The organism is Streptomyces sp. R-74717, from assembly GCF_047305335.1.
GTDB classification, from domain to species: domain Bacteria; phylum Actinomycetota; class Actinomycetes; order Streptomycetales; family Streptomycetaceae; genus Streptomyces; species Streptomyces atratus.
The window spans coordinates 6,225,951-6,450,716 of sequence record NZ_CP102361.1 but is presented as its reverse complement, the minus strand read 5'-3'; the positions used below and the strand labels follow the sequence as shown (position 1 = coordinate 6,450,716).

At 68.9% G+C, this 224,766-nt stretch carries 217 protein-coding genes, 5 tRNA genes, 11 pseudogenes and 1 riboswitch; of the genes and pseudogenes, 119 read left to right on the top strand and 114 right to left on the bottom strand.

Features of this window, described 5'->3' with window-relative positions; genetic code table 11:
• Positions 1–198 precede the first annotated feature (198 nt).
• Complete coding sequence (locus NRF20_RS29630; protein ID WP_398628815.1) at positions 199–1,497, bottom strand: citrate synthase; 1,299 nt, start codon at positions 1,495–1,497, stop codon at positions 199–201.
• 129 nt (positions 1,498–1,626) lie between these two features.
• A complete protein-coding gene (locus NRF20_RS29625; RefSeq protein ID WP_398628816.1) occupies positions 1,627–3,927 on the bottom strand; it encodes an ATP-dependent RecD-like DNA helicase in 2,301 nt (766 codons plus the stop codon).
• 179 nt (positions 3,928–4,106) lie between these two features.
• On the opposite strand from NRF20_RS29625, the gene NRF20_RS29620 reads away from it, so the two are divergent.
• Positions 4,107–4,646, top strand: coding sequence for an SRPBCC family protein (locus NRF20_RS29620; RefSeq protein ID WP_413753624.1), 540 nt, complete (start codon positions 4,107–4,109; stop codon positions 4,644–4,646).
• Between the two features lie 43 nt (positions 4,647–4,689).
• On the opposite strand, the gene NRF20_RS29615 is transcribed toward NRF20_RS29620, so the two are convergent.
• From NRF20_RS29615 to NRF20_RS29605, 3 genes are all read right to left on the bottom strand, one after another.
• Positions 4,690–5,604: an RNA repair domain-containing protein gene (locus NRF20_RS29615; protein WP_266361407.1), complete on the bottom strand. Its 915-nt coding sequence runs from the start codon at positions 5,602–5,604 to the stop codon at positions 4,690–4,692.
• A gap of 85 nt (positions 5,605–5,689) precedes the next feature.
• Positions 5,690–5,842 carry a hypothetical protein gene (locus NRF20_RS29610; RefSeq protein ID WP_413754712.1) on the bottom strand — a complete coding sequence of 51 codons (153 nt, stop codon included), beginning with the start codon at positions 5,840–5,842 and terminating at the stop codon, positions 5,690–5,692.
• A gap of 75 nt (positions 5,843–5,917) precedes the next feature.
• Positions 5,918–6,430, bottom strand: a complete 513-nt coding sequence (locus NRF20_RS29605; protein WP_413753623.1) for a DinB family protein — start codon at positions 6,428–6,430, stop codon at positions 5,918–5,920.
• A 182-nt stretch (positions 6,431–6,612) separates the two neighbouring features.
• On the opposite strand from NRF20_RS29605, the gene NRF20_RS29600 reads away from it, so the two are divergent.
• Complete coding sequence (locus tag NRF20_RS29600) at positions 6,613–7,119, top strand: DUF6584 family protein (protein ID WP_413753622.1); 507 nt, start codon at positions 6,613–6,615, stop codon at positions 7,117–7,119.
• 34 nt (positions 7,120–7,153) lie between these two features.
• On the opposite strand, the gene NRF20_RS29595 is transcribed toward NRF20_RS29600, so the two are convergent.
• A complete protein-coding gene (locus NRF20_RS29595) occupies positions 7,154–7,465 on the bottom strand; it encodes a hypothetical protein (protein ID WP_413753621.1) in 312 nt (103 codons plus the stop codon).
• On the bottom strand, positions 7,462–7,668 hold the full coding sequence (locus NRF20_RS29590; protein ID WP_413753620.1) for a hypothetical protein: 207 nt from the start codon (positions 7,666–7,668) through the stop codon (positions 7,462–7,464). Before NRF20_RS29590 ends, NRF20_RS29595 begins: the two co-directional genes overlap by 4 nt.
• Before the next feature lie 143 nt (positions 7,669–7,811).
• On the opposite strand from NRF20_RS29590, the gene NRF20_RS29585 reads away from it, so the two are divergent.
• Both NRF20_RS29585 and NRF20_RS29580 read left to right on the top strand, forming a co-directional pair.
• Positions 7,812–8,636, top strand: coding sequence for a helix-turn-helix domain-containing protein (locus NRF20_RS29585; RefSeq protein ID WP_413753619.1), 825 nt, complete (start codon positions 7,812–7,814; stop codon positions 8,634–8,636).
• A complete protein-coding gene (locus NRF20_RS29580; protein ID WP_413753618.1) occupies positions 8,623–8,847 on the top strand; it encodes a DUF397 domain-containing protein in 225 nt (74 codons plus the stop codon). The genes NRF20_RS29585 and NRF20_RS29580 overlap by 14 nt, the downstream gene beginning before the upstream one ends.
• Before the next feature lie 53 nt (positions 8,848–8,900).
• On the opposite strand, the gene NRF20_RS29575 is transcribed toward NRF20_RS29580, so the two are convergent.
• A complete protein-coding gene (locus NRF20_RS29575; RefSeq protein WP_413753617.1) occupies positions 8,901–9,212 on the bottom strand; it encodes a hypothetical protein in 312 nt (103 codons plus the stop codon).
• Between the two features lie 336 nt (positions 9,213–9,548).
• On the opposite strand from NRF20_RS29575, the gene NRF20_RS29570 reads away from it, so the two are divergent.
• Complete coding sequence (locus tag NRF20_RS29570) at positions 9,549–10,013, top strand: transglycosylase SLT domain-containing protein (protein ID WP_413753616.1); 465 nt, start codon at positions 9,549–9,551, stop codon at positions 10,011–10,013.
• A gap of 196 nt (positions 10,014–10,209) precedes the next feature.
• Here NRF20_RS29570 and NRF20_RS29565 read toward each other — a convergent pair.
• A pseudogene (locus NRF20_RS29565) lies at positions 10,210–10,431 on the bottom strand (hypothetical protein); the annotation flags it as partial.
• 396 nt (positions 10,432–10,827) lie between these two features.
• Between NRF20_RS29565 and NRF20_RS29560 the strand changes: the two are divergent.
• From NRF20_RS29560 to NRF20_RS29535, 6 genes are all read left to right on the top strand, one after another.
• Positions 10,828–11,160, top strand: a complete 333-nt coding sequence (locus NRF20_RS29560; RefSeq protein WP_413753615.1) for a hypothetical protein — start codon at positions 10,828–10,830, stop codon at positions 11,158–11,160.
• Between the two features lie 21 nt (positions 11,161–11,181).
• Entirely contained in the window at positions 11,182–11,493 is a 312-nt protein-coding gene (locus NRF20_RS29555) for a pore-forming ESAT-6 family protein (protein ID WP_413753614.1), read from the top strand.
• 94 nt (positions 11,494–11,587) lie between these two features.
• Positions 11,588–12,013 (top strand): DUF6507 family protein, encoded by a 426-nt coding sequence (locus tag NRF20_RS29550; RefSeq protein WP_398628842.1) that lies wholly within the window; start codon positions 11,588–11,590, stop codon positions 12,011–12,013.
• Positions 12,010–14,601: a YwqJ-related putative deaminase gene (locus NRF20_RS29545; RefSeq protein ID WP_413753613.1), complete on the top strand. Its 2,592-nt coding sequence runs from the start codon at positions 12,010–12,012 to the stop codon at positions 14,599–14,601. Before NRF20_RS29550 ends, NRF20_RS29545 begins: the two co-directional genes overlap by 4 nt.
• 28 nt (positions 14,602–14,629) lie before the next feature.
• On the top strand, positions 14,630–15,106 hold the full coding sequence (locus NRF20_RS29540) for an SUKH-3 domain-containing protein (protein WP_413753612.1): 477 nt from the start codon (positions 14,630–14,632) through the stop codon (positions 15,104–15,106).
• The gene (locus NRF20_RS29535; protein ID WP_413753611.1) at positions 15,099–15,485 is read left to right on the top strand and encodes a YwqJ-related putative deaminase; all 387 of its coding nucleotides are present in this window, start codon (positions 15,099–15,101) and stop codon (positions 15,483–15,485) included. The genes NRF20_RS29540 and NRF20_RS29535 overlap by 8 nt, the downstream gene beginning before the upstream one ends.
• Positions 15,486–15,678: 193 nt before the next feature.
• Here the strand turns inward: NRF20_RS29535 and NRF20_RS29530 are convergent.
• Positions 15,679–15,834, bottom strand: a pseudogene (locus tag NRF20_RS29530) (sugar phosphate isomerase/epimerase); the annotation flags it as partial.
• Positions 15,835–15,937: 103 nt separating this feature from the next.
• Here NRF20_RS29530 and NRF20_RS29525 point away from each other — a divergent pair.
• From NRF20_RS29525 to NRF20_RS29505, 5 genes and pseudogenes are all read left to right on the top strand, one after another.
• Positions 15,938–16,114: pseudogene (locus tag NRF20_RS29525) on the top strand (IS256 family transposase); the annotation flags it as partial.
• Positions 16,115–16,377: 263 nt separating this feature from the next.
• Positions 16,378–16,521 (top strand): hypothetical protein, encoded by a 144-nt coding sequence (locus NRF20_RS29520; RefSeq protein WP_413753610.1) that lies wholly within the window; start codon positions 16,378–16,380, stop codon positions 16,519–16,521.
• A gap of 11 nt (positions 16,522–16,532) precedes the next feature.
• Positions 16,533–17,384 carry an immunity 49 family protein gene (locus NRF20_RS29515; protein ID WP_413753609.1) on the top strand — a complete coding sequence of 284 codons (852 nt, stop codon included), beginning with the start codon at positions 16,533–16,535 and terminating at the stop codon, positions 17,382–17,384.
• Positions 17,385–17,391: 7 nt separating this feature from the next.
• Positions 17,392–17,532 carry a hypothetical protein gene (locus tag NRF20_RS29510; RefSeq protein WP_413753608.1) on the top strand — a complete coding sequence of 47 codons (141 nt, stop codon included), beginning with the start codon at positions 17,392–17,394 and terminating at the stop codon, positions 17,530–17,532.
• Between the two features lie 60 nt (positions 17,533–17,592).
• Positions 17,593–18,411: an immunity 49 family protein gene (locus tag NRF20_RS29505; protein ID WP_413753607.1), complete on the top strand. Its 819-nt coding sequence runs from the start codon at positions 17,593–17,595 to the stop codon at positions 18,409–18,411.
• Positions 18,412–18,753: 342 nt separating this feature from the next.
• Here NRF20_RS29505 and NRF20_RS29500 read toward each other — a convergent pair whose 3' ends face one another.
• The 3 genes from NRF20_RS29500 to NRF20_RS29490 are packed head-to-tail and all read right to left on the bottom strand — an operon-like array spanning position 18,754 to position 21,871.
• Complete coding sequence (locus NRF20_RS29500) at positions 18,754–19,581, bottom strand: sugar phosphate isomerase/epimerase family protein (RefSeq protein ID WP_413753606.1); 828 nt, start codon at positions 19,579–19,581, stop codon at positions 18,754–18,756.
• Positions 19,578–20,723: a dihydrodipicolinate synthase family protein gene (locus NRF20_RS29495; RefSeq protein ID WP_413753605.1), complete on the bottom strand. Its 1,146-nt coding sequence runs from the start codon at positions 20,721–20,723 to the stop codon at positions 19,578–19,580. Before NRF20_RS29495 ends, NRF20_RS29500 begins: the two co-directional genes overlap by 4 nt.
• Positions 20,720–21,871 carry a Gfo/Idh/MocA family protein gene (locus NRF20_RS29490; protein ID WP_398628829.1) on the bottom strand — a complete coding sequence of 384 codons (1,152 nt, stop codon included), beginning with the start codon at positions 21,869–21,871 and terminating at the stop codon, positions 20,720–20,722. The genes NRF20_RS29495 and NRF20_RS29490 overlap by 4 nt, the downstream gene beginning before the upstream one ends.
• 108 nt (positions 21,872–21,979) lie before the next feature.
• Here NRF20_RS29490 and NRF20_RS29485 point away from each other — a divergent pair, with 108 nt between their 5' ends.
• The 3 genes from NRF20_RS29485 to NRF20_RS29475 all read left to right on the top strand — a co-directional run bounded on the left by NRF20_RS29485 (position 21,980) and on the right by NRF20_RS29475 (position 24,561).
• Positions 21,980–23,044: a LacI family DNA-binding transcriptional regulator gene (locus NRF20_RS29485; protein ID WP_413753604.1), complete on the top strand. Its 1,065-nt coding sequence runs from the start codon at positions 21,980–21,982 to the stop codon at positions 23,042–23,044.
• Between the two features lie 42 nt (positions 23,045–23,086).
• The gene (locus NRF20_RS29480) at positions 23,087–23,662 is read left to right on the top strand and encodes a Uma2 family endonuclease (RefSeq protein WP_413753603.1); all 576 of its coding nucleotides are present in this window, start codon (positions 23,087–23,089) and stop codon (positions 23,660–23,662) included.
• Positions 23,663–23,772: 110 nt separating this feature from the next.
• Positions 23,773–24,561, top strand: a complete 789-nt coding sequence (locus NRF20_RS29475) for a sugar phosphate isomerase/epimerase family protein (RefSeq protein WP_413753602.1) — start codon at positions 23,773–23,775, stop codon at positions 24,559–24,561.
• Between the two features lie 14 nt (positions 24,562–24,575).
• Here NRF20_RS29475 and NRF20_RS29470 read toward each other — a convergent pair whose 3' ends face one another.
• Positions 24,576–25,484: an EamA family transporter gene (locus NRF20_RS29470; protein WP_413753601.1), complete on the bottom strand. Its 909-nt coding sequence runs from the start codon at positions 25,482–25,484 to the stop codon at positions 24,576–24,578.
• Positions 25,485–25,590: 106 nt separating this feature from the next.
• Here NRF20_RS29470 and NRF20_RS29465 point away from each other — a divergent pair, with 106 nt between their 5' ends.
• Together NRF20_RS29465 and NRF20_RS29460 are read left to right on the top strand one after the other, a co-directional pair.
• Entirely contained in the window at positions 25,591–26,499 is a 909-nt protein-coding gene (locus NRF20_RS29465) for a LysR family transcriptional regulator (RefSeq protein WP_413753600.1), read from the top strand.
• A 179-nt stretch (positions 26,500–26,678) separates the two neighbouring features.
• Complete coding sequence (locus tag NRF20_RS29460; RefSeq protein ID WP_266361390.1) at positions 26,679–28,544, top strand: glycoside hydrolase family 3 protein; 1,866 nt, start codon at positions 26,679–26,681, stop codon at positions 28,542–28,544.
• A 72-nt stretch (positions 28,545–28,616) separates the two neighbouring features.
• Here NRF20_RS29460 and NRF20_RS29455 read toward each other — a convergent pair whose 3' ends face one another.
• Positions 28,617–30,086: a S28 family serine protease gene (locus tag NRF20_RS29455; RefSeq protein WP_413753599.1), complete on the bottom strand. Its 1,470-nt coding sequence runs from the start codon at positions 30,084–30,086 to the stop codon at positions 28,617–28,619.
• A gap of 99 nt (positions 30,087–30,185) precedes the next feature.
• Positions 30,186–30,557, bottom strand: a complete 372-nt coding sequence (locus NRF20_RS29450) for a hypothetical protein (protein WP_398628959.1) — start codon at positions 30,555–30,557, stop codon at positions 30,186–30,188.
• Between the two features lie 238 nt (positions 30,558–30,795).
• On the opposite strand from NRF20_RS29450, the gene NRF20_RS29445 reads away from it, so the two are divergent.
• Complete coding sequence (locus NRF20_RS29445) at positions 30,796–31,293, top strand: hypothetical protein (RefSeq protein ID WP_398628834.1); 498 nt, start codon at positions 30,796–30,798, stop codon at positions 31,291–31,293.
• A 21-nt stretch (positions 31,294–31,314) separates the two neighbouring features.
• Here NRF20_RS29445 and NRF20_RS29440 read toward each other — a convergent pair whose 3' ends face one another.
• On the bottom strand, positions 31,315–35,070 hold the full coding sequence (locus NRF20_RS29440; protein WP_398628835.1) for an ABC transporter ATP-binding protein: 3,756 nt from the start codon (positions 35,068–35,070) through the stop codon (positions 31,315–31,317).
• A 192-nt stretch (positions 35,071–35,262) separates the two neighbouring features.
• Between NRF20_RS29440 and NRF20_RS29435 the strand changes: the two genes are divergently transcribed.
• Together NRF20_RS29435 and NRF20_RS29430 are read left to right on the top strand one after the other, a co-directional pair.
• Positions 35,263–35,652, top strand: coding sequence for a type II toxin-antitoxin system RelE/ParE family toxin (locus NRF20_RS29435; protein ID WP_398628836.1), 390 nt, complete (start codon positions 35,263–35,265; stop codon positions 35,650–35,652).
• Positions 35,652–36,050: a helix-turn-helix domain-containing protein gene (locus NRF20_RS29430; protein ID WP_398628837.1), complete on the top strand. Its 399-nt coding sequence runs from the start codon at positions 35,652–35,654 to the stop codon at positions 36,048–36,050. Before NRF20_RS29435 ends, NRF20_RS29430 begins: the two co-directional genes overlap by 1 nt.
• 99 nt (positions 36,051–36,149) lie before the next feature.
• On the opposite strand, the gene NRF20_RS29425 is transcribed toward NRF20_RS29430, so the two are convergent.
• Positions 36,150–37,115, bottom strand: a complete 966-nt coding sequence (locus NRF20_RS29425; RefSeq protein ID WP_398628838.1) for a serine hydrolase — start codon at positions 37,113–37,115, stop codon at positions 36,150–36,152.
• Between the two features lie 167 nt (positions 37,116–37,282).
• Between NRF20_RS29425 and NRF20_RS29420 the strand changes: the two genes are divergently transcribed.
• Positions 37,283–37,657, top strand: coding sequence for a hypothetical protein (locus tag NRF20_RS29420; RefSeq protein ID WP_398628839.1), 375 nt, complete (start codon positions 37,283–37,285; stop codon positions 37,655–37,657).
• A 66-nt stretch (positions 37,658–37,723) separates the two neighbouring features.
• Here NRF20_RS29420 and NRF20_RS29415 read toward each other — a convergent pair whose 3' ends face one another.
• From NRF20_RS29415 to NRF20_RS29405, 3 genes are all read right to left on the bottom strand, one after another.
• Positions 37,724–39,409 carry a thiamine pyrophosphate-binding protein gene (locus tag NRF20_RS29415; RefSeq protein ID WP_413753598.1) on the bottom strand — a complete coding sequence of 562 codons (1,686 nt, stop codon included), beginning with the start codon at positions 39,407–39,409 and terminating at the stop codon, positions 37,724–37,726.
• The gene (gene speB, locus NRF20_RS29410; RefSeq protein ID WP_266361380.1) at positions 39,406–40,374 is read right to left on the bottom strand and encodes an agmatinase; all 969 of its coding nucleotides are present in this window, start codon (positions 40,372–40,374) and stop codon (positions 39,406–39,408) included. The genes NRF20_RS29415 and speB overlap by 4 nt, the downstream gene beginning before the upstream one ends.
• A 118-nt stretch (positions 40,375–40,492) precedes the next feature.
• Entirely contained in the window at positions 40,493–41,959 is a 1,467-nt protein-coding gene (locus tag NRF20_RS29405; protein WP_266361379.1) for a sodium:solute symporter, read from the bottom strand.
• 106 nt (positions 41,960–42,065) lie between these two features.
• Between NRF20_RS29405 and NRF20_RS29400 the strand changes: the two genes are divergently transcribed.
• The 4 genes from NRF20_RS29400 to NRF20_RS29385 all read left to right on the top strand — a co-directional run bounded on the left by NRF20_RS29400 (position 42,066) and on the right by NRF20_RS29385 (position 47,900).
• Positions 42,066–43,556, top strand: coding sequence for a PucR family transcriptional regulator ligand-binding domain-containing protein (locus tag NRF20_RS29400; RefSeq protein ID WP_413753597.1), 1,491 nt, complete (start codon positions 42,066–42,068; stop codon positions 43,554–43,556).
• A gap of 251 nt (positions 43,557–43,807) precedes the next feature.
• Positions 43,808–44,233, top strand: coding sequence for a DUF6507 family protein (locus tag NRF20_RS29395; protein WP_413753596.1), 426 nt, complete (start codon positions 43,808–43,810; stop codon positions 44,231–44,233).
• Positions 44,230–47,037: a hypothetical protein gene (locus tag NRF20_RS29390; protein ID WP_413753595.1), complete on the top strand. Its 2,808-nt coding sequence runs from the start codon at positions 44,230–44,232 to the stop codon at positions 47,035–47,037. Before NRF20_RS29395 ends, NRF20_RS29390 begins: the two co-directional genes overlap by 4 nt.
• On the top strand, positions 47,034–47,900 hold the full coding sequence (locus NRF20_RS29385) for an immunity 49 family protein (RefSeq protein ID WP_398628845.1): 867 nt from the start codon (positions 47,034–47,036) through the stop codon (positions 47,898–47,900). The genes NRF20_RS29390 and NRF20_RS29385 overlap by 4 nt, the downstream gene beginning before the upstream one ends.
• A 64-nt stretch (positions 47,901–47,964) precedes the next feature.
• On the opposite strand, the gene NRF20_RS29380 is transcribed toward NRF20_RS29385, so the two are convergent.
• A complete protein-coding gene (locus NRF20_RS29380) occupies positions 47,965–48,282 on the bottom strand; it encodes a hypothetical protein (RefSeq protein WP_413753594.1) in 318 nt (105 codons plus the stop codon).
• A 182-nt stretch (positions 48,283–48,464) separates the two neighbouring features.
• Here NRF20_RS29380 and NRF20_RS29375 point away from each other — a divergent pair, with 182 nt between their 5' ends.
• The 7 genes from NRF20_RS29375 to NRF20_RS29345 all read left to right on the top strand — a co-directional run bounded on the left by NRF20_RS29375 (position 48,465) and on the right by NRF20_RS29345 (position 53,629).
• Entirely contained in the window at positions 48,465–49,262 is a 798-nt protein-coding gene (locus NRF20_RS29375; protein WP_398628846.1) for a helix-turn-helix domain-containing protein, read from the top strand.
• Positions 49,255–49,476: a DUF397 domain-containing protein gene (locus NRF20_RS29370; protein WP_398628847.1), complete on the top strand. Its 222-nt coding sequence runs from the start codon at positions 49,255–49,257 to the stop codon at positions 49,474–49,476. Before NRF20_RS29375 ends, NRF20_RS29370 begins: the two co-directional genes overlap by 8 nt.
• Positions 49,477–49,542: 66 nt before the next feature.
• Entirely contained in the window at positions 49,543–49,722 is a 180-nt protein-coding gene (locus tag NRF20_RS29365) for a hypothetical protein (RefSeq protein ID WP_398628848.1), read from the top strand.
• Between the two features lie 205 nt (positions 49,723–49,927).
• Entirely contained in the window at positions 49,928–50,347 is a 420-nt protein-coding gene (locus tag NRF20_RS29360) for a peptidase inhibitor family I36 protein (RefSeq protein ID WP_266361369.1), read from the top strand.
• 201 nt (positions 50,348–50,548) lie between these two features.
• On the top strand, positions 50,549–51,706 hold the full coding sequence (locus NRF20_RS29355; RefSeq protein WP_398628849.1) for an acyl-CoA dehydrogenase family protein: 1,158 nt from the start codon (positions 50,549–50,551) through the stop codon (positions 51,704–51,706).
• A gap of 19 nt (positions 51,707–51,725) precedes the next feature.
• Complete coding sequence (tesB, locus tag NRF20_RS29350) at positions 51,726–52,601, top strand: acyl-CoA thioesterase II (protein WP_398628850.1); 876 nt, start codon at positions 51,726–51,728, stop codon at positions 52,599–52,601.
• 56 nt (positions 52,602–52,657) lie between these two features.
• Positions 52,658–53,629, top strand: a complete 972-nt coding sequence (locus NRF20_RS29345) for a cation diffusion facilitator family transporter (protein ID WP_398628851.1) — start codon at positions 52,658–52,660, stop codon at positions 53,627–53,629.
• A gap of 55 nt (positions 53,630–53,684) precedes the next feature.
• On the opposite strand, the gene NRF20_RS29340 is transcribed toward NRF20_RS29345, so the two are convergent.
• From NRF20_RS29340 to NRF20_RS29320, 5 genes are all read right to left on the bottom strand, one after another.
• Complete coding sequence (locus NRF20_RS29340; RefSeq protein WP_384457119.1) at positions 53,685–54,464, bottom strand: phosphatase; 780 nt, start codon at positions 54,462–54,464, stop codon at positions 53,685–53,687.
• A 99-nt stretch (positions 54,465–54,563) separates the two neighbouring features.
• Entirely contained in the window at positions 54,564–56,069 is a 1,506-nt protein-coding gene (locus NRF20_RS29335; protein ID WP_398628852.1) for a DUF6056 family protein, read from the bottom strand.
• A gap of 94 nt (positions 56,070–56,163) precedes the next feature.
• Positions 56,164–57,612: a glycosyltransferase gene (locus tag NRF20_RS29330; protein ID WP_413753593.1), complete on the bottom strand. Its 1,449-nt coding sequence runs from the start codon at positions 57,610–57,612 to the stop codon at positions 56,164–56,166.
• Between the two features lie 193 nt (positions 57,613–57,805).
• A complete protein-coding gene (locus NRF20_RS29325; RefSeq protein ID WP_398628854.1) occupies positions 57,806–58,411 on the bottom strand; it encodes a TetR/AcrR family transcriptional regulator in 606 nt (201 codons plus the stop codon).
• Between the two features lie 176 nt (positions 58,412–58,587).
• Positions 58,588–59,826 carry a DUF418 domain-containing protein gene (locus NRF20_RS29320; protein ID WP_398628855.1) on the bottom strand — a complete coding sequence of 413 codons (1,239 nt, stop codon included), beginning with the start codon at positions 59,824–59,826 and terminating at the stop codon, positions 58,588–58,590.
• A 324-nt stretch (positions 59,827–60,150) separates the two neighbouring features.
• Between NRF20_RS29320 and NRF20_RS29315 the strand changes: the two genes are divergently transcribed.
• Genes NRF20_RS29315 through NRF20_RS29300 form a run of 4 tightly spaced genes read left to right on the top strand, consistent with a single transcriptional unit; the run spans position 60,151 to position 66,005 of the window.
• The gene (locus tag NRF20_RS29315; RefSeq protein WP_398628856.1) at positions 60,151–61,773 is read left to right on the top strand and encodes a carboxyl transferase domain-containing protein; all 1,623 of its coding nucleotides are present in this window, start codon (positions 60,151–60,153) and stop codon (positions 61,771–61,773) included.
• A 13-nt stretch (positions 61,774–61,786) separates the two neighbouring features.
• Complete coding sequence (locus NRF20_RS29310; protein WP_398628961.1) at positions 61,787–63,874, top strand: acetyl-CoA carboxylase biotin carboxylase subunit; 2,088 nt, start codon at positions 61,787–61,789, stop codon at positions 63,872–63,874.
• Positions 63,871–64,809, top strand: coding sequence for a hydroxymethylglutaryl-CoA lyase (locus tag NRF20_RS29305; protein WP_398628857.1), 939 nt, complete (start codon positions 63,871–63,873; stop codon positions 64,807–64,809). The genes NRF20_RS29310 and NRF20_RS29305 overlap by 4 nt, the downstream gene beginning before the upstream one ends.
• 29 nt (positions 64,810–64,838) lie before the next feature.
• The gene (locus tag NRF20_RS29300) at positions 64,839–66,005 is read left to right on the top strand and encodes an acyl-CoA dehydrogenase family protein (RefSeq protein WP_398628858.1); all 1,167 of its coding nucleotides are present in this window, start codon (positions 64,839–64,841) and stop codon (positions 66,003–66,005) included.
• Positions 66,006–66,034: 29 nt separating this feature from the next.
• Here NRF20_RS29300 and NRF20_RS29295 read toward each other — a convergent pair whose 3' ends face one another.
• Positions 66,035–66,232 carry a hypothetical protein gene (locus NRF20_RS29295; protein WP_398628859.1) on the bottom strand — a complete coding sequence of 66 codons (198 nt, stop codon included), beginning with the start codon at positions 66,230–66,232 and terminating at the stop codon, positions 66,035–66,037.
• Between the two features lie 134 nt (positions 66,233–66,366).
• On the opposite strand from NRF20_RS29295, the gene NRF20_RS29290 reads away from it, so the two are divergent.
• The 7 genes and pseudogenes from NRF20_RS29290 (at position 66,367) to NRF20_RS29260 (ending at position 73,587) form a co-directional block, all read left to right on the top strand.
• Positions 66,367–67,008, top strand: coding sequence for a GNAT family N-acetyltransferase (locus NRF20_RS29290; RefSeq protein ID WP_398628860.1), 642 nt, complete (start codon positions 66,367–66,369; stop codon positions 67,006–67,008).
• Positions 67,005–67,364, top strand: coding sequence for a hypothetical protein (locus NRF20_RS29285; protein ID WP_398628861.1), 360 nt, complete (start codon positions 67,005–67,007; stop codon positions 67,362–67,364). Before NRF20_RS29290 ends, NRF20_RS29285 begins: the two co-directional genes overlap by 4 nt.
• Positions 67,365–67,473: 109 nt before the next feature.
• Positions 67,474–68,325: a siderophore-interacting protein gene (locus tag NRF20_RS29280; RefSeq protein ID WP_398628862.1), complete on the top strand. Its 852-nt coding sequence runs from the start codon at positions 67,474–67,476 to the stop codon at positions 68,323–68,325.
• A gap of 231 nt (positions 68,326–68,556) precedes the next feature.
• Positions 68,557–70,005: a pyridoxal phosphate-dependent decarboxylase family protein gene (locus NRF20_RS29275; protein ID WP_398628863.1), complete on the top strand. Its 1,449-nt coding sequence runs from the start codon at positions 68,557–68,559 to the stop codon at positions 70,003–70,005.
• The gene (locus tag NRF20_RS29270; RefSeq protein WP_413753592.1) at positions 69,989–71,266 is read left to right on the top strand and encodes a lysine N(6)-hydroxylase/L-ornithine N(5)-oxygenase family protein; all 1,278 of its coding nucleotides are present in this window, start codon (positions 69,989–69,991) and stop codon (positions 71,264–71,266) included. Before NRF20_RS29275 ends, NRF20_RS29270 begins: the two co-directional genes overlap by 17 nt.
• Positions 71,263–71,718, top strand: a pseudogene (locus NRF20_RS29265) (GNAT family N-acetyltransferase); the annotation flags it as partial. The gene NRF20_RS29270 and the pseudogene NRF20_RS29265, both read left to right, overlap by 4 nt.
• A 90-nt stretch (positions 71,719–71,808) precedes the next feature.
• On the top strand, positions 71,809–73,587 hold the full coding sequence (locus NRF20_RS29260) for an IucA/IucC family protein (protein WP_413754621.1): 1,779 nt from the start codon (positions 71,809–71,811) through the stop codon (positions 73,585–73,587).
• Positions 73,588–73,673: 86 nt separating this feature from the next.
• On the opposite strand, the gene NRF20_RS29255 is transcribed toward NRF20_RS29260, so the two are convergent.
• On the bottom strand, positions 73,674–75,308 hold the full coding sequence (locus NRF20_RS29255) for a beta-N-acetylhexosaminidase (protein ID WP_413753591.1): 1,635 nt from the start codon (positions 75,306–75,308) through the stop codon (positions 73,674–73,676).
• Between the two features lie 134 nt (positions 75,309–75,442).
• On the opposite strand from NRF20_RS29255, the gene NRF20_RS29250 reads away from it, so the two are divergent.
• The 3 genes from NRF20_RS29250 to glmS all read left to right on the top strand — a co-directional run bounded on the left by NRF20_RS29250 (position 75,443) and on the right by glmS (position 78,651).
• Entirely contained in the window at positions 75,443–76,381 is a 939-nt protein-coding gene (locus NRF20_RS29250; protein WP_398628866.1) for a DUF4429 domain-containing protein, read from the top strand.
• Between the two features lie 121 nt (positions 76,382–76,502).
• Entirely contained in the window at positions 76,503–76,778 is a 276-nt protein-coding gene (locus NRF20_RS29245) for a hypothetical protein (RefSeq protein WP_398628867.1), read from the top strand.
• A 43-nt stretch (positions 76,779–76,821) separates the two neighbouring features.
• Complete coding sequence (gene glmS, locus NRF20_RS29240) at positions 76,822–78,651, top strand: glutamine--fructose-6-phosphate transaminase (isomerizing) (RefSeq protein WP_398628868.1); 1,830 nt, start codon at positions 76,822–76,824, stop codon at positions 78,649–78,651.
• A 122-nt stretch (positions 78,652–78,773) separates the two neighbouring features.
• Here the strand turns inward: glmS and NRF20_RS29235 are convergent, their stop codons facing one another.
• Both NRF20_RS29235 and NRF20_RS29230 read right to left on the bottom strand, forming a co-directional pair.
• Positions 78,774–79,265: a GPR1/FUN34/YaaH family transporter gene (locus NRF20_RS29235; RefSeq protein ID WP_413753590.1), complete on the bottom strand. Its 492-nt coding sequence runs from the start codon at positions 79,263–79,265 to the stop codon at positions 78,774–78,776.
• Positions 79,266–79,451: 186 nt separating this feature from the next.
• Positions 79,452–79,973, bottom strand: a complete 522-nt coding sequence (locus tag NRF20_RS29230) for a universal stress protein (protein WP_398628870.1) — start codon at positions 79,971–79,973, stop codon at positions 79,452–79,454.
• Between the two features lie 939 nt (positions 79,974–80,912).
• On the opposite strand from NRF20_RS29230, the gene NRF20_RS29225 reads away from it, so the two are divergent.
• From NRF20_RS29225 to NRF20_RS29215, 3 genes are all read left to right on the top strand, one after another.
• Positions 80,913–82,148 (top strand): helix-turn-helix domain-containing protein, encoded by a 1,236-nt coding sequence (locus NRF20_RS29225; RefSeq protein WP_398628871.1) that lies wholly within the window; start codon positions 80,913–80,915, stop codon positions 82,146–82,148.
• A gap of 9 nt (positions 82,149–82,157) precedes the next feature.
• The gene (gene orn / locus NRF20_RS29220) at positions 82,158–82,760 is read left to right on the top strand and encodes an oligoribonuclease (protein WP_398628872.1); all 603 of its coding nucleotides are present in this window, start codon (positions 82,158–82,160) and stop codon (positions 82,758–82,760) included.
• Positions 82,761–82,886: 126 nt separating this feature from the next.
• Positions 82,887–82,959, top strand: a tRNA-His gene (locus NRF20_RS29215).
• 98 nt (positions 82,960–83,057) lie between these two features.
• On the opposite strand, the gene NRF20_RS29210 is transcribed toward NRF20_RS29215, so the two are convergent.
• The 5 genes from NRF20_RS29210 to NRF20_RS29190 form a co-directional block, all read right to left on the bottom strand.
• Positions 83,058–84,089: a LacI family DNA-binding transcriptional regulator gene (locus NRF20_RS29210; RefSeq protein ID WP_398628873.1), complete on the bottom strand. Its 1,032-nt coding sequence runs from the start codon at positions 84,087–84,089 to the stop codon at positions 83,058–83,060.
• Between the two features lie 231 nt (positions 84,090–84,320).
• Entirely contained in the window at positions 84,321–85,784 is a 1,464-nt protein-coding gene (locus tag NRF20_RS29205; protein ID WP_398628874.1) for a GH1 family beta-glucosidase, read from the bottom strand.
• A gap of 125 nt (positions 85,785–85,909) precedes the next feature.
• Positions 85,910–86,827, bottom strand: coding sequence for a carbohydrate ABC transporter permease (locus NRF20_RS29200; RefSeq protein WP_413753589.1), 918 nt, complete (start codon positions 86,825–86,827; stop codon positions 85,910–85,912).
• A 15-nt stretch (positions 86,828–86,842) separates the two neighbouring features.
• Positions 86,843–87,841, bottom strand: coding sequence for a carbohydrate ABC transporter permease (locus NRF20_RS29195; RefSeq protein ID WP_398628876.1), 999 nt, complete (start codon positions 87,839–87,841; stop codon positions 86,843–86,845).
• A gap of 118 nt (positions 87,842–87,959) precedes the next feature.
• A complete protein-coding gene (locus tag NRF20_RS29190) occupies positions 87,960–89,288 on the bottom strand; it encodes an ABC transporter substrate-binding protein (protein WP_413753588.1) in 1,329 nt (442 codons plus the stop codon).
• 925 nt (positions 89,289–90,213) lie between these two features.
• Here NRF20_RS29190 and NRF20_RS29185 point away from each other — a divergent pair.
• Positions 90,214–90,963, top strand: coding sequence for a hypothetical protein (locus NRF20_RS29185; RefSeq protein WP_398628878.1), 750 nt, complete (start codon positions 90,214–90,216; stop codon positions 90,961–90,963).
• A 71-nt stretch (positions 90,964–91,034) separates the two neighbouring features.
• Here the strand turns inward: NRF20_RS29185 and NRF20_RS29180 are convergent, their stop codons facing one another.
• Entirely contained in the window at positions 91,035–91,976 is a 942-nt protein-coding gene (locus NRF20_RS29180) for a spermidine synthase (protein ID WP_413754620.1), read from the bottom strand.
• Positions 91,977–92,086: 110 nt separating this feature from the next.
• Positions 92,087–92,536, bottom strand: coding sequence for a hypothetical protein (locus tag NRF20_RS29175; RefSeq protein ID WP_266361338.1), 450 nt, complete (start codon positions 92,534–92,536; stop codon positions 92,087–92,089).
• A 240-nt stretch (positions 92,537–92,776) separates the two neighbouring features.
• On the opposite strand from NRF20_RS29175, the gene NRF20_RS29170 reads away from it, so the two are divergent.
• Complete coding sequence (locus NRF20_RS29170) at positions 92,777–94,126, top strand: tetratricopeptide repeat protein (RefSeq protein WP_413753587.1); 1,350 nt, start codon at positions 92,777–92,779, stop codon at positions 94,124–94,126.
• A gap of 140 nt (positions 94,127–94,266) precedes the next feature.
• Here NRF20_RS29170 and NRF20_RS29165 read toward each other — a convergent pair whose 3' ends face one another.
• Positions 94,267–94,863, bottom strand: coding sequence for a histidine phosphatase family protein (locus NRF20_RS29165; RefSeq protein WP_398628880.1), 597 nt, complete (start codon positions 94,861–94,863; stop codon positions 94,267–94,269).
• 248 nt (positions 94,864–95,111) lie between these two features.
• Between NRF20_RS29165 and NRF20_RS29160 the strand changes: the two genes are divergently transcribed.
• The 7 genes from NRF20_RS29160 (at position 95,112) to NRF20_RS29130 (ending at position 101,559) form a co-directional block, all read left to right on the top strand.
• On the top strand, positions 95,112–96,104 hold the full coding sequence (locus NRF20_RS29160) for a phosphatase PAP2 family protein (RefSeq protein ID WP_398628881.1): 993 nt from the start codon (positions 95,112–95,114) through the stop codon (positions 96,102–96,104).
• On the top strand, positions 95,989–97,176 hold the full coding sequence (locus NRF20_RS29155; protein WP_266361334.1) for a hypothetical protein: 1,188 nt from the start codon (positions 95,989–95,991) through the stop codon (positions 97,174–97,176). The genes NRF20_RS29160 and NRF20_RS29155 overlap by 116 nt, the downstream gene beginning before the upstream one ends.
• Positions 97,167–98,780, top strand: coding sequence for a hypothetical protein (locus tag NRF20_RS29150; RefSeq protein ID WP_398628882.1), 1,614 nt, complete (start codon positions 97,167–97,169; stop codon positions 98,778–98,780). The genes NRF20_RS29155 and NRF20_RS29150 overlap by 10 nt, the downstream gene beginning before the upstream one ends.
• Positions 98,777–100,111: an AAA domain-containing protein gene (locus NRF20_RS29145; RefSeq protein ID WP_398628883.1), complete on the top strand. Its 1,335-nt coding sequence runs from the start codon at positions 98,777–98,779 to the stop codon at positions 100,109–100,111. Before NRF20_RS29150 ends, NRF20_RS29145 begins: the two co-directional genes overlap by 4 nt.
• 114 nt (positions 100,112–100,225) lie before the next feature.
• On the top strand, positions 100,226–100,567 hold the full coding sequence (locus NRF20_RS29140; RefSeq protein WP_413753586.1) for a hypothetical protein: 342 nt from the start codon (positions 100,226–100,228) through the stop codon (positions 100,565–100,567).
• 220 nt (positions 100,568–100,787) lie between these two features.
• On the top strand, positions 100,788–101,495 hold the full coding sequence (locus tag NRF20_RS29135) for a hypothetical protein (protein WP_398628884.1): 708 nt from the start codon (positions 100,788–100,790) through the stop codon (positions 101,493–101,495).
• Positions 101,486–101,559, top strand: a tRNA-Lys gene (locus tag NRF20_RS29130). Before NRF20_RS29135 ends, NRF20_RS29130 begins: the two co-directional genes overlap by 10 nt.
• A 56-nt stretch (positions 101,560–101,615) precedes the next feature.
• On the opposite strand, the gene NRF20_RS29125 is transcribed toward NRF20_RS29130, so the two are convergent.
• A complete protein-coding gene (locus NRF20_RS29125) occupies positions 101,616–102,830 on the bottom strand; it encodes a M6 family metalloprotease domain-containing protein (RefSeq protein WP_398628885.1) in 1,215 nt (404 codons plus the stop codon).
• 409 nt (positions 102,831–103,239) lie between these two features.
• Between NRF20_RS29125 and NRF20_RS29120 the strand changes: the two genes are divergently transcribed.
• Positions 103,240–105,111: a putative bifunctional diguanylate cyclase/phosphodiesterase gene (locus NRF20_RS29120; protein ID WP_398628886.1), complete on the top strand. Its 1,872-nt coding sequence runs from the start codon at positions 103,240–103,242 to the stop codon at positions 105,109–105,111.
• Positions 105,112–105,127: 16 nt separating this feature from the next.
• Here NRF20_RS29120 and NRF20_RS29115 read toward each other — a convergent pair whose 3' ends face one another.
• Positions 105,128–106,225: an LLM class flavin-dependent oxidoreductase gene (locus tag NRF20_RS29115; RefSeq protein ID WP_398628887.1), complete on the bottom strand. Its 1,098-nt coding sequence runs from the start codon at positions 106,223–106,225 to the stop codon at positions 105,128–105,130.
• 125 nt (positions 106,226–106,350) lie between these two features.
• Positions 106,351–107,166, bottom strand: coding sequence for a decarboxylase (locus tag NRF20_RS29110; protein WP_413753585.1), 816 nt, complete (start codon positions 107,164–107,166; stop codon positions 106,351–106,353).
• A gap of 208 nt (positions 107,167–107,374) precedes the next feature.
• Between NRF20_RS29110 and NRF20_RS29105 the strand changes: the two genes are divergently transcribed.
• From NRF20_RS29105 to NRF20_RS29080, 6 genes are all read left to right on the top strand, one after another.
• Entirely contained in the window at positions 107,375–108,334 is a 960-nt protein-coding gene (locus NRF20_RS29105; protein ID WP_398628889.1) for a D-2-hydroxyacid dehydrogenase, read from the top strand.
• A 256-nt stretch (positions 108,335–108,590) separates the two neighbouring features.
• Entirely contained in the window at positions 108,591–109,493 is a 903-nt protein-coding gene (gene ehuB, locus NRF20_RS29100) for an ectoine/hydroxyectoine ABC transporter substrate-binding protein EhuB (protein WP_398628890.1), read from the top strand.
• A gap of 19 nt (positions 109,494–109,512) precedes the next feature.
• Positions 109,513–110,253 carry an ectoine/hydroxyectoine ABC transporter permease subunit EhuC gene (gene ehuC / locus NRF20_RS29095; protein WP_398628891.1) on the top strand — a complete coding sequence of 247 codons (741 nt, stop codon included), beginning with the start codon at positions 109,513–109,515 and terminating at the stop codon, positions 110,251–110,253.
• Positions 110,250–110,891 (top strand): ectoine/hydroxyectoine ABC transporter permease subunit EhuD, encoded by a 642-nt coding sequence (gene ehuD, locus NRF20_RS29090; protein ID WP_398628892.1) that lies wholly within the window; start codon positions 110,250–110,252, stop codon positions 110,889–110,891. The genes ehuC and ehuD overlap by 4 nt, the downstream gene beginning before the upstream one ends.
• Positions 110,881–111,732, top strand: coding sequence for an ectoine/hydroxyectoine ABC transporter ATP-binding protein EhuA (ehuA, locus tag NRF20_RS29085; RefSeq protein ID WP_398628893.1), 852 nt, complete (start codon positions 110,881–110,883; stop codon positions 111,730–111,732). The genes ehuD and ehuA overlap by 11 nt, the downstream gene beginning before the upstream one ends.
• 166 nt (positions 111,733–111,898) lie before the next feature.
• Entirely contained in the window at positions 111,899–112,657 is a 759-nt protein-coding gene (locus NRF20_RS29080; protein ID WP_398628894.1) for an IclR family transcriptional regulator, read from the top strand.
• Here the strand turns inward: NRF20_RS29080 and NRF20_RS29075 are convergent.
• Together NRF20_RS29075 and NRF20_RS29070 are read right to left on the bottom strand one after the other, a co-directional pair.
• Positions 112,643–113,602 (bottom strand): endonuclease/exonuclease/phosphatase family protein, encoded by a 960-nt coding sequence (locus NRF20_RS29075; RefSeq protein WP_398628964.1) that lies wholly within the window; start codon positions 113,600–113,602, stop codon positions 112,643–112,645. The genes NRF20_RS29080 and NRF20_RS29075 overlap by 15 nt on opposite strands.
• 239 nt (positions 113,603–113,841) lie before the next feature.
• Positions 113,842–114,507, bottom strand: a complete 666-nt coding sequence (locus NRF20_RS29070; RefSeq protein WP_398628895.1) for a M15 family metallopeptidase — start codon at positions 114,505–114,507, stop codon at positions 113,842–113,844.
• Positions 114,508–114,802: 295 nt separating this feature from the next.
• On the opposite strand from NRF20_RS29070, the gene NRF20_RS29065 reads away from it, so the two are divergent.
• From NRF20_RS29065 to NRF20_RS29050, 4 genes are all read left to right on the top strand, one after another.
• Complete coding sequence (locus NRF20_RS29065) at positions 114,803–115,480, top strand: response regulator transcription factor (RefSeq protein ID WP_413753584.1); 678 nt, start codon at positions 114,803–114,805, stop codon at positions 115,478–115,480.
• Positions 115,477–116,646 carry a sensor histidine kinase gene (locus NRF20_RS29060; RefSeq protein WP_398628897.1) on the top strand — a complete coding sequence of 390 codons (1,170 nt, stop codon included), beginning with the start codon at positions 115,477–115,479 and terminating at the stop codon, positions 116,644–116,646. The genes NRF20_RS29065 and NRF20_RS29060 overlap by 4 nt, the downstream gene beginning before the upstream one ends.
• A 93-nt stretch (positions 116,647–116,739) precedes the next feature.
• A tRNA-Lys gene (locus NRF20_RS29055) sits at positions 116,740–116,813 on the top strand.
• A gap of 131 nt (positions 116,814–116,944) precedes the next feature.
• The gene (locus tag NRF20_RS29050; RefSeq protein WP_398628898.1) at positions 116,945–118,462 is read left to right on the top strand and encodes an MFS transporter; all 1,518 of its coding nucleotides are present in this window, start codon (positions 116,945–116,947) and stop codon (positions 118,460–118,462) included.
• An 86-nt stretch (positions 118,463–118,548) separates the two neighbouring features.
• On the opposite strand, the gene NRF20_RS29045 is transcribed toward NRF20_RS29050, so the two are convergent.
• From NRF20_RS29045 to NRF20_RS29030, 4 genes are all read right to left on the bottom strand, one after another.
• Positions 118,549–120,225 (bottom strand): AMP-binding protein, encoded by a 1,677-nt coding sequence (locus NRF20_RS29045; RefSeq protein ID WP_413753583.1) that lies wholly within the window; start codon positions 120,223–120,225, stop codon positions 118,549–118,551.
• Between the two features lie 26 nt (positions 120,226–120,251).
• Positions 120,252–120,842, bottom strand: coding sequence for a lytic polysaccharide monooxygenase (locus NRF20_RS29040; protein WP_413753582.1), 591 nt, complete (start codon positions 120,840–120,842; stop codon positions 120,252–120,254).
• Positions 120,843–121,000: 158 nt separating this feature from the next.
• Entirely contained in the window at positions 121,001–122,581 is a 1,581-nt protein-coding gene (locus NRF20_RS29035) for an SPFH domain-containing protein (protein WP_413753581.1), read from the bottom strand.
• 25 nt (positions 122,582–122,606) lie between these two features.
• Positions 122,607–124,013, bottom strand: coding sequence for a peptidoglycan-binding protein (locus NRF20_RS29030; RefSeq protein WP_398628902.1), 1,407 nt, complete (start codon positions 124,011–124,013; stop codon positions 122,607–122,609).
• Between the two features lie 184 nt (positions 124,014–124,197).
• Between NRF20_RS29030 and NRF20_RS29025 the strand changes: the two genes are divergently transcribed.
• Positions 124,198–124,271 (top strand) — tRNA-Lys (locus NRF20_RS29025).
• A 785-nt stretch (positions 124,272–125,056) separates the two neighbouring features.
• Positions 125,057–125,656, top strand: a pseudogene (locus NRF20_RS29020) (glycosyl transferase); the annotation flags it as partial.
• A 429-nt stretch (positions 125,657–126,085) separates the two neighbouring features.
• Here NRF20_RS29020 and NRF20_RS29015 read toward each other — a convergent pair.
• The 3 genes and pseudogenes from NRF20_RS29015 to NRF20_RS29005 form a co-directional block, all read right to left on the bottom strand.
• Entirely contained in the window at positions 126,086–126,769 is a 684-nt protein-coding gene (locus NRF20_RS29015) for a class F sortase (protein ID WP_398628903.1), read from the bottom strand.
• Position 126,770: 1 nt separating this feature from the next.
• Positions 126,771–127,331, bottom strand: coding sequence for a hypothetical protein (locus NRF20_RS29010; protein WP_398628904.1), 561 nt, complete (start codon positions 127,329–127,331; stop codon positions 126,771–126,773).
• Between the two features lie 131 nt (positions 127,332–127,462).
• A pseudogene (locus tag NRF20_RS29005) lies at positions 127,463–127,597 on the bottom strand (HAD hydrolase-like protein); the annotation flags it as partial.
• Positions 127,598–127,701: 104 nt separating this feature from the next.
• On the opposite strand from NRF20_RS29005, the gene NRF20_RS29000 reads away from it, so the two are divergent.
• Both NRF20_RS29000 and NRF20_RS28995 read left to right on the top strand, forming a co-directional pair.
• Positions 127,702–129,207, top strand: coding sequence for a recombinase family protein (locus NRF20_RS29000; protein ID WP_398628905.1), 1,506 nt, complete (start codon positions 127,702–127,704; stop codon positions 129,205–129,207).
• 118 nt (positions 129,208–129,325) lie between these two features.
• Positions 129,326–130,105 (top strand): HAD-IIA family hydrolase, encoded by a 780-nt coding sequence (locus NRF20_RS28995; RefSeq protein WP_413753580.1) that lies wholly within the window; start codon positions 129,326–129,328, stop codon positions 130,103–130,105.
• Between the two features lie 134 nt (positions 130,106–130,239).
• Here NRF20_RS28995 and NRF20_RS28990 read toward each other — a convergent pair.
• The 10 genes and pseudogenes from NRF20_RS28990 to NRF20_RS28945 all read right to left on the bottom strand — a co-directional run.
• Positions 130,240–130,419, bottom strand: a pseudogene (locus NRF20_RS28990) (TIGR01457 family HAD-type hydrolase); the annotation flags it as partial.
• 66 nt (positions 130,420–130,485) lie between these two features.
• Entirely contained in the window at positions 130,486–131,547 is a 1,062-nt protein-coding gene (locus tag NRF20_RS28985) for a 2-aminoethylphosphonate ABC transporter substrate-binding protein (RefSeq protein ID WP_266361306.1), read from the bottom strand.
• Between the two features lie 81 nt (positions 131,548–131,628).
• A complete protein-coding gene (locus NRF20_RS28980; protein ID WP_398628906.1) occupies positions 131,629–132,426 on the bottom strand; it encodes an ABC transporter permease in 798 nt (265 codons plus the stop codon).
• A complete protein-coding gene (locus NRF20_RS28975; protein WP_398628907.1) occupies positions 132,413–133,357 on the bottom strand; it encodes a 2-aminoethylphosphonate ABC transporter permease subunit in 945 nt (314 codons plus the stop codon). Before NRF20_RS28975 ends, NRF20_RS28980 begins: the two co-directional genes overlap by 14 nt.
• A complete protein-coding gene (locus NRF20_RS28970) occupies positions 133,350–134,441 on the bottom strand; it encodes an ABC transporter ATP-binding protein (protein WP_413753579.1) in 1,092 nt (363 codons plus the stop codon). Before NRF20_RS28970 ends, NRF20_RS28975 begins: the two co-directional genes overlap by 8 nt.
• Entirely contained in the window at positions 134,438–135,145 is a 708-nt protein-coding gene (locus NRF20_RS28965) for a phosphonatase-like hydrolase (protein ID WP_413753578.1), read from the bottom strand. Before NRF20_RS28965 ends, NRF20_RS28970 begins: the two co-directional genes overlap by 4 nt.
• Complete coding sequence (locus NRF20_RS28960) at positions 135,142–136,266, bottom strand: TIGR03364 family FAD-dependent oxidoreductase (protein WP_398628910.1); 1,125 nt, start codon at positions 136,264–136,266, stop codon at positions 135,142–135,144. The genes NRF20_RS28965 and NRF20_RS28960 overlap by 4 nt, the downstream gene beginning before the upstream one ends.
• 142 nt (positions 136,267–136,408) lie before the next feature.
• The gene (locus NRF20_RS28955) at positions 136,409–137,179 is read right to left on the bottom strand and encodes a GntR family transcriptional regulator (protein WP_398628911.1); all 771 of its coding nucleotides are present in this window, start codon (positions 137,177–137,179) and stop codon (positions 136,409–136,411) included.
• 82 nt (positions 137,180–137,261) lie between these two features.
• Positions 137,262–138,581 (bottom strand): hypothetical protein, encoded by a 1,320-nt coding sequence (locus tag NRF20_RS28950; protein ID WP_413753577.1) that lies wholly within the window; start codon positions 138,579–138,581, stop codon positions 137,262–137,264.
• A 245-nt stretch (positions 138,582–138,826) separates the two neighbouring features.
• A complete protein-coding gene (locus NRF20_RS28945; RefSeq protein WP_413753576.1) occupies positions 138,827–139,972 on the bottom strand; it encodes an ROK family protein in 1,146 nt (381 codons plus the stop codon).
• A gap of 56 nt (positions 139,973–140,028) precedes the next feature.
• Here NRF20_RS28945 and NRF20_RS28940 point away from each other — a divergent pair, with 56 nt between their 5' ends.
• Positions 140,029–141,183 carry a Gfo/Idh/MocA family oxidoreductase gene (locus tag NRF20_RS28940; RefSeq protein WP_413753575.1) on the top strand — a complete coding sequence of 385 codons (1,155 nt, stop codon included), beginning with the start codon at positions 140,029–140,031 and terminating at the stop codon, positions 141,181–141,183.
• Positions 141,180–141,659 (top strand): heme-degrading domain-containing protein, encoded by a 480-nt coding sequence (locus tag NRF20_RS28935; protein ID WP_398628915.1) that lies wholly within the window; start codon positions 141,180–141,182, stop codon positions 141,657–141,659. Before NRF20_RS28940 ends, NRF20_RS28935 begins: the two co-directional genes overlap by 4 nt.
• Positions 141,660–142,200: 541 nt before the next feature.
• Here NRF20_RS28935 and NRF20_RS28930 read toward each other — a convergent pair.
• Positions 142,201–142,473 (bottom strand): hypothetical protein, encoded by a 273-nt coding sequence (locus NRF20_RS28930; RefSeq protein WP_413753574.1) that lies wholly within the window; start codon positions 142,471–142,473, stop codon positions 142,201–142,203.
• A gap of 5 nt (positions 142,474–142,478) precedes the next feature.
• Between NRF20_RS28930 and NRF20_RS28925 the strand changes: the two genes are divergently transcribed.
• Positions 142,479–144,869 (top strand): collagenase, encoded by a 2,391-nt coding sequence (locus NRF20_RS28925; RefSeq protein WP_413753573.1) that lies wholly within the window; start codon positions 142,479–142,481, stop codon positions 144,867–144,869.
• Positions 144,870–145,415: 546 nt separating this feature from the next.
• On the opposite strand, the gene NRF20_RS28920 is transcribed toward NRF20_RS28925, so the two are convergent.
• The 7 genes and pseudogenes from NRF20_RS28920 to NRF20_RS28890 all read right to left on the bottom strand — a co-directional run bounded on the left by NRF20_RS28920 (position 145,416) and on the right by NRF20_RS28890 (position 150,411).
• Positions 145,416–146,276 carry a fumarylacetoacetate hydrolase family protein gene (locus NRF20_RS28920; protein WP_413753572.1) on the bottom strand — a complete coding sequence of 287 codons (861 nt, stop codon included), beginning with the start codon at positions 146,274–146,276 and terminating at the stop codon, positions 145,416–145,418.
• A gap of 136 nt (positions 146,277–146,412) precedes the next feature.
• Positions 146,413–147,183 carry a YidC/Oxa1 family membrane protein insertase gene (locus NRF20_RS28915; protein ID WP_398628918.1) on the bottom strand — a complete coding sequence of 257 codons (771 nt, stop codon included), beginning with the start codon at positions 147,181–147,183 and terminating at the stop codon, positions 146,413–146,415.
• Between the two features lie 97 nt (positions 147,184–147,280).
• A complete protein-coding gene (locus NRF20_RS28910) occupies positions 147,281–147,613 on the bottom strand; it encodes a DUF6412 domain-containing protein (RefSeq protein WP_413753571.1) in 333 nt (110 codons plus the stop codon).
• A 122-nt stretch (positions 147,614–147,735) separates the two neighbouring features.
• Positions 147,736–147,849: pseudogene (locus tag NRF20_RS28905) on the bottom strand (transcriptional regulator); the annotation flags it as partial.
• Positions 147,850–147,870: 21 nt separating this feature from the next.
• Complete coding sequence (locus tag NRF20_RS28900; protein WP_413753570.1) at positions 147,871–149,406, bottom strand: sodium:solute symporter family protein; 1,536 nt, start codon at positions 149,404–149,406, stop codon at positions 147,871–147,873.
• Positions 149,403–149,561: a DUF3311 domain-containing protein gene (locus tag NRF20_RS28895; RefSeq protein ID WP_078852680.1), complete on the bottom strand. Its 159-nt coding sequence runs from the start codon at positions 149,559–149,561 to the stop codon at positions 149,403–149,405. Before NRF20_RS28895 ends, NRF20_RS28900 begins: the two co-directional genes overlap by 4 nt.
• 55 nt (positions 149,562–149,616) lie before the next feature.
• Positions 149,617–150,411 carry a class E sortase gene (locus NRF20_RS28890; protein ID WP_413753569.1) on the bottom strand — a complete coding sequence of 265 codons (795 nt, stop codon included), beginning with the start codon at positions 150,409–150,411 and terminating at the stop codon, positions 149,617–149,619.
• A gap of 87 nt (positions 150,412–150,498) precedes the next feature.
• On the opposite strand from NRF20_RS28890, the gene NRF20_RS28885 reads away from it, so the two are divergent.
• From NRF20_RS28885 to NRF20_RS28875, 3 genes are all read left to right on the top strand, one after another.
• The gene (locus tag NRF20_RS28885; RefSeq protein ID WP_413753568.1) at positions 150,499–151,500 is read left to right on the top strand and encodes an SEC-C metal-binding domain-containing protein; all 1,002 of its coding nucleotides are present in this window, start codon (positions 150,499–150,501) and stop codon (positions 151,498–151,500) included.
• 121 nt (positions 151,501–151,621) lie between these two features.
• Positions 151,622–152,116 (top strand): GNAT family N-acetyltransferase, encoded by a 495-nt coding sequence (locus NRF20_RS28880; protein ID WP_398628922.1) that lies wholly within the window; start codon positions 151,622–151,624, stop codon positions 152,114–152,116.
• A gap of 210 nt (positions 152,117–152,326) precedes the next feature.
• Positions 152,327–152,695, top strand: a complete 369-nt coding sequence (locus tag NRF20_RS28875) for a S1 RNA-binding domain-containing protein (protein ID WP_398628923.1) — start codon at positions 152,327–152,329, stop codon at positions 152,693–152,695.
• 132 nt (positions 152,696–152,827) lie between these two features.
• Here the strand turns inward: NRF20_RS28875 and NRF20_RS28870 are convergent, their stop codons facing one another.
• Positions 152,828–153,247, bottom strand: a complete 420-nt coding sequence (locus tag NRF20_RS28870) for a RidA family protein (RefSeq protein ID WP_413753567.1) — start codon at positions 153,245–153,247, stop codon at positions 152,828–152,830.
• Positions 153,248–153,418: 171 nt separating this feature from the next.
• Here NRF20_RS28870 and NRF20_RS28865 point away from each other — a divergent pair, with 171 nt between their 5' ends.
• The 3 genes from NRF20_RS28865 (at position 153,419) to NRF20_RS28855 (ending at position 155,366) form a co-directional block, all read left to right on the top strand.
• The gene (locus NRF20_RS28865; RefSeq protein ID WP_413753566.1) at positions 153,419–153,757 is read left to right on the top strand and encodes a hypothetical protein; all 339 of its coding nucleotides are present in this window, start codon (positions 153,419–153,421) and stop codon (positions 153,755–153,757) included.
• Positions 153,758–154,022: 265 nt separating this feature from the next.
• Entirely contained in the window at positions 154,023–154,877 is an 855-nt protein-coding gene (locus NRF20_RS28860; protein WP_413754619.1) for an HNH endonuclease, read from the top strand.
• A 36-nt stretch (positions 154,878–154,913) separates the two neighbouring features.
• Complete coding sequence (locus NRF20_RS28855; protein WP_413753565.1) at positions 154,914–155,366, top strand: very short patch repair endonuclease; 453 nt, start codon at positions 154,914–154,916, stop codon at positions 155,364–155,366.
• On the opposite strand, the gene NRF20_RS28850 is transcribed toward NRF20_RS28855, so the two are convergent.
• On the bottom strand, positions 155,301–156,602 hold the full coding sequence (locus NRF20_RS28850) for a DNA cytosine methyltransferase (RefSeq protein ID WP_413753564.1): 1,302 nt from the start codon (positions 156,600–156,602) through the stop codon (positions 155,301–155,303). The genes NRF20_RS28855 and NRF20_RS28850 overlap by 66 nt on opposite strands.
• Before the next feature lie 126 nt (positions 156,603–156,728).
• Entirely contained in the window at positions 156,729–157,436 is a 708-nt protein-coding gene (locus NRF20_RS28845) for an HNH endonuclease (protein WP_413753563.1), read from the bottom strand.
• A 34-nt stretch (positions 157,437–157,470) separates the two neighbouring features.
• On the opposite strand from NRF20_RS28845, the gene NRF20_RS28840 reads away from it, so the two are divergent.
• Positions 157,471–158,676 carry a DNA cytosine methyltransferase gene (locus tag NRF20_RS28840; RefSeq protein WP_413753562.1) on the top strand — a complete coding sequence of 402 codons (1,206 nt, stop codon included), beginning with the start codon at positions 157,471–157,473 and terminating at the stop codon, positions 158,674–158,676.
• Here the strand turns inward: NRF20_RS28840 and NRF20_RS28835 are convergent.
• From NRF20_RS28835 to NRF20_RS28820, 4 genes are all read right to left on the bottom strand, one after another.
• Positions 158,565–159,110, bottom strand: a complete 546-nt coding sequence (locus NRF20_RS28835) for a protein NO VEIN domain-containing protein (RefSeq protein WP_413754618.1) — start codon at positions 159,108–159,110, stop codon at positions 158,565–158,567. The two genes, NRF20_RS28840 and NRF20_RS28835, sit on opposite strands and share 112 nt — an antisense overlap.
• Positions 159,111–159,318: 208 nt before the next feature.
• The gene (locus NRF20_RS28830) at positions 159,319–161,151 is read right to left on the bottom strand and encodes a DEAD/DEAH box helicase (protein WP_413753561.1); all 1,833 of its coding nucleotides are present in this window, start codon (positions 161,149–161,151) and stop codon (positions 159,319–159,321) included.
• Complete coding sequence (locus tag NRF20_RS28825; RefSeq protein ID WP_413753560.1) at positions 161,148–162,572, bottom strand: transcriptional regulator; 1,425 nt, start codon at positions 162,570–162,572, stop codon at positions 161,148–161,150. The genes NRF20_RS28830 and NRF20_RS28825 overlap by 4 nt, the downstream gene beginning before the upstream one ends.
• A 96-nt stretch (positions 162,573–162,668) precedes the next feature.
• A complete protein-coding gene (locus tag NRF20_RS28820) occupies positions 162,669–163,352 on the bottom strand; it encodes a hypothetical protein (protein WP_413753559.1) in 684 nt (227 codons plus the stop codon).
• A 223-nt stretch (positions 163,353–163,575) separates the two neighbouring features.
• Here NRF20_RS28820 and NRF20_RS28815 point away from each other — a divergent pair, with 223 nt between their 5' ends.
• On the top strand, positions 163,576–164,382 hold the full coding sequence (locus NRF20_RS28815; RefSeq protein ID WP_413753558.1) for a hypothetical protein: 807 nt from the start codon (positions 163,576–163,578) through the stop codon (positions 164,380–164,382).
• 22 nt (positions 164,383–164,404) lie between these two features.
• On the opposite strand, the gene NRF20_RS28810 is transcribed toward NRF20_RS28815, so the two are convergent.
• On the bottom strand, positions 164,405–165,034 hold the full coding sequence (locus NRF20_RS28810; protein WP_413753557.1) for an ATP-binding protein: 630 nt from the start codon (positions 165,032–165,034) through the stop codon (positions 164,405–164,407).
• A 214-nt stretch (positions 165,035–165,248) separates the two neighbouring features.
• Here NRF20_RS28810 and NRF20_RS28805 point away from each other — a divergent pair, with 214 nt between their 5' ends.
• Positions 165,249–166,094 (top strand): helix-turn-helix domain-containing protein, encoded by an 846-nt coding sequence (locus NRF20_RS28805; protein ID WP_413753556.1) that lies wholly within the window; start codon positions 165,249–165,251, stop codon positions 166,092–166,094.
• Positions 166,094–166,306 carry a DUF397 domain-containing protein gene (locus tag NRF20_RS28800; RefSeq protein ID WP_413753555.1) on the top strand — a complete coding sequence of 71 codons (213 nt, stop codon included), beginning with the start codon at positions 166,094–166,096 and terminating at the stop codon, positions 166,304–166,306. The genes NRF20_RS28805 and NRF20_RS28800 overlap by 1 nt, the downstream gene beginning before the upstream one ends.
• Before the next feature lie 463 nt (positions 166,307–166,769).
• Here the strand turns inward: NRF20_RS28800 and NRF20_RS28795 are convergent, their stop codons facing one another.
• Positions 166,770–167,435 (bottom strand): DUF6313 family protein, encoded by a 666-nt coding sequence (locus NRF20_RS28795; protein WP_266361268.1) that lies wholly within the window; start codon positions 167,433–167,435, stop codon positions 166,770–166,772.
• Positions 167,436–167,952: 517 nt separating this feature from the next.
• On the opposite strand from NRF20_RS28795, the gene NRF20_RS28790 reads away from it, so the two are divergent.
• Complete coding sequence (locus tag NRF20_RS28790) at positions 167,953–168,366, top strand: hypothetical protein (protein WP_413753554.1); 414 nt, start codon at positions 167,953–167,955, stop codon at positions 168,364–168,366.
• A 33-nt stretch (positions 168,367–168,399) separates the two neighbouring features.
• On the opposite strand, the gene NRF20_RS28785 is transcribed toward NRF20_RS28790, so the two are convergent.
• The 5 genes from NRF20_RS28785 to NRF20_RS28765 form a co-directional block, all read right to left on the bottom strand.
• A complete protein-coding gene (locus NRF20_RS28785; protein ID WP_413753553.1) occupies positions 168,400–169,251 on the bottom strand; it encodes a helix-turn-helix domain-containing protein in 852 nt (283 codons plus the stop codon).
• 17 nt (positions 169,252–169,268) lie between these two features.
• Positions 169,269–169,391 (bottom strand): hypothetical protein, encoded by a 123-nt coding sequence (locus NRF20_RS28780; protein ID WP_413753552.1) that lies wholly within the window; start codon positions 169,389–169,391, stop codon positions 169,269–169,271.
• A gap of 226 nt (positions 169,392–169,617) precedes the next feature.
• Positions 169,618–169,818: a hypothetical protein gene (locus tag NRF20_RS28775; protein ID WP_413753551.1), complete on the bottom strand. Its 201-nt coding sequence runs from the start codon at positions 169,816–169,818 to the stop codon at positions 169,618–169,620.
• A 1,152-nt stretch (positions 169,819–170,970) separates the two neighbouring features.
• Positions 170,971–171,546: a DUF4240 domain-containing protein gene (locus NRF20_RS28770; protein WP_413753550.1), complete on the bottom strand. Its 576-nt coding sequence runs from the start codon at positions 171,544–171,546 to the stop codon at positions 170,971–170,973.
• Between the two features lie 32 nt (positions 171,547–171,578).
• Complete coding sequence (locus NRF20_RS28765; RefSeq protein WP_413753549.1) at positions 171,579–172,562, bottom strand: hypothetical protein; 984 nt, start codon at positions 172,560–172,562, stop codon at positions 171,579–171,581.
• A 545-nt stretch (positions 172,563–173,107) separates the two neighbouring features.
• On the opposite strand from NRF20_RS28765, the gene NRF20_RS28760 reads away from it, so the two are divergent.
• The 3 genes from NRF20_RS28760 to NRF20_RS28750 all read left to right on the top strand — a co-directional run bounded on the left by NRF20_RS28760 (position 173,108) and on the right by NRF20_RS28750 (position 175,093).
• A complete protein-coding gene (locus NRF20_RS28760; RefSeq protein WP_398631809.1) occupies positions 173,108–173,359 on the top strand; it encodes a hypothetical protein in 252 nt (83 codons plus the stop codon).
• On the top strand, positions 173,356–174,111 hold the full coding sequence (locus tag NRF20_RS28755) for an SDR family NAD(P)-dependent oxidoreductase (RefSeq protein ID WP_413753548.1): 756 nt from the start codon (positions 173,356–173,358) through the stop codon (positions 174,109–174,111). Before NRF20_RS28760 ends, NRF20_RS28755 begins: the two co-directional genes overlap by 4 nt.
• Positions 174,112–174,205: 94 nt before the next feature.
• Positions 174,206–175,093 (top strand): ABC transporter substrate-binding protein, encoded by an 888-nt coding sequence (locus NRF20_RS28750; protein WP_398631811.1) that lies wholly within the window; start codon positions 174,206–174,208, stop codon positions 175,091–175,093.
• Here the strand turns inward: NRF20_RS28750 and NRF20_RS28745 are convergent.
• A complete protein-coding gene (locus NRF20_RS28745) occupies positions 175,057–175,266 on the bottom strand; it encodes a hypothetical protein (protein ID WP_413754711.1) in 210 nt (69 codons plus the stop codon). The two genes, NRF20_RS28750 and NRF20_RS28745, sit on opposite strands and share 37 nt — an antisense overlap.
• Positions 175,267–175,382: 116 nt before the next feature.
• Between NRF20_RS28745 and NRF20_RS28740 the strand changes: the two are divergent.
• Both NRF20_RS28740 and NRF20_RS28735 read left to right on the top strand, forming a co-directional pair.
• Positions 175,383–175,598 (top strand): annotated as a pseudogene (locus tag NRF20_RS28740) (muconolactone Delta-isomerase family protein); the annotation flags it as partial.
• A 170-nt stretch (positions 175,599–175,768) separates the two neighbouring features.
• Positions 175,769–176,659 (top strand): NAD(P)H-binding protein, encoded by an 891-nt coding sequence (locus tag NRF20_RS28735; protein WP_413753547.1) that lies wholly within the window; start codon positions 175,769–175,771, stop codon positions 176,657–176,659.
• Between the two features lie 344 nt (positions 176,660–177,003).
• Here NRF20_RS28735 and NRF20_RS28730 read toward each other — a convergent pair whose 3' ends face one another.
• Both NRF20_RS28730 and NRF20_RS28725 read right to left on the bottom strand, forming a co-directional pair.
• A complete protein-coding gene (locus NRF20_RS28730; protein WP_413753546.1) occupies positions 177,004–177,774 on the bottom strand; it encodes an LPXTG cell wall anchor domain-containing protein in 771 nt (256 codons plus the stop codon).
• 743 nt (positions 177,775–178,517) lie between these two features.
• A complete protein-coding gene (locus tag NRF20_RS28725; RefSeq protein ID WP_413753545.1) occupies positions 178,518–179,213 on the bottom strand; it encodes a hypothetical protein in 696 nt (231 codons plus the stop codon).
• 575 nt (positions 179,214–179,788) lie between these two features.
• Between NRF20_RS28725 and NRF20_RS28720 the strand changes: the two genes are divergently transcribed.
• The 7 genes and pseudogenes from NRF20_RS28720 to NRF20_RS28690 all read left to right on the top strand — a co-directional run bounded on the left by NRF20_RS28720 (position 179,789) and on the right by NRF20_RS28690 (position 186,596).
• Complete coding sequence (locus NRF20_RS28720; protein ID WP_413753544.1) at positions 179,789–180,787, top strand: WD40 repeat domain-containing protein; 999 nt, start codon at positions 179,789–179,791, stop codon at positions 180,785–180,787.
• Positions 180,788–180,917: 130 nt separating this feature from the next.
• The gene (locus NRF20_RS28715) at positions 180,918–181,229 is read left to right on the top strand and encodes an ArsR/SmtB family transcription factor (RefSeq protein WP_383961287.1); all 312 of its coding nucleotides are present in this window, start codon (positions 180,918–180,920) and stop codon (positions 181,227–181,229) included.
• A gap of 87 nt (positions 181,230–181,316) precedes the next feature.
• Positions 181,317–182,525, top strand: a complete 1,209-nt coding sequence (locus NRF20_RS28710) for an MFS transporter (RefSeq protein WP_413753543.1) — start codon at positions 181,317–181,319, stop codon at positions 182,523–182,525.
• 15 nt (positions 182,526–182,540) lie between these two features.
• A pseudogene (locus NRF20_RS28705) lies at positions 182,541–182,765 on the top strand (hypothetical protein); the annotation flags it as partial.
• Positions 182,663–182,974 carry a hypothetical protein gene (locus NRF20_RS28700; RefSeq protein ID WP_413753542.1) on the top strand — a complete coding sequence of 104 codons (312 nt, stop codon included), beginning with the start codon at positions 182,663–182,665 and terminating at the stop codon, positions 182,972–182,974. The pseudogene NRF20_RS28705 and the gene NRF20_RS28700, both read left to right, overlap by 103 nt.
• A gap of 269 nt (positions 182,975–183,243) precedes the next feature.
• Entirely contained in the window at positions 183,244–184,029 is a 786-nt protein-coding gene (locus tag NRF20_RS28695; protein ID WP_398631818.1) for an ABC transporter ATP-binding protein, read from the top strand.
• On the top strand, positions 184,029–186,596 hold the full coding sequence (locus NRF20_RS28690; protein ID WP_413753541.1) for an FtsX-like permease family protein: 2,568 nt from the start codon (positions 184,029–184,031) through the stop codon (positions 186,594–186,596). Before NRF20_RS28695 ends, NRF20_RS28690 begins: the two co-directional genes overlap by 1 nt.
• A gap of 40 nt (positions 186,597–186,636) precedes the next feature.
• Here NRF20_RS28690 and NRF20_RS28685 read toward each other — a convergent pair whose 3' ends face one another.
• Complete coding sequence (locus NRF20_RS28685) at positions 186,637–186,846, bottom strand: hypothetical protein (protein WP_398631820.1); 210 nt, start codon at positions 186,844–186,846, stop codon at positions 186,637–186,639.
• A gap of 151 nt (positions 186,847–186,997) precedes the next feature.
• Here NRF20_RS28685 and NRF20_RS28680 point away from each other — a divergent pair, with 151 nt between their 5' ends.
• The 3 genes from NRF20_RS28680 to NRF20_RS28670 all read left to right on the top strand — a co-directional run bounded on the left by NRF20_RS28680 (position 186,998) and on the right by NRF20_RS28670 (position 189,264).
• Positions 186,998–187,564 (top strand): DinB family protein, encoded by a 567-nt coding sequence (locus NRF20_RS28680; protein WP_398631821.1) that lies wholly within the window; start codon positions 186,998–187,000, stop codon positions 187,562–187,564.
• A 256-nt stretch (positions 187,565–187,820) separates the two neighbouring features.
• A complete protein-coding gene (locus NRF20_RS28675) occupies positions 187,821–188,654 on the top strand; it encodes a hypothetical protein (protein ID WP_398631822.1) in 834 nt (277 codons plus the stop codon).
• Between the two features lie 133 nt (positions 188,655–188,787).
• The gene (locus NRF20_RS28670) at positions 188,788–189,264 is read left to right on the top strand and encodes a GNAT family N-acetyltransferase (RefSeq protein ID WP_398631823.1); all 477 of its coding nucleotides are present in this window, start codon (positions 188,788–188,790) and stop codon (positions 189,262–189,264) included.
• Positions 189,265–189,300: 36 nt separating this feature from the next.
• Here NRF20_RS28670 and cpt read toward each other — a convergent pair whose 3' ends face one another.
• The 3 genes from cpt to NRF20_RS28655 form a co-directional block, all read right to left on the bottom strand.
• Complete coding sequence (gene cpt / locus NRF20_RS28665; protein WP_398631824.1) at positions 189,301–189,822, bottom strand: chloramphenicol phosphotransferase CPT; 522 nt, start codon at positions 189,820–189,822, stop codon at positions 189,301–189,303.
• Positions 189,823–189,927: 105 nt separating this feature from the next.
• Positions 189,928–191,757, bottom strand: coding sequence for an acyl-CoA dehydrogenase (locus NRF20_RS28660; protein WP_398631825.1), 1,830 nt, complete (start codon positions 191,755–191,757; stop codon positions 189,928–189,930).
• A 427-nt stretch (positions 191,758–192,184) separates the two neighbouring features.
• Positions 192,185–192,421: a tectonin domain-containing protein gene (locus NRF20_RS28655; protein ID WP_398631826.1), complete on the bottom strand. Its 237-nt coding sequence runs from the start codon at positions 192,419–192,421 to the stop codon at positions 192,185–192,187.
• 444 nt (positions 192,422–192,865) lie between these two features.
• Between NRF20_RS28655 and NRF20_RS28650 the strand changes: the two genes are divergently transcribed.
• Both NRF20_RS28650 and NRF20_RS28645 read left to right on the top strand, forming a co-directional pair.
• On the top strand, positions 192,866–193,213 hold the full coding sequence (locus NRF20_RS28650) for a hypothetical protein (RefSeq protein WP_398631827.1): 348 nt from the start codon (positions 192,866–192,868) through the stop codon (positions 193,211–193,213).
• 104 nt (positions 193,214–193,317) lie between these two features.
• Positions 193,318–193,560: pseudogene (locus tag NRF20_RS28645) on the top strand (NADPH-dependent FMN reductase); the annotation flags it as partial.
• Positions 193,561–193,644: 84 nt separating this feature from the next.
• Here the strand turns inward: NRF20_RS28645 and NRF20_RS28640 are convergent.
• Both NRF20_RS28640 and NRF20_RS28635 read right to left on the bottom strand, forming a co-directional pair.
• A complete protein-coding gene (locus tag NRF20_RS28640) occupies positions 193,645–194,400 on the bottom strand; it encodes an IPT/TIG domain-containing protein (protein ID WP_398631828.1) in 756 nt (251 codons plus the stop codon).
• Positions 194,401–194,950: 550 nt separating this feature from the next.
• Positions 194,951–195,241, bottom strand: coding sequence for a hypothetical protein (locus NRF20_RS28635; RefSeq protein WP_398631829.1), 291 nt, complete (start codon positions 195,239–195,241; stop codon positions 194,951–194,953).
• A gap of 259 nt (positions 195,242–195,500) precedes the next feature.
• Between NRF20_RS28635 and NRF20_RS28630 the strand changes: the two genes are divergently transcribed.
• Positions 195,501–196,010: a MepB family protein gene (locus NRF20_RS28630; RefSeq protein WP_398631830.1), complete on the top strand. Its 510-nt coding sequence runs from the start codon at positions 195,501–195,503 to the stop codon at positions 196,008–196,010.
• A gap of 138 nt (positions 196,011–196,148) precedes the next feature.
• Here NRF20_RS28630 and NRF20_RS28625 read toward each other — a convergent pair whose 3' ends face one another.
• Together NRF20_RS28625 and NRF20_RS28620 are read right to left on the bottom strand one after the other, a co-directional pair.
• The gene (locus NRF20_RS28625) at positions 196,149–196,751 is read right to left on the bottom strand and encodes a TetR family transcriptional regulator (protein WP_398631831.1); all 603 of its coding nucleotides are present in this window, start codon (positions 196,749–196,751) and stop codon (positions 196,149–196,151) included.
• Positions 196,748–198,250, bottom strand: a complete 1,503-nt coding sequence (locus tag NRF20_RS28620) for an MFS transporter (protein WP_413753540.1) — start codon at positions 198,248–198,250, stop codon at positions 196,748–196,750. Before NRF20_RS28620 ends, NRF20_RS28625 begins: the two co-directional genes overlap by 4 nt.
• 176 nt (positions 198,251–198,426) lie before the next feature.
• Here NRF20_RS28620 and NRF20_RS28615 point away from each other — a divergent pair, with 176 nt between their 5' ends.
• A complete protein-coding gene (locus NRF20_RS28615) occupies positions 198,427–198,729 on the top strand; it encodes a hypothetical protein (protein ID WP_114244728.1) in 303 nt (100 codons plus the stop codon).
• Between the two features lie 175 nt (positions 198,730–198,904).
• On the opposite strand, the gene NRF20_RS28610 is transcribed toward NRF20_RS28615, so the two are convergent.
• Positions 198,905–200,287 (bottom strand): DUF445 domain-containing protein, encoded by a 1,383-nt coding sequence (locus NRF20_RS28610; protein WP_413753539.1) that lies wholly within the window; start codon positions 200,285–200,287, stop codon positions 198,905–198,907.
• Positions 200,288–200,481: 194 nt separating this feature from the next.
• On the opposite strand from NRF20_RS28610, the gene NRF20_RS28605 reads away from it, so the two are divergent.
• On the top strand, positions 200,482–201,732 hold the full coding sequence (locus NRF20_RS28605) for an SGNH/GDSL hydrolase family protein (RefSeq protein WP_413753538.1): 1,251 nt from the start codon (positions 200,482–200,484) through the stop codon (positions 201,730–201,732).
• 43 nt (positions 201,733–201,775) lie between these two features.
• Here NRF20_RS28605 and NRF20_RS28600 read toward each other — a convergent pair whose 3' ends face one another.
• The 4 genes from NRF20_RS28600 to NRF20_RS28585 form a co-directional block, all read right to left on the bottom strand.
• The gene (locus tag NRF20_RS28600) at positions 201,776–202,456 is read right to left on the bottom strand and encodes a DUF1707 domain-containing protein (protein ID WP_398631930.1); all 681 of its coding nucleotides are present in this window, start codon (positions 202,454–202,456) and stop codon (positions 201,776–201,778) included.
• A gap of 61 nt (positions 202,457–202,517) precedes the next feature.
• Positions 202,518–203,558 carry an ATP-binding cassette domain-containing protein gene (locus NRF20_RS28595; RefSeq protein ID WP_413753537.1) on the bottom strand — a complete coding sequence of 347 codons (1,041 nt, stop codon included), beginning with the start codon at positions 203,556–203,558 and terminating at the stop codon, positions 202,518–202,520.
• Positions 203,559–203,602: 44 nt separating this feature from the next.
• Complete coding sequence (locus NRF20_RS28590; RefSeq protein ID WP_413754617.1) at positions 203,603–204,463, bottom strand: ABC transporter permease; 861 nt, start codon at positions 204,461–204,463, stop codon at positions 203,603–203,605.
• A gap of 4 nt (positions 204,464–204,467) precedes the next feature.
• A complete protein-coding gene (locus NRF20_RS28585) occupies positions 204,468–205,268 on the bottom strand; it encodes an ABC transporter permease (RefSeq protein WP_413754616.1) in 801 nt (266 codons plus the stop codon).
• Between the two features lie 170 nt (positions 205,269–205,438).
• On the opposite strand from NRF20_RS28585, the gene NRF20_RS28580 reads away from it, so the two are divergent.
• Entirely contained in the window at positions 205,439–207,823 is a 2,385-nt protein-coding gene (locus tag NRF20_RS28580) for a transglycosylase domain-containing protein (protein WP_413753536.1), read from the top strand.
• Here NRF20_RS28580 and NRF20_RS28575 read toward each other — a convergent pair.
• The 3 genes from NRF20_RS28575 to NRF20_RS28565 form a co-directional block, all read right to left on the bottom strand.
• Positions 207,817–208,137 (bottom strand): DMT family transporter, encoded by a 321-nt coding sequence (locus NRF20_RS28575; RefSeq protein ID WP_093900307.1) that lies wholly within the window; start codon positions 208,135–208,137, stop codon positions 207,817–207,819. The genes NRF20_RS28580 and NRF20_RS28575 overlap by 7 nt on opposite strands.
• Before the next feature lie 41 nt (positions 208,138–208,178).
• A riboswitch (guanidine-III (ykkC-III) riboswitch) is annotated at positions 208,179–208,243 on the bottom strand.
• A 56-nt stretch (positions 208,244–208,299) separates the two neighbouring features.
• Complete coding sequence (locus NRF20_RS28570) at positions 208,300–208,638, bottom strand: GroES family chaperonin (RefSeq protein WP_030923137.1); 339 nt, start codon at positions 208,636–208,638, stop codon at positions 208,300–208,302.
• 61 nt (positions 208,639–208,699) lie between these two features.
• Positions 208,700–209,020: a DUF3618 domain-containing protein gene (locus tag NRF20_RS28565; protein WP_266361234.1), complete on the bottom strand. Its 321-nt coding sequence runs from the start codon at positions 209,018–209,020 to the stop codon at positions 208,700–208,702.
• 128 nt (positions 209,021–209,148) lie between these two features.
• On the opposite strand from NRF20_RS28565, the gene bcp reads away from it, so the two are divergent.
• From bcp to NRF20_RS28550, 3 genes are all read left to right on the top strand, one after another.
• Complete coding sequence (gene bcp, locus NRF20_RS28560) at positions 209,149–209,616, top strand: thioredoxin-dependent thiol peroxidase (RefSeq protein WP_398631837.1); 468 nt, start codon at positions 209,149–209,151, stop codon at positions 209,614–209,616.
• A gap of 448 nt (positions 209,617–210,064) precedes the next feature.
• Entirely contained in the window at positions 210,065–211,066 is a 1,002-nt protein-coding gene (locus tag NRF20_RS28555) for an HNH endonuclease signature motif containing protein (RefSeq protein WP_413753535.1), read from the top strand.
• A 52-nt stretch (positions 211,067–211,118) separates the two neighbouring features.
• Positions 211,119–211,202, top strand: a tRNA-Leu gene (locus NRF20_RS28550).
• 65 nt (positions 211,203–211,267) lie between these two features.
• Here NRF20_RS28550 and rdgB read toward each other — a convergent pair.
• The 4 genes from rdgB to NRF20_RS28530 form a co-directional block, all read right to left on the bottom strand.
• Entirely contained in the window at positions 211,268–211,870 is a 603-nt protein-coding gene (gene rdgB / locus NRF20_RS28545; RefSeq protein WP_413753534.1) for an RdgB/HAM1 family non-canonical purine NTP pyrophosphatase, read from the bottom strand.
• A gap of 21 nt (positions 211,871–211,891) precedes the next feature.
• Entirely contained in the window at positions 211,892–212,284 is a 393-nt protein-coding gene (locus tag NRF20_RS28540; protein WP_266361231.1) for a hypothetical protein, read from the bottom strand.
• 102 nt (positions 212,285–212,386) lie between these two features.
• Positions 212,387–213,124 (bottom strand): ribonuclease PH, encoded by a 738-nt coding sequence (gene rph / locus NRF20_RS28535; RefSeq protein WP_398631840.1) that lies wholly within the window; start codon positions 213,122–213,124, stop codon positions 212,387–212,389.
• Between the two features lie 120 nt (positions 213,125–213,244).
• The gene (locus NRF20_RS28530; protein WP_014046255.1) at positions 213,245–213,478 is read right to left on the bottom strand and encodes a glucose PTS transporter subunit EIIB; all 234 of its coding nucleotides are present in this window, start codon (positions 213,476–213,478) and stop codon (positions 213,245–213,247) included.
• A gap of 222 nt (positions 213,479–213,700) precedes the next feature.
• Here NRF20_RS28530 and NRF20_RS28525 point away from each other — a divergent pair, with 222 nt between their 5' ends.
• Entirely contained in the window at positions 213,701–215,011 is a 1,311-nt protein-coding gene (locus NRF20_RS28525; protein ID WP_398631841.1) for a PTS transporter subunit EIIC, read from the top strand.
• Positions 215,012–215,270: 259 nt separating this feature from the next.
• The gene (locus tag NRF20_RS28520) at positions 215,271–216,536 is read left to right on the top strand and encodes a PTS transporter subunit EIIC (protein ID WP_413753533.1); all 1,266 of its coding nucleotides are present in this window, start codon (positions 215,271–215,273) and stop codon (positions 216,534–216,536) included.
• Positions 216,537–216,628: 92 nt separating this feature from the next.
• On the opposite strand, the gene NRF20_RS28515 is transcribed toward NRF20_RS28520, so the two are convergent.
• Positions 216,629–217,381 carry an MBL fold metallo-hydrolase gene (locus tag NRF20_RS28515; protein WP_266361227.1) on the bottom strand — a complete coding sequence of 251 codons (753 nt, stop codon included), beginning with the start codon at positions 217,379–217,381 and terminating at the stop codon, positions 216,629–216,631.
• A gap of 177 nt (positions 217,382–217,558) precedes the next feature.
• On the opposite strand from NRF20_RS28515, the gene NRF20_RS28510 reads away from it, so the two are divergent.
• The gene (locus NRF20_RS28510; RefSeq protein ID WP_398631844.1) at positions 217,559–218,041 is read left to right on the top strand and encodes a type II toxin-antitoxin system PemK/MazF family toxin; all 483 of its coding nucleotides are present in this window, start codon (positions 217,559–217,561) and stop codon (positions 218,039–218,041) included.
• Positions 218,042–218,289: 248 nt separating this feature from the next.
• On the opposite strand, the gene NRF20_RS28505 is transcribed toward NRF20_RS28510, so the two are convergent.
• The 7 genes from NRF20_RS28505 to clpS all read right to left on the bottom strand — a co-directional run bounded on the left by NRF20_RS28505 (position 218,290) and on the right by clpS (position 223,225).
• Complete coding sequence (locus tag NRF20_RS28505) at positions 218,290–219,240, bottom strand: PLP-dependent cysteine synthase family protein (protein WP_398631845.1); 951 nt, start codon at positions 219,238–219,240, stop codon at positions 218,290–218,292.
• Complete coding sequence (locus tag NRF20_RS28500) at positions 219,240–219,518, bottom strand: MoaD/ThiS family protein (RefSeq protein ID WP_037692508.1); 279 nt, start codon at positions 219,516–219,518, stop codon at positions 219,240–219,242. The genes NRF20_RS28505 and NRF20_RS28500 overlap by 1 nt, the downstream gene beginning before the upstream one ends.
• Positions 219,519–219,623: 105 nt before the next feature.
• Positions 219,624–219,749 (bottom strand): putative leader peptide, encoded by a 126-nt coding sequence (locus NRF20_RS28495; protein WP_256103089.1) that lies wholly within the window; start codon positions 219,747–219,749, stop codon positions 219,624–219,626.
• A 143-nt stretch (positions 219,750–219,892) separates the two neighbouring features.
• Positions 219,893–220,324 carry a M67 family metallopeptidase gene (locus NRF20_RS28490; protein ID WP_351201419.1) on the bottom strand — a complete coding sequence of 144 codons (432 nt, stop codon included), beginning with the start codon at positions 220,322–220,324 and terminating at the stop codon, positions 219,893–219,895.
• A gap of 124 nt (positions 220,325–220,448) precedes the next feature.
• A complete protein-coding gene (locus NRF20_RS28485; protein ID WP_413753532.1) occupies positions 220,449–221,888 on the bottom strand; it encodes an amino acid permease in 1,440 nt (479 codons plus the stop codon).
• A 398-nt stretch (positions 221,889–222,286) separates the two neighbouring features.
• Positions 222,287–222,865 (bottom strand): DUF2017 domain-containing protein, encoded by a 579-nt coding sequence (locus NRF20_RS28480; protein WP_266361222.1) that lies wholly within the window; start codon positions 222,863–222,865, stop codon positions 222,287–222,289.
• 45 nt (positions 222,866–222,910) lie between these two features.
• Positions 222,911–223,225, bottom strand: coding sequence for an ATP-dependent Clp protease adapter ClpS (clpS, locus tag NRF20_RS28475; RefSeq protein WP_266361221.1), 315 nt, complete (start codon positions 223,223–223,225; stop codon positions 222,911–222,913).
• A gap of 78 nt (positions 223,226–223,303) precedes the next feature.
• Here clpS and NRF20_RS28470 point away from each other — a divergent pair, with 78 nt between their 5' ends.
• The gene (locus tag NRF20_RS28470) at positions 223,304–224,632 is read left to right on the top strand and encodes a nicotinate phosphoribosyltransferase (RefSeq protein WP_413753531.1); all 1,329 of its coding nucleotides are present in this window, start codon (positions 223,304–223,306) and stop codon (positions 224,630–224,632) included.
• Positions 224,633–224,766: the final 134 nt, after the last annotated feature.

The window sequence follows — 224,766 nt, the reverse complement described above, 5'->3', positions numbered from 1 at the left end:
ATGGGAAGCGCCTCGCTGTCGGCCCGTGGGGGGATCGATGGCGGGGCGCTTCTCGCTGCCTGCCCGGCGGGCGGCACCGCGCACGGCTGCATCGGTCACGCAAATCGCCCCGGACACCGCGCTCTGTGCGAAAGCGCGGTACTCGGGGCGAAGACGACCGGCCTCGGCGGCCGGGGTGACGCAGAGGTGGTACGAGGTTCAGCGGCCCTCGACCGGGACGAAGTCGCGCAGGACCTCGCCGGTGTAGATCTGGCGCGGGCGGCCGATGCGGGAACCCGGCTCCTTGATCATCTCGTGCCACTGGGCGATCCAGCCGGGAAGCCGGCCGAGCGCGAAGAGCACGGTGAACATCTCGGTCGGGAAGCCCATGGCCCGGTAGATCAGACCCGTGTAGAAGTCCACGTTGGGGTAGAGGTTGCGCGAGACGAAGTACTCGTCGGAGAGCGCGTGCTCCTCCAGCTTGAGCGCGATGTCGAGCAGCTCGTCGGACTTGCCGAGCGCGGACAGCACGTCGTGGGCCGCGGCCTTGATGATCTTGGCGCGCGGGTCGAAGGACTTGTAGACGCGGTGGCCGAAGCCCATCAGCCGGACGCCGTCCTCCTTGTTCTTCACCTTGCGGATGAAGGAGTCGACATCGCCGCCGTTGGCCTGGATGCCTTCGAGCATCTCCAGCACCGACTGGTTGGCGCCACCGTGCAGCGGGCCCCACAGCGCCGAGATACCGGCGGAGATCGAGGCGAACATGTTCGCCTGCGAGGAGCCGACCAGACGCACGGTGGAGGTCGAACAGTTCTGCTCGTGGTCCGCGTGCAGGATGAGCAGCTTGTCGAGCGCGGAGACGACGACCGGGTCCAGGTCGTACTCCTGGGCGGGGACCGAGAAGGTCATGCGCAGGAAGTTCTCGACGTAACCGAGGTCGTTGCGCGGGTAGACGAAGGGGTGGCCGATCGACTTCTTGTACGCGTACGCGGCGATCGTCGGCAGCTTGGCCAGCAGACGGATCGTCGAGAGGTGGCGCTGCTCCTCGTCGAACGGGTTGTGGCTGTCCTGGTAGAACGTGGACAGCGCGCTGACGACCGAGGACAGCATGGCCATCGGGTGGGCGTCGCGCGGGAAGCCGTCGAAGAACCGCTTGACGTCCTCGTGCAGCAACGTGTGCTGGGTGATCTCGTTCTTGAAGGTCGACAGCTCGTCGACCTTGGGAAGGTCACCGTTGATGAGCGTGTACGCGACCTCGAGGAACGTCGAGCGCTCGGCGAGCTGCTCGATCGGGTAGCCGCGGTAGCGCAGGATGCCCTGCTCACCGTCGAGGTAGGTGATGGCGGATTTATACGCTGCGGTGTTGCCGTATCCGCTGTCCAGCGTGACCAGGCCGGTATTGGCCCGGAGCTTCCCGATGTCGAAGCCCTTGTCGCCGACGGTGCTGTCGATCACCGGGTAGGTGTACTCGCCATCGCCGTACCGCAGTACTACAGCGTTGTTGGTGTGCTCGCTCACGTCATCCCTCACCGACGTAGTGCCTCTTCTTCGAGGTTCCCTGACTGTCTCCACACTCCCCCATTTGGCTCAGGAGAGTGCACTCGGGGTCGTCCATTGGACCTACTCGCGGCACTGAGTGCCGCGAGCTTACTCATCCTGCCCCCTTGACTCCGGTTCCGGAAGGCCTCCGTGATGTTTCCCACCGATTTGATCGATCATTTTTTCCGGGGATCCTCCGCCCAGGCCCCCTGACAACCGGTAATCCAGCGCCGTACAGCGTCTGCCTGCGGAAACCGTGCGGACCGCCTGCCCGATCGCCTGCCGCGAGCCGACCAGCACGACGAGCTTCTTGGCCCTGGTCACGGCGGTGTACAACAGGTTCCGCTGGAGCATCATCCAGGCGCTCTTGGTGACGGGAATGACGACGGCCGGGTACTCACTGCCCTGGGAGCGGTGGATCGTCATGGCGTACGCGTGGGCCAGTTCGTCCAGCTCGTCGAAGTCGTAACCGATCTCCTCGTCCTCGTCGGTCAGTACCGTCAGCCGCTGTTCGTCCAGGTCGAGGGAGGTGACGACGCCGACCGTGCCGTTGAAGACACCGTTCTCCCCCTTGTCGTAGTTGTTACGGATCTGGGTGACCTTGTCGCCGACCCGGAAGACCCGGCCGCCGAACCGCTTCTCGGGCAGGTCGGGGCGGCCCGGGGTGATGGCCTGCTGGAGGAGCCCGTTGAGCGTGCCCGCCCCGGCCGGGCCGCGGTGCATCGGGGCGAGGACCTGTACGTCACGCCGCGCGTCCAGCCCGAATTTGGCCGGAATACGGCGGGCGGCGACGTCCACCGCGAGTACGCCCGCGTCCTGTGTCTCGTCCTCCACGAAGAGGAAGAAGTCGTTGAGGCCCTGAGTGAGGGGCGGTACTCCGGAGTTGATCCGGTGCGCGTTGGTGACGACTCCGGACTGCTGGGCCTGGCGGAAGATCGTGGTCAGCCGGACCGCCGGAACGGGGCTGCCGTCGGCGAGCAGATCGCGCAGCACCTCCCCCGCGCCGACCGACGGCAGCTGGTCGACGTCCCCCACGAGCAGCAGATGGGCACCGGGTGCCACCGCCTTCAGCAGTTTGTTGGCGAGCAGCAGATCCAGCATCGACGCCTCGTCGACGACGACCAGATCGGCGTCCAGCGGCCGGTCCCGGTCGTACGCGGCATCGCCCCCCGGTTTCAGTTCGAGCAGCCGGTGCACGGTGGACGCCTCGGCCCCGGTCAGCTCGGAGAGCCGCTTGGCCGCCCGCCCGGTGGGCGCGGCCAGCACCACCTTGGCCTTCTTGGCGCGGGCCAGCTCGACGATGGACCGGACGGTGAACGACTTCCCGCAGCCGGGCCCACCGGTCAGAACGGCGACCTTGCGGCTGAGCGCGAGCCGGACCGCGGCCTCCTGCTCGGGGGCCAGCTTCGCCCCCGTACGGCCCGCGAGCCAGGTCAGCGCCTTGTCCCAGTCGACGTCCGCGAAGGCCGGCATCCGCTCCTCCGGCGTCCGCAACAGCCGTTGCACCTGAGAGGCGAGGGAGATCTCGGCGCGGTGGAAGGGCACCAGGTAGACGGCGGTGATCGGTTCGCCGCCTTCGGGCGACGGCACCTTCTCCCGTACGACGCCTTCCGGATCCTCGGCCAGTTCGGCGAGACACTCGATGACCAGCCCCGTATCGACCTGGAGCAGCTTCACCCCGTCGGCGATCAGCCGCTCCTCGGGGAGGAAGCAGTGGCCCTGGTCGGTGGATTGCGACAGCGCGTACTGCAGTCCGGCCTTCACCCGCTCCGGGCTGTCGTGCGGGATGCCGACGGCCTGGGCGATCTTGTCGGCGGTGAGGAAGCCGATACCCCAGACGTCGGCGGCCAGCCGGTAGGGCTGGTTCTTCACGACGGAGATCGACGCGTCCTCGTACTTCTTGTAGATACGGACGGCGATGGAGGTGGAGACGCCGACCCCCTGGAGGAAGACCATCACCTCCTTGATCGCCTTCTGCTCCTCCCAGGCCGCGGCGATCATCTTCGTCCGCTTCGGCCCGAGCCCGGGCACCTCGACGAGCCGCTTCGGCTCCTGCTCGATGACGTCGAGGGTGTCGACGCCGAAGTGGGTGGTGATCCGGTCCGCCATCACCGGGCCGATGCCCTTGATCAGGCCGGAGCCGAGATAGCGGCGGATGCCCTGGATGGTGGCGGGCAGCACGGTCGTGTAGTTCTCCACCGTGAACTGCTTGCCGTACTGCGAGTGCGAGCTCCAGCGCCCCTCCATCCGCAGCGACTCGCCGACCTGGGCACCGAGCAGCGACCCGACCACGGTGAGCAGATCGCCCGCGCCCCGACCGGTGTCGACGCGGGCGACGGTGTACCCGTTCTCCTCGTTGGCGTAGGTGATCCGCTCCAGGACCCCTTCGAGGACGGCCATGTTGGACATGTTCCGACGGTATCGGTTCCCACCGACAACGCATTCCCGGCCTCGGAAACCACCCGTTTCCTGTGTGACGGCGCCTGAGCAGCGCTGTCCGGACCGCCGGGAACACAGCCGGGCCAGGGCCTGTTGCGCCCATGGTCCAGGATCGGAATGATCAGCAACTCCGGTGTGAGGAGGACGCCTTGGAATACGCCGATGGTCCGAGCGTGCACAGTGTTGTCCATATCGAGGCAGCCGTGCCACGGGTCTGGGAGCTGGTGACGGACATCCGCCTGCCGGCCCGGTTCAGCCCGGAGTTGCGGCGCGTCGCCTGGCTCGACGGGGCGAACGGGCCGGTGGTGGGAGCACGCTTCGAGGGCTTCAACCACCACCGGATGCTCGGCGAGTGGCGGACCGTCTCCCACGTGATCGAGGCGGACGAACCACGCGTGTTCGCCTGGGCCGTCACGGACGCGGACGGCCGGTACGGCGAGGTGACGCTGGACCCGGCGCGGTCCATGGCGACCTGGCGCTACGAGGTCGAGGCCGAGGGTTCGGGCACCCGGCTGCGGCAGGCGGTCCGTCTCGGGCCGGGCCGCAGCGGGATCACCGCAGCCATTGAGAGCCGGCCGGACCGGGAGCAGGAGATGATCGCCTTCCGGCTGAAGGAACTGCGTGCCGGGATGGAGACCACCCTCCAGGGCATCAAGACGCTCGCCGAGGAGGGCGGTCGGAGCGGCTAGGAAGTTGTTGTCCGGCGGCGCTTCGCCCCAGCCGGCCATGGCCTCATCTGTCGGTGATCCCGGAGAGCCATGCCGTGTCCTCCGGGCCCGGCGCTCCGAGGCCGGGCGCGGGCAGCCGGCGGACCTCGCCCGTTCGCAGGGCGACCGTGGCCCGTGGCCGCATCGGCCCGTCGCCCCTGCGTGAGAGCAGGACGAGTTCCCAGACTGTCGCCGCCATGGTGTCGAGCCGGGTGACACAGTCGGCGGTGACTCGACGCGGATCCCGGGTCCGGCCCAGGGACAGATGTGGGGTGAAGTTCTTGGCGGGCCCACTGCAGCGCGGGAACCGCTGCTGCAGCAGGCGGTGCAGGTGGGCCCACGGCGCCTGGCCGGCTGCCGTCGGGTCGAGCCACACGGTGAAGTACGCCCTGTGCCGGAAGGTGCGCACCCCGTCCAGCCGGGCGGTGAAGACCGGCGTCTCGGCCGTCGCTGCGGCGAGCAGCGGGGCGGCCCGCTCGAAGTCGGACTCCGGCACGAAGCCGAAGAGCACATTGACGTGCGGCGGCCACCGGTGGATCTGCGGATCGTAATCCCGGCGGATGTCCTGGATCGGCGGCCACAGCTCCGCAGGCGGGATCCAGGCCACCGCTGTGCGGGCCGTCGGGGGCACGTCGAGGACGCCGACGGGATCGCCCCTGCCGGAGCTCGTATCGAAACTCAGGTCCGCTTGCGGGTCCCGCACCCGTCCGGCGCCCGACGCATCGATGCGGTCCACGCCCGTGGCCCGGTCCCAGACCACCTCGCCGTCCGCCTCGATGAACACCACCCGGTGCCACGGGATGTCGCCCCCGGGCACGAATGAAGGCAGCGGGATGCGTTTGCAGGCATCCCCGCGCTGGCTGATCCCCAGCACGAACCGGGCCGGGTCGAACCGCGGATCCCAGCGGACCCGGTGATAGATCTCGTCGCTGGTTCGCATCACGCCTCCTCGCCCACTCACGCCGCGACCGGCCGGACCGCCGCTTCAGTGCGGCTTCACCGGTTCTCCCAGGATGCCCCGGGCTTCAGCCCGGGGAGGAATGGGTCCCCCCGACGACCGTCAGCAGATCGCCCGCGCCCCGACCGGTGTCGACGCGGACGACGGCGTACCCGTTCTCCTCCTCGTTGGCGTAGGTGATCCGCTCCAGGACCCCTTCGAGGATGGCCATGTTGGACATGCTTCGACGGTACCGGCTCACACTGACAGCCCCGGTCCGGCCCCTTCATACGACCGCTCGACCGCTCGACGGCCCTCAGAACCCCGTACGGCCGTCGATGCGCTCACGGATGAGGTCGGCGTGCCCGCAGTGACGGGCGTACTCGCCGTTCATGTGCGTGTATATCCAGCGCAGGGTGACCTGCCCGCCCATGAACGGGCTGGTGTCGTCGAGCGACCGGGCGGCGCAATTCGCCCTGGCCCGTTCAACCTCCGCCCGCCACAGCGACAGGGCCTCGTCGTAGCCCGCCCCTTCGACGAGATCGAACCCGCCGTCGTCGGCCGACGGGTCGGCGTCGGGGGTGAAGATCGGCGGCACGTCCTCCTGGACCAGGACCCGACGGAACCAGTTCCGCTCGACCTCCGCCATGTGCTGGACGAGGCCGAGCAGGCTGATCGGCGAGGGCTCCACGGATGCCTCACGCAACCGCTCGTCGTCGAGCCCCTCGCACTTCTGGGCAAGGGTGGTGCGGTAGAAGTCCAGCCAACTCGTCAGCGACGTCCGCTCGTCGGCGTCCAGGGGCGGCATGGCGCGTTCGGGAGTGCTCATGGAGCAAGAGCCTGCCACGAGGATCTGACAACGGCGTTGATCGCCTGGGCGGCTGCGCAGCCTGCGTCTGCCTCTGCTGCCAGGCCGAGCGTCTACCCACAGAAGCTACAACCGGCCGGTCTCCCGGGCACCTTGAAATAATTCATTCACACACGCCGCCGGGCAGGCCCGATGATGTGCGCATGGCACTGAAGGAGACACTGGAGCGCGTGGACGCCGACCTCGCCGCAGGACGCGTACCCATGGCGCGCCAACGGCTGCGCGGACTGGTCTCCTCCTACCCGCACTACCCGGCTCTGCGCCGACGCCTGGCCGACATCTACCGGCTGTACGGCGACCCTGCGGAGGCCGGCCGTTGGACGTACCTCGAAGAGGACAGGCTCCCGGAAGAGGTCGCCGCGTTCGAGGAGAGGTACAGCGACCCCGTACGGCGGATGCGCGCCCTGGCCTGGCAAGGCCAGGAATCGGCGGCCGACTCCCCCTTTGTCGCGGAGCAGTTGGCGGCCGTGCGGACCGCCGCCTCCAAGGCCCTCGGCCAGCCGGTCACCTGGGACACGCTCGCTGAGGTACGGGGTGACGCGCCGGAGGCGGGTTCGTTCCGTCAGTCCTTGGCGGCCATGGGCTGCGCGCTCCTGGCGATCGTGTTCGTCGGGATCTGGGTGAACGGGTTCCTCGACCTCTTCCGCTGACCCATCACCCCGGACGCGCCATTGACCGACACTTCTACGGATGCTCTCCGCCCCCGTCCTGCCACCGCATTGCCCGGCTTTCGGCAATCCGTTTCACGTCCCGCAGGGACTCGGTCAGCCGGCTGGCGAGGAAGTGGAGCTCCACCCCTGTGACCCGTCGGTCCGCCAGCAGGTCGGCGGCGTGGCCGAGCAGGTCGCCCGCCATGCCGAGTTGGACGCTCTCGATGCCGTCCGCCATCCGTGACACATAGCCGGCGCCGTCCCCCAGGACGTAACACGGCTTGCCCTCTGACCCCGTCCAGGGCAGCAACCTGAACGTGTGGTGTTCGCGCGGCTCCCCGTTCACGCGGCGGCCTCGGCTCCGCGGAGGGGCCGGGGTCCGACGTCCACACCGTGCACGGCGAGCCACAGCGTGCGCGGCGGACGCGCACCGGCACGGCGGGCGGTAGGACCGGCCACGTACACGCAGGAGTACGGATGGACGGCGGCGGGGACCGGGCGCACCAGCCGCACCAGCGACTCGGTGAACCGGCGGACGAGATCCTTCATGTCGGCGTGCTCTCCCTCTTGATGACTCACCCACGAACGGATGCGTTCTGTGGCTAACTCATCACAGAGTGGGTTCGCCCGTGGCTACGCTCCAGAGGTTCGGGCTTGACAGCCCGCTGGTCAGAAAAGGGAGTTGGGGCTGCATGGCCATGAACCGGAAGCCGCGTACGCCGAGGGAGAAGTACGGGGAGGAACTGAGGCTACGGCGGACAGCGGCGGGGCTGACTCAGGAGGCCCTGGGTGATCAGGTGGTGTGCTCGCCGACGCTGATCAGTCATTACGAGGCGGGGCGGCGGCTGCCGAAGCCGGATGATGCGCATCGCCTCGACATCGCGTTGAAGACGGACGGCTTCTTCGTCCGCTGGCTGGGCGACCTGGACTCGAAGTTCGCCCACTACTTCGCGGTCGTTTCCGAGCTGGAACGTGAGGCCACGGAGATCCGCCAGTACGCCGCCTCTCTCATCCCTGGCCTGCTCCAGACGGACGCATACGCCCGTGCCGTATTCCAGGCGTGTCGCCCCAACTACCGCGCGGAGGAACTTGACGAGTTCGTCGTCAACCGCTTGGAGCGCGGCCGGCTGCTCATCAAGTCATCGACTCCGGTTGCCTGGACACTGCTCGACGAGGCCGCGCTCAGACGCTGCATCGGCGGGCCGCACGTCATGGCGGAACAGCTGCACAAGGTGGCGGATATGGCCGAGTCCGGTCGTCTGCGTCTGCACGTGCTGACTTTCGCATCAGGAGCACACGCACTCCTGGAGAGCATGGTCTACCTGCTGAACTTCGCGGATGCCGCTCCGGTCTCGTACGTCGAGGGGCTTCGCACCGGACATCTGATGGATGATCCGGCGCTGGTAGAGGCATGCCACACGTCCTACACTCTCGCCCTGGGCGACGCGGCCCCGCACCAGGAGTCAGTGGCCCTCGTCAGAGCCATCGCGGAGGAGCACGAACATGCACAGCACTGAGCCCACCATCGCTGACGCCAGGGCGCTGACCGGGTGGCGTAAGTCCAGCTACAGCGGAGGCTCAAACGGCGAGTGCCTTGAGGTCGCCGATGGCTACGCCGACATCCCCGTCCGCGACAGCAAGGCGCCGGGCGGCCCCGCGCTCGTCTTCTCCACCGGCGGCTGGTCGTCGTTCGTCGCAGCGGTCAAGGACGACAGCATCACGGTCTGACGCCTTCCACGCCTCGCAACCGATCGACCTGGGCGAACGGATGCGAGGCGTTGTCACGCTCGCCCGAGAAACCCTTCACGCACGGACGGATCGCGTAGCAACTCCAGCACATCGCCCTCGCCGTCGAAAAGGCTCTCGGCGACCGGGAGGGCAGCCTGGTGGAACATCGCGGCCAGTACATCCGCCAACGGGCGGCCCCAGGCGATGAGGACCACGTCCCGCGTGGCGAGCCACAGCGTCCGCCGCCGTCGCCGCACCTCGGCCGACCGCCGCTCACGGCTGCACGCATCCGCGTTCGGAACCACGAAGATCCGTCCGTCCGCAGCGTGATGCCGGTCGCGCGCGGTGGGGGCCGCGGGTTTCACTCAGGTCACTTCAAATGGCCCGACCGCGCTCCAACTGCGCCGCGTATTTCATTCATTACACAGGACGAATAGAGGGCTTTTTCGCTCGCCATGGGCCATATATCAGTGTCCGTTTTGGACCGATTTAACACTTCTGTCGTGTGATGTGGCTGATATGGCGTACGCCACCATGATACGACTTAGTAGGGCAAAGAGCCCGCCTCTCCGCCTGTTTGCGGCGATTTCGGAATCCGTTGCCCGTTCCCTGTACGTATTCCGATAGTAAAGAGAGTCATTGACCGAAACTTGAACCCGACTTAACAATTCTTGGCATCCCCACGGAAGAGGTAATTTCCGATGCAGATCTCCGCGATGTCCAAGAAGTTCGCTCACATGACCCAGACCAAGAAGATCTCACTGGGCATGGCCGCCGCAGGAGCCGCAGTCGTCGCCGGCTCCCTCGTCGGCGCTCCGGCCGCCTCGGCCGCTCCCGCCCAGTCCGGCAGCAGCGTCAGCAACTGGATCAACCAGTCGCTGGAGATCATGCGCGCGCAGGGCATCCCGGGCTCCTACGACGGGATCCATCGCAATCTGATGCGCGAGTCGAGTGGCAACCCGAATGCCATCAACAACTGGGACTCCAACGCCGCCAAGGGCATCCCGTCCAAGGGGCTGCTCCAGGTCATCGACCCGACCTTCAAGGCGTATCACGTCCCCGGCACCTCGTGGAACATCTACGACCCGGTCGCCAACATCACCGCCGCCTGCAACTATGCGGCACAGCGCTACGGCTCGATCGACAACGTCAACTCGGCCTATTGATCAGCATGCGATGAAATGTCGGGAATTCGCGAGACGGTCCCGGCAAGGCGAAACGGGGTCCGGTCAGAAGACCGGACCCCCCTCGCTTTTCCCCTCCGTCAGGGCTTCCCGATCCCCCCGGATCCCTCCCCGGAAGCGCCCGACGCCAGATATGACCCGGCAGGGTGCCGAACGGTTGCACGTCTTGGTGATCTCTTTATCCTGGCGGCAAAAAGCCTTCTCGGCAGGCGTGTTCGGCGTACCGGGACGCGACCTCCGCGAGGACTTCGGCGCCGTCGCGGGCCCAGAGGTCCTCGTTGAAGATCTCCACCTCGATGGGGCCGTCGAAACCGGTGGCCTCGACCAGCGTGCGGAACGCGCGGAAGTCCACGGACCCGTCGCCCAGTTGGCCCCGTCCGACCAGGACGCCCGCCGGAACACCACGCCCAGCCCACCGAAGCGCTTATGGGATCGGGCCGCCGACGGCCGGGAAGGGCCGCCCCACCTCCACGGCGAACGGGCCCAGCACGAGCGCCCGGCCTGCCCACATGGCAGCCCGCCGCTCACCAGCTGCGGTGCACCGGGAGCAGCGTCGCGTTCGGCTTTGCGAACGAGACGAGAATCGGCCGAAAGTGCACGGCAGCCGGGCCACTCAAAAACGATCCGCCCGCCAGTGAGGGGAAAATAGTTCAAGTATGTGCCGAATTGGTCACCCTGGCTCTCGCCTCCGGCCCCTCACACGCCACTCGCAACGCAATGCCCCTTGATTGCATCGGCAACGCAGAGTTGATAAAGGTGGTGGCACATACGTTCGCAAGACATGGCGGGGGACTGGATGAAGTTCGACATGGGGGCGCAGGTTCTTTCGACGCTGTCGTCGAAGTCGCGTGGGTCTAGTACTGATCTGGGGACGTTGATTCGTCAGCTGGTGCAGGCCGCACAGCCGTTGGAGGGGAAGTTCAACGGTGCGGGGCGTGTGGCGTTCGATTCGTTCAAGAATCGGTCGGACGAGATCACGGCTGCGTTGAACGGTTCGCTGTCGGCTCTCCTCGGTGGTCAGTCGGGGATGGAGGCGGCGTTCAGCTCGGGTGATCAGGAGCAGGGTGACAACGCGCGGCAGCAGATGTCGGCGGCGAACTTCGACGCGGCGCGCTTCGGCGGCCGCTGACAGACGGGGGTTGGGTTTCTGATGGCTGGTCAGAGTGATCGTCGTTCTTACGACACGGGTGCGTCCGCGGATGCGCAGGGCAATATCCAGGTGGTGATCGCGCAGCTGGAGGAAGTGATCGCCGCGCGCGACGCGCAGGTGAAGGCCGCGATGGCGGACTTCGCGGCGGACGGTGTGGCGGATGAGTACCACGGCAAGGAACTGCGGTGGAACCGTTCGTCGCAGGAGGTCAAGAACATCATCCAGCTGCTGAAGACGACGCTGGAGAAGAACGACGGAACGGCTCAGCACACGATCACGCGCGCCAAGGCCGCGGTCAACAACATCGGCTGAGGCGCTCCTCCCCGCATCAGGAGGAACGATCCTGCGGGGCATGGGTTGTGGATACGTAGTGTGCCAGGACAGTTTCGGCAGAGGGGGCTTTCGCATGGTGGCGTGGGACATCAGACCGCAGGGGGTGCAGGGCCAGTTGAAAGTCACCGGCACGCATGCCGGAGACCTGGAGAAGGCCCTGACCGCACTGATGGCGACCATGTCGGAGGCTGCGCAGGCGGCGGGTACGGCCGTGCCGGGCCCGCAGGCAGCCACGCCTCTGCAGGGCCCGGTGGCACCGGGGAAGGCGCCGTTGTCGCAAAAGGCGATGGGGCCGGTGGCCGCGGCGCTGGGCGAGTACCTCGGAGAGCGCCAGAAGGACTTCACGGCGATGGCCGAGCGCATCGAGGCGGCCGTCCTGGGCGCGGTCGAAGCCACGAACGCGTACTGCGAGGGCGACTTGGAAGCCGCCGAGCACGCGCAGAACGCGGCGAAGGCCGTACGGCTGGATCTCCTCAAGGACGCCGGGGGACACAGGTGAGCGGCACCGCTCCGGTCGACCCGGTCGGGATACCGGTCTTCACCGGTGACCTGGCCCTGCTCGACACGAAGGTGACCGCGCTGTCGGGCAGCGGCGCGAAGATCGCGACGGCCGCCGGTGACGTCCACACCAGCTTCGGCGGACTGAGCGCCTTCTACAAGGCGCCCGAGGCGGAGCAACTGTTCGCCACGACCAAGCCGGTTGCGGACACCGGGCTCACTCTGAGCTCGGATCTGTGCGTCATCGCCGGTGCGCTGGGCACCTACTCGGACGACGCCTACCCGCTGGTCGAGAAGCTCAAGGAGCTCAAGCGGGAAGCCGTTGCCTTCCGCGTCAAGGTCGACGGCGACGACGAGTGGCGCGAAGACGGCGATCTGGTCGAGGAGAACAACCATCGCCGCAACGAGATAGCCGAGGTCTGGGCCGCCTTCCAGGAGGTGGAACGCGCCTGCCACGCCAAGATCGTCGCCCTGGTCGGAGGCAAGGCACTCAAGACGAACGACGGCTCCACCAAGGAGGGCATGTACGGCTACGACGCCGAAGCCCTCAAGCAGGCGAAAAGCCTGCCCTGGGGAGACGCAGTCGAGGAATCGACTCCCTGGTGGCAGGTGTGGGAGCACGCCTACGACTTCGGCAAGGGCTTCGTCGTCGACGGCGTCTGGGGCACCATCAAGGGACTGGGCACCCTGTTCGGCGTCGACGGCTGGGACGCCGCAAAACAGGCATGGACCGGCCTGGCCAAACTCGCCACCGGAGTAGCGATCGCCATCATCCCCGGTGTGAACGCCGCCTTCTGGGCACTCCCCGACGACAAACTCCCTTCCTGGATAAGGGACTCACGCACCGCGATGAAGGAAACCGGCAAAGCACTGGTGGCCTGGGACCAATGGGGCAACAACCCCTCCCGAGCCGCAGGCGCCGTCACCTTCAACGTCCTGACCACCGTCTTCACCGGCGGCACCGGCGGCGCGGTAGCGGGCGCGGGCAAGGCCGGCATGGCAGCCAAGGCACTGTCCTTCGCAGGCAAGACCGGTCGAATCGTCGACCCCATGACCTACGTCTTCAAAGGCGCCGGCGCGGGACTGACGAAGATCAGCGACGTATTGGCCGGACTCAAGGGCCTGGGCCGCGTCGAGTTCCCGCCACTCCCCGACAACATCATCACCCTGCCCGAGGGCGCGGTCAGACTCCCCGACGGCACGATCCACCTCCCCCAGGGCGCAACGATCCCGGACGGAGCAGTCACACTCCCCAACGGCACGGTCAAACTCCCGGACGGAGCTGTGGCACTGCCGGAGGGCACGATCAAGTCACCCTTCGACGAGGGCGCGCCGTACATGGACCGCGACGGCAACCTCTACAACGAGGACGGCAGCATCGCCCAACACGCCAACCAGGCGGGGAAAAACCCTCGCGTGGAAACCCCGGCCCCTGTGCGCGAACCGGCCCTGGTCAACGCGGGCATCCACGCGGGCGAGAACGCAGGCCACGTCATCCGTAACGGCGACAGGCTCGGCAACGATCTCGGCGACATCGGCCGGGCAGGGGAGGACATCCCAGGCGGCGGGCCCGCCGGAAACGCGGGCAACCATCTGCCGGGCAGCGGAGCCAACCACATGCCCGGCGGCGGTGTCCGCGACAACATACCCAGCAACCACCTGGACAACAGTGCCCCCAGCCACAACTCGGGCCACAACGCGCCCGCCAGTCACACCGAGACGCCGGGCACAGGCACCGCCGCCGGCCACGGCCCGACCGCCGGACATGAACCGCCCGCCCATCGCGCCGGTGGACGTGGCGACGGGCCCAGCGGACCGCACGACCCGACGCCCGCTCACCTCAACGACTACACGCCGAACAGCCATGCCGACGAAGGGCTGCCGCATGACGACGGCGCCCGTCATCCTGATGGCGAGCACAGCTCCGACGGTTCGAATCACCACAACGGCGACGGCCCAGACGGCCAGCCGCAAGGCACGCCTGTGGACCCTCAGCCCAACTGGCACGGCCAGAGCGCGGACCAGATGCGTCACTACCGACGCCCAGCCCTGGATGTTTCACACCTGCCTCTGCAGGATCAGCTTTCTGTTCTGGAACGCGAATCAGCTGCCCTCGCCGACGACGCCCTTGACGCTACGCCCGGAGCGGCGCACCCCGGCCAGAACCAGCTCAACTCTGGATGTGCAGGAAGTTTCTTGCACGACAACGTGATCGCCACGCACAGTAGCACCACGAAAATGCATGGACAGAAGCTACCGAAAACTCATCAGGTCCTCGATGGGATCCTGAAGGATGTCGGCGACAAGCTTGATGCTGCCGGAATGAAGAAGGGGTTTGGTCATGGAAAATGCGCCGAGGTGTCCCTGATCAGCGACCGCCTGCACGAGCTGGACCCGACAGGATCATCAATCCGCACAATTGATGACGCAAAGAAGGTACTTGAAGGGGGCGTGATGCACACACGCCAAATCGGGAACGTCTATGATCGCGTCACTGGCGAGCTCGAACGGTCGCATGGCGACTTCCTCGCCCCGTGTTACACATGCAGGCATGTGCTGCCCCAGTTGGGCATTCACGTACACTCGTAATGCCCCAGCTCGCAGAACGGAACGAATGATGAGCTCCGAAGATTTGACACCTGAAGTGCGCGACTGGCTGACCGCAAACGGCTGGTCTCCAGGACGTGATATCGGAGGCCATGCCGAAGAGCTCATTCAAGTTCGGGTACAGGATGCCCAGCGGCAAGGAGTTGTTCTGACTCCGGTACCCGCCGCAGTACACCTCCTCCACACGTACGGCTTGCTGCGCCTTACCCACCCCAAGATTCCGGAAATGGCCTGGGTCATGAAGCCGACGATCGGATACGAAGGCGACGCGGCGGCCATCAAGGAACTGGCTTCCGGGCTCGGAACGGAACTCTTCCCTATCGGCTACGAATCTTCCGAGTACGGGATTCTTCTGGCTGACGAGAAAAGTCGCGTCTTTCACCTCCACCACACTGGAGGGTATTACTTGGGCGAGAACGCGTCAGACGCATTTTCCAGGTTCCTGGGCGGCGTATCCGACCCAGATGCGGAGGACTTCTTTGTCTGAGCAGTTTCCCGCCGTAGCCTCCTCCCTGCTGATCGGCGGCAAGATTTTCAGCCACACCAGCTTGACCGGAAAAGGATCCCTCAGACTCCACCCGGCCATCCGGTCGTTCATCGACACACTGCCGGCCGACGTACGCAAGTCCTTCACCGGACGCTGCGCCGAATCAGCCCTCCTGTCCGACCAGCTATGGGCGCTCGACTCTGCACGAAGCGATGGCCGCACGACAACTCTCGGCGAAGCGGCGCCCCACTTCGCTGAATCAGCCATCATCTCCAAGATGATTCGTGGCCACGGGCACCCCGATCACGGCAAAGTCACCGGACCGTGCGGTGTCTGCCAACTACTACTTCAGAAGTTGGGCGTGCGTGTGATCTCCTGAAGCTGCAACGCCACGTCCCCACAGCTCCTGACCACACCTTCCGATGCCCGGATACCGCGCGATCTCACGGGCTGCGCTCAGCCTGCCGTGTACGCGACAGACGCCGCTCGGCGCGCGCTCTGTCTCCCACCCCTCGGCTCGGAGACCTCCTCGGAGGACCGGCCTGTTTTCGACAGGCCGACTGCCGTGAGGCAACCCAGGCGCCGTCGCGGGCCCAGAGGGCCTCGTTGAAGATCTCCACCTCGATCGGGCCGTCAAAGCCCGTTGCCTCGACCAGCGTGCGGAACGCGCGGAAGTCCACGGCCCCATCGCCCAGTTGGCCCCGGCCGACCAGGACGCCCGCCGGAACACCACGCCCAGCCCACCGAAGCGCTTGCGGGATCGGGCCGTCGGCAGCCGAAGGGCTGCCCCAGTCCGCCCTGGAAGGCGAGATCACCGACCACGTCGGCTACGTCCGCGCCCGCGGACACTTCCCCAACGAGGCCGCCGCCCTCAAGTGCATCTACATGGCGCTGATGAGCCTGGACCCGACGGGGAAGGGCCGCAAAAGGTGGACCATGCGCTGGAAGGCACCACTCAACGCCTTCCAGATCGCCTTCGAGGGCTGCCTGACCCCGAGCAACAACTGACCGCTCAACAACCACGATCAGCCGTTAGTTAAATTGACACACCCCATGAGATCACCGACCTCCCTGAGACGGCCAACGGTTCGAAGAGGTTCGACCAGCTCTGGCGTGACAAGAACGGAAACCTCGTCATCGTTGAGGCGAAGAGCCCCAACGGGACGCTGGAGTGGCGCCGTGGTAACGGTCGGCTCGACCGCGACTTCATGGTGAACCAGGGATCCCTCGAGTACGTCCGCACGATCACTGCCGATATGAAGGATCGCGTCATGACTTCACCGGGGGAGGCCAAGTACATCACCAAGCTCGAAAACGCCATCAAGGACAAGGCCCTGCGCTACGTCCTCGTCCAGGCCTCTGAGAACACCGGTCAGTATGCCGGGGCCGTGCTCAAGTACTTCAAACTCTTCTAAGGAGAAACGCGTTGGTCTCGATCATTCCCCGCCACCCCTTTCCCACGGGGAACGCGGAAGAGGGCATCGCCGTGCTCCAGGGGAACACACAGGAGCTGATCGACGGGCTGGAGGCGGACTCCACCGATCTGGGTGATGCTCAACACATCACACTCACGTTGGCCAATTCACGCTGCCTGCTCGACCCGAGGGCATCGATCTTCCCCACGTGGGATGCCTGGGTGAACGCGATGCAGGTGAGTTCCGCCGTGTTCGCCGCCGCGACCACGACCGAGGAGCAGGTGCAGTGCCGCATCGCGCACAAGGACCGGACGCTCAAGGCCACCGGACCGGAGTGGTACGTGACCCCGGGCACCTGGCTCGCCGCCTTCCATCTGGCGGTGGTGTGCCGCGAGAAGGACAGGATCACGGCCCTGTGCCAGGTGCCCATGTCCCTGCTGCGGGAGAACGGGTCGCGCTTCGAGGAGTACCACTACGCCTGGATCGACACCCTCCAGACCTACTGGCTCGGAGGCCCTGAGCTCGTGCCGAAACTGGTGGCCGCAGTCGACGGCACCGACCCGGAGGCCGTCGCAGACCCGCAGATGGTCGGCAAGCTGATGTACCCGCCGATGGAGATGTTCCACCGCTTCATCCGCAAGGACAACGAGGGCTTCAACCGTGCGCTCGCTGCCGCCCTCGAATGGCACAAGGAGTACTGGAGCGAGGAGAGCCGGGCACTCCAAGCCTCGGGCTTCGTCGCGCTCGCGCCGCTCGCCATGGCCTGCTTCGCCCACGACGCGGGCATCCCCATCGAAGTCGAGTCCGAGTACCTGCCCGCCACCCTCCTGGGACGCAACTGGTGCGGCGAATTCCCCACGTAAGGCACACATGACCACCGTCGTTCCCCGCCACGCGTTCCGTACGGACAACGCGGCCGAGACCATGGCGCCGATCGTCGCGTCAGCCCAGGACGCAGTCGAGGGCAAGGGTACGTACGCTGGAGCGGTCCTCGAATACCCCAAGATCTGAATCTGACAGGGAAGATCAGTGGTTACGAGCGTGTCCCGCCAGAGCTATCCAGTGGCTGAGATGGAGGCAGTCGTCCCCGTCATGGAGAAGTCCCTGGCAAATTCGCTGCAGACCATCGGGACCTCACATCGCGCCAGGAGCGGGGCGCTGACCACGTCGCTGAACGTGGCGCGCATCCGCTGCGTCGGGGACCCGGATGCGGTGATGCTGGAGACCTGGGAATCCTGGCTGCTGACCATGCAGGTGCACTCGGCGGTCTTCGCCGCCACGTTCACCGATCAGGAGACGGTGACCTGCAAGATCCGCCAGGAGGAGCGGCAACTCGCCGCTACCGGCCCGCAGTTCTATCTCAATGCGGGGACCTGGCTCAACGCATTCTTCCTGGCGCTGATCTGCCGGGAGACGGCCCGCCTCGACATGCTGGCGCAAGTGCCGGCGTCGTTGCTGCGTGACTGTGGCGGAGTGCTGGACGAGTACGTCTACGCCTGGGTGGAGACCCTCCGGAGCTTCTGGCTGCGGCGTGACGACGTCAGCCAGCACCTGGTGCGGGCCGTGGACCTGAGCGCTCCCGAGGCCACCCGCATTCTCGACGCCGAGACCATGGGCAAGCTGAAGTACCCGCCGATCATGATGTTCTACCGCTACCTGCGCAACGACGCAGCAGGCTTCAACCAGGCCCTGAACGACGCCCTGCGCTGGCACAAGGAGTACTGGACGGCCGACGAGGACCGCACCCAGAACATCGAAGGAGTCGTGGCCATCGCCCCGTTGGCGGTGGCGTGCCTGGCGAAGGCCAACGGCATTCCGATCGAGGTCGAGTCCGGCTACCTGCCGAGCGCCCTGCTGGGCTTCGCCTGGCGCGGCGAGTTCGACGCGTAGCGATCGAGGTCGAGTCCGAGTACCTGCCCGTGGCTCTTGTGAAGCGCAACTGGGTGGGCGAGTTCGATACCTGAGCCTCGCCCTCAGCCGGCGCGGAACGTCTCCGTCGCCTGCGGCTCAACGCGGAGACCCCAGCGGAGAACATGACCGACGCATCTGCGCCCAGGAGACGAAACGGGGTCCGGTCAGAAGACCGGACCCCCCTCGCTTTCCCCCTCCGTCAGGGCTTCCCGATCCCCCCGGATCCCTCCCCGGAAGCGCCCGACGCCAGATATGACCCGGCAGGGTGCCGAACGGTTGCACGTCTTGGTGATCTCTTTACCCTGGCGGCAAAAAGCCTTCTCAGCAGGCGTGTTCGGCGTACCGGGACGCGACCTCCGCGAGGACTTCGGCGCCGTCGCGGGCCCAGAGGTCCTCGTTGAAGATCTCCACCTCGATGGGGCCGTCGAAACCGGTGGCCTCGACCAGCGTGCGGAACGCGCGGAAGTCCACGGACCCGTCGCCCAGTTGGCCCCGGCCGAGCAGGACGCCCGCCGGGAGGGGGGTGATCCAGTCCGCCAGCTGGAAGGAGTGGATACGGCCGCCCGCGCCCGCCCGGGCGATCTGTGCGGCCGCCTGGTCGTCCCACCAGATGTGGTACGTGTCGACGACCACCCCGACCTGCTCGGCGGGGAAGCGTTCCGCGATGTCCAGGGCCTGGGAGAGCGTGGAGACGACGCAGCGGTCCGAGGCGAACATCGGGTGCAGCGGTTCGATCGCCAGACGTACGCCTCGCTCGGCCGCGTACGGTGCGAGTTCGCCCAGGGCGTCCGCGATCCGCTCACGCGCGCCGTGCAGGTCCTTGCTGCCCGCCGGAAGGCCGCCGGAGACGAGGACCAGGGTGTCGGTGGACAGGGCCGCCGCCTCGTCGAGCGCGGCGCGGTTGTCGTCCAGGGCGCGGGCCCGTTCCGCAGGGTCGATGGCGGTGAAGAAGCCGCCTCGGCAGAGGCTGGTGACCGAGAGGCCGGAATCGGCGAGCAGCCGGGCGGTGCGCTCGATGCCGTACTCCTGCACGGGGGCCCGCCACAGGCCGACCTTGTCGATGCCCGCCTTGACGCAGCCCTCGGTGAGTTCGGGCAGCGACCACTGCTTGATGGTCTCCTGGTTGATGGAGAGACGGCCGTCGCTCATCGGGTGCCTCCGTTGACCGCGAGCAGGGCACGCATCCGGGATTCGGCCAGCTCCGGGTCGGGGAACAGGCCCAGCCGGTCCGCGAGTTCGTACGCCTTCGCCAGATGCGGCAGCGAGCGCGCGGACTGCAGGCCGCCGACCATGGTGAAGTGGTCCTGATGGCCGGCCAGCCAGGCGAGGAAGACCACGCCCGTCTTGTAGAAGCGGGTGGGCGCCTGGAAAAGGTGGCGGGACAGCTCGACCGTGGGGTCGAGGAGGTCCCGGAAGCCCTGGACGTCCCCGGTGTCCAGGACCCGTACCGCGTGTGCGGCCAGCGGGCCCAGCGGGTCGAAGATGCCGAGCAGGGCGTGGCTGAAGCCCCGGTCGTCGCCCGCGATCAGCTCGGGGTAGTTGAAGTCGTCGCCGGTGTAGCAGCGGACCCCGCCGGGCAGACGGCGACGGACGTCGATCTCGCGCTCGGCGTCCAGGAGCGAGATCTTGATGCCGTCGACCTTGTCCGGGTGCTCGGCGATGACCTTCAGGAAGGCGTCGGTGGCGGCGTCGAGGTCCGAGGAGCCCCAGTAGCCCTCCAGCGCCGGGTCGAACATCGGGCCGAGCCAGTGCAGGACCACCGGTTCGGAGGCCTGGAGCAGGAGGTGTCCGTACGTCTCCAGGTAGTCCTCGGGCCCCTTTGCCGCGGCGGCGAGCGCGCGGGAGGCCATCAGGATGGCCTGGGCGCCGCTCTCCTCGACGAGGGTGAGCTGCTCCTCGTACGCGGACCGCACCTCGGCGAGCGAGGCGGGTCCGGCGGGAAGCTGGTCGGTGCCGACGCCGCAGGCGATGCTGCCGCCGACCGCCTTCGCCTCGGCGGCGGAACGGCGGATCAGTTCGGCCGCGCCGGCCCAGTCAAGACCCATGCCGCGCTGGGCGGTGTCCATGGCTTCGGCGACGCCGAGACCGTGCGACCAGAGGTGGCGGCGGAAGGCGAGGGTGGCGTCCCAGTCGACGGCTGCCGGTGAGTCGGGGTTGATGTCGGCGTACGGGTCGGCGACGACATGGGCGGCGGAGAAGACCGTACGGGAGGCGAGGGGAGCACCGCCGGGGGCGAGGTCGAGCGGGGTGGTGCGGGGTTCGTACGGGCCCTGCGGGAGGTGGATCGTCACAGCGTCAGCTCCGGTACGTCGAAGCGGCGGCCCTCGGCGGAGGACTTCAGGCCCAGCTCGGCGAGCTGGACGCCGCGTGCGCCGGCCATCAGGTCCCAGGTGTACGGCTCGTCGAGCACGATGTGGCGCAGGAAGAGCTCCCACTGGGCCTTGAAGCCGTTGTCGAAGGCGGCGTTGTCGGGGACTTCCTGCCACTGGTCGCGGAACGACTCGGTGACCGGGAGGTCCGGGTTCCAGACCGGCTTGGGGGTGGCCGAGCGGTGCTGGACACGGCAGTTGCGGAGTCCGGCGACGGCGGAGCCGTGGGTTCCGTCGACCTGGAACTCGACGAGCTCGTCGCGGTTGACGCGGACCGTCCAGGAGGAGTTGATCTGTGCGACAGCTCCGCTCTCCAGCTGGAAGATGCCGTACGCGGCGTCGTCGGCGGTGGCGGCGTACGGCTTCCCCTGCTCGTCCCAGCGCTGCGGGATGTGCGTCTGGACGTGCGCCTGGACGGTGGAGACCCGGCCGAACACCTCGTGGAGCACGTACTCCCAGTGCGGGAACATGTCGACGACGATGCCGCCGCCGTCCTCGGCACGGTAGTTCCAGGACGGGCGCTGGGCCTCCTGCCAGTCGCCCTCGAAGACCCAGTAGCCGAACTCGCCGCGTACGGAGAGGATCTCGCCGAAGAAGCCGCCGTCGATGAGGCGCTTCAGCTTCAGCAGACCCGGCAGGAAGATCTTGTCCTGGACGACGCCGTGCTTGATCCCGGCGTCACGGGCCAGACGGGCCAGCTCCAGGGCGCCCTCGACGTCCGTGGCGGTGGGCTTCTCGGTGTAGATGTGCTTGCCCGCGGCGATCGCCTTCTTGATCGCCTCGACGCGGGCCGAGGTGACCTGGGCGTCGAAGTAGATGTCGATGCTGTCGTCCGCGAGGACCGCGTCGAGGTCGGTCGACCACTCGGTCAGACCGTGCCGTGCGGCGAGCTCCTCCAGCGCATGGGCTCGGCGGCCGACCAGCACGGGCTCGGGCCACAGCACGTCGCCGTCGCCGAGATCGAGGCCGCCCTGCTCGCGGATCGCGAGGATCGAGCGCACCAGGTGCTGCCGGTAGCCCATGCGCCCCGTGACGCCGTTCATGGCGATGCGCACTGTCCTGCGTGTCACGAAAGTTCCTCCATACACCCGTAGCAAGCGCTTTCTATCGGTGATGACGCTAGCCTGCCGACAGCGGCCCGGACAAGAGGGCTCGGTCCAAAACCCTCGGAGGAAGCGATGACAGTCACCCTCGCGGATGTGGCGGCCCGCGCCCGGGTGTCCCCGGCCACCGTCTCCCGCGTGCTGAACGGCAACTACCCGGTGGCCGCATCCACCCGGGAGCGGGTCCTGCGCGCGGTGGACGACCTGGACTATGTGCTCAACGGGCCCGCGAGTGCACTCGCTGCGGCCACGTCCGACCTGGTCGGCATCCTGGTCAACGACATCGCCGACCCGTTCTTCGGAATCATGGCGGGGGCGGCGCAGACCGAGATCGGCGGACCCGGGGACGGTTCGGGCCGGGCGGGCGGCGAGAAGCTCGCCATCGTCTGCAACACCGGCGGCTCCCCCGAGCGCGAACTCACCTATCTCACCCTGCTCCAGCGCCAGCGCGCCGCGGCCGTCGTCCTGACCGGAGGCGCCGTGGAGGACCCGGCGCACCAGGCAGCGATCTCCGCCAAGCTGGCGAAACTCGCGGACGCGGGCACCCGGGTGGTGCTGTGCGGGCGGCCCCCGCTGCCGGACAGCGAGGCGGTCGTGGCCGCACTGGCCTTCGACAACCGGGGCGGGGGGCGTCGCCTCACCGAGCATCTGCTGTCACTCGGCCACCGGCGGATCGGCTATGTCGCGGGCCCGTTGGAGCGGACGACGACCCGGCACCGTCTTGAGGGTCACCGCGACGCGATGAGAGCGGCGGGCCTCGCCGGCGACGAGGAGCGCCTCACCGTCCATGGCCCCTACGACCGCCGCTCCGGCTACGACGCCACCCTCGAACTCCTGCGCCGCGAACCGGAGGTGACGGCTGTTGTCGCCGCCAACGACACGGTGGCGCTGGGCGCAAGTGCGGCGATCCGGGACCGCGGTCTGCGCATCCCCGAGGACATCTCGGTGGCGGGCTTCGACGATCTGCCGTTCTCGGTGGACGCGGTACCAGCACTGACGACCGTACGACTGCCGCTCTTCGAGGCGGGCGCGCGGGCGGGCCGGCTGGCGATGGGCAAGGAGACGCCGCCGCCGGGCGGCATCGCCACGATCGCGGCGGAGCTGATGGTGCGGGGGTCGACGGCGCCGCCGCGGGTGTGACCTACGCGATATCGTGTAAATACCGGCATTCGGGAGGACCGCATGACGACCACGACGATGGACACGGCAAGCGCCTGGGACGCGCTGGACGGTGTCCACCTGCCCCGTGGCTACCGCGTCGAGATCACGGACGGGAAGATCACCATGACGCCGCAGGGCGAGAACCAGTGGAAAGTCATCCTCAAGGCGGCCCCGCAGATCGAGCAGCAGCTCGCCAACCACGGCGACATCCTGTCGGACGTGATGATCGATTTCCCGTCCAGCCTGTACGGCTACGCGCCCGATCTCGCCATCATCGCTCCGGGTTCCGAGCGCAACAGCCGCGGCCGGTTCGAGTGGCACAGTCTGGAGGCGGTGCTGGAGGTCGTGTCCAAGAGCACCCAGGACAACGACTTCAGCAAGAAGTTCCGGATGTACGCCGAGTGCGGTATCCCCGTCTACGTGATCATCGACCCGTCGACGGGCACCTGCACCATCTACCAGCACCCGACCCGTACCGGCACCTATCGCGACGAGGACGAGGTGCCCTTCGGGCAGGATCTCGTCCTGCCGCTGGAAGGCCGGGACATCGTCGTCACCACGGACGGCTTCCCCGTCGCCGACGGTTCCTCCCGCTGATTCCTCCCCCGGGCGGGGGTATCGGTATGTCACGCCCCGGGCCGATGATGTGCCGGCCGCTGTCCGACGCGTACGGCTCGGTGGCACGTACCGATGGAAGGAACACGCACGTGAAGCTCGCTTTCTCGACCCTCGGAGTGCCGGGGATGCCGGTGGCCGATGTCGTCCGGCTCGCCGCAGAGCACGGTTATCAGGGGGTGGAGCTGCGCGCCCACCCCGAGGAACCGGTGCACCCGGGCATCTCGGCGCTCGAACGGGCCGATGTCGTCGAGGAGTTCAAGAAGGGCGGCGTCGAGATCCTGACCGTCGCCGGGTATGTCCGGGCCGCGGCCGAGGGGGACGACCGGGCCGCGCTGGACGAGCTCGCCGGGCTGGTGGAGCTGGCACACGACCTGGGTGCGAAGAACGTCCGGGTCTTCCCGGGCGGCGGTGACCAGGACCCCGCCGTGGCCGATGCGACCGCCGCCCGCCGACTGGCCGCCGCCGCTCCGCACGCCGCCGACCTGGGCGTACGCATCCTGCTCGAAACCCATGACTCGCACCGGGCGGGCGCCGATGTGGCCCGGGTCGTCGGGACGGTCGGGCACGGGCAGATCGGTGCACTCTGGGACATCATGCATACCTGGCTGGCGGGCGAGGAACCTGCCGCGAGCCATGCCGTGCTGGCCCCGCACCTGGGCTACGTACAGGTGAAGGACATCGCATCGGCCGAGGACACCGAGCCCTTGGCGCTGGGTGCCGGGGTGCTGCCGCTGGGGGCCTGTCTGGACACGCTGGACCCGGACGACTGGGTCTGCTGGGAGTACGAGAAGCGGTGGCACCCGGGGGCGGCGGAGCTGCCGGGGCTGTTGAGCGCGGGGCGGGAGCACCTGCTGCGCCTGGGCGCGCCCAAGCAGTAGGGGCCGACCGGGGTTCAGGCGCGCGCGGGCTGCGGTTCCGGTGTCTCCGTCGCACCGGCCCGCGTCCGCCGCGCCCCCGCCAGCGATGTGAGGGCCACCCCGCCGACCAGCAGCGCCGCCGCGCACCACCGCAGCGGGCTCACCGACTCGCCCAGCAGCAGCGCGGCCGACGACATCCCGAAGACCGGGACGAGCAGGGTGAACGGGGCCACCGACGAGGCCGGGTGATGGCGCAGCAGGAAGCCCCAGGCCCCGAAGCCGAAGACGGTGGTGATCCAGGCGACGTAGACGATGATCCCGACGCCGCTCCAGTCGAGCGCGGCCAGCGCATCGGCATCGCGGTCCCAGCCCTCGAGGAGGAGGGAGAGGCCCAGCAGCGGGAGCACGGGCACGGTCGAGACCCAGACCATGAAGTTGAGGGAGTCGGGCGGCGCGGCCTTGCGGGTCAGTACGTTGGACACACCCCAGCAGGCCGCCGCCGCGATCACCAGGACGAAGGCGAGTACGGGTCCGCTCGCGCCCTCGTCGACCGCGGCCACCCCGATGCCCACGAGGGCCACCCCCATGCCCAACGCCCGGACCTTTCCCGGCCGTTCACCCAGTGCGAGCGCCGCGAAGAGGGCGGTGAAGACCGCCTGGACCTGGAGCACGAGGGAGGAGAGGCCGGCGGGCATTCCGCGGTCCATGCCGATGAAGAGCAGCCCGAACTTCGCCACTCCGAGGACGAGCCCGACACCCACGATCCACTTCCACGCGACCTTGGGCCGGCCGACGAAGAAGACCGCGGGCAGCGCGGCGACCAGGAAGCGCAGGGCGGAGAAGAGCAGCGGGGGGAAGTGCCCGAGGCCGACCTCTATGACGACGAAATTGACACCCCAGACGGCGGCCACCAGGGCGGCCAGGGCGATGTGGAGGGGACGCATGCACCGAGGATCACCCGCACCGACCATGTAGCACCAGCGCAGATTTCTTCATGGTGGAATTGAGCGTTGCTAATGAATCGCGAGGGCCCGCATCCAGGAGGTTCCGGTGCTCGACCTGTCCCGGCTGCGCGCACTGCACGCCATCTCCGTCCATGGCTCCGTCGCGGGCGCCGCCGCCGCGCTCGGCTACACCCCGTCGGCGGTCTCGCAGCAGATCACCAAGCTGGAGCGGGAGACCCGTACGACCCTCCTCGAACGCCGCGGGCGCGGTGTCGCACTGACCGAGGAGGCGCTCCATCTGGCCGAGACGGCCCAGCAGTTGCTGGCGATCGTGGAGCGCGCGGAGACGACGCTGGAAGAGCGCAGGGGGCTGCCCACGGGGCGGCTGTCGATCGGCGCGTTCGCGTCCGCGGCGCGCGGGCTGCTGCCCGGCGTACTGGCTGGGCTGGACCGGGACCATCCGGTCCTGGACGTCCGGCTGACCGAGGTCGATCCGCATCTCTCGGTCGACCTGGTGGCCAAGGGCGTGATCGATCTGGCGGTCGCGCACGACTGGGACATCGCCCCGCTGCCCGCCCCGGAGGGGGTGGCGCAGGCGGTGATCGGTGACGACCGGTGCGATCTGCTGGTGCCCGAGGGCCATCGGCTCGCCGGGCGGGACGCGGTGCGGCGCGAGGAGCTGGCGAAGGAGCGGTGGATCTGCCAGCCGCCGGGGACGGTCTGCCACGACTGGCTCGTACGGACGCTGCGCGCGGCGGGTTACGAGCCCGACATCCGACACCGGGCGGAGGAGAACCACACCCAACTGGCCCTGCTCGCCGCCGGTCTCGGGGTTGCTTTGATCCCGCGACTGGGGCGGGGGCCGCTGCCGGCGGGGGTGGTGGCGGTGCCGCTCGATCCCGTACCGGTGCGTCGGCTGTATGCGCTGTGGCGTACGGAGGCGGCCCGGCGGCCCGCGATCACGGCGGCGGTGTCGGCACTCCAGGCGCACGGGGCCGCGGCGGGGCTGAGGTAGGGGTCCCGGCCCCGCGCCCCGATCACCGGACCTGCCCGGATTCGCCCACACCTCCCCGATCACCGGACGGGCTCAAAACGGTCCGGACCCTTGACCGGAAGTTATTTTCTGGATATCCGTGCTCCTTGGAAGTTTCTTTCACCACCCCCTCGTCCCCGAGTACGGCCGAAGGAGCTCACGTGCACCACCGCACCTCCAGACGCACCCTCCTCACCGCCACCGCCGCGACCGCCGCAGCCGCCGTCACGGGCGGGGTCGTCGCCCCCGGCGCCGTCGCCGCCCAGAGGTCCGCGAGCAGCGGGCACGGCGGCGGGCACCACACCTCAGCCGCCACCACCGAGCGCCTCAAGCGGCTCATCTCCCGGATGACCCTGGAGGAGAAGGTCGGGCAGCTCTTCGTGATGCGGGTGTACGGGCACTCCGCCACCGAGCCCGACCAGGCCGACATCGACGCCAACATGGCGGAGATCGGGGTCCGTACCGCCGCCGAGATGATCGCCAAGTACCACGTCGGCGGGATCATCTACTTCGCCTGGGCGCACAACACCCGCGACCCGCACCAGATCGCCGACCTCTCCAACGGCATCCAGCGCGCCGGCCTCGCCGGCCCCACCCCCCTGCCGCTCCTCGTCTCCACCGACCAGGAGCACGGCATCGTCTGCCGCGTCGGCGAGCCCGCCACCCTGATGCCGGGCGCGATGGCGCTGGGCGCCGGCGGTTCGCGCTCCGACGCCCGCCGGGCCGGGCAGATCGCGGGTGCCGAACTGGCCGCGATCGGCATCAACCAGAACTACGCCCCGGACGCCGACGTCAACGTCAACCCGGCCAACCCGGTGATCGGCGTACGTTCCTTCGGCTCCGACCCGCAGTCCGTGGCCGGGATGGTCGCCGCCCAGGTGAAGGGGTATCAGAGCAGCGGCATCGCCTCGACCGCCAAGCACTTCCCGGGCCACGGCGACACCAACACGGACAGCCACACCGGTCTGCCCGTCATCCGCCACACCCGGGAGCAGTGGGCGGAGCTGGACGAGCCGCCGTTCCGGGCCGCGATCGCCGCGGGCATCGACTCGATCATGACCGCACACATCGTGGTCCCGGCACTGGACCCCGCACAGGACCCGGCGACGCTGTCCCGCCCGATCCTCACCGGCATCCTGCGCGAGGAGCTCGGATACGACGGTGTCGTGGTCACCGACTCGCTCGGCATGGAGGGCGTGCGGACCAAGTACGGCGACGAGCGTGTGCCGGTCCTCGCGCTCCGGGCGGGCGTCGACCAGCTGCTCAACCCGCCGAACCTCGGCGTCTCCTGGAACGCCGTCCTGGAGGCCGTGAAGAGCGGTGAGATCAGCGAGGCCAGGATCGAGGAATCGATCCTGCGCATCCTGCGGCTGAAGACGAAGCTCGGGCTGTTCGACAACCCGTTCGTCAGCCGTGCGGGAGTGGACCGTACCGTCGGGACGCGGGCCCATCTCGCCGCCGCCGACCGGATCGCCGAGCGCACGACCACCCTGCTCGCCAACGACGGCGCGGTGCTGCCGCTCTCCCGCCGCTCCCACAAGAACCTCCTCGTGGTCGGCGCCGACCCGGCCTCCCCGTCCGGCACCACCGGGCCGCCGACCACCACCCTGGCCACCGCCTTCGGCGAACTCGGTTACGCGGCAACCGCGCTGTCTACCGGCACCGCCCCCACCAAGGCGAAGATCGACGCGGCGGTGGCGGCCGCACAGGGCAAGGACGCGGTGATCGTGGGGACGTACAACGTCTCGGCGACCAGCTCGCAGCGCACCCTGGTGAGCGCCCTCGCGGCAACCGGCATCCCGGTGATCACGGTCGCGATCCGCAATCCGTACGACATCGCCCAGCTGTCCGGGACCGGGTTCGCGGCGAACCTGGCCACGTACTCCTGGACCGATGTCGAACTGCGGGCCGCCGCCCGGGTGATCGCGGGCCGCGCCGAACCGGAGGGCACCCTGCCGGTGCCGGTGCAGCGCGCGGACGATCCGGCACGGGTGCTGTACCCGGTCGGGTACGGCCTGACGTACTAGAGATCCGGCAACCGGGAAGGGGCTGTGCACCCGCACAGCCCCTTCCTTGGTACGGCTTCGCGCAAGGACCGGTTACGGCCGCAGCCCGCGCTCGTTCATCACGTCCCGCTTGTCGAGCCGTTCGTCGAACTTCGCGAGCGGCTTCGCCTTCGCCGGGTCGTCCTGCACGGCGGCCGGGGCGACGCCCGCCCAGCGCAGGATGGCCGCGGTGGCCTTCGCCTTGTCGTCGTCGGCGAGCCCGGCCACGTTGGAGCCGTGGTTGCCGCCTGCCACGGTCATGACGTAGCTGTCACGGGCGCCCGCCCCGAGCCGGAAGCGTTCCGCGCCCCACGGGTCGTTCTGCCCGTACACGTACAGCATGTGGTTGGCGTGGTGCTTCACCCAGCTGTCGACGTCGCGCATCACCGACGGCTGGAACTTCATCGGGATGGAGCGCGGCACGAAGTTGCGCGGCGGCTGGTATCCGTACCGGCTCAGCTTGCCGAGCCACGGCTGCTCGATGTCCGGCGAACCGAGCTGGGTGCCCGCCTGGTAGTAGTACGGGGTGTACTTCTCCAGGCCCTGGTCGGCGTAGGCGGAGAAGCCGGAGATCGAGTCGATCGAGTCCCAGATCGCCTGATCGGGGGCGTTCTTGGCGTCGGCCGGGAGGGTGTCGCAGTCGGACAGCAGGCTGTACTGCCAGAACGCCCAGACGTAGTCCATGACGACGGCTTCGTACGCCTTGTCGAGCGAGCCGACGGTGTTGAAGGTGTAGCCCTTCTCGGCGGCGTACTCCTCGTACTTCTTCTCCAGCGGCTCGCGGCGGATCAGCGCCTCGCGCTGCACCCCGTTCAGCTTGTCGCGGCACTCCTTGGTGCCGACGTGTCCGAAGAACCGGTCGTACGCCGAGTCCTCCTTGTTGACCACGTCGTTGGGCGCGACGTAGGCGACGACGCCGTCCATGTCCTTGGGGTAGAAGCGCTCGAAGTACGTGGCGGTCATGCCGCCCTTGGAGCCGCCGGTGGTCAGCCAGTTCTTGGAGTAGATCTGCTTCAGCGCGGTGAAGACGCGATGCTGGTCGCTGGCGGCCTGCCAGATGTCGAGCTTGGACCAGTCGGCGGGCGCCGGGCGGGACGGGGTGAAGAACCGATACTCCAGAGAGACCTGGTTGCCGTCGATGATCCGGGTCGGCTCGGAGCGGCTGGGGTTCGTGGAGACGTTGTAGCCGCTGGTGTAGAAGACCGTCGGGCGGGACGTGTCCTTGTGCAGCAGGGTGATGCGCTGCTGGAAGGTGCCCTTGGACGGGTGCCGGTGATCGATCGGCTGGGTGTAGTCGAGGACGAAGTAGCGGTAGCCCGCGTACGGCTTCTCCTCGATGAGACTCATTCCCGGGATGGCCAGGATGCGGTCCTTGATGTCCGTGCTCGTGCCGCTGTCACTGCCGGCCGTGCTCCGGAACGTGGTCGGTTCCGCGGCGGTGGCCGCCCCGGCCGAGGCACCCGTCGCACTCACTGTGCCGATAAGTACCGCGAGCGACAGGAACCCTCTGAGCGCCTTGCGCATGCACCCTCCCCTTGATTCACAACAGACGTCGTGAACCTAGCGGGGCAACACCTCTGCCGCCAGACCCTGTTGGCACGGAGCAACGACGAGCCTGCGCCGTCAGCAGAGAATCCAGTCCGTGGAGCCGGACTTTCCCGAGATCGTGGCCGAGGCCCGGACGCACCGGTTCAGCGCGTGGACCGTCACCGGGCCGGCCTGTCGGGTGTATCTGCCGCTGTCGGTGACGGGGCTGCCGCCGCGCGCCTGGATGCGTACGGACATCTTGCGGCGCGGACCCGACTTCTTCGCGACCGCGACCGCGCAGGCATAGGAGCGGCTCTTGTAGACGCGCAGCTCGCCGGTCTTGAACTCGACCGTCTTCGCGGGGCGCCCGGCGCAGGCCGTCGCGCCGTCGGCGCTGTTCGCCGCACTGCCGCCGAGCACCAGACCGACGGCGGCCACCAGCGGCAGGACGAACAGACGCACGAGCATCCGGCACCCCCGGCCGCCTCCGCCCCCGCCGACCACTCCGGCTTTTCCGGTCCCTCTGATCACCAGCAGCCCCATCGTTCGATCGAACACGTACACCCTTGCTCGACACTTACACGTACTTGCGTACGACGCAGGAGGCCATCCGGAGGTTGCACCCGGCGCGCTCCGCCTTCGGAGCAACCGAATCGCCACAGCATGGCTCCAACAGGACAGAGCCATACGAAAGGCAGGAACTGCCATGCTCCAACTCCGCAACTCACAGGGCCCCCGCAGCCGGCGCGCCATCGGCCGGACGCTGCTCGCCACCGCTCTCCTCACCGCCGTCGCCGCTGTCCCGGCCGCCGCGGCGGCCCCGCAGGCCCCGGTGGCCGCGGCGCCGGTACGCAGCGACGCCGGCACTCCGGCGTTCCAGCAGGTCGCCCACTTCTACGCCGCCTACCTCGACGCCGTCACGGCGGAGGGCGGCGGCAAGCTCGCCACCGAACTCAGGACGTTCTATCTGACGCCCCACCTGCGCACCCAGCTGAAGACGTGGGAGAAGCGCAACCACGCGGACGGTGTGCTCCGCGCCCAGAACACCCCGCTCGCCTTCCGGATCACCTCCGGCGACAGCGGTGCGGGCCACACCTGGTCGAAGGTGCGGCTCACCTGGAGCAACGGCAAGCACCCCACGTACTCGTATCTGACCGTGCGGTCGGACCTGCAGACCGGCAAGATCTCCGGCATCGGCAGGTGAACCGGTGGACGGGCCCGGCTCTCACACCCCCGCGGGCTCGTCCTCCCCTATGAAGGTGCGCCACAGCACGGCGTAGTGCCCTTCCCGGGCGAGGAGTTCGTCGTGCGTACCGTCCTCGACGACCCGGCCGTGGTCCATCACCACGACCCGGTCGGCGCGGGCGGCGGTCGTCAGCCGGTGGGCGACGACGAGGGTGGTGCGGCGGCCGGTGAGCCGGTCCGTCGCCTGGTTGACCAGGGCTTCGCTGGCCAGGTCGAGGGAGGCGGTCGCCTCGTCGAGCAGCAGGACGTCCGGGTCGACGAGTTCGGCGCGGGCGAGTGCGATCAGCTGGCGCTGGCCGGCCGAGAGGTTACGGCCCCGCTCGGCGACCTCGTGCAGATAGCCGCCGTCCAGGGTGGCGATCATGTCGTGGGCGCCGACCGACCGCGCCGCCGCCTCCACCTCGGCGTCGGTGGCCTCGGGCCGCCCGTACGCGATGGCGTCGCGGACCGTACCGGCGAAGAGGTAGGCCTCCTGCGGTACGACTCCGAGCCGGTGCCGGTACGCGGTGAGGTCGAGGCGGCGCAGATCGGTGCCGTCCGCCGTGACCCGGCCGCCCGTCGGGTCGTAGAAGCGGGCGACGAGCTTGACGAGGGTGGACTTCCCGGCGCCCGTCTCGCCGACGAACGCGACCGTCTGACCGGCCGGGATCCGCAGGTCGACACCGATGAGGGCTTCCTCGGCGTCGTCGCCGGAGCCGTATGCGAAGGACACGTCCTCGAAGGCGATCTCGCCGCGCAGCGACAGCACGTCCAGCGGTTCGTCCGGGGCGTCGGTGGACGTCGGCTCCCGCAGGAGTTCCTGGATACGGCCGAGGGAGACGGTGGCCTGCTGGTAACCGTCGAAGACCTGGGAGAGCTGCTGCACCGGGGCGAAGAACAGGTCGATGTAGAGGAGGTACGCGACCAGCGCACCGGTGGTGAGCGTGCCGTTGTCGACCCGGCCCGCGCCCACGATCAGTACGGCCGCCGCGGCCACCGACGACAAGAGCTGCACGAACGGGAAGTAGACCGAGATCAGCCACTGACCGCGGACCCTGGCCTCGCGGTAGTGGTCGCTGCGCCCCGCGAACCGGTCCGCGCCGTCGCGCTCGCGGCGGAACGCCTGCACGATCCGCAGCCCGGAGACGGACTCCTGGAGGTCGGCGTTGACGACGCTGATGCGTTCCCGGGCCAGCTCGTACGCCTTGACGCTCTTTCGGCGGAAGAAGAACGTACCGATGACCAGCGCCGGCAGCGTCGCGAAGACGACGAGGGCCAGCTGTACGTCGAGTACCAGCAGCGCGACCATGATGCCGAAGAAGGTGACGACGGAGACGAAGGCCGTGACCAGGCCGGTCTGCAGGAACGTCGACAGCGCGTCCACGTCCGTCGTCATCCGGGTCATGATGCGGCCGGTCAGCTCGCGTTCGTAGTAGTCCAGGCCGAGCCGCTGGAGCTGCGCGAAGATCTTCAGCCGCAGCGAGTACAGCACCCGCTCGCCGGTGCGGCCCGTCATCCGGGTCTCGCCGATCTGGGCCGCCCACTGCACGAGCACGACCACCAGGGCCAGCGCGGACGCCGCCCAGACGGCACCGAGTGCGAGCTGCGAGACGCCCTGGTCGATGCCGTGCCGGATCAGTACGGGCAGCAGGAGTCCGGCGCCCGCGTCCACCGCCACCAGCGCCAGGCTCACCAGGAGCGGCATCCCGAAGCCGCGCAGCAGCCTGCGCAGCCCGTACGACTCCTCGGCGCGGACGGCCCGCGCCTCGTCGATGTCGGGTGTGTCGGTGGCGGGCGGCAGGGCCTCGACCTGGGCGAGCAGCTCGGGCGTCGCGGGCATGCCGGCCGCACCGGTGTCGCGCGGCTCCTCCTTGCGGATCCACAGGTGGGGACTGATGCCGCGCTCGGCGTCGAACTCGGCGTCCAGTTCTTCCTGGAGCGCCCGGTCGTCCTCGGGGGACGTGTCGGCGGCGGTGGTCAGCCGCTGGTGTCCGGGCGAGGTGCCGCCCAGCTCGTCCGGGTCGGTGAGCAGCCGCCGGTAGAGCGCGGAGCGGCGCTCCAGCTCCTCGTGCGTACCGATGTCGGCGAGCCTGCCGTGCTCCAGGACGGCGATCCGGTCGGCGAGGCCGAGGGTGGAGCGGCGGTGGGCGATCAGGAGGGTCGTCCGCCCTGCCATCACCTGCCGCAGCGCCTCGTGGATCTCGTGCTCGACGCGGGCGTCGACGGCGGAGGTGGCGTCGTCGAGGAGGAGCAGCCGGGGGTCGGTGAGGATGGCGCGGGCGAGCGCGACGCGCTGGCGCTGGCCGCCGGAGAGGGTGAGTCCGTGCTCGCCGACCTTGGTGTCGTAGCCCTTGGGCAGGTCCGCGATGAACCGGTCGGCCTGAGCGGCGCGGGCCGCTTCCTCGATCTGTTCCTGGGTGGCGTCCGGGAATCCGTAGGCGATGTTGGCGCGGACGGTGTCGGAGAACAGGAAGCTGTCCTCCGGTACGAGGCCGATGGCGGCGCGCAGGGACTGCTGGGTCAGTTCGCGGACGTCGTGGCCGCCGACCAGGACGGCGCCGTGCGTCACGTCGTAGAAGCGGGGCAGCAGCAGCGAGACGGTGGACTTCCCGCTGCCGGACGCGCCGACGACGGCGACGGTCTCACCGGGCTCGATGGTCAGCGAGAAGCCGTCGAGGACGGGGCGCTCATCGTCGTAGCCGAACCGTACGTCGTCGAACTCGACGCTCGCGGGGGCGTCGGCCGGGAGTTCCTTGCTGCCGTCCTTCATGGTCGGCTCGGTGTCGATCAGTTCCAGTACGCGCTCGACGCCTGCCCGGGCCTGCTGTCCGACGGTGAGGACCATGGCGAGCATCCGGACCGGGCCGACGAGCTGGGCGAGGTAGGTGGAGAACGCGACGAACGTGCCGAGGGTGATCTCGCCCCGGGTGGCGAGCCAGCCGCCGAGGGCCAGCATCGCGACCTGGCCCAGCGCGGGGACGGCCTGGAGAGCGGGGGTGTAACGGGAGTTCAGCCGGATCGTCCGCAGCCGTCCGGCGAAGAGCCTGCGCCCGACCTCGCGCAGCTTGCCGGTCTCCTGCTCCTCCTGCCCGAACCCCTTGACGACCCGGACCCCGGAGACGGCCCCGTCGACGACTCCGGCGACGGCGGCGGCCTGCCCCTGGGCGTACCAGGTGGCGGGGAAGAGACGGGAGCGGGAGCGGCGGGCGATGTACCAGAGGGCGGGGGCGACAGCGATCGCGACCAGGGTGAGCAGCGGCGAGAGCCACGCCATGATCACCAGGGAGATGATGAAGAGCAGCACGTTCCCGATGGTCATCGGGAGCATGAACAGGAGCCCCTGGATCAGCTGCAGGTCGCTGGTGGCGCGCCCGACGACCTGTCCGGTGGAAAGCTCGTCCTGACGCTTCCCGTCCAGGCGGGTGATCGTCCCGTACATCTCGGTACGCAGATCGTGCTGTACGTCGAGGGCGAGCCGGCCGCCATAGTAGCGGCGGATGTACGTGGATATGTACACCAGCACGGCGGCGACCACGAGGAGTCCGGTCCACACGGCCAGGGAACGCGTGTGCTCGCCGACGACGTCGTCGATGATCACCTTGGTGATCAGCGGGACGAGGGCCATCACCGCCATGCCGGCCAGTGACGAGCCGAGCGCCAGCAGCACATTGCGCCGGTAGCGCCACGCGTAGCCACTCAGCCGCCGAGCCCAGCCCGGGGCCTGCGCCGCGCCCTCTGCGTCCCCTGCGTCCGTCACCGGTGCCTCCCGTTCGACCTGGCCTACCGCAAGGCACCAACGCGGTGGGCAGCGGATTTCATCCCGCCGTTACAAAGACGGGTCTTGCGATGCAGGCCGGTCCGTCATCGGTCCTACGCGCGCTCACCCATATGGACGAATGCACAACAAACCCACCTCGTCATACACTGAGACATCTATACGTTCCAGCATATGGACAGTGGCTACACCATCGAGATCGAACCCGAGGTTCGGCTGTGGTTGATGAATCTGCGCGGCGACGACTATCTCGCGGTCGAGCACATCACCGACCTGCTGCGGGAACGGCCGACCACGCTCGGAGAGCCGTACTCCCGGCATCTCGGCGACGGTGTCCGGGAACTGAGATTCCACCTGGGCCGCAATCGGGACTCCACGAGGATTCCCTACTGGCTCGCACCCGGCCGGAGGACCGTTCTGCTCACCGTCTTCCGCAAGACCCGGCAGCGGGAGAGCACGGAGGTGGCACGAGCCAGGCGGACCAAAGCACTATGCGAGGCCGAGCACGAAGCGGCACACGATGTGTACACCCGCGATGTGGATGCGGAGAGGAAGGACCGGTAATGGTCAGCCACGCACACTGGAAGATCGCCCGCGACAAGAAGGTCGCCCAGGGAATCGCCGAAGATGCCGAGGTGGAGAAACGTCGCGAGGAGATCCGGCTCCGCTACGACCTCGGGCAGGCCGTGTACGACCGCCGGACCGAGGCCGGGCTCTCGCAGACCGAGCTGGCCAGGCGCGCCAGGATGACTCAGCCGCAGGTGTCGAAACTTGAACTGGGCGGCACGCTGCCGACCGTCGCACTGCTGGCCCGCCTGGCGCGGGCCATGGACTCGACGTTCAGCATGGAGCTCGACGGCGACACGATGCGGGTGGCGTTCACGGCCCATGGGGGTTCCGAGGTGGAGGCGGCGGATACGACGGCCGAGGCGGCTGCCGATGCGCAGGCGGTCGGCGGCTGACCGGGGCCGAGGCCGGTCGGTCGCCGCAGCCCACTGCGTCCTCGATCGCCGAACGGGCATGCCGCGTCCGGTGATCGAGGACAGCTTCGGCCCCGTCGGCTACGACCGCGGCGTCGCGGTGAGCATCCGTACCGCCGGTGCCTCCGGTACCGCGGGCACCGCTTCCTGTGGGGCGGCGGGCGGGGCGACCGTCGTCAACGCGCCGGCGGCCGGGTTGAGGTCCTTGTGCACGGCGCGGGCGACGGCCTGAATGGTGTTGATGCCGTCGTTCATCGTCTTGTTGTCCTGGGTGAGCACGGTGATCGCGTAGTCGTGCCCCTTGCCCGTGAAGGCGCCGATGCTGTGCACCCGCCAGCCGTGGGTGGCGCGCGGCAGCCAGCCGTTCTTGACCTGGACGGTCACGCCGGACGGCGCACCGGTCGGCGTACCCCAGCGCTGGGAGGAGACGACCTTGCGCATCAGGCCCAGCTCGTACGTCCGCGCGTTGTCGCTCAGCACGGAGTTCTTGGTGGTCAGCAGGGTCAGCAGCCGCTGCTCGTCCTGGGCGGTGATCTGGGTCAGCCCCCAGTAGCCACCGGAGCCGGGCACGGTGTGTGTCATCCCGGCGGCCTTCAGGAACGCCTTGACCTTGGTCACCCCGAGCTGCTTCCAGAGGCTGGTGGTCGCGTTGTTGTCGGACTTGGTGATCATGGCGGTGGTGAGGTTGATCTCGCGCTGGGTGAGATGGCGGTTGTGCTTCTTGTTGTCCCAGAGCAGCGTCGCCAGCACGGTCGCCTTCACGACGCTGGCGGAGTCGTACTTCGTGGTCGCCCGCAAGGAGCACGTCGTCTTGGTGGTCCGGTCGTAGAGCGCCACGGCCGTCGTCGACTTCCGCCCCTTGAGTGCGGCGGTGATGTCCTTGGACAGCTTGGCGGCCAGCCCCGCCTTACCGGATGTGCAGCTCACCGTCGGCGTCGCGGCGGCGGCGGGCGAGGCGCCGAGCGCCACGGGTGCGAGCACGCCTGCGGCGAGCGCGACGGACAGCGCGCCCCGCGCACGGCGGAATATACGAGGCTGTTCTTTCATGCGGTGTGTCCCCCTGAGTGGATCCGTACGGCGCGCCCCCGGCACACCTGTCAGTAACGACTCGCGACCGGCCAAAAAGTTGCGCGCCCCGATCTGTGCGGTTCCTCACCGGTTGCGCGCGGGTATCGATGACCCGGTGCAGTCCGGCACGGTGACGAGGAGGAATCATGACGAGCGGTCAGCCGGTCCGGCACGCCGAGGCGTACCGCTGCGGCCGGCTCTACGCGGCGATCGCGGCCCTGCAGAGGCTCGCACAGAACGAGCACCACAGATTGGGACGACCGGAGAACGTGGCGAAGGCCGCCGCGCGGCCGGAGCCCATTCTCAGAGACCCTCTGCGGGAGGTCGGCCACTACTTGGTACAGGCGCGGATACGCGGCCAGGGGGCGGCGGCCGACCCGGTCTTCCGGTCGATCCCCGACTTCCTGCCGCCGGCCAAGGACGTGCCCAGCAGACTCGAGGGCGACGAGCGGCTGGAGTTTCGCCGGGGTCTGGAGGATCAGGCGGCGCTCATCGCGAAGGAACACCCGCCGAAGAAATGAGCCCACCCGCGTGTCCGGGGCGACCGGATGCGCGGGTGGGCAGCGGGCTGGCGCCCTACGGATGCGTCACAGATGCGTCGGCTCGAACATCCTCAGCAGGGCCGGGAGCACGACCACCGAAGGGCCCGGCTCCGCGAGGGACTTCGCCAGGTCGTCGGCGAGCGTCTCGGGGGTCGTACGGACCGCCGGTACGCCGAAGGACTCGGCGAGGGCGACGAAGTCGGGGCGGGAGAGTTCTGTCGCCGTGGCCTCGCCGAACGCGCCCGTCATGTACTCGCGCAGGATGCCGTAGCCGCCGTCGTCGACGATCAGCCAGGTGACCGGGAGGTCGTACTGGCGGGCCGTGGCCAGTTCCGCGATCGAGTACATCGCGCCGCCATCGCCGGAGACCGCCAGGACCGGCTTCGTACGGTCGGCCGCCGCCGCGCCGAGCGCGGCCGGGAAGCCGTAGCCGAGACCGCCCGCGCCCTGGGCCGAGTGCATCGTGTTCGGGTGGCGGGCGTCGAAGGCGGACCACGCCCAGTAGGCGAGGATCGTCATGTCCCAGAAGCTCGGGGACGTGTCGGGCAGCGCCCGGCGGACCGAGGCGATGAGCCGCTGCTCCAGGGTGAGTTCCTGGCCGGCGATCCTGTCCCGTACCGCTTCGAGCACCGTACGGACACGGTGGGACGCCGACGGGTCCTCGCGGCGGTCGACCGCATCGAGGAGGTCGGCCAGGGCTTCACGGGCGTCGGCGTGGATGCCGAGTGCGGGGTGGTTGGACTCCAGCTTGCCGGCGTCGGCCTCGATCTGGATGACGCGACCGCGCGGGGCGAACGTGTGGTAGTTCGAGGAGAGTTCACCGAGTCCGGAGCCGATGACCAGCAGCACGTCGGCGGACTCCAGGAAGTCCGTCGTGTGGCGGTCCTCCAGCCAGGACTGGAGCGAGAGCGGGTGCTCCCACGGGAAGGCGCCCTTGCCACCGAAGGTGGTGACGACCGGGGCGTCGAGCTTCTCCGCGAGCGCGAGCAGCTTGCCGGACGCGTCGGAGCGTACGACTCCGCCGCCCGCGATGATCGCCGGACGCTCGGCGTTCGACAGCAGGTGCGCTGCCACGGCGGCCAGTTCGGGGCGGGGGTGCAGGACGGGCGGGGCGGCGTCCATCGCCGTGACGACGGGGAGCGTGGTCTCGGCGAGGAGTACGTCCTGCGGGATCTCGATCCAGACCGGGCCGTGCGGGGCGCTCAGCGCGGACTCCCAGGCGGCGGCGATCGCCGACGGGATCTGGGAGGCCGTACGGACGGTGTGGACCGACTTCACGATGTCGCGGAACGACGCCTTCTGGTCCCTCAGTTCGTGCAGGTAGCCATGGCGTCCGCCGCCCAGACCCGCGGTCGGGATCTGGCTGGAGATGGCCAGCACGGGAGCGGAGGCCGTCGCCGCCTCCTGGAGCGCGGCGAGGGAGGTGAGGGCCCCCGGCCCGGTGGAGAGCAGCAGAGGCGCCACTTCCCCGGTGATCCGGCCGTACGCGTCGGCGGCGAAGCCGGCGTTGTTCTCGACGCGCAGGCCGATGTACGTCAGGGCCGAGCGGCGCAGCGCGTCGAACATGCCCAGCGCGTGCTGGCCGGGCAGGCCGAAGACCGTGGTCGCGCCGAGGCCCTGGAGGGTCTCGACGACGAGGTCGCCGCCGTTGCGTCCGCCAGGGGGGGTCAGGGCGGCCGCGATCTGCTCAAGAGTGAGCTGCGGGCGCTCGTCGTGGTGGTCGTGGCTCACTTCGTACGGGCCTCTGCGATCTGGCGGGACATGATCGTCGTCAGTTCGTACGCCGTGTGGGAGGCCGCGACGGAGGTGATCTCGGCGTGGTCGTACGCGGGGGCGACCTCGACCAGGTCGGCGGAGACCAGGTTGCAGGAGGACAGCCCGCGGACGATCTCCAGGAGTTCGCGGGAGGTCAGACCGCCGGCCTCGGGGGTGCCGGTGCCGGGGGCGTGCGCCGGGTCCAGGACGTCGATGTCGATGGAGATGTAGAGCGGCCGGTCGCCGATGCGCTGGCGCAGCTGGTCGGCGACCTCGTCGACACCGCGGCGCATGACGTCGGCGGAGGTGACGATGCCGAAGCCCATCTTCGCGTCGTCGTCCAGGTCCTGCTTGCCGTAGAGCGGGCCGCGGGTGCCGACGTGGGAGAGGGCGGAGGTGTCGAGGATGCCCTCCTCGACGGCCCGGCGGAACGGGGTTCCGTGGGTGTACTCGGCACCGAAGTAGGTGTCCCAGGTGTCGAGGTGTGCGTCGAAGTGCAGCAGGGCGACCGGGCCGTGCTTCTTAGCGACGGAACGCAGCAGCGGCAGCGCGATGGTGTGGTCGCCGCCGAGCGTCATCAGGCGGGCGCCGGTGGAGAGGAGGTCGTCGGCGGCGGCCTCGATCGTCTCGACGGCCTCGTTGATGTTGAACGGGTTCGCGGCGATGTCACCGGCGTCGGCGACCTGTGCGAGGGCGAACGGCGAGGCGTCCTGCGCCGGGTTGTACGGGCGCAGCAGGCGCGACGCCTCACGGATCGCGTTGCCGCCGAAGCGGGCACCGGGGCGGTAGGAGACCCCCGTGTCGAAGGGCACGCCGACGACGGCGACATCGGCGGCGGGGACCTCGTCGAGGCGGGGCAGCCGGGCGAACGTCGCGGGTCCGGCGTACCGCGGGACGCGGGAGGAGTCGATCGGACCGCGCGGCGTTTCGTTGCTGCTCATGGGGGTGCCTTTCTTGTTGCGATGCGTGGTGACGCGTGGTGACGCGGGGTGCTGCACGCTTTGTGGGCGTTCGTACGATATTCGAAATCAAGCCCGTCCGGCGCGTGCGGACAACGCCTTACGCGGTGACCGGCTCCGGGGCGGTCTCCGTGGTCTCGCCGCCCCGCCCCGCCAGCCGCTCGCGCCAGGCGGCCAGCACAGCCGAGTCGGTCGGCTTGGTGGCCAGCGAGACGACCACGTACACCACCAGCGAGGACAGCAGGCCGTAGTAGACCGGTTCGTTGGCGAGGATTCCGTACGACGCCATCAGGCCGATCACCGCGAGGCCACCGACGGCCACCGAGGCCAGCGCACCTGCCGCCGTGCCCCGGCGCCACAGCAGACCGCCCAGGATCGGCACCAGCAGCCCGCCGACGAGCAGGTTGTACGCGACGGTCAGGGCCTCGACCACGTTGTTGAGCGCGATGGCGATGGCGATGACGGCGACACCCATGATGAGGATGAAGGCCCGGTTGCCCTTCACCTCGTCGTGCTCCTCGCCGCCGCCCCGCGACACCACGCCCCGCAGTCGGGACCAGATGTCGTTGTTGGCGACGGTGGCGCAGGCGATCAGCGCACCGGAGGACGTGGACATCACCGCGGCCAGTGCGGCGGCCAGGACCAGCCCTCGTACACCCACCGGCAGTTCGTCCTTGACGATGGTGGCGAACGCGGCGTCCGCGCTGGGCAGCTTCGGGTACAGGACCTTGGCGGCGGTGCCGATGACGGCGCCGGCGATCGCGTACACCAGACAGTACGTACCGGCGACCGTGCCGCCCCAGCGCGCCGTCCGGTCGCTCTTCGCGGTGAACACCCGCTGCCAGATGTCCTGGCCGATCAGCATGCCGAAGGTGTAGATCAGCACGTACGTGAAGATCGTCTCGCCGCCGATGCCCAGCGGGTCGAAGTACTCGGTGGGCAGCTTGGCCTTCATCTCGCTGAAGCCACCCGCCTTGATCACCGCGATGGGGAGCAGGAGCAGCAGCACACCGATGGTCTTGACGACGAACTGCACCATGTCGGTGAGCGTGATCGACCACATGCCGCCGAGCGTCGAGTACGCGACGACGATGGCGCCGCCGAGGATGATCGCGACGGTCCGGTTCATGTCGAACAGGACGTCGAAGATGGTGGCGTACGCGATGGTCGAGGTGACCGCGAGCATCAGCGTGTACGCCCACATGACGACACCGGAGATGAGCCCGGCCCGGCCGCCGTAGCGCAGGTCGAGCATCTCGGAGACGGTGTAGACCTTGAGCCGGGCGATGCGCGCCGAGAAGAAGACGGACAGGGCGAGCAGTCCGAGGCCGATGGTGAAGACCATCCAGGCGCCGGAGAGTCCGTACTGGTACCCGAGGCCGACGCCGCCGATGGTGGAGGCGCCGCCGAGGACGATGGCGGCCATCGTGCCGGAGTACATCCAGGGGCCGAGGCGGCGACCCGCCACCAGGAATTCGCTCTTGGACTTGGCGCGGCGCATGCCCCACCAGCCCATGGCGAGCATGCCGGCCAGATAGACGATGATCACCGCGTAGTCGACAGCCATGGGCTTCCTCCGTTTCAGTCATGTGCGCACGTCGTACGTGGTGAAGACGGTAGGTGGCCCGCAAGCAACGCTGAAGTGTACGTTTCATCCATAATTGAAGTCACCGATGGATGGACCGTCCATGCCTGAAGCCTCGGCCGGGCTCACCCCGCCCGCTCCCCCCTCTCCTCCCACTCCCCCGATCCCGCTCACCGAACTGCTGTCCCGCGAGGATCTCGGGCTGCACCGGATCGCGGGGCCGGCCGAGGCGGATCTGCTGTGGGTGCACACCTCGGAGATGGCCGACCCGTACCCGTATCTGCTCGGTGGTGAGCTGCTGCTGAGCGCCGGGGTGCTGCTCAAGGACCCGGACGCCTATGTGGCCCGGCTGGTGGAGGCGGGGGCGGCGGCGCTCGGTTTCGGGGTGGCGCCGGTGTTCGACACGGTGCCGCAGGCACTGATCGAGGCGTGCGACCGGCATGGTCTGCCGCTGGTGGAGGTGCCGCCCGAGACCCCGTTCACGGCGATCGCCCGGGCGGTGTGGCGACTGATGGCCGAGGCCCGGCACCGCGAGCTGCGCCGGGTGACCCGCGCCCAGCAGGCCCTGGCCACGGCGGCGGCCCGGCCCGACCCGATCCCCGCGGTGCTGCACCAGCTGGCGGCCCAGCTGGAGGGCCGGGCGGTGCTGCTCTCCGCGGAGGGCGAGGAGCTGCACGCGGCGGGCCGCTGCCCGGCAGCCGACATCGGGGCGGCGCTGGCCCGGCTCACCCGGGTGGTCTCCGCCGTGACGCGCCCCGCCCCGTCGTCCGCCACCGACACGGTGCGGGACGCGCACCTGTCCGCGTACGCACTGGGCGGCGGCCAGGGCCTCGTCCTGGCGCTGGCGACGGACCGGCGCGAGGCGGGCGACCACACGATCGCCGGGGTCGCGGTCGTCCTGCTCTCCCTGCTGGCCGCCCCGCATCAGGGCGCCGACGCGGCGGGCCGGTCGGCCGCGCTCGTACGGATGCTGCTGGGTACGGACCCGCAGGATGTCGCCCCGCTGCTCGGTGGCGCCGAGCAGTGGACGGTGGTGCACGCGCGCCGCAGCGGCGACGCCCCGGTCGACCCGCTGACCGCCGGCGCACTGGGCGCCGCTCTGGGCTCGGCCCTGGTCGACGCGGGCCGGGGCGGCGACGCCGTCAGGGTGCTGGTCCCCGGCGGCGACCGGATCACCCCGCAGCCCGGCTGGACGCTCGGCGCCTCCGCCCCCGCACCCATCACGGCCCTCGATCTCGCCGACGGCCAGGCGTCCCGCGCCCTGGGCCGAGCCGTGGCCACCCGCACCCCACTGGCCCACCACCACACCGACACCGGAGCGGGCCTGGCCGCCCTGATCCCCCCGGCCCAGGCCGAGGCCCACGCCCGCGCCCTCCTCGCCCCGCTCACCGAGCCCCTGACCGAGACCCTGCGCTGCTGGCTGAGTCTCCACGGCAGCTGGGACCGCACGGCAACGGCCCTCCAGGTCCACCGCAACACGGTCCGCCAACGCATCGCCCGCTGCGCGACGCTGCTGGACGCGGACCTGGACGACATGGACGTACGGACGGAACTGTGGTTCGCGCTGCGGCAGCGGTGAACAGCATTCATCAAGTGACTGCAAACGCCTGATGCGGCGTCCGGGATGCGCCCGCGCCGACACCCGATACCAGGTCATGAGCAAGCCGGGGTTGGCCGATTGCCGATTTGCTGATTGCACCAGTGATGCCCGGGTTGATAAAGATGACCAGGCGAACGGTTGTTCAACCACCGGAAGTCCGAGCGTGAGGCACCGGAACCGGCCGAGTGGTGACAACGAGACGGATCAGCACGCGTACAGGGGGCTCTCGCATGGTGGCGTGGGACATCAGACCGCAGGGGGTGCAGGGCCAGTTGAAGGTCACCGGCACACATGCCGGGGACCTGGAGAAGGCCCTGACCGCACTGATGGCGACCATGTCGGAGGCTGCGCAGGCGGCGGGTACGGCCGTGCCGGGCCCGCAGGCAGCCACGCCTCTGCAGGGCCCGGTGGCACCGGGGAAGGCGCCGTTGTCACGGAAGGCGATGGGGCCGGTGGCCGCGGCGCTGGGCGAGTACCTCGGAGAGCGCCAGAAGGACTTCACGGCGATGGCCGAGCGCATCGAGGCGGCCGTCCTGGGCGCGGTCGAAGCCACGAACGCGTACTGCGAGGGCGACTTGGAAGCCGCCGAGCACGCGCAGAACGCGGCGAAGGCCGTACGGCTGGATCTCCTCAAGGACGCCGGGGGACACAGGTGAGCGGCACCGCTCCGGTCGACCCGGTCGGGATACCGGTCTTCACCGGTGACCTGGCCCTGCTCGACACGAAGGTGACCGCGCTGTCGGGCAGCGGCGCGAAGATCGCGACGGCCGCCGGTGACGTCCACACCAGCTTCGGCGGACTGAGCGCCTTCTACAAGGCGCCCGAGGCGGAGCAACTGTTCGCCACGACCAAGCCGGTTGCGGACACCGGGCTCACTCTGAGCTCGGATCTGTGCGTCATCGCCGGTGCGCTGGGCACCTACTCGGACGACGCCTACCCGCTGGTCGAGAAGCTCAAGGAGCTCAAGCGGGAAGCCGTTGCCTTCCGCGTCAAGGTCGACGGCGACGACGAGTGGCGCGAAGACGGCGATCTGGTCGAGGAGAACAACCATCGCCGCAACGAGATAGCCGAGGTCTGGGCCGCCTTCCAGGAGGTGGAACGCGCCTGCCACGCCAAGATCGTCGCCCTGGTCGGAGGCAAGGCACTCAAGACGAACGACGGCTCCACCAAGGAGGGCATGTACGGCTACGACGCCGAAGCCCTCAAGCAGGCGAAAAGCCTGCCCTGGGGAGACGCAGTCGAGGAATCGACTCCCTGGTGGCAGGTGTGGGAGCACGCCTACGACTTCGGCAAGGGCTTCGTCGTCGACGGCGTCTGGGGCACCATCAAGGGACTGGGCACCCTGTTCGGCGTCGACGGCTGGGACGCCGCAAAACAGGCATGGACCGGCCTGGCCAAACTCGCCACCGGAGTAGCGATCGCCATCATCCCCGGTGTGAACGCCGCCTTCTGGGCACTCCCCGACGACAAACTCCCTTCCTGGATAAGGGACTCACGCACCGCGATGAAGGAAACCGGCAAAGCACTGGTGGCCTGGGACCAATGGGGCAACAACCCCTCCCGAGCCGCAGGCGCCGTCACCTTCAACGTCCTGACCACCGTCTTCACCGGCGGCACCGGCGGCGCGGTAGCGGGCGCGGGCAAGGCCGGCATGGCAGCCAAGGCACTGTCCTTCGCAGGCAAGACCGGCCGGATCGTCGACCCCATGACCTACGTCTTCAAAGGCGCGGGCGCGGGACTGATGAAGATCAGCGACGTGTTGGCCGGACTCAAGGGCATGGGCCGCGTCGAGTTCCCGCCACTCCCCGACAACATCATCACCCTGCCCGAGGGCGCGGTCAGACTCCCCGACGGCACGATCAACCTCCCCCAGGGCGCGACGATCCCGGACGGGGCAGTCACACTCCCCAACGGCACGGTCAAACTCCCGGACGGAGCTGTGGCACTGCCGGAGGGCACGGTCAAGTCACCCTTCGACGAGGGCGCGCCGTACATGGACCGCGACGGCAACCTCTACAACGAGGACGGCAGCATCGCCCAACACGCCAACCAGGCGGGGAAAAACCCTCGCGTGGAGACCCCGACCCCGGTGCGCGAACCGGCCCTGGTCAACGCGGGCGGGAACGCGGACGACGCCATCCGTGCAGGCGGCAGGCTCGGCAACGACCTGGGCGACCTCGGGCGGGTCGGGGAGGACATCCCAGGCGGCGGGCCCGCTGGAAAAGCGGGCAACCATCTGCCGGGCAGCGGAGCCGACCACACACCCGGCGGCGGCGTCGGCGGCAACATGCCCAGCAACCACCTGGATAACAGCGCCCCCAGCGGCAACTCGGGCCACAACGTGCCCGGCGGCAACTTGGGCGAGAACGTGCCCCTCAGCCGCACCGAGACGCCGGGCACAGGCCCCGCCACCGGCCACGACGTGCCCGACGGCTCCACAGCTGTCAACGGCCTGCCCGGCCACCCCGGGAACCCGGGCACCGGCGGCCTCGGCGATGCTGCCCACACCAGCGACGGAACGGTCCCGCCGCAACGACGACCCGTGCCGCGCCCCAGCTTCATGCGCGAAGGCCACAACCCCTACGGTGCTCGTGGTTCGCTCACGCTGGAGCAGATCGAGGAAATCCAGGTATACCGCGCGAATGAAGAGCCGGGTTACTTCGAGCACTACTATAAGAAGGACGGCACGCGCATACGACTGGAGAGGCACGACGTAAGCGGGTTCACTCCACCTCAGCTCACCCGGCTGTCGGAGAACGACCCGTGGATTCGCGCCAAGGACGCGCCTGCGCCCCCCGAGCCCCATTTCCTCGACGCGGAATACATCCGAGTGGGCGCGGATACACTCACAAGCCCCGCCAGGGGAAAGATCCTTAACGAGGCCGCAAAGAAACGCTTTTTCGCCATCCAGTGGGACAACCTGGTCGAGAAATGGAAGGCGGAGACAGGCAGGGTCCACGAAGCCCAGGGCACGCTCGAATCCGGCGGCCTCTGGGCAGAGGCAAGAGGGGCGTACAAGGAGTCCCACACCCAGATGGGAGACGCCGCAGAAGCGCTCGGCGAAAAAGCGGCCGAGTACCACTACGTCGCCGAGCATCATCCGGGCTTCACGAAGGAGACCCTCCTCGGCCCGAAGAGCGGCAATGACCAATTTGATCAGGTGTGGACGCACGAGGACGGCCGAGTTGTCGTCATCGAGGCCAAGAGCAGTCCGGGAACGGAACTCGGAAGGCGTACCCTGCGGGGCGGTAGGCAAGTGTCTCAGGGAAGCCAGGAATACTTCGTCGACATCATTCGAGTCATGAGAAAGCGAGGAGAATTCGAGGTCGTGGAAGCCCTGGAGAAGGCACTGACAGACGGTAAGTTGGAATACGTCCTCGTCAAGGGCGAGAAGAACGCAGGGACATACACTGGACTCCAGTACCGACGGTTCGACATCAGCAAGGGGAGTCTTCCGTGACCGTAGTTATTGCCCGACATGACATGCCGGGAGGACCCGATGCCGAGCGGTTCGCGGAGCGGCTGGATGAGCACCTGGCCAAGGGCATCGACCGTCTTGAAGAGTCGACAGAGGTGATCAACTCCACATTCGACGCTGCCGTCTTGGCGTTGCACGCTCACTGTGTCATCGATCCACGAGCGGCGAACGCAGAGACGTGGGAGGCGACGGTCAACGCGATGCAACTGGGCTCGGCATTTTTCGCCGTGACCGGTGCGAGCGAAGGGTCCGTCGAGTGCCGTATCAATCGGAAGTTGCGGACCGTTCCGGCAGCCGTGGGTCCGCGGTCGTCCGCCGACGCGGGGAACTGGTTGACGGCCTTCTGGCTGGCGGTCATCTGCCGTGAGCAGCAGCGCATGACCCAACTGTGTGAGATCCCGCTGGAGCGCCTGCGTTCTCCGGAAGGGCAGTACGACGAGTACATCTACCACTGGGTCGACACCCTGCAGACGTACTGGCTGCGACGGCCCGGGCTGGTGGAAAAACTCACCGCCGCGCTCCAGATGTCGGACCCCTCAGTGGCACGGATCGCGCCACTGGACATGCTCCAAGGCCAGCTCTATCCGCCGATCAACCTCTTCTATCACTTCGTCACCAAAGATGAGCAGGGTTTCAGCCCAGCCCTGGTGGAAGCGTTGAAGTTGCACCAGGTGTACTGGACGCTGAACGAAGAACGGGAGACCGACATCGACGGCAGCATCGCCCTCGGCCCACTGGCCATCGCTTGCCTCGCCTACGACGGCAAACTCCCCATCGACGTCGAGTCCGAATACCTGCCCAAACACCTCCTCCAGCACTCATGGCTGGGCGAATTCCCCACCTGAGACCGAACAGGGGCGTGCGGACGGTGTCACAAGGTTCGCCCTCGGCACCGTTGAGCCCGCCGGCTCAGGCCTCCGTCGCAACGTCCCCGCATGAGGGCACGGGGATCCTGGCCCCTCGGCTCTCTGCGATCCGGTGGACGTCGCGCAACGCCTCGGCCATCCGGGCCGCGAGGAACCGGAGTTGCGCGTTGGTGACCCGCTGATCCGCCAGTATGTCGGCGGCGTGGTCGAGAAGCTCCACGGACATGGAGAGCTGCACCGCCTCCATGTCGTCGGCGAGCCGGGAGATGTACCCGGTCCCGTCCGAGTCGACGTAACAGGGCTTGCCCTCCGGACTGGCCCACGGCAGCAGTCGCAGAGCGCCGTACCGGCCGCCGTTCATGCCGGCACCGCCGGCCACAACACCCGCCACCGGGCCATGCATTGCATCATGTCGCCAACTCCGTTGTCTTGATCGAGGATCGCGTAGCGGTACGCAGCGATCCACTCACAGAGTGAGACGGTGCGGACTAGGCTCGCCAGGGGGTTCCAGGTGACAGGCCCTTTGGCGCACGGGAGTTGACCATGAGTAATACCTATGGCGATTGGTTGAAGGCACAGCGGGAAGCGGCCGGACTGACACAGCAGGAGCTGGCCGACGCGGCGATCATGACGCGCTCGCACATCTCACACATCGAGGCGGGGCGCCGCATCCCGTCGAAGGAAGACGCCCGACGCCTGGACAAAGCCCTCAACACAGGGAACGTACTGAGCAGTTTCCTGCCGGGCAAGAATGACGGCACGATCGCCGACTTCTTCGAGCCCGCGCGCCAGCTCGAACAGCAGGCCACGATGATCAGGGAGTTCGCTCTGAACTTCGTGCCCGGCATCCTTCAGACGGAGAGGTACGCTCGCGCGGTACTCGGCCCGGCGTTCCCGCCCAAGAGCGACGAAGAGCGTGACAAGCACGTCGTCACACGCCTGGAACGAGCCAAGATCCTGAATAATCCGGTGACGCCCGTAGTTTGGGCGTTGCTTGACGAGGCGGTGCTGCATCGCCCCGTAGGCGGGCCGGACGTCATGGCGGAGCAGCTCATGCACATCGTCCGGCTGGCCGAGACCGAGCGGATCCGTGTGCACGTGCTGCCCTTCGCGCTGGGCTTTCACCCGCTCATGGAGAGCATGCTCACCTTGATGTGGTTCGAGGACCAACCACCCGTGGCGTACAGCGAGGCCCTACGCATGGGGAAGGTGCATGACTCTCCGTCCGTGGTGAGGCAGTTGCAGAGCCGCTACGATCTCGCTTTGAGCGACGCCCTGCCGCTGAAGGAGTCACAAGCCCTGCTAAGGGCGACAGTGAAGGAATACGCACACCATGACTGACCGCACCGTCCTGGACGCATCGACGCTCAGCGGCTGGCGCAAGTCGTCGCACAGCGGAAGCGAATCCGGCAGCTGCGTCGAGGTGTTGGACGGTCACCCCTCCGGCGTCCCCGTCCGCGACTCCAAGGCCCCGCACGGCCCCGCCCTCGTCTTCCCGGCAGTCGGCTGGTCAGCCTTCGTCGACGCGGTCAAGGACGACAACTTCCCCGCCTGAACGTCCCGTCCCCGGACCACAGCAAAGGCGGACCGGGGACGGGGCTGTTCGGGCCGCGCGAGTTCGGTGGCGGTCTCCGTATCCGTGGACGGCGGCACTTCGTGGACCCGGGTCCCGGTCGAGCGGGGCGCCGTCGAGATCCACAACCCGCGCGCGGGCACCGGCGTCTCTTTGCGCGCCGCGCTGACCGACACCGATGGGAACACCCTCACCCAGACCGTCATCGACGCCTACCGCACTCGGTGATCCCGTGAAGCCTGCCCCCATGACCCCGCGGTCCGGGCAGGCGAACGGCGAACGTGCGCGCCGGTGTACACAGGGGCGCCCCGAACCGTGACGCACGCTTCGGGCGCCCCTCCCTCCGCCCTGGCTTCTGCGGCAACAGCCGTGACACGGTGGTGATCACCAAGAGTGCCCGCTTCATCACACATGGGAATGAAGGGACTTCGCCATGAACCGCATCACCGCGCTCGCCGCCACCTCGATCGCCTTGACCCTAGGGCTCGGCGCCGGACCCGCCGCAGCCACAGCAGCCGAGAACGCCGCCGTCGAAACCGCCACCGTCCAGAACGCCGCCGTCGAGAGCGCCAGGGCTTCCTACAACTGCAGCCCCGGGTACTTCTGTATCTACAGCGACTGGAACGGAGGTGGCACCCGCTGCCAGTGGTCGGACAAGAAGCGGGCGAATACCGCCGACGACTGCTCCTTCATCCAGCGGGGCCAGAACGTCCGCTCCGTGTGGAACGCGACCGGGCACCGCGTTCAGTACTACACGCAGACCAACTACAACGCCCGGGTCGGATCCACCCCTGCCGGAAGCGGCGGCAACCTCCAGGGGAACTACCAGATCCGCTCCTTCAAGCCCCAGTAGGGACCGGAGGCAGCGCAAGAGCCCTTCCCGGCCGCCGGCCGGGAAGGGCTCTTGCGCGTCCGCGGCCGGATGCTCCGCGCGGGCGTGCTGAGCATCACCCTGGACAGCTTCGGTGACCGCCGGGTAACTTTTGACCAGGACTGAGCAAGCGCTTAGCCAGTCCGGCCGAATCCCGCCCGAAGCTGACCAAGGAGGCACCCCGTGCGCCGTACGGTATTCAACGAGGACCACGAGGCGTTCCGGGAGACCATCCGCGCCTTCATCGAGGCCGAGGTCACCCCCGTCTACGACGAGTGGTTCGCGGCCGGCCAGGTGCCCCGCGACTTCTACTACAAGCTCGCCGAGCTGGGCATATTCGGCATCGAGGTGCCGGAGGAGTTCGGCGGCGCCGGGGTCGAGTCCTTCAAGTTCGAGGCGATCATCTCCGAGGAGTGCGCCCGCGCGGCCGTCAACTTCGGTGGCTCCGGCGTGCACGTCCTGCTCTGCCTGCCGTACATCAAGGCGTACGCCACCGAGGAGCAGAAGAAGCGCTGGCTGCCGGACTTCGTCACCGGCAAGACGATGTACGCCATTGCCATGACCGAGCCGGGCACCGGTTCCGACCTGGCCGGCATGAAGACCACCGCCAAGCTCTCCGAGGACGGCACGCACTACATCCTCAACGGCGCCAAGACGTTCATCACCGGTGGCGTCCACGCCGACCGGGTGATCGTCTGCGCCCGTACCGCCGCCCCGAAGGAGGACGACCGCCGCTTCGGTATCTCCCTCCTCGTCGTCGACACCAAGGCCGAGGGCTACTCGGTCGGCCGCAAGCTCGACAAGCTGGGCCTGCGCACCTCCGACACCGCCGAGCTGGCGTTCGTCGACGTCAAGGTGCCGGTCGAGGACCTCCTCGGCGAGGAGAACAAGGGCTTCTCCTACCTCGGTCAGAACCTGCCGCAGGAGCGCCTCGGCATCGCCGTCGGCGCGTACGCGCAGGCCAAGGCCGCAGTCCGGTTCGCCCAGCAGTACGTACAGGAGCGCACTGTCTTCGGCAAGACCGTCGCGTCCTTCCAGAACACCAAGTTCGAGCTGGCCGCCTGCCAGGCCGAGGTGGACGCCGCCGAGGCCGTCTGCGACCGCGCCATCGAGGCCCACGACGCCGGTGAGCTGACCGCCGCCGAGGCCGCCTCCGCGAAGCTGTTCTGCACCGAGGTCGCGCACCGCGTCATCGACCGCTGCCTCCAGCTGCACGGTGGCTACGGCTACATGAACGAGTACCCGATCGCCCGCCTGTACGCGGACAACCGGGTCAACCGCATCTACGGCGGCACCAGCGAGGTCATGAAGTCGATCATCGCCAAGTCCATGGGCCTGTAAGAGCGGTTACGTTCCCTCCATGAGCTCAGCACTTGACTCCCTGCTCGATCTGCTCGACCTGGAGCAGATCGAGCGGGACATCTTCCGGGGCAGGAGCCGTTCGGCGGTCGTGCCCCGCGTCTTCGGCGGCCAGGTCGCGGCCCAGGCCCTGGTCGCCGCAGGCCGTACCGTCCCGGCCGACCGAACCGCCCACTCCCTGCACTCGTACTTCCTGCGGATGGGCGACCCGGGCGCGCCGATCGTCTACAGCGTCGACCGCATCCGTGACGGCCGTTCCTTCACCACCCGTCGGGTCGTCGCCGTCCAGCACGGCCAGCCGATCTTCCATCTCTCGGCGTCCTTCCAGACGTACGAGGAGGGCCTGGAGCACCAGGCGGACATGCCGCCCGCCCCGGACCCGGAGACGCTGCCCACGGCCGCGCAGATGCTGCCCCGGTACGCGGACCGCTTCAGCGATCCGGGTGTCGTGGACCGGCTGATCGAGGCACGGGCCGCCGTCGACCTGCGGTACGTGGACGCGCCGCCCTTCGGCACGGTCGGCGAACCGCGCGAGCCCCGCTCCCAGGTGTGGTTCCGCACCAACGGCAAGCTCGCGGACGACCCGCTGCTGCATGTCTGCATGGCGACGTACGTCTCCGACATGACGCTGCTCGACTCGGTGCTCCTCGCCCACGGGCGCGGCGGCTGGGCGGTCGGCGACGTGGTCGGCGCGAGCCTGGACCACGCGATGTGGTTCCACCGTCCCTTCCGGGCCGACGAATGGCTGCTGTACGACCAGGAGTCGCCGTCCGCGTCCGGCGGGCGCGGGCTCGGTCAGGCCCGTATCTACACGCAGGACGGCCGGCTGGCGATCACCGTCATCCAGGAGGGCGTGGTCCGCGTCCCCCGGGACTGACCCGTCCCCCCGGACTGAACAGGCCACGGCCCGTCAATTCGGACATACTCCCCACCATGAGTGACGAGAAAGCTGGTGGTGGGGAGTCCCTGTTCACGGTCGTCGTCGCGGCGGCCGCAAATCTCGGCATCGCCGTGGCCAAGGCCGTCGCCGGACTGATCAGCGGATCGAGCGCGATGCTCTCCGAGGCGGCGCACTCGGTCGCCGACACGGTCACCGAGCTGATGCTGCTCACCGCCCTGAAACGCAGTGAGAAACCCGCCGACGCCGAACACCCGCTGGGCTACGGCCCCGAGCGCTACGTCTGGGCGATGCTCGCCTCCGTCGCCACGTTCGTCGGTGGTGCGGTCTTCTCCGTCTACGACGGCATCCACACTCTCGCGACGGGCGAGGAGCTCGGCGATCCGCTCGTCTCGTACATCGTGCTCGGCGTGGCCTTCCTCCTTGAGGGCTACTCGTTGCGTACCGGGCTCCGGCAGGTCCGCAGCGAGGCCGCGCGGCTGGGGGCGCCCACCGCCCACTACTTCCGCTTCACCCCCGACACCGCGGTGAAGGCCGTGGTGATGGAGGACTCGGCGGCGCTGGCGGGTCTGCTGCTCGCCGCGGGCGGGCTGCTCGGCGGCCAGTTGACCGGCTCCGGGGTCTGGGACGGCGTCGCGTCGATCCTGATCGGGGTGCTGCTGGTGTACGTCGCCTGGGTGCTGGGCCGGTCCAACGCCCAGCTGCTGATCGGCCGGCCGGTGCCGCAGGCGATGCGTGCCGGCATCCGCGAGGAACTGCTCTCCGTCCCGCACATCATCGACGTACTGGAACTGACCACGCTGATCCAGGGCCCGACCGAGATCCTGATCGCAGCGAAGATCGACTTCCGGGACGTGTCGAGCGCGGAGCAGATCGAGTGGGCCTGCGAGGAGGCCGAGGAGCAGTTGCGGGAGCGGTATCCGTCGATCCGCCGGGTCTATCTGGATCCGACGCCGGGGCTGGGCCGGCAGCGCCGGGCAGCCGGTTCGCGCCCGCCCGGCGGATGAGCATCGGGCGCCGGATCAGTCGGTGCCCGATCAATCGGCGTCGGACGAGTCGGCCTCAGATCAGCCCCGCCGCGTCCAGCAGATAGTCCGTCAGCGGGTCGTAGAAACGCGGGTCCAGCACATGGTCGTCCAGCGGTACGGCCACCTGGAGCGTCCCTTCCGCCTCGCCGAGGAACAGCGCCGGGTCGTTGCAGTCCGCGTACCCCACCGCGTCCAGCCCGCGCTGCGCCGCGCACCCCGCCCACCCGTGGTCGGCGACCACCAGGTCCGGCAGCGGCCGGCTCTCCCGCTCCAGACCGTCCAGGATCGCGGCCATCGGGGCGGGCGAGTGCGTGTGCCAGAGCGTCGCGCCGCGCTCCTGCACCGCGACGTCCGCGAACTGGAACACCATGCCCTCGTCGGCCACCAGCCCCGAGGGAATCCGTACGATCTCGCAGCCGGCCGCCCGCAGCGCCTGAGCGGTCTGCCGGTGCACGTCGAGGAGCCCGCCCGGGTGCCCGGTCGCGAACAGCACCCGCTGTGCCCCCGCCGCCGCCTTCCGCAGCCGTGCCGCCATCCGCTCCAGGGCGTCGACCGTCAGCTCCGGGTCGATGGTGTCCTGTCCGAACCGGTGCTCCGGGTCGTCGCTGACCCCGCAGCGCTCGGCCATCACGGCCAGCACGTCCTGCTCGTCGCGCCACCGGTCCCCGAGCTCCAGGCCCAGCCAGTAGTGGCGGTCGCCGTTGGCGAGCTTGCGGTAGTGGGAGAGGTTGTTGTCGCGGGGTGTGGCGACGTCTCCGGCGATGCGCGTACGGACGAGGTGTTCGACGAGGGCGGCACGGCTGGGTATCGGCATGAACCCATTGTGCCGTCAGGTGTGCGCAGTGTGCCGGGTGTCTTGCACGACGGACGGGCCGGCTGCCCGGCGAAACGCACGGACCGGCCCGCCGGCCGCTCAAGGAAGCCGGGTCGAGTACGTGACCTTCTTGAGGTGGTAGTACTTGGCGACGCACTGCCCCGGCCACACCTTCCGGCCCTGATTGCCGAACGGCTCCACCATCCCGCTGACCGACACCGGTGTGTACGGAAGCACCTGGGTGCCGCGCGCCGCCTGGGCCTTCAACCACCGGTCCTGGCGGTCCCAGCGCTGGGCGCGCACGTCCATCTTCGGTTCCAGCTGGGACAACGGGACGGCAAGACCGACGCAGGCCGCAGCACACACGGCTCCGGCGGCCACCGACGTCAGCGCGCTGATCCCCCACCGGCGATTGCGCAGCGCCCGTCCCAGCAGGGCGCCGACGGCGACCAGGAGCATCACGTACAGCAGGAGGAAATCGCCCCAGACGCGCGGCGCTCTCACCACACTCTGCCCGAAGGCCGGGTAGGTGATGAGGGTACAGAGGTACCCGGAGACCAGGAAGGCGAGGAATCCGACGAGGACCGCGAGGAGGGGCCTGCGCCGCAGGAGCCCGCCCGGTCCCTGCTCACCACCGCGCACCATCAGTCCCAGCAGTACGCCGACGGCGACCGCTCCCAGGTACTGCCAGGTCGTGAAGATCGTCCCCAGGATCTCCCCGAACGCCCGCAGCGCCGCCGTCAGCGTCTCCGGGCCGAACACGGAGGCGGTGTCGGCGCCGAACCGCTCACGCCGGGCGCGTGCGCCGGGCGACACGTACAGGATGACCGCCCCGACCGCGACCCCGGCGAAGGCGACCACGCACCAGATACGCGCATGGGTCCGGCCGGAACCGGGAAGGGCCCAGCAGCTGATCACCAGGAGAGCGGCCAGCACGACGAGCGCGACGGCCGACGTCTCCTCCGACAGCGCGCCGATGAAGACCCCGCCCACGTATGCGGTGCCCAGCGCGAAGGCTCGTCCCCACCTGGTCCGTGCGCGCAGCAGAGGGATCACGGCGGCGCAGGCCAGTACCGGTGCGACGGTGTGCGACACGGAGGAGGCGGGCCAGTAGAACGTCTTGTACGTGTTGGACGTCGCGAGAAGGAAGACCGCCGTCATCATCGCCGCCACCAGCAGCGCGAGCCCGCGCGGCCCGGTCAGCCCGGCCCTCTTGAGCGCCGAGGCGGTCAGCAGCCAGAGGATGCCCAGCATGAGCATCCCGCTGACCAGGGCGAACCACCGCTGGCCCGCGACGCCGAAGGACCCGTACGCGACGACCAGCAGCGCGTTGGCCACGCGTCCGTTGTCGTGGAAGAAGAACTTCGCGATCATTCCGGAGGCGCCCTCGTCGCGTACGACCGGAAGGAAGCACCAGTCGTCCCCGCCCGGGCGGACCAGGCGGCCGATCCAGAAGGCCGCGCCGAGCAGGGCGAGCGGCAGCAGGGTGAGGGCCGCCGTCCAGATCGTCGCCCGTCGCCGTGAGGGGCCGGGGTGGTTCTCCGGTTGGTGGGATTTCTCGTTCTCCTGCTGTGTGCCAATGGTTTTCGCGGTGTCAGCGGTCATGTGCGCTGCTGCCCTTCGTACGTTGCTCGCGTCTTGCGCGCCGAGAGGTTCAGACGGTGTGGGATCAAGGTGTGGTGTGTCCGGCACGTCCCGGTCAGACGGCACGTTGGCGGGCCAGGGCGGCACCGGAGTCGATGGCCCAGCGGGCGAGCAGGAACGAGAAGGGGGTGGCGAGGATTCCCGCGGCCACGGCGGCGATGTTCTTGTCCAGGCCCAGCCGGCTGACGCCGAGGTAGAGCAGGGCGCCGGTGAGGACGAGATTGACGATGCTCGACAGGGGATACCGGACGAAGGCGTGCCAGGTCGGCTTCGTGCGGCAGGTGATGTACGAGTTGAGAAGGAACGATCCCACGATGCTGGTCGCATATCCGACGACATGCGCGGCCAGATAGGGAATCCAGGTGTTCAGCGAGGCGTACACCGCCAGATACACCGCCGTATTGATGGTCCCGAGCATCGCGAAAATGATGAACTGGCGTACGGTGCGGGACCTGGCGGCCCCGAGCGCGGTCGCCCCGGCGTGCCCCGCCACCGGTCTCTCGACCACGGGTGCGGGCGAAGCGACAGGGACCTCGTCCGGCGTATCGGGTGGAATATCGACCGGGGGAATGTTCGGGGATTCGTTCGTTTCGCGCACCACGTAATGCGGACGGCGTTTCGACTCGCTGTAGATGCGTCCCACGTATTCGCCGATGATGCCGAGCGTGGCGAGCTGGATGCCGCCGAGCGCCACGACGGCGGTCAGCAGGGTGGTGTAGCCGGGTACGGCGACACCGTGCAGAACAACGTCGGCGATGATCCACAGGGCGTATCCCAGTGCCGCCAGCGCGAGGGCGAGGCCGACGTGGATCGCAAGGCGCAGCGGACGGCTGTTGAAGGAGATCAGTCCGTCGATCCCGTAGTTGAGCAGATGCCTGCTGCCCCACTTCGAACTCCCGGCCGCACGCTGGATGTTCTGGTAGGTGAAGCTGACGGTGTCGAAGCCGACCCAGGAGAAGATCCCCTTGGAGAACCGGTTGGTCTCGGGCAGCGCGAGTACGGCGTCCACCGCGGTGCGTGACAGCAGCCTGAAGTCGCCCTCGCCGTCGACGACCTCGACGTCCATGCACCGGCCCATGGCCCGGTAGTAGGCGGCGCTGAGAAAGGTACGCAGGGCACCTTCACCCGTCCGGTCCCGCCTCGCGACGACCTGGTCGTACCCGCGACGGCGCAACTCCAGCATGCGGGGGAGAAGTTCGGGCGGATGCTGGAGGTCGGCGTCCATGAGCACGACGGCTTCGCCGCGGGACATGCGCAGCCCCGCGAGCATGGCGGCCTCCTTGCCGAAATTGCGGCTGAAGGAGGTGTAGCGGACCCGTCGGTCCGCGGTGGCGAGCGAGCCGATCCGGGCCCTGGTCCGGTCGCTGCTGCCGTCGTCGACATAACAGATCTCGAAGGTCCGCCGAGTCGGCTCGAGGGCGGAGATCAACGCATGGTGAAATGCCTCGATCACCTCGTCCTCATTGAAACAGGGGACAACGATCGAGACCTGACATCTTTTCATTTAATTTCCCATCAGGCGTGGGCGAGACAGCTCAAACCATATGCCTGCGGGTCACCGCGACACTCCGACCGGCGGAGCTCACTCGGAAAAGTGAAGGGAATTTGAGGGACTGCTTCTTCCCTGTCGTATCAATTCATATATTCAAAGGCCGGGCAGAAATCACGCCGCCCACCGACGGGCCCATGGCCAGGCCCTACGCGCGGGCCGCCGCCTCGAACGCCCCGCGCGCCAGCCGGTGCAGCAGCGCCGCCGTGTCCGCACGGTCCGGCTGCGCGTCGGGGCGGCCCAGGTGCGGGGTCGAGTTCAGGAGGCCGAAGACGGCATGAACGGCGGCGCGGGCCTCGTGCTCGGGCAGGTCCGGATACAGCTCGCGGACCACCTCCACCCACACCTCGACGTACTGCCGCTGGAGCTGTCGGACCCGCTTGCGGTCGGCGTCCCGGAGGCGGTCCAGCTCGCGGTCGTGGAGGGTGATCAGGGGGCGGTCGTCGAGGGCGAAGTCGATATGGCCCTCGATGAGCGCGTCGAGCAGGGCATGCGGGGAGCCGTCCCGGCAGGCCGCGTCCTCCGACACGCGCAGCTGCCCGCCCGCCAGCAGTCGCTCACTGATGCCGACCAGCAGCTCGGCGAGCATCGCGTCCTTGCCGGGGAAGTGCCGGTAGAGGCCGGGGCCGCTGATTCCGACGGCGGCACCTATCTCGTCGACGCCGACGCCGTGGAAGCCGCGCTCGGCAAAGAGGCGGGCAGCCTCCTTGAGGATCTGCTCGCGGCGGGTGGGGGCGTCCGTCCTGGTGGTCATGGATTCGATTCTAGACAGTCGGGTTAGCGAACGTTAACCGGATTGCAACGTGTCAACATTCATCGAGCCGGTCGAGTCGAGAGGTGACCACGCTTCTCGGCGAACGCGGCGCCGCGCGGGCCGGCACGGCTGTGCCGCACGTACGCCGCCTGCGTCAGCGGTCGCGGTCCGCCCGACTACGAAACCCTCCTGGCTCCCGCCTTCCCGGGCCGCGCCCACAGCGTCACCGCGCGCAGCAGCCACTCCACGGGCCCGAGCCGGTGGCGCCGCATCAGCCACCCGCTGAGCGCGAGCTGGCAGGCGTAGAGCACGAGCGCCCCGCCGACCGCCGCCGCCGCGCCCGTGCGGCCGTACAGCCCCAGGCCGTACCCGGTGAAGACGAGGGCCATGACGAGGGACTGGGTCAGGTAGTTGGTCAGCGCCATCCGCCCGGCGGGCGCGAGGACCCGGGCCGTCGCGGCGCCGCTCGGCGTGGTGAACCACAGCAGCAGCCCCGTGACGTACGCGGCCGAGAGCGCCGGGGCCGCGGCCAGACCGACCGCCAGGCCGAACAGTTCCCAGCGCTCCGGCAGCGGCCCCGCCATCCCCGCCGCGGAGAAGACCGCACCGGGGACTCCGACGGCGAGACCTGTCAGAAAGATGCGGAGCAGCCGCGCCCGGTCGGCGAGCGCGGCTGCTCCGAGCCACTGCCGCCGGCCGGCCACGAACCCCACGAGGAAGGCGGCGACGACATAACCGCCCATCAGCGGAAGGGCTGCCACGATGTCGGGCAGTGCCCTGATGTTGGCACCGACGACCTCGGTGAAGCCACCCCTGTAGGCGGCGGTCAGCTCGGCCTTCGCTGCGGCGGATTCGCTCAGGTCACCGGGATCGAACAGGGCGGCGCCCAGACCGACGAGCAGCAGGAACCCTCCGGCGACGCCGTACACCCAGAGCGCCGCCCGCCAGGCCTTCGCGGGCCCGGCGTTCCGGGCGGCCAGCAGGACCAGTCCGCACAGGGCGTACATCATGAGGATGTCGCCGGTGTAGAGCAGCACCGCGTGCGCGAGCCCGAGCACGAAGAGTCCGGCCAGCCGCCGTGACATCCGGGGGACGAAGCGCGCCCCGGCGCGGGCGGCCGAGTCCATCTGGAGGGTGAAGCTGTAGCCGAAGAGGAAGGAGAAGAGCAGGTAGAACTTCGACTGCGCGAGGAGAACGACCAGCCATTCCACGGCCCCGTCCGCCGCGTGCACATGCGCGAGCCCGCCCCTGGCACCCGGGGGCCCGGCCGTCGTCAGGACGTTCACGACCAGGATCCCGGCGAGCGCGAACCCGCGCAGGGCGTCCACTTCGAGGATGCGCGGCCTCTCGGTCACTCCCCTGGCCGCTCCCCCGCCCACTCCTCGCACCGACTGCGACTGCGACTGCTGCGTCATCTGCTGGTTCCCCCCACCCGATCGGCCGTCGGCCGTCACACGTCCCCGGCCATGACGACCGGAGCCCACACACGCCAGGCAACTCGCTCGGTCACGGCCCTCGTCGGACCGCGACCGGTGCCGCTCCGGGTCGGGAGCGGCGCGGGTCATTATTCCGGGCCCACCGCGGGCCCTGCCCTTTGCGGGACGTACGTGACCGATACCTGCCGCAACCACTGCGGGCACCGGCCGAACGGCCTGGACAAGACTGTTAGCGGTCGTTAACCTTGAGTCAGACGTTAACGCTCATTAACCACTGCGGTACGGGCAAGGGGGCTCGACACGATGCAGCAGGCACCGGTGCTGGCGAGCGCGGCCGATCCCGCCTCCGAGGCCTGGCAGGCCAACGAGGCGGCGCATCACGCGCTTGCCGACGAGCTGCGCAAGCGGCTCGCCACGGCCAGGTTCGGCGGGGGTGAGAAGGCCCGCGCCCGGCATGTGGCGCGCGGCAAGCTGCTGCCCCGGGACCGGGTGGACACGTTGCTGGACCCCGGGTCGCCCTTCCTGGAGCTGGCGCCGCTGGCGGCCGAAGGGCTGTACGGGGGCGCCGCCCCGGCGGCCGGGGTGATCGCCGGGATCGGCCGGGTCAGCGGCCGGGAGTGCGTGATCGTCGCCAATGACGCGACCGTCAAGGGCGGCACGTACTACCCGATGACCGTGAAGAAGCACCTCCGCGCCCAGGAAGTGGCGCTGGAGAACCGGCTCCCTTGCCTGTATCTCGTCGACTCGGGCGGGGCGTTCCTGCCGATGCAGGACGAGGTCTTCCCGGACCGGGAGCACTTCGGTCGGATCTTCTTCAACCAGGCCCGGATGTCGGGGGCCGGGATTCCGCAGATCGCGGCGGTGCTGGGCTCGTGCACGGCGGGCGGGGCGTACGTCCCCGCGATGAGCGACGAGGCCGTGATCGTCCGCAATCAGGGCACGATCTTCCTGGGCGGTCCGCCGCTGGTGAAGGCCGCCACCGGCGAGGTCGTGACGGCCGAGGAGCTGGGCGGCGGCGAGGTGCACTCCCGTACGTCGGGGGTGACCGACCATCTCGCCGAGGACGACGCACACGCGCTGCGGATCGTGCGGAACATCGTCGCCACGCTGCCGGAGCGCGGCGCGCTTCCGTGGTCGGTGCAGCCGGTCGAGGAGCCGAAGGTCGATCCCGCCGGGCTGTACGGGGCCGTCCCGGTCGATTCCCGGACGCCGTACGACGTACGGGAGGTGATCGCCCGGGTGGTGGACGCCTCCCGGTTCGCCGAGTTCAAGGCGGAGTACGGGACGACGCTGATCACCGGCTTCGCCCGTATCCACGGCCACCCGGTCGGGATCGTCGCCAACAACGGCATCCTGTTCTCCGAGTCCGCCCAGAAGGGCGCCCACTTCATCGAGCTGTGCGACCAGCGCGGTATCCCACTGGTCTTCCTGCAGAACATCTCGGGCTTCATGGTGGGGCGGGACTACGAGGCCGGCGGCATCGCCAAGCACGGCGCGAAGATGGTCACGGCCGTCGCCTGCACCCGTGTGCCGAAGCTGACCGTCGTGGTCGGCGGGTCGTACGGGGCGGGCAACTACTCGATGTGCGGGCGGGCCTACTCACCGCGCTTCCTGTGGATGTGGCCCAACGCGAAGATCTCCGTCATGGGCGGCGAGCAGGCCGCATCCGTCCTCGCGACGGTCAAGCGCGACCAGCTGGGCGACGACTGGAGCGCGGCGGACGAGGAGGCCTTCAAGGCCCCGATCCGTGAGCAGTACGAGACCCAGGGCAATGCGTACTACGCCACGGCGCGGCTGTGGGACGACGGTGTGATCGACCCGATGGAGACCCGGCAGGTGCTGGGGCTCGCTCTGACCGCTTGCGCCAACGCTCCACTTTCCCAAAGGGACCCCGCAGCACCCGGCTTCGGCGTCTTCCGGATGTGAGGAACAGATGACGATGTTCGACACCGTTCTTGTCGCCAACCGCGGCGAGATCGCGGTACGTGTCATCCGTACGCTGCGCGAACTCGGCGTCCGTTCGGTCGCCGTCTTCAGCGACGCGGACGCGGAGGCCCGGCATGTACGGGAGGCCGACACAGCGGTACGGATCGGGCCCGCGCCCGCCTCGATGAGCTATCTGAGCGTGCCCGCGCTGCTGGACGCGGCCCGCCGTACCGGCGCACAGGCCGTCCACCCCGGGTACGGATTCCTCGCCGAGAACGCGGGCTTCGCGCGGGCGTGCGCGGAGGCGGGGCTGGCCTTCATCGGTCCGCCCGCCCAGGCCATCTCACTGATGGGCGACAAGATCCGGGCCAAGGAGACGGTCGCGGCGGCCGGGGTCCCGGTGGTGCCGGGCTCGTCCGGGAGCGGGCTCACCGATGCCCAGCTGGACACCGCAGCCCGCGAGATCGGTACGCCCGTACTGCTGAAGCCCTCGGCGGGCGGCGGCGGCAAGGGCATGCGGCTGGTACGCGACGTGGCGCTGCTCGCGGACGAGATCGCGGCCGCCCGGCGCGAGGCACGGGCCTCGTTCGGCGACGACACGCTGCTCGTGGAGCGGTGGATCGACCGGCCCCGGCACATCGAGATCCAGGTGCTGGCGGACGCCCACGGCAACGTGGTCCACCTCGGTGAGCGCGAGTGCTCGCTCCAGCGCCGCCACCAGAAGATCATCGAGGAGGCGCCGTCCGTCCTGCTCGACGAGGAGACCCGGGCGGCGATGGGCGAGGCGGCCGTCCAGGCGGCCCGCAGTTGCGGATATGTGGGCGCGGGCACGGTGGAGTTCATCGTCCCGGGCAACGACCCCGCCTCGTACTACTTCATGGAGATGAACACCCGCCTCCAGGTCGAACACCCCGTCACCGAGCTGATCACCGGCCTGGACCTGGTGGAGTGGCAGCTGAGGGTCGCGGCGGGCGAGCAACTCCCTTACGAGCAGCAGGACATAAAGCTCACCGGCCATGCGATCGAGGCCCGGATCTGTGCGGAGGACCCGTTCCGCGGCTTCCTGCCGTCCGGCGGCACGGTGCTCGCGCTGCACGAGCCGCAGGGCAACGGCGTACGGACGGACTCCGGGCTCGGCACGGGTGGCGAGGTCGGCAGCCTGTACGACCCGATGCTGTCGAAGGTCATCGCGTACGGCCCCGACCGCGCCGCCGCCCTGCGCCGGCTGCGTGCGGCGCTCGCGGACACGGTGATCCTCGGCGTCTCGACGAACGCCGGCTTCCTGCGCCGGCTGCTCGCCCACCCGGCGGTGGTGGCGGGCGATCTGGACACCGGTCTGGTGGAGCGCGAGGTGGCCGGGCTGGTGCCGGAGGGGGTGCCGGAGGAGGTGTACGCGGCGGCGGCGCTGCTGCGGCAGCCCTCCCCGGTGAGCGCCTCCCCCGTGGACGGCTCCGGCTGGGTGGACCCGTTCTCCGTGGCGAGCGGCTGGCGGCTGGGCGGCACCCCGGCCCGGACGGTGCGCCACTTCCGGCTGCCGGGCCACGAGCCGGTGCAGGTGTCACTGCGCTCCTGCCCGGCGGGCACCGAGCTGACGTTCGGCCATGTCGGGGAGGGCGCACAGCCGCCGGAGCCCGCGACGGGCGCCTGCGGCCCGCTGGCCCCGATGCCCGGCGGCAAGGAGACGGCCAGGCTGATCGAACTGTCCCCGCATCACCTCACGCTCGAACTCGCCGGTGTCACCCACACGTTCACCCATGCCGCGTCCCCGGAGGGGACCTGGCTGGGCCACGACGGCGACACCTGGCACGTACAGGATCACGATCCCGTTCAGGCGTCGCTGGCCGGCGCCTCCCGTTCCGGGGCGGACACGCTCGCCGCGCCCATGCCCGGGACCGTCACCGTCGTGAAGGTGGCGGTCGGGGACGAGGTCGTGGCCGGTCAGAGCCTGCTCGTCGTCGAGGCCATGAAGATGGAACACGTCATCTCCGCCCCGCACGCCGGGACCGTGACCGAGCTGGATGTCACCGCCGGCGCCACGGTCGCCATGGACCAGATCCTGGCCGTGGTGACCCCCGCCGAAAATCCCGGGGAGGACGCATGACACCCCGCACCCTGCCCATGACCGTGCCCGCCCAGGATCTGCCCCCACGGGTACGCATCCACGAGGTCGGCGCCCGCGACGGGCTGCAGAACGAGAAGGCCGTCGTACCGACCGAGGTGAAGGCGGAGTTCATCCACCGTCTGGCCGCGTCGGGCCTGACCAGCATCGAGGCGACCAGCTTCGTGCACCCGAAGTGGGTGCCCCAACTGGCCGACGCGGAGGACCTGTTCCCCCGCCTCGACGACATCGAGGGCGTCGCCCTGCCCGTACTCGTACCGAACGAACGCGGCCTGGACCGGGCCCTGGCGCTCGGCGCCCGCCGCATCGCCGTGTTCGGCTCGGCGACCGAGACGTTCGCCGCCCGCAATCTCAACCGCACCATCGATGAGTCGCTCGCCATGTTCGAGCCGGTCGTCGCCCGGGCCAAGGCCGACAAGGTGCATGTCCGCGGCTATCTGTCGATGTGCTTCGGCGACCCGTGGGAGGGGCCCGTCCCCGTCCACCAGGTCGTCCGCGTGGCCAAGGCACTGATGGACCTCGGCTGCGACGAACTCTCCCTGGGCGACACCATCGGCGTCGCCACGCCCGGCCATGTGCAGGACCTGCTCTCCGAGCTGAACGAGGAGGGCGTGCGCACCGACGCCATCGGCGTGCACTTCCACGACACGTACGGCCAGGCCCTCTCCAACACCCTCGCCGCGCTCCAGCACGGTGTGACCACCGTGGACGCCTCCGCGGGCGGCCTCGGCGGCTGCCCGTACGCGAAGAGCGCGACCGGAAATCTCGCCACCGAAGACCTCGTGTGGATGCTCGACGGCCTCGGCATCGAAACCGGGGTCGACCTCGACGCGCTCACCGCCACCAGCGTGTGGCTCGCCGAACAACTGGGCCGTCCCAGCCCGTCCCGTACCGTCCGCGCGCTCTCGGTTCGATAAACACAGTCCCACAAGGAGTGACACCCACCATGTCCCTGGACCACCGGCTGACCGCCGAGCACGAGGAACTGCGTCGCACCGTCGAGGAGTTCGCGCACGATGTGGTCGCCCCGAAGATCGGCGACTTCTACGAGCGTCATGAGTTCCCGTACGAGATCGTGCGCGAGATGGGACGGATGGGGCTGTTCGGGCTGCCGTTCCCGGAGGAGTACGGCGGGATGGGCGGCGACTATCTCGCGCTCGGGATCGCCCTGGAGGAACTGGCCCGGGTCGACTCGTCCGTGGCGATCACGCTGGAGGCCGGGGTCTCGCTCGGCGCGATGCCGGTCTACCACTTCGGTACGGAGGAGCAGAAGCAGCAGTGGCTGCCGAAGCTCTGCTCGGGCGAGGCGCTCGGCGCGTTCGGCCTGACCGAGCCGGACGCCGGCTCGGACGCGGGCGGCACCCGCACGACGGCGGTGCGCGACGAGGCCACGGGCGAGTGGGTGATCAACGGCTCCAAGTGCTTCATCACCAACTCCGGTACGGACATCACGGAACTGGTCACGGTCACGGCGGTGACCGGCCACAAGGAGAACGGCGCCCCGCTCATCTCCTCGATCATCGTGCCGTCCGGCACCCCCGGCTTCACGGTCGCCGCCCCGTACTCCAAGGTCGGCTGGAACGCCTCGGACACCCGCGAACTGTCCTTCGCCGACGTCCGCGTACCCCTGGCGAACCTGCTGGGAGAGGAGGGCCGCGGCTACGCCCAGTTCCTGCGCATCCTGGACGAGGGCCGGATCGCCATCGCCGCCCTGTCCACGGGCCTGGCGCAGGGCTGCGTGGACGAGTCGGTGAAGTACGCCAAGGAGCGCCAGGCCTTCGGCAGGCCGATCGGCGCCAACCAGGCCATCCAGTTCAAGATCGCGGACATGGAGATGCGGGCCCACATGGCCCGCATCGGCTGGCGCGACGCGGCGTCGCGCCTGGTGGCGGGCGAACCCTTCAAGAAGGAGGCCGCGATCGCGAAGCTGTACTCGTCGACGGTCGCGGTGGACAACGCCCGCGAGGCGACCCAGATCCACGGCGGCTACGGCTTCATGAACGAGTACCCGGTGGCCAGGATGTGGCGCGACTCCAAGATCCTGGAGATCGGCGAGGGCACGAGCGAGGTGCAGCGGATGCTGATCGCGAGGGAGCTCGGGCTGCCGGCCTGACGGCCACCGGGCATGGGCCGGGTGGACGATCAGCTCGTCGCGCCCGGCCACTCCTCGCGAAGCAATCCGAACAGCACGGTGCCGTACCGCTTGCCCGCCACCAGCACGGCGGCCCGGCGTCGGCCCTCCTCGCGGAAGCCCGCCGTCATTCCGCGGAAGGTAACGGCCAGGCCGTCCAGCGCGGCGTCGAGGCGAAGTCGTGCGGGGTGCGGGGCGGGCTGTGTCATGGGCGTTCGCCTTCGGGGCTCCGGGGGCTCGCGCCGGCCGAAGATTGGCACCTTACCGGGCCGGGCCGACCATCGCAGAGGGGCGGGGCTCAATTCGTTCGACAGTGCGCGGGCCCGGGCGGCAGAGTCCGTACATGAAGCCGCAGCACTGGCCCCTGTACGGGCTCCGCCTCCGCACGCCGCGCCTGGAACTCCGTCTGCCGGACCTGGAGTTGCTGGACGACCTCGCGTCGGTCGCTGCGGACGGGGTGCACTCGCCGGCCGAGATGCCGTTCACGGTTCCCTGGACCGACGCGTCGCCCGCCGAGTGCGGCAAGGCCGTGTTCCAGCATGTGCTGGCCACCGTCGCCAACTGGTCCGTACGGGACTGGGCACTGAGCCTCGCCGTGCTGCACGAGGGCAAGGTGGTCGGACGGCAGGACGTGATGGCGAAGGACTTCGCCGTGACCCGTGAGGTCAGCACCGGCTCGTGGCTGGGTCTGGCCCATCAGGGCGGGGGCATCGGCACCGAGATGCGGGCCGCCGCCCTGCATCTCGCCTTCGCCGGACTCGGGGCCCGGACCGCGGTCTCGGCCGCCATGACCGACAACCCGCGCTCGCTGGGCGTCTCGCGCCGGCTCGGCTATCTGCCGGACGGACTGGAGGTCGCCGCGGTACGGGGTGCGCCCGTCACTCTGCAGCGGCTGCGGCTGGACCGGGCACGCTGGGAGGCGTACCGGGCCGTCGAAGTGACGGTCGAGGGGCTCGACGGCTGCCGGGAGGAATTCGGGGCATGACGCTGACGGTGCATACGTTCATCTACGACGAGGAGTGCCGGTCGCATCTCCTCGACGACCCCGAGGACGGCAGCAACATGGCCGGGACCGAGGTCTGCCGGACCACGCTGTGGGCATCAAAGGCCGCATGGGCGCTCGGCGCCCGGTTCTTCCCTGAGCTGGCCACCGGCAATCTGCACGTGGAGCCGGAGGACATCGACGACTTCCTCGAAGAGTGCGAGCTGCTGCACCGCAACGCCGCAACGCTGGCCGGAAGCGGTGGCGACCGGCGGGACTACGTGACGGCCCGGCTGGCCAACATCACCGCCGCGGCCCTGCGGGCCCGGGCCGTGGGCGGCGGGGTCCTCGTCTGGTGAGCGGCCCGGGGGCACCCTCGAATATTCAATGAGGTTAGGCTAACCTTCCTTCGAACATACCGGCGGCCGGTTCCCGGCTTCGCTTCCTGTTCCTGGGAGGACCCCCCGCATGACGACGTCCGTCGCACCCCCCATCGCCCCCTTCCGGTTCTTCGGCCTGACCGTCCTGCGGACCCGGCGACTCGGGCCCTCCATGCTCCGGGTCACCTTCGGCGGCCCGGGACTCGACGGCTTCGCCGCCGGAGGACGCGACCAGAGCCTGTCACTGTTCCTGCCGCACCCCGGCCAGCCGGAACCAGTCGTTCCGGTCGATGACGACGGCAATTGGTTCGCCGCCTGGCGTGCCCTTCCGGACAACGTACGGGCCGTCATGCGCTCGTACACCGTGCGCACCCAGCGCCGCACACCCGACGGGGCGACCGAGGTCGACATCGACTTCGCGCTGCACGAGGACGGCGGGCCCGCCTGCCGCTGGGCCGCCGCCGCCTCCCCCGGCGATCCGCTCAAGGCACTGGGTCCGGCCGTCGAGGACAACACCGCCGTCCGCTTCCGCCCTCCGCAGGACACCGACTGGGTGCTGATCTGGGCCGACGAGACCGCACTGCCCGCCGCATCCGCCGCCCTGGAGTGGCTGCCGGCCGGCATGAAGGCCCGGGTCTGGCTGGAGGTCCAGCACACCGAGGACCGCCAGGCCCTCAACACCGCGGCCAAGGCCCGGATCACCTGGCTCGTACGGGGCGAAGGCGCACCCGCCGGCCTGGAGGCCGTTCGGGCGGCCGAGTTGCCCGAGGGGACGCCGTACGTCTGGATCGCGGGCGAGTCGTCACAGGTGCGGGCACTGCGCCGCCATCTCGTGCAGGAGCGCCGATTCGACCGCAGGCGCGTGACGTTCGTCGGGTACTGGCGTCGCGGGATGAGCGAGGAGCAGCTGCGCGAGGCGGCGGCCACCGCGGACGCGTAGCGGGCAGGCGGCAGGGTGCGGACCGCGCGCCGCGCACCCCGAACTCCCCGTCCGCAGACCGGAAGCGGCCACCCCGTACGCGTAAATCGGACAACCTCTGCGCCCCCCGGAGGCGAGGAACAACTCGACGTGAAGTTAGGTTAGGCTACCCTTACTTCAACATCGAGCCCTCGCCTTTTCCTTCTGCCCTGAGGGCCGATGAAGTTTCCCCGCATCCGGGAGGACCCCTTCATGCGTTCGCACCTGCTCAACGACACGACCGCGGAGCATTACCGGCGCTCCGTGACCGCAGGAGTCGAACGGGTCGCAGCCAAACTCGCGGCCGCAGACCGGCCGTTCACCGGAATCTCCGTCGACGAGCTCACTCCCGTCGTTGACGCGATCGATCTGGACCGGCCGCTGGGCGATGCGTCCGCCGCCCTCGACGAGCTCGACGGCGTCTATCTCCGTGACGCCGTCTACTTCCACCACCCCCGCTACCTGGGCCACCTCAACTGCCCGGTCGTCATCCCCGCCGTCCTCGGCGAAGCCGTGCTCTCGGCCGTCAACTCCTCCCTGGACACCTGGGACCAGAGCGCCGGCGGCACCCTGATCGAGCGCCGCCTGATCGACTGGACCGCGGCCCGGATCGGCCTCGGACCGGCCGCGGACGGCATCTTCACCAGCGGCGGCACACAGTCCAATCTGCAGGCCCTGCTGCTCGCCCGGGAAGAGGCCAAGACGCCGCCGCACCACTTCACCCGGCTGCGCATCCTCACCTCCGAATGCAGCCACTTCAGTGTCCAGAAGTCGGCGAAACTCCTCGGTCTGGGACCGGACTCGGTCATCGCCGTCCCCGTCGACCACAACAAGCGCATGCAGACCGTGGCGCTTGCCCGCGCCCTGGAGCAGTGCGTCGCCGAGGGCGCCGTACCGATGGCCGTCGTCGCCACCGCGGGCACCACCGACTTCGGTTCCATCGACCCGCTGCCCGAAATCGCCGCGCTCTGCCGGCAGTTCTCCACCTGGCTGCATGTCGACGCCGCGTACGGCTGCGGTCTGCTGGCCTCCCGTGAGCGCCGCCACCTCCTCGACGGCATCGAGCACGCCGACTCGGTCACCGTGGACTACCACAAGTCCTTCTTCCAGCCGGTGAGTTCCTCGGCCGTGCTGGTCCGGGACCGGGCGACGCTGCGCCACGCCACGTACCACGCCGAGTACCTCAACCCGCAGCGAATGGCCGCCGAACGCATCCCCAACCAGGTGGACAAGTCGCTGCAGACCACCCGCAGATTCGACGCCCTGAAACTGTGGATGACGCTGCGTGTCATGGGCGCCGACGGCATCGGCGAGCTCTTCGACGAGGTCTGCGACCTGGCCGCCGAGGGCTGGCGGCTGCTCGCCGCCGACCCGCGATTCGACGTCGTCGTCGAGCCCCGACTGTCCACGCTGGTGTTCCGCTACATCCCGTCCGGCGTCACCGCGCCCACCGAGATCGACCGGGCCAATCTCCATGCCCGCAAGGCGCTCTTCGCCTCCGGCGAGGCCGTCGTCGCCGGTACGGAGGTCGGCGGCCGCCAGTACCTGAAGTTCACCCTGCTCAACCCCGAAACGACCGCGCAGGACATCGCCGCGGTACTCGACCTGATCTCCGGCCACGCCGAGCAGTACCTGGGAGACTCCCTTGACCGCGCTTCCTGAACCCCACGACTTCATCGGTATCGGGCTCGGCCCGTTCAATCTCGGGCTCGCCTGCCTGACCGAGCCGATCGACGAGCTGAACGGGGTGTTCCTGGAGTCCAAGCCGGACTTCGAATGGCACTCCGGGATGTTCCTCGAAGGGGCCCATCTCCAGACGCCGTTCATGTCGGACCTGGTCACGATGGCCGACCCGACCTCGCCGTACTCCTTCCTGAACTATCTGAAGGAACGCGGGCGGCTGTACTCCTTCTACATCCGGGAGAACTTCTACCCGCTGCGAACCGAGTACAACGACTACTGCCGCTGGGCCGCCGCCAAACTGAGCAGCATCCGCTTCGACGAGACCGTCGAATCGGTCACGTACGACGGGGGCACCGCGCTCTACACCGTCCGCACCGTCACCGGCAGCCTCTTCCGGACCCCACGGCTGGTGCTCGGCACCGGCACTCCCCCGTACATCCCGGATGCCTGCCAGGGCCTGGGCGGCGAATATCTGCACAACTCCCGTTACCTGGAAGGGAAAGCGGCTCTCCAGGCGAGGGAGTCCATCACCCTCGTCGGCAGTGGGCAGAGCGCGGCCGAGATCTATTACGACCTGCTCTCCGAGATCGATGCGCACGGCTACCGGCTGAACTGGGTGACGCGCTCGCCGCGTTTCTTCCCGCTGGAGTACACCAAGCTGACGCTGGAAATGACCTCCCCGGAGTACATCGACTACTTCCACGCGCTGCCCGAGGAGACCCGCTACCGGCTGGAGTCCGGGCAGAAGGGCCTCTTCAAGGGCATCGACGGAGAGCTGATCGACGCGATCTTCGATCTGCTCTACCAGAAGAACCTGCCCGGTCCCGTCCCGACCCGTCTCCTAACCAACTCCTCGCTGAACAGCGTGAGTTACGAGGAGAGCAGCGGTACGTACACGCTGGGGCTGCACCAGGAGGAGCAGGGCAAGGACTACACCCTCACCACCGAGGGCCTGATCCTCGCCACCGGCTACCGCTACCGCCCACCCGCGTTCCTCGAGGACATCCACGACCGGCTGCGCTGGGACAGCGGCGGCCGCTTCGACGTGGCCCGCAACTACTCCATCGACACCACCGGGCACGGCGTCTTCCTGCAGAACGCGGGCACGCACACCCACTCGGTCACCTCACCCGACCTGGGCATGGGTGCCTACCGCAACGCGTACATCATCGGCGAACTGCTCGGCCGTGAGTACTACCCGGTCGAGAAGTCCATCGCCTTCCAGGAGTTCGCCGTATGACCACTGACCTCAGCACCTTCACCACCCGCCCGCTGGACCCGCTCGCCGACGCCGAACTGGTGCACGGCTGGGTCACCCACCCCAAGGCATCCTTCTGGCTGATGGGCGACGCGAGACTCCAGGACGTCGAACGGGAGTACATGGCGATCGCCGCCCACCCGCACCACGACGCCTTCATCGGGCTGTACGACGGGGAGCCCGCCTTCCTGATGGAGCGGTACGACCCCACCGAGGTCGAGCTCAAGGGGCTGTACGACGCCGAGCCCGGCGACATCGGGATGCACTTCCTGGTCGCCCCGACCGACACCCCGCTGCACGGCTTCACGCTCGGTGTGATCACCGCCGTGATGGAGGCGATGTTCGCCGACCCGTCCGTACGCCGGGTCGTCGTCGAACCCGATGTACGCAACAGCGCGGTGCACGCCCTCAACAAGGCGGTCGGCTTCGAAGTGCTGGGCGAGATAGCCAAGCCGGAGAAGAACGCCCTGCTCAGCGCCTGCACACGGGAACAGTTCGCCGCGGCGACCGGGGGGTGGTGTCTGATGTCCCCCGCCATCGACAGCGTCGCCCATCTCACCCCTGAGCGCTGGGCCACCGCCAACCGGCTGCTGATCCGCAAGGCGCTCGCCGAGTTCAGCCACGAGCGGCTGCTGACCCCCGCACCGCTCGGCGACGACCGCTACTCGGTGCGCAGCGACGACGCGGCGACCGAGTACCGCTTCAGCGCGCGGATCTACGCCCTCGACCACTGGCAGGTCGAGGCCGACTCGATCACCCGCCACCGGCACGGTTCGCAACTGCCGCTGGAAGCGTGCGAGTTCTTCGTCGAGCTGCGCTCCACGCTCGGCCTCTCGGCGGAGGTCCTCCCGGTCTACCTGGAGGAGATCTCCTCCACTCTGGCCGGCACCGCGTACAAGCTGACCAAGCCGCCCGTCACCTCCGCCGAGCTGGTCCGTGCCGGGTTCCAGGCGATCGAGACCGGCATGACCGAGGGCCACCCCTGCTTCGTCGCCAACAACGGGCGGCTCGGCTTCGGTGTGGACGAGTACCGGGCGTACGCCCCCGAGGCGGCAGCCGGGATCCGTCTGGTCTGGCTCGCCGCCCGCCGCGACCGCGCCACCTTCACCGCGGGCACCGGCCTCGACTACGGGACGCTGATCGCAGGCGAGCTGGGCGAGGAGACCCTGACCCGGTTCGCGGCCACGATGACCGGGCTCGGGCTCGACCTCGACGACTACCTGCTGATCCCCGCCCACCCCTGGCAGTGGTGGAACAAGCTGGCCGTCACCTTCGCCGGGGAGCTCGCACAGCAACATCTCGTCTGCCTGGGCGAAGGCGACGACGTGTACCTGGCACAGCAGTCCATCCGTACCTTCTTCAACACCAGCAACCCGGACCGCCATTACGTCAAAACGGCACTGTCCGTCCTCAACATGGGCTTCATGCGTGGGCTCTCCGCCGCGTACATGGAGGCCACCCCCGCGATCAACGACTGGCTGGCCGAGCTGATCGAGCGCGACGAACTGCTGCGCGAGGCCCGCTTCTCGATCATCCGGGAGCGGGCGGCCATCGGCTACCACCACCGGACGTACGAGGCGGCCACCGCCAAGGGCTCCCCGTACCTGAAAATGCTCGCCGCGCTGTGGCGGGAGAGCCCGGTCCCCGGCCTGGCCCCCGGCGAGCGGGTCGCGACCATGGCCTCGCTGCTGCACACCGACCACGAGGGCAACTCCGTCGCCGGTGCGCTGATCGCCGAGTCGGGGCTGGATCCCGCGGTGTGGCTGCGCCACTACCTGGACGCGTACCTGGTGCCGGTGCTGCACAGCTTCTACGCGTACGACCTGGTGTTCATGCCGCACGGCGAGAACGTCATCCTGGTCGTCGAGGACGGGGTCGTACGGCGCACGGTCTTCAAGGACATCGCCGAGGAGATCGCGGTCATGGACCCGGACGCGGTGCTGCCGCCGAAGGTCGAGCGGATCCGCGCCGAGGTTCCCGAGGACATGAAACTGCTCTCGGTCCTCACCGATGTCTTCGACTGCTTCCTGCGCTTCCTGGGCGGGGGGCTGGCGAGCGAGGGCGTACTCGACGAGGAGACGTTCTGGCGGACGGTCGCCCAATGCGTCACCGGGTACCAGGAGTCGGCGCCGTTTCTCGCCGAGAAGTTCAAGCAGTACGACATGTTCGCGGAGGAGTTCGCGCTGTCCTGCCTGAACCGGCTGCAGCTGCGGAACAACAAGCAGATGGTCGATCTGACCGATCCGTCGGGGGCTCTGCAGCTGATCGGCACCCTGAAGAACCCGATCGCCGGACAGGCATGAAACCGGGCCCGTCCGGCGACTGAGGACAACTGCCGAGCCCGTCCGGCGATCGAGAGAACAACGGTCGCCGGACGGCCCCGGTCACCTCACCGGTCGGCCCAGGGAACCTGCGGCGCCCGGTAGTAGTTGACGCCGAGCGCCGAGAGCCTCGGCCCCTGCGCACCCAGCCGCACCTTGTACGCGTCCCAGTCGTGCGTGGACGCGGGCGACCATCCCAGCTCCGCCACCCCGGGCAGCCTGGGGAACGCCATCTGTTCGATCTCGTCGCTGTTGGTCAGGGTCTCCGACCAGAGCGGCGCCTCGACGCCGAGGACCGAACCCTCCGGGGCACCGTCCAGGTACGTCGCCGGGTTCCAGTCGTACGAGCGCTGGACGGAGACGTAACCGGCCCAGGCCAGACCCAGCTTGGTGTCCTTGTCGTACTTCATGTCGAGGTAGCTCCGGTCGGCCGGGGACAGCACCAGCTTCGTGCCGTTCACCGCGGCGTCCGCCACCTGCTTGCGCTCGGCCGCGCCCGTCCGGTCGTAACCCCAGTACTGGGCGACCGCGCCCTTCACGGGCGTGCCCCCGGTCAGCTGGTGCCAGCCGATCACGGTCTTGCCGTACTTGCCGACGATGGCCTGCGCCTTGTCCATGAAGGCCACATAGTCCTCGTGGCTGGTGGAGTGCGCCTCGTCGCCGCCGATGTGGAGGTACTTTCCGGGGGTGAGCGCGGCCAGCTCACGGACCACGTCGTCCACGAAGTCGTACGTGACGGCCTTCGGGACGCAGAGCGAGCTGAAGCCGACATTGGTGCCGGTGTAGAGCGGCGGCGCGACGCCGTTGCAGTTCAGCTCCGCGTACGAGGCGAGGGCCGCGTTGGTGTGGCCGGGCAGGTCGATCTCCGGCACCACCTCCAGATAGCGGGAGGAGGCGTACCGCACGATCTCCTTGTAGTCGCCCTTCGTGTAGTAGCCGCCGGCTCCCCCGCCCACCTCCGTCTGCCCGCCGTACGTGGCGAGCCGCGGCCAGGAGTCGATGGCGATCCGCCAGCCCTGGTCGTCGGAGAGATGAAGATGGAGCTTGTTCATCTTGTAGAGGGCGAGCTGGTCGATGTAGCGCTTGACCTCGGCGACGGAGAAGAAGTGCCGGGAGACGTCCAGCATCGCGCTCCGGTACTCGTAGCGCGGCGCGTCCTTGACCGTGCCGCCCGCGACCTTCCACGGGCCCTTCTGACGGCTGTTCTTCTCCACGTCGGCCGGGAGCAGCTGACGCAGCGTCTGGACGCCGTGGAAGAGCCCTGCCGGGCCGCGCGCCGTGATCGTGACGGAGCCGCGGCTCGACTTCAGGGTGTAGCCCTCGGCACCCGACGCGCTGTCGTGGGAGTCGATCCGGAGCCGGATACCGTCGCCGCCGCGACCGGTGACCGGAAGGGCGTAACCGGTGGACGGACGCAGCACGCCCGCCAGATAGTCGCCGATCTTCCGGGCCTCGCGGGAGCCGTCCTCGACGCGGATCCTGGTGTCCGTGGTGATGGTGTACGGAGAGCCGCCGGGCTTCGCCTCGGCGGGGGCGGGCACTATCTGCCCGAGCGGACGGGGCGCGGCGGCAGTGGCCGGGCCGCTGCCGACCGCCTGTCCTCCCGGCGCAGCGCCGACACTGGAGATGCCGGCCGCTGTGACGAGCAGCAGCGAGCCGAGAAGACGGGGAAAGGCGGTGCGCTGTGTCCTGTGCAGTCTCACAAGCCGGGTCCCTTTCGACGGGTTCACACCTGTGGATCTCCTGAGCAACGAGCCATCACCATGCGTATCGCCTGTCCCACGCACGGTCAAGGTGTAGACCACTTCCCCGTTATGGGGCTGAGAGAATCTGCCCCATGACAGAAATAATCCAGCGCGACGGCACGTGGACCTTCGACGGCGAGACGGTACGGATCGTGCCCGGCCGGGGGAAGGGTATTCATCCGCTCCGGCAGGAGCTGGGTGAGTGCGTGGTCCCGCTCCGAGCGCTGGCGGGCATCGCCTTCGAACCGGACCGCAAGGGCGGCCGGCTTCGGCTGAGGCTGCGCGACGGCGCCTGTCCGGTCCTGCGCGCTGCGGACGGCAGGCTCAAGGACGCCGCGGATCCATACCAGCTGACGGTGGAAAAGGACCGGAGTGGAGCAGCGGAGTACTTCGTCGGCGAGGTGCGCAGCGCTCTGCTGATCGAGCAGGTGCCCACCGGGCCGGTGGGCGGCTTTCTGTTGCCGGGGCCCGCGGTGCCGGTCGCCGGGGGCGGCGGGGACGGCACGGCCTCGTTCGACGGAGAGGTCATCCGCCTCACCTGGAACTGGAAGGCCAAGGAGGTCAAGAGCTCGGGTGGCCCGGTCGCCTTCCCGGTGTCGGAGGTGACCGGGGTGCACTGGTTGCCCGCCATCGGTCTGGAGAACGGGCATCTGCGCTTCGTGCGGGGCAGGGGCGGGGACATGGGCACGGGTCCGGCTCCGGCTCCGGCTCCGGCGGCCGAGTTCGATCCGTACTCGCTGGATCTGTGGGGGCTGTCCAAGAAGGAGTACACGGCGGTACTGGTCGCGGCGGCGGTACTGGTCCGGCTGCCGGGTGCGGCGGGGGCGGAGACAGTGGACGCCGCCGAAGGCGCTCGGCCCGCACGGATCCCGGCCCCGGCCGCACCAGCGGCACCCGTCCCCGCACCGCCCGCCGACGATCACGATGCGCTGCTGCGCCGGCTGCGCGAGCTCGGCGAGCTGCATCGGGCCGGGATTCTCACCGACGACGAGTTCACCGCCGCCAAGCAGGCCGTCCTGAAGCGTCTCTGAGCGCGTCCCCATGCCCTCCTTGACCACCTCCAGGCCCACCCGAGAGCACAATCACACCCACTCCTGCCCGATATCGGGCAGAATTGTTGCGTAAGCGCCCCGTCCACCGCAATATCAACGAGTGCTCGAACGCCGCCCGTCGCATGACGACCTCATTGATCACCTGGTGCGCAGCACCGCGCTCCAGCGCGGTGAAGCCGCCCGGGTGGTTCTCGACGTGCTGGCGTACTTCGACGAGACGACCGACGACTTCGTCCGCCGCCGCCACCGCGAACTGCAGTCCGGCGGCCTGGTGAACACGGAGATCTTCGAGCGGATCGCGGCCGAGCTGCCGCACCGGGCGGTCGCGCCGCCGGAGCTCTCGCTCCGCCAGCTGCGCCGCATCGTCTACGGCTGAGCAACGGGCACCACAGGTACGTCGATGGAGGGGCAGAGACTTTATGTGCGGAATCGTCGGATATATCGGGAAGCGTGATGTGGCTCCGCTGCTGCTGGAAGGGCTGCAGCGGCTGGAGTACCGGGGTTACGACTCCGCAGGCATCGTCATCACCGGCAAGGCGTCGGCCGGGAAGCCCGCCGCCCTGAAGATGGTCAAGGCGAAGGGCCGGGTCCGCGAGCTCGAGGCCCGTGTTCCCAAGCGTTTCACCGGCACCACCGGTATAGCCCACACCCGCTGGGCCACCCACGGCGCCCCGAGCGACGAGAACGCGCACCCCCACCTGGACGCCGACAACAAGGTCGCCGTCGTCCACAACGGCATCATCGACAACGCCTCCGAGCTCCGTGCGAAGCTCGTCGCCGACGGTATCGTCTTCCTCTCCGAGACCGACACCGAGGTGCTGGTCCACCTGATCGCCCGCGCCCAGGCCAAGACCCTGGAGGAGAAGGTCCGCGAGGCGCTGCGGTCGGTCGAGGGCACGTACGGCATCGCCGTCATGCACGCCGACTTCAACGACCGCATCGTGGTCGCCCGCAACGGTTCCCCGGTCGTGCTCGGCATCGGCGAGAAGGAGATGTTCGTCGCCTCCGACGTCGCCGCGCTGGTGGCCCACACCCGCCAGGTCGTCACCCTCGACGACGGCGAGATGGCCACCCTCAAGGCCGACGACTTCCGTACGTACACGACGGAGGGCTCGTCCACGACGGCCACGCCTACCACCGTGGAGTGGGAGGCCGAGTCGTACGACATGGGTGGCCACGACACGTACATGCACAAGGAGATCTCCGAGCAGGCGGACGCCGTCGACCGGGTGCTCCGCGGCCGGATCGACGACCGTTTCTCCACCGTGCACCTCGGCGGTCTCAACCTGGACGCCCGCGAGGCGCGCGGGGTCCGCCGCATCAAGATCCTGGGCTGCGGCACCTCGTACCACGCGGGCCAGATCGGCGCGCAGCTGATCGAGGAGCTGGCCCGTATCCCCGCGGACGCCGAGCCCGCCTCCGAGTTCCGCTACCGCAACCCGGTCGTCGACCCCGACACCCTGTACGTCGCGGTCTCCCAGTCCGGTGAGACGTACGACGTGCTGGCCGCCGTCCAGGAGCTCAAGCGCAAGGGCGCCCGGGTGCTCGGTGTGGTCAACGTGGTGGGTTCGGCGATCGCCCGGGAGGCCGACGGCGGTACGTACGTCCACGCCGGCCCCGAGGTCTGTGTCGTCTCCACCAAGTGCTTCACGAACACGGTCGTCGCGTTCGCGCTGCTCGCCCTGCACCTGGGCCGGATCCGGGATCTGTCGGTCGCCGACGGCAAGCGGATCATCGAGGGGCTGCGCAGGCTGCCCGCCCAGATCAGCGAGATCCTGGCGAACGAGGACGAGATCAAGAAGCTGGCGGCGGAGTATGCGGACGCCAAGTCGATGATGTTCATCGGCCGGGTGCGCGGCTACCCCGTCGCCCGTGAGGCCTCGCTGAAGCTCAAGGAGGTCTCGTACATCCACGCGGAGGCGTACCCCGCCTCCGAGCTGAAGCACGGGCCGCTGGCGCTGATCGAGCCCTCGATGCCGACGGTCGCGATCGTGCCGGACGACGATCTGCTGGAGAAGAACCGCGCCGCGATGGAGGAGATCAAGGCCCGCAGCGGCCGCATCCTCGCCGTCGCGCACCAGGTGCAGGAGAAGGCCGACCACACCATCGTCGTACCGAAGAACGAGAACGAGCTGGACCCGATCCTGATGGGCATCCCGCTCCAGCTCTTCGCGTACCACACGGCGCTGGCCATGGGCCGTGACATCGACAAGCCGCGCAACCTGGCGAAGTCCGTCACCGTCGAGTAGGCATCCCTGCACGGGCTGCGCCCGGAGCAGAGCGGCCCCGTACCCACCGCCACCGCGGGTACGGGGCCGCTCCCGTCGGGGCCGGTGCCTCTGCCCTTTGCCGCACCGGCCCGGTCGCTGCCTCAGCCGGTGGCCGTCACCCGTCGGCCGGCAGCACGCCCCGGCAGCGCCGTGGGCCAGTTGGCCAGCGCCGCCGTCGCCCCGTACCAGGCGGCGAGACCCGACACCGCGGCGAGCCAGCCGCCCGCCTTGGCCAGGCTCCCGCTGTCCACGAACTGCCCGACGCCCAGGAGCAGAAGCGCCAGGAGCAGCAGGAACAGCCCTGCCGCATGGCTGGAGACATGTGCGTCGGCGCCGCTGCCCCAGGTGAACCAGAAGGCGCCGAGCCCGGCGAAGGCCGTGCCGGTGAAGCCGCTTCCCGCGCGGAACGCCAGGAGTCCGGCGACGAACAGGGCGATACCGCCGACATACAGCGCGAGCGAGACGGCACCGGCCGCCGTCACACCGTCCACGACCCGGGTGTGACCGATACCGAACGCCAACAGGGTGAGTCCCAGGGCGAGATGGCCGAGGGTAGAGGTGCTGGTGCTTCCCGCAGAGACGTCATTGTCCACGGCGGGCTCCCTTCACATGCAGTGGTCCTGCTTCCCAGTGACCCTTATGTACCCTTCACAAGCGCACAATCCACCTCTACGTATCGGTAGATTGCCGGTTTCCACAGGCGAGTTGACGCCACATCGACCGACGGGTCCGGAACCGGTGACGGGGATGACGGCAGGGGCGTCCGGGACGGGGAACGCTCAGGGAATGACGACGACCGGGCGCTGCGCGCGCCGCGCGAGGCGTCCCGCCACCGAGCCGAAGATGCGGCCGGCGATGCCGTGCGTGGAGCCGACGACGATGGCGTCGGCCGAGTACTCCCGGCCGACCTCCTCCAGCTCGTGACAGATGTCCCCGCCGCGCTCGACGAGCACCCAGGGAACCTCGGAGAGGTAGTCCGCGCAGGCGAGCTCCAGGCCGAGCACCTCGGTGCGGTGGTCGGGCACGTCGACGAAGACGGGCGGCTCACAGCCTGCCCAGACGGTGGTCGGCAGCCGATTGGCGACATGGACGATGATCAGGCCGGAACCTGATCTCCTGGCCATGCCGATGGCGTATGCGAGGGCGCGCTCACTGGACGTCGAGCCGTCGAAGCCGACCACGACCCCATGCCGGAAGGCGGGGTCGCAGGAATGACGTGTCTCTTCGACCGCCTGCGGGTCCGACACGTGGTCGGCCACCTGCTTGCGGTCGGCGGGTTCGGGGATTTCGTGACCGGCCATCGGTGTCTCGGCGAAGAGAGTCCTCGTGAGGAGAGCGACTTGGGGAAGGTGCGTCAGCGGGCGGTGTTGCGGTGTCCGGGAATCATCTTCCCAACCCCTTACCCCCAAGGGTACGGCGCCACTCCTCCACTGCCCAGACCCGCGCAAAGCGCGTGCGACGTTTCACGGAGCATGCCCGAGGCGGACCCGTATGGCAATGCCGGTTGCGCTGTACATCGACGTCGGCGAACCGGGACGACTCCCCTGGGTGACCGGGCGGGGCCATATCCGTCACCCGCTCCACGGCGCACCGGGACCATCGCACCCCCGGCGTGGATCACCACACGCCGCCGGACGCCGGGCCGGCGGTCCACCCCCAGGAGTCACACCGCGCCGGCCCCTGCACGTCCGCCCCGTCCGGAGCTCTCCGCCCGACCGGCGGACCGATATCGGCCCGCCGGTCGGGATCCCGCTGCGCGCCGGGCCGCCGCGTTATTTCGTACGATCGACCGTCCGACGTGCCGAGGGGGCGCAAGGAAGCGGCCGCCCATCGGGGTTGTGCGCCGGTCGACTGACCGAATCACGTATGCACAACCGTCTATTTTCAGCCAACTTCACACCCCTGTCGCTTCCTTGCCGAATTGGCCGATCAACCCCCTTGCCACCAGGCAGGAAGAGACCGCGCGGTACGCTTCGACCCGACGGGGACGGGCCATGAACGCGAGGCGCACTTCCCTGCACGGCCGCTGGATGAAACCCTTCGTGATCGAATGCTTCCCGCCAAGTTGCCTTGTCGACATAACGCCGGTTGGTGAACTTGTCACGCCGGCACCACGGGACGCAGTAGATTCGATCTTGGGTATCGAAGACGGGGACTCGTGCAGGACCGAGGGGAAAAGTGCAGGAGCGACAGGCCCGCAAGGACCAGGAAGACGCGAACACCGAGGGGGGCTTAGCGTCATGAGCCAGGACTCCGCCGCCGCAACGGAGGCTGTACGGAAGCTCAGTGGACGACGACGACGAGAAGTCGTCGCCGTACTGCTGTTCAGCGGCGGCCCCATCTTCGAGAGCTCGATCCCGCTCTCCGTGTTCGGAATCGACCGCCAGGACGCGGGAGTTCCGCGCTACCGACTCCTCGTCTGTGGCGGGGAAGAGGGGCCGCTGCGGACTACCGGGGGACTCGAACTGACCGCGCCCTACGGGCTGGAGGCGATCAGCAGGGCAGGCACCGTCGTGGTGCCGGCCTGGCGTTCGATCACCTCGCCGCCGCCCGCAGAGGCGCTGGACGCGCTGCGCCGCGCCCACGAGGAAGGGGCCCGCATCGTCGGGCTGTGCACCGGCGCGTTCGTGCTCGCCGCCGCCGGCCTGCTGGACGGCCGCCCGGCGACCACGCACTGGATGTACGCACCGACGCTGGCCAAGCGCTATCCGTCGGTGCATGTCGATCCTCGTGAGCTCTTCGTCGACGACGGCGATGTGCTCACCTCCGCCGGGACGGCGGCCGGGATCGATCTGTGCCTGCACATCGTCCGCACGGACCACGGAACGGAAGCCGCCGGGGCACTGGCCCGCCGGCTCGTCGTGCCGCCGCGGCGCAGTGGCGGTCAGGAGCGCTACCTCGACAGGTCTTTACCTGAGGAGATCGGCTCCGACCCGCTCGCCGAGGTCGTGGCCTGGGCACTGGAGCATCTCCACGAGCAATTCGACGTGGAGACACTGGCCGCGCGCGCCTACATGAGCAGGCGGACCTTTGACCGGAGGTTCCGCTCGCTCACCGGCAGCGCACCGCTCCAGTGGCTGATCACCCAGCGGGTGCTGCAGGCGCAGCGACTGCTGGAGACGTCCGAGTACTCGGTCGACGAGGTCGCGGGGCGCTGCGGCTTCCGCTCGCCGGTCGCGCTGCGCGGACACTTCCGGCGCCAGCTGGGCTCCTCCCCCGCCGCGTACCGGGCCGCCTACCGGGCCCGCCGTCCGCAGGGCGGTGGCGCGGAGGCCCTCGCCCCGACGATCGAGCCGCTCGTGCCCGCGCAGGGCACCTCGGCGGGCCGGCGTGCCACGGCTGCGGCCACCCCACCGGGTCCGCATGCCGTCACGTCGGTGACGGTCGGGGCGGGGCAGCCGGAGCACGGGAAACCGGGCCCCGACGCGTACTCCGCCGGGCGCCCGACCCTGCCGGGTCAACGGAGTGCCCCGTAGGGTGGGGTCATGAACGATCGCATGGTGTGGATCGACTGCGAGATGACCGGGCTCTCGTTGACGGAAGACGCACTCATCGAGGTGGCCGCACTGGTCACCGACTCGGAGCTGAACGTGCTCGGCGAAGGGGTGGACATCGTGATCCGCCCGCCGGACGCGGCCCTGGAGACGATGCCCGAGGTGGTGCGCCAGATGCACACCGCCTCGGGTCTCCTCGACGAGCTGGCCCAGGGCACCACCCTGGCCGACGCCGAGGCCCAGGTGCTGGCCTATGTCCGCGAGCATGTGAAGGAGCCCGGCAAGGCCCCGCTCTGCGGGAACTCGGTCTCCACCGACCGCGGCTTCCTGGCGCGGGACATGTCGACCCTGGAGGGCTACCTCCACTACCGGATCGTCGATGTGTCCTCGATCAAGGAGCTGGCGCGCCGCTGGTACCCGAGGGCGTACTTCAACAGTCCGGACAAGAACGGCAACCACCGGGCGCTCGCGGACATCCGTGACTCCATCACGGAGCTGCGTTACTACCGCGAGGCGATCTTCGTGCCGCAGCCCGGGCCGGACTCGGAGCGCGCCAAGGCGATCGCGGCACGTGTCGCGCCGCCCACTCCGTAGGACGTTGCGATGCCGCTGGTCATGGGCCTTTCGGGGACCGGGATCAGCGGCTGAACAACTGGGGCGCGAGCACCCTCTCGGACCCTGTACACTTTTTCTCGGCCGGTCAGAAAAAGACCGGGCATGGTGGGTATAGCTCAGATGGTAGAGCACCTGGTTGTGGTCCAGGATGTCGCGGGTTCGAGTCCCGTTACTCACCCTGAAGAGAAGGGCCCCGGTCAATGACCGGGGCCCTTCTCGTGTCTGAACCACCCTCACCGATCTGAACCGCCCTCACCGACGACTGTGTGACGGTCGTCACGAGGAGTCGCGGACGATCAGTTCCGTGGGGAGCACGATCTGCGGACGCTCCTGGTTCTCACCCCCGATCTCCTGGAGCAGTACGCGGGCCATCGTGCGGCCCATCTCCTCGATCGGCTGGCGCACGCTGGTGAGCGCCGGGTCCATGTGACGGGCCACGGCCGAGTCGTCGAAGCCGATGAGAGCCACATCGTCCGGGATGCGCCGGCCGGCCTCGCGCAGCACCTGGCGGGCCCCTGCGGCCATGACGTCGGAGGCAGCGAAGACCGCGTCGATGTCGGGGCGGCGGGCCAGCAGGTCACGCATGGCCTGTGCGCCGCCCTCCTCGGTGAAGTCGGCGGGGGCGATCAGCTGCTCGTCCGGTCCGAGACCGGCCGCGGAGATCGCCTTGCGGTAGCCGTCGAGGCGGCGCCGGGCACCGTAGACATCGAGGCGCCCGGTGATCGTGGCGATGGAGCGGCGGCCCCGGGAGATCAGATGGTCGACGGCTGCGCGGGCGCCCTCGAAGTTGTCGGAGTCGACCGCGGCGAGCGTTTCCGAGGCGGATCTGCGGCCGCTCATCACGGCCGGCATGCCGAGCTGCTCCAGCAGGTCCGGGAGCGGGTCGTCGGCGTGGACGGAGACCAGCAGCACTCCGTCGACGCGGTGCGCGGTCAGATACTGGGCCAGCCGCCGACGCTCACGGTCGCTGCCGACAAGGGTGAGCAGCAGCTGCATGTCGGTGTCCGCGAGCGCCGCGCCGACACCACGGACGATGTCGGAGAAGTACGGCTCGGCGAAGAAGCGGGTCTCCGGCTCCGGCACGACGAGGGCGATGGCGTCGGTACGGTTCCCGGCGAGCGCGCGGGCCGCGCGATTGGGCACGTACCCCAGTTCGGCGACGGCCGCCTCCACCGCCTCGCGGGTGTGCGCGCTGACCCGTGGGGAGCCGTTGATGACCCGCGAGGCCGTGCCGCGCCCCACCCCCGCCCGTGCCGCGACCTCTTCGAGCGTGGGCCGCCCGCCGCTCCGTACTCGCGCTGCCGTCATGGCTGCCTCCCGTTCGCGGTCAATTTCTCACAGTCGGATAACCGAACCAAGTCCTGGTGCTGGATCCCTTGACACTCGTCCGGACCCGGCGGCCACTCCGCAGCATCAGAAATGGGAGCGCTCCCATACTACGGGGGCGCCGAGCCTGGTTCCCCGGCCCCCGAAAGCGGGCGGAAATGACGGAGACCCGGCACGGGCGGCCGGGTCTCGGAAGGGGCGTGCGGGCCGGTCTCAGGCGAGGTCGGTGACCGGGGGCAGTGCGTGGCGGCGGATGACATCGGCGTACCAGCGGGCGCTCGCCTTGGGGATGCGGCGCTGGGTGGCGTAGTCGACGTAGACGGCACCGAAGCGCTTGGAGTACCCATACGCCCACTCGAAGTTGTCCATCAGGGACCAGAGGAAGTAGCCGCGAACGTCCGCGCCGTCCGTCACGGCCCGCTGTACGGCGTCGAGGTGGCCACGCAGGTACTCGATCCGCTCGGGGTCCTCCACCAGGCCCTCGGGCGAGACGTAGTCGTCGAAGGCCGCGCCGTTCTCGGTGACCATCAGCGGCAGGCCGGGGTGGTTCCGGGCGACGTCCATGAGCAGGTTGTACAGCCCGTCGGGGTCGATCGCCCAGTTCATCGCGGTGCGCTTCTTGCCCTCGGAGAGGTGGAAGGCGACATGCTCGGAGCCGGGCCACGGGGAGTGGTCGCTGTTGCCGTGACCGTCGTTGCGCGAGTCGCCGGAGCCACCGGCGGGCGTGGAGACCAGCGTCGGTGTGTAGTAGTTGACGCCCAGGACGTCGATCGGCCGGGAGGTGGCGGCCAGGTCGCCGTCGTGGACCAGCTTCGACCAGTCCACCAGGTGCGAGGTGTCGGCGATCAGGTCCTCGGGGTACGCGCCGTGCAGCATCGGGCCGGTGAAGACCCGGTTGCCCACCGCGTCGATCCGGCGGGCGGCGTCCGCGTCGGCCGCGCTCCCGGTCAGCGGGCGGACCTGGTGGAGGTTGAGGGTGACCGAGGTCTGTGCGGTAGCGGGGAGTTGGTTGCGCAGGACCTCGATCGCCCGGCCGTGGGCGAGGTTGAGATGGTGGGCCGCGCGCAGGGCGGAGGCGGGCTCGGTGCGGCCGGGGGCGTGCACGCCGGAGCCGTAACCGAGGAAGGCCGAGCACCACGGCTCGTTGAAGGTGGTCCAGGTGCCGACACGGTCGCCGAGGGCGCCGGCCATGATGGCTGTGTAGTCGGCGAACCGATCGGTGGTGACGCGCTGCGGCCAGCCGCCCGCATCCTCCAACTCCTGGGGAAGGTCCCAGTGGTAGAGCGTGGCGACAGGGGTGATGCCGGCTTCGAGCAGCTCGTCGACGAGCCTGCGGTAGAAGTCCAGTCCGCGTTCGACGGCGGGGCCGCGGCCGGTGGGCTGCACCCGGGACCAGGAGATGGAGAAGCGGTAGGCCTTCAGGCCGAGTTGTTTCATCAGCGCCACGTCGTCGCGGTAGCGGTGGTAGTGGTCGGCGGCGATGTCTCCGGTGTCACCGTTGCGGACCTTGCCCGGGGTGCGGCTGAAGGTGTCCCAGATGGAAGGGGTGCGGCCGTCCTCGGCCGCGCCGCCCTCCACCTGGTAGGCGGCGGTGGCCGCCCCCCAGACGAAACCGGTCGGGAAGTCCGCTGCCTCGGGCGCCTGCTTCGGGGCGATGTCGGGTCGTACAGCAGTCATGCGGGAGCGCTCCCAGAGGTGGACGAACAGGGGCAGGTAAGGGGGTGGAGCTCCGGGGGCTGGTCCGGCCTGCGGTCAGGGAACAGGCCGTACGGGGAGCCCGGGGAAGAGCGGGTGACGCGGCGTCACCCCTTGACGGCGCCGGACATGATCCCTCCGACGATCTGCTTGCCGAAGATCACGAAGACCACGAGCAGCGGCAGTGTGCTGATCAGCGCACCGGCCATCACGATGCTCTGGTCGGGGGTGTAGGAGGCGCTCAGCTGGCCGAGGGCCACCTGGAGCGTGGGGTTCTGCTGATTGAGGGCGAGGTAGGGCCAGAAGAAGTCGTTCCACGCCTGTACGAAGGTGAGCATCCCCAGCACCGTCATCGCCGGGCGGGCAACCGGGAGCACCACGCTCCGCACGATGCGGAAGTTGTTCGCGCCGTCGACCTTGGCGGCCTCGATGAGTTCGTAAGGCAGCGCCTCGGTCAGGTACTGCCGCATGAAGAACACCCCGAACGCGCTCACCAAGGTCGGGAAGATCACCGACTCCAGCTTTCCGCCCCAGCCGATGTCGGACATCATCATGAACAGCGGGACGACGCTGAGCTGCGGCGGGATCGTGAGCGTGGCGATGACCGCGGTCATCAGTCCGCCGCGGCCACGGAACCGCATCTTGGCGAAGGCGTAGCCGGCCAGGGTGCAGAAGAAGAGCGTCGCCGCCGTGATGCAGCTGGAGACGATGACGCTGTTGACGATCGCCTTGCCGAGGTGCGCCTGGCTCCAGGCGGCGTTCAGGTTGTGCATCAGCCGCCCGCCGAGCAGGAACGGCGGTGTGGTGGCGAGAACTTCGTCCTGGGTGTGGGACGCGGCCACCAGGGTCCAGTAGAGCGGCAGGAGCGAACCGATACCGACGACGGCCAGCGCGGCGTAGGCGAACGGGCCGCCCTGCAACTGCTTGCCCGCGCCCGGCCTGAAGCGGATCGGGCGCCGCGTCGCCCGGTGGGACGGCTGCGGGAGGCCGAGTTCCGGGGCTTTGGTGGGGCTGGTCATGGTCATGGAAATCGCTCCCGGTCAGGCCGCGGATTTGCGTACGAAGCGGCCGATGAGCCAGTTGACCGCGGCGGTGATCAGCAGGAGGGCGAGCATCGCCCAGGCCACTGCGGCGGCCGGACCGAGATGCCCCAGATTCCAGCCGTAGTTGTAGAGGTAGACGCTGAGCGTCTCGTACTGATTCTCGTTGCCGCCGGTGGCTCCGAGGGTGCCGCCCTCCAACAGCAGGGGCTCACCGAACAGCTGCATGGAGCCGATGGTCGAGATGACGATCGTGAACAGGATCGTGGGCCGCAGCGAGGGGACGGTCACCTTGCGGAACTGCTGCCAGCGGGAGGCGCCGTCGAGTGACGCGGCCTCGTACAGATCGCTCGGCACGGCCTGCATGGCGGCGAGGTAGATCAGCGTGTTGTAGCCGGTCCAGCGCCAGATCACGATGACGGAGATCGCTGTCTTGGACGTCCAGTGCCCATTGGCCCAGTTGGTGTGGCCGAGGCCGACGAACTCCAGCGCCCAGTTCAGCAGACCGCCGTCGGCCCGGAAGACCAGGGCGAAGACCAGGGCCGCGGAGGCCACGGAGGTGGCGTACGGGGTGAGGATGACCGTCCGCCAAAAAGTGCTGGCGCGCAGCTTGTAGTTCAGCAGATGGGCCAGGCCGAGCGCGACCAGCAGCTGCGGGACCGTCGACATGACCCCGATCAGAAAGGTGTTGCTGACGGCCGTCCAGAACTCGGAGTCGTGCAGGATCTTGTCGAAGTTGCCCCAGCCGACCCACTCCATCCGTTCCAGGCCGGTCATCTCCACCCGGTGCAGGGCGATCCATCCGGTGTACAGCAGTGGATAGAGCCCGAAGGCGCCGAAGACGAGGAAGAACGGGGCTATGTAGGCGTACGGCGATGCCTTGTCGTCGAACCGCCACAACCGGCTCCGCAATGTCTGCCGACGGGAATCCGCCGGTGGCTGCTGGGAACCGCCGGGTGGCGGGGCGTATGCGTCCCGGGTGGGAGTGGAGTTGGCCACGGGCGGGAGTCCTTCCCTTCGTTGCTGAGTTGCCCTGTACGAGGGGTGCCCGGGTAAGGGGCTGGGCCGGGCGCGGGCCGGTGCGGGCCGGCCGTGGGCCCGCCCGCACCGGCGACGGTCAGCCGATCGCCTTGTCGACCACGTTGGTCGCGGCCTTCCACGCGTCGTCCGGGCTGGTGCCGCGCTGCTCCATGTTGTTGATCTGGGTGGAGATGCTGTCCTTGATCACGCCGTCCTTCGGGCCGAGAACCGTCTCGGGGATGGACTTGGCCTCATCGGCGTAGATCTGGCCGATCGGCGCATTGTTGAAGTACTCGAGCTTTGCGTTCTTCACGTCCGGCAGGTCGTACGCGCCCTTGTTGGACGGGAAGACACCGATGGCCTTGAAGACGGCGGCCTGCTGCTCGGGGGCGGTCAGCCACTTGACGAGCTTGGTGGCCTCGTCGACGTTCTTGCCCGACTTGGGCACGGCGAGGAACGAGCCACCCCAGTTGGCGGCGGTCGCACCGGGGGCGGTGGTGATGTTCCACTTGCCCTTGTTGGCGTCACCGGCGTTGATCGAGATCTGACCGGCCATCCACGCCGGGCAGGCCACGGTGGCGATCGTGCCCTTGCGCAAGCCGGCCTTCCACGGGTCGGTGAACTGTGCGAGGCCCTGGGTCAGCTTCTTCGACGCCGCCTCGGCCGCCAGGTCCCAGCCCTGCTTGACGCTGGGGCTGTCCTTGTAGATCGCCTTGCCGCTCTCGTCGTAGTACTGCTTGGCGTTCGAGCTGACGACGGCGTTGAACATGGCACTCGCGGAGTCCATGAAGTACGTGCCCTCGGCCGCCCCCTTCTTGTACTCCTCACCGAGCTTGAGGTAGTCCTCCCAGCCGCCGGAGACCTTCTGGGCGACCTCGGTGGGGTCGGTCGGCAGACCGGCCTTCTTGAAGAGGTCGGTGTTGTAGCAGAGGGACATCGGACCGATGTCGGTACCCGCGCCGATCACCGCACCGTCGGGCGTGGTCGCCTGCTTCTCCTTCCAGGAGACCCACTCGTCGACGTCGATCACCTTGCTGAGGTCGACGAAGGAGTTCGCCTTCGTGTCGACGATCTCCTTGATCCGGCCGACCTCGAGCCCCTGGACGTCCGCCAGACCGCTACCCGAGTTCAGCTGCTGGAGCAGCTTCGGGTAGTAGACCTTCTCGTCGGAGGTGACGTCTTCCTTGACCGTGATGTTCGGGTGCAACTCGTGGTACTTGGCGAAGAGACCCGCTTCCTTGTAGCCGAACTGCCCGAAGTCGGCGACGGTCAGCGTGATCTTCCCGTTCGCATCGGAGCCCGTGCTGTCCGATGTATCCGAATCGCTGCTGCAGCCGGTCAGCAACAGGGCCGAGGCTGTCAGGCCCGTGGTGACCAGAACCGCGACTCTGCGGCTCCGGCCGGCGACGGTGCGGGTGATACGCATTCCACTACTCCTTGTTCCAGGGTGGGACCGGTGTTCTGACTGCGTGGCATACGCGCTGATGAGTGCGGGTGCCGACTGGTTCAGGGGGAGGACACGGGCAGTGCCGTTCGAGCGGGAAATCCCCGCACGATATGGGAGCGCTCCCATGCGTCGATGCCGGAAGGCTCCTGCCTTGAGGGGGTGGGTGTCAAGAGTTGAAGACGCTTCCGTTGCCCGAGTGTGTCCTTCAAGTCACGAGAACGTGTCCCGCCCAAGTCTTGCCATGTCCCGCAAACACCGACCGAGGGCTCACACCGTTCCGAAAAAGCGCAGGCCAAGGGCTTGTTGGGGAAGGCTCGCCGCGCCGGTCACGCGGCGCCGCCACGCCCGCGCCGCATTTCCGCCCGCCCCCGGGAACGGTCCTGGTCATCCCCGATTCACGCCCGACCGCCCGCCGGAAGGTGAACGGGGTGTCTCGCGGTGAGGGCGGTCGGGGGCGTATCCGCGTTCTTTCTCCGAACCCGATGGACCATCACGGGGACGCCGGGGGCAACGGGAAGGACGGACCGGGGCCGCCAGAACTACGCCGCCCGCAGCCGGGCCGGCGTGGACTCCAGTTCGGTCTGCGCGACCCGGCCCGCCGACGCCGCGTCGCCGGCCACGACGGCCCGCACCAGCGCGTCATGGTTCGCTGGTGCGGGTCCTTGAGGCGCAGCCCGACCTGGATCCGGGTGAACTTCAGCCAGGACGGCGGCACGACGGTGTCCGTCTTCTGCACCTGGAACGACCATCCGCCCCAGGTAGAGATCGTTTGGCCGAGCCTTCTCCAATGCTGTGACCACATAGGTTCACCGTGTCCGGAATCCGTCTGCCTGGCTCTGCGGGGACGGAGTCAGTGCTGCGATCATCATGACGAAGGCGGAAGGCGCGGCCGAGGGGGAGCAGGATGATTTCTGAGCCGGAGATGGCGGGGGAGTTCGGTGGGGTTGAAACCCGCGAGGTGATGGGCGACTTCGACCGGGAGTTCGTTGGGGAACGTCGGCCGCGAAGGCCGTGGCTGTGGGCGCTGGGCGGGGCGGTAATGGCGTCGGCCCTCTGGGCGGCGGCGCTGTTCCTGTATGGAGCAGGCGATCGGAAGCCGGACATGCATGGGTACCAGCTGGGCCAAGACCCTTGCCCATCTTTACAGCTGAAGTCGATCGGCGCGGCGATCGCACCGAGAGAGTCCACCACCAAGGTCGAATCAGGCCTGTTGAACCATGCCGTCCTCGACCAGATCCAGTGCTTCATTCCTCTTCGGTCCCGGACCGGGGCGGAGCGGCCCGGAAACGGTTGGTCCATCGATTACGCCGTCGGAATCACGGTGGCACTGCACAAGAAGACCGACCCCGGCGCCGAATTCGAGGCGCGGCGAAGGGTGACCGATCTCGGCGTTGATCCTGAAGCGAAGCTGGAGATAGTTCCGGAACTTGGTGACAAGGCGTATCTGCTGACCGGGGATGACGGTGACTCGGAGCTGCGGGTGCTGGAGGGCGGAGCGGTCCTCACGCTGCGTCTCTCCGCCTTCACGGTGCACCAGAGCGACGACCGCAGCGAAGACGAGGCCGGTGACGGGCCGGACAACCCTGACCTGTCCCCGTACCAATCGGCCATGATCGGCGACATGCGTGACCTGATGTCAAGCCTCAAGCAGTGAGCTTGAGATTCAACCTCCACGAACATCGACCGGCGCGTCACCGGACCCGGCGAGCATTCGTGGTCACCGCACTAGCCGAATGCCGACGGTGGTGGCGCCGGTGAAGGCCTGGCGTCCGCGTCGCCCACCGCCGCCGCGCCGCCGGTGAAGTCGGCGAGCGCCCGCCCGTGTTCGACGCGTCCGGGGTGCGGGTCGGTCGCGACCCGGCGGGTCAGCTCCGCGACCTTCAGCGGCAGATCCGAGGCGAGCAGCACGGCGTTGCCGAAGCGACGGCCGCGCCACACGGTCGGGTCGGCGGCGAGCGCCAGTTCGGGGAAGACCGTGGCCGCGGTGGCGATCTGGCCGCGCAGATGGGTCAGCGGCGGGCCGTCCGCGAGGTTGGCCACGTAACTCCCGCCGGGCTTGAGGACCCGGCGCACCTCGGCGAGGAACTCGGTGCTGGTGAGGTGTGCGGGGGTACGGGCCCCGCTGAAGACATCGGCGATGGCGAGATCCGCCCAGCCGTCCTGGATCTTTCCGAGCCCGGCGCGGGCATCGGTGGCCCGGACCCGGATCCTGGCCTGCGGGTCCAGCGGCAGCTCCCGGCGGACCAGTTGGACGAGCGCGGCGTCCACCTCGACGATCTGCTGGGTGGAGCGGGGCCGGGTCGCGGTGATGTAGCGGGCGAGCGTGAAGGCGCCGCCGCCCAGGTGCACCACGTGCAGGGGCTGCCCAGGAGGTGCGACGAGGTCGGCGATGTGGCCGATCCTGCGCTGGTACTCGAAGGACAGATACGTGGGGTCGTCGAGGTCCACATGGGACTGGGGGGCTCCGTCGAGCGTCAGCGTCCAGGCGTGCGGGCGCTCCCGGTCGGGCACCAGCTCGGCGAGACCGCCGTCCACCGGCTCGGCGAGGGGTTCCGTCCTGCGCCCGGCGCCGCCGCGCCCGGTCCCGCGTTCGGTCCTGCCGTCGGCCTTGCGGTCGGACCGCTTACGGGCGCCCGCGCCTGCGCTCGACGCTCCTCGACGTGCCACTGCTGCTCGTGCCTGCTCACTGCTCATCGCTCCGGGCCGGTACGGAACCGGCCGTGCCGGGGAGACCCGGCCACCGGCCCATTATGTGCGCGCGGGCGGGGAGCCCGCGGTCAGCGGCAGTTGTCGGCCGCCTCGATCAGCCGGGCCGCCTGGTCGAGAGCGGCCCGCAGCACGGCCGGGTCGGTGACCGGGGCGTCCTCCTCGGGCGGCAGCAGCCAGCCGCTGCCGGTGACGGGCGGCTCGGCGGGGATGCGCAGCCCGCGGCCGTCGGTCCGCGTACAGGCGCTGCCCGGTACGTCCCATGCCTCGGCGGTCCCCGGGGGAACCAGGAAGCCGAGGGTGTCGCAGGCGCCGTCGTGCAGGACCGGGCCGACGGCTTCCTGGTCGGCGCCCCGGCGCAGGATGTCCACGGCCTCCAGTCCCTGGCGTGCCGGGACGGTCACCAGGTCGCAGGGTACGGCGCCGTGGTCCTCCGTGGGCGCGGTGGGCACCGTGGCACCCGTTGCGGCCGGGGTCGTCGCAGTCGTCCGCGAGCCGGTCTCCGTGCCGATGTGCAACAAGGGACCTCTCCTCTCATCGCCGGGCGGAGCCGGATTCCGTCTCCACGTGGACCAACGCGCCGACGGCGTCAAGGGCTACGGTGCCACGCCGCCGCAAAGGGTGGCAGTTCATGGCGGATCGCGGGCGAGATATCCCTTTTGTAGGCAAACACCGCGTGTGCGGTCCGTCACAACAGGTACGTTCTTGCTCCGCCGGGACACCGGAAGCAGGAGCCCGGCTGCACCAGAGAGGGCTCAGCCATGGTGTCGACAGGGGCAGTTCCCAACCTCGCCTTCCGGCGGCTGCGCGGACCGCGCTCCGCCGGGGAGTTCGCCGCCGCAGTACGCAGGTCCGCCCGCGAGATCGGCGAGCAGGTCGCGTGCGACGCCCGGTACATCGGACGCGTGGAGTCCGGCGAGATCCGCTGCCCCAACTACGCGTACGAGCGGGTCTTCCTGCACATGTTCCCCGGCGCCACCCTGGCGGACCTGGGCTTCTCACCGCGCGAATCAGTACGCGGCCGGGGGGCACGGACCACTGCCGAAACCCCACCGCCCCCCACGCTCCACAGCGACACCGACGAGGAGAGCGACGTGCTGCGTCGCGTATTCATGACGAGCGGCACCACCGCGATGGCGGCCGCACCCCTGGGCCTCGGCCTCGGCGGCACGTCCGCCGCCGCCCCGCCCGACCGGCACCGGGTCGGAGAGGCCGAGGTGAGCGCCGTCGAGAAGGCAGTACGGCAGATCCGGCTGCTCGACGACCGGCACGGCGGTGACGGCCTGTACCGCAGGGCGTCCCAGCCGCTGCGGGCGGCGTACGCGCTGCTCGACTCCACAACCGCCACCAGGCGCTCCACGGCCGACCGGCTGCATGCCGGGGCGGGCGAACTGGCCATCTCGGTGGGCTGGCTGGCCCATGACTCGGGCCGGTTCGAGGACGCCCGCTCGCACTATGCGGAAGCGCTGGCCACGGCGCGGCTGGCGGGTGACGGGGCGCTGGAGGCGCATGCGTTCTGCAATGCGTCGTTCCTGGCCAGGGACACGGGGCGGCCCCGCGAGTCCGTACGCGCCGCCGAGGCCGGGCAGCGGGCGGCGCAGCCGCTGGGCTCGCCGCGGCTGCTGGCGCTGCTCGCGCTGCGGGAGGCGGGGGGCAGGGCGGGGCTCGGGGACCGTACGGGCTGCGAACGGGCGATCGGCCGGGCGCACACCGCGTTCGACCGCGGTCCGTCCGACACCGATCCGGAGTGGATGACCTTCTTCCGGGAGGCGGAACTGGAGATGCTGGAGGCGCAGTGCTGGTCGGCGCTGGGCGACTGGTCGCGTGCGGCCCGCCATGCGCTGAGGGCGACGCGGCTCCAGGACCCGCACTTCACCCGGAACCTGGCGCTGTACCGGGCCGAACTGACCACGGACCTGGCCCGGGCGGGCCGGGCCGCAGAGGCGGCGACAGCGGGCCACCAGGTGCTGGACCTGCTGGGCCGCGTCCAGTCGTCCCGCATCCGGGCGATGCTGGCGGGGGCGGCGGGGGTACTGGCGCCGCAGCGGGGTGCGGCGGAGGTACGGGGGTTCCTCGAGCGTCACGCGGAGGTCTCCGAGGCGGGGGCGTAGGGATTCGCCGAACGGTCCGGATTCCACGCGCCACGTGACCGGTTCCGTCCTCGATCGTCGGACGGGCCGGTTTCCACCGCGCGCCGGCAAGATCAAGCCCGTCCGGCGATCGATGCCCCCGGCTGCCGGGGGCGGCAGGACTACCGGTCCAGGTGGCCCGTGTCGTTCCAGCGTTCTATCGCGGGCGCACCGTACGCCCACCCCAGCACCGACAGCGACGTCGGATCGAGCCGGATGCGCGCCGCGAACGACACGTCCTCGCCCAGCCACCGCGCCCCCAGCGCCCGCAGGATGTGACCGTGGGCGAAGACCAGGACGTCGCGGTCGGCCGAGCGGGCCCAGTCGACGATCTCGTCGGCGCGGGCGGACAGCTCGGCCAGGGTCTCCCCCTCCGGCACCCCGTCACGCCAGATGAACCAGTCGGGACGGATCGCCTTGATCTGTGCCGGGGTCATCCCCTCGTACGCCCCGTAGTCCCACTCCAGCAGCGCGTCCCACGGCTCGGCCCGGTCCGCGAAACCCGCGATGTCACAGGTCTCCTTGGCCCGTAGCAGCGGACTGGTGCGGACTTCCAGGCCCGGCAGGTCCACCCACGGCTTGCGGCGCAGCCGCTCGCCGAGGAGCTTGGCGCCCGCACGGCCGGTGTCGAGCAGTGGGATGTCCGTCCTGCCCGTGTGATTGCCCTTGACGGACCATTCCGTCTGGCCGTGCCGGGCGAGCAGGATACGCGGTGCCATGACGGCTCTCCCTGGGACTGAGATCTGAGGCCGGAGATCGAGACAGAACGGATCGTCCGGTTTTCCCATCATCGCGCACGCCTTCGGGAGGCAACCTCCGGGGCCGAACCGGCGTCACTCCCTGCGCGGAGAAATCTGTGCACACACGGGGCACCCGACAAGGACCCCCGGGGGAATCACGGCCGACACGCACCGTACGGTTGAACGCTCGCCGTTGGTCGCATGAACACATGATGGAGAGCTTCCGGATGCAGCATGCCAGCACCGCGTACGTGCCGCGCCCGCGGCCCCGTTGGTGGACCGAGCTGCCGTTGCTGGCCCTGGTGTACGCAGCCTACTCGGCGGGCCGACTGGTGGCGCGCGGCGACGTGTCCACGGCCGTCGACAACGGTCTGCGCATCCTGCACCTGGAGAAGACGCTCCACATCAACTTCGAGCACCCGCTCAACCGGCTGCTGACCGCCCACCCCTCGATAGGCATACCCGCCGACTTCACCTACGCGTCTCTGCACTATCTGGTCACCCCGGCCGTTCTGATCTGGCTCTTCCGCCGCCGCCAGGCCGTGTACCGCAGGGCCCGCACCTGGCTGATGACCTCCACGCTGCTCGGCCTGATCGGCTTCACGCTGATGCCGACCTGCCCGCCCCGGCTGCTCCACGCCACTCACGGCTTCGTCGACACGATGGCGCAGTACAGCTCGTACGGCTGGTGGGGCACCGAGGCGAGTGCCCCGCGCGGCATGGGCGGAATGACGAACCAGTACGCGGCGATGCCGAGCCTGCACGTCGGCTGGGCGCTCTGGTGCGGAATCCTGCTGTGGCGTCACGGCCGGCACCCGCTCGTACGGGCCGCGGGCATCGCGTACCCCCTGGTCACCACGTTCGTGGTGATGGGCACGGCCAACCATTACTTCCTCGACGCGGTCGCGGGCGCTGCCGTGATGGGCGTCGGAGCCCTGCTGGCCGGGCCGGTGATGCGTATCGCCGACCGGGTCGGGGACCTGCTCGCAGCCCGCTTCCCACGGTTCGCCCGGACCACGAAGTCCCCGATTGTCAGTGCCGGATGCGAGACTTCGGCGGGTGAGCGAATCCCTGGCCAGCGGACCACCTCCGCAGATTCCACCGATGCCGCAGCATCGGCCGACGCAGACGCCTCGGCCGGTCGCACACTCCGGGCCGACGCCACTGCCCCCGCAGGCGCGGGAGCAGCGGGGGACGACACTCCGGCAGCGGCTCGCTGAGCTGCGGGGCCCGGCTGTCGCACCGCGTCCGCTGGATGCCCGCGCGCTGGCCGCCCTCGCCGCCAACCCCGGCTGTCGGCGCCGCGCCCTGCTGGACGGCGCTGGGGTGGACAAGGCCGCGCTGGCCACGGCGCTCGGTTCACCGGCCCCCTTCGGCCAGTCCCAGTTCGCTTTCGTCCGGGGCAACGCCTTCGAGGCCAAGGTCAAGGCCGACGGCGGTACGGAGCTGATGCGGCTGCTCCACGAGCGCCTCGGCGGCGGCGCCGAGGCGCCGCGCGAGGTCCTGGTGCCCGATCTGACCGCGGCCGGTCCCGAGGGCCGCGCGGCGCGTACGGCGCTGGCGCTGCGGGAGGCGACCGAGGCGGGCGGCTGGGCGCTGCTGGACCACCCGATGCTGGCCCTGGAGGTGGCGGGCTCCCCCACCTACCTGGAGCCGGACGCGGTCGCGGTGCACCCCGACGGCACCTGGACGGTCGTCGAGATCAAGTCCTTCCCCATGGTCGACGGTTCTGCCGACGCGGCGAAGGTCGGTGCGGCGGCCCGGCAGTCCGCCGTCTACGTACTGGCGCTGGAGCGGATCGCGGAGCTGACCGAGGGCGCGGAGGTCGGCCACCGGGTGCTGCTGGTCTGCCCGAAGGACTTCTCCAATCTGCCCACCGCCTCGGTCGTCGACGTACGCAAGCAGCGTGCGGTCACCCGGCGCCAGTTGGCCAGGCTGACCCGGATCGAGGACATCGCGGCGGCCCTGCCCGAGGGCACCACCTTCGATCCGGAGTGCTCCCCGCAGCAGCTCGACGCCGCGGTCGAGTCCGTCGGCGCGGCGTACGCCCCGGAGTGCCTGGCCGCTTGTGAACTGGCCTTCCACTGCCGGGCGAAGGCCCGCGCGGCCGGTGCCGTGGAGGCGCTGGGGCGGAGCGTGCGGGGTGAGCTCGGCGGGCTGACGACGGTGGGCGCGGTGCTGGCCGCCGCCGCGGGCAAGGAGGGCGACCCGGCGGATCCGACGGTCGTGGCCCTGCGGCGTGCGGCGGCGCTGCGTGCCGAGGCGCTGGAGGGCAGTGCGGCATGTCGCTGATCAGCACCCTGGCCCGGCTGGAGGCCGTGGAGAGCGGCCGGGCGCAGCCGATGACGACGGTCCTGCACCGCCATCTCACCGACCGGCCGCTCGTCCTGGTACCGCTGACCACCGCCGGTGAGGCGGGCGCCCCGCTGGGCGCGCTCGTCGGGACCGACCGGGAGGCGCCCCGGCTGCTGGCGGTTTCGCAGCCGCGCGACCGGGATCTGCGGTTCGCGTTCCTCGCCGAGCTGGCCGAGGCGGTGCTGCCGCACATCGAGGCGTACGAGGATGTCGTCGAGCCCGCCGAGCGCAATGAGACCGATCCGGAGACCGGGAAGAAGGTCAAGGTCGAGGTCGAGCTGTGCGCGGACGCACCGCAGTTGATCGTGCCGAGCCGGGCGGGCATCGATTTCGTACGGCTGCTCGGCCGCTCCATGCGGTTCAGGCGCACGGCTGAGGACGATCCCGACACCCCGTACCCCGCCCCTGCCCGTGTCCCGCTGCTGGGTCGCTGGCTGACGCACTACGGGGAGCGGGCCAGGGTGCCGGGCTCCTCGCTGCTGCTGGCCACGACTGATCTGCTGAACCGGCACTGGGCGACCGGGCAGAGCAGCCTGGAGGATCAGCATCTGGGTGCGTTGCTGGCCTGGATCGCCGCCCCGGCGGGCGAGTCCGGGGCGCGGGCTGCGCTCCGTGCGGAGCTGGAGCGGGACGGCGAAGGACAGCTGCTGTGCCCGCCGGCCGGTCCGGCCACGGACCCCGCGTTCGACAACCGGCTGCTGGCGCCCGCCATCGAGAAGTACGACCGGGCGCGCACCTCCCTCGCAGCGGCCGAGGACGGTCTGGCGGCCGATGCCCGGCTCGCCGGACTGACCGCCGCCGAGCGGGACATCAGGGCGTTGCTGGCCGGGGTGATGCGGCCGACCTGGGACGCGGTGTGGCGGGGGCTCGATCTGCTGAAGGAACTGCCCGAGGGGTCTCGTGCCGAGGACCGCTGGACGAGGGACCGCTGGTCGTTCACCGGTCATCGGGACCGGGTGCGGTCCGGTGAGCCGCCGCAGCCGCGCCGGGACGACGCGGTGACGGCCGCGCAGAAGCTGGCGTCGCGCGAGACGGCGCAGGCCCAGCTGGAGGCGCAGGAGGCGCTGGACGATCCGCTGGTGCTGGCCGGGCGGCGGCTGACCGGTGAGGCGTTCGTCGGCGACGTGACGGAGGTGGTGATGGCGTACAGCGAGTCGAAGCGCCCGTCCCCGCGCCCGCTGGTCACGGTCCGCACGGACGAGCGCCCGCATCTCGGGGAGCGCACCAAGGTGTACCGCTCGCTGGACGGAAAGCCGCAGACCGCCGAGTTCGTGGAGTACGCCGCGGAGCCGGAGGACGGGAACGCGCCCCTGCTGGTGCTGCGGATCACCGACCGGATGGGCCGGAGCAAGGAGCCGGCCCCCGGTTCGGTGCCCGAGCCGGGCGACCGGATCGCCTGGACGCTGTTCGAGCACGATCAGCGCGGCGGCCCGAAGCTGCCGGACCCCGAGGAGACGCCCTGGACGCACGGCGGTCCGCCGGGCGCCGCTGCCGGGCAGGCCGAGAGCCCCGATCCCGTGACCGCGGAGGACCTTCTGTGACGGCCGTATTCGACCCGGGTGCCCAGGCCGCGCGGGCGACCGACGCGATCCTCGCCGACACCCTGGGCGGTACGTCGCGCGGCATCGTGGTGGACTCCCCGCCGGGCGCGGGCAAATCGACGCTCGTGGTGCGTGCCGCACTCGAACTCGCGGCTGCCGGGCACCCGTTGATGGTGGTCGCGCAGACCAATGCCCAGGTCGACGACCTGGTGGTGCGGCTGGCCGAGAAGGACCCGGGGCTGCCGGTCGGGCGGTTGCACAGCAATGACTCCGACCCGTACGACAAGGTGCTGGACGGCCTGGCCAATGTACGGAAGTCGGCCAAGGCGGCGGACCTCGCCGGTCTTGACGTGGTCATCTCGACGGCTGCCAAGTGGGCGCATGTGAAGAACGTCGAGCCGTGGGGGCATGCGATCGTCGACGAGGCGTACCAGATGCGTTCGGATGCGCTGCTGGCCGTCGCGGGCCTCTTCGAACGGGCGCTGTTCGTCGGCGATCCGGGCCAGTTGGACCCGTTCTCGATCGTGGGCGCGGACCAGTGGGCGGGGCTGACGTACGACCCGTCCGCGAGCGCGGTCTCCACGCTGCTCGCGCACAATCCCCAACTGCCGCAGCACCGGCTGCCGGTGTCGTGGCGGCTGCCCGCCTCCGCCGCGCCGCTCGTCTCGGACGCGTTCTACCCGTACACCCCGTTCCGCAGCGGTACGGACCACGGGGACCGGCGGCTGTCGTTCGGCGTCGCGTCGGACGGCTCGGCGCCGGACCGGGTGCTGGACGAGGCCGCGGAATCCGGCTGGGGCCTGCTCGAACTCCCGGCCCGGCACACCCCGCGCACCGATCCGGAGGCGGTACGGGCGGTGGCCCTGGTCGTCCGCCGGCTCCTCGACCGGGGCGGCGCGGCGACGAGCGAGCGCTCCCCGGATCCGGTTCCGGTGACGGCGGACCGGGTCGCGGTCGGCACCGCCCACCGCGACCAGGCGGCGGCGGTACGGGCGGCGCTGGCGGAGCTGGGTGTGACGGGCGTGGCGGTGGACACGGCGAACCGGCTCCAGGGCCGCGAGTTCGATGTGACGGTGGTCCTGCACCCGCTGTCCGGACGCCCGGACGCCACGGCGTTCCATCTGGAGACGGGCCGGCTGTGCGTACTGGCCTCGCGCCACCGGCATGCGTGCATCGTGGTGTGCCGGGCGGGCGTCGCGGACCTGCTGGACGAGCACCCGTCGACGGAGCCGGTGCAGCTGGGAGTCACGATTAAGTTCCCGGACGGCTGGGAGGCGAACCACGCGGTGCTGGCACATCTGGGTGAGCACCGGGTCCGGTGGGAGGCGTGACGGCGCCCGGTCCCGGCAGGTCGCAGCCCCGCTTCCGGGGAGCCACGGAGCCCCCTTGCGCGACGTTGGACAATGGAGGGTGGCCGTCGGGCCCACCGAAGGAGGAAACACCACATGCCACAACCCGAGCGGAACGAGCAGCAGCGGCTGCGCCCCGCACCCCTGCTCTTCGAGCCGTCGGCGGCAGTCGCCGATCCTGAGCAGTTCTTCGACCTGGAGTCGATGGACGACCCGAAGGAGATGCTGTCCCGCGCCACCGAGCTGACCCTGGCGTTCAGTGCCGCGGCCGACCGTGCGGCCGAGTTCCAGGCGATCGCCGCCGCCCAGCTCGCCGATCCGCGCCGGTTCGACCGGCTGACGACCGCGGACATCGCGCAGCGTGCGGAGTGGACCGAGGACTATGCCAAGAAGATGGTCGAGTTCGGCCGGAGCCTGCTGGGCGGCTCCACGCCCTGACCGCCGCACCGGCCCCGGCGCGACCATCGCACCGGGCCTGCCACCGGCCCAGGCCCGCCATCGCACCGGACCATCCGGACCACCCGTCCACGCCGGGTCCTGACACCGGGCACAACCATTGGCATATGCCCGAGCGCAAGATACTCCTCCTCACCCCCACCTGTCCCGCTTTCCGGCAACTCTCGGAATCCACTTGATCACTCCCGGTAGACATGGGCACATGAGCGCATGGCTGCCAGACGACACGACCCTGCATCACGGCGACGGCCCCCACCACGGCGCCGACATCTTCGCCCTCCTGCGGGACCGGGCCGCGAACCAGACGGCTCAGGTCACGGCGGCCGGCGCCGCCTGGCTCGCCGGCGCCGCGGCCTATCCGCGCAGCACGCTGGCCCAGTGGGAGGCCCACCCTTCCTCGCCCGGGGTGCTGCCGTGCGGTTCGGCCTTCGACGTGGTGAATGTGCCCACCCTCTTCGGGCGCCGGATGCTGGAACACCTGTGGGCGGACGGCCCGGGCTCCGGACCCGTCGCCACTCACCGCGGACGGATGCTGCTCTTCGCCTCCCCCGGCACCGCCCAGCGGCTGCCGTCGCTGCTCGACTGGGAGGAGTGGGGCGGCGGCCACGAACCGCGGACCGGCAGGAGCACGCAGGGGCGGGGCGGCGTCGACGGCAAGGTCCCGCCGCTGCTCTGCCACGGCATCGGGGACGCGGTGACCGTACCGCCCCTGACCTGCGCCTCCTCCACCCCAGGGCCCCGCTGGGTGGTAGCCCCCGACACCCGCAGCCCCTGGCTGCCGGGGCCGGACGTACTACTCTGGGCCTGTGTGCGGGTGACCAGGCCGACGCCCTCGTCGGCGGTCAGGAATTCGATTTTTCCTCCCGCCGATCAGGATGCTAATGTCTACGACGTCAGCAGGCGCCGCTAGCTCAGTTGGTTAGAGCAGCTGACTCTTAATCAGCGGGTCCGGGGTTCGAGTCCCTGGCGGCGCACAGACGGAAGAAGCCCTCTCGCGGAAGCGAGGGGGCTTCTTCGTGTTCGCGGGAGCCTACGTCCCTGTGGTGATCCGGACCGTCCAGGCGCCCGACGGTGTCCGGTCGGCGACCTCGACCCTGGCGTGCGCGCCGGGGATGCTGTACGTCTCGCCGACCTGCAGCGGGGCGTCCGCGAGCGGCGCGTAGACGGACAGGTCCCAGCAGGCGTCGGTGCGGGGGTGGGTGTCGATGACCTCGACCGGGCCCCCGCCGGACGGGGTTTCGTTGCGCACCCGGTAGAGCAGGACGCCTTCGGTGCAGGTCGTCTGGTCGTTGCCGGTGGCGCTGCGGGCCTCGATGGCCACGGCGCTTCCCTCGCCGGTCCTGATCACCGCGAGCCGGGTGCCGATGGAGGCCCCGGGCGCGGGCACGGCGGCGATCGACTCCAGGGTGATGTCCCGGCTGCGCTGGACGCACACCACCTGTGCGCGGTCCAGCCAGCCCAGCTTCCACTTGTGCCAGCCGAAGAAGTCCGGCGCGAGACCGAACTGACTCCCCATCACGTCCCAGTCGCCGACATAGGTGTCCCAGTCGCCCTTGCCGTCGGACGGCCGGTGGTAGAGGTCCGGCAGGTCGAAAATGTGCCCGGTCTCGTGGGCCAGCACATTGTGGTCCGGCGGGTGCCGTTCGAAGACGGTGACGACGCGCCGGATGTCCGTACCGTCGGCGTGCAGCGGCTGGTCGAAGTTGACGACCTTGGTGGCGTCGGAGTCGACGCCCGGGGCGTCCGGGTCGGCGACCAGGTAGACGATGCCGAACCGCGAGAAGTCGACCTTCGGGTCCGCCACGGCGATGGCGTCGCGCAGATAGGCGCTGCGCCGCTCGTTGTTCCAGTCCCGCCGTATGCCGTACCAGTCGGACGCCTTGGGCATCTGGATCCACTGCTGCAGCGGGTGCGGGCGCAGGGTGAACTTCCGGTACGAGGCACGCTGGAAGAACTGGGTGGTGGCGGGGAAGTAGTCGGCGGTGAGTTCCTTGGGGGTGATGGCGGGGCGGTGGTCCGGGAAGGAGAGAAAGACCATGACCGCGTCGAGGGAGTGGTCGGGGCGGGGGTAGGCGTCGTTCCAGTCCCCCACGCCGAGCGAGTGGTGCGCCTCGGTCCGGGGCAGCGCGCACGGACCCGCTTCACCGGTGGCCGCCACGGCGGGCCCGGCGACGAGGGAGGTGGCAGCGAGCGCCAGCAGGGAGGTCGCAGCCGCGACCACACCTCGCAGGCTCGGCCTCTCCACTCCCCCGGTTCCGTGCTGACGCGGCACATCTACCTCCGGGTGCGAGATGCGGTCACCCACCCACCCTGTGATGATTCGAGGCTTTCGTCCTGTTGAGCTGCCCCAGTCGAGTCAGCAGTCGGCCGAGGCATTCACCCTCACGGACAGTCACAATCAATCACCAGGACATCACGAGGGAACGGAATCACTCAGAAACGATCAGTCGCGGGCAAACCGGATCGGCGCGCAACTGACCCAAGTGGGGCGAACGCGGGGCGCGGAGGGGTCGGGCGCTGGAACGGCCGACGCGCCAACCTCTATGCTTCACCAGGCTTTCCCGCGTGGTTTCCGCCTCCGACAACGGCACCCCGCGCGGCGGGCCAGTCCGGCCACACCTGTTCAGGACAGAACTGCACGGCGGGAGCGAACGGTGAGCGGAACCTCCGAAGGGCCGAGGCCTGCGGTGGGCACACCCCCCTATTCCGCAGGACCGTCGGTCGCGGAGCGTCACCCTCCGTGGTCCCCTGCCGGAGTCGCAGGGTCCGAGCCGCACGGCTACCGGGCCGCCTTCCGGGCCGCCACGCTCCCGATGGCCGTCATCGACCACGAGGGCCTGGTCGTCGCCGCCAACGACGCCCTCGGCGGCCTCCTCGGCTTCCCCGCCGCGGCACTGACCACACAGTCCGCAGCCGATCTGCTCGACCTCGTGGCGGACGGCCGCACCTGGCACGCGTACCGCGAGGTGCTGCACCGCCGTCGCTCACGGTTCCGCTGCACCCGCACTCTCAAGCACCCCGACGGGCGCTCGATGTGGGCCGAGATCACCGTCGTGCCGATGCCCGAACCGGAGGCCGGCAGGGCCGACGGCCCCGGGCCCGGCCGGGTGCTGCTCTCCGTCGCGGACATCAGTGACCGGCGTGAGCTGCAGAAGCGGCTGCGCCACCTCCAGATGCACGACCCGGTGACCCGGCTGCCCAACCGGACGCTGTTCTTCGAACGGCTCTCGGCCGCCCTGGAGAGCCCGCCGTACCAGGACGACAGTGTCCCCGGACACGGCCGTATCGGGCTCTGCTATCTCGATCTCGACGGCTTCAAGGCCGTCAACGACACGATGGGCCATCGGATCGGCGACCGGCTGCTCGCCGCCGTCGCCGCGCGGCTCACCGACTGTGCGGCCCAGGACGGCCCGCACCGCCCCGGTTCACATCTCGTGGCGCGCCTGGGCGGCGACGAGTTCGCGATCCTGGTCGAGGACTCCGCCGGTACGCAGCAGCTCACCGACCTGGCCCGCACGGTCCTCGCCGCGCTGCAGAAGCCCTTCGACCTGGGCGGGCAGCGGCTCTCCGTCTCGGCCTCGATCGGAGTGGTGGAACGGGCCGTGGCCGGCACCTCGGCGACCGGTCTGATGCAGGCCGCCGACACCACGCTGTACTGGGCGAAGGCGGACGGCAAGGCGCGCTGGACGGTCTTCGACCCGGAGCGCAACGCCCACCGGATGACCCGGCAGACGCTCTCCTCCAATCTGCGGCCCGCCGTCGAACGCGGTGAGTTCACCATCGAGTACCAGCCGCTGGTCGGCATGGCCGACGGAGTCGTACGCGGGGTGGAGGCGCTGGTCCGCTGGAACCACCCGCAGTTCGGCATGCTCTCGCCGAATCGGTTCGTCGCGATCGCCGAGGAGGACGGCTCGATCGTCCAGCTCGGCAGGTGGGTGCTGCGGTCCGCCTGCCGCCAGGCCCGGCGCTGGCAGCTCGACCACCCGGCCGAACCGCCGTTGTTCATCAGCGTCAATGTCGCCGTACGGCAGGTCTGGGACTCCGACCTGGTCACCGATGTCGCGGAGATCCTCGCCGAGACCGGCCTCGATCCCGGACTGCTGCAGCTGGAGCTGACCGAGTCCGCCGTGATGGGCTCGGCGGGCCGCCCGCTCCAGGCCCTTCAGTCGCTCAGCGAAATGGGCGTGCGGATCGCCATCGACGACTTCGGGACCGGCTACTCGAACCTTGCCTATCTGAGCCGGCTGCCGGTCTCCGTACTGAAGCTGGACGGCTCGTTCGTACGCGGCTTCCGCCACGACGACGGCGACCGTCCGAGCCCCGCCGACGAGACGATCGTCGAGGCGATGGTGGAGCTGGCGCACCGCCTGGGCCTGACCGTCACCGCGGAGTGCGTGGAGACGGCAGGCCAGGCGGAACGGCTGCGCAGGATCGGCTGCGACACGGGGCAGGGCTGGTTGTACTCACGCGCGGTGGCCCCGGAGCGGATCGCCGAGCTGATCGGCAGCGGAAGGCTGAAGGTCTGAACGCCGGCTGCCGGTGTCAGGCCGCCGGCAGCCCGTACGCGTCCGCGATCAGTTCGTAGCTGCGCAGCCGTGCCTCGCCGCCGTGGGCGTTGGCGGTGATCATCAGTTCGTCGGCGCCGGTGCGCTTGGCCAGGTCGTCGAGGCCCGTACGGACCTCGTCCGCCGTGCCGTGGACGATGTTGACCAGCCAGCTGTCGACGAACTCCCGCTCCATGGGGCTGAAGGCGTGCGCCTCCGCCTCCTCGGGTGTCGGGACCAGGCCGGGGCGCCCGGTGCGCAGGCGGACCATGGACAGGGCGCCGGAGAGCACCTGGCGGCGGGCCTCGCGCTCGTCGTCGGCGGCCAGGGCCGAGACCCCGATCAGGGCGTACGGGGCGTCGAGCACCGCGGACGGCCGGAACGACTCCCGGTACAGGTCGAGGGCCGGCACCGTGTTCTGGGCCGAGAAGTGGTGGGCGAAGGCGAACGGCAGGCCGAGTACGCCGGCCAGCCGGGCGCTGAAGCCGGAGGAGCCGAGCAGCCAGATCGGCGGGCGGGCCGGGGACTGGACCCCGCCCTCGGCGGTGGCCTGGACCGGGCCGGGGACCGCGTGGATACGGGCGTAGGGGTGGCCGTCGGGGAAGTCGTCGTCCAGGAACCGGGTCAGCTCGGCGAGCTGCTGCGGGAAGTCATCGGCGCCTTCGCCCAGCCGGTCCGTGCGGCGCAGGGCGGCCGCGGTCGCGCCGTCGGTGCCGGGGGCGCGCCCGAGACCGAGGTCGATGCGGCCGGGGGCCATGGCCTCCAGGGTGCCGAACTGTTCGGCGATGACGAGCGGTGCGTGGTTGGGCAGCATCACGCCGCCGGAGCCGAGCCTGATGCGCTCGGTGTGTGCGGCGAGGTGGGCCAGGATCACGGCGGGTGAGGAGGAAGCGACGCCGGGCATGGAGTGGTGTTCGGCGACCCAGTAGCGATGGAATCCGCGGCGCTCGGCGAGCTGCGCGATGTCCACGCTCGTACGCAGCGCCTGGGTGGCGGTGCGGCCCTGGCCCACGGTCACCAGGTCCAGCACGGAGAGCGGAACGGTGGCCGTCCCCTCCGTCTTGCCACGGATCTCGTCGCCTCGAATCTCGTCCACGTCCTGGCCTCTCCGGTGTCGCGCCTACGTCCGGCTCATACGTCCGGAAGTGCAGAACAGGAGGTGGTCTCCGTTTATTCCCCCGGCTCAACCGGGCATCCCTGGGTCATCGACCGACCCAGGGCTCACCAGCCGGAGTGGGTCTGCTTTCCGGGCCACCCCCTCCTCCCGCTGTGCGCGCGCTCCCGGCCCGCCCCCCATGCGGCCACCGGGGCCGGGGGCGCCTCGCGCTCGGCGAAGATCTTGCCGAGCCTCGGGGACCAGGACCGGCGGTCCGCCAGCCGCAGCCCCTCCCGCACCGTCACCTGGTTCCCGGTGAGGACCGGCTTGCCGAGGAGTTTCTCCAGCTCCGCCACGTGCGAGACGGTGTGCAGGGCTGTGTCGGGCAGCAGCATCGCATCGGCCTCCGGCCGGTCCGCGGCCGTGACGAGTTCCTTCACCTCGTCCAGGCCCCAGGCGGCGGCCTCGGCGGCCGAGGGGAGAGAGGCGGCGTGAGTGGCGGCCACCTCGATGCCCGCGGACCGGAGAAAGGCGGTGAACAGTGCGGCGATGTGCTCGGGGTACGTCGCGGCGACCGCGACGCGGTCGGCGCCCAGCTCCCGTACCGCGTGGACGAAACCGAAGGATGTGCTGGAGGCGGGCACGCCGGCCGCCCGGGCCAGGGCTGCGGTCTGTTCATGGGCACCCTCCCAGCCGTACAGGAAACTGCCGCCGCTGCTCGCCCACACGACGGACTCGACACCGGCGCGCTGCAGCTCCGCCACCCCGGCGGCCAGACATTCGGGCGTGCCGGTCCGTACCAGCGCGTCGATCCCGTAGGCGTCCTCGTCGACTTCGGTGTGGTTCACGACCAGCCTGACGGCGTCGAGCAGGATCTCCATCCGCGGGAAGTCGTCCTCCGCGTAGTGGTGGCCCGGGTAGAGAAAACCGAGGGTCGTCATGTCCACCCTTCCTGTTCCTGCGGGTTCCTGGACGGGTACTCGGGGGCCGGGCGGGACCGGGTACGCCCCGCCGTGGCCGTTTTCGCCCGTCCCTCCCCAGTATTCCCCCATCCGTCACCACCCCCACTGCGACCTGTTGACGAAGCCGGGCGGGGGTGCGAGCGTGTTCAATCCGTACATCTCAGACGCAGCGGAGCGACCGTCTCTCATGTCAGAGCCCACCCTGCTCGTCCTGGACACCGACCCGTCGCCGCGTCTCGGCCGGCTGACCGGCCGGGCCTCCGTCCGTTATACGGACGAGGCCGGACTCGCCGCACAGCTCCCGGAGGCCGACGTACTGCTGGTGTGGGACTTCACCTCCGACGCGGTACGGGCCGCCTGGCCCGGTGACGGACCGCGCCCGGCATGGGTGCATACGGCGAGCGCGGGCGTGGACCGGCTGCTCTGCCCGGAGCTGGCGGCCTCCGACACGGTGGTGACCAATGCGCGGGGCATCTTCGAGCGGCCGATCGCCGAGTATGTGACGGGCCTGGTGCTGGCGTTCGCCAAGGATCTCCCGGGCACTCTGGAGCTCCAGCACCGGCGGCTGTGGCGCCACAGAGAGAGCACACAGGTCGCGGGCAGCCGTGCGGTGGTCGTCGGCGCGGGCCCGATCGGGCGGGAGATCACCCGGCTGCTGATCGCCCTCGGGATCCAGGTGGCGCTCGTGGGACGCCGGGCGCGGCGCACCATCCACGGCGTGGCAGAGCTGGACCGGCTGGCCTCCATGGCCGACTGGGTGATCTGCGCGGCTCCGCTGACGGAGTCGACCCGTGGCATGTTCGATGCGCGGTTCTTCGGGCTGATGCAGCCGTCGGCCCGATTCATCAATGTGGGGCGCGGCCCGATGGTCGTCGAGGACGATCTGGTCGCCGCACTGCGCAAGCGCTGGATCGCGGGCGCGGCACTCGACGTGTTCGAGCAGGAGCCGCTGGGGCCGCAGAGCCCGCTCTGGGACGTACCGGATCTGATCGTGTCGCCGCACATGAGCGGCGACACGGCGGGCTGGCGGGACCGGCTGGGCAAGCAGTTCGTGGAGATGTACGAACTCTGGTCGGCCGGGGAGCCGTTGCCGAACGTGGTGGACAAGCAGCGCGGGTACGTCCCCGTCCGGGACCGGAGCGAGTGACCTCAACGGGCCGGGCCCGCCGGTCACTTCACCTGCCCCTCACGGGCGTCTCCGCATGACGGTCAGTCACGAAGCTTTCCACGCAGGGAAATACGTGCTGCGCACCGACCGTCGCACTCCGCCCACAAAGGGACACGGGAAGGTCGCGCTCCGGTCTCCGTTCGATCACAGGAGGCCTCTTCCTGCATAGACGTACGGGATCGGGCAGGCGCACCTCCTGTCCGGACTGTTCGACCGCTCCAGGAGATTGCGAACCATGGCTGACTTCCCGAACCTGTCCCGCCGGGGCTTTCTCAACCGATCGGCGGCCGTGGGTGGCCTGCTCGTCGTTCCCGGTCTGCTCTCCGCGTGCAGCAAGACCGACGCCGGTTCCGCGGACGGCGCGGGGGCGCTCGACAAGCTCCGCAAGCAGGGCTTCGTCCGGGTCGCGTACGCCAATGAGGCCCCGTACGGCTATCTGGAGGGCAAGCAGCTCAAGGGCGAGGCGCCCACCCTGCACCAGGAGATCTTCAAGGCGCTCGGCGTCGACGAACTGAAGCCCACGCTCTCCGAGTGGGACGGTCTGATTCCCGGACTGCAGGCGGGCAAGTACGACGTGGTCAGCGCGGGCATGGCGATCACGCCGGAGCGCTGCGCCAATGCCCTCTTCTCCGAGCCCGAGTTCATCTCGCCGACCGCGCTGATGGTGAAGAAGGGCAATCCGAAGAAGGTCACCGACCTGGCATCGGCGAAGGCCGCCGGGATCACCGTCGGCGTGATGTCGGGTGCCGTCGAGGGCTCGTACGCCGAGGGTGCCGGCATCCCCAAGGACAGGATCAAGTCGCTGCAGAAGCCACAGGACGGCGCCGACGCGGTCAAGGGCGGCCGGATCGACGCGTTCCTGCTCACCGGCATCTCACTGCGCTGGCTCGCGAAGACGAACCCCGACACCGAGGTCACCGAGGCCTTCCTGCCGGAGCTCGAAGGCAAGAAGCAGTACAGCCCCGGCGGCGCCGTCTTCCGCAAGGGCAACGAGGATCTGCGCGACGCCTTCAACCGCGAGCTGAAGAAGATCGTCTCGGACAGTTCGCGTTATGTGGGCCTGCTCCGGGAGTACGGATTCGGGGCCACCGAGCTCCCGCCGGCCACCCTGAAGACGGCCGATCTGTGCAAGGGCTGACGGGGACGGAACGCACCGCATGAGTGATTTCTTCTCCGCCTTCTTCGACGATCTGCCGCAGTTGCGCTCGGGGCTGTGGGTGACCCTCCGGGCCACCGTCCTGGGCGCGCTGCTCGCCCTGCTCCTGTCGTTCGTCCTCGGTCTGATGTCGGTCAGCCGGCTGCTGGTGCTGCGCGGTGTCTCACGCGTGGTCGTGGAGTTCTTCCGCGGCACCTCGCTCTACATCCAGCTGTTCTGGCTCTACTACGCGATGCCGCCGCTGACGGGGTACGAACTGACGCCGCTGCTCTGCGGCGTCGTCGCCTTCGGCCTCAACTACGGTGCGTACGGCTCCGAGGTGGTGCGCGGGGCGGTCAACTCCGTACCGCGCGCCCAGTACGAGGCGGCCGTCGCGCTGAACATGACGCCGCTGCGCCGGATGCGGAAAGTGATCCTTCCGCAGGCCTGGGTGCAGATGATCCCGTCCTTCACCAATCTGCTGATCCAGCTGCTGAAGTGCACCCCGCTGCTGTGGCTGATCTCCGCGGCCGACCTGATGACCGTGATCCAGCAGCTGCGCGACCGTACCGGTGAGACGCTCACCGCGTACATGACCCTGCTGGTCGCCTATTTCGTCCTGGCCTACGCGCTGACCCTGCTGATGAATCTGCTGGAGCGGAGCGCCAAACGGCGACTCGGTCTGCAGACCGGTGCGGGCTCGTTGCTGCGCAGTCGCAGCGCCGCGGAAGCCGTCGCTTCGACGGCGGGAGGTGCCCGGTGAACGGCTTCGACTGGAACGCCGCCCGGGACGCCCTTCCCCTGGTACTCCAAGGTTTCGAGGTCACGCTGCTCGCGACCGTGCTCGGCACGCTCGTCGCCGCGGTCCTCGGGCTCGCCATCGCGGTCGCCGGACGGGCCCCGAGCCGGTTCGTGACGGTGCCGGTGCGGGTCGTGATGGAGTTCATCCGCTCCACACCGCTGCTCGTCCAACTGGTCGGCGCGGCCGCCCTGTTCACCTCCGTGGAACCGCTGACGATCGGCATCGTGGTGCTGGGCATCCACTACGCCACGTACACCTCCGAGGTGTACCGCGCAGGGATCGACGGTGTGCCGAAGGGCCAGTGGGAGGCCTGCCGGGCGCTCTCGCTCTCCCCGCGGCGGACCTGGCAGGCCGTGATCCTGCCGCAGGCGGTGCGCAACGTGCTGCCCGCCCTCGGCAACTACGCGATCTCGATGTTCAAGGAGACCCCGTTCCTCGCCGTGATCACGGTGCAGGAAATGGTCTTCGAGGCCCGTAAGTACGGCGCCGATCACTTCGCCTACACCGAGGCGTTCACGCTCGCCGGACTGGTCTTCCTGGTCGCGAGCTACCCGACCTCGCTGCTGATGAGAAAGCTGGAGAAGCGCCTTGGCCACTGAACCTCTCCCCCTGCAGAAGACGGCGGCCGCGGCCGCCGTGGACATCGCCCCGGCCCCTGCCACGTCACGGACCGGCCATCCGCTGGTCCGCTTCGACAACGTCGTGAAGCGGTACGGCGACCATGTCGTCCTCGACGGGCTGGACTTCTCGGTACGGCGCGGCGAAAACGTCACCCTGATCGGGCCGAGCGGCTCGGGCAAGACCACCATCCTGCGGCTGCTGATGACGCTGGAGAAGGTCAGCGACGGAGTGATCTGGGTGGACGGCGACCCGCTGTCCCACACCAAAGCGCCCGACGGCTCACTGAGGCCGGCGACGGAGAAGCATCTGCGCGAGGCCCGGAAGAAGATCGGCATGGTCTTCCAGCAGTTCAACCTCTTCCCCAACATGAAGGTGCTCCAGAACATCACCGAAGCCCCGGTCAGCGTGCTGGGCATGGACCGTGACGAGGCGGAGACCCGTGCCCGTGAGCTGCTCGACCTGGTGGGACTCTCGGCGAAGATCGACGCACACCCCTCCCAGCTCTCCGGCGGCCAGCAGCAACGGGTGGCGATCGCCCGCGCGCTGGCGATGCAGCCGGAGATCCTGCTGCTGGACGAGGTGACGTCCGCACTCGACCCGGAGCTGGTGGCGGGCGTGCTGGAGCTGCTGAGCGACATCGCCAGGAACACCGACATCACCATGCTCTGCGTGACCCACGAGATGAACTTCGCACGGGACGTCTCAGAAACGGTACTGATGTTCGACGCTGGACGTGTGATCGAATCTGGATCACCGGAAAAAATCTTCACGGATCCCGCACACGAACGTACGCGCGAGTTCCTCACCGCAGTGCTGTGACCTCGCCACTTCCTCGCACGCCAATGACTTTGGCATATGCCAGACGGGTGCGCCCCAGCTTACGGCGTCGGGGCGCCCCATCAAGTCGCCAACAGCCGCCCCGGAAAGGGCTCTTGGCGGCTATCGTGATGCAGAGCCTGCGGTCACAACCTGGTGGGGGGAAACTGTGACGTTGAAGCCCGAACCGACCGCGCCGTTCCATTCGGTGCAGTACGCCCTTCGCGTTCTCGAAACGGTCTCCAAGCACGGCACCGGCGTGCCGGACACCCAGATCTCCCGGGAGACGGGACTGCCCATAGGGCATCTCACCTCTTTGCTGCTGATGCTGCGCCGCGAGGGGTACGTCGAGCAGGTCACCGACGGCGCGTATGTCATCGGCTCCTCGCTGCTGCTCCTCGGCTCCGGCGCGGCACGCAGACAGGCCCTGGAGACCAAGCTCCAGCAGATGCTCGCGCAACTGCGCGATTCGGTCGGTGCGGCGGTCTACATCAGCCGGTATGTCGACGGCGAGATCCGCGTCACGCAGTACGCCGACGGTCCCCGCACCCCCGCGGTCAACGAGTGGGTGGACTTCCGCTCCTCCGCGCACGCCTCGGCCGTCGGCAAGTGCCTGCTGGCCCAGCTCGACCAGAACGGCCGCCGCGACCACCTGTCGCGCCACAGGACGGCCCGGCTCACCTCGCGGACGATCACCAACGAGAAGGTGCTCTTCTCCAAGCTGGACAGCCAGTCGGCGACGGTCCCGGTGCTCGACCTCCAGGAGTACGCGGTCGGCACCGTGTGCGCGGCGGTACCGCTGACGGCCGGGTCGTCGGCGGGTTGCCTGGCACTGTCCCTGCCGGTCGAGGACGCGCATCGCCTGCGCGCGGCGGCGGCCACGCTGAATCGGCGGGCGGCGCCGGTCCTGCTGTCACTGGCGCTCTGACTTGATCTTCAGCCTGGCGGCGACGGGCCGGTGGTCGCTGCTGGTCGCGGGGAGGGTCCAGGCGTCGGTAGGGGTGACGCCCCGGGTGAGGATGTGGTCGATACGGGCGACCGGGAACGCTGCGGGCCAGCTGAAGCCGAAGCCGGTCCCCGCCTCGTCCTGGACAGACGTCAGCCGGGAGTTCAGGGAGGCGAGGCCCCGGTCGGTGGTGGCGCCGTTGAGATCGCCCATCAGGAGAACTTTCTTCTGCCGTTCCTGGTCGACTGCCTGATCGAGCGCGGTCAGGACTCGGTCGCGCCGTGCGATGGTGAATCCGGAGGCGCCGACCCGGACGGAGGGCAGGTGCACCACGTAGACGGCGAGCGGGCCGCCCGGCCCCTGGACCCGGGCGCGCAGGGAGCGGCTCCAGCCGGGGTCGATGGTGACGCGCTCCGAGTCGTCGATCGGGTAGCGGCTCCACAGGGCAACGGTGCCGATGTGGACCGAGTGCGTGAGCCTGCGGCCCAGCACCTTCTGGTAGGCGGGCATCGCGTCATCGGTGATCTCTTCCAGGGCCACCAGGTCGGGGTCTGCGGCAAGCAGCGTCCGGGCGGTCCCGGCAGGGTCCGGGTTGGCGGCACCGACGTTGTGGGTGACGACCGTCAGGTCCGGCTCGGCATCCGGCCGACCGCCGAGAAACAACTGCCCGAACATCGCAGCCCACACGGCAGCGACCAGGAGCGTGGCGACGCCGGCCGGCACCGACCTGCGGAGCAGGGCGGCCGACAGCAGCACGGGCACGGCCAGACCTGTCCAGGGCAGCAGGGTTTCGAGCAGGCTGCCCGGATTGCCCACCGAGTTGGGAACCAGCGAGTGGCCGACCAGCACGATCCCCGTCATAACCGCCAGGGCGGTCGGAACCCGGCCCTTGCGCCATCCGTAGTCACGTCCATGCCGATCGGACATGTGGTCCGGCCGGTCGTGGGCTTGTTGGTCCGGCACGGGTACTGCCTCGGAAGCGGTCTGCTGTTCGGGCTCGGAATCGATGGGCGGTATCTGGGCGGGGTCGAAGAATCCACCACCGATGTACACATCCGGGTGTGGGTCCTCGTGCAGGTTGGGCATGCCGTGTCCTTCAAAAGAGGGGGTGGGTCGGCGCGGACCGGCTCGGCGGTGCCGGCTCAGGGCGAGGCGATGGGTACCCGTCAGCCGGCGGCATTGTTCAGGGGGCCGGGGCAGGTGCCGCCGGGGCTGGTCAGCAACTCGAAGTGCCACATCTCGTTGGCGTAGACCTGGCACAGGCCATAGGCGGAGCCGTTGCGGATGAGCCAGTCGTCGGCGTCGGTGGGACCGATGTCCACCGCTTTCCCGGACACGTGGGTCGACTTCTCCGGGGTGTTCACGAACTCCCGCGCCTTTTCCAGGCTCCCGTACTTCTCGATTCCCTCCTCCAGCAGGCGCTGCTGGTGTTCCTTGCTGCGCCAGCCCGACGTGACCACGAATTCGATGCCGTCGCCCCGGGCATCCCGGGCCGCTTCCTGCACGGCCTTCAGCAGACGCTTGTCCAGACGGGCGACGGCCGTGTGCCGGGTGTCGAAAGGGGTGATTTCACGGTCGTCCGGTAGGGCACCGTCGTCGGCAGCCGCGGCTGGGACCTCCGCGGGCGCTCCGCCGCTGTCCGGCGAATGCTCTGCTGGTGCGGTAGCACGTGCGGCTGGTGCGGTAGCCCGTGCGGCCGGTTCGCTCCGGGTCGTCACGACCCATATCGCCGACAGCATCAGAACCAGGGATGCGCCGATTCCTGCCATCATCCAGCCGGGGAATCGGCGCGCCGCCGTGGCTGAGCGGTTCGCCATGTGGTTGTCGTGCATCGCGGCCTCCAGGCATCACGGACACAGCGGCGGGTGCCGCTCGGTAATGCCTTGAGTCAAGGGCGGGCCGTGTTGTCGGGCCGTCTCGATTTCCCGATACGTTTTCGATAGGCCCGGACCGCTCCAATAGGGATGGCCGGGTACAGGACCGGCGGCCGGTCCGGCTCGCGGCGGGAATCCCGGCAGGAGTCCTCCGCAGTGCGGAAATCACTCTTCGCCACCGTTCCCCCATAGGGCCGTAGGCTGGACCGGAAGTCGGGTATCGGCCGGTTTGAGACAGAGTGGGAGAGGCCGCATGCGGGTGCTGATTGTCGAGGACGAGCCGTATCTCGCCGAGGCGGTGCAGGCGGGTCTGAGGCTCGAGGCCATCGCCTCCGACATCGCCGGGGACGGCGACACCGCCCTGGAGCGCCTCGACGTGAACGAGTACGACGTCGTCGTCCTCGACCGCGACATCCCCGGCACGCACGGCGACGACGTGTGCCGGATCATCGTGCAGCGGCGCCTCGGCTGCCGCGTGCTCATGCTGACGGCGGCGGGCCTCCTCAGCGAGAAGGTCACCGGGTTCGAGATCGGCGCCGACGACTACCTGACCAAGCCCTTCGACCTGAAAGAGCTGGTCGTACGGCTCCGCTCACTGGCCCGCCGGCCCAAGGACAGCACACCCCCGGTCCTCGAGTACGCCGGAATCCGGCTGGACCCGTTCCGGCGCGAAGTCTTCCGCGACGGGAAGTACGTCGCTCTCACCAGGAAACAGTTCGCCGTCCTGGAAGTCCTCATGACGGCGCAGGGCGGGGTCGTCAGCGCGGAGACACTGCTGGAGCGGGCCTGGGACGAGAACGCCGACCCGTTCACCAACGCGGTCCGCATCACCATGTCCACGCTCCGCAAACGGCTGGGCGAACCGTGGTCCATCCGCACCGTGCCCGGCGTCGGATACCGGCTCGACGAACCGGCGGGGAACGGACAGTGAACCGGCGATCAGCACCCCACCGAGCCACCGCCGCGGCACCGGCGGCGGACGACCCGGCGCGCCCCATTCGGCCGCGGCGGCTGACCGCCCGGATGAAGCTCACCCTCACTTATGCCCTGTTCGTGGTCGTCGCGGGCGCGTTCACCCTTGCCGTTGTCTACCTGGCCATGCGCTTCGTGCCCAACTACCCTTTGACCGCCGCGAACCCACGGGACGACAGCGGCGCCCCTTCCCGGCAGGAGATCCTTCAGAACCTGCTCGAAGCCTCCGGCCTCACGCTGCTCCTGCTGGCGCTCGTCGGGGTCGGCGGCGGCTGGTTCATCGCGGGCCGCGTCCTGCGGCCCCTGCAGGACATCACCCGAGCTGCCAGGCGGGCGGCCGACGGCTCCCTGGACCACCGCATCGGACTCACCGGTCCGCGCGACGAGTTCACCGATCTCTCCGACACCTTCGACACCATGCTCGCCCGCCTGCAGCGGTCCTTCGACGCCCAGCAGCGCTTCGCCGCCAACGCCTCGCACGAACTGCGCACCCCGCTCGCCATCAACCGCACCATGCTCGACGTCGCCACCGCCGACCCCGACGGCCAGGAGTACCCCCGACTCGTGGCCCGGCTGCGCGAGACCAACCAGCGCGGCATCGAGGTCACCGACGCCCTGCTGCAACTCTCCGCCCTCGACCACACCCCGCCCACCACCCAGCTCCTCGATCTCGCCGACACCGCCGAAGAAGCCCTCGATCTCGTCCGCGAGGAAGCCCGGACACGAGGCATCACCCTCTCCACCGACATCCACCCGGCCCCGGCCACCGGCGACGGCGTACTGCTCCGCCAGCTCACCCTGAACCTGCTCCACAACGCCCTGCGGCACAACCTGCCCACCGGCGGATCGCTCACCCTGACCACCGGCCCCGACCCGGTACACCCTGGCCGCGCCGTCCTGACCGTCACCAACACCGGGCCCCTCCTGCCCGACACGGTCGACCACCTCACCGAACCGTTCCTGCGCGGCAGCGGACGCATGGCCGAGAAGGACCCTGCGCGCCGCGGGCACGGCCTCGGCCTGGCCATCGTCGCCGGTATCGTCCGCGCCCACCACGGCGACCTGACCTTGACCCCCAACCCCGGCGGCGGGCTCACCGCCCGCGTGTCACTCCCCAGCCACTAGGGCCGTCCGGTCAGGCCGGATGTCCCCGCGGACCCGTCGCGGGCGCGTGTCATCAGCACCTCTCGGGACCAGGTATTATTTTCTGGTCAGCAGGCGCCGCTAGCTCAGTTGGTTAGAGCAGCTGACTCTTAATCAGCGGGTCCGGGGTTCGAGTCCCTGGCGGCGCACAGACAACGCACTGGGCGGTTCACGTACACACGTGAGCCGCCCAGTGCGTTTTTTGCTGCCCATCGAGATGTACGAACGTTTTACACATGCGTACTAGACAAGCGTTTTAAACGCTCGTACATTTCCTGGCATGACGAACGCTACGAGCACCACCGCCGAGCGCGGCCACCTCGCCGGTCGCCGGGAATGGACCGCCTTCGTGGTCCTCCTGCTGCCCCTCCTCCTCGTCTCGATGGACGTCTCCGTCCTCTTCTTCGCAATCCCGTCCATCGACCGGGATCTCGCCCCCAGCGCCACCCAGCAGCTCTGGATCTTCGATGTGTACGCCTTCGCCCTGGCCGGTCTGCTGATCACGATGGGCTCGCTCGGTGACCGGATCGGCCGCCGCAGGCTGCTGCTCCTCGGGGCGTTCGCGTTCAGTACCGCGTCCGTCGCGGCCGCGTACTCCACCAGCCCCGAGATGCTGATCGCGGCCCGCGCGCTGCTCGGGATCGGCGGTGCGACGCTGATGCCGTCGACGATGGGTCTCGTGCGGAACATGTTCCGCGACGAGCGGCAGCGCGGCCGGGCCATCGGCATCTGGTCGGGTGCCATGGCCGGCGGGATCGCGCTCGGCTCGGTGCTCAGCGGGGTCATGCTGCAGCACTTCTGGTGGGGTTCGGTCTTTCTCATCAATGTTCCGGCGATGGTGCTGCTGCTGGTCCTGGTGCCGGTGCTGGTTCCGGAGTTCAAGGACCCGAACCCCGGTCGGTTCGACTTCCTGAGCGTGCCGCTGTCGATGGGTGCCGTGCTGCCCGTCGTCTACGGGATCAAGGAGAGCGCCGCCCATGGGATCGATCTGCGATACGGACTGATCGTCGCCGCCGGGCTCCTCGTCGGCTGGTTCTTCGTCCGCCGCCAGCGCAGCCGCAGCGACGCGATGATCAGCCGGGAACTGTTCCGCGACCGCGGCTTCGCGGCGGGAATCGGGCTGAACTCGCTGGCCGCCTTCGCCATGATGGGCTCGGCGTTCTTCACCACGCAGTATCTGCAGTCGGTGCTCGGCATGGGCACGATGGAGGCCGCGCTGTGGAGCTTGGCCCCGTCACTGGCGGTGGGTGCCGCGGCCCCGACGGCCACGGCGATCGCCCAGCGGACCGACCGTACGCGAGTCGTCTGCGCCGGTTTCGTCATCGCCGCCGCCGGCTTCGCCGTACTCGCCCTGACCGGTACGGACTCGCTGTGGCTGCTGCTCGGCGGCTGCGCAGTGATGAGCTGCGGCATCGTCACCGTGATGGCGCTCGTCTCGGACCTGGCGCTGTCCACCGCCCCGCCGGAGAAGGCGAGTTCGGCGGCCTCGCTGCTGGAGACGGGCCAGGAGTTCGGCGGTGCGATGGGGATGGCCCTGCTGGGTGCGGTGGCCACGGCGGTCTACAGCGCGGACATGCCCGGCTCGGCACCGGAGGCGGCCCGCAAGACGCTGCCGGGCGCGGTGGCCACGGGGGACGGTTCGCTGATCTCGGTCGGGAGGGAGGCATTCGTGCACAGCATGCAGTACGCCTCGGTGGCTGGGGCCGCGCTGTTGCTGGCGGGGGCGGTGCTGACCGTGACGCTGCTGCGACGGAGGTCTGCGGTGGCGGCGCGGGAGGAGCTGGTCCTGACGAATTAGTGCGGCTCCACCCACCTCGCCGCTCTGTCCTCGGTCGCCGGACGGGCCTGATCCTCAAGCCCGTCGAGGGGCCCCTGCCATGGCCTTCAGGCCATGGGGGAGATCGAGGGCAGCAGGCCGTCTCGCCCGTGCGCCTTGAACTCGCCCAGCAGGGCTTCCAGTTGTTCATCGCCGAACGCTTCGTACCCGCCCCGGGAACCGTTCCACCACACCGATCCCCCGCACCAGAACCCCTCGCGGCGCAGCCCCACCCGGTGCACCTTGTTCGTCGCCGTCACCGGCATCGCCGGGACGATGCGCACGAAGCGGGGGGCCATCTTCGTACCCAGGTCCGTCTGCGCCCCGAGGAACGCGGCGAAGGCGGACGGGTCGAAGGCGGTGCCCTCCCGCATCGCGAGCGCCGCCATCACCTGGTCACCGGCGACCGGGTCCGGCACCGCGTACACCGCCACGGCCGCCGCGTCCTGCCAGCGGGCCAGGATGTTCTCGATCACCGCGGCGGCCAGGTTCTCGCTGTCCACCCGCAGCCGGTCGTCCGTACGGCCCGCGAAGTAGAGGAAGCCGTCGGCGTCGCGGAAGAAGAGGTCCCCGGTCCAGTACCAGCCGCCGTGCACCCGGTCCGCATCCGCCGCCGCGTTGCGCCAGTACCCCTCGAAGGGCGTACGGCCCCGGTTGACCAACTCCCCTATCGCATCCGCCCCGTTGGTCAGCCTTCCGGACTCGTCGAAGACCGCGGCGGCCCGCTCCTCGCCGGTCTCCGGGTCGACGACCGCGAGATCGTCGCGCGCCGCCGCCCTCCCGATCGCGTGCTCCGGGGTGTCCGGGGTCCGCTGGATCGCCGCGCCGCCCTCGGAGGAGCCGTAGCCCTCGACCAGCCGCACCCCGAACCGCTCCCGGAAGCGGGCCGCGTCCACCGCGCCGGCTTCGGTGCCGAAGCCGAGCCGCAGCGGGTGCTCGCGGTCGTCGGGGCGCTCGGGGGTGGCCAGCAGATACTGCACGGCGCGGCCGACATAGGTGAAGTACGTAGCCCCGTGCGCCCGTACATCGTCCAGGAATCCGGAGGCCGAGAAGCGGCGGCGCAGCGCGACCGCGGCCCCGCCGGCCAGCGCGGGCGCCCAGTCGGCGATCACCGCGTTGCCGTGGAACATCGGCATGCAGATGTAGTGGACGTCCTCGCGCCGGACGCCGAAGTGATCGACGAGGGACCGCCCGGCCGCTGCCAGCCGCCCCTGGGAGCAGATCGCGGCCTTGGGGGCACCGGTCGAGCCCGAGGTGAAGTAGAGCAGCATCCGGGTTCCGGGCCCGACTTCGGCCAGGACCGTCTCGCCCGGCTTCGCTCCGGCGTACGGGGCGAGCAGTTCGGTGTACGCATCGGTGTCGGTGACCAGCACCCGTACCCCCGGAAGATCCAGGCCGTCGAGCAGCGAGAGATGCGCGCGTTCGGTCACCAGGACGCGGCAGTCGGTGTGCAGGACATCGCGGGCCAGTTCGGCACCGCGCCGGGTGGGGTTGATACCGGCGACGGCGACCCCGGCCAGGGCCGCCGCGCTCAACCAGAGGGCGAATTCAGGGGTGTTGTCCAGCAGCACCCCGAGGTGCGGTTCGCTGCCCGCCGGCAGCAGATCCGCCAGGAGCGCTGCCCGTGCGGCAGCGCCCGAGGCGACCTGGTGATGGCTGAGGACGGTGTCCTCAGATCTCAGTCCGGGCCGGTGGTCGCCCCATTGGCGCTGTACGAGCTCCGCGACGGTGCCTGCGCTCCCCATGGCGCCGCACGGTAACTGACTACACCTCAGAACTGAACATCGGAGCACGCATAGAACGCGTTCGCCGTGTCCGCGATGGTCCAGACGCTCAGGATGATGTGCTTCCCGGTCTTCTGGGTGGGGATGGTGCCCTGCTGGGTCAGGGTCGCCGGGGGCTGCTTGCCGCCGTACGGCACCGTCATGAAGGGCTGCGGCTCCAGGTCGGCCCTGGTGAGGGGCCTGGTGGGGTCCCAGCCGTTCTTGGTGATGTAGTAGCGGAAGTCCGTCGTGGCGTGGCGCGCGGTGAACTGCCAGCGGAAGCTGAAGCCCTGCCCCGCGGTGACATCGGTGGCGGGCCAGTTGCCGCCGCGCGGGTCGTCGAGCTGGGCGAACTCGGAGTGGCCGCCGGAGCAGATCTTGCCGTCGGCCGGCCCTGCCGCCGGGAAGCCCTTGGGGCCCTCGACGCTCTGCGGCTCCCACTGGATGTTGCCGCAGCCCGTCACCGTGCCATTGGCGCAGAGCTTCTGGCGGCTGATGGGGTTGTCGGTGTAGCCGTGGCTACCGGCACTGCCCGTCGCGAACATCGAGACGCCCGCTATCACCAGGCCGACTACGGCCGCGCTTGCCCTTTTACGCATTGCTGTCGCTCCTCAAGAACGTGGGGGAGGTTCCATGAGCCCTGCTGCGCGCATGTGCTGCGGTCTAGACCAAGCCTTAGATTATTGACGCAATATGAACATGTCCAGACCAATGGGAGTTGGATTCCGCTTCGCCGCCGGAGGGCCCCCCGAAGCCCTCAGGCGCCCTCCCCGCCACTGCGTCCGGTGTAGAAGGCCACCGTCAAGTCCTTGACCAGCGCCTTCCGTTCGTAGTCGTCCAACTCAACGAGCCCCCTCGCGGTCAGCCGGTTGACAGTGTCGTCCACCGCGTCAACCACCGAAGTCAGCACACTGTCACGGTGCTTGGCATCGATGGCGGCGATCCGGCGGCGCTGCATGGCCGCGGCGATCTCCGGTGCGTACTCGATTCCGGTCGGCTGCGCGGAGTACACCTCGACGCCGACGGGCTCGCAGTCCGCCTTCAGCATCCGGGTCAGAGCATCACCGACGGCCTCCGCGTTGCGCAGGGTGTGCGCGTCCTCGTGGAAGGCGTCGGCGGGCAGCTGCGAGAGGACCCGGGCCATCGCCGCCTCGACCTGCTCACGCAGATACGCCTCATGGTCCGCGACCCCGAGCGTCGCCCGGACGGTGTCCCTGATCCGCCAGACGACGAGGACGACGACGCGCAGCGCCGTACCGTTGGCATCCACGGCGGGGAGCGGTTCGCTGCGCCAGTGCCGCAGGCGTACGTCGACCCGGCGGCGCAGCAGCAGCGGGCTGATCCACATCAGCCCGGTCCGCCGCACACTCCCCCGGTACTCGCCGAAGAGCGTCAGCACCCAGGCGTACCCGACCCGTCCGCGGCTCAGGCCGCCGAGCGCGAAGAGCACCGCCGTCACCAGCACGGCGAGCGCCGCCCAGGCACCGGAACCGATCCCGTCATACGGACGCGAGCCGATCCCGGACCGGGCGAGCGCGGCGGCGGGCAGCGCGCCGACCCACCAGAGGACGGCGCCACCGGCAACGATCCCGGCCAGCCCGGCGAGCAGTGCCACCCAGCCGGGCAGCGCGGGCCCCGACCGCTCGGCAAGCCGCGGATCACCGACCGGCGCCGGCCGCGTCGAGGGCTGCACCTGCGGCCCCCTCGGCACGGGCGGCCGACGCACCCCCGCCGCCGGCTGGTCACCGTCGGCTCCCCTCCGCATTACACCGGCGGGGAGCGCGGCCGCGTCGGTGCGCTCGGGTTCCTCACGGAAGAGCAGGTGTACGGGGATGGTGGCGGCCCGCTCATTGGCGATGACCGCGTGATGCCGCCCGGTCCTCCGCGGGGCGCCACCGGCCTGCTCGGCCCCGTCACCCCCGGCGGCGGGCAGTGAGTCGAAGACGGTGTCGGGGACGGGCGCGGCGTCCGGGGCAGGTGCGGTGCCCGCGGCCGGGACCGATACCGAGGCCGAGGTCGCGCCGAGGGTTGCGGAGTCCACGTCCTCGCCCGGGACCAGGTCCAGCACGAGGTCGACCACCGAGTCGGGACCGGCGCCCGGCTCCCCGTCCGGGGCGACCCCCGGGCCCGCGCCGCTCCCCGAACCCGATGCCGGCCCTGGGCCCGCACCGCTCCCCGAATCCAGAGCCGTCTCCTCGCCCGGAGCCCCCGCCCCGTCGCGCGCCTTCACCTGGTCCGGACCCCACACCCGCACCGGCATCTCCCCCTGCTCCCGCTTCCCTTCCCGTTCCCGCGCGTCCTCCGGAGTTCCGGAGCTGTCCGACACCGTGGATCCCATTCCCGCCTCCGTCATGTCCGTTTTGTCACGCGAAGAGTCGTCGCCAGGTCTCCGGGCCGGGGTAGCCGTCGGCCGCTCCGCCCCGCCAGCCCTGGGCCCGCTGGAAGGCCTCGACATTGCGCCGGTCCGCCTCGGTCCACCGGGGCCCCGGTCCCGACAGGTAGTGCTTGCCGTATCCCTTTTTCACCAACTGCTTGCTGAGCCTGTCGACATGGCTGTTCGACTGACCGGGCCGAAAATGGCCCCGCCCGGGGAACTTCGAAGCCGAGTTCGAATCACCCCGGCCGCTCCCGCTCCCGCTTCCGGTGGCGGGGATGTCGCGACCGGTCCCGTTGGCCAGGTGGCGCCAGGTGTCGGGGCCGGGGATGCCGTCCGCTTCCTTGCCCTTCCAGCCCTGGGCCTTCTGGAACGCCTGGGTCGCGCGCCGGTCGGCGTCACCCCAGCCCGGCCCGGGGCCGACCTTGTAGAAGCGCTTGCCACCCCGGTCCACGAGCATCTTCCCGAGCTGGGTGACGTACGTGCTGCTGACTCCGGGGCCGAACTTCCCGGCGCCCGGGAACGCCTTCGTCGACACGCCGCTACCGCTGCTTGCACTGCTGAGCGCCTTGTAGCGGTACGCGACGTACTTGCCGGAGTTGGTCCAGTACGCCATGGGCGTCGTCTGCTTGCGGGTGTGCGGCTTCGTCTGCTCGTACGCCGTGTAGTGGGTGTGCGTGTAGTCGGTCCAGCCGCCGAAGATCGTGACGTGCGAGCCCTTCGAGGGGTTGGCCGGATTGTGGAAGAGCAGGATGTCGCCGGGCTGCAGCTTCTCCCGCGCGATCTTCTTCCCGTACTTGGCGAGGCTGCCGGTCCACTCGTTGCCGGGCAGGTTCCAGGCCATCGACACATAGCCGGAGCAGTCCTGCCGGTAACCGTCGGACCAGTACTTGCTCATGCTGTACGGAACCTGCGCGGACACCCACTTCTTCGCGCGGTTGATGATCGCGGCCCGGCTGGTCTTGCGCAATGTGGTCCCGGCGGACGAGGGCGGGCCCGAGGCCCCCGTGCCCCGCAGCGGCCCCGGCCCGCCCTGCGGACTGTCCGGATCCCGGTCGGCCGGGGTGAGCGGGCCGCCCTCGTCGGCCGGGGTCTCCGGGGTCTCCGGGGTCTCCGGAGTCTCCGGGTCCACCGGCACCGTCGTCCCGTCCGTACGGGCGGCTCCGGCCGCCTCCGCCGCCCGGTCGCCCGGCGCGCTCGCCGCCTCGGCCACGCCGGTGCTCAGCACCACTCCGGCCGCGGTGACCAGCACCAGCGCGCGGCGCGCGCCATGTGCGGCCGGATGACCTCCGTACCGCATGGGCAAGGCGCTGGCGGCGGTGCGCCGTTGTGCGACGCATCCCGCACAGGTGCAGTCACTGGCGGGTACGTACTCCTCGAAAGCCGGCACAGTCATGCGATTCCCCTCCGCACTCGTCAAGATCTTTTGGCGCATCTGCACGGGCGCCAGTGTCTCAACTCTCCTGACATATCGCATTTTGACGGACAGAAGAGAAAAAACGACCATCCGACAGGCCGTGCTGGACGGGAAATGGTCAGGAGCACACCTCACCTTCAGGTAGAGTTCTCCAGGTCAGCAGGCGCCGCTAGCTCAGTTGGTTAGAGCAGCTGACTCTTAATCAGCGGGTCCGGGGTTCGAGTCCCTGGCGGCGCACGCAGAGTCAAGGCCCCCTCACCACGCGTGAGGGGGCCTTGTTCGTTCACGAACCGGACCCCCGCATCGCCACTTTCACGGGACCCGCAGGCGATACACAGCTGCCACACAGTCACCGTCCCGTCACTCAGGGGCTCGAAGGGCTCTCGCATACACCTCCGCGCACCCCCTCCGCAAGGGCTCCACAAATCGCACGCATGACTGGCAACCCACCCTTTTCACCCTTGCGATCGGGACCGGGGTCGGACAACCCGTCTAGGGGCCGTCAGCTCCAACCAGGCTGATGCGCAGTGCAGTTGTGGGATGCAGAGGGGGAAGTTCCGGTTGTCCGCTACGTGGGGCGGGGGCCCCGCTCAGGGACAGATGTCGGGGAGGCATTCAGACAGCCGGAAGGGCGCCGTTCCGTGTCCGAGCGGAAGGTCGCCCGCCATCGATGTCGCCCGCGGCGACCGACGGGGAATCGCCGTGGCCGAGGTGACCGACCAGTCACTGGCCACCCCGCATCGAAAGATGTCCCGTCGCGATGCCGCCAGTATCGCGATCGGACGACGCACCCTCGGACACCCGGTCCGGCGTCGGACGGCACCGCCCCCACACGACCGGAGAGATCGTGCGGGGCATCGGACCGCCCAGGCCAGGCCAGGCACCCGAGGACGTGACGGAACCCGCCCACCCGCAACGGACCACGCCCCCAGAGACGCGCCGCCGAACGGGACGAGAAAGCGGGGACCGAGTGCATCCAACACCGTTCGGGATGCGCCCAGTACACCTCGGTGGGTCCAGGACTCACTCATGCACACTGGCTAGGAACGGTGGGCGCCTCGGGTGTGCAGATCGACCCGACGGTCTGGATGATGCTGTACGGCAATGCCTCGGCGCTCCAGATCGGCCTGTACATCTGGAACCGGCGGCACAACGTCTCACCGCACGAGCCCGAGGGCTCCGGCGGCCTGGCCGGCATGATGATGTCCGCGCTCTCCGCCCCGGTCTACGCACGCTCGCTGCTGGATGCCGTGCTGCGCCGCAAGAGCTCGTTCGTGGTGACGCCCAAGGGCGGCTCGTCCAGCCCGGACACCCTCTTCGGCACCTTCCGGATCCACCTCTTCTTCATCCTGGTCTTCGGCGGCTCCATCGCCGCCTCCTTCGTACTCGGACACAGCCATCCGGCGATGCTCACCTGGGCCGCCGTGGCACTGCTGATCACCGCGGCACCGGTCCTCGGCTGTCAGCACACCGTCCGCACGGAGAAGCGGAAGCGCCGCACCGCCCCACCCCCGCAGCCGGCACGCGTACGGGCCGATCCCGAGCAGGCCGACGACGAACAGACCATGCAGACCGCTTCGTGTACGCGGCGACCTGCCTGGCCGCGTTCCCGTCCGGGTTGACCCAGTACGGGTCGCTGCCCCGGGGATGCCGACCGATGGCACCGGCATTCTTCCCCGCGCCGCCGGAGCCGGGGGACGAGCCGGACGAGGAGGAACATCCCGCGAGCAGCAGAGCGGCCCCGACCGCGGCCACCGCACCCGCCCGTGCCATGCCCGACCGGCCGTTGCAGCTGCCGTACATCCACTCCCCCTCGGGTGCGACGGCGATGCACTGCCGCGTCCCCTTCATCCTGGCACAGGGCTTCTGTCCGTTCATCCGGAAGCCGAGGGTGACCGAGTGTCGATGGTGCGTCAGAAACGCTCTGGGCCAAGGCGGTTCGTCGCCCTGGAGTGTCGGGCACGGCCCGCCCCCCGGCCCCCCGTGCCGACGCCGGCCCGGCTGGCGCCCCGGGGGAAGAGGGCTGCCGGCCGGGCCGGATACCGGTGTCGTCAGCCGCTGCCGCTCCCCGCGGACTTCTCGCCGGTCAGGTAGGCCGACACGACCACATTCGCGTCGTACGAGCGCGACGCCCGGTCGTAGGTGCCGCCGCAGGTGATCAGGCGGAGTTCCGCGCGGCCGTTCTTGCGGGGGCCGTACGCCTTGTCGGCGTTGAAGCGTTCCCGGGTGAAGACCTGGACGTCGTCGATGGTGAATTCGGCGACCCTGCCGTCCGCGCGGGTCACCTCGACCTTGGCGCCGGGGCGGGCCGCGCTGAGCCCGTAGAAGACAGCCGGTTGGGTCTTGGTGTCGACGTGGCCGACGAAGAGGGCGGGGCCCTTCGCGCCGGGCTCGGTGCCGTTGCCGTACCAGCCGACGGTGTGGGGCGTGTCGAACGGCGGTGGTTCGATCGCCCCGTCCTTGTCCAGGCCGCGGGCGACCACGGGCGCCTCGATGCCTATCGACGGGACCTCGACCCGCTCCGGCGCGGCGCCCTCGATCGGGTCGTGCGGCGGGGGCAGCGGGACGCCGAGCGGGCGCCCGACCGCGGCGATGTCGCCGGTGGTCGGGGCGGAGCTGGCGCCGGAGCCGTCGGCGATGTCGCGGCCCCAGAGCCACAGGCCCATCAGCAGGACGGCCCAGGCCACTCCGGTGAGCAGCCGGCCGCGACCCTCGGGGCGGTCGGGGGCCGACATGTCAGTCCTCGGCCGGGCGGCGACGGCGCACGCTGCGGAACCCGACGGCGGCGGCGGCGACGGCGGCCAGGGCCAGACCGATCACCACATGCACGGCGCCGGGGCCGTCCTGATGGGCTTCCTTGTCGGTGAGGACGGCGGTGCCGCCGCCGCCCGCGCTGACCGGGGCGAGGGGCGTGGCCCGGTCGCGGTCGATGACGGTGACCCTGCCGGATGCCTTGGTGCCTTTGTCGTCCGTGCAAACGATCTGGATGTCGTGGTCGCCCGGGGAGGCGTCCGAGCTGATCCGGGCCTGCGCGAAGAGGCCCCCGTCCGCGGCGGGCGAGAAGCGCGCCTCCGCGACGAAGGCATCGGAATTGCCCTTGGCCTCCTTGCCCCCGCAGGCGTCCAGCCTGAGGGCCACGTCGCCGCCCGGGGCGGCGGAGGGCGGGGTCACCGAGAGTGTGGTGCGGGAGTCCGAGCCCGTCTGGTCGGACCCGGATTCGGCCAGTGCGGCGGAAGCCGGCACCAGGGTCGCCGCGACGGCCGCGACGACACAGAACGTGAGGGGTATCGAACGCATCGTGAACCTCCTTAGGGAAGGTTCACGCCTGCTCCGGCTTTTCGCATCCGCAGGAGCACGGGAGGGGCGGGCAGGCAAGGCCCGCTCGGAACGCTCCCCCCGAGCCCTCTCGGGCCGGTGCCCCGTCGAGCTCAGCTCACGTCGACGAGGTCGACCAGATCGGCGATGGAATCGACGACTGTGGACGGCCGGAAGGGGTACTTGTCGATATCCACCATTGTGGTGAGACCGGTGAGGACCAGGAACGTCTGCATCCCCGCCTCCAGTGGCCAGCACATCAATCTTCGAAGCTGTATGTACGAACCTCACCACGCACACATCAAACGTAGACTGTGGCACGATCTTGATGGCAACACTGGCGGGGACAGACATGCTCGCAGTAGGTGGATACGCCCGAATCTCGGACATAGGGCAGATAGGTGACGGGCGCGACGGCCGAGAGGGAGTCGTCCGCCAGCGCGAAGACGTGTACGACTTGGCTCAGCTCAAGCGCGTCAACGTGCACCGCGTCTACGAGGACAACGACACCTCCGCCTACAAGCGCCGCGTGAAGCGCAAGGACTTCGAGGAGATGGTCCTCGACCTTCAGAACGGTGTGATCAGCGGCATCCTGGCCTACAACATCGACCGCATCGCCCGCCAGCCGCGCGACCTTGAACGTCTCATCGACATCTACGAGCAGGCCCGTCGGCCCATGGTCTTCGGTACCACCGCAGGTGACTATGACCTGACGACCGGAGACGGGCGTTTCCAGGCCCGCATCTACGTGACCATCGCCAACAAGTTCTCCGCGGATGCCGCCCGCCGAGTCGCCCGGCAGAAGCTGGCCGAGGCCACGGACGGGAAGCCGCACAAAGGGCAGCGGGCTTTCGGCTGGAAGGACGTAGAGCACGTCGACGAGTGGGAAGCCGAGCTTCTTCGGAAGGCCCGCAGGGACGTGGTCAAGGGCAAGACGATCGCCACTCTCCATGAAGAGTGGACGGAACTGGGTGTGCGCGGCCCCCAGACTCCCCCCGGCAAGACGATCGGGTACACCAGCGTGAAGTACGTGCTGAGGAACCCTCGCCTGTGCGGGTACCGCGCCTACATCCCGCAGGAAGTTCGCGAGAGGTCCGGCCGCGTGGACCCCACCGAATACCTGGTTGAGCGCACGGACGGCACACCGGTCATCGGGCAGTGGGAGACGATCTTCACGCCTGCGGAGTGGCGGGAACTGATCGATGCACTGGACGCCCGGAAGAACACCGGCAGGGGCCGCAAGACTGGGACCACGGTCACGAAGCGGCTGCTCACTGGCATCGCCCGCTGCGCGAAGTGCGGAACCGGCCTGCAATCCGCCATGTACGCGAAGGGCACTCCCAGCTACGAGAAGTACGGGTACTACTACCTGTGCAAGAAGGCGAGCGGCGGGTGCGGAAAGCTGTCCCGCAGCGGTCCCCCCGTCGATGACTACGTAGAGAAGGTCCTTCTCGGCAACCTCGAGAAGCAGGCTCGCAATGTGCAGCCCGCTGAAGAGGAAGACCCCGAGTTGGTCAAGGCCAAGAAGACATTGGAGCAGATCGAGGCGGACAAAGCCGAGGCTCGACAGCTTCGGGCTGACGACCTGCTCTCTCTCGGCGAGTTCGCCCGCGAGATCCGCCGCCTGGAGGACAAGGAGCGGGACACGAAGGAAAAGGCCTCGGCGCTTTCGGGGACTCCCGCCCGAGCAGGCTCCGCAGCCGGTCGCATCGTCCGCGAATGGGAGGGCTACACCGTGGACATGAAGCGGCAGGAGATCATGAGGAGTATCGAATCTGTGGTGATCAGCGGAGCAGGTAAGGGCGGCGCACAGCGCGGAGTGTTCCGCCCGGAACTCCTTGAGATCGTGTGGAAGTAGCCCGTGTACAACAAGACCGCCCGGCGACCGGTCCGGGCTGCGAGACGTTCAGGCTCTGAGTGCGACGAGTGAATAGCATGGTCATCCCGTGAGTCCTCGTATGGCAGGAGCCGCACCCATGACAGATCACAAGCCCATCGATTCGTGGCTCACCGACATGGACGGGGTGCTGATGCACGAAGGCGTGCCGATCCCTGGCGCGGATGCCTTCATCAAGAAGCTCCGGGATTCGGGCAAGCCATTCCTCGTTCTGACGAACAACTCGATCTACACGGCGCGAGACCTGCATGTACGGCTCAGCCGGATCGGCCTCGACGTACCGACTGAGAACATCTGGACCTCGGCCCTGGCCACCGCCAAGTTCTTGGACAGCCAGCACCCCGGCGGCACGGCGTACGTCATCGGAGAGGCCGGGCTCACCACCGCCTTGCATGAGGCCGGGTACGTGCTGACCGACGCCGAGCCCGATTTCGTGATCTTGGGTGAGACTCGGACTTACTCGTTCGAGGCCCTGACGAAGGCCATCCGGTTGATAAACAACGGTGCCCGCTTCATCGCCACCAACCCCGACAACACCGGGCCCTCGCCCGAGGGGGCGTTGCCTGCCACTGGTTCCGTTGCCGCGTTGATCACGAAGGCGACCGGCAAGGAGCCGTACTTCGTCGGCAAGCCCAACCCGCTGATGATGCGCAGTGCGCTGAACACGATTGGTGCGCACTCCGAGAGCAGCGCCATGATCGGTGACCGGATGGACACGGATGTGTTGGCCGGGCTGGAAGCCGGGATGGACACCTTCCTGGTGCTCACCGGGCTGACGGCCAAGGCCGACGTCGAGCGCTACCCGTACCGGCCGACGAAGGTCGTGGACTCGATCGCGGACCTCGTCGACCTCGTCTGAGTGGTGGTCCGGCACTCCGCCCCGCCGCGGAGTGCCAGGCAGCCAAAATAAGACGTTCAGGGCCCTGGGAACGGCGTTTCCGCACCTCAGGGCCTTACATCCTTTGTGTGCGCCAGGCTCCGAAGACCATGCGGCCCCGAGTCCCGCAACCGCTTGATGAAGGCATCCGCCCCGGGGATCGGCGTCCCCTCGTGGATCAGGACTCCGTCCATGTCGGTGAGCCAGGATGAGATCGGCTTGCGCTCTGCCATGTGGGACTCCTGCCGTACGCCGTGTGCGGGGACGCCGGCGGCACCGCGTCCAGGGTGGTCCAGACCCGTTACCTTTACGCGATGATCCGCCGAAGTCCCTTTTCCTCAAGGTGAATCGCCGGCCGGCGGTCAGCTGCCGGTGGCCGACTTCCAGGCCTCGACGTACGTGTCCAGGTGGGTGCCGATGTCCGACCAGTCGGGCTCGAAGATCTCCACGCCGTCCATCAGCTCGGCGAGCTCAATGGCGTTGGCGTCGGTGGCCTCGACGTCCTTGCGGGCCGAGAAGCCGCCGCCGACCGCGCTGACGTCCTTCTGGGCCTGCGCGGAGAGCATGAAGTCGAGGAGCTTCTTGCCGTTGGCGCTGTGCGGGGCCTTGTCGACCAGGCCGGCCGCGTACGGCAGAGCGAAGGTGGTGGGCTTGCCGCCCTCCTTCGCGGGGAACCAGATGCCGAGGTTCGGCATGTCCTTGGACTGTGCGTAGTTCATCTGGACGTCGCCGTTGGCGGCGAGCAGTTCGCCCTTGTCGACCTTGGGAGCGAGCTTGCCGGTGGAGGCGGACGGGCCGACGTTGTTCGCCTGGAGCTTCTTCAGGTACTCCATCGCCTGCTCCTTGCCGCCGAAGTCGTGCATGGCCTTGATCAGTACGGCCGTGCCGTCACCGGCGACTCCGGGGGTGGAGTACTGGATCTTGTTCTTGAACTTTCCGTCGAGCAGCTCCTCCCAGGTGGTGGGTGCCGGCTTCAGCTCCTTCTTGTTGTAGATGAAGCCGAAGTAGTTGTTGACGACGGAGGTCCACTTGGAGTCGGACGCCTTGTCGGCGCCGTCGACCTTGTCGGAGCCGGCCGGTGCGTACGCCGTCAGGAGGCCCTTGCTGTCGGCCTGCTGGATGAACGGCGGCAGGGTGACCAGCACATCGGCCTGGGTGTTGGACTTCTCGCGGACGGCGCGCTGCACCATCTCGCCGGAGCCGCCCTCCACATACTTGACCTTGATGCCGGTCTTCTTCTCGAAGTCCTTGAAGACCTTGTCGTACCAGCCGTCGCCGTTCTCGCCCTTGAGGCCGTCTGCGCTGTAGACGGTGACGACCTTCTCGTCGGAGGCGGCCGAGGAGCCGCCGCAGGCGGAGAGGGTGGCGGCGAGGGCGAGGCAGCCGGTGACGGCGGCTATGGGCTTGAGGTGGTTCTTGCGCATGGCAGTCGTATCTCCTGGATGTCGGCCGGAAGCCGGCCGGAGTCAGTACGGGGGGTATCGGCCGATCCACGGATCGGCGGATCAGCGGTACGAGGCCCTGGTGCGGATTCGGGCGACGCCGAGCAGCACGAGCAGCGTCGTTCCCATCAGGACCACGGCGACGGCCGCTCCGGTGAACAGCGAGCCGCGGTCGGTGGCCGCGAAGATCTGCACCGGGAGCGGTGTCCAGTCCGGCGGGTAGAGCATCATCGTGGCGCTCAACTCGCCCATGGACAGGGCGAAGCAGAGCCCTGCGGCCGCCGTGAGGGCCGGTAGCAGGAGCGGCAGCTTGATGCGCCACAGGACGTACGAGGGTCGGGCGCCGAGACTGGCCGCCGCCTGTTCGTACATCGGGTCGAGACGCACTATTGCCGCTGAGACCGACGAATAGGCGAACGCCGTGACAAGAATCGTGTGCGCCAGGATCACGATCCAGCGCGTCCCGTTCAGCAGCATCGGCGGCTTGCTGAACGCGACGAGCACGGCGAGGCCGACGACGACCGACGGTACGGCGACCGGCAGCATGAACAGCGCGTCGAGGAACCTCCTGCCGCGCCTGCGCAGCGAGGCGGCGGCGAGCGCGGCCCAGGAGCCGACGGTGAGGGCGAGCAGACTGGCGCTGACGGCGGTGATCAGGCTGGTGGTCAAAGCCCGGAGCCAGTCGCCGCCGGTCGCGGCCGCGTAGTGCTCGGTGGTCGGGCCCGAGGGGAAGGCGCCGGACCAGTTGGTGGTGAACGACGCGGCGAGGATGACCAGCAGCGGCACCGCGAACAGCGGGACGAAGAGCACGAAGAACACGGCCCAGGCGGCCCATTTCCCCGTACGGCTATGCACCAACACGGCGGCTCACCATCCGATACAGGCTGTAGAGACCCACGGAGATCGCGATGTTGACGACGGCGACGACACAGGCGGCCGGGTAGTCGGACTCCAGGATCGCCTTGCTGTAGATGAGCATCGGCAGGGTCGTGACCCCTTTCGCGCCGGTGAACAGCACGATGCCGAACTCGTTGAGGCACATCACGAGGACGAGGCTGCCGCCCGCGGCGAGCGCGGGGAGTGCCTCGGGGAGGATCACCTGCCGCACGATCCGGGCCGGCCCCGCGCCCAGCGAGGACGCCACCTCCAGCTGTGCGGTGTCGAGCTGCGAGAACGCGGCGAGCAGCGGGCGCATCACGAACGGGGTGAAGTACGTGACCTCGGCGAGCAGCACGCCCCACGGGGTGGTGAGGAAGTCGAAGGGCCCGCTCGATGCCCCGGTGACGTCCGTCCACAGGCCGTTGGCCATGCCGACATTGCCGTAGATGAACAGCAGGGCGAGCGTGATCAGGAACGACGGGAAGGAGAGGAAGACGTCGATGAACTTGGCGACCGCCCTGCCGCCGGGGAACGGCACGAACGCGATGACCATGGCCAGGACGAAGCCCAGTACCAGACATCCGACCGTCGAACCGACCGCCAGCCACACGGTGGTCGTCAGTGCGGAGCGGAACGACTCGGAGGCGAACACGTCACCGTACGGGGCGAGCGAGGTGCCGCCCTCGTCCGGGCTGACGGACTGCTGAACGACGAGGGCCAGCGGGTAGAGGAAGACGAGTGCGAGGACGGCGACGGGCGGCAGCGCCCAGACGAAGCGAGGGATCCGGCGGGCGCCCGCACCCCGGTCCGGGCCCTCGATCGGCTTGCGCGGGCCGGCGATCGAACGGCGCTTGAGAACGGAGCGGCTGCCCGACGGTCCCGGGCGGACATCCGCGGTCGGTGCGCTAGGCATGCGCCCCTCCCCCGGCTCCCGGTGCCGTGCCCGCAGGCAGCAGCACCGCGTCCTCCGCGGCGAAGTGCAGCGTCACCGTGTCACCGAGCGCCGGCGTCTCACGCAGCTCGCGGAGGTCCGCCTTGACCCGGTGCCCGTCGACGTCGACGTACAGCCGGTGGGTGGAGCCCCGCCACTGCACCTCGGCGATCGTGCCGCTCAGCGCGTTGGGCCCGTCGCCGAGCCCGATCAGATGGGGCCGGACGCACAGGGTGGCGGTGGCACCGCCGGCCGCTTCGCCGGTCGGTACGTCGAGCGCGCGCCCCGCGAAGTCGACGGTGTCGGCGCCGTCGGCGACGGTGACCGGCAGCAGATTCGCGTTGCCGACGAACGACGCGGTGAACTCCGTACGCGGACGGCGGTACAGCTCCTGCGGGGTGCCGCAGTCCTGCAGCCGCGCCTTGTCCATGACCGCGATCCGGTCGGCGAGGGTGAGCGCCTCGACCTGGTCGTGGGTGACGTACAGGATGGAGACGTCCGGCAGCTCCCGGTGCAGTCGCGCCAGTTCGGCGAGCATTCCGGAGCGCAGCTGGGCGTCGAGCGCGGAGAGCGGTTCGTCGAGCAGGAGCACGCCGGGGCGGATGGCGAGCGCGCGGGCGATGGCGACGCGCTGCTGCTGGCCGCCGGAGAGTTCGCGCGGGTAGCGCTCGGCGTAGGCGGCCATGCCGACGAGTTCGAGGGCCTCGGCGACCCGCTCGGGGATCTCCGCCTTCGCCGTCTTGCGGGCCTTGAGTCCGAAGGCGACGTTGTCCCGGACCCGCATGTGCGGGAAGAGGGCGTACTGCTGGACGACCATGCCGATGCCGCGCTTGTGCGGCGGCAGCCCGGTGACATCGCGGTCGCCGAGGTACACCCGGCCCGAGGCGGGCTGCACGAATCCGGCGACGGCGCGCAGGGCGGTGGTCTTGCCGGACCCGGAGGGCCCGAGCAGCGCCATGACCTCGCCGGGTTCGACGGTCAGATCGAGCCGGTCGAGGACGGTGTTCCCGCCGTACGCGACGCTGACCTGATCGAAACGGATCCCGCCGGTGGCCCCGCCGGTCATGCTTCCGCCCGGGCGACGAGGTCCGGCAGCCCGGCGACCGAACGCAGGACGTGGGTGGCCCCGTTGCGGGTCAGCTGGTCCTTGTCGTGTGCGCCGGTCAGCACGCCCGCGACGATCCCGGCGCCGGAGCGGACGCCGCTGAGCATGTCGTACGAGGTGTCCCCGGCGACCACGGTCTGCTGGACGCCGTCCACCGCACCGGTGCGCAGGAAGGCGGCGAGGACCATGTCCGGGTGGGGGCGCCCGCGCCCGCCCGCGTCGGCGGGGCACAGGGTCAGGTCGGCCAGGTCCTGCCAGCCGAGTGCGGCGAGGATCGCGTCCTGGGTGACGCGCGCGAACCCGGTGGTGAGGACCACCGTGCGGCCGGCTGCCTTCAGTTCCTCGATCGCCTCGCGGGCGCCGGGGACCGGGGCGATGAGGCCGCCGTCGACCAGCTCCCCGTACGCCTCCTCGAAGGCGGTGTTGGCCTGCTGGGCCCGGTCCTCGTCACCGAAGAGGTGGCGGAAGACGGAGATCTTGGACTCGCCCATGGTGGCGCGTACGTAGTCGAGCTTCCCGGCGTGGTCGGCGGAGCCGGGCTCCACGCCGAGGCGCTGGGCCGCGGCGGCGAAGGCCTGCTCGACGAGGCCGCCGTCGGCGACGGTGGTGCCGGCCATGTCGAGCACGATCAGGTTGAGGGGGTTCTGCGAGGTCAACTTCTTCACCAGCCCAGTTCGTTGGCGGTCGTTTCGGCGATTGCGGGCGAGCAGGTCATGCCGCGGCCGCCCGGTCCGGTGACCAGCCAGACGCCGTCTCGCACCTGCTGGCGGTGGACGACCCGGCTGGTGTCGGTGCACTGGGCATAAACCCCGGCCCAGCGGTGGCGGATCCTCGGCAGCGGGCGGCCGAGGAAGGATTCGACGACCCCGGTGAGGTGCTCGTACGGCTCCTCGACGGTGTCGAAGGAGAACGGGTGCTCGTACTCGTGGGTGTCGCCGATGGTCAGTCCGCCGTCGCGGCGCTGCACCATCAGGAGCTGCATCCTGTGCTCGGCGGCGGTCGGTGCCTGTGCCTGCCGGGCATTGAGGGTGTCCAGCGCCTCGCTCCGGTAGGCCGGGTAGTAGCGGAAGCTGTCGGCGTCGGCGACGGAGGTGGTGAGCGGCTCGCCGAGCGGGTCGGTCTGCATCATCTGGAGGCGTACGCGACGCACCGGCAGATCGGGGCCGGCCAGTTCGCGGACGAGTCCGCCGAGCCAGGCGCCGGTGGCCAGGATCACGGCGTCACCGGTGTGCATGTCGCCGTGGTCGTCGCGGACGGAGGCGGTGCCCATCACCTCGCGGACCTCACGCCCACCGAGGTACGTATAGCGCCCGGACTTCAACAGCTCCTGCTTCAGCGCCAGTTGGGCGGTGCGCGGCTCGACCGCCGCATCCCGCTCGCACCACAGGGCGGCGGTGAAGTCGCCGCGCAGCGCGGGGTTGATCGCGCGGGCCTCGTCGGCGGTGAGCAGCTTGTAGCCGCGGGCCGCCGCGTCGGGGCGGGCGACGGCCGCCTCCGCGACGGCGGTCTCCAGCTCGGTGCGGAGCGGGGTGAGCGAGCCGCAGGGCCTGAAGCCGAGACCGGGGACCCGGGCCCCGATGTCCTCCCACAACTCACGGGCGCGAAGTGCGGTCTCCAGTTCCTCGCCACCGGCCCGGCCGCTGACCCATATCTGTCCGAAATTGCGGAGCGATGCCCCGCGTGCCTCGCTCTCGCGCTCGATCTGTACGACCTCGTGGCCGCGGTTCACTGCGTGCCAGGCGTGCATGGTTCCCACCACGCCGGCTCCTACGACGATGACTCTCACGACGGCCACGCTCCTCGGGGCCGGTGACCCGTACGGATCGGTACGGCAACGGGAGGGTGAACTGGGCCCCAAGCTTGGACTAGACCCGTTACATTCTCGTTATCATGATGAGTCGATCGGCGACTGCCGAGTCCGGGGTCGTTCAGTGTCCGCCCTGCGCGCCCAGGTGTGCGGTGAAGGAGAACCTGTCCCCACGGAAAAGGGTCCGTACGCGCTCCAGCGGCTTCCCGCCCGTATCGCGTGAGATCCGGTGGATCAGCAGCATGGGCAGTGCGGGCGGGGTACCGATGAGCAGCGCCTCGCGCGGCGTCGCGAGCACGGTCTCGATCCGCTCGTCCGCATCACCGAAGGAGATCCCGAGCCGGTCGCGGAGGTAGGCGTAGAAGGACGAGTCGGGGTCGAACCCTTTGTCGAGATCCGGTACGCGGGCGACGGAGACGTACGTGCTCTCCAGGCCGACCCGGTCGTCGTCGGCGAGCAGCACCCGCTCCAGGTGCCAGACCGGTTCGCCGCGCCCCACCCCGATGTCGGCGGCCAGCGCCTCGGGGCAGGGGAACCGCTCCAGACCGATGAGGTGACGGCCGGGGGTGCGGCCCTGGCGGCGTACACCTTCCGTATAGCTCGCCAGCGAGAGCGGCTGCTCCAGCTTGGGGCCCGCGACGACGGTGCCGCGCCCCTGGCGGGCGAGCCGCCCCTCCAGCAGGAGTTCGCGCAGCGCCTGGCGCACCGTCTCGCGCGAGACTTCGTAGCGCTCGGCCAGATCGCGTTCGGTGGGCAGCATGCCGCCCTCGCCCAACTCCTCTATGAGGAGGGATACACGGGCCTTGACCGCGTAGTACTTGGGGATACGGCCGTGCTCCGGGATGCCGGAACGGATGGGTGCGCCAGGTGTCTGGTCGTACGGGTAGTCCACGGCCCGATGGTGGCAGACGGACATGAACACCCGTGAACGCCCAGGCGCGGACGGACCTGGCGACGGGTGCGGAAGGGGCGGTTCAGGGGCGGCGGCGCGGGCGCCGGGACCAGACCACCATGGCCCCGCCACCGATCAGGAACCCGGCAACGGTGATGCCGGGGTACGGAACGGTGGCCGGGCCGGTTGCGGCCAGCTCGGGGAGGTCGCCGTCGGCAGGGGTCCGGGCGGGTGCGAACGGCCGCGGAGCGTCACCGGTGCCGGCGGTGTCACCGGTGCCGGCGGTGGCGCTGGGCCTGGCTTCGTCGGGCAGGGTGTCGCGGGGGGTGTCGCCGACCTTCCCGGCCCCGCCGATCTCCCCCGTCCTGTCGGCCGCTCCCGTCCCGCCGACCTCCTTGGTCCCGCCGACCTCGCCAGTCCTGCCGACCTCCCCCGTCCCGCCGACCTTGCCAGTCCTGCCGGCCTCCCCCGTCCCGCCGACCTCCTTGGTCCCGCCGACCTCCTTGGTCCCGCCGACCTCGCCAGTCCTGCCGACCTCCCCCGTCCCGCTGACCTCCCCGGTCTCGTCGATCTCTCCGGTCTCGTCGCTGTCCTCGACGACGGCGAAGGGGTATTCGTCGGACTCGCCGACCCAGGCCCCGTCGTCCTTCCCGGTCCCGCCGCTCGCTGCGGGCTGCCGCTGGACGATCGCGGCATTGGCGGTCATCCGGCCCGGGCTGGTGTCCGAGGTGAACGCCATCCGGACCTCGACGGTGACGGTACTGCCCGCGGGGATGGTGAAGCCCTCGAAGGAGTCGGCGCCGTCGCCGCCGAAGACACCGATGTGTTCGTCCTGGTCGGTGGTCTCCCAGGTGACGCGGTGCTCCACATCGGGACGGCTCGGCTCGGAGAACTCCAGCTGGATCTGGTCGGAGGCCAGCTTCCGGTCCTCGTCGGCGAGGACCAGCACAGGATGGATGGCCCGGCACGACTCGGTGGTGGTGTTGGTGAGGTCCAGGAACCAGGTTCCGTAGCCGCCGCCGGATGCGTAGGTGTCCGGACCACCGTGGATACGGGTGCTGATCGGGAAGTCGCTCGCCTCGGGATCACCGCAGGTGGACTGCTGGTCGGCGGTGGCGAAATCCGGCTTCGCGACCGGGGTGGCCGAAGATGCGGCGGAGGCGGGTGCGGCGGATGCGCCACCGAGGACGACGGGAACCACGCTCGCCGCCGCCAGCCCGAGCGCGAGCCCGTGCCGCGTCCGCCCGGGGAGCGGGTGCGGGGGCGAGGGAGGACGCGCGGGGGCTGTGGATGCGGGGATGGAGGCGTCGGAGGACAGAGGGATGGATACAGGACCGTCCGCGGGGATGGATGCAGGGGTGGAGGCGGAAGGCCTGCCGGACGGGGGCGGTGTGGGGGGCATGCGGGGCACCCTTCGCTGCTCGCGAGACGGTCGGCTCGCCCCGTGCGCCGGAGTTCACCGGTTCTGGGCCGCGACGCTGCCACGCGCGCGCGAGGTGACCGGCACCGACTTGCCGGAGGGCCGCCCGGCCGGCGCCCCGGAACCGCTCGATCAGCTCAGTTGCGCCCCGCGTCCGCGCTTCCGCCCTCGGTCGCCGGGCGGCCACGGGACCGAAGCCGAACCTGCCGCGCCCGGCCGCCGGGCGGTCACGGGATCAGGACCGCGCCCCCGTCCGCACCTCCGACGTCCGCACCTGCGACCCGCCCGAACAGCGGGGCCAGGACCAGCTGCGCGGCTCCCTCCGCGACCGGCCGGTCCCCTCCCCCGGTGGCGGTGACCGGCACCGGCGCGTCGATTCCGCCCAGCCGGGCGCGCTCGTCGATCACGGCACGGACGCCTCGCACGTACGCATCGGGGTCGGCGGCGACGGTACGGCCGCCCAGCATCACCCGGTCGATGTCGAGCAGCCCGACGAGGTTGGCGGCGCCGGTACCCAGCACCCGTGCAGCCTCCGCGACATCACCACGGGCGACGGCGGCGAGACAGAGCGCCTCGATGCAGCCGCGCCCGCCGCAGCTGCACACCGGCCCGTCCAGCTGGACGGTCTGGTGCCCGAACTCACCGGCCCCGGTACGGGCCCCGCGATGCAGCCCCCCGCCCAGGACCAGCCCGGCACCGAGCCCGGTCCCGAGGTGCAGATACGCGAAGTCGCCCGCGCCCGCCGCGTGCAGGGCGAGGCCCAGGGCCGCGGCGTTGGTGTCCTTGTCGACGACGACGGGCAGCCCGGTCCTCGCGGCGAGCGCGTCCCGCAACGGATACCCGTCCCACTGCGGGAACCCGGTGACGCGGTGCAGCACCCCGCCCCGGTGGTCGAGCGGCCCCGGCACCGCCACGCCGACCCCGAGCACCGGCAGGTCCACGGGCTGCGCGCCCCCGCCCCGTACCGCCGCGACCGCGTACGCCGCCATGGCGACCACCTCGTCCGCCGGGGCACCGAAGTCCAGCGGGGCGGTACGGCCGGCGGCAACCGCGCCGGCCAGGTCGACGAGCACCACCGTCAGCTCGTCGCGGTCCAGGTGCATGCCGACCGCGTACCCGGCGTCCGGCACCAGCCGCAGCACGGTGCGCGGCTTGCCCCCGGTGGAGGCCCGGTGGCCCGCGTCGGTCGCCAGGCCCTCGGCGCGCAGCCGGGCGGTGATCTTGCTGACGGCCTGCGGCGTGAGCCCCGTACGCTCGGCGAGTTCGAGCCTGCTGATGCCGCGCTCGCCCGCCACCCGCAGCAGATCCAGCACCAACGCCGCATTGTGGCTGCGCAGCGTCGGCAGGTTCGCGCCGCTATTACTCCTGTTCACAGCCCCATTGTCCCTGTCGCTTGCACTTTGGCAACAGCGTTGCTTAAGTGACAGGCATGACTGGCAACGCGACTCACGAGACGCCCGGGCTGTCCGAGACCCCCCTGCGCGTCGGACTCGTCGGCTACGGCCTGGCGGGTTCCGTCTTCCATGCCCCGCTGATCACCGCGACCGAGGGCCTCGTCCTCGACACGGTCGTCACCTCGAACGAGGAGCGGCAGGCGCAGGCGCGCGCCGAGTTCCCCGACGTACGGTTCGCCGCGTCGCCGGGGGAGCTGTGGGGGCGGGCGGACGAACTCGATCTGATCGTGATCGCGTCGCCGAACAGGACCCATGTCCCGATCGCGACCGCCGCGATCGAGGCCGGTCTGCCGGTCGTCGTGGACAAGCCGATCGCCGGTACGGCCGCCGAGGCGCGGGAGCTCGCGGCCCTCGCCGAGGAGCGCGGGCTGCTGCTCTCGGTCTTCCAGAACCGCCGCTGGGACAACGACTTCCTCACTCTCGCCCGCCTGGTCGCAGACGGTGAGCTGGGGGACGTCCAGCGCTTCGAGTCCCGTTTCGAGCGGTGGCGGCCGCAGCCGAAGGGCGGCTGGCGCGAGTCGGGCGACCCTCAGGAGATCGGCGGGCTGCTCTACGACCTGGGCAGCCATGTCGTCGACCAGGCGCTCGTCCTGTTCGGACCGGCGGTACAGGTGTACGCGGAGTCCGACGTACGCCGCCCCGGCGCCGCCGCCGACGACGACACGTTTCTCGCGATCACCCATGCGAACGGGGTCCGCTCGCATCTGTACGTCAGCGCCACCACGGCCCAGCTCGGCCCGCGCTTCCGGGTGCTCGGCTCGACCGCCGGCTATGTGAAGTACGGCCTCGACCCGCAGGAGGCCGACCTGCGCGCGGGCGCGCGTCCGACGGCACACCGGCCGTGGGGCGAGGAGCCCGAGGAGCTGTGGGGCCGGATCGGCTCGGGCGAGTCCCCGCTGACGGGCGGCGGCGCCCCGGTCCGTACGCTGCCGGGCGACTACCCCGCGTACTACGCGGCGGTCACCGACGCGCTGCGCGGAAAGGGTGACAATCCAGTGACCGCCCTCCAGGCCGCCGCTGCCCTGGACGTACTGGAGGCCGCGCGCCGCTCGGCCCGCGAGGGCGTCACCGTGCCCCTGCCCGCCGCAACCCCGTCCACCTCCGCCGATACCGAGGAGCAGACCGTATGAACCCCACCGCTCCGACCATCTCCGAGCTCATCGCTCAGGAACGCCGACTGACGCTGCCGCATTTCAGCTACGACGATGCGTACGCGCTCGGCGGCCTGCTCGTCTCGATGGCCCGGGAAAGGCACGCCCCGGTCGCGATCGACATCCGCCGCGGCGCGCAGCAGCTGTTCCATGCCGCGCTGCCGGGATCGAGCGCGGACAACGACGCCTGGATCGACCGCAAGCGCAAGGTCGTGGAACGGTACGGCGAGAGCTCGTTCCTGGTCGGATCCCGGTTCCGGTCGAAGGGGACGACCTTCGACGAGTCCTCGCGCCTGGACCCGGACACGTACGCCGCGCACGGCGGTTCGTTCCCGATCGCGGTCGAGGGCGCGGGCGTCATCGGCTCGGTGACGGTCTCGGGCCTGCCCCAGGCGGAGGACCACGCCCTGGTGGTCGAGGCGCTGGAGCAGTTCGCGACGACGATCGGCGCGTGACGGGAAGGAGGGGTGGGGCGCCGGCGACGCGGGACCCCACCCCTCCGATCTGTCAAGGCCGTCATCCCAGAGAAGAGGGACCAGGCCGCCAACCGCAAGAAGAAGGGCTCCACAGGCGGCCGGCCCCGTCCTCCTCGGCCTCGCCGCCCTAGCCATCCGCGGCCGCGGGGAACGTGACGAAGCCCTTCCCCCGGCGGGGGAAGGGCTTCGTGAGTGAGCGCTGGGCAGGCCTTGCACCTGCATTTCCCCGCAGGAAGCGGGGTGTCTTTCCTTGGACCACCAACGCAGCGTCAGTCGCCGTGAGTTGCGGAAACTTCCAAGATCAACCATAGCGCATGCGGCCGTCGGTCGGCCCCGGCCATCACGAGGACGTTCGGCACCAAGGCAGTCCCCGACGGGGAGACGGCGCTGGCACAATGCGTGATGCCCGATCGGGGCGATCCGCGTCCAGCGCCGTCGCCAGGCAGCCCGCGAGCCCGGACCATGCGGTTCGGGCTCGCGGCATGTATCGGTATCGGCCGGCGGTCGGCCTGATGGCATGTCAGGCCGACTGCTCGACATGGGCGAGGCGGTTCTGGGCGTACGTGAAGAGCAGGCCGACGTGCACGCGGAGAAGTGCGGGGTCGGCGCAGCACACCTGGCCGGAGCCGTATTCCACAGCGATCAGGGAGCCCAGCGAGTTCGAGCGAGCGACGGCCGGGACGGGCGAGTGGGCGCGCGACGGCCTTCCGGGGCCGCCGATCTGACAACCTTTCGGTTTGCGACGGACGGCAATCCGGTCCGGGATCTTCCCGCGCGATGCGACATGTGCCATTTTACATGTCACATATCGAATGCCCGCATGCCCAACGTGCGGCCACGAAGGCCCCGGAGGCCCCTCAGATGCGCCCCTCCCGGATATCAACGGCCAACGCGCGCAGGCTTTCTGCGCTCGGCGCCGCTCTCTTCGTCGCGCTCGGCCTGCTCACGCCGCAGAGCCAGGCCACCCCCGTCGGCGCCGTGACCAAGGTTGGCGCCAACGCTGCCGGACCCGCGGCCTCGGCGCCGCGGTCGATCCCGGTCCCCAGGTCGCCCGACGCCACGACCGACGGCTCCGGTTTCAAGATCTCCTCACAGGACTCCATCGAAGAGTCCGGCCCGGCGGCCGCCCCGACCGCCGAGCCCGTCAAGGCCGGCAAGCAGTCGGCCGCCGCCGGCGGGAACGAATGCGGCGACCTGTCCGGAGTGATCAACGCCACGGGCAGCGCGCTGATTCAGCAGCTCAAGGCCCTCCCCGGGGTCACTTGCACCTACCCGCTGTTCAACCTCACCGGCACCGACGCCGGGAAGACGTTCCGCGAGCCCCAGATGGTGACCGTCGCCAACGCGCTGCGCGACGCCTCCGCCACCTACCCGGGCGACAACAGCACCTCCGTGGGCCAGTTGGTGATGTTCCTGCGCGCCGGCTACTACGTGCAGGACAACCACCAGGACGTCGTCGGTGACTACGGCACGGCGCTGCAGGCCTCGGGCCGCGGCGCGCTGGACGCCTTCTTCGCCGCCCCGCGCAGCAAGGACGTCACCGACGCCAACGGCGACACGCTCAACGAGGTCGTCACGCTGATCGACAGCACCCACGAGGCCGGCCGGTACGCCGGCGTCGTCAAGTGGCTGCTCGCCAACTACGACGCCACCTGGCCGAGCCGGATGACCCTCTCCCTCGAGAACGCCGAGCGCGTCGTCGAGAACGGCTTCGATACCAAGAACGACGGCCGGGGCTGGCGGGCCGCGCTCAAGGCCGACCCTGCGATCCTCAACACCTGGGCCGACTTCATCACCCGCAACGAAGCGCAGCTGAACCGCTTGGACGTCATCAGCAATGTCGGCCGCTTCCTCGGTTACGCCCTCGACGTTCCCGAGCTCAAGGACCGGGTCCGGCCGCTGCTGAAGGACCTGATCAACCGCTACCCGAACGTCGGCCCCACCGCCCCGATCACCATGAACCTGGGCTGGGCCACACGTCAGTACGACAAGGGCAACTGCGCGGCCTACGGCATCTGCGACCTGGGCAGCCGCGTACTCCCGGTGGTCCTGCCGGTCCAGCACACCTGCACCCCGGGCCTGAAGATCCGCGCCCAGGACATGTCCCCCGGGCAGCTGGCCACCACCTGCACCAGCCTGATCAACCAGGACGCCTACTTCCACCGCGTGATCGGTGACAAGGGCGCGATCCCCGGTGACGTGAACACCAACCTGGAGGTCGTCGTCTTCGACGACTACACCCAGTACTCGCTGTACGCCTGGGCCATCTACGACATCGACGTCGACAACGGCGGCATGTACGAGGAGGGCGACCCGGCCAAGCCGGGCAACCAGGCCCGCTTCATCGCCCACGAGGCGTCCTGGCTGCGCCCCAAGTTCGAGATCTGGAACCTCAACCACGAGTACACCCACTACCTCGACGGCCGCTACAACATGCACGGCGACTTCGCCGCCGGCCAGACCACGCCGACCATCTGGTGGGTCGAGGGCATCGCCGAGAACATCTCGTACGGCTACCGCCAGGAGCGCAACGCCGACGCGATCGCCGAGGCCGGTAGGAAGACCTACAAGCTCAGCGAGTTGTTCGACACCGTCTACGGCCAGGACGAGGACTCCGACGTCAACTCGACCCGGGTCTACCGGTGGGGCTTCCTGGCGGTCCGCTACATGCTGCAGGCGCACCCCGCGGACATCGAGACCGTGCTCGGCAAGTACCGCACCGGTGACTGGAGCGGTGCCCGCACCTTCCTGAAGCAGACCATCGGCACCAGGTACGACGCCGACTTCGCCACCTGGCTGACGACCACCTGCGCGACTGACAACTGCGGCCCCCTGCCGGAGGCCCCGTCCACCCCGCTCTGCACCAACGCAGACCCGCGCCAATTCGACAAGAACTGCCGCCGGGACAAACTCGCGGCCACCACCGGCAACTACAGCAGCCACTTCCTGTACCTGCCGGCAGGCGTCCAGCACCTGACCATCACCAGCACCGGCGGCACCGGCAACGCCGACCTGTACTACAACGGCACCGGCTGGGCCACCACCACCTCGTACCAGGCGAAGTCCACCAACGCCGGTAACAACGAGACGCTGACCATCGACAACCCGCCGTCCGGCTGGGTCTACTTCAGCCTCGCCGCCGGACAGCAGGACTTCAGCGGCGTGAGCGTCACCACGCAGTACCAGTAGGCCGCTCCACCGGAACCCACCGAGGTCCGCCGAGCAGGGAAGGCCCCCGCCGGCGTGACACTGTCGGAAAACGGGGCTTGGGCGTGCGTCCCGCCGTCGTCGGGCGGCGGGACGCAGTGCTGTCCCCGCCCGACCAGGTCCGGAGCCGGCGGCACCTGGTACAACCGTCGGCGGCATCGCCCTCGCCCTCAGCAGGCGCCGGCACCGCCGGTGCGGCGGTTACGGCAGACGAGGAGATGGCGGCGGCGACGGCGGCCAGGGCCCAGTCCTAGGCCCTTGGCTCCGGCCCGGGCGGACCTTCTGCCAGACCCGCTTCGGGATCCCCTCGACCAGGGCGTCAGCGCGGATCTTTCCGGCGGGTGGCTCCAGCTGCGCCGACTCGGCCGCAGCAAGAAGGCCGTTGACAGCTCTCGCACCGTGCTCAACCTCGCGTCGGCCGAGGCCGAGCGGCGTTAACCGTCCGCAACTGCGGCAGCAGGGCCTTCTCGCGCTCGGTGGGAGTAGACACCCTCCGAATCGAACCGCCCCAGGCGCACCGTCTTCCTGCTAGGCACCCTTCAGTTCCTGCCGCTGCCGCCCCAGCCCCGCGACCTCCAGCTCCACGACATCTCCCGCCCTCAGATACGGCTTGGGTTCGGGGTGCCCCAGCGCGACCCCCGCCGGCGTTCCGGTGTTGATCACATCGCCCGGGTACAGGGTCATGAAGTGGCTGAGGTATCGGACCACCTCACCCACGGGGAAGATCTGGTCGGCCGTCGTGCCGTCCTGCTTCAGCTCACCGTTGACCCAGAGCTTCAGCGACAGCGCCTGCGGGTCGGCGATCTCGTCCACCGTCACCAGCCACGGCCCCAGCGGGTTGAACGTCTCGCAGTTCTTGCCCTTGTCCCAGGTTCCGCCGCGCTCGATCTGGAACTCGCGTTCGGAGACGTCGTGCGCCGTCGCGTATCCGGCGACATGTGCGAGCCCCTCCTCGGCGGACTCCAGGTAGCGAGCGGTGCGCCCGATGACGACCGCGAGCTCCACCTCCCAGTCGGTCTTGACGCTGCCGCGCGGCACCAGCACCGTGTCGTCGGGTCCGACGACGGTGTCCGGCGCCTTGAAGAACAGGATCGGCTCGGCGGGAATCTCCGCACCGGTCTCGGCGGCGTGGTCGTGGTAGTTCAGCCCGATGCACACGATCTTGCCGATCCGGGCGAGCGGCGGCCCGACCCGCAGCCCCTCGGCGTCGAGCTCGGGCAGCTCGCCGGGCGCGGCCGCGGCGGCCCGTACCCGGGCGAGCGCGGACTCGTCGGCGAGCAGCGTGCTGTCGATGTCGGTGACGATTCCCGACAGGTCACGCAGGGTTCCGTCCTCGTCCAGCAGTGCCGGTCGTTCCGCGCCTGCCGTACCCACACGAAGCAGCTTCAACGGTCTTTCTCCCCTTGGTCGAGATCGGGCCCGCCGGATGGGTGGCGGCCATCGCAGGCTTGTCCGATCGTCCAAGACATCCGATCACTCCGCAAGACCCTGTTCACACACTGGACCGGCGCACTGGCCGCCCCGATCACGCCGCGGTGGCCATGGCGGTGCCGGCGGCCGGCATGTCGCGGTAGAGGACGGCCCGCTCGATCGCGGTCCAGGTGGTGCTCGTGACGACGTACAGCGCGGCGGCGAGCGGTACGACGGACACGGTGAAGAGGGTGGCGAAGGACATCAGGGGCATCAGCTTCGTCATCGCGCCCATGCCCGGGACCGGCTGTCCGTCGGGCCCGGTGGTCGGGGTGACGGGGTTGGCGGCCATCTGCTGCTTCGTACGCCGGAAGTTGAAGGTGGCCACGACGGCGACGATCGCGAACAGGCCGAGGTAGACCATGCCCTGCGCCCCGAACAGCCCGCCGTGCGCGAGCGCGTCCTGCCAGCGCTCGCCGAGCGGGGCGCCGAAGAGCTGGTGGCCGAGCAGCTCGTTGGGGTGGCCGTCGATCGTCCGGCTGGAGAAGAGGTGGTAGAGGAGGAAGAAGGCGGGCATCTGCAGAAGGCTCGGCAGGCAGCCGGAGAGCGGCGAGACGTTCTCCGCCTTGTGCAGTTCCATGAGCGCCTTCTGCATGCGCTCGGGGTTCTTGCCGTGTTTCTTGCGCAGCTCGGCGATCTGCGGCTGGAGCCTGGTGCGGGCTTTCTGTCCGCGCGCCGCGGCCCGCGACAGGGGGTGCACGGCGAGCCGCACGAGCGCCGTGAACAGCACGATCGCGGCGGCGGCGGACGCGCTCTGGAAGAGCGGGTGCAGCACATCGGCCAGCGCGCCGACCAGGGCGGCGAATGCGGACATGATGACGGACATGGGTGAGCCCTCCGGGGGTCTCGTCTTGCCGGGAAGAAGAGCGAACTCGGCATGACGAACCGCGAGGGGTGCCTACTACTGGTGTGAGTGCGAGCCCCTACGCGGCCGTCGGGAGGGCACGGCCGGGGGCTCGGGGGCGCCTGCGCCCCTTGGCGTCCGGGTCTCGCTGCGGCAGGAACGCGGTGCGTTTCTCCCGGTCGCGTATGGCCGTACGGACCCGGGTGCGGGGCATGGGGGCGGCGCAGCGGGCGCTGATGACCGAGGCGGCGACGAGCGCGGAGCCGGCGGCCGCCGTGGCGGCGAGCGCGACGGCGGCGGAGAGGCTGCCGCCTTCGGCGAGGACGACTTCGGTGACGAGGAAGAGCAGCAGTCCCAGGGGGCGGAGCAGCCGGGCGAGGCCACCGCGCAGACGGTTCACGTCACCACTCATCGGCCCCTCCCTTCTTCCCCTTCGCGGCCTGACGGCCGGGCTCACTCAGCCACGCTTTTCGCGCAGGTGTGCGTTCGGCTCTCCAGCCGTTATACACGATGGGTCCGGCACACCTGTCCGCGCTAGGCGCGATCGGTCTCCAGCGGCCGCAGCAGTCGGTGCGGCGCGAGCAGGGCGCGGCTGACCGGATCGGCAGGGTCCGGATCGAGTCCGTCGCCCGGCCGCATCTCGACGTCCCCGGGCCCTGCCGGCGACGGTCAGCGTCCTGTTCCTGCGGGAACGCCGCTGAGCTCCGCGTCCTCCTCCGGGGTCTCGATCTCGTCGCGCGCGAGCACCTCGCTGTCCGGCCGGTCGTCGTGCTCGCGCGGGCCCGCGTACGTCACGGCGAGCACGACGACGAGGTTGGCGCCGAGCGCCACGATGCCCGCGTTCACCCCCCACACCGGATCGTTCTCCGTGAACACGAACCCGCACACCACGCCCACGCCGACGACCAGCCCGCTCATCGCCCCGAGCAGGGTCAGCCGCCGCCACATCAGCCCCAGCAGCACCATGGGGAGCAGCTGCGCCATCCCCTCGTACGAGATGAGGGAGAGCCGTACGAGGGTGTTCGGCGCGGTGTACGTGAGCACGAGCGCGATCACACCCGCGGCCACCACGACGGTCTGGGCGGCGCCCTTCTGCCGCCGCTCCCACCGCGGCACGAGCGACAGCACACTGCGCCCCCACATCGTGCCGATGACCAGCATGAAGACGGCCATCGGCACGATCGACGACAGAGCCGCCGCCACACCGATGACGCCGACCGCCCAGGCCGGCAGCGAGTCCACGACAAGCTTGAAGAGCGCCAGGTTGGACTCGGCGCCGACGAGCCCCGGCACGACGAAGAGAGCGGCCATGCCGAGCAGCATCGGCACGAAGAGCAGCACGTTGTAGGCGGGCAGCCACATCGCGTTGCGGCGCAGTACGTCGGCGTTCTTCGCGCCGAGATAGCCGGCGACGGTCGTCGGGAAGATCACCACGGTGAGGGAGTTGAGGAACGAGGTGGTGATGAACCATGCCTGCCCGAGCCCGCTGTCCCCGTGCCCGGGGAAGGTCAGCCACTGACTCTTCTCGGTGACGAGCCGGTCGAGGAAGGGCCCGTAGCCGTCGAAGTAGTGGATCGGTACGTAGAGGGCGAGGAAGCCGAGCGTGGCGATCACGAGGATGTCCTTGAGGACGGACACCCACGCGCTGCCGCGCAGCCCGCTCACCACGACGAAGCCGGTGGTGACGGCGAAGGCTATGAAGTACGCCCAGTTCAGGCTGATGGCACCGTAGGAGATGGTCGATACGACCACGCCCATGCCGGTGATCTGGAGCTGGATGTACGGCAGCAGGAAGACGGTCGCGAGGACGGCGACCAGCGCACCGAGCCAGGGCCGTCCGAAGCGGTGCGCCACCATGTCGGTGATCCCGACGAGTCCGTGCTTGCGTGCGTACGCCCAGAGCATCGGCCCGACGACATAGCCGAGGGCGTAACCGCAGGACATGTACGCCACCACGTAGAGCACGGGCGCCCCGTAGTTGTAGCCCCATCCCGCGGCGCCCAGGTAGCTGAAGCTGGTGTAGCCCTCGCCGGCCATCAGCACCCAGATGAACACGGTCCCGAGGCTGCGCCCGCCCACGGACCACTCCGCGAGCCCGCCACCGTCTCCGCTTCCTCTCCGCCGCCCGCGCATCGCGAGCAGCCCGAGGGCGACGGTGATGACCATGAAGACCCCGAAGACGGAGGTCGCGACTGCGGCGTTCACCGGCGGTCCCCCCGTCGGGTCAGCCATACGGCGACGGGTGTCAGCAGGGTCGCCCCGAGCAGCCATACGAAGAGGAACGGCAGTCCGAGAACCACGGGACGGACCCGGTTCACGAACGGCAGCGCCCCCAGGTACAGGACGTAGGGGACCAGCAACCACAACAACTGCGGACGTCGTCTGAGCACGTCAGGGAACCTTAGTGCGAATCCGCTACCGCGCCCGGACCCCCGTCAGCTTCCCCCATACGACAAGCCGGTAACGGGAGGTGAATTCGGGCGTGCACGTAGTGAGCGTCACATAGGAACCGGCCGTGCTGTACCCGGCGTACGGCTTCGCATTGCTGCGCGGGACGGCCGCGATGACACCGCTGTCACGGGCGCTGGTCTGCCCGAGCGTCCGGTCGACGGTGTACGTGTAGACGGCGTCCCGGGTCTCGACATCGATCCGGTCCCCGCGCCGCAGCCGGTTGATGTACCGGAAGGGCTCGCCGTGCGTGTTGCGGTGCCCGGCGAGCGCGAAGTTCCCGGCCCGGCCGGGCTGTGCGGTGCGTGGGTAGTGCCCGACGTACCCCTTGTCGAGGACGCCCCGTTTGCTGATGCCCTGGGCGACGGGGGCGGTGAGCCCGAGCCGCGGGATACGGATGACGGCGTACGCCTGATCCCAGCGGGGCGCGGGGGGTGCGGTGCGGCCCCCGGACGAACGCCCGCCGGAAGGCCCACGTCCAAACTCGCCACTGCTCCCCGTACCGCCCTCCGCCCCCTGCGGCTGTCGCGGCTGCTCCTGTGGCTGCCCCTGCGGCTCCCCCCACTCCCTCTGAAGGGCCTGCACCTTGTGCTGGGCGTCGGCGCGGGCCTGCCGGTTGGTCCACCACAGCTGATGAACAACGAGCAACAACAGGACGACGCCCAGGGTCACCACCACCTCGGCGCCCGTCCACAACCCGCGCGCGGCGACCCGACGCCCTCGCGAGTTCCGCTGCACCACGACCGGTATCCGCTCCCGCACGGCCCGCACGATAGGGCCATGTGCCGTAACTCTCCAGGGCCGGAACAACCCTCCGTCCAGGTGCCGTACAGCAGTACGGTGTGGTTCATGCGCCCCGACACGCCTGCTGACCACACCACCGAAGCCGAGCGCCTGCTGCGCACCGCGGCGCAGTACCCCGAGGACCGCGAGCCGCTGCTCCTCCAGGCCGCGGCCCATCTGGAGCTCGCCGGTGACCGCGCCCGCGCCACCACCCTCTACGACGAACTGCTCGGCTCCCCCGACCTCGACCACCCGCACCTGGTCAAGGCCCTGAACGCGGCCAACCTGTGGGAGTACGGCCACGAGGCCGAGGCCCGCGCGATCATCGACGGCATCCGTGCCGCGGGCCCGCTCGACCCGGCGCCCTGGGAGATCGCGGCCGAGACCCTCGAATCGCACGACGAGCTGGAGGCGGCCCACGACTGCTTCACGACCGCGCTGACGCTCCTCCTCACGCCGGGCGAGGAGGTCCCGTACGCCACGCAGTCGCTGCTGATCGGCCGCCACCGTGTGCGAAGGCTGATGGGCGTCGAGCACGACGTCTGGGACGAGCTGGCCGACACCGTCCACGCGGCCTCCGTCCCGCTGGACGAGCTGCACGACCCGAAGCGCCTGTGGGCGCTCGGCTCCTCGGACCCGGGCGAGCTCCGGGCCGAGATCACCCGCCTCCGCGCCGAACTGGGCACGTACCGCACCGCGCTGTCCCGCCCGTTCCCGGTGGCGGTGCTGCACTGGCCGGCCACCGAACTCGACGAACTCCTGGGCGCGTACCCGGTCCTGCGCGGCGAGTACCCCTCCCACGCCGACCACCTGGCCCGCCTGGAAGCCGCACTCCGGGACCTCCACCAGGCCGGCACCCCGAACCTCGGCATCGTGACGGGCACGGTCCCGTCGTACGAGGCCTTCGCCGCCTCGGAAGCCACGTCCCCGGCCGACCCGGACCTCCTCCCCCAGTACGCCACCACCCTCGCCGCCCGCGGCCGAGCGGTCCCCTGGCCCCCGGCCCGCAGCGCACCCTGCTGGTGCGGATCGGGACGGGCGTACCGGGAGTGCCACGGGACGGAGTGACGGCCCCGGTCGATCAGGGGCCCGGCCACGGCAGGGCCCCCGATCGCAGGTCCACGTCCCTTCCCGCCACGGCAGGTCACCGGCCCCAGCCCCCGTACCCGGCCCCCCGTACCCTTGCCCCATGCCCGAACTCCAGCGCCTCCGCGCCGATCACGCCCCGGCCCTGCTCGCGTTCGAGCAGGAGAACCGCGCCTTCTTCGCCGCATCGGTACCGGACCGCGGCGACGACTACTTCGCCCACTTCGAAGCCCGGCTCGCCGCATTGCTCGCCGAACAGGCGGCGGGTATCTGCCACTTCCACGTCCTGGTGGACACTGACGGCGAGATCCTGGGCCGGTTCAACCTGGTGGACGTCGCGGACGGCTGCGCCGAACTGGGCTTCCGTATAGCCGAAAAGGCCACCCACCGGGGCCTGGCCACGGCCACCGTCCGCCAGATCTGCACCCTTGCCGCCACGGAGTACGGCCTGACCTCAGTGCGCGCAGCGGCCGCGCTCGACAACACGGCCTCGCGCACGGTCCTGACCCGCACGGGGTTCGTCCCCACCGGAGAAGAACTCCTGCTGAACGACCGCCCGGGGCTCGGTTACGTACGGAGTACGGCGGGCGAGGTCTGAGGGGCTCCGAGGCCCGAGGAACGCGGTCCGCCGGAGGCGCGCCGGGCGACGGCTCGGGTGCCCGGGACACCGATCCCAGCCGCGACGCCCCGCACAGACCGCGGCCCCGTCCCGTTGCCTCCTTTTGACGTAGCCCCGGGTACCACCCCGCCCCGGTTCGCTCGCACCGAGCCCTCCTGTCCAGGCCGGTGCTCGTGCGAGGATGCGTGAATGGTGACGGAGGCGGAGTGGGAGCGAGTTCAAGGTGAGCTGCGCTTCGGCCAGGTCGTCACGGGCACAGTCGTCCGGGTGCCCAAGCCCGGGGTGATCGGTGTCTTCGTGGACATCGGCCTCAGTGTCGAAGGGTTCGTCGACGTCGTGCTTCTGCCTCGTCGCCGAATCGAGGACTGGCCTGTCGAGGGGACTGTGACCGACTTCGAGATCTGGTGCGTGCACACGGGTCACCAGCAGATACGGCTGAAGCCGTCTGATCCGAAGTACCTGTGCGAGGACTTCGCCGACTTCGTTGCCCGATACAGGCCCGCTTGGCCATCCGAAATCGGCAAAGCCGTAAGGGGTCCGAAGCCATCAACTCCGTAGGAACCGCTCAGGCTTCGCTCCGCTGAACAGCCGCGAAGTGTGAGACACGCGTGCGGGCAGCTCAAGGAACGCATGGCCCGCAAGCTGCGGACCAAGCCCGGCAAAGCGGTTGCCCGTTACCGACCCACGCTCCTAGCTTTCGGGTTCCTCGGCCGGACGGACCGCGACAGCGTCGATCTCGAAGAGCATCCCGGGCAGCGCGAGCGAAGCGACCCCACTGAGCGTCTGGGCGGGCAGCCGGTCGGCCCAGGCGCCGTGCAGCGCCTTGCCGAGGATCTCCAGCTTCTCCAGGTCATGGTCGACGATGTACGTGCCGAGCCGTACGACATGCTCGAAGCCAAGACCGACACCGGCGAGCGCGATGCGCAGGTTGCCGAAGGACCGCTCGACCTGTGCGGCAAAGTCACCGGGCACGACCTGACCGGTGTCGTCGGAGGCGTACTGCCCACCGATGAACACCAGCTCGCCGGGCGCGGAAGCGGCATGGCTGTAACCGAACGGGGTGGGGTCGTGCAGCCCGGCAGGGTTGGTGATGGTGCGGTTGTCGCTCATGTGTGGCGATTCCTTCAAGTGTGGTGTTTCCACCCGGTGAAGCTCCCCCAGCGGAGTGGACACGCGATCTCTGCGCTGCGAGGGCGATGTCGTGACTCTACTTGAGGTACTTCGTGCGGGTTTCGGCAGCCGGGCGTGGAGTGCAGCTGTCGGCGGTTGCAGTGCACCGCGATGAAGCGGAAGACGTCGGCCCGAGCCGATTCCCGACTGGGCCAGAGGGAGTCGATTCCTTCAGCTGATATCGCCCTCGCATCGGCCTGGATCGCTGAACTGGTCGACGGCAAACTGCAGGTGACTCCTGCTCAGATTCCGTCGCTGGTGCCCCAGCACCTGTCCTGGATCAAGCCGTCCGCTGGCAACAGGATGTTCAACGCGGAGCTGGTGGAGATCCGTTCGCCGGGGCAGCGGGTGGAGCCGACCGCGTACCCGACGGACGCGGCGTTTTCAACCGCATCTCTGGCGTGTCTCACCACCAGTCCGCCGAACGCATTGCCGGCCTCCACCCATTGAGCGAGGATGACCCCTTCGCTTCTGAGTTCATCAGCCGCGACGCGGAGCCGTGCTCCTCTATCCAGTGGTCGACCCTGATCTTGGCGATCCCACAGGCCTTATGACACGCGGCAGTATCGATCCGACCAAGGTGATCATGGCGGCAGCGCTCATCCCCGCCCTCAACCCAGCATCCAAGCAAGCACCCTGCCTTCACTTCAGGGCAGTCGACTCTACGCACGCAGAGTCACCTATCGTTGTCACCCCAACCAGGAAATGAGACTTGGTGATTGACGACAGCTCCAATCATGTGCATGCCACAGAGCCCGAACTCGCCTTACCGGCGCCCGGCTCCGATCAGCTTAGGACCTTTGGTCTTTCCGCGCTGCACGAGAAGCTCTACGTCCTGCTCTACGAGCGCATGCCCAACCCGCCGACCATGCGCGAAATCCGCGCCTCCGTGGCCGCCGAGCAAGGGGAAGCCCCCTCTCAGACCGACCGCAGAGTAAGGGATCTGCGCGGATTCTTTCACATCAAGACCATCCGCAGAGGCCGTGACTATTGCTACCTCTTGACGGGGCTGAAGCAGTCCGGCACGACAGGAATCCGAAAACCAATCAGTAGTCGGGTGCGAGCCCAGATCCTGTCTCCTCAACGCTGCGCCCAGTGCGGAAAGACTCCACTGGATCACCACGTGCTGCTCGATGTGGACCACAAGGTCCCAGTTGAGTGGGGCGGAAGTGACGATGCCAGCAATCTGCAACCGCTTTGCCAGGACTGCAACGCCGGAAAGAAGGCGCACTTCGCAACATATGATAAGTACGCTGACGAAATCAGGTCTGCAGCGAACCATGAAGAGACGCACAAGAGGATCGGAGAACTACTCAAAGCCTTTGACGGCGACTGGGTTCCCTCGGATCTTCTGGGCACCGTTGCCTCCATGAAGCAATACCAGGAAGACTGGCAGAAGCGACTGCGAGAGCTTCGCATACTCGACTGGATTATCACCTCAAAGCGGCAGACCGATGCTGCTACTGGCCGCTCATCTTCGTTCTACCGGGCGGAGTCCTGGACGCCGTGGCCTGCAGGAAACATCGCGGCAGAAATCAAAAGACGCGAGAGGTCAAAGAGAAGTAAGTAGTCTCCCGGCACACTTCTCACTCACACGCGAGGCGAAATGATCGACGACTGGGCCCGTCCTGAAGGATCGTGGGCGTCCTCGGCCGCGAGGCGGCGGAACATGCAGGCGATCCGGAGCCGCGACACCAAGCCGGAGCGGCTGATCCGTCGGCTCGTCCATGCCCGCGGCCTCCGCTACCGCGTCGCAGCCCAACCGCTGCCAGGCCTTCGCCGGACGGCAGACCTCGTCTTCCGCCCGGCGAAGGTGGCTGTGTTCATCGACGGCTGCTACTGGCACGGCTGCCCCGAGCATTACGTTCCGCCAAAGACCAACCCTGGCTACTGGTCAGACAAGGTCGCACGGAACGTGGCCCGTGACCGCGACACTGACCAGCGCCTCGCCGAGGCCGGCTGGCTGGTCTTGCGGTTCTGGGAGCACCAGGATTCAGACGCCTGCGCGCTGTCGATCGTCAATACTGTCCGCGAGCGTCGGCGCACTCTGCACAGGTAGCAGGTCCAGCGGCTTGCCCTTGGTTCGGGTGTCGCGTTCGTGGGCAGCGTGCAGCACGTCTGCGATCGCCTTGCCCACCACTTCCGCAACGGGCGGAGGGAAGGCGTTTCCTACCTGCCTGTACTGCGCGGTCTTACCACCTGTGAACGTCCAATTATCCGGAAAACCTTGGATAATAGCCGCTTGCTTCACGGTCAGCATAGGGCCGCCAGCACCGAAGAGATCCCGGTCCTGACTCTTCTTTTTCTCGCCCTCTTCGTGATTATTAGCGACACCCATACCGGAAACACCCAACTGTTTCCAAGCTGCCTTCGCGCGACTCGGCCCCAAGTCGGCTCCACCATGCTTCTTGGATCCGCCAACCAGAGTGGGTGCGACACCACCATCCTTCTTACTCAGGGCAGCAGCAGATGCCTCTTTCTTCCACTTTTCGAGGCAGCGTTGCGCCTTCTCCGCAACTTCGCCCCCCATGTTCAAATACGGCTTGTAGCGATCATCCATCGATTCCTCAAGCGCAGCAAAAACGCTCCGAGGGCCACCCGTTGGCGTAGGCCACACAAATTTCAGATCACCTAGAATATCTTCGCGAATAGCCACCAGAACGGCACGCGGGCGCAATTGAGGAACGCCGAAGTCGCTAGCTTCGAGAACTTCCCATTCGCACACTTCATAGCCAAGGCCAGTGAAATCTTCTTCTACGCCGGTCTCAGGCCGCTTTGCCCGACCCCCTTGAAGGCGCGCTTCAATGTAGGTGCGATACTCTTCAAATTTCGCATCCTTAATACCGCGAACATTTTCGATCATCACTGCTTTAGGGTGAAGTTCTTCAACGAGTGCGAGCATCCGGGGAAACAGATCACGCTCGTCATCCTTCCCCAACTGCTTACCTGCATGCGAAAAAGGCGGGCAAGGGACACCCCCAGCAAGGAGATCAAGTTTCCCCTTCTCAAGGGGTCCGCCAAGGAATTTTTTTGGATTCTCTAGACCAGATCCTGGAACCTTCTTGCGGGGAATCGGACGAAAATCATTGACATCTCCGGAAACGACATCACAATATTCCCGCTCCCAACTCCACCCCTCCAGGACTCTGATGTTCTCCTTAAGAGTGGCTACGGCATGCTGATCAATCTCAACAAGCGCCAGGTGCTTAAAGCCGGCCGCGTGGAGGCCGATGGCTTGCCCTCCGGCTCCCGCGCAGATCTCGATCGAGGTCAGAATGTGATCGCTGGGACCCATCGGCTCCTCCTGGTGCGGCTGGAGGCCCATCGGCTTCGGCTCCTCTTCGTGCGGCTGACAGAGAGAGCAAGTGTCGCATCCAGCGCCGACAGTCTCTCTACCGCCAGCCCGCCACAGCCCCGCCATTCAGCTCTTCAGCAGATCCCGCAGGCTCTGTTGCGTCGCATCGCGCTGCCCTGCCGGCAGCTGGCGGTAAAGGCCCCACGCCCGCTCGACTGGCGTCATCACCCGGGCATCCGCAGCCATCCACCCAAGCAGCTCGCGCTGCAGGTGGTCGGGGAGTGCCTCAACCTGCCTCCAGACCTCAGCAAGGCCTACCCGGGCACCAACTGTGTCCTCCGTGGATTCATCGCACCGAGCACACAGCGTCCTGAGCTCTTCCGCATCGACAGCACTGCCCGTGCCGCCCGGACTCATCCGGCCCAGCGTGAGCCGAGCAGTCGAACCAGGCTCGTCCGGATAAGCCTCCGCCGCACCGATGCCGCACCGTCGGCACAAGTACTGGTCCCGCGCGTACACATCTCGCCGTGTCTTCGCGCTGATCTGGCGCAGCCCAGCCCCGCGGTGCTTGCGCTCCCAGACCGGCGCCCCGATTTTCTCCAGGTACAGCTGCTCCGGCCGCAGACTGGGCTTGTCCAGGTTCGTTCTGATCACCCAGCCCGCAGGGCGAAGATCGCGCATCCTGCGGTCCACCTGCTCAGCGCCGGTAATGGCCGCACGCAACGCCGCCTTCGAGAACGTGTTCCCGACACGGACTTCATCCCGCAGCCACAGTGCCACGCGCACTCGCGTACCCAGAGCGCCGTTGCGCCAGTCCTGATCCGCTGCCGCCATGATTCACACACCTAATCGAACTCACATATGAGTAATGAGTGATTCGAGTGACGACGTTAGCTTGCCGTCACTTGCCGCGGCAAGTGACGGCAAGCTGCATGGCGTGGCGACCGCCACGGGCAATTCAGCGAAAGGACACCGGATGAATCCGCCGAGCGACAGCAACCGCCGATCATCGCCAGGCCTGACGTGCATCGAGATCTGCGCCGGCGCCGGGGGCCAGGCCCTGGGACTAGAACGGGCGGGATTCGAGCACTCAGTTCTCGTTGAGCTGGACGACGACGCCGTCCGCACCCTTCGCGCGAATCGCCCGCACTGGGATGTCCTCCATGCTGACGTCCGCGGCCTTTCCGCTGACCGCCTCCGGCCGGACGGTCAGGAGCAGGGGATAGCGCTCCTCGCAGCCGGCGTACCGTGCCCGCCGTTTTCGTTAGCGGGCCAGCAGCTTGGTGCGGCCGATGAGCGGGACCTTTTCCCCGCTGTGCTGGAGCTCTCAGCCAGGCTGAAGCCGAGGGCTGTTCTGATCGAGAATGTCAAAGGAATCTTGCAAGCGAAGTTCGACAGCTACCGCGCGGATGTGCTCCAGCAACTCGAAGCCCTCGGGTACGTCACCAGCTGGCGGCTTCTTCGTGCCTGTGACTTCGGGGTACCGCAGCTACGGCCACGAGCGGTTCTCGTCGCCATGCGGCCTGCGGCCTTTGCGCGCTTCATCTGGCCGATGCCGACATCCTGCCCAGACACTGCCCCGACAGTAGGGAGCGTCCTCTATCCGTCTATGGCGTCACAGGGCTGGGAGCTCGCCCGCGCCTGGGCCGACTCCGCCACACGCATCGCACCAACACTCTGCGGCGGGTCCCGCAAGCATGGTGGAGCCGATCTCGGCCCGTCCAGGGCGCGGCGGGCCTGGGCGGAACTGGGCGTCAACGGCTCCAGCGTCGCCGATGCCCCGCCGCGGCCGGGCACGCTTCTCCCCGTGAAGCTCACGGTGGCCCAGATGGCATTGCTTCAAGGGTTCCCATCTGACTGGGCAATCACCGGGCGCAAGACTGCGGCCTATCGGCAGGTGGGAAATGCGTTCCCACCACCTGTGGCCGCAGCTGTGGGCCGCAGTATCGCCATGGCTCTTATTCAAACGGGCAGCGGCAGCGAAGACCGGAATGCCCAGACCGGCTGGCTCGGAAGCAGTGCATCCGGCACAAGCCGCCATGTCTCCGTGGCAAGTCCTGGCGTAATGGCGTAGGCCGGAACCTCAAGCCGGGCCGACTCCCAGCGCCCGTCCCTATCTCGGTCCGCTGGCACAGCCGAGTGAAGCCACCTGCGACTCACGGTGGCTACATTCACCGCGTTCCCGTCACCACCCACGAGAAATGCGGCCAGACACCATTCGGCGTCGGTCGCCATGACCTCGTACTCGTGCCGTGTCAGGTGGATCACCAGGCGGGTGGGATCGGTCGTTGACTTGACCTCCAGATGGGCACGTTCCGTGCGAGACCTCAGCACATCGATGTCATATCCGTACCCATCCGACTCTGCGGCCACATGCCGGACCTGAGGGACACCGCCCCTTCTGAGCAGCCGGAGAAGCGCCTGTTCACCGGCTGCCCCGATAGCCCTTCTGGCTTCCTCGGCAGCACGGCTCCACTGAACCTGGGGAACTGCGGATGCAGCCCCCATGTCCCTCAGCTCGCGGTCGTTGATCACTACGACAGGGCGGCCCGTCGCCGTAACCATGCCCGTACGCCTAAGCCAGGCGAGACCCTCGGCGTACTGAGCCGGCGTGAGATCCGCGTAGCGCGGATGGATGGTGAAGAGCGTGCGAACTCGGGGAACCCCGGCTATGCGTAGTTCGGTCAGCCAGCGAAGCGCCGCTCGGCGCGTAGCCTCACTGGGCAGCGACGGCATCGACATGCCTCAGCAAGGCACGGACATCGGCCATGTCCATACCTGCGGCCCCAGATGGCTCATCCTCGAGATCGGCCAGTTGCTGAACGGAGGGATCGTCCAAGATCCGCCCCATGAATTCGAGCTTCTCTTCAAGCCTCATGGCGACCACCTCATCGATGGTGCCCTCCACAGCGAGCACAGTGACTCGCGTCTCCGTGCCGGGGGCGAGACCTAGTCGGTGAATCCGGTCCAGACTCTGGAGGAACCGTCCCGCCATGAAGTCGCGGTCCACATAGACAGCGTCATGGCAGACGTGATGCAGGCTGATTCCTTCGCCAAGAGTGGCCGGATTGGAAAGAAGAACGCAGCAGTCGGGATCCTCGCGAAACCGCCTGATCTGCTCCTCGCGATCGGGCGTACCACCATGCACTACAGCAGGCTCGTATCCCGCGAACAGACGCTCCATCGTGGTGATACTGCGCACGAACGTCGTCCAGACCAGGGTCTTCCGGCCCATCGCGGCGTTGGTCGCGACGATATTCAGCGCTTCTTTGTACTTGGGGGAAAGCTCGTGCCGCGGCAAGTTCCGCATCAGCGAGTACAGTGACTCGTTCTGAGGGACCTCCAGCGGCGGCACTTGGTAGGTCAGCGGTTCGTACCGGCTCCCGCCCTCGACAAGCAGCGCAGGGCTGGTGGCCGCCATGAGCAGGCGCAGCATCGCCTTGCCGAGGGCGTCAAAGTCGGCGCGGGATGCCTCAGCCCTCGTCGTGAAACGCCCAACTAGCGCGTCGTACACCTCTCGGTGCAGATCTGGCATCTTCAAGCGCCGGATGCGTGTCTCGAACGGCGGCAGGCCCAGCTCGTTCTTTGTCGTCCGTGTGAAGAGCGGACGGAGCACCGAACTGGCGTGCGCGAGGTCGCCTCCCGCGACGGCCTGCGTCACCACCCGCCGCCCATGGCCCGGCCAGACAAAGGACAGCAGGTTCTCCAGGTCCCTCGCCCCATTCGGAGCCGGTGTACCAGTCAGGATGAGCCGACGGCGGCTGAGCGGCCCAAGCGCCATACATGCGCTTCCGTATGTCCCCTGCGCCCCCAGCTTCATGCGATGCGCTTCGTCAAGAATAATCATGGAAGGTGCGCCACGCAGCCAAGAGGCTAGTGCTGCAAGTGACTTGTCGAGGCGTTCGTAGTTAACGATCAGAATCTCTGCTCTGAGATCGGGGATCTTCCCCATGATCGTAGTGAGCGGAGGCTCCTTGAAGCAGAGCTCACTCTCAGACAGCCAGGATTCGTATGCGGACTTGGGGCTGACAACCAAAAGCCGACGGACCTCACCGCGCTCCCGCATAGCCGCGTACACCGCCAGCCCCACACGGGTCTTGCCTGCTCCGGGAACGCTGAAGTTGGCACCGTGCTGCAAAGACAGCAGCCGGGTAATGTCACGTCGCTGGAATTCCGTGAGGTCGGCGCGCCAGGCGGAGCCCAGCGTCGCTTCCACAGCACCGTCGTCCCATGCCGGAGCCTGGCTGGGGGCCTGGAGTTGCTGTTCGGCTTGGTCGGCATCATCAAGGACTTCACCGACCAGCGCACCGAGCTCGTCTGTCCAGTCAACCGACTCTGGGTAAGGCCAGTCAGCGAGAACGTCGATGCCAACCAAGAAGTCATCGAGAGACAGCTCCAGGGTGAGCCGACCACGCAGACCGCCCCCGGGAAAGCGGGCTGCCAACCGAGTCAGGTCACTGCGGTACGGCTCACCAACGCGCAGCACAGCCTTGGTCCGCGATACGTCGAAGCCGATCTGCAGGGACGATTCCTCATCAGTCGATGTCACGACTGCTCCTGCCGTACGGCGTCGCGCAGCCACTCGACACCTTCACCGGGTACTTCGATGCTCTGCACGGTGGCCAGGGCCAGCTTCCTCAGCGTGACCTTCAGCTTAAGAACGGCCTCATCAAGAGCCTCCTCATCCAGGCTCCGGGACCCGCTCGCCAACACCATGTCCGTGATGCACTGCTCGATGTCCTGGCAGGCATCGTTGAGCCGGTCGGGCGCCGCCTGCTTCCGCTTGCGCACGCGAGCGTCCTTGCCGGCAGGTTCGAGGGCATCCTCGACCGCTTTGTGCGCCTCCTCGAACACTGAGGCGGCCTTCTCGGACTGAGCCAGGGAGACCTTGTCTCCTGCACGGATGACGGCCTTAGCCCTCAGGACCGAGTCCGTAAATGCGCGGGCTGTGGCCACCTGCGGCACCTCGGCCTTCACTGCCCGGCCGATTCCGGGGATGACGCGCTCGGCTGCTGCGGCAGGTGCCGCTTTCAGCTCGTCCGGCAGCCGATGCTCCAAGTACCGTGTCCGGAAGTCGGCTTCAATGAGACGGACGTCAGTCTTGGAGAAGTCCATCACGATCGCAGCCAGGCGGTTCTCTTTCAACAGCTCAGCCTTCTTCGGGTCAGCCTTGGATTCCTTGGCGTAGGCGCGATGCACCTCGCGAAGCTTTTCCTGGGCATCTTCGAAGTCCAGCAGCCGAAGCTGGGCGTCATCAGTCGTGGACCTGTCCCTCAGATCCCTGAGGCAGGAAAGCACCCAGAGGTCCTGCTCAGCCGTCGACTCCCTGATACGGAAGTCACGTGCGACCTCCTTCAAAGGCCGGCCTGCTTCGACCTGCTCATCGATCGTGAGCAGCCTGTTGATGTACGAGTACGGTCGGCGAGTGTCATGGCGCAGCTGGAGAGAGAGCTCGACCTTGTTGATATCCCCCCAGGTGCAGGAATCGGGGAGTACAGCCACTCGGATATCGGCAACGCCAAGCTCCCGTAGTGCTGCCGCACGGGTGTTGCCGTTGACAAGGATGCCCTCGCGGGTAATCAGCCCCGGCTCGTTTTGCCGGAAGTCCTTGAGGCTCTGCTTCAGCTCCTCAAAATCCTTGTCCCTCTTCGACGGGTCGGAAGGCTCGGCCTGAAGCAGGTACTGAAGGTATGCCTGGCTCTCGTCGCTCCACGGATCGTCATCGAGTCGGCGGTCCTGCTGAGGATCGAAACTGCGCTGAGCTCGGATCCGGTGGGTCCCCGGGTTGTAGTAGAGCGACTCCACCGGCATGTCGATAACCTGCACAACCTGCGGTTTCGTACGCCACTCAATCGTCAGGGTCTCCTGAAGTCCCGTGCCGGCGGCTACGTCCTTAAGGCGCTGCTCTACAACATCCTTGTTCCTAGTTGCGTGCGGAGGCTGGCCGAAGTCCCCGACGTCCTTGCTCACAGTACGTTCTCCTCTGACTAGCGAAAGATGTAGCTCTGCTCGTGGTGGGGGCCACCACTACCACGGGCGACCCCACCACGGTTTTGCTGAAGCGGCTCAGGCAGGGGGCAGTCCCAGAGTTGCGCGGACCTTGTCCCTGGACTCCGCCGGCAGCGTGCGGAAGTCGGCCCAGAGCCGCTCCACAGCACCGAACTCCCGCTCGTCCGCGGCAACCCAGTCCGTAAGCATCTGCCGCTGCAGTCCGCCGAGCTTCGAAACACCCTCGATCACGGCGCCCAGGTCTGCCTCCAGACCGCGGCCACCCACACGACAGCGGTTGCACTCCGCCACGAACTGGACCGCACTGCTGCCGTCGGGCTGCTTCACCTTCCGTCGGGCAATGTCGATCTGGGCCGACTCGAACGAGCCGGTGTAGACCTGCCCCGGAGTGATCCCGCACGACCGGCAGCGGTTGCCGTCCATGGTCAGGACCTTCCGTCGCTGGGTATCCGTGATGGACAAGCTGTCCTTGGTGGCCTTGCCCGGCTCCCAGACAGGCTGCCCCTGCGCGACGAACCGCTGCTCGTGCTGCCCCAGCAGGGCGTCTTCCCTGTGCGTGTCGATCTTCCACCCGTAGTCGCGCAGGTCACGTACCCGGCGATCGGCCTGGCTGATCCCGGGGAAGGCGTTCTTGACGTCCTCCTTGGTGAAGACGTTGCCCTCCCCGACAACCGTCACAAGCCACAGCGCGGCGCGCTTCATGGTGCCGAACTTCGCATCCCGCCACGACGGCAGAGTCATCCACATTCCCCTTATGTAGGCATACGGCAGCCCGAACTAGAGCCAGAAGAAGACCGCTGGCACCCCTTGCGGACAAGGCCAGTCTTCTCGCATGACGGCCCATCACGCCAGGTTCTGCAAGGTTTCGAGGGAGGATGGAAAACATCCACGCATCCTGAAAAGCGGCTGAGTCCTACACAATTGAGCGCTCAGCGCCTCACGATCGGACGAACGGAAGTCGCGCGTGACCCCCAAGTCGAAGAAGTGGAAAGAGCTGTCCAGTAGCACCACCGCGCCTCATCGTGCCCTGGTGACGGCGATGCGCGAGATCCGGGAATGCAGCCCTAGAACCCAGGCGGAGATCGCCAAGGATGCCCACCAGGCGGCCACGACCCTCTCAAACCACCTCAACGGCGGCCGCATCCCTGAGGAGCCTCTCCTGCGGGATTTCTACAAGGTCATAGAGGAGGACGCCGCAGGAGGTGAACCACTGCCGCACACACTGGACGCCTTGCTAGATCTCCGTGTCCACGCTCAGAAGAGACACTGCGAATGCTGCAGCGTCGGGTACCCGCCTGCTGACGACCCGGCCGATGCGGAGCAGCCGGCTTCCCACGCCGTTCAGAAATCACCGGTGAGGCGGGCGCAGCGCCTTCGCCGTAAGGTCCGTCGGCGCGAACTTTCAGGGCTGCAGGAACAGATGAGGGTGCCGGTCCCCCGAACAGAGGGGGACCGGCACCCTGCAGAAGCCGCCGAGCTCGCATGGCCGGAGACCGGAGTAGTGGCTCGCTATCTCGCCGACGGCCGGAGCCGCGACGCGGACCTCGTGCTATGGCGGGCAGGTGCGTCGTACTCCGCAGAAGAGATTCTTAAAGCCGTCAGCTCATGCCGCTCAGCGGACCTGCGGGACGCCGCCGAGACCATACTGATCAACGCCGCCGAACGTACAGACAAACAGGCTGTCCTGAACATCGCGGCAGCCTTCAGCAACGCCGGCCGGCACGAGGACGTGACGTTCCTACTGGCCGCCGCGATCCACGCTTCCGTCTGACCCTTGCAGCAGACGCCCAGAGTCAAGCCGCTTCTGCCTCCGCCTCGAAGTGCATTTGCGCCCGGTCCAGCAACCCGTCCGGGTCGCCACCCCGGGAAGTGACCCAGTGCAGGACATCCGCGATGAGGTCGATGGCAGATTCCTCAAGGATCTGAGCGGAGCGACTCTGCAGCAAAGGCGGTGCACCGACATCGCCTCGGTACTTCATCAGGGCCGCCTCAGCCCGCTGCACCCGGCGGCGATGCATCGCCGGGTCAGCTGACAGCTCACACCAGACCGCCTTCCCCGTCGCAGTCAGCAACGTTCCCCAGTCGGCAGCCATGGCGGCGAGCAGATGCAGACCCCGCCCGCACTCGTCGTCGCAAGCAGCCGATCCAAGGACCGGCACACGGTAACTCGTGTCATGGAGCTCGATCCGCAGGCGATCGCCCGCCGCCTCCAGGACGAGAGTGGCAGCGGCACCGCTCCCCACGTGCTTGATCACGTTGGCTGCCAACTCACTCACTGCGAGCTCGGCCTCTTCGGCGAAAGCCGGCAAGCGCCACTCCGCAAGCTGCCCCCTGACGGCTCTTCGCAGGTCCCGGACCGCTGCGGGCTCGGCCTCAAACGGCAGAACGCTGCGGAGTTGCGAACTGTTGTCGTGTCCGGACATGCACTCTCCTTCCGGCGCCACATCAGCCCTGCACCTGCCGTATCCAAACGACTGCGCTGAGTGGCCAGGCTTGCGAGTATGGCAGCAAGAAGTCTCTTCATGAAACTTCTCACAAGAATCGATCGGGTGAATCCAGATCCCGGCAACGGGTGCCAGACATAGCCTTGTTGGCGCCGGAGAGCCTCAGCGCACACGGAACGGAAGGCCACCCTCCATGTCCGTCAGGACCACAACGCGGCGTCGACAGCTCGGCGCGATGATGCGCAAGTTGCGTGCACGGAAGGGCATGACGCTGGAGGAAGCTGGACGGCTCGTCGGGATCTCAAAGGCCACGGTCAGCCGCTACGAGACCCAGGAAGGGCCAGTGAAATGGCCCATCGCTGACGCCCTCTGCCGGCAGTACGACGCGACCGACGCGGAGCGGAATGCCGTGGTCGCCCTGGCGAAGGACGCGAAGCAGCAGGGTTGGTGGGGGCCGTACACCGACTCCATCCCCGCTGACATGAATCTCCTGCTGACGCTGGAAGACGAGGCAGTGCGCGAGGACCACTTCTGCTGCACTTACGTACCCGGCCTTCTGCAGACACGGAGCTACAGCGCAGCGATTCAGGGTGCCAACGAGATGCGTCTGGCACCCGACGAGATCCAGCGCCTCGTGGACATCCGCATGAAGCGCCAGGAGATCCTGAGCCGGCCGAAGCCGCCCCACCTGTGGGCGATCCTCGACGAGTCGGTTGTCCGGCGCGTGGTCGGATCCCCGGACGTCATGCGCGATCAGTTGAGCCACCTGCTGGAAGCCAACGACTCACAACACATCACCCTGCAAATTCTGCCGTTCTCGAAGGGCGCTCACTGCGCGGCCTTGGGAAGCTTCGTGATCCTCGGTGGGGTCGAGGCAAGCCTGGACGTCGTGTACGTCGACCTGCACGTCGGCTCGCTCTTCCTGGAGAAGGACGAAGAACTCAACCGATACAGACTTGCGTTCGACTACCTGCGTGCACAAGCGTTGGACATGGCCGCGTCGTCGGCGTTGATCAAGCGTGTACTCAAGGAGATGTAATGCCTTCGGTTCCTCACTCCCCCGAGCCCCTCCACTGGTTCAAGTCGTCGTACAGCGGAGGGAACACGACCGAGTGCGTCGAGGCCGCCCACCTCCCACAGGCCACCGCGGTCCGCGACTCGAAGAACCCTGACGGTCCGATGCTGACGTTCGGCAACGCATCGTGGGCAGGGTTCCTCACCGCCGTACGACACCAGCAGCTCGACGGCTGATCGGCGTCGTCGCCGCGCTGCCCCCTCCCCCAACGAGGCGGGGGACCATAGGCGTCGTTTTCTGCGACCGGCAGTTCAGCGCCGTCACTCGTGCCCGCCCGGAGCCGTCTCCAGCACCTCAGGCGGCTGGAGAGGGCGGTGGCGGCGGGGGTTGTATGCCACGGCGCGGGGTACGGGTCCCCTCGGACCTGTGCCACACCCGGGTGTCCGACGGACGCACGTCGCCGTATTCCAGCCGGGGGAAGGACTCGAGGTCCTGCCCGGTGATGTCCATGAGGTCAAGAAGCATCCGCTCTGCCAACGCCGGTTCCAGTTGCACGCCGACCCCCTCCGACCCCCACCTCACTATGAGCTCCGCCGCTCTGGTCAGCCCTTCGTCCGTGGCGGCGGGGAAAGCCAGCGCGAGTGACGCTCGGGCGATCTCAACAGCACTCTGAGCGCGCATGGTGCCCCCTCTCCTTCATTACTGAGACTCACAGACCCGGCATCCGCCGACAAGTGCGGCGACGAGCAGGTGCTGAAGCGATGTGTCCTGCGCCTGGCGCAGGCTTTCGTGCCGGTTGAGTTCCGAGTGCTGAGGTGTCGACATGGTGATCCCGATGACGACTTCCCAATGATCCTGAGCCTTGGACCAGTTGTTACGGTGCGCGAGGCGCACGAATGCGTCCACGAAGTGCTGCTGTGCCGCGGTCCCGTGAAAGTAAGACGCCAGGTCGTCGATTGCTGCCGGGGGGCGCAGTCTCTGCCCCAGCTTCCGCCGTTTGAACATCTGGTTGGCGGGGATCGCCTTCACACTCTTGATGCGGGCCGCGATGACGTGACCTGCTACGCCTCCGATGATGGCGGGTACGAGGAGCCAGCCGATCAGCGAGGCGAACCACAGGAGTATGTGCTCCGGCGGATCCATGAGGGTGAACACCTTGTAGACGCCGCCCGCGCTGCCGGACCGGGCGGCGAAGATCCAGATGAGGGCGACGACGACGGCGAACGGGATGCCCCAGTCGATGACCCATTGAGTGACCCCGGAGAGCGCCTTGCGGGAACGCCAGATGCGGCGCAGCCTGCCGTGGAAACCCGCCCCGGGCGGTGGCGTCAGAGTGTTGGGCGGATGAAGAACGCTGCCTGCCAACCGTGCCCCCTGTATGTGATGTTGACGGTGCACTGCGACTATCGCCCAGCCGCGGGGGGGTCGACGCTCGGAAAGCGGTACAGATTTCGTAACACCTGACGCGGAAGAGATGATGCCGGCCGGATTCCGCACCCGCCGTATCCCACCCCCTATCCGCCGCAGCCGTCCGCTGACCCGCTCGGCCCGCCGCAATTCGGCGGTTGGTGGTACGGGACTCCGAGCTGCACCGCAGGCTCCACATCGTCGTATGCCACAGCGCGTTCGCCACCCCGCATCGCGTGCCCTACCGCCACCGTACGAGGATGAGGATCGTCTGCCCGTGTGTGGCGGCGGCAGGGGATGCGGGATGGACATGTGCGGTCGTCGTGGGGTCTTGGCCGGCATGGCCTCGGTGGTGTTGGCCCTCTCGGTGTCCGGGTGTGGGCCGGGGCAGTACGCGGGGGTGCCGGCCGTTACCGGGGTCTCGTCGGCGGAGATCGTCGGAACCTGGCGGTGTATCGATGGCACCGCGGTCACCATGCGGAAAGACGGAACCGCCGTCGTGAAGCTTCTCGACGGGCAGGAATTCGACTTCGACGATCAGTGGCGGATGTCCGGCACCGGAACATGGGAACTGACCGACCGGGACATCGGTTGGAGTGATGGTCAGCACGTGTCCCTCAGCGTCACTCGGCGCACCGCGTCGGCGTGGCGTGAAGTCGAGGGTGCAGAGGAGGGGGCGATGGGCTCCGCCGACCTCAGGGAGCCCGCCCCGGACACATACACCTGGACCCTGGAACTGGAGCGCGGCGACAAGGGGCTGGCCCTGTATTTCTTCTTCAGCGATCCCGACAGCCGCAGCACTTACTACCTGGAGAAGGAGCGGTCGGCTGCGGAAAGTTCCGGGCCGTCGTCCGCAGTCCCCGACGCAGGAAAGGTTCGGTGGAATTGAAACCGATGGCACAGGACTGCGTGTCGGCCACAGTCAGCGAACGTCGAGGCTCCGGCGCGCCTGAGCAATGGCGTGTTGTGCCTCGGCTCCGAACACAGCGGATTCGCTCAGGGCCTGCCACACCCGTTGGTACGTGGCGATGGTGTCCGCGTCGTCGAGCCACAGCTCGGCATGCCAGTCCTCAGTGATTACCAGGCGGCCGTCGAAGCTCCAGAAGCCATCGGCCGGAGGGACCTTCACCGCTGCGTGGAGGGGGACGATACCGAGGTCGACGCTGTCCATGCCGATGACGCCTGCCAGGCGGTCCAATTGCGCGGCCAGTACCTGCGGAGGACAGATCAGGGTGCGCAGCGCCGCTTCCCACATCAGGACGTGAAGCCTCTTGCCCGGCCGGTACAGCCACTCCTGCCATTTCATCCGTGAGCGGACGGCTTCTTCTGTGTCACGGACCGAGTTCTGAAGCTCCGCGTATCTGAGGAAGACATGGCGCGCGTAGTCGGCCGTCTGGAGCATGCCCGACACCATCGTCGGTTCCCACTCATGGATGGTCGAGGCACCGGCGACCAGCTCGTTCCAGGTGTCCTGTACCGGGCGGTGGCCGGACGCGAGCTGCCTTCGCCATGACCGTACGTGGGACTCGAATCCCCTCAGCCGGGCATGCAGTTCGCCGTACGCATCCGGGTGGTCGGTTGCGTCCGCCCACAACCTCAGGTCCCCGGGGGTGGCAGACTGGCGGCCGTTTTCCAGCTTGCTGATCTCGGATTGTGCCCAGCCGAGGCATGCGGCCAATTCCGAGCCGATGAGCGGGCCTCCAGGGCGCGAAGCGCGGAGTTCCCGGAGCCTGGCCCCCAGGGCCGCCCGTGCCTCTTGATAGTCCGTGCTCACCGGTTCAGCACGTGCTTTCAGTCGAGCTCGTTGAATTCGGCCGCGAGCAGCTCGTGCGGGACGGCGTGACGCCACGCCGCATCGCATACCAGCGAGCAGCGCACCACCTCTGTCGGCTTCGTGATGAGTTCGACGTCCACGAGTTAGTCGCGGTCGACTGCAGCGGCGACACCAGCGCCGTTCGTCGGCCCGTCGGCGGCCGGATCACGGCAGGCCCCGGCTGGTGGCTGACATGACTGAGGCCCCGATGGTTTCGGGGCCTCACCCTATTCGGGGCCGCTGTGGAGCCTAGGTTTCCGGGAGCGGTCCCAACTTCTCGGTCAGGCTGCGGAGCTGGCTGCTCCGCAGCGATGGATGGGTCTCAAGTCATGAAGTCAGGCCCAAGGCCTTGGTAACAACAAATCCGAACGTTCCCACTACCGGAATCACACCGACAGCCAGGCCGACCGCAGTAAGGGTGGCCGCTCCAGCAACAACCGCACAGGTGGCAACAACTCCACTGACGGTGGTGCTGACGAGGATGACGTTCAGAGAGACAGATACTTTTTGGGCGAACAGAGACAACATTTGACAGTTCCTCATCTTCTAGGTCTTCACGGCATATCACCTCATATATGTCATTGATCCGTTGAGCCTCGATTGGCTCAACGCCCCGCTATTCGGGGCATCACGGCGGTCCCATGGCGACCACCCCCCTCTCCTGTTATCGCCATTGAGTGTACCTAACTCAACTCTTCTGACACCAGGCCCACGTGCACGTATGGGCGAATCAGGACCACCAAGTGCAATCCTCGGCGCAGGTATGCGCACACTCGTTCACATATTGGATTCGAATATGCTTCTGGCAACTTCTGAAGACATATCGATTCGACTCACGCGTTCCCTAGATGAGCACGAATCACCATGAATTAATGTATTTCTCGACGACTGCACGGCGCTTGTTGAGGACCACTGCAATCGGGACTTCGTTCGCCGGGTAGACCAGACGGTCACCCTCACCCCAACTACCGAACCCCTGCACGGTCGACCATCGAGCTGTCCGTCTCCGTTGTCCCAGCAGGCGGCGCCCCGGTGACGGACTGGCCCCGCTCAGGTCAAATCCTCACCAGGGCCGCAGGCTGGGGCTCCCCGTCCGTTGAGATCGTCGCATCGCGTGGGCACGCAACCCGCACATCACCGAGCACCCCGACACGGACATCACGTACGAGGCCGAACGTCTCTGGTGTGACTGGGCCGCCGAACCTGCCGCAGAATCCGCGCGTGTCGACGTGGAGTGCATAGGCCACACCGGACTCAGTGGGCACAAGAGCTTCCGGCGCGTCCGTACATCGTTTGCCGTGGTCGTTCGGTGAGCCCCGCTGATCGCAGGCCCCGCCACCGGCGAGGTCAGCCCTCACTCGGCAGAGCCACCGGGCGCCCCATCGATCCCGCTTGAGCCGGCACCATGGGCGGGCATGGCGAAGCCCCCCCACGCGGGGACGCGTCGAAGGCTCCGCCATGCCCGTGGTGCCGGCCACTGCTACATGCCGGCCGCTACCTGCCTACGCCCACCGGCCCGCCGGACGCTCCCGCGTCACCAGGTCCGTTGGCTCCATGACCTCGTCTGCGTCTTGCGCCAGCACGATGACTTCAGCGCGCCAACCACAGGTCCGCTGCAACCGAGTTCAGCCGCTGGTCTGCAACCGAGGCGGAAGAGACCCGGACAGTTCCTGAGTGGACTCAGCCGGTGAGCGGAAACATCCTGCTGAGACGCGGCAGCCGACGAGACGCTTCGTCCACGTTCCGTACATCCCACGCCTCGCCGCTCGGTTCGGGATTGCACGGGTTGTCCAGGCCCTCGGCCTCCAGTGCCTTCTCAAGGCCTTCCTCTTCGCCCGTCAGCATGTCGAACGCCTCGGTCGCGACGTAATCCAACGACTCCCACTCGGGCCACTCGTCGTCCGACCAGGCCTTCAGGGGGCGTCCGGCCAGCCGGCGCAGCTCCGGAACCTCCGCCAGTGAATCCGGATCGGCCACAGCCCTCCCGAACACCTCTCGGCCGAGGCCGACCACCCAGAACTGGAAGTACCAGAAACTGTCGTCGGAGCACGATCCTCCTTGGATCTGCTCGGCGGCGGCCCACATCTCCCACGTGTCGATCCGTCGTCGCACCCGGTGCAGGCACGACTGGAACTGCACGATCTCTGCCAGTGGTCGCCGCATGAGTTGCTCACGCAGCGCCTCCAGCCGCTGGTCCGGGTCACCGGTCTGCTGCTGAGAGCCCTCCATCAGGGCCCAGAAGGAGTCCTCATCCATGGACCGCACTATGGCAGTCAGGTCGGACAGTCCTACTGCCGCGCCGGCAGGGCCGCCGACGTCCCGTTGATTCTCGCGATCCGTTCCCGCCACGGGACGCGGTCGGGCTCCGGCTCGGGGGCGCCGTAGAAGGTCGCGTGCGCTGTGGACCGGCGGCACGAGGCACATTCCGTCTCGTCGGCCAGGGGGCGGAAGACGTGTTTCTCGCCCGGGCCCTCGCACTCCAGCAGCTCGCGGACGGGCGAGGGTTCGTACGGCGGGAGTGGGGCCTGGGGCTCGGGAAGTTTCTGAATGAGGCGGTAGCGGAGGAAGCCGACTGCTGAGCGCACGCCGTCTCGGGGGCGTTCGGCGAGTAAGGCCTGGCGCAGGTCGGACTCGCTCAGGCCTCGCTCCAGCCACTTGACCGCCTCAACGGCCAGTGCGCTGGCCTCCCGTACGCCCAGGTGCAGTTCGCGGCGTGAGTGGCGCAGGGAGAGCAGGACCCGTTCAGCTCGGGCCAGTTGGAGGGCATCGGCCGACCCGGCCGTCGGTTCGGGATCCGGGTCCGCCGTTGGCTCGGCTTCGGAGGGTGGGTGGGGAGTGGTCTTATCACTGTGGTCTTCTACCGGTTCATAGCCACCGGCCGGCCGGGCAGTCGGTTCGCCGACCGCCGGGAACTGCGCACTCGGCAGCGGCGGGGCGGCGGGCACGGCCCCTCGCAGGTGTCTCGCCTGCTCACTCGTCAGAGGGTTGTTCGCGACCAACTGCTCAGTGATCCAGCGGCCCCCGACGCCCTGGCTTCGCCATTCGTGTACGTACCCGTGCTCGACCAGCAGTTGCTTCGCCTTCTGGTACGCGCGGCCCTTGATGCCCAGCTTCCGGGCGAGTTCACTCAGGGGCTTGTCCATGGCGTCCTCGGGAAGACCCTGGACGTACACGAGCAGGACCTTCGCGTCACTGTTCAGACGCGGATGGCGGACGACATCGTGCGATGCCTTCGTATAGCGCGCGGACGGCGCGATAGCATGACGCAGCATTTCCGGTGGTCTCGATCCACTGGTGATGAAGGCCCTCGGTTGGTGTTAGCGCACCGCCGGGGGCCGCTCCATGTGCACGGGGACACACAGAGCGTGATGGTTTCGTCACCGTACCGCATTGTTTTCATCTCCCGCCATGCGAGGGAAGAATGGGAGGAATGGTCAAGGCCTGTGGATCGGCGCATGAGCCACGCAGGCGAGCAGCAAGAGTCCCGTCGCGTCGTGGGTAGGTCGACGCGGTCGGCCGACTGTTCCTCGCGCCCGGCCCAGGGCGGGTGAGTATGGGCGATGTCGCTCGTGAGCTCGGCATGAGCGGGGGGCGATCTACCGCCATTTCCCCGACAAGCACAGCCTGATGACCGCAGTGCTGGACCAGCAGTTCGGGGCAATAGAGCGCATACTGGTCGCGGCGGCCGAGCATTCGGAAGGCAAGCCGCTCGGTGAGCGGATACAGCGGTCTCTGATCGCGGCATGCAGTGAACTCGGCCGGATCGGCGCACCTCTAACTCGCCACAGGGCGCGACGATGCGGTACTGCGCCGGTACGTGGAGCAGCGGATCGACACGGTGGTCCACCGGCGGCTCGACGAGCTGTTCCGGGACGGGCACCGGCGGGGACTGCTCTCGGCGCCACCCGAACTGCTGGGCGAGATCACCCGCGGCGCGGTGGAACGGCTGCTGAACTCGCAGTTGCCGCGCGAACTCGACTGCACCGTGGCCGATCTGCTGCGGGCAACCGTCGACACAGCGCACTACGGGGCGATTCGCCCCGGCGGCGAACAGGAGGTCGGCTCGTGACTGGGGCAACCGGCAGGGTGGCATTGGTGACCGGGGCCAGCAGCGGAATCGGTGCGGCAACCGCGCGTCTGCTGGCCGCGCGCGGGATGCGCGTGGTGGTCAACTACCTGCACAGCGGCCAGGCGGCCGAGGAAGTCGTGGCCGACATCGAGGCGGCGGGCGGTCAGGCCATGGCCGTGCAGGCCGACGTACGCGAGACAGCTGCGGTCGAGACCATGGTCGAACGTGTCGGGTCGGCTTGGGGCGGCGTCGACGTGCTGGTGCACAACGCGCTCACCCCATATGCGATCAAGCCGTTCCAAGAGATGACGTGGGAAGAACTGGGCGGCAAGCTCGACGACGAGATGCGAGCAGCGTTCGTGGTCACCAAGGCCGTCCTGCCCGCCATGACCGAACAGGGCTGGGGACGGCTCATCTATCTCGGCACCGGCCTGAGCCGCCGCCCCCGGGCGGGCATGAGCGCGCTGGGCACGGCCAAGGCCGCACTGACGCAGTTCGCCAGGTACCTCGCCCAGGAGCTGGGCCCTCAGGGCATCACGGTCAACGTCGTCGAGCCCGGCCCGGTGGCCGACACCAAGATCTCCCAGGTACTCGACGACGAGCAAAGGCAGCAACAGGTAGCCGCCACCCCGCTGGGCCGCCTGGCACGCCCGGACGACGTCGCCCAAGCGGTCGCCTTCTACGCCGACGAAGACAACGCCTTCATGACCGGCACCACCGCCGCGGTCAACGGCGGAATGTCGATGTACTGACGCCCCCTGCCCTGCGCACACGGGGCCATACCGTCCCGGTCCGGCTGACGACCGGGCCGCATCCGGCACACCGTCACCTCAAAGGAAAACGTTCATGCACACCATCGATCTCGCCTACGTCGGACGGGGGCTGCACGAGGAACTGGTCGCCTACATCGCCGACCAGCAGGGCTACTACGCAGACGAGGGCGTCCACGTCGCGCTGCGCGACGGCTGCACCTGGGACGCGGAGCGGCTACGCCGCGGCGCCACCATCGGGCTCGGCCGGACACTGCTGTCCCGACTGGTTGATGGCATCCCCTGGGTCGCAATCAACGTCAACACCCAACGCCCGCTGTTCTGGTTCCTTGCCCGCCCCGGCCTGACCTCCCTGGCCGACCTGGCCGGCCGACGGCTGGCGGTACACCCTCCCCACACCGCACCCGGGTGCTTCGCCCGGATCGTACTGCGCCAGGCCGGCCTCGACCCGGACCGCGACATCCACACCATCGTCCGCCCACCCGGCGACTACGGCATGGACCTGCGCCGGCTGCACGACGGCAGGATCGACGCCGCCCTGGTCGGCGACACCATGGCACCGGAGGCGATAGCCGCCGAGCACGGCTGGCAGGTGCTGGCCTGGGTCGGCGACCACTTCCGGATCCCCACCGTAGGCGTGGCTGTCGACCCCACCTACATCCACCCGGACGACCCCGCGGTCCAGGCCGTCGTACGAGCCCACCGACGCGCCCTGCAGGTGATCCACAACGATCCCGACACCACGGTCCGGTACATCCAGACATTCCTCGGCCGACACACCGCAGACGAAGCCCGAGCGCACTACGAGAAGTTCATCGCGCCATATTTCACCACCGACGGCCAAGCCGACCTCGCCGTCGGCGCCACCGCCATCACCGCGGTCGCCGCCGAACTCGGCGTCCCCGCCACCGTCACCGCAGCCGAGTTTTACCGCACCGCAACTCTTGCGGGACGGCCGCAGTAGCCGATGCCCTGCGCGGACAGTGACCGCTCGAACGGCGTGGAGGCAAAACCCTTGTCGGTGACCAGGAGAAAGCCGGGGCGTTCGCCTACGATGTCGGCGTCGACCTCCAGCATCGCGGCCAGCACCTCCCGCTCGCCGAGCTCCGGATCGGCCAGGGCCCACAGGATGGGCATCCCGGCCGGGGCGCATACCAGGCGCGGTAGGTCTCCGGCATGCCGGTCACCGCGACCCGCTCGCCACCGAAGCGGTCGAAGTTGCAGTCGCAGACCTCCAGGCGACGGGCGGACCCGCCGAAGCTGTGCGGGCCAAGGAGCTCGCGGCCGAAGGTCACTTGTTCCGGCTATGGCGCCCGGTCGGGGAGCTTCGCAGCATCGGCGTGTGGCGCGCCGACGACGAGGCGGAGTTGCATGAGAAGGTCCTCGGAAGCCTGCCCCTGCGGCCTTGGACGACTGCGGTGATCACCACCCTGCAGTCGCACCCAGCCGATCCGGGCCGGATCGGCTGAGTCTTCCGGTGCGGCACCTCACCGCCACGGCTCGCCGCGCCGATCACGACCCCGAACTACCGCGCCATCGCACAGCCGGAAGAGGCAGCCGAGGTCATGGCTCTCTTCGCCAGACGTAATCGGAAGCAGGAGTGCCGCGATCGACAGCGGCCCCGGACGGAGGGAAACCCATGTCTGAGAAGAACCACGCCACGGTGGCGGTCACCGGGGTGACCGGGGCGCTGGGCAGCCGGATCGCGGCCCGACTCGCCGACCATGGCGTCCCCCAACTCCTCGTCGGACGCAGCCCCGACCGCATGCCCGAACTGCCAGGCGCCCAGCGACGCGGTCCGGCCGCCTACGCCGACGCCTCGGACATGCGCAAGGCGCTCAAGGGTGCGTCGACCCTCATCCTGGTCTCCGGACACCGCACGGGGCGCCGGCTGGAGGAACACGCCACCGCGGTCGAGGCCGCGATCGCGGTCGGCGTGGACCGGATCCTGTATGTGTCCCTCGTCAGCGCATCGCCCACCGCCACCTACATCAACGCCCGCGACCAGTGGATGACCGAACAGCTCCTGGCAGGGGCCGGGATCCGCCACACGGTGCTCCGGGCGGGCTTCTACACGTCGACGCCGGCCGCCCTCGCCAACGAGGAATTCGTCGTGAGCGGCCCCGGGAGCACCGGCCGGGCCGCCTTCGTCACCCACGAGGACATCGCCGACGTGATCACGGCCGTCGCCCTCGACGAGGGTCCCCGCTCCGAGCACGACGGCGCGACCCTTGAGATCACCGGGCCCGAGGCCCTGACCCTCGACGAAGCGGTCACCCGGATCGCCGCGGCCACCGGTCGGCCCTACCGCTACGAACCCGAGACCCTTGAGGAAGCCTTCGCACGGCGATGGCGACTGGGCATGAGCGGGGAACAGATCGAGACCTGGATCTCGTGGTACCAGGCGATCGAGAGGGGCGAGGTCTCCGTGGTCACCGACGTCGTCCCCCGGCTCACCGGCTCACCGGCGACCCCGATCTCAGAGGCAGCCTGGTGGCCCTCGCCGAACACCGCGCGCGGTACCCGCTGAGCTTGGCGTTAACCTCGCCGGGTCACCTGACCTGCTGATCTTGATTCCTTCTTGAGATAGCAGGGCGGCCGTTCCTCATGCTTCGAGGTGTTGGAGCAACGTCGCGTGAAGGAACAGCCGCGCGGTTACCACGCCGGTGTGATCCACAGGTCTTGAGCATGGCTCTGCGAATGGGACTTCACACCACTCCCCCGGAGAGGGCGCTACGGCGAGGGTCACGGAGTATCACCGAGTGCCACGGGGCTCCCGGCAGTTGGTCTGCGCGCGCGGCCGACTGGGACCGCGCATGACTGTGCCCCCGTGCCCGCACTACGGAGTGCGAAGCACGGGGGCACCCGTGTGCGTCAGTGCTGCTGCTGCGCCTTGCGACGGCGGAACACCAGGTAGCCACCGGCCGCGACGAGCGCGGCAGCCGCTGCGGACAGCAGGCCGACAGGCGCGCCGTTACCGGTCTCGGCAAGGTCCCCGCCGCTCTGCGCGGAGGGTGACGACGAGGGGGACGAGGGGGAGGAGGTCGAGGACGTCGGCTTGGTGCCCTCGGGGGCGGACGACGTGGGCGCCGCGGTCGGCTGCGCCGGGCCGGACGGAGCGCCGGGCGCTGACGGGGTGGCAGGCTTCGACGGCTTGCCGCCGTCGGGCTTGCCAGGCTCATCGGGCTTGCCGGGCTCGTCGGGCTTACCGGGCTTGCCACCACCCGGCTGCCCCTTGCCGTCGCAGTCGACCCAGAAGACCTTGTGCTTGGCCCGGCCGTGCTCGCCGTCGAAGTTCCAGAACAGCTTGTAGTGGCCGTCGGGCAGGGACTGGTCCCGCGAACGGCGATGCCCCTCGTCGTCGAGCGTCAGCGAACCGGATTTCACGGTTTCGCCCTTGACGTCGGCGGTCGGGGGCCAGGCTTCGATGCGCCAGTCGACCTTCTGGTCGGCGTCGAAACCGAAGGCATCGAGATAGAAGGTGCACACGTGAGGCTCGTTCTTACGGAGCTCCTCACCGGTCGCGGCGTCGTGGATCTTCACGGTGCCGTTGTCGCCGGGGGCGGTGGCGTATGCCGTGGGTGCGAGCAGCAGGGCCGCGGTGACGGCGGCCGTGAGTGTGCCTGCGGAAACGAGTGGGCGCATGGGCAATCCAACGGTGAAGGAGAAAGGGGGCTACCGTGGGGGGTTTGCGTGGGGGGGTCCGCTCAGCCTCCTGCGACCGCGTGCGCCCGTCAATGCACCTCTGACCACTTGTGTCACAGAGAGCACCGCTTGCCCCATTAGTCCCACATAACGATTGAGAACGTAGGTCCCGAGCGTGTCCCCATGACCGCGGTGGGGGCAGCACCACGCGGACGGGACTTCACACCATCAGGCGAGCCAGAGGCTGGCGTATAGCCGGTGATGGACGACCGGATCTTGCGAGGAGAGTCACGGGATCGCCGGCGGGGCAGCAGGCTGCGGCCAATTTCGGCAAGCCCGAGGCGGTCCCGTCTGTGAGCCGAGGGGGAAATGCTCGGTGAGACCGGCGCACCGAAGACTGCTGGAGCGAGGACCGCCGGGTGCTCCTGACCCGCGAGCAGACCACCGAGTGCGAGCTGCCCTCGGCCGAGGGCAAGCCTGGCGGTCCGAGGCGGTCGGCCTTTGCCGACCCACTGCACAGGCTGACCGGGGTCGAGCCCGTAGCGCGCACCACCTGGGACCTCCTGACCCTGTTCGTCAGGCCTGGGCCGTCGCCGGCCCGGCCTGCAGAGCGGCGAGAGCGGAGCGTCGGCCTTTCTCCACCGCGCGCAGTTGCTCCCAGTCGATCCAGGGGTGCGCGGGGACGACCGCGTCGACGGACGCCGTGGTGTGGAGCGCGACGTCGACGGTCCCGGTCCGGTTCGTCAGACGATGACGGGGACGGCCTCGGCGCGGTTGGTGGCCCAGTTGGTGACGATGGGCTTGTCGACGTTGGCGGTGTCGGGGAGCTTGAGTTCGGCGGGGTTGGGATCGTCGTCGGTGGTGGCGATGATGACGTTCTCGAACTCCTTGCCGGCATTGCTGTTGGTGGTCTTGGGGTTGATACCGGTGTATGCGACGGTGGAGCCGGTGAGCTTGATGGGGTCTTCGCCACCCTGTCCGACGGGGGAGGCGACGCCGTCGGCGCCGGAACCGAAGGACACGCTGGGCGTGTTGATATCCAGGTAGCAGGTGATGCCGGACTTGGCCTTGGCGGTGACGAGGTAGTAGCCGCCGGCCTGGGACTCCGAGGTGACCGTGAAGTCCAGGTCGTTGGTGCCGCAGGACTGCCCGTAGCCGCTCTTCCCGCCGTCGCCGGAGTCGGTCTTGTCGGTGGAGCCGCTGGATTTGGAGCCGCCGGTGGAGGAGCCGCCGGTGCTGGAGCCGCTGGTGGAGGGGCTGTCGCTGGAGGAGCTGTCGCTCCCGCCGCTGCCGGCGGAGGCGCCGGCGGAGGGGGCCGTGGAGCTGGCGGCGTCCGCGACGTCGTCGGGGTTGCAGGCGGTGGTGGTGGCGGCGAGGGCCGTCACGGCCGCGGCGGCCAGGACGAGACGGGCGGAACGGGCGGCGAGACGCGAACGCATCGGGATCTCCAGCGGCTGTCGGTTGCGGTGTTTCCTGCTGACACCGATGACACTAGGGCCGAGTCGATCCTGAAATGATCCTGTGAATGTCCGGGTTCTGTCTCAGCAACTTCGGTTCCAACAAACGGCGTTGGATTGCACCAACCCCAGCTCAAGGGGCATGCCCTCGGGCCCGGCATGACTGTTGCCCCCTCAATCCGGTACTCGACAACCCGCACCAGGACCGGCGGGGCTTTGACGGTCCCGGTCGCTTTGCTGTGCCTGTTCGCCTGGATTCGGGCCAGATAGCTTCCGTCCGCCAGGACGTCTTCGCCCCTCCGGGCCATACGCCGCTCTGTCCGCCACAGTAGGTGCGCACCCCGGCCACGAAGCCGGTGCCAGCGGGCCAGGCCCCAGAATCCGCGATCGGCCAGCAGCAACGTGCCGTCGCCGACATGCCGTTCCAGTTCGTCGGACACGATCCGCTCAGAGTCCTTCCAGCCGCCGATCACCGCGTCCAGCAGGGCACCCCCCTGCCCGTCTTTGACGGCCTCACGCCGGGCCCAGATGTCAGAGCCGACTACTACCCTCGCCGCATGTCTGACGCACCGCTGCTGCTGAGCAGCGAAATACCTTCCTCCTCCCCGATCACCGACCTCGCAGTGGCCGCGGTGGGTGGCGGTTCGCTGGTGGTCTGCACCGACCGCAACGGTGCGGTGTGGACCTGGGATCCGCAGCGGGACCTGTGGCAGAAGCGGTCATTGGCATACGCCCTTGCCGGAGATCCGCTCGCCGTCCAGTACCCCGGCGCCGAGAACGAGCTGGATTCGGTGGCCGCGGCCGTTTCCGGCGGCCGCGTACTGCTGGCGGCCGGTGGCCCTGAACAGGGCTCCGCCCTCTGGGATCTGGAGAGCGGAGAAGTGCTCCGAGGGGCGTTGTACGGCGATCCCTACGTCGGGTCCTTGGCCACCGTGAAGGGGGACGGGCCACCTCTGTTCGTGACGGGTTCGGATGCCGGAGTCCGGGTGTGGGGACCGTCCGTCGAGGAGCCCCTGGTGGAGCTGCCGGACAGCGATATCGACGGCATCTGCGCTGTCGCCACCGCACGGATCAACGGCCGCTCGCTGGTCGTGGCGGGCGGTGGCGACGTGGGCGTGTGGGATCTCGCGGCAGGTGAGCAGCTGACTTCGTTCTACCCAGATGACGGCAGGGTCGAAGCGGTCGCTGTGTCCCGGATCGCCGGTCGTCCGATCGTGGTGGCGGCAGCGGATCCGGGAGAGATGTACGTATGGGCACTGTCGGGGGACGAGATCGATGAGCCGGTCCACGATCCGATCAATGGGCACGAGGGCGGCATCTCCGCCATGGACACCGCCACGGTCGGCAATCGATCCCTCGCGGTGACCGGGGGGACGGACGCCACCGTACGCATGTGGGACCTGGCCGAGGGCGTGGGAATCGGTGCCCCGCTGACCGGCCATCGGGGCGGCGTCGCGGTAGTGCGGACCACGGTGCTCCGCGGCCGCGAAGTCGCCCTGAGTGCGGGCGAGGACGGCGTGATACGCGCTTGGGACCTGGCCGCCCAGTTGTCGTAGCCACTCCACCACTCTCTGTCGCGTCGAAGCATCGCCTGAAGGGAGCGGGGGCAGGTTGCCCGATTTGACTTGCCACTACATATCGCGAAAGCTAGATGCGTTCCGTTAGAGAGCATGGAGAGGCAGACCGGTGGATCCGCTGGCCGTACACAAGGCGCTCGCCAATCCCGCGCGCCTGCAGTTCATGCAGTGGCTCAAGGACCCGGCGAAGTACTTCGACGAGGACTCCTACCGGCAGCAGGGGCTCGGCTTCCACATCGGCGTGTGCGTCGGCGACATCCAGAAGCGTGCCGGGCTGGCGCAGTCGGTGGTGTCCGGCTACTTGCAGACCCTGAAGGACGCGGGGCTGCTCACCTCGGAACGCATCGGCAAGTGGACGTACTACCGACGCAACGAAACGGTGATCGCCGAGTTCGCCGCGCACGTCCGCGACGAGCTGTAGTCCACCCGCAACCCACCCGACTTCCGTGCACACACCCTCCCCCACAGCTCAATGCATCTACTTTTCTAGATTTGATGAAAGGTCGTAATGAGAAAGACCTCCCTCACCGTCCTGGTGCTCGCCCTGGGCGTGTTCGGGATCATCACCACCGAGATGGGCATGGTCGGCGTACTCCCCCAGGTCTCGGCCGAGCTCGGTGTCACTCCGTCCGCCGCGGGGTGGCTCGTCGGGGTCTTTGCCCTGGTCATCGCCGTGTCCGGGCCGTTCACCACACTGCTCGCCTCCGGCGTCGACCGCAAGAAGGTGCTCGCCGCCGCAATCGCTGTGTTCGCCGTCTCCAATGCCGTCTACGCGCTCACCACGCAGTACGAGGTGATGCTGGCCTTCCGCGTCGTTCCCGCCCTCTTCCATCCGGTGTTCTTCGCGGTCGCGCTCGCGACCGCCGCGCGGCTGGTGCCCGCCGGGGACGCGACCCGGGCCACGACGACCGTGTTCGGCGGAGTCACCGTCGGCTTCGCCTTCGGTGTGCCGCTGACGTCGTACCTCGCCGAGCATGTGTCCCTGGCGTCGGCGTTCTGGTTCGGTGCGCTCGTCAACCTGATCGCCTTCCTCGGCATCCTGCGGTTCGTACCGTCGATGCCTGTCGGGCAACGGGTGTCCTACGGTGCCCAGTTGAGCGTTCTCAAGCAGTCCCGGATGTGGCTGACCATTACGTCGGTCGTCCTCGTCTTCGCAGCGATGTTCTCGGTCTACGGCTACTTCGCCGAGTACCTCGGCCAGGTCACGCACATGGACGGCACCTGGGTCAGCGCCATGCTGATGGCGTTCGGCGTCATCATGATCCTCGGGAATTTCGTCTTCGGTGGGCTGTTGCGGCGCAACCTGATTCGTACGGTGGTCGCCTACCCGGTCCTGTGTCTGGTCGTCTATGTGCTCCTGTACGCCGTCGGCCCGCTGTTCGCGCCGATGGTTCTGGCCGTACTGGTCTGGGGGGCCGTGCACTCGGGTGGGCTCATCGTGAGCCAGAGCTGGCTGGGGAGGGACGCCGTCGACGCGCCCGAGTTCGGCAACAGCCTCTTCATCTCGTTCTCGAACCTCGGCATCACCGTCGGAACCGCGGTCGGGGGCTGGGTCCTGGCCGAGTACGGCGCCCGTCAACTCGCCTGGGCGGGAAGCGGGTTCGCGGTCGCCGCACTGGTTGTCATGGCTCTGCGGCTGGGACTGGACCGCACCGGTGCGCGACAGAACCCGCCCACCGGCCAGGGGGTGCGGACACTCGGGGACGTTCGGAGCTGAGACGACCGGAGCCGGCCATCGGGACTGCACCAGGCCGCCAACCGCAAGAAGAAGGGCAGCCGGGGCGGACGACCCGTCTCCCACGACGCCGAGCTCCACAAAGACCGCAACACCGTGGAACGCTGCACCAACAAGGCGTGGCGCGGGATCGCCATTCGCTACGGCAAGACGCCCGAGAGCTGCCTCGCCGCGCGGCCGGACTCCTCGGCATCGGCTTCCTGGCCCTGCACATCACCGTGAAGATCGCGGGCCACCGCATCGGCCCCGGCGATGCCCTCCTCACCCGCCAACTGCCCGCCACAGCAGCCGACTTCTGGCACGCGCTGGGCGCCCAGGCCTGCTACCTCTTCCTGCTGGCCGCCACCACCGGCGTCTGGCGCGGTGTCTTCGCGACCTGCCGCTGGATCCGCCCGTTCCGTGTCCTGCACGGGGCCTCGTACGCCGGCTGAGCCGCCGCCGTGGTCCACGGCCTCACCGCGGGCCGGCCGCCGGCCCCCTGGGTGGTCGCCTCGTACGCGGCCTTTCCGGCCGCCGCCGGGCCCAGATGCAGCGCCGCAGACGCGCCTCGGCCCACCGGCGAGCAACGGGTCAACTGCCCCAAACGGCACCGGAGTAGATCGAATTCAGAACTACGGACCACGCTCGACTCGATGCCATATACGCTCGAAAATCACCCCCTGAGACCCGGAACCGCACTATGGAGAGGACAGGTCGCAACATGGTGACCGAGACGAGCGGCCCTTCCCTCGACAACGGCTACAACACGGTCAACCGGGGGCACGCCCTTCGTCTGGCCGACGTGACCAAGGTGTACGGCAGGAACGACCGCGGCGTCCGTGCCCTGGACGGGGTCTCCGTCGGGATCGAGCGCGGCTCCTTCACCGCGGTGATGGGCCCGTCGGGCTCCGGCAAGTCGACGTTCCTGCACTGCGCGGCCGGCCTCGACAAGCCGACCACGGGCCAGTCCTACATCGGGGACACCCAGCTCAACGACATGAACGAGACCCAGCTGACGAAGCTGCGCCGCCGGCGCATCGGCTTCGTCTTCCAGGCGTTCAACCTCATCCCGTCCCTGTCGGTCCGTCAGAACGTCGAGCTGCCACTGCGCCTCGCGGGCGAGAGCCTCGACAAGAACTGGCTCGACGAGATCCTCGGCCGCGTCGGCCTGGGCGGCCGGGCCGCCCACCGGCCCGCCGAACTCTCCGGCGGCCAGCAGCAGCGCGTCGCCATCGCCCGCGCCCTCATCACCCGGCCCGACGTCATCTTCGGCGACGAGCCGACCGGCGCCCTCGACACCGTGACCGCCAAGGAGATCCTCTCCCTGCTGCGCTCCTGCGTGACCGAGACCGGCCAGACCGTCGTCATGGTCACCCACGACCCGGTGGCCGCCTCGTACGCCGACACCGTCCTCTTCCTGGCCGACGGCAAGATCGCCGGACAGATGGACGCCCCGACCGCCGACCTCGTCGCCGAGCGCATGACACACCTGGGAGCGTGGGCCTGATGCTGCGCTACGCACTGCAGACGCTCAAGGTCAGAAAGGGCGGCTTCATCGGCGCCTTCCTCGCCCTGTTCTGCGCCGCCGCCCTGGTCACCGCCTGCGGCATCCTCCTGGAGACCGGTCTGCGCGGCACCATCGCCACCGAGCGCTACGCCGCCGCCCCAGTCATCGTCGGCGCCGACCAGAACGTCCACCAGACCACCATCAAGGAGAAGAAAGGCAAGGTCAAGAAGAAGCACAAGGCGAAGCCCCTGGCCGAGCGGGTCTGGCTGCCCGCGGGGACCACCGAGACTCTCGTCGGCCTGCCCGGTGTACGCAAGGCGGTGCCCGAGACGAACTTCCCGGCGTACGCGGTCGGCCCCCAGGGCCAGATCGTGCCGGGCATCGACGGCAAGCCGTCCTACGGCCACGCCTGGTCCTCCGCCGCACTGACCCCGTTCGAGCTGACCGACGGCAAGGCACCCGCGGGCGCCGACGAGGTCGTCCTCGACCGGGAACTCGCAGCCCGCACCGGCCTCAAGACCGGCAGCAGCCTCGTCATCCAGTCGACCGGCGCCCCGACGACGTACAAGGTCAGCGGCATCGCGGCGGCCAAGGGCGGCGACCTGCACCAGCAGACCTCGCTGTTCTTCTCCGACGAGACCGCCCGCGACCTCTCCGGACGGGCCGGCCAGGTCGCGACCGTCGGCCTGCTGCCCAAGCCCGGCGTCTTGGCGAGCGAACTCGCGGACCAGGCCAAGAAGGCCCTCGCCGGCGACGGCCGCAAGTACGCCGTCGCCACCGGTGGCGAGCGCGGCCCCATCGAGTTCCTCGACGCGGGCAAGGCCCGGGTCAAGCTCGTCTCCATGGGCGGCGCCATGGGCGGTACGTCGCTGCTCGTCGCGATCCTCGTCGTCGTCGGCACGTTCGCGCTCTCCATCCAACAGCGATACCGCGAGCTCGCCCTGCTGCGCGCCGTCGCCGCGACCCCCAAGCAGGTCCGTCAGCTGATCGGCCGCGAGGCCCTGATCATCGGCGGCCTCGCGGGCGGACTCGGCTCGGTCGCAGGTCTGCCCATCGCGTACTGGCTGCACAGCAAGTTCATCGACTTCAAGGCCATTCCCGACACCCTCGAACTCACCTTCAGCTTCGTACCGTTCACCGCCGCCATCGGCGCGGCCCTGCTCGGGGCGTGGGTCGCGGCCCGCATCTCCGCACGCCGCACCGCCCGCATCCGCCCGGCCGAGGCCCTGTCCGAGGCGTCCATGGAACAGCGCCACTTCGCGTGGGGACGGCTCGGCGTGGGAATGCTCGTCCTGGCCCTCGGCATCGGTGTGGTCGTCCTACTGGGCTTCCTGCACACCGAACCGGCCTCGCAGCCCGTCACGTTCCTGTCCGTCGTGGTCCTCGCCGTCGCGGTCTCGCTGCTCGGCCCGGTCATCGCCCGCGTCGCCGTCGCGATCCTCGGGATACCGCTGAAGTTCTCGCGCGTCGGCGGTCACCTTGCGACCGCCAACGCCCGGGCCAACGCCAAGCGGATGGCCGTTGCCGTCACCCCACTGGTCCTGCTCATCGGCATGGCCTGCACCGTCCTGTTCGTGCAGACCACCATGGGTGACGCCGCCTCGGCCCAGGCCAAGGCGGGCAACAAGGCAGACTGGGTGGTCGCTTCGAACGGCCCCGGCGTCCCCGCCGAGGCGGCGGACGCGCTGCGCGCCGTACCGGGCGTCACCCAGGTCACCGAGATCGTCCGGACCCAGGTCCGCGTCGGCCTCGACAAGTACCCGGCGCAGGGCATCTCCGCGCAGGGCCTCACCACGAACTGGGACCCGGACGTCTCCCGGGGCAGCCTCAAAGGCTTCGGGGACAAGAGCATCGCGATGAGCGACGTCTCCGCCGACCACCTCGGCAAGAAGCCCGGCGACACGCTCAAGGTGACGCTCGGCGACGCCACTGTGGCCGAGCTGAAGGTCGCCGCCGTCTACGAACGGGGTCTGGGATTCGGCGACCTGACCATGTCGCACGACCTGGTCGCCCGGCACGTCGACAACCCGCTCGCCTCCTCCGTCCTCGTCAAGACGGCCGGTGACGTCAAGGCGGGCCGCGAGCAGCTGACCGGCGCCCTCAAGCGCTTCCCGGGCATCGGCGTCCTCGACCGCACCCAGGTCGACGACCTCCAGGCCGACGTGCAGCAGTCCAACGCCGAGGTCAACTACCTCGCGATGGGCCTGATCATCGCGTTCACCGCGATCGCCGTGGTCAACACCCTGGCCATGTCGGTCTCGGACCGCACTCGCGAGTTCGCCCTGCTGCGGCTCGTCGGCACGACCCGCCGCCAGGTGATGTCGATGCTCAGGATCGAGTCCGCCCTGATCGTTCTGGTCGCCGCGGTGCTCGGCACGGCCATCTCGCTCGCGGTGCTCACCGCCTTCAGCGTCGGGATGACGGGCGTCGCCCAGCCGTCCGTCGACCTGCCGATGTTCCTCGGGGTCCTCGGCTTCGCCGCGGTGCTCACCGCGGTGGCGACGCTGGTCCCCGGTCGCGTCGCACTCGGCGGACGCCCGGCGGACGTCATCAACGCCCGCCAGTAGGTCGACGCACCACGTCAACACCTCAGGGGCGTACGGCAGTTCAGCTGCCGTGCACCCCTGAGTGCTGCACGGAGGCATCACGTGCGGCGTCCAGCCGGCGGAGATCGTCGATCCTGCCGTCCGCGAACCCCTTCGGGGTCAGCTGCTCGACGACGGCGACGAGTGCGTTCTGCTCGGCCTCGGTCAGTTCCACGACGGCGCCGGCCGCTGCTGCCGAAAGCGGCAGGGAAAGCGTATGGGTCCCGGACATGTGGACATTCCTTGGGTCGGTCGGAAATTTCCGCCGCGCTCCACCTGCGCAGGGCGGTGATCCGGCTCCGCAGCCTCCGCCCCGTCACATGATCACAATCCAGAGAGACCCTAGTGTGGCTCCCACGAGCCGACCAGGAGGGCCAAGACCCATGGGGACGACGAGCGCGAACGACTTACCGGGCGGTGAGCGCGAGGATCTGCTCGCGCTCGTCGCTGATCAGCGCACCAACTTTCTCCATACCGTCGCGGGCGTCGGCGATGAGCAGGCCGGCGTTGCCACCACCGTCAGCGAGCTGACGCTCGGCGGCCTGCTCAAGCATCTCGGCGAAGTACAACGGACGTGGCTCGCGGTGGTCGACGGTACCGCGCCGGGCGAGGTCGACTGGGCCGATCTCGACCCCGACGGCAACCGGATGACAGAGGGCGAGACCCTGGCCGGGCTGCTCGATGCCTTCCATGCGGCGGCTGCGCAGTTCGATCGCACGGTCCGGCAGGAGCCCGACCTCGACCGCCTCGTGACTCTCCCGCAGTACCCGTGGTCGCCGCCGGAACCGATCACCTGGACCGTCCGCCACGTACTGTTGCATGTTTTCCGGGAGATCGCGCACCACAGTGGGCACGCGGACATCATCCGCGAGGCACTGGACGGTGCCGGCACTACGGCTCGCATGGTTGAGGCCGCCTCGCGCGGCGGCGATGTGACCGGCGACGACTGACGGCAGGTGACCGGGGGGAAGCGGGTTGGCGGAGGGGGCTGGAGGGGGCCGGCTCCGGTGAAGCATGTGCGGCCGAATGAGTGCCGCTCAGGCCATCTCCGGGACGCGCGGCAGGGTGTTTCAGGAGACTGGCAGTCAGTGTTGAAGGTGGCTCTTGACAGTTCGCACCGGAGGTCGATTTCCGGCCACAACACAACGCCCCGTACGCTGCAACACATCGGTCACCATCGGTCGGCCGGGAGAGAAGGGCGACAACATGACCTCCGAGACCAACACACTCGGCACCATCGATGCCACAACTGCCTTGTTGCAGGCGGAACTTCCGCGTCTGGAACAGCACCAGCAAACCCTGGAAAAGGAGCTCGCGACCGTCACCGAGCGTCTGGAATCGGTGCGGACCGCGCTGACGGCCCTGCGTTCGCTGTCCACTTCCCCTGTTTCCTCCTCGACCACGGAGGCGCAGGAGGTCAAGGCGGAGGACGTCAAGGCAGAAGCCGTGGACGTCAAGGCGGAGGCGGAGACCGAGAGCGTTGCCGCTCCCAAGATTCCGCAGCAGGCTCAGGATTCCATTGACTCCGCCGTCCCGGTGGAGGTCCCGCAGGAGCCGGCAGCGGCCGCCCCCGCGCGCCGCACCGCCCGGAAGGCTTCTGCGCCCAAGGGCCGCAAGCAGGCTCCCGCCAAGCCGAAGAGCGAGCGCGGGCAGGCCAAGAAGGCCGTCGCCACCAAGTCCGCCAAGCCCGCGAAGGCCACCGCACCCGCCAAGGCCACCGCGCCCGCGAAGGACGTCAAGCCCGCCAAGGCCTCCGCGCCCGCCAAGGACGCCAAGCCCGCAAAGGCCAGGGCGTCGAAGAAGGCAGCAGCGCCTGCCGCGCCTGCCGTCGACGACAGCGGCAGCCTCACCGAGATGGCCATGAAGGTGCTGTCCTCGTTCGGCGACACACCTGTCCGTGCCCGTGAGGTCACGAAGGCCCTGGGGCGTGAGCTCACCCCCAACAGCATCAACACCGTACGCAGCACCCTCGACCGGCTCGTCGGCACCTCCCGGGCGCACCGCGCCGGCCGAGGCCTGTACCAGGCGCCCGCCAACTGACGCTTCCCTCAAGGGAATCTGTTCAGACGCCCCCGTCACGGCCCGATGGCCGTAGCGGGGGCGAAGGCGCTCCTGCATCGTGCGTCGGTGGTTGATCCCGGTGGTTTTTCAGCACGCTCTGTAGGTTGCAGACATGTCTTCATCACTTCGCCTCGAAAAGGTCACGTCCGACAACGTCGAGGCCGCCTGCCTGCTGAAAGTACGCCCCGACCAGGACGGGCTCGTGAAGCCGGTCGCCTGGTCGCTGGCTCAGGCGTATGCCGCACCCGAGGTCGCCTGGCCCCGGCTGATCTTCGACGGTGAGCGGCTCGTGGGCTTCGTCATGGCCTTCTTCGATGTCCGGTTCGGTCCGGACAAGCCGGACGACAGGCTCCGCTCCGGGCTCTGGCGGCTGAACATCGCCGCCGATGAACAGGGTCGCGGTTACGGTCGCTTCGCCGTGGAGGCGGTGTGCGAGGAGATACGGCGGCGCGGGCAGACGCGTACGACCGTGACCTGGGTTCCCGGGGCGCACGGGCCCGAGAAGTTCTATCTGAAGCTCGGTTTCCGGCTGACCGGGGAGATGAGCGGGGATCAGGTCGTCGGTGAGCTGGAACTCGGCGACGTGTAGTGCTGTGGTCAAAAGCAGCCACAGCAACCCAACGGATCACTCGATGCGGTCGGCGATGATCCGCGCGCATTCCATGGACTCGCTCGCCGTCGTGTCCACCTCCAGGTCGTAGATCACGCCCCGGTGGACCACGTCCGCCTGCGACGCCGCCATTCCCGTGACCCGGTCGCCGCGCGCGATCTCACGGGCTGCGGCAACCGCGCTCTCGCACCGGACGCCGACCCACAACACCTGCACCCCACCGAGCGCCTTCTGCCAACGCTGCTGCGACGCCGCTCCGCCGAGGAAGACCTCGTCGACGATGACCCTGGCTCCGGCCCGGGCCATCGTGGCGACACCCTCGATCCACGCCGTCTCCAACGTACGGAACTCGGGGCCGACGATCACTTCACCGTCCGGAGCGAACTCGATGCCCGCGTCCGACGCCTGCATGGACGCGGGCATCGCCTGGATCAGTGTGTCGACCCCGAAGGCCAGCCAGGGGTCCGGCAGGACCGCCTGCAGGCACCGGGCGATCCCGGACTTCCCCGAGCTGGAGCCACCGTTGAGTACGATCATCCGAGTCATCACCGCGCCACTCTAAAACCGTGTCCCCTGTGGTGACACGCCCTTTCCCGACACGACGCGTCGAGCGCACGGCTCGGAGATCTCACTCCGATGCTGTCACTGGGGCAGCAGGCTGCCTTCGATGCCATCGAAGGCATCAGGATGGTTGATGGGATGGTCACGGAGAACGTCCTCCACGGCGGCGAATCCGTTCGTGAGGGTCAATGCCTCGGGTGCGAGGTCTGCGACGACACTCTCGGCCGCGTCGGGGAGCTGCCTCACCTGAGCGCTGGTCAGGTAGCCCTCCGCAAGCAGGTCTCCGCTGTGAGCCGCCACACGGCGCAGGGTGAACAGTCGGTGCAGCAAACGCAGCTGGCGCTGCGCTTCGGGGTGAGGAGCCTGGTCGGCGGCGTCCAGAAGAGCTTGGGCAGCCTGGCTGTGTGCGTAGGCGTCGACCAGTTCCAGAGCCGGTGTGACGGCGGCGTTCCATCGGTTGAGGGGATTGCCGGCCGGTGCGCCGCGCAGGCGCGTACGTGCACGTTGGTGCCAGATCCGTTCGATGTCCGCCAACAGGTCTTGGAGGAAGAACGGATCGTCGAGGTCGCGAGCCTCGGGCGGCGCGTCATGGGGTTCCTTCGGAGTGAAGTGTCCAAGAAGCATTTCGCCGGCGGCCTTGACCCAGATGACGAGGTTGTCGCCCTCCGCGGTTATGGTTCCCTCGTTGGCTGCCAACTGGCCCGCGATTCCGTTGGCCAGGAAGAGCCCCTGCGCACCGCAGCGTTCGCGGCACTCGGTCATGACAGCGCGGGCCCGCCAGGTGATCCAGCCCTTGGCTATGGCTGCGAACCGCTCACCGTTCTCCCGCTCCGACTCCGTCGCCTGCGCCCACTGCCGTACTGCGGCGCGGTGCAGGAGAGTCGCGGCATAGGTGGTGGCGATGGCGTCGACGAGCGGAGCGTGGTGGCTGCGGTGAGCGAACAGCGGAACGTTGCCGCCGGCTGTCACACCGGAAGTCTGCCTCGCGTGGGCGTGCCGTACGGCCACAGCGAGCGCGTGGCGCGTGACCCCGAGGCTGTAGCCGCTCATGCAGAGCTTGCCGGCGGTGACGCGGCCGATGGAGTGCAGGAAGCGCTTGCGGGGACTGCCGATCGAACTGGTGAAGACGCCTTCCGGTGTGAGGCGTCCGTGGTCGGACTGCAGAAGCGCTTCTTGTGGCAGACGGACATGGTCGAAGGAGGTGACGCAGTGGTCGACAGGGGCGGTGGCTGTCTGGGGCAGCCTGCGTATCTCGACTCCTGGCATCGGTCGCCCGGTCTCGTCGCTGAGCGGAGTAAGAAACAGGAAGACGCCCTGGTCCTTGCCGTCCGTGATGAGGCGCGCGGCGACGACAGCGGTTTTGGGACCGCCGGTGGAGCTGGTGTTCGGCATGAACTTGCGGGCGGCCGCACTGGGAGTGTTCAGAACGAACTCGCCCGCGGTTCGGTCGTACGTGGCGGTGGTCTCCAGTTGGGAGGCGCTGTTGCCGTGCCCGGCCTCCGTGCACAGAAACGTTCCTGTACGCCGCAGCTCGGCGAACTCCCGCAAATCGCGGTTCGGGCCCGCCGTGTGTTCGAGGAGGCTGCCGAGAAAGAGGTTGTAGTGGATGCTCGCCACTGTTCCCAATCCCGCGTCCACCGGGCCGACCCATTCGTGGAGTGCCGTGAGTCGTTCCACATCGACCACGAAGTCCTCGGGGCTGTCGAGTGCCTCGTTGATCAGACGTAAACGCTCGTAGGACAGTGCGGCACGTTGATCAGGTGACAGCCCTTCTCTGAAGCTGAATGGCTCAGTACTGAACAGCTTGCGCCAGGGCTCGTGGAGCTGATCCTGTCGTTCGCCGAAGAGTGCCCGCGTCAGCGCTGCGGCGGTTGAAGAGGCCTGGTCAGAGGGGAGCGAGATGTTGATCACGCTTCGGAACGCTAGCTCATACGTTCAGTCAGCACGGCGTGATGATCAACACGATTGAGATCACTTGGATGTTGGTACTCGCTCGTTTCGAGGTGCGGGTATCCCTGCTCGCCGGGAGTGTGTGAGGGCACCCATTCCCCTCCTCGACGCTCGTGATCAATACGCCTCGGGGGGCTCTCAATGCCACGCCGCAGAGTGAGAGTTCCGAGCGGTCGGCTGTGCGCGGGGATCGCGCTCGGAGGCCGGAGTGGTCACACTGTGGCTGCTCACCCTCCTCGGTCATGCCCTCTACACCTCGCACAGCACCTTCAAGTTGCTCCCATTGCCGAGGGCGGGCAACGTGGCAGCGGCCCGGCCGCGCTGGTCGCTCAGCCACGAGAGGCCTCTGCCATCCCGGGCAGGGGCCCCTCGCAGTTGCTGCCCGGGGTCAGCTCGGTTGGTCTCCCGTATAGCGGTAGATCCCGCCATCGGAATTGACGTGGTAGACGGTGCCGTCGGCGGCCACGCCGATGTCCACCGCCTTACCGGGAATACCGACCCACGGGTTGGTGTCATGCCCGGTGTACCGGTAGATCTGGCCCAGGGAGTTCACGCCCCACACATGAGTCCTGGACCCGACCGAGATCGTCGTGAGACCACCAGAGACTTGCTTCCAGTCAGCCATGCTCGTGTCCCTTCGCCTCGAACGTTGCAAGGAGGAATTTGGCGCTCGGCAGGGTCACCCAAACGACCGCGTTTATGGATTGACTGCTGAAATGGTCCAAAGATCGCCGTTTGTTTTATTTCACTCCCAATGCGCGCGGGAGGCGACCCTCCCCCGACGCAATCAGAAGGCCGGAAACGCTGTATCCCACAAGAGGCCAAGAGCGGCGGCCGGTTCGCCACCAAACGACCGGCCCCCGTCTCCGAAGCGCCGCCCGTGCCGTCGTGACTCGGCCGAGGCGGCGGTCAACTCGGCGAGCGCGGTACATGACCCACATGGCCGTCGGCAGAACCGATTCGGCAGCTCCCGTCCGGGTGACGGAACCCCATATCCGACAGTAACCGCAGGTCAGCGGCACAGACTTGGGCCGGTTCCGTTTCTTTTCCCGCACAAGGAGTGCCCTTCATGCGTCTTCGTTCCACCGTGGCTGCCGCCCTCGGCGCGCTCGCGCTCATCGTCGCTGTGCCGACCTCGGCCGGCGCGGCCTCCGGAGACTTCGGCTACACGTACAGCGGTCTCGACGGCTCCCCGCAGGTCGCTTTCCTGTTCGACCCGCCGAGCAGGGTGTGCATCACCCTGCCCGAGGTCGCCGACCCCAGTTCGTCGAACCCCGCCCACTCTCCGCGGAACAACACCGACGCGACCGCCGTTGTCTTCACCGGCGTCGACTGCGAGGGCGAATTCTTCCTCCTCCGGCCGAACGGCGGCCACGCCTCCAGCCGGCTGAAGCTCCGTTCCGTCGCCTTCAGCTGATCCCGCCACCACCGCGCAGACCGAGAGAGGGGCCGTCCCGGGGGCGGCCCCTCTCTCATGCGGGGAATGAGGGTCACTGGTTGACGGGGCATGCCGACGCACCGGTGATCCTTTTGCTGTCCGGAAGTCTGCGCAGCGGCTCCTCCAACGAGACCGTGTTGCGCACCGTGCAGGCTGTGGCGCCTGCGGGCGTACGGACCGTTCTCTACGGTGGCCTCGCGGCGCTCCCGCACTTCAATCCCGATGACGACGCCGAGCCACTGCCGGAGCCGGTGGTCGCGTTGCGTGCGGCGATCGACGAGGCGGATGCCGTTCTGGTCTGTACGCCGGAGTACGCGGGTACCCTGCCGGGGGTGTTCGGCGACCGCGCCTACGTCGACGCGGTCGCCGCTCTACGGTCCGAGGGACCGTCTCACGGCTGGGACTCTTGGTCAGATGCCGGGAGAGGCGAGGTAGGTGAATCCGTCTGCTGCCAGGGCGGTCCCGGCGGCGTTGGTGACCCGGACGTCCGACGGGCCGGGCGCGCCGTCGGTGGTGGGCGGGGCGACCACGGACAGGGTGGTCGCGTTGACAACAGTGAACGGGGCGGGAACGGCACCGAAGGTGACCGAGTCGGTCGTGTCGAAGTTGGTGCCGGTGATGGTCACTGCCGTCCCACCGGACGCCGGGCCGGAGTTGGGTGCGATGGTGGTGATGGTGGGGTTGTCGATGTAGGTGTAGGAGAGGCCGTTGTTGGTGCCGCCTGCGGTCGTCACACTCACCGACACGGTTCCGGCCGCGGCGCCTGCGGGCACTGTGACGCTGACCTGACTGTCGGAGATCACCGTCGGGGTGGCGGTGACAGCGCCGAAGGACACACTGGTCGCGGTGGACAGCCCGTTGCCGTTGACGGTGACGCTGTTGCCGCCGCCCAGCGGGCCGGAGGTGGCACTCAGTGAGGACTCGAACGGGGCGCCGACGTAGAAGAACGGCACCGGGTTGCTGGTCCCGCCCGGGGTGGTCACGGTGACGCCGACCGTACCGGCCCCCGAGGGGGACACGGCAGTGACCTGGGTCGGCGAGACCTGGGTGACACCCGTCGCGGACTTGGAACCGAACTTCACCGCGCCGGCGTTGGACAGGTTCGTGCCGGTGATGGTCACCAGAGTGCCGCCACCGGTGGAACCCTCATTCGGAGAGATAGGCATGGCTGTTCTCCCTTGCTGGATGAGACGGACGGAGAAACCACGAACCGGCCGATCGGCCACACCGCCTGACAGCCGGCAACCAGCCGGCAATCCAGGGTGAGCGAGCAGTTCCAGAGGGACACGCGACGCCGCACGGCAGCCACCCTGCGCACAGACGCAAAAAACCGGCGGACGTCGCCCGTACCACGTTTCCCCCGGCACGGGATGGGCGACCCGCCAGTTCGATACCCACAGTGACCCATGCGGGCACATAACCAACAAGGGCATAAGCAGAAGAATCAGCCATATGGAGTACACCGAGCCGAGGTCGGCCGGCAGATGGAGCTTGTCGGCGGTGAGCTCGGCGCTGGGCACGCAACCGGCCCCGCGCCGCCACCGGCACCACCGACCTTTCGCAGGCCAGGACGCCAGGCATGACGCTGCGGGCCCCGGGATTCCTCGGGGCCCGCAGCGAATGGTGCCGGGCTTGATGGAGACTCAGGGCGACGCAACTGCGGTCCGCCCAGCAGGAGTCGGGCGGACCGAGTGACTCCCGGCGGGGGCTCGGGGGTCAGGCGCCGATCGCCCAGATGAGGGTGATGGCGCCGACGAATCCGATGGTGCCGAGGGTGGTTCCGGCGATTGCGGTCCACAGGCGGCCGGTGCCATGGCGGGCGTAGTGGATGCCCGCCGAGCCGAGGGTGACGGCGAGGGCTCCGGCGATGATCGCCCATGGGAACGTGACGAACGCGAGCGCGGGCGCCCATGCACCTATGGCAGAGATGGCGCCGAGGACAAGTGCGGTGGGGCCCAGGGCGACGGCGGGTGTGTCGGTTCGGTCGGGCACGGTCGGCTCAGGCATGAACTGCTCCCCCTTTTGAACGAGTTCAAATTGTGTGCCGATCATAGCGCCGGGACGGCGGCGGACCGGCCGGGGGCAGGGCATGGCGAAGCCCCGTCGGCCGGGCGGGTCTCGGGGTCAGCCACGGCAGCCGAACCCGCGTGCGGCCGGCCCCGTGCACTCGTCGGCGCCCCTCCTGCGGCGCGATGACAGAATCGGATGAATGATGACGTCTTGTGGGCCCGGCCCCGCACCCGAGCCCTGGTCGTGCGAGGGGTCGATGCACGCCGACCTTCTCGCGGCGAAGTCCCTGGTCTACGACCCGTGCGGGTTCATATGCTCCCGGCCGGTGCCCGAGGCGGAGAGCGCCGAGTACGGGGCGCATGTATTCACCGTGGACGGCGCCGCCGTCAGGTTCCGGGCGGCCAGGACGACCCCGACGAAGGTCGGCCAGTTCGTGACGGTGTGGAAGCGGTCCGCCGGTGGGCCGATTCAGCCCTACGACTCCGAGGACCCTGTCGATCTCTTCGTCATCAGCACCCGTGACGCCGACCGTTTCGGGCAGTTCGTGTTTCCGCGGGACGTGCTCTGCGAGCGGGGCATCGTGTCGAGGAACGGTTGCGGTGGGAAGCGCGCCTTCCGCGTCTACCCGCCCTGGGTCACGACGACCAATCGCCAGGCAGGCCGTACGCAGGAGTGGCAGGCGGACTATTTCCTGCGTGTGGGCCTGCCTGCGGAAGAGGGTGGGGCGGTCGACCCCGGCCGGTCCCGGGCGCTCTATCACCCGTGACGGCACCGCCCGCCCGGCGCGGTCGGCACAGGGCGGCGACCGTCAGCGGTAGTCCTCCGGGTGGCCCTGCATCCAGGTGTTGATGCGGTCGCGGGTGCCGATCAGCCCGGACCCCACATTCCCGGCGTCGCCGGTTCCTCACCCCGTGATCAGGGTCTGCAGCGCGGGCGCGTACAGGTCCGCGATGTGTTCGGGGGTGGCGTCCACGCCTGCGCCCTCGCGGTGGAGGCTGAGGGTGGCGCCGAGGCCGAGGAGGTGGCCGGCGATCAGTTCGGCGCGCAGGGTGCGTTCGGGGCCGGTGAGGCGGGCGGCCAGGGCGTCGGTGACCTGTTCGTGGAAGCGGTCGCGCAGCAGGGAGCGTTCGTCGCGGTTGCCGAGCGAGAAGACGACCCGCAGCAGTGGGTCGGACTGCAGTTCCCGGCGGCGGCTCACCAGCGTCACCACCATGTGGCGGCCCAGCATGTCGAGCGGGGCGTCGAAGAGTTCGGCGGCTGCGGGGCCGAAGTCGGCGACGGTGTTGAAGAGTTCTTCCTTGCGGCCGAAGTGCTTGACGACCAGGGACGGGCTCACTCCGGCGTCGGCCGCGATCCCTCTTATCGTCACCTCGGCGTAGGGGCGCTGTGTGAACGCCCGGCGGGCGGCGCGCAGGATCGCGTCCCGGCCCGTACCCGGATCGACAGCGGTCGGCTCCGGTCCCGGGGCCGGAGCCGGGGCCGGAACGGTGGCCTGGCGGCTGGTCATGCGCCCTCCTGGATCGGCATCGTCCGCACACCGTCCTTCCGGTCGCCCGGGGCGTTGCGGCTCTCTTCGACCGTACCCGGCGTGGGCGTACGGCCGCCCGGCAGGCACAGCGTGACCAGCAGCGCCGCGAGCGCCGCGCCCGCCGCGATCAGGAAGACCACCTGGTAGGCGTGGAGCGTCGGGGCCGTCCGGCCGCCCACCAGGAACGTGATGTCGGCCAGGACCGCGGCCACCGTCGCGCTGCAGAAGGCATGCCCGATCGACCGCATCAAGGTGTTGAGGCCGTTGGCCGCACCCGTCTCGCTGACCGGTACGCCGCGCATGACCAGCGCGGGCAGCGCCGAGTACGCGATGGCCGTGCCCGAGGCGACGACCGTCGCACCGGCGATGATCATCCAGAGGCTGTGGCTGGTGAAGTACCGCACCACATAGCCGGCCGCGATCACGCCCGCCGCCAGCGCCAGGCTCACCTTCGGACCGTACTTCGCGGAGATCCGCGCCGAGACCGGCGAGAGCGCCACCATCATCACGCCGCCCGGCAGCAGACACAGCCCGCTGACGACGAGCGAGGCGCCGAGCCCGTAACCCGTCGCCTTCGGCTCCTGCACCATCTGCGCGGTGACCAGGGAGTTCGCATAGAAGGCGAAGCCGATCAGCAGGGCGGCGACGTTGGTGAGCAGGACGGCCGGGCGGGCCGAGACCCGCAGATCGACCATCGGCGTCGGGACGCGGAGCTCGTACGCTCCCCAGGCCGGCGCCACGACGACGGCGGCCACCAGCAGACCGACCGTCCGCGCCGACGTCCAGCCCCAGTCGGCGCCCTGGGTGACCGCGAGCAGCAGACAGACCAGGGCCCCGGACAGCCCCAGCGCGCCGACGGCGTCGAAACGGCCGCGGGTGCGGAGCGGGGATTCCGGTACGCACCACAGCACCAGCACGATGTCGATGACGCCGATCACTCCCGAGACCCAGAACATCGTGTGCCAGTCGAAGTTCTCGACGACGAGCGCCGCGACCGGCAGCCCGACCGCCGCGCCGATGCCGAGCGTGGAGCTCATCAGCGCCACGGCGGACAGCACCCGCTCGGGTGGGAGTTCGTCGCGCAGGATGCTGATGCCCAGCGGTACGACGGCGAGCGCCGCACCCTGCAGGGCGCGGCCGGTGATCAGCACCCCGATGTGGGAGCTGACCGCGCACAGGACCGAGCCCACCACCAGCACCATGAGCGAGGCGACGAGCACCCGCCGCTTGCCGTACATGTCGCCGACCCGGCCCAGGACGGGCGTGAAGACGGCGCCGGTCAGGAGGGTGACGGTGACCAGCCAGCTCGCGGCGGCGGGGGTCGCGCCGGTGAGGGCCGGAATGTGCGGGAGGAGCGGGACGACGATCGTCTGCATGACCGCGACCACGACACCGCAGAACGCGAGGACGCCTACGGCGAAACGGGGATGCGGGGCCTCATCCGTGGCGGCGGTCGGGGCGGGTATGTCCGCGGGCATGGCTCTCCGTACGGTGCTCGTCGGCAGGGGCTTCGCGCAGAGGTGCACGCTCGTTCACCCCCAAGGGTAAACGCTTGTACACCCCCTCGGCGACAGGAAGTCCGCACGCCGCGTTAGCCTCGAAGACCCGGGCTCCGGGTCCGGACAACTCAGACAAGAAGGCGAAGGTGGCTGCGATGGCGAAGGTTCCGGCAGCGGCAGTGGCGGCGAGCGGACTGGTCGGCGGGTACGCCGTCGCACGGTGGACCAAGAAGCGGCCGCTGGGCGGGGTCGCCCTCGCCGCCGCGGGCACCGTCGCCGCGTACGAGTGGAACCGGCAGGCCGGGCCGCGCGCGGCCGTCGGGCTGACCACCGCGTATGTCGCCGCGTTCGCCGGTTCGCACCCGCTGGCCAAGAAGGTCGGCGCCTGGCCCGCCGTCTTCGCCGTGGCGGGCAGCATGGCCGCCGCGTCGTGGGCGGTCACCCGCCGGGCCGCCTGAACCGGGTACGGATTGCCGGTGATCAGCCGGTAATCATCTGCCGGACGCGTTGAACGCGGGCGGGGCCATGTGCGTATTCAAGGGCACTCCCCCGCGTAAGCCGGGTGCGTATCCGTACGACAGGACGGGTACGCACCCGGAACCCTCAAGGCTCCGACGAGCCGGAAACCGGGCCCTACGCCCCCAGTGCCCGCGACACCGTATAGATCAGCAGCCCCGCCAGCGCACCCACCACCGTGCCGTTGATCCGGATGAACTGCAGGTCACGGCCGATGTGTGCCTCGATCTTCTTCGACGTCTGGTCCGCGTCCCAGCTCGCGACCGTGTCGCTGATCAGCGACGTGATCTCCGCGCGGTACGTCGTGACGACATAGACCGCCGCGTCCTCCAGCCAGCCCTCCAGCTTGGCCTGCATCCGCCCGTCCGTCGCCAGCCGCGCGCCGAACGTCAGCAGTGAGGCCCGCGCACGCAGCCGCAGCTCGCTCTGCTCGTCGTCCGCAGCCGCAATTATCATCGCGCGCACCGACGACCAGGCCGATGCGATGACCTCCTGGACCTCGCCGCGCCCCAGGATCTCCGACTTCAGCCGCTCCACCCGTGCCCGGGTGTCCGAGTCCGTCTGGAGGTCGGCCGCGAAGTCCGTCAGGAACGTGTCGATCGAACCGCGCGCCGGGTGCCCCGGCATGTCCCGCATCTCCGTGATGAAGCGCAGCAGTTCCTTGTAGACCCGCTCCCCCACCCGCTTGTCGACGAACCGCGGCGTCCAGCCCGGTGCCCCGCCCTGCACCGCGTCCATCACCGAATCGCCGTGCAGCACCAGCCAGTCGTGGGCGCGCACACAGATCAGGTCCACCATCCTGCGGTGGCCACCGTCCGCGACGATCTTCTCCAGCATCTTGCCGAGACCGGGAGCGATCTCCGCCGCATTGGCCCTCCGGGTGATCGCCTCACCCACCACGGCCTGCACATCGGAGTCCCGCAGCACCGTCAACGCACCGCGCAGCGCGGTCGACAGCTCGGCGGTCACCCGGCCGGCGTGTTCCGGCTCGGCCAGCCAGGAGCCGAGCCGGCCACCGATACCCAGGGCGTGGATACGGCTGCGCACGACATCGCCGGAGAGAAAATTCTCGCCGACGAAGGAACCCAGCGAGGCTCCCAGCTGGTCCTTCTTGGTGGGGATGATGGCGGTGTGCGGGATCGGCAGGCCGAGCGGGCGCTTGAACAGTGCCGTGACGGCGAACCAGTCGGCCAGCGCACCCACCATCCCCGCCTCGGCGGCCGCGGCGACGAAGCCGGGCCAGCCGCCCACACCCGCGCTCTTCGCCCAGGTGGCGAGGACGTACACGAGGGCGACCAGCAGAAGGAGGCCCGTGGCCGTGGTCTTCATCCGGCGTACGCCGCGACGCTTCTCCTCGTCGGCTGCGGTGTACGCGAACGAGGCGAGGGGTGCCGGGCGGCCACCGCTTGCGGGACGGGCCGCGCCCGCCACCTGCTCCCGGGCACGCTCCGGCTGCCCCGCACCCTGTTCCCCGGGTCCGGTCCCATCGATCCGTTCCATCCGCTCCACCCGTCCGCGTACGCATCGCCCCCGGTGTCCCGTACGCATTGTCCTTACCTGACCTACTCCCGGGCCGCACATCGAGTTCCCGACACCTTGCCCCATCATGGGATCAGTCCGATTAAGACCGACCGGCAAATGGGCGACGCCGCCCCCGTTGCCGGTCGGTCTCACCACGAGGAGACACACCTTCCATGCCCAGGCGCCAGGGGTACGCCCTGCTCATCGCCCTCGTGGCGGGCACCGCCGCGCTCGCCGCCGGCGTGGCGTTCGCCGGCTCCCTGCTCTTCTCCGGCTCCGGCACCCGGTCGCAGCAGATCGCCGCACCCGACCCGCGGTCCGTGGCCCGTACGCCCGCCGCACCGGCCCACTCCACCGGCCTCTGGCTCGGCACCTGGGCGGCGGCCCCCACCACCGGCGTGATCGACACGTACAACGGCAGCGACCTGACCCGGCGCACCATCCGTAACGTCGTGCACACCAGCATCGGCGGCGACGCGGCCCGCATCACCCTCTCCAACCTCTTCGGCACGCACCCGCTGGTCGTGGACCACGCCACGGTCGACACCCGCCCCGTGACCTTCCGGGGCGCCGCCGCCGTGACCGTCGCCGCGGGCGGACAGATCGTCAGCGACCCGGTCCTCGTCCCGGTCGCCGCCGACGCCGATCTCGTCGTCACCCTGCGCACCCCCACCGCCGAGGGCCCCGTCACCATCCACCCGGGCACCCACCAGACGTCGTACGTGGAGGACGGGCAGGGCACCCGGCGCACCACCGACTGGCGCTACCTCACCGCCGTCGACGTACACAACGAGACCGCCGCCGGAACGATCGCGGTGATCGGGGACTCGCTCACCGCGGGCACCGGCTCCACCCTCGACGCGAACAGCCGCTGGCCCGACGTGCTCGCCGACCGGCTGCACGGCCGGTACGGAGTGGTCAACGCCGGCATCGCGGGCAACCGCATCCTGCGCGACGGACGCGGTGTACGGGCGAGCGCCCGCTTCGACCGCGACGTACTGGACGCCGCCGGGGTGAAGACGGTCGTCATCGCGCTCGGCATCAACGATGTGCAGCAGTTCCCGCAGGAGACCGACCCGCAGCGCATCGCGGACGCGCTGCGGTCCATGACCCGGCGCGCTCACGCACGCGGACTGCGGGTCGTCGGGGCGACGCTGATGCCGTACGAGGGGTTCCGCACCTGGACACCCACGCAGAACGCCGTACGGGAACAGGTCAACGAGCTGATCCGGGCGGGCGGGATCTTCGACTCGGTCATCGACTTCGACAAGGCGGCCCGCGATCCGTACCACCCGACCCGGCTGCTGCCCGCCTACGACTGCGGCGACCATCTCCACCTGAACGACACGGGCTACCAGCGGCTGGGCTCACTGGTCGACCTGCCGGCCCTGCAACACGACCGGCCCGTCTCCGACCAGTTCTGACGGCGGGGCCGGGGTCGGCGGAAGACCGGAGGACGGATCGGGCTCAGTCCTCGGAGCGGCCCGAGGACCCCCGGCCCTTCTCCAGCCGCGCCCGCTCCGTGTCCCTCAGCCGCTGCTTCTCCGCCTTGCTCCGCTTGCGCTCCACCCGGACGCCGCCCATCAGCGCAAAGCCGGTGATCCGCACCCGCGGGGAGTCCGGGGACACGGTCCCCTCGTCCTTCGATTGCTCACGGAAGCCGCCCATGATGCCGATGCCCCTGACCTGGGCGTTCAGCTCCGGCGGGACCTTCACGCGGATACCGCCCATGATCGTGAAGCAGCGGATGACCGCCTCGCGGTCCTCGAAGTTGGCCTCGCGCAAGTCGATCTCGCCGCCGCCCCACATCGCGAACGCGGTGAACTTCCGGCCCACCGTCCAGTTTCCCCGGCGACCGAAACCGCCCCAGAGCGCGAAGGCACCACCCGAGGTGGCGGGCTTGCCGATACGGTCCGCCCAGCGCACCGCCGAACCCGTCGCCGCGGCTGCCGGGGCCGAACCCAACGGGGCCACCGCCGTGCCCGGCGCCGGGAGGTCACGCACGAGCGGTTCCAACTCCCCGTACGTACGCGCCTTGTAGGTTGCTTCGAGCCGATGCTCGAACTCCTCCATCTCCAGCCGGCCCTCGGCCACCGCCTCGCGCAGAGTCTCGGCGACACGCTCACGCTCGGCATCGGAGGCACGCATTTCCGGAAGGTCACTTGTCATACCGCGCAGCCTATTGAACGCGTACGCTCCCATCACCGATCTACATGCCGCCGGCAGACGCGTACATCTTCGCGATCACGGCCTCGATGTCGGGCTCCCGCACCGACAGGTCGACCAGCGGGTAGTCCGCCGCGATCCGGGCGACCAGCGGTGCGGCCGACTCCGAGGCCGGGAAGGCCAGCCACTGGCGCGGCCCCTCCACCTTCACCGTACGCACCGAGGGCGCCGACTCCAGGCGGATCGGCGGGAGTTGACGCTCCAGGTCGACCACCAGCATCCGCTGGCTCTCGCCCACCTCATGCAGTCCGGCGAGCGCCCCGTCGTACATCAGACGGCCGTGGTCGATCACCATCACACGCTTGCAGAGCTGCTCGATGTCCGTCAGATCGTGCGTGGTGAGCAGCACGGTCGTGCCACGTTCGGCATTCAAGTCCCGCAGGAATCCACGGACTTTGGCCTTGGAGACGACGTCCAGGCCGATCGTCGGCTCGTCCAGGTACAGCACCTCGGGATCATGCAGGAGCGCCGCCGCGATGTCGCCGCGCATCCGCTGCCCCAGCGAAAGCTGCCGTACGGGTACTTCCAACAGTTCGCCCAGATCGAGGAGTTCGACACAGCGGTCCAGATTCTCGCGGTAGCGGGCGTCGGGAATCCGGTACATCCGGTGCATCAGCCGGTACGAGTCGCGCAGCGGCAGGTCCCACCAGAGCGTGGTGCGCTGGCCGAACACCACACCGATGCGGTGAGCCAGCCTCGTACGCTCCCTGGACGGGTCGATGCCCGCCACCCGCAACCGGCCGCCGCTCGGGGTGAGGATGCCGGTCAGCATCTTGATCGTGGTCGACTTCCCGGCACCGTTCGGGCCGATGTAGCCGACCATCTCGCCACGTGCGACGCGGAAGCTGATGGAGTCGACCGCTCGCACCTGGCGGCGTTCACTGCGCATGAAGCCGGTCTTGCGGCGCACGTCGAAGACCTTTTCGACGTTGTCGAGCTCGATGAAGCCGATGTCGGTGCCCTTGCCGATGTCCGTGCGGATGTCCGTGCCGGTGTCGGTGTCGGTGTGGGTTTCTGCGTTCATGTCGGATGCCCTCGCCCTTGCTCTCGCCCTGCTCGATGTTTTCGTCAACTGCCTGTGCTGCGGTACGCGCGCAGGCCCGAACGCCAGGCCAGGCCCGCGAGCAGCCAGCACAGACCCGCCACCACCGGAGGCAGGAACGCCACCCAGTCCGGCAGGCCCAGCGGATAGTCCCGGCCCAGCACATACAGCGCGGGCAGCCAGTTCACGAAGGCCAGCGGCACCACGAACGTGACCCCGCGCACCAGGTCCTTCGAGAAGATCGACGGCGGGTACTGGAGCAGGGTGTTCCCGCCGTACGTGAAGGAGTTCTGCACCTCGGAGGCGTCCTGCGCGACGAACTGGAACGCCGCCCCGGCCACGAACACCGCCGCGAAGATCGCCGCCCCACTCAGCAGCATCAGCGGAACCATCGCCACCTTCAGCGGTGTCCACCCGATGTCCAGCGTCACCAGCGCGTAGCCGAGGACCAGCGCCCCCTGGGTGATCCGCCCCATCCTGCGCAGCGCGAACCGGTCCGCAGCGACCTGGGCGAGCACCGGCACCGGGCGTACCAGCAGCGTGTCCAGCGTGCCGTCGCGCACCCGCCGCCCCAGCCGGTCCATCGAGCCCATCACCAGGTCGGCGAGACCGAACGCGGTGCCCGAGGCCCCGTACAGCAGTGCGATCTCCGCCAGCGTGTAACCGCCCAGCGCATCCACGTGCTGGAACATCAGCAGGATCGCGACGAAGTCGAAGGCGGTCACCGCGAAGTTCCCGAACGCCGTCATCGCGAACGAGGCGCGGTACGCCATCGTCGAACGCAGCCACATCGTCGCGATCAGCCCGTATGCCCGGACCCCCTCGACGAACCTCGACCGCTCGACGAACACCACCTCGGGCGTGTCCGCCGCCTCCACCGCACCGATCGTCTCAGCCACCCTGAACCACCACCCTCCTCGTCGCCACCGACTGCACCAACCGCCCCACCAGCAGCAGCGTCAGCGCCCAGCCGCCCTGAAAGGCGTACGCCTCCACCAGCCCCCACCCCGTGCTCTTGCCGAGCAACACATCGGCCGGCACCTGGAGGAGCGACGACCACGGCAGCACCCGCGCCACGTCGCCCAGCACCCCGGGGAACAGCGTCAGCGGCAGCAGCATCCCGGAGAAGAACATCCCGGCCAGGGCCGTCATCTGCGACACCCCCGCCCCGTCCAGCAGCCAGAAAGCGGAGAGCGCCACCAGATAGCGGATCGCGAAACTGACCACGACACCGAGCGCCACCGAGACGAGGAAGGCCAGCCAGACCCCCGGCGAGGCGGGCAGCGCCAGATCGAAGGCGAGCGACCCCAGCAGCATCGGCACGATGCCGCGGCCCAGCAGATGGAACGCCGCCCGACCCAAGTCACCCGCCAGCCACCACAGTTGGAGGTTCACCGGCCGGTAGAGATCCACCGCGACATCGCCCGTGCGGATCCGCTCGATCAGCTCGTCCTCGAAACCGCCGCCCATCATGGCGCAGGTCATCAGCAGCGCCTGCCCCAGCCACACATAGGTGAGCGCCTGGGGCATGTCATAGCCGCCGAGCTGCGGACGCTCGTCCCACAGCGCCACATAGGTGTACGCCATGATGAAACCGAAGACGGTGTTGGTGAACACTCCCGCCGCCGTCGCAGTCCGGTAAGTGGCATAGCGCCGGAACCCACCCGCCGCCACCACCGCGTACAGCCGCACCGCATCCACCCCCATCGCCCGGGCACCCAACGGCGTTGGACACCAAAACGCAGGACCTTAGCCCAACGAAGACGGCCGCCGCGACCGCTTTTCAGGGGTCGATCCGCGGCTTATTCCATAGAAAAGGGCACTATGGGGGAACTGACCTCGGCCGAGGAGTCTGCACGGACATGAGCGACGAGCCACAGCAGCCGAACGGGGAACACGAACCCCGGGGCTGGGACCCCAGGGACCCGTCCGCCCACGGCAGCAACAGCGGCAACAGCGGCAACAGCGCAGATCGGGGCGGCAAAGCCGGCCGGGCGAACAAGCACAGGCGCCCCAAGCGCACCGGCTGGCGGCGCGCCTTCCCCACCTGGCGGATGGTCCTCGGCGCACTCGTCGTCGTCGCCCTGCTCCTGATCGGCGGCTTCATCGCCGGATACCAGCTCGTCGAGATCCCGCCCGCCAACGCCAGCGCCACCGCGCAGTCCAACGTCTACCTCTACAAGGACGGCAGCGTCATCGCCCGCTCCGGCGAGGTCAACCGGGAGAACGTCAAGCTCGCCCAGGTCCCGCTCGACGTCCAGCACGCCGTCCTCGCCGCCGAGGACCGCAACTTCTACTCCGAACCGGCCGTCGACCTCACAGCCATGGCCCGCGCCGCCTGGAACACCCTCACCGGCAAGGGCAAACAGGGCGGCTCGACCATCACCCAGCAGTACGTCAAGAACTACTACCTCGGCCAGGAACAGACCATCATCCGCAAGATCAAGGAGTTCTTCATCGCGGTCAAACTCAACCGCGAGGAGTCCAAGAACCAGATCTTCGAGGGCTACCTCAACACCAGCTACTTCGGCCGCAACGCCTACGGCATCCAGGCCGCCGCACAGGCCTACTACGGCAAGGACATCGACGGCATCACCACCGCCGAGGGCGCCTACCTCGCCTCCCTGCTCAACGCCCCCAGCGCGTACGACGTCGTCGTCCACCCCCAGAACAAGGCCGCGGCCCTCGCGCGCTGGAACTACGTACTCGACGGCATGGTCAAGGAGAAGTGGCTCGCCGCCGGCGAACGCGCCACCATGGAATTCCCCGTACCCGGCGAGGCCAAGCCGCCCACCGGGCTCTCCGGACAGCGCGGCTACATCATCCAGGCCGTCGAGGACTACCTCACCAGCAACGAGGTCATCGACGAGAACACCCTGGCCACCGGCGGCTACCGAATCACCACCACACTGGAGAAGAAGAAACAGAACGCGCTCGTCAAAGCCGTCGACGACAACGTCATGTCCCAGACGAGCACAGAGCGCGAGGCCGACCGCAATGTCCGCGTCGGCGGCGCCTCCATCGACACCGGCACCGGCCGGGTCGTCGCCATGTACGGCGGCATCGACTACACCAAGCAGTACGTGAACAACGCGACCCGACGCGACTACCAGGTCGGCTCCACCTTCAAACCCTTCGTCTTCACCTCCGCCGTCGCGAGCGGCTCCACCACCCAGGACGGCCGGCGCATCACCCCCAACACCGTGTACGACGGCACCAACAAACGCATGGTCCAAGGCCCGAACGGACCCACCGGATACGCCCCCGCCAACGAGGACGACATCAGCTACGGGCCCATCACCGTCCGCATCGCCACCGACAAATCCGTCAACGCCGTCTACGCCCAGATGGCCGAGGACGTCGGCCCCGACAAGGTCAGGCAGACCGCCATCGACCTCGGTATCCCCAAGAACACCCCCGATCTCACCCCCTACCCGTCCATCGCCCTCGGCGTCGCCACCGCCAGCGTCCTCGACATGACCGAGGCGTACGCCACCCTCGCCAACCACGGCAGGCACGGCGCGTACACCCTCGTCGACAAGATCAGCAAGGGCGGCGAGGACCTGGAACTCCCCGGCAGGGACACCGAACAGGCCGTCAGCCGCGAAGCCGCCGACACCACCACCGCCGTCCTCCAGAGCGTCGTCGAGAGCGGCTCCGGCATCGCCGCCCAGGGCGCCGGCCGCCCCGCCGCGGGCAAGACCGGCACCGCCGAAGAGGACAAAGCCGCCTGGTTCGCCGGCTACACCCCCGACCTCACCACCGTCATCGCCGTCATGGGCCAGGACCCCGACACCGGCGCACAGAAACCGCTCTACGGAGCACTCGGCCTGGCCCGCATCAACGGCGGCGGCGCGCCCGCCCAGACCTGGGCCCAGTACACCGAGGCCGCGCTGCGCGGCACCACGGTCGAGAACTTCGACCTCAGCCTCGAAAGCGGCGCCGAAGAAACCGTCCAGCCCACCGAGGAGAACTCCAGCCCCGGCACCACCGGAACACCGTCCGAGACCCCCTCCAGCACACCGCCCAGCAGCCCCGGGAGCACCCCGCCCAGCAGCCCGCCGCCCCCCTGGATCAGCGAACCCGCCACCGGCGGCACGGACACCGGCACACCGACCGGCGGCGGAACGGAAATCGGCGGCGCCGAGAACGGCGGCGGGGACAACGGCGACCGGGACCGCTACGACTTCCTCCCGGGCGCCCCCGGCACCCCGGCACCGCAGGGCACCCCCGCACCGCGTCAGTGACCCGAGGTCGCCTTCAGCCCCACCACAGCCACCAGCAGCAGAGAAACGAAGAAGATCCGGGCAGCGGTCACCGGCTCACCCAGCACCACCATGCCGAGAACCGCCGCACCGGCCGCACCGATACCGACCCACACGCCGTACGCCGTACCGATCGGCAGCGTCTTCGCCGCATGGGACAGCAACACCATGCTCATCACGATCCCGAGGCCCGTGAACACACTCGGCCACAACCGGGTGAACCCCTCGGTGTACTTCATCCCTATCGACCAGCCGACTTCGAGCAGACCGGCGACAACCAGCAGAACCCACGCCATGACGGAACCTCCGACGAGACAGAAAAACGCGAACAACACGGGGTGCGTCGTCTTTGCATAGCCCGGTACGGCGCGTCTCGTCGGGGTCACACCACCGTAGCAAAGAACATGCAAAAGGCCTGGTGACATCGGTCACCAGGCCACACGCGCAACGGCTGCCGCCTACAGATACAGCCCGGTCGAATCCACCGACCCCTCAAACCGGTCCGCCGCCACCGCATGCAGATCCCGCTCGCGCATCAGCACATACGCCACACCGCGCACCTCGACCTCCGCTCGGTCCTCGGGGTCGTACAGCACCCGGTCGCCCGGCTCCACCGTCCGCACGTTCTGCCCCACCGCGACCACCACGGCCCAGGCCAGCCGGCGGCCGACCGCAGCCGTCGCCGGAATCAGAATGCCGCCACCCGAGCGCCGCTCGCCCTCCGGCGTATCGGACCGGACCAGCACACGGTCATGGAGCATGCGGATGGGCAGCTTGTCGTCGGTGTTCTCGCTCACGCCCCGCAACCTACCTGTCCGCCGCAGCTCCGCACGCCTCCGGGGTACACGGACCGCGACATCAGTTCTTCCGCCGCCGCTTCGACACCGCGAGCAGACCCACGACACCCACCGCGAGCAACGCCGCCGGAATCACCCGCTCCAGACGCGGAGCGCCGTCCTCGGACACAAACTGCGCCTTCACGTCCGACACCGTCCGGTTCACCGCCACAAAAGCCCGCCCGGCCGTCCGGTCCACGGCCTCGGCGGCCTTGGCCTTCGCATCACCCATGATCGTCTTCGGGTGCACCCGCACCCCGATCTCATCGAGCACCACCGCAAGCTGCTCACGCCTGCTGATGATGTCCGCCTCGATCTGCGCAGGGGTCCTGGCATCCGACACTGCGCCGCCTCCGTGGTCCTCGTCCGGTAAACCTTCATCGACAGTCTGTCAGCTCGACCGCCCACGTACCCGGCGGCACCCCTATTACGCTCGGTCCCATACACCCCACGTGCCACCTGAGGAGAACCATGAGCGAGCGACTCCAGCCCGGCGACACCGCCCCCGCCTTCACGCTCCCCGACGCCGACGGCAACGAGATCTCGCTCGCCGACCACAAGGGCCGCAAGGTCATCGTCTACTTCTACCCGGCCGCCCTCACCCCCGGCTGCACCAAGCAGGCCTGCGACTTCACCGACAACCTGGACCTGCTCACCGGCGCCGGATACGACGTCATCGGCGTCTCCCCCGACAAGCCCGAGAAGCTCGCCAAGTTCCGCGAGAAGGAAAACCTCGAGGTCACCCTGGTCGGCGACCCCTCCAAGGAGACCCTTGAGGCATACGGCGCCTTCGGCGAGAAGAAGCTCTACGGCAAAACGGTGACGGGCGTCATCCGCTCCACGATCGTCGTGGACGAAGAAGGCAAGGTCGAACGAGCCCTCTACAACGTCAAGGCCACCGGCCACGTAGCCAAGATCATCAAGGACCTCGGCATCTGACCCGGGCCCGTCGAGGACCACCTCGGACGACCGCGAAGATGTGAGGGACATCTCATTCGGCCATCGATCCGGTGTGCAGCCGCCATGACCGCACCGCCCAGAAGCCCCTGGCCGGTCCCCCGCCCTCGGTGGAGACACATGAGGAGGCGGCAGAACTGGCCGCGGCCCAGACGCCGGACCCGAGGTTCTGACCCCGGGACTCCGCCCCTCAGTGGAATGGTCTGTACCGCTTCAACCTCGATTGAAGCGGTACAGACCATTCCACATCTTGTCGGATATCGGACGTGACTTCCCGATAAACGGTTCGTTGTTCCGTGCGAGGCCGCGAGCGTGTGGTCGGATACGGAGGGGACCATGCCGGTGAGTCCATACACGCACCTTCTTCCGGATGGCGCCGCCCCGGAGAACGAATACCGAGGACGTGTTCCGGCTTTCGCAAGGGGGCGTCATGTCTGATGCGTACGAACGAGAGAGGCTCGCCACTGCTGTCGCCGAGTCGAAGAACTGGACAGATCTGATGCATCGGCTCGGGCTCAAGAAGAGTGGCGGCCAGCGGCGCGTGCTTCAAGAGAAGGTAGCCGGGCACGGGCTGGACACAGCCCACTTCAAGCAGCGCAGCCCGTGGCGAAAGTATCCGGATGCGGCCATTGCAGCCGCCGTTGCGTCCTCCTCGTCACTGCGCGAGGTCGTCACCAAGCTCGGCGTGCCACCGGCGAGTGGCACGCTCTCTCACATAAGCCGCCGCATCACGGCGGCGGGGATCGATGTCAGTCACTTCCCCGGCATGAATCGTCCGCAACTGGGCCTGCTGTTCACCGTCGAAGAGCTTCGGACGGCCGTCGCCTCAGCCGAGAGCGTTCGCGGAGTGGCACGGAGCCTCGGAGTGTGTGACGACAGCCAGTCGCGCTCCGCGCTGGCGAGCATGTTGCGCAGGAAAGGGATCGACACTTCCCACTTCCGCAACGCACGCCTCGCAATCCCTGAGGACGCCCTGCGGGAAGCCGTTCCGCGAGCCACCAGCTACGCAGACGTCATGCGCGCACTCGGCCTTGAGGTCAACGACACGAATCACCGCCGCGTGCGGCGCAAGGCCCTCCAGTTGAAACTCGACACAAGCCACTTCACGCGCCGCCCCTGGGGCTCGACTCAGGTGCATGAGCCCAGGGCGATCGCACCGACCACCCTCGTAGTCATGCCTCAGGGGTCAACACGCGTAAGCCGTCCAAGACTTCACCGCGCGCTGCAAGAGATCCGCATCCCCTACCGATGTGAGTCCTGTGACAACCCTGGCGAGTGGCTGGGGCGGCCGATCACGCTCCAGATCGACCACATCAACGGCGACTGGCTCGACAACCGGGCCGAGAACCTTCGCTACCTCTGCCCGAATTGCCATGCACTCACGGAAACCTGGTGCCGCAAGAGGAAGGACAGGCCCAACACCTCCGTATAGCGACCTCTCCGTGCCGCGAATGCCCCCGGCCCGCTACCATGGATTCGGATATGCGGCCGTAGCCAAACTGGTATCGGCGGGTGTTTTAGGGGCATCTGGGAGAAATCCTGTGTGGGTTCGAATCCCACCGGCCGCACTGACCGTGGCTCCGAAGGCTCGGCTCGCAGCGATTGCGGGCCGAGCCTTCGGCGTTCCAGGGGATCACCCCACCAGCTCCCGCACCGCCGGCACCAGCGCCCGGAACGCCTTGCCGCGGTGGCTGATCGCGTTCTTCTCCGCCGGGGTCAGTTCCGCGCAGGTGCGGGTTTCGCCGTCCGGCTGGAGGATCGGGTCGTAGCCGAAGCCGTTCGTGCCGGACGGGGTGTGGCGCAGGGTGCCCACCAGGCGGCCCTCGACCACGCGTTCCGTGCCGTCGGGGAGGGCCAGGGCCGCCGCGCAGGCGAAATGGGCGCCGCGGTGGGGGTTGTCGATGTCGGAGAGCTGGGCCAGGAGCAGGTCCAGGTTGGCCCGGTCGTCGCCGTGGGTGCCGGCCCAGCGGGCGGAGAAGATGCCGGGGGCGCCGCCGAGTACGTCCACGCAGAGGCCGGAGTCGTCGGCGATGGCGGGGTGGCCGGTGGCCTTCGCGAGGGCGTGGGCCTTGAGGAGGGCGTTCTCGGCGAAGGTGACGCCGGTTTCCTTGACGTCGGGGATGTGGGGGTACGCGTCCGCGCCGACGAGCTCGTGGTCGAGGCCTGCGTCGGCGAGGATCGCGTGGAGTTCGGTGATCTTCCCGGCGTTGCGGGTGGCGAGGATGAGGCGGGTCATGTCACCCAGTATCGGGGGTGATCAGGGCGTGCAGACCTTGCCGATCTCCTTGGCGGCGTCGGTGACCGGGGTGATGTCGGGGGTGGCGTCGCCCTTGTCGATGGAGTCGCGGACGTTGCCGACGCCGGACTGCAGATCGTCGACGGCCTTGCCGAGGTCGGCGTTGTCGGTCTGGTCGCCGAGGTTGCCGAGTTCCTTCTCGATGGCGTCGAGGGCTTCGGATGCCTGAGTGGGGTCGTTCGAGGCGTTGGAGACGGCCTGTTGGAGGTTGTCGACGCTGGTGGCGATGGCGTCGGCGGTGCGGACGCAGTCGAGTGCCTTGTCGACGGCCCCGCAGCCGGCTGTCGCGGTGAGAGCGAGGGCGGTCAGGGTCAGCGCGACGGTGATGCGGCGGTGGCGGGTGGCCTCGGCCATGGTGCGGTTCCTCCCCAGGTGCGGATACGCGGACGGGCGCACGGTTCGACCCGTGCGCCCGTGTTCGTAACGACGCGTTGTGGTGCGTATGTGGTTGCTTCTTTACTCGCCCAGCGTGCGGGCCAGGGCCTCGTTCTGGAAAGCGGTGAGGTCTGTGCAGCCGATGGTGGCGAGGTCGAGGAGGGCGCCCAGTTCCTTGCGGTCGAAGGGGGTGGCCTCGGCGGTGCCCTGGACCTCGACGAAGCGGCCGTCGCCGGTGCAGACGACGTTCATGTCGGTCTCGGCGCGGACGTCCTCCTCGTAGCAGAGGTCGAGGAGGGGGGTGCCGTCGACGATGCCGACGCTGATCGCCGAGACGGTGTCGGTCAGCGGCTTGCGGCCGTGCTTGACGAGCTTCTTGCGCTGGGCCCAGGTGACGGCGTCGGCGAGGGCGACGTAGGCGCCGGTGATGGCGGCGGTGCGGGTGCCGCCGTCGGCCTGGAGGACGTCGCAGTCGAGGACGATGGTGTTCTCGCCGAGGGCCTTGTAGTCGACGACGGCGCGCAGGGAGCGGCCGATGAGGCGGCTGATCTCGTGGGTGCGGCCGCCGATCTTGCCGCGTACGGATTCGCGGTCGCCGCGGGTGTTGGTGGAGCGGGGCAGCATGGAGTATTCGGCGGTGACCCAGCCTTCGCCACTGCCCTTGCGCCAGCGGGGGACGCCTTCGGTGACGGAGGCGGTGCAGAAGACCTTGGTGTCGCCGAAGGAGATGAGTACGGAGCCTTCGGCGTGCTTGCTCCATCCGCGTTCGATGGTGACGGGGCGGAGCTGTTCGGGGGTGCGGCCGTCGATACGAGACATGGTGTCGACTTTATCGGGTGCGGAGGTGGCGGCCGTTCGGGTGCACCGCAGGCCCCGTCCGGGTGGGCAGGGCCTGCGTGGTGCTGAGTGCTTGGGCTCAGCGGGGGGTGAGGCGGCTGGTCACATCATGTCTTCGATGTCGGCGGCGATGGGGTCGGCGTCGGTGCCGATGACGACCTGGATCGCGGTGCCCATCTTGACGACACCGTGGGCTCCGGCGGCCTTGAGCGCGGCTTCGTCGACCTTGCTGGGGTCGTGGACCTCGGTGCGAAGGCGCGTGATGCAGCCTTCGATCTCGTCGATGTTATCGATACCGCCGAGCCCGGCGACGATCTTCTCAGCCTTGCTGGCCATGGCCTTCTCCCTGGTTGTTCACATGCATACGACGGCCCACCATGGGTCCGTTTCGTCACCGTAACGCACGTTTGGCCCAGCTTCGCGAGCGAGTGACTGGACCGTCCCGAAGGATAACGATCACCGGTGCCCTGTCTTCCAGGCGGGTTACGCACCGTACCTCAACTGGTCTACACCAGTGTGCAACGACCGCCGAACGCGTCTTGTTCCGGGAGGATGCCGATGAGCTCGAGCAGTGCCGCAGTTCCACAGAAGACGTGGTGGAACGGCCTCTTCCAGGGCCTCCAGAAGATGGGCCGCAGCCTCCAGCTCCCGATCGCCGTCCTGCCGGCGGCAGGCATTCTCAACCGGCTGGGCCAGCCGGACGTATTCGGTGACGAGGGCCTGCGTTGGGGCAATGTCGCCAAGGTGTTCGCGGCCGCGGGTGGCGCGCTGCTCGACTCGGGGCTCGGTCTTCCGCTGCTGTTCTGCATCGGGGTCGCCATCGGCATGGCGAAGAAGTCGGACGGTTCGACCGCGCTCGCCGCGGTGACCGGCTTCCTCGTCTATTACGCGGTGCTGCACGCCTTCCCGGTGGACTGCGCCCCCGGTTCCACGTTCACTTCGGGCGGCACCTGGTTCGGCACCTGCGTCACCGGCAACGCCAAGGTCACGGCCGCGGAGTACCAGAACCCCGGGGTGTTCGGCGGCATCGTGATGGGTCTGCTGTCCGCCTGGTTCTGGCAGCGGTACCACCGGGTCAAGCTGGTGGACTGGCTGGGCTTCTTCAACGGCCGCCGGCTGGTCCCGATCATCATGGCGTTCGTCGGCCTCCTCTTCGCGGCGCTGTGCGCGTGGCTCTGGCAGCCGATCGGCGACGGTCTGACCAGCTTCTCCAAGTGGCTGGTGGACCTGGACTGGGTGGGCTCCGGCATCTTCGGTGTCGCCAACCGCACCCTGCTGGTCATCGGCCTCCACCAGTTCCTGAACACTTTCGTCTGGTTCCAGTTCGGCGACTTCACCAAGCCGGACGGGACGGTCGTTCACGGTGACATCAACCGGTTCCTGGCGGGCGACCCGACGGCCGGTCAGTTCACCTCGGGATTCTTCCCGATCATGATGTTCGCCCTCCCGGCGGCGGCTCTGGCGATCTACCACTGCGCCAAGCCGCATCGCCGGAAGGCGGTCGGCGGCATGATGCTCTCGGTCGGCCTGACGACCTTCGTGACGGGCATCACCGAGCCGATCGAGTACTCGTTCCTCTTCGTCGCACCCCTGCTGTACGCGATCCACGCGGTGCTCACCGGTGTCTCGATGGCGGTGACATGGGCGATCGGGGTCAAGGACGGCTTCAGCTTCTCCGCGGGCCTGATCGACTACGTCATCAACTGGAGCCTGGCGACCAAACCATGGCTGATCATTCCGATCGGCCTGGCCTTCGCCGTCGTGTACTACGTGATCTTCCGGTTCGCGATCACCAAGTTCAATCTCCAGACTCCGGGCCGGGAGCCCGACGAACTGGAGGAGGAGATCGAGAGGAACCTCACGAAGTAGCACTTCAGACGGGTCTTTCGGCCCGTCTGGAGCAGGCCCTCGGACCTCGCGGCCCGAGGGTCTTCGCCATGTCACCGACCGTGGATGATGGCTAATGCGAAGTAGTCGTAAATTGCAGGTTCCTTATCCAACCCATACCGTGCTACAACTGGTCTACACCACTGAGTGGTCCAGACCGCGTGCGTTCTGCCGCGTTTCTCGAGTCGCCGCCTCCCCCCGTCAATGACCTGGGCGGCGCCTTGTCCAATGGAGGAAGTTGATGTCCACGGCAGACACCGCACCCGCGGTCACCAAGAAGAAGGGCGCCGGCGTGATGGCGGTCATGCAGCGCATCGGCCGCAGCCTCATGCTGCCGGTCGCGGTGCTGCCCGCTGCCGCGCTGCTGGTCCGGCTCGGTCACAAGGACATGCTCGGCAGAGAGTCGTTCCCGGACTTCGTCACCAAGATCGCGAGCTTCATGGACGCGGGTGGCAACGCGATCTTCGCCAACTTGGCGCTGCTGTTCGCCGTCGGTATCGCGATCGGCTTCGCCAAGAAGTCGGACGGCTCGACCGCGCTCGCGGCCGTCACCGGCTACCTGGTCTTCCAGAAGGTGCTCGCCACCTTCACGGACAGCAATCTTCCGAAGATCGCGACGGTGGTCGACGGCAAGGTAGTCATGACGGACGCCCCCGTGGACGCAGGGGTCCTCGGCGGTGTGGTGATGGGCATCGTCGTCGCGCTGCTCTACCAGAAGTTCTACCGGACGAAGCTGCCGGCCTGGGCGGGCTTCTTCGGCGGCCGCCGCCTGGTTCCGATCCTCTCCGCCTTCGCGGGTCTGCTCATCGGCATCGTCTTCGGTTACATCTGGCCGGTACTCGGCACCGTGCTGCACAACTTCGGTGAGTGGCTGGTCGGTTCCGGCGCCGTCGGCGCGGGCATCTTCGGTGTCGCCAACCGTGCGCTGATCCCGGTCGGCATGCACCACCTGCTGAACTCGTTCCCGTGGTTCCAGGCGGGCGAGTACGAGGGCGCCCACGGCGACATCAACCGCTTCCTGGCCGGTGACCCGACGGCCGGACAGTTCATGACCGGCTTCTTCCCGATCATGATGTTCGCCCTCCCGGCGGCCTGCCTCGCGATCGTCCACTGTGCCCGTCCGGAGCGCCGCAAGGTCGTCGGCGGCATGATGTTCTCCCTCGCGCTCACCTCGTTCGTCACCGGTGTGACCGAGCCGATCGAGTTCACGTTCATGTTCATCGCCCCGGTGCTGTACGCGATCCACGCGGTCCTTACGGGCGTGTCCATGGCTCTGACCTGGGCGCTCGGCATGAAGGACGGCTTCGGCTTCTCGGCCGGCCTGGTCGACTTCGCCCTGAACCTCGGCATCGCGAGCAAGCCGTGGCTGCTGGTCCTGGTCGGCCTCTGCTTCGCGGTGGTCTACTACGTGGTCTTCCGCTTCGCGATCACCAGGTTCAACCTGCCGACTCCGGGCCGCGAGTCCGACGAAGAGCTTGCCGAGCTCCTCAAGGCCGAGGCGAAGTAGGCCTCACCCCGGTGCACGACGAAGCCCTCACCTCCCCGCGGCGAATTCCGCGGGAGGTGAGGGCTTCGTCGTGCACCGGCTGTGCGGGACGGCTAGATCTCGTAGACCGCGCCCGGTGCCGCCACCTCCACCGGCCCGCCGTAGAGCAGGCGGGCATCGGCCAGGTTGCGGTCGGCGTCGGTCCACGGCGGGATGTGGGTGAGGACGAGCCGTCCCACCCCGGCGCGGGCGGCGATGTCGCCCGCCTCGCGGCCATTGAGGTGGAGGTCCGGGATGTCCTCCTTGCCATGGACGAACGATGCTTCGCAGAGGAACAGGTCGGCGCCCTCGGCGAGTTCGTCCAGGGCCTCGCAGGCACCCGTGTCGCCGGAGTACGTGAGCGAGCGGCCGCCGTGCTCGATCCGGATGGCGTAGGAGTCGACGGGGTGGCAGACCTTCTCCGTACGGACCGAGAAGGGGCCGATCTCGAACGAGCCCGGCTTCAGCGTGTGGAAGTCGAACACCTCGCTCATCGCCCGCTCGGACGGGGTGTCGGCGTGGGCCGTGGTCAGCCGCTGCTCGGTGCCGTCGGGACCGTAGACCGGGATCGGGGCGGGACGGCCGCCGTCGTGCCGGTAGTAGCGGACGACGAAGTACGCGCACATGTCGATGCAGTGATCGGCATGGAGGTGGCTGAGGAAGATGGCGTCGAGGTCGTAGAGACCGACATGGCGCTGCAGCTCGCCGAGGGCGCCGTTGCCCATGTCGAGGAGCAGCCTGAAGCCGTCGGCCTCTACGAGGTAGCTCGAACATGCTGATCCCGCGGACGGGAACGAGCCGGAGCAGCCGACGACGGTGAGCTTCATGGAGCGTGAACCTCCGAGACGTGGGAACGGGGAGGGTTCGTGCGGTCTGTTGAGCGGTTTGTCGAGCGTAAGGCGCGAAACAGCCGGTCGCTCCTCCATGGCCGTCCGTTGTGGGGGAACTCACCTGCTCTGTCACCGGTTCGATGGAAGAGGCGGGGACGCCGGTACGGTCGGGGCATGGGCATGTCCTGGTGGTGGATCGCGATTGCCGTTGTCGTCCTGCTCGCGCTCGTAGTGGCGGTCGCCGATGGGCGGGGGCGGGGCGGGCAACGGTCGCGGGGCCGCTCCGGTGGGCGTCCGGGCGGGCGGACGCGTCCGCCGGCGGGGCCGGGGCGTGGGCCGGGGCCGGAGCGCAGGCCGCGGCCGGGTGAGATCTGGTGGGCCGAGGTGCCGTACGAGGACAGGCCCGGGGCGAAGGACCGGCCCTGCCTGGTGCTGTCGGTACGGGGTGACTCGGCGCTCGTCGCAAAGATCACCAGCAAGTATCACGAGGAACGGCCCGGGGTGATCGCGCTGCCTGCGGGGACGGCGGGGGATGCGCTGGGGCGGGAGAGCTTCCTGGAGACGGATGAGTTGCGGGAGGTTGCCGTGCGGGGGTTCCGGCGGCGGGTGGGAGTGGTGGATCCGGAGGTGTGGGAGCGGGTGCGGGGGCTTGGGTGAGGTGGGGGCACCTACGGCGGGGCGCGGGTGAGTGTGGGGGCGTGGCCGCGGCGGAGGCGCCTGCGGTGGGCCTGTTCCCCTGACCGCCCCTACCCGGAACCGGGGCTCCGCTCCTCAAGCGCCGGAGGGGCTGGGGTGCACGCGGGGCTCCGCCCCGGGCCCCGCGCCTCGAACGCCGGCGAGGCCGGAAAATGTCCTCGATCGCCGGACGGGCTGAATGTTCAGTTCGTCCGGCGAATCAGGACGGGCTACGCCCAGAGCTGGCCGTGCAGCGTTTCGATGGCCGCTTCTGTTGTCGGGGCCGTGTAGACGCCCGTCGACAGGTACTTCCAGCCGCCGTCCGCGACGACGAAGACGATGTCGGCCGACTCTCCCGCCTTGACGGCCTTGTTTCCCACTCCGATCGCGGCGTGGAGCGCGGCGCCGGTGGAGACGCCCGCGAAGATGCCCTCCTGCTGGAGGAGTTCGCGGGTACGGGTGACGGCGTCCGCGGAGCCGACGGAGAAGCGGGTGGTGAGCACGGAGGCGTCGTAGAGCTCGGGGACGAAGCCCTCGTCGAGGTTGCGGAGCCCGTAGACCAAGTCGTCGTAGCGCGGCTCGGCGGCGACGATCTTGATGTCGGGCTTGTGCTCGCGCAGGTAGCGGCCGACGCCCATGAGCGTGCCGGTGGTGCCGAGGCCCGCCACGAAGTGGGTGATGGACGGGAGGTCGGTGAGGATCTCCGGGCCGGTGGTGGCGTAGTGGGCGCCCGCGTTGTCCGGGTTGCCGTACTGGTAGAGCATGACCCAGTCGGGGTGCTCGGCGGCCAGCTCCTTGGCGACGCGTACGGCCGTGTTGGAGCCGCCCGCCGCCGGGGAGGAGATGATCTCGGCGCCCCACATGGCGAGCAGGTCGCGCCGTTCCTGGGAGGTGTTCTCCGGCATGACGCACACGATGCGGTAGCCCTTGAGCTTGGCCGCCATGGCGAGCGAGATGCCGGTGTTGCCGCTGGTGGGTTCCAGGATGGTGCAGCCGGGGGTCAGCCGGCCGTCCTTCTCGGCCTGTTCGACCATGTGGAGCGCGGGGCGGTCCTTGATCGAGCCGGTGGGGTTGCGGTCCTCCAGCTTGGCCCAGATGCGGACGTGGTCCGACGGTGACAGCCGCGGCAGGCGGACGAGCGGGGTGTTGCCCACCGCGGCGAGCGGGCTGTCGTACCGCATCAGTTCATGCCGCCCGCGACGGCCGGGAGGATGGTGACGCTGTCGCCGTCGCTGAGCTTGGTGGAGATGCCGTCGAGGAAGCGGACGTCCTCGTCGTTGAGGTAGACGTTCACGAAGCGACGGAGCTGGTCACCGTCGACGATGCGCTCACGGATGCCGTTGTGGCGGCTGTCCAGGTCCGTGAAGAGGTCGGCGAGGGTCTCCCCGTTGCCCTCGACTGCCTTGGCGCCGTCGGTGTAGGTGCGGAGGATGGTCGGGATGCGGACCTCGATGGCCATGGCGTGGGCTCCTGTCGAAAGCGAAGAGGTGGCGTGGGGCGCGCGGCTCTGCCCCCGCGCAGGGGTTGGTGCGTGACGAATGGGTGCTCGGGCCGCGAGCCCGGCTCAGGCCTCGCGGCCGGCGGGCAGGCGGCTCGTACAGATCGCGCTGGAGAGCCTGCACAGGTCGACGTGCAGCCGCGCAACGAGCAGCATGCCCGGCGTCTTGTCGCTCACGTCATGGGGAACCATGCGGTCATCGTATCGATTCCCGGTCCGTGATCCGGAATGTGATCTCACCTGATGGATGGCCGGTGTTCGACAAGTGGACGGGCCCGTGGCGGGCCCGGTCCCGTCCGGCCGGTGGAGTGCCGGGTTCGGGCGGTGCGAGGAGGTCAGGCGGCCTCGTACGCCTCGACGACCTCGACGTCCTCCTCGGTGATCTCGCCGTCCACGATCCGGTAGGAGCGGAACTGGAAGGGGCCCGCGTCGTCGGTGTCAGCGGTGGAGACGAGCACGTAGTGGGCGCCGGGTTCGTTGGCGTACGTGACGTCGGTGCGGGACGGGTAGGCCTCGGTCGCGGTGTGGGAGTGGTAGACGATCACCGGCTCCTCGTCGCGGTCGTCCATCTCTCGGTAGAGCTTGAGGAGGTCGCCCGAGTCGAACTCGTAGAAGGTGGGCGAGCGGGCGGCGTTGAGCATGGGGATGAACCGTTCGGCGCGGCCGGTCCCGGCCGGTCCCGCGACCACGCCGCACGCCTCGTCGGGGTGGTCGGCGCGGGAGTGCGCGACGATCTGGTCGTAGAGCGCCTGGGTGATGGTCAGCATGGCGCCAGGATAGGCATGCGGGCCCCCGCGTACCGAGGGGTGGTACGCGAGGGCCCGCATGGTGGACGCGGCCGGTGGGGCGGCGGTCGTCCGGGGATGGTTCGGGGTTCGTGCGGAGTCGGCCTCAGTTCTTCGCGAAGGCCTTGTTCTCGGGGTTGCGGGCCTTGAGCACCAGGTACGAGACGCCGAGGACGGCCGCCCAGAGCGGGGCGCAGTACAGCGAGATCCTGGCGTCCTTGTCGATGCCCATCATCACGATGACCATGGCGATGAAGGCCAGCGCGAAGACGCTGGTGAACGGGGCGCCGGGGGCCCGGAACGTGGACTGCGGGAGCACGCCGCGGTCTGCGAGGCCGCGGTAGCGGATCTGGCAGATGAGGATCATGATCCAGGCCCACATGCCGGAGATGGTGGCGAAGGAGACGACGTAGGTGAAGGCGTCGCCGGGCCACTGGTAGTTGATCCAGACGCCGACGAGCATCAGGGCGGCGGAGAAGGTGGTGCCGATGAGAGGGGTGCCGCTCTTCGTCAGCTTGGTGAAGAATTTCGGACCCTGGCCGTTGAGGGCGAGGTCGCGGAGCATGCGGCCGGTGGAGTACATGCCGGAGTTGCAGGAGGAGAGGGCCGCGGTCAGCACGACGAAGTTGACGATGCCGGCGCCGATACCGAGGCCCATCTTCTGGAAGGCGGCGACGAACGGCGAGATGCCGGGCTGGAACTCGGTCCACGGGACCACGGAAAGGATCATGATGAGGGCGCCGACGTAGAAGACGGCGATGCGCCACGGCACGGTGTTGATGGCCTTGGGCAGGACGGTCTTCGGGTCCTTCGACTCGCCCGCGGTGACGCCGACGAGTTCCACGGCGAGGAAGGCGAACATCACGATCTGCAGGGTCAGCAAGGTGCCCTTGATGCCGTGCGGGAAGAAGCCGCCGTCGGCCCAGAGGTGGGTGACGGACGCGGTGTCCCCGGCGTCGGAGAAGCCGAGGGTGAGAATTCCGGCGCAGATGAGGATCATGCCGACGATCGCGGTCACCTTGACCATCGAGAACCAGAATTCGAGTTCCCCGAAGAGCTTTACGGAGATCAGGTTCACGCCGTACAGGATGATCGTGAAGATCAGCGCCGACACCCATTGAGGAATGTCGAACCAGAACGTCATGTACTGGGCGGCCGCGGTGACTTCAGTGATACCGGTGACGACCCAGAACAGCCAGTAGGTCCAGCCGGTGACAAAGCCGGCGAAGGGACCGATGAATTCGCGGGCGTACTCCGAGAAGGAGCCCGACACGGGGCGGTACATGAGGAGTTCACCCAGGGCCCGCATGATGAAGAAGATCACCAGGCCCGCGATGGCATAGGCCAGGATGAGGCTGGGCCCGGCCTTGGAGATCGCCTTTCCCGCGCCGAGGAAGAGGCCGGTGCCGATGGCCCCGCCGATGGCGATCATCTGGATCTGACGGGCGCCGAGGGCTCGCTGGTACCCCTCGCCCGCCGTGTCGGCATCCGCGACCACTGCGGCCTTGCGGCCGTCTTGTCCCTTGTCGACCTGCGCCGATGTCATGTGCTGCGCCTTTCTCCACGCTGATCCGCGCCGTTGAGGCTGCGGATCAGGTCCTGATCCCCCCGGATATGGATGGAGTGCCGCCGGCGGTCGCCGGCCTGTAGCGCCCTCGGGAACAGGGGTGGCGTCCCCGAGTGGTCGTGAAGATTTACCACGGACACATGGGCGGATCATCGGACATTATGTGGGGCACACCACAGGAAAAAGCGGACAAGGGTTTCCAGTCGCCACAAAAGAGACCGTTCAGGTGACGGGATCGTTATTCGGATTTGAGCATTCGTTGAGCGAATGCGATGCGCGAGTGGCCGGGAAGTCCGTAAACGAGTGGTCGGTCCAAGTCCGCAAGCGAGTGATCAGGATTCCCGCAAGCGAGTGATCGGGAACTCCGCACACGGGAACTACGGCATCAGGGTTTCCACGAGGGTTTCCTGGAGTGCGCCGAGCCAGAGATAGGCCATGACCATCGGCTTGCGCGGGTCGCTGTCGGGGAGCCGGTAGAGCGAGCCGGCCTCGTCGTCGTCGGAGACCTCGAGGCGGGTACCGATGGTCAGCCGGAGATCATTGAGCGCGCCGAGCCAGTTGCGGCATTCGTCACCGGTGAGCTCCAGTACGGCGTCGCCGTCCTCGGTGACGGAGAGGGCGTCCAGGGTGCGTACGACAGTGAGGGCGTCGTCGCGCTTACGGGTGCGCAGATCATTCTCGGTGAAGCGGCGGAACTCGGCGGAAGCGGCGCGCAGTTCGCTGTCCTCGTCGCCGTACGCCTCGGGGAAGAGGCGGGCCAGGGCGGGGTCGGTGGGCGGCTCGCTGGGCCCCTCGGCGAAGAGGGCGGCGAGCGGGTCCTGGCCCTCGGCGGGTTCGTCGCCGGGGCCGATCAGTTCCAGCAGCTGGACGGCGAGGGAGCGCAGGATCGCGATCTCCACCTCGTCGAGCGCGACGGCCGCGCCGCCGCCGGGGGTGGCCTCGAAGTGGCCGGCCATGGGTTTTCTCCGATGGTGGGTCGGGCGGGGCAGAGGAGGATCGGTCTAGTTGCGGTCCTGTGTGAGGGTGGCCCACAGCCCGTAGCCGTGCATGGCCTGGACGTCGCGTTCCATCTCCTCGCGGCTGCCGCTGGAGACGACGGCGCGGCCCTTGTGGTGGACGTCCAGCATCAGCTTGTGGGCCTTGTCCTTGGAGTAGCCGAAGTAGGCCTGGAAGACATAGGCCACATAGCTCATGAGGTTGACCGGGTCGTTGTGGACCAGCGTCACCCAGGGGACGTCGGGCTCGGGGACGACAAGACTCTCCTCGGCCGATTCGGGACGCTCGATCTCAGTGGGGGCGACGCTCACCCACCCCATGCTGCCACCCGGGAGGGGTCATCGCACAAACGACCCGAGATCTCGTCACTCTGACGAAATAGGGGTAGCATCCGGACCATGAACTCTGCGGACCTTGGGCGACGGGTCGGTGTGCCGTCGACCGCGCTCTTCACCGACCAGTACGAGCTCACGATGGTGCAGGCCGCCCTGAAGGCCGGCACGGCCGACCGGCGCTCGGTCTTCGAGGCGTTCACCCGCCGCCTGCCGGAGGGGCGGCGCTACGGCGTCGTGGCGGGCATCGGACGGATGCTGGACGCGGTGGAGAACTTCCACTTCGACGACGAGATGCTCACCTTCCTGCGCGAACAGAACGTCGTCGACGGGCCCACGCTCGACTGGCTGGCCGACTACCGCTTCAGCGGTGACATCTGGGGCTACCCCGAGGGCGAGGTGTACTTCCCCGGCTCGCCGATCCTGCGGGTCGAGGGCTCCTTCGCCGAGTGCGTGCTGCTGGAAACGGTGATCCTGTCGATCCTCAACCACGACTCGGCGATCGCCGCGGCGGCGTCGCGGATGTCCGCCGCGGCGGGCGGGCGCGGGCTGATCGAGATGGGTGCACGACGCACCCATGAACTGTCGGCGGTGGCATCGGCGCGTGCCGCGTACATCGGCGGCTTCGACACCACATCCGACCTGGCCGCGGGCTTCCGCTACAACATCCCGACCGTCGGGACGAGCGCCCACGCCTTCACGCTGCTGCACGACACCGAGCGCGACGCGTTCCGGGCCCAGGTCGACTCGCTGGGCCGGGGCACGACGCTGCTGGTCGACACGTACGACGTCGCCGAGGCGGTCCGAACGGCGGTCGAGGTCGCAGGTACCGGGCTGGGAGCGGTACGGATCGACTCCGGGGACCTGCTGCTGGTCGCGCACCGGGTGCGGCAGCAGCTGGACGAGCTGGGCGCCACCGGGACGAAGATCGTGGTGACGTCGGATCTGGACGAGTACGCGATCGCGTCGCTGGCCGCGGCGCCGGTCGACGCCTACGGGGTGGGCACGCAGCTGGTGACCGGCAGCGGGCAGCCCACCTGCTCGATGGTCTACAAGCTGGTCGCCCGCGCCGTATCCGCCGACCCCGCGGAGCCGCTGCGTCCGGTCGCCAAGAAGTCGCTCGGCGCGAAGACGTCCGTGGGCGGTCGCAAGTGGGCCGCGCGCCGACTGGACGAGAACGGGGTGGCCGAGGCCGAGGTGATCGGCGCCGGTCCCGTACCGGCCGAGCTGGCCGACCGGCAGCTGCTGGCCGAACTGGTCAGGGGCGGTGAGGTGATCGCCCGTGAGCCGTTGGACGCGGCGCGCGAGCGGCACATAGCGGCCCGGTCGGGGCTGCCGATGTCGGCGATGCAGTTGTCCCGCGGGGAGCCGGTGATTCCCACGGAGTACATGTGAGGGGAGCGGCGGGGCGGAGACCGGGGCGCCCGGCTACCGCTTTGCCCTCGATCTCCCCCATAGCCTGAAGCGCGTGGGAGGGGCCCCCTCGGCGGGCTTGATGACGTCCCCTCCCTAAGCCGCTCCGGAGTCTC

Bases quoted from the DNA above. Each gene is read 5' to 3' on its own strand.
- NRF20_RS29625 (WP_398628816.1), bottom strand. From the start codon at position 3,927: ATGTCCAACATGGCCGTCCTCGAAGGGGTCCTGGAGCGGATCACCTAC.
- NRF20_RS29615 (WP_266361407.1), bottom strand. From the start codon at position 5,604: ATGCGAACCAGCGACGAGATCTATCACCGGGTCCGCTGGGATCCGCGG.
- NRF20_RS29610 (WP_413754712.1), bottom strand. From the start codon at position 5,842: ATGTCCAACATGGCCATCCTCGAAGGGGTCCTGGAGCGGATCACCTAC.
- NRF20_RS29605 (WP_413753623.1), bottom strand. From the start codon at position 6,430: ATGAGCACTCCCGAACGCGCCATGCCGCCCCTGGACGCCGACGAGCGG.
- NRF20_RS29600 (WP_413753622.1), top strand. From the start codon at position 6,613: ATGGCACTGAAGGAGACACTGGAGCGCGTGGACGCCGACCTCGCCGCA.
- NRF20_RS29590 (WP_413753620.1), bottom strand. From the start codon at position 7,668: ATGAAGGATCTCGTCCGCCGGTTCACCGAGTCGCTGGTGCGGCTGGTG.
- NRF20_RS29585 (WP_413753619.1), top strand. From the start codon at position 7,812: ATGGCCATGAACCGGAAGCCGCGTACGCCGAGGGAGAAGTACGGGGAG.
- NRF20_RS29580 (WP_413753618.1), top strand. From the start codon at position 8,623: ATGCACAGCACTGAGCCCACCATCGCTGACGCCAGGGCGCTGACCGGG.
- NRF20_RS29570 (WP_413753616.1), top strand. From the start codon at position 9,549: ATGCAGATCTCCGCGATGTCCAAGAAGTTCGCTCACATGACCCAGACC.
- NRF20_RS29560 (WP_413753615.1), top strand. From the start codon at position 10,828: ATGAAGTTCGACATGGGGGCGCAGGTTCTTTCGACGCTGTCGTCGAAG.
- NRF20_RS29555 (WP_413753614.1), top strand. From the start codon at position 11,182: ATGGCTGGTCAGAGTGATCGTCGTTCTTACGACACGGGTGCGTCCGCG.
- NRF20_RS29550 (WP_398628842.1), top strand. From the start codon at position 11,588: ATGGTGGCGTGGGACATCAGACCGCAGGGGGTGCAGGGCCAGTTGAAA.
- NRF20_RS29540 (WP_413753612.1), top strand. From the start codon at position 14,630: ATGAGCTCCGAAGATTTGACACCTGAAGTGCGCGACTGGCTGACCGCA.
- NRF20_RS29520 (WP_413753610.1), top strand. From the start codon at position 16,378: ATGACTTCACCGGGGGAGGCCAAGTACATCACCAAGCTCGAAAACGCC.
- NRF20_RS29510 (WP_413753608.1), top strand. From the start codon at position 17,392: ATGACCACCGTCGTTCCCCGCCACGCGTTCCGTACGGACAACGCGGCC.
- NRF20_RS29505 (WP_413753607.1), top strand. From the start codon at position 17,593: ATGGAGGCAGTCGTCCCCGTCATGGAGAAGTCCCTGGCAAATTCGCTG.
- NRF20_RS29500 (WP_413753606.1), bottom strand. From the start codon at position 19,581: ATGAGCGACGGCCGTCTCTCCATCAACCAGGAGACCATCAAGCAGTGG.
- NRF20_RS29485 (WP_413753604.1), top strand. From the start codon at position 21,980: ATGACAGTCACCCTCGCGGATGTGGCGGCCCGCGCCCGGGTGTCCCCG.
- NRF20_RS29480 (WP_413753603.1), top strand. From the start codon at position 23,087: ATGACGACCACGACGATGGACACGGCAAGCGCCTGGGACGCGCTGGAC.
- NRF20_RS29470 (WP_413753601.1), bottom strand. From the start codon at position 25,484: ATGCGTCCCCTCCACATCGCCCTGGCCGCCCTGGTGGCCGCCGTCTGG.
- NRF20_RS29455 (WP_413753599.1), bottom strand. From the start codon at position 30,086: ATGCGCAAGGCGCTCAGAGGGTTCCTGTCGCTCGCGGTACTTATCGGC.
- NRF20_RS29450 (WP_398628959.1), bottom strand. From the start codon at position 30,557: ATGCTCGTGCGTCTGTTCGTCCTGCCGCTGGTGGCCGCCGTCGGTCTG.
- NRF20_RS29445 (WP_398628834.1), top strand. From the start codon at position 30,796: ATGCTCCAACTCCGCAACTCACAGGGCCCCCGCAGCCGGCGCGCCATC.
- NRF20_RS29435 (WP_398628836.1), top strand. From the start codon at position 35,263: ATGGACAGTGGCTACACCATCGAGATCGAACCCGAGGTTCGGCTGTGG.
- NRF20_RS29430 (WP_398628837.1), top strand. From the start codon at position 35,652: ATGGTCAGCCACGCACACTGGAAGATCGCCCGCGACAAGAAGGTCGCC.
- NRF20_RS29425 (WP_398628838.1), bottom strand. From the start codon at position 37,115: ATGAAAGAACAGCCTCGTATATTCCGCCGTGCGCGGGGCGCGCTGTCC.
- NRF20_RS29420 (WP_398628839.1), top strand. From the start codon at position 37,283: ATGACGAGCGGTCAGCCGGTCCGGCACGCCGAGGCGTACCGCTGCGGC.
- speB (WP_266361380.1), bottom strand. From the start codon at position 40,374: ATGAGCAGCAACGAAACGCCGCGCGGTCCGATCGACTCCTCCCGCGTC.
- NRF20_RS29405 (WP_266361379.1), bottom strand. From the start codon at position 41,959: ATGGCTGTCGACTACGCGGTGATCATCGTCTATCTGGCCGGCATGCTC.
- NRF20_RS29400 (WP_413753597.1), top strand. From the start codon at position 42,066: ATGGATGGACCGTCCATGCCTGAAGCCTCGGCCGGGCTCACCCCGCCC.
- NRF20_RS29395 (WP_413753596.1), top strand. From the start codon at position 43,808: ATGGTGGCGTGGGACATCAGACCGCAGGGGGTGCAGGGCCAGTTGAAG.
- NRF20_RS29380 (WP_413753594.1), bottom strand. From the start codon at position 48,282: ATGAACGGCGGCCGGTACGGCGCTCTGCGACTGCTGCCGTGGGCCAGT.
- NRF20_RS29375 (WP_398628846.1), top strand. From the start codon at position 48,465: ATGAGTAATACCTATGGCGATTGGTTGAAGGCACAGCGGGAAGCGGCC.
- NRF20_RS29370 (WP_398628847.1), top strand. From the start codon at position 49,255: ATGACTGACCGCACCGTCCTGGACGCATCGACGCTCAGCGGCTGGCGC.
- NRF20_RS29360 (WP_266361369.1), top strand. From the start codon at position 49,928: ATGAACCGCATCACCGCGCTCGCCGCCACCTCGATCGCCTTGACCCTA.
- tesB (WP_398628850.1), top strand. From the start codon at position 51,726: ATGAGCTCAGCACTTGACTCCCTGCTCGATCTGCTCGACCTGGAGCAG.
- NRF20_RS29345 (WP_398628851.1), top strand. From the start codon at position 52,658: ATGAGTGACGAGAAAGCTGGTGGTGGGGAGTCCCTGTTCACGGTCGTC.
- NRF20_RS29340 (WP_384457119.1), bottom strand. From the start codon at position 54,464: ATGCCGATACCCAGCCGTGCCGCCCTCGTCGAACACCTCGTCCGTACG.
- NRF20_RS29335 (WP_398628852.1), bottom strand. From the start codon at position 56,069: ATGACCGCTGACACCGCGAAAACCATTGGCACACAGCAGGAGAACGAG.
- NRF20_RS29330 (WP_413753593.1), bottom strand. From the start codon at position 57,612: ATGAAAAGATGTCAGGTCTCGATCGTTGTCCCCTGTTTCAATGAGGAC.
- NRF20_RS29325 (WP_398628854.1), bottom strand. From the start codon at position 58,411: ATGACCACCAGGACGGACGCCCCCACCCGCCGCGAGCAGATCCTCAAG.
- NRF20_RS29320 (WP_398628855.1), bottom strand. From the start codon at position 59,826: ATGACGCAGCAGTCGCAGTCGCAGTCGGTGCGAGGAGTGGGCGGGGGA.
- NRF20_RS29315 (WP_398628856.1), top strand. From the start codon at position 60,151: ATGCAGCAGGCACCGGTGCTGGCGAGCGCGGCCGATCCCGCCTCCGAG.
- NRF20_RS29310 (WP_398628961.1), top strand. From the start codon at position 61,787: ATGTTCGACACCGTTCTTGTCGCCAACCGCGGCGAGATCGCGGTACGT.
- NRF20_RS29305 (WP_398628857.1), top strand. From the start codon at position 63,871: ATGACACCCCGCACCCTGCCCATGACCGTGCCCGCCCAGGATCTGCCC.
- NRF20_RS29300 (WP_398628858.1), top strand. From the start codon at position 64,839: ATGTCCCTGGACCACCGGCTGACCGCCGAGCACGAGGAACTGCGTCGC.
- NRF20_RS29295 (WP_398628859.1), bottom strand. From the start codon at position 66,232: ATGACACAGCCCGCCCCGCACCCCGCACGACTTCGCCTCGACGCCGCG.
- NRF20_RS29290 (WP_398628860.1), top strand. From the start codon at position 66,367: ATGAAGCCGCAGCACTGGCCCCTGTACGGGCTCCGCCTCCGCACGCCG.
- NRF20_RS29285 (WP_398628861.1), top strand. From the start codon at position 67,005: ATGACGCTGACGGTGCATACGTTCATCTACGACGAGGAGTGCCGGTCG.
- NRF20_RS29280 (WP_398628862.1), top strand. From the start codon at position 67,474: ATGACGACGTCCGTCGCACCCCCCATCGCCCCCTTCCGGTTCTTCGGC.
- NRF20_RS29275 (WP_398628863.1), top strand. From the start codon at position 68,557: ATGCGTTCGCACCTGCTCAACGACACGACCGCGGAGCATTACCGGCGC.
- NRF20_RS29260 (WP_413754621.1), top strand. From the start codon at position 71,809: ATGTCCCCCGCCATCGACAGCGTCGCCCATCTCACCCCTGAGCGCTGG.
- NRF20_RS29250 (WP_398628866.1), top strand. From the start codon at position 75,443: ATGACAGAAATAATCCAGCGCGACGGCACGTGGACCTTCGACGGCGAG.
- glmS (WP_398628868.1), top strand. From the start codon at position 76,822: ATGTGCGGAATCGTCGGATATATCGGGAAGCGTGATGTGGCTCCGCTG.
- NRF20_RS29230 (WP_398628870.1), bottom strand. From the start codon at position 79,973: ATGGCCGGTCACGAAATCCCCGAACCCGCCGACCGCAAGCAGGTGGCC.
- NRF20_RS29225 (WP_398628871.1), top strand. From the start codon at position 80,913: ATGAGCCAGGACTCCGCCGCCGCAACGGAGGCTGTACGGAAGCTCAGT.
- orn (WP_398628872.1), top strand. From the start codon at position 82,158: ATGAACGATCGCATGGTGTGGATCGACTGCGAGATGACCGGGCTCTCG.
- NRF20_RS29210 (WP_398628873.1), bottom strand. From the start codon at position 84,089: ATGACGGCAGCGCGAGTACGGAGCGGCGGGCGGCCCACGCTCGAAGAG.
- NRF20_RS29205 (WP_398628874.1), bottom strand. From the start codon at position 85,784: ATGACTGCTGTACGACCCGACATCGCCCCGAAGCAGGCGCCCGAGGCA.
- NRF20_RS29200 (WP_413753589.1), bottom strand. From the start codon at position 86,827: ATGACCATGACCAGCCCCACCAAAGCCCCGGAACTCGGCCTCCCGCAG.
- NRF20_RS29190 (WP_413753588.1), bottom strand. From the start codon at position 89,288: ATGCGTATCACCCGCACCGTCGCCGGCCGGAGCCGCAGAGTCGCGGTT.
- NRF20_RS29185 (WP_398628878.1), top strand. From the start codon at position 90,214: ATGATTTCTGAGCCGGAGATGGCGGGGGAGTTCGGTGGGGTTGAAACC.
- NRF20_RS29170 (WP_413753587.1), top strand. From the start codon at position 92,777: ATGGTGTCGACAGGGGCAGTTCCCAACCTCGCCTTCCGGCGGCTGCGC.
- NRF20_RS29165 (WP_398628880.1), bottom strand. From the start codon at position 94,863: ATGGCACCGCGTATCCTGCTCGCCCGGCACGGCCAGACGGAATGGTCC.
- NRF20_RS29160 (WP_398628881.1), top strand. From the start codon at position 95,112: ATGCAGCATGCCAGCACCGCGTACGTGCCGCGCCCGCGGCCCCGTTGG.
- NRF20_RS29155 (WP_266361334.1), top strand. From the start codon at position 95,989: ATGCCGCAGCATCGGCCGACGCAGACGCCTCGGCCGGTCGCACACTCC.
- NRF20_RS29150 (WP_398628882.1), top strand. From the start codon at position 97,167: ATGTCGCTGATCAGCACCCTGGCCCGGCTGGAGGCCGTGGAGAGCGGC.
- NRF20_RS29140 (WP_413753586.1), top strand. From the start codon at position 100,226: ATGCCACAACCCGAGCGGAACGAGCAGCAGCGGCTGCGCCCCGCACCC.
- NRF20_RS29135 (WP_398628884.1), top strand. From the start codon at position 100,788: ATGAGCGCATGGCTGCCAGACGACACGACCCTGCATCACGGCGACGGC.
- NRF20_RS29110 (WP_413753585.1), bottom strand. From the start codon at position 107,166: ATGACGACCCTCGGTTTTCTCTACCCGGGCCACCACTACGCGGAGGAC.
- NRF20_RS29105 (WP_398628889.1), top strand. From the start codon at position 107,375: ATGTCAGAGCCCACCCTGCTCGTCCTGGACACCGACCCGTCGCCGCGT.
- ehuB (WP_398628890.1), top strand. From the start codon at position 108,591: ATGGCTGACTTCCCGAACCTGTCCCGCCGGGGCTTTCTCAACCGATCG.
- ehuC (WP_398628891.1), top strand. From the start codon at position 109,513: ATGAGTGATTTCTTCTCCGCCTTCTTCGACGATCTGCCGCAGTTGCGC.
- NRF20_RS29075 (WP_398628964.1), bottom strand. From the start codon at position 113,602: ATGTCCGATCGGCATGGACGTGACTACGGATGGCGCAAGGGCCGGGTT.
- NRF20_RS29070 (WP_398628895.1), bottom strand. From the start codon at position 114,507: ATGCACGACAACCACATGGCGAACCGCTCAGCCACGGCGGCGCGCCGA.
- NRF20_RS29065 (WP_413753584.1), top strand. From the start codon at position 114,803: ATGCGGGTGCTGATTGTCGAGGACGAGCCGTATCTCGCCGAGGCGGTG.
- NRF20_RS29050 (WP_398628898.1), top strand. From the start codon at position 116,945: ATGACGAACGCTACGAGCACCACCGCCGAGCGCGGCCACCTCGCCGGT.
- NRF20_RS29045 (WP_413753583.1), bottom strand. From the start codon at position 120,225: ATGGGGAGCGCAGGCACCGTCGCGGAGCTCGTACAGCGCCAATGGGGC.
- NRF20_RS29040 (WP_413753582.1), bottom strand. From the start codon at position 120,842: ATGCGTAAAAGGGCAAGCGCGGCCGTAGTCGGCCTGGTGATAGCGGGC.
- NRF20_RS29035 (WP_413753581.1), bottom strand. From the start codon at position 122,581: ATGGGATCCACGGTGTCGGACAGCTCCGGAACTCCGGAGGACGCGCGG.
- NRF20_RS29030 (WP_398628902.1), bottom strand. From the start codon at position 124,013: ATGACTGTGCCGGCTTTCGAGGAGTACGTACCCGCCAGTGACTGCACC.
- NRF20_RS29015 (WP_398628903.1), bottom strand. From the start codon at position 126,769: ATGTCGGCCCCCGACCGCCCCGAGGGTCGCGGCCGGCTGCTCACCGGA.
- NRF20_RS29010 (WP_398628904.1), bottom strand. From the start codon at position 127,331: ATGCGTTCGATACCCCTCACGTTCTGTGTCGTCGCGGCCGTCGCGGCG.
- NRF20_RS29000 (WP_398628905.1), top strand. From the start codon at position 127,702: ATGCTCGCAGTAGGTGGATACGCCCGAATCTCGGACATAGGGCAGATA.
- NRF20_RS28995 (WP_413753580.1), top strand. From the start codon at position 129,326: ATGACAGATCACAAGCCCATCGATTCGTGGCTCACCGACATGGACGGG.
- NRF20_RS28985 (WP_266361306.1), bottom strand. From the start codon at position 131,547: ATGCGCAAGAACCACCTCAAGCCCATAGCCGCCGTCACCGGCTGCCTC.
- NRF20_RS28975 (WP_398628907.1), bottom strand. From the start codon at position 133,357: ATGCCTAGCGCACCGACCGCGGATGTCCGCCCGGGACCGTCGGGCAGC.
- NRF20_RS28970 (WP_413753579.1), bottom strand. From the start codon at position 134,441: ATGACCGGCGGGGCCACCGGCGGGATCCGTTTCGATCAGGTCAGCGTC.
- NRF20_RS28950 (WP_413753577.1), bottom strand. From the start codon at position 138,581: ATGCCCCCCACACCGCCCCCGTCCGGCAGGCCTTCCGCCTCCACCCCT.
- NRF20_RS28940 (WP_413753575.1), top strand. From the start codon at position 140,029: ATGACTGGCAACGCGACTCACGAGACGCCCGGGCTGTCCGAGACCCCC.
- NRF20_RS28935 (WP_398628915.1), top strand. From the start codon at position 141,180: ATGAACCCCACCGCTCCGACCATCTCCGAGCTCATCGCTCAGGAACGC.
- NRF20_RS28930 (WP_413753574.1), bottom strand. From the start codon at position 142,473: ATGGCACATGTCGCATCGCGCGGGAAGATCCCGGACCGGATTGCCGTC.
- NRF20_RS28925 (WP_413753573.1), top strand. From the start codon at position 142,479: ATGTCACATATCGAATGCCCGCATGCCCAACGTGCGGCCACGAAGGCC.
- NRF20_RS28915 (WP_398628918.1), bottom strand. From the start codon at position 147,183: ATGTCCGTCATCATGTCCGCATTCGCCGCCCTGGTCGGCGCGCTGGCC.
- NRF20_RS28910 (WP_413753571.1), bottom strand. From the start codon at position 147,613: ATGAGTGGTGACGTGAACCGTCTGCGCGGTGGCCTCGCCCGGCTGCTC.
- NRF20_RS28885 (WP_413753568.1), top strand. From the start codon at position 150,499: ATGCGCCCCGACACGCCTGCTGACCACACCACCGAAGCCGAGCGCCTG.
- NRF20_RS28880 (WP_398628922.1), top strand. From the start codon at position 151,622: ATGCCCGAACTCCAGCGCCTCCGCGCCGATCACGCCCCGGCCCTGCTC.
- NRF20_RS28875 (WP_398628923.1), top strand. From the start codon at position 152,327: ATGGTGACGGAGGCGGAGTGGGAGCGAGTTCAAGGTGAGCTGCGCTTC.
- NRF20_RS28870 (WP_413753567.1), bottom strand. From the start codon at position 153,247: ATGAGCGACAACCGCACCATCACCAACCCTGCCGGGCTGCACGACCCC.
- NRF20_RS28865 (WP_413753566.1), top strand. From the start codon at position 153,419: ATGAAGCGGAAGACGTCGGCCCGAGCCGATTCCCGACTGGGCCAGAGG.
- NRF20_RS28855 (WP_413753565.1), top strand. From the start codon at position 154,914: ATGATCGACGACTGGGCCCGTCCTGAAGGATCGTGGGCGTCCTCGGCC.
- NRF20_RS28850 (WP_413753564.1), bottom strand. From the start codon at position 156,602: ATGGGTCCCAGCGATCACATTCTGACCTCGATCGAGATCTGCGCGGGA.
- NRF20_RS28845 (WP_413753563.1), bottom strand. From the start codon at position 157,436: ATGGCGGCAGCGGATCAGGACTGGCGCAACGGCGCTCTGGGTACGCGA.
- NRF20_RS28840 (WP_413753562.1), top strand. From the start codon at position 157,471: ATGAGTGATTCGAGTGACGACGTTAGCTTGCCGTCACTTGCCGCGGCA.
- NRF20_RS28835 (WP_413754618.1), bottom strand. From the start codon at position 159,110: ATGGGGGCTGCATCCGCAGTTCCCCAGGTTCAGTGGAGCCGTGCTGCC.
- NRF20_RS28820 (WP_413753559.1), bottom strand. From the start codon at position 163,352: ATGACTCTGCCGTCGTGGCGGGATGCGAAGTTCGGCACCATGAAGCGC.
- NRF20_RS28810 (WP_413753557.1), bottom strand. From the start codon at position 165,034: ATGTCCGGACACGACAACAGTTCGCAACTCCGCAGCGTTCTGCCGTTT.
- NRF20_RS28805 (WP_413753556.1), top strand. From the start codon at position 165,249: ATGTCCGTCAGGACCACAACGCGGCGTCGACAGCTCGGCGCGATGATG.
- NRF20_RS28800 (WP_413753555.1), top strand. From the start codon at position 166,094: ATGCCTTCGGTTCCTCACTCCCCCGAGCCCCTCCACTGGTTCAAGTCG.
- NRF20_RS28790 (WP_413753554.1), top strand. From the start codon at position 167,953: ATGCGGAAAGACGGAACCGCCGTCGTGAAGCTTCTCGACGGGCAGGAA.
- NRF20_RS28775 (WP_413753551.1), bottom strand. From the start codon at position 169,818: ATGTTGTCTCTGTTCGCCCAAAAAGTATCTGTCTCTCTGAACGTCATC.
- NRF20_RS28770 (WP_413753550.1), bottom strand. From the start codon at position 171,546: ATGGATGAGGACTCCTTCTGGGCCCTGATGGAGGGCTCTCAGCAGCAG.
- NRF20_RS28765 (WP_413753549.1), bottom strand. From the start codon at position 172,562: ATGCTGCGTCATGCTATCGCGCCGTCCGCGCGCTATACGAAGGCATCG.
- NRF20_RS28750 (WP_398631811.1), top strand. From the start codon at position 174,206: ATGCACACCATCGATCTCGCCTACGTCGGACGGGGGCTGCACGAGGAA.
- NRF20_RS28745 (WP_413754711.1), bottom strand. From the start codon at position 175,266: ATGCCCATCCTGTGGGCCCTGGCCGATCCGGAGCTCGGCGAGCGGGAG.
- NRF20_RS28735 (WP_413753547.1), top strand. From the start codon at position 175,769: ATGTCTGAGAAGAACCACGCCACGGTGGCGGTCACCGGGGTGACCGGG.
- NRF20_RS28730 (WP_413753546.1), bottom strand. From the start codon at position 177,774: ATGCGCCCACTCGTTTCCGCAGGCACACTCACGGCCGCCGTCACCGCG.
- NRF20_RS28725 (WP_413753545.1), bottom strand. From the start codon at position 179,213: ATGCGTTCGCGTCTCGCCGCCCGTTCCGCCCGTCTCGTCCTGGCCGCC.
- NRF20_RS28720 (WP_413753544.1), top strand. From the start codon at position 179,789: ATGTCTGACGCACCGCTGCTGCTGAGCAGCGAAATACCTTCCTCCTCC.
- NRF20_RS28710 (WP_413753543.1), top strand. From the start codon at position 181,317: ATGAGAAAGACCTCCCTCACCGTCCTGGTGCTCGCCCTGGGCGTGTTC.
- NRF20_RS28695 (WP_398631818.1), top strand. From the start codon at position 183,244: ATGGTGACCGAGACGAGCGGCCCTTCCCTCGACAACGGCTACAACACG.
- NRF20_RS28690 (WP_413753541.1), top strand. From the start codon at position 184,029: ATGCTGCGCTACGCACTGCAGACGCTCAAGGTCAGAAAGGGCGGCTTC.
- NRF20_RS28685 (WP_398631820.1), bottom strand. From the start codon at position 186,846: ATGTCCGGGACCCATACGCTTTCCCTGCCGCTTTCGGCAGCAGCGGCC.
- NRF20_RS28680 (WP_398631821.1), top strand. From the start codon at position 186,998: ATGGGGACGACGAGCGCGAACGACTTACCGGGCGGTGAGCGCGAGGAT.
- NRF20_RS28675 (WP_398631822.1), top strand. From the start codon at position 187,821: ATGACCTCCGAGACCAACACACTCGGCACCATCGATGCCACAACTGCC.
- NRF20_RS28670 (WP_398631823.1), top strand. From the start codon at position 188,788: ATGTCTTCATCACTTCGCCTCGAAAAGGTCACGTCCGACAACGTCGAG.
- cpt (WP_398631824.1), bottom strand. From the start codon at position 189,822: ATGATCGTACTCAACGGTGGCTCCAGCTCGGGGAAGTCCGGGATCGCC.
- NRF20_RS28655 (WP_398631826.1), bottom strand. From the start codon at position 192,421: ATGGCTGACTGGAAGCAAGTCTCTGGTGGTCTCACGACGATCTCGGTC.
- NRF20_RS28650 (WP_398631827.1), top strand. From the start codon at position 192,866: ATGCGTCTTCGTTCCACCGTGGCTGCCGCCCTCGGCGCGCTCGCGCTC.
- NRF20_RS28640 (WP_398631828.1), bottom strand. From the start codon at position 194,400: ATGCCTATCTCTCCGAATGAGGGTTCCACCGGTGGCGGCACTCTGGTG.
- NRF20_RS28635 (WP_398631829.1), bottom strand. From the start codon at position 195,241: ATGCCTGAGCCGACCGTGCCCGACCGAACCGACACACCCGCCGTCGCC.
- NRF20_RS28630 (WP_398631830.1), top strand. From the start codon at position 195,501: ATGCACGCCGACCTTCTCGCGGCGAAGTCCCTGGTCTACGACCCGTGC.
- NRF20_RS28625 (WP_398631831.1), bottom strand. From the start codon at position 196,751: ATGACCAGCCGCCAGGCCACCGTTCCGGCCCCGGCTCCGGCCCCGGGA.
- NRF20_RS28620 (WP_413753540.1), bottom strand. From the start codon at position 198,250: ATGCCCGCGGACATACCCGCCCCGACCGCCGCCACGGATGAGGCCCCG.
- NRF20_RS28615 (WP_114244728.1), top strand. From the start codon at position 198,427: ATGGCGAAGGTTCCGGCAGCGGCAGTGGCGGCGAGCGGACTGGTCGGC.
- NRF20_RS28610 (WP_413753539.1), bottom strand. From the start codon at position 200,287: ATGGAACGGATCGATGGGACCGGACCCGGGGAACAGGGTGCGGGGCAG.
- NRF20_RS28605 (WP_413753538.1), top strand. From the start codon at position 200,482: ATGCCCAGGCGCCAGGGGTACGCCCTGCTCATCGCCCTCGTGGCGGGC.
- NRF20_RS28600 (WP_398631930.1), bottom strand. From the start codon at position 202,456: ATGCGTGCCTCCGATGCCGAGCGTGAGCGTGTCGCCGAGACTCTGCGC.
- NRF20_RS28595 (WP_413753537.1), bottom strand. From the start codon at position 203,558: ATGAACGCAGAAACCCACACCGACACCGACACCGGCACGGACATCCGC.
- NRF20_RS28580 (WP_413753536.1), top strand. From the start codon at position 205,439: ATGAGCGACGAGCCACAGCAGCCGAACGGGGAACACGAACCCCGGGGC.
- NRF20_RS28575 (WP_093900307.1), bottom strand. From the start codon at position 208,137: ATGGCGTGGGTTCTGCTGGTTGTCGCCGGTCTGCTCGAAGTCGGCTGG.
- bcp (WP_398631837.1), top strand. From the start codon at position 209,149: ATGAGCGAGCGACTCCAGCCCGGCGACACCGCCCCCGCCTTCACGCTC.
- NRF20_RS28555 (WP_413753535.1), top strand. From the start codon at position 210,065: ATGTCTGATGCGTACGAACGAGAGAGGCTCGCCACTGCTGTCGCCGAG.
- rdgB (WP_413753534.1), bottom strand. From the start codon at position 211,870: ATGACCCGCCTCATCCTCGCCACCCGCAACGCCGGGAAGATCACCGAA.
- NRF20_RS28540 (WP_266361231.1), bottom strand. From the start codon at position 212,284: ATGGCCGAGGCCACCCGCCACCGCCGCATCACCGTCGCGCTGACCCTG.
- rph (WP_398631840.1), bottom strand. From the start codon at position 213,124: ATGTCTCGTATCGACGGCCGCACCCCCGAACAGCTCCGCCCCGTCACC.
- NRF20_RS28530 (WP_014046255.1), bottom strand. From the start codon at position 213,478: ATGGCCAGCAAGGCTGAGAAGATCGTCGCCGGGCTCGGCGGTATCGAT.
- NRF20_RS28525 (WP_398631841.1), top strand. From the start codon at position 213,701: ATGAGCTCGAGCAGTGCCGCAGTTCCACAGAAGACGTGGTGGAACGGC.
- NRF20_RS28520 (WP_413753533.1), top strand. From the start codon at position 215,271: ATGTCCACGGCAGACACCGCACCCGCGGTCACCAAGAAGAAGGGCGCC.
- NRF20_RS28515 (WP_266361227.1), bottom strand. From the start codon at position 217,381: ATGAAGCTCACCGTCGTCGGCTGCTCCGGCTCGTTCCCGTCCGCGGGA.
- NRF20_RS28510 (WP_398631844.1), top strand. From the start codon at position 217,559: ATGGGCATGTCCTGGTGGTGGATCGCGATTGCCGTTGTCGTCCTGCTC.
- NRF20_RS28505 (WP_398631845.1), bottom strand. From the start codon at position 219,240: ATGCGGTACGACAGCCCGCTCGCCGCGGTGGGCAACACCCCGCTCGTC.
- NRF20_RS28500 (WP_037692508.1), bottom strand. From the start codon at position 219,518: ATGGCCATCGAGGTCCGCATCCCGACCATCCTCCGCACCTACACCGAC.
- NRF20_RS28495 (WP_256103089.1), bottom strand. From the start codon at position 219,749: ATGGTTCCCCATGACGTGAGCGACAAGACGCCGGGCATGCTGCTCGTT.
- NRF20_RS28490 (WP_351201419.1), bottom strand. From the start codon at position 220,324: ATGCTGACCATCACCCAGGCGCTCTACGACCAGATCGTCGCGCACTCC.
- NRF20_RS28485 (WP_413753532.1), bottom strand. From the start codon at position 221,888: ATGACATCGGCGCAGGTCGACAAGGGACAAGACGGCCGCAAGGCCGCA.
- NRF20_RS28480 (WP_266361222.1), bottom strand. From the start codon at position 222,865: ATGGCCGGCCACTTCGAGGCCACCCCCGGCGGCGGCGCGGCCGTCGCG.
- clpS (WP_266361221.1), bottom strand. From the start codon at position 223,225: ATGGGGTGGGTGAGCGTCGCCCCCACTGAGATCGAGCGTCCCGAATCG.
- NRF20_RS28470 (WP_413753531.1), top strand. From the start codon at position 223,304: ATGAACTCTGCGGACCTTGGGCGACGGGTCGGTGTGCCGTCGACCGCG.